Origin of the sequence: Paraburkholderia fungorum, assembly GCF_900099835.1 — a bacterium.
GTDB classification, from domain to species: domain Bacteria; phylum Pseudomonadota; class Gammaproteobacteria; order Burkholderiales; family Burkholderiaceae; genus Paraburkholderia; species Paraburkholderia fungorum_A.
Map to the genome: position 1 here is coordinate 976,771 of NZ_FNKP01000002.1, position 230,686 is coordinate 1,207,456.

Here is a 230,686-nt window from a genome sequence, read left to right on the forward strand (position 1 = left end):
GTTCATGATCGGACCGGCGTGCGTTGGTCTGGTGGCGAGCCCGTACGTGGCGGTGGCGCTGCTGTGTATCGGCGGCTTTGCGCATCAGACGCTGTCGGGCGCGTTGTACGCCATCACGTCGGACATGTTCGGCAAGAACGAAGTCGCGACTGCGACGGGCATGGGGGGTATGGCGGGTTATCTGGGCGCAGCGGCCTTCACCGCGTTGTTCGGTGTGCTGGTGACGCAAATCGGTTATAGCCCGCTGTTCGTTGTTCTGGCGGTGTTCGATATCGTCGCCGCGTTTGTGGTTTGCGTGCTGGCGAAGAGCCCGGGCAAGGCGCCCGAGCCGCGTTGGACCGCGCCGGCGGGTGCGGTGGCGAAGTGACGGAACTGGAAGTGAATGGATGAAAAAACGACGCCCTCGGGCGTCGTTTTTTTTTGCCTGCGCGTCGCGTGACAAATGCGGTGAAAGAAGCCGTGACCGACGCGTATGACAAAAAGTAGTGAAAAAAGTCCGCTGAACGAAAACTGCGTGCTCGCGGCAAGTACCTCTGGTCACCCCATAGTCAGCCGCTTGCCCATGCATCGAGCGACGCTGTCGGAGTGCGGCGGTCTCCAGAAACCTTCGTGCCCGGAGACCGCCCGCTCATCAACTCAGCAGCTCATCAGCCGGTCAGCGCGCTGTTATACGTGACGCCCGCAATCACCACATTGCTCAGCGTGATCGACTTCACGTTGCTCACGAACAGCGGACCCGGCACGGTGGCGCTGGCCGGTCCTGCCGCGATCGGCGTACCCAGGTTGCAGTCGGAGATCGTCACGCCGGTGATTGGCGAAACGGTCGGAACGGGCAGCGGACCGTTGTAATCCGCCGCGACCGGGCCTTGTGCGACGAGCGCCTGGAAGCACGAACCGGAGGTCGCCGTGAAGCCCGAAGTCAGCGCATAGCTCACCGCGCCCGACGTGTTGGTCGCGTTCACGTTCGAGATGTTGATGTTGTTGATGGTCGCCGGATTCCAGCGGACCGCGTCGCCCGACGGGCTGTAATCGCAGTCGAACGTGATCAGGCCGCCCTGGCCCGTCGACGGATTCGCCGCGAGACCGACCGTGCCCGTGCCCGCGACCGAACCCGGAAACGCCGAGCCCAATGCGCCGCCGCCGTACTTGCCGGTCAGATTCACACCGTTCGGCAACGTGACGCCGTTGATCCACACGTTGTTGATAAAGCCGCCGCGGTTCATGTTGGTCTTGAAGCGCAACGCGATATTCAGCGGATTGGTCGCCCAGTTCGCGTTCTGCATGGTCAGATTGCGCGCGTAGACGTTCTCCACGCCCGCACTCATTTCGCTGCCGATCGTCAGGCCGCCGTGGCCGCTTTGCATCGTGCAGTTCTGGACCACGATGTTCTGCATCGGACCGTATTGCGTGTCGAGACACTTGCCGGACTTGATCGCGATGCAGTCGTCGCCGGTATTGAACTGGACGTTCTGCACCAGCACGTAATTGCACGCGTCCGGGTCGAAGCCGTCGTTGTTCGGGCCGATACTGTCGGCGAACACGCCGTCGATCACGACGTTCGTGCAATCGGTCGGATGGTGCTGCCAGAACGGTGTGTTCTGCGTGTGGTAGTTCTGCAGCAACACGTTCGTGCAGCCGATGAACTCGACCATGCACGGGCGCAGGAAGTGACCGAGGCCGAACACGCGGTTCAGAACCGGTACGCCGAGTTCGGACAGCGCCGGCAGATAGTTCTGATCCTGATTCCAGCCCGATGCGGTGAGGAGCGTCATCAGCGTGGTCGTCGTGCCGTCCTGATTCGTGAACGACACGTTGGCTTGCGGATTCGTGATCTGCGCAGCGGGCAGGCTCGTCAACGCGGTATTGCCCGCGTATGAAGCAGAGTTCGCCGAGTACGAGGTCGCGCCCGTGTTGGCGTCCGCTTGCGAGACCGGCGCACCACCCGTCGCCGGCTTCACGTAACCGTATTCGCCGCTCGTGCCCTTGAAGGTCCACCAGCACGATGTCGGCGCCTTGGTGCTCAATTGCATCGGCGTCATCGACTGGCCGTTGAGCACGCAGGTGTTGTCGTCGGCGGTCAGCGCGATGTTGGTCTGCTGGTACGCGTAGATCGGTGCGCCGAAGTTCAGGCAGTCGTTGGCCTGCCAGCGTGACCAGTAGAGGTTGCCGTTGGTCGTCGGATACGGGCCGTTCTTCGCGTAGTCGGCCGGGTTCGGGCTGAAATAGATCGTGCAGCCCGAGGTCAGATGGAAATTCACGTTGCTCAGCAGAACGATCGGGCCGCCGCAATACCAGTTGCCGGCCGGCACCACGACACGGCCGCCGCCCGCCGCGTGCGCGGCCTGAATCGCGGCGTTGAACGGGGAGCACGAGTCGTACACGGTGTCGGTCATGTCGTACGGCACCATCACCGTCGAACCGGGGCTTTGCGGCGAGGCCGCGGCCTGCGTGCCGGTGACCCACGGAATCGTGCCGCCCGGCCATGCGCTCGCCTGGATCAGCGCGGACGGCAGCAGCGTTTTCGCGCCGTAGCTGGTCACCTGAAAATCGACCGACGGGAACATCGACGTCGTGATCGTCGCGAGCTTGTTGATGATCGCCGTGGCTTCGCCGCTGGCTCCCCAGATCGGATCGACCGGGGCGGTCGGCGTCGTGGCCGGCGGTGTCGACGCGTTCAGCGAATTGCTGCTGCCGCCGCAGCCGGGCAGCGTGCCGAGCAGGGTAGCGCCTGCGGACGCGCCCGCGAACATCATGAAGCTTCGGCGTTTGGGTGAGTTCGGCTGGTCGTTGTCGCGGATTGTCGATGCTGCCAGCTTGCCGCTGTTTTTATCGTGGATTGCCACAAGTGTCTCCTTGCCCTTTGCGGGCGTTGTCAATAATCGTTGGTGCCGTTGAAAGCGCGGCTTATAGGAAGAATTGTCCTGAGATCAGTGATCCTTATTATTTGTAAGCAGTGAGAGTGCTTGATGTAAGGTGCCTATCGTTAAAGAGTTGCGTTGGCTTCGAACGCGCACCTACGCCGTTCCCTCGGCCCCCATTGCAGGGAGCGAGGCAGAACGGCGTAGTGACTGTTTTGAGCTTGCGGTGACTTAAGCGCTCTGCTGACCGATCTCGTGATTGGCGAGCACTTCGAGAGCGCGAACCATCGCGGAGTGGTCCCATGCTTTGCCGCCATGCGCGACGCACGCATTGAACAGCGCCTGGCAAGTGGCCGTGTTCGGCAACGACACGCCGAGCGCCTGAGCCGTCGACAGCGCGAGGTTCAAATCCTTCTGGTGCAGTTCGATGCGGAAGCCCGGATCGAAAGTGCGTTTGGTCATCCGCTCGCCGTGGACTTCGAGAATGCGCGACGACGCGAAGCCGCCCATCAGCGCTTCACGCACGCGCGCGGGATCGACGCCGGCCTTCGACGCCAGCAGCAGCGCTTCGCCGACCGCCTCGATCGTCGCGGCGACGATCACCTGATTGGCGACCTTGCAAACCTGTCCCGCACCCACCGCGCCGATCAGCGTGACGTTCTTGCCCATCATGTCAAACAGCGGCTTGACGCAGTCGAAGGTCGCCGTGTCGCCGCCGACCATGATGGTCAGCGTGCCGGCCTTTGCGCCGACTTCGCCGCCGGACACCGGCGCGTCGAGATATTCCGCGCCGCACTCGCGGACGCGGGCGGCGAATTCGCGGGTCGCCATCGGCGAGATGGAGCTCATGTCGACCACGATCTGGCCCGCGCGCAATGCGCCCGCCACGCCCTGATCGCCGAACAGCACGCGTTCGACGTCCGGCGTATCCGGCACCATGATGAAGACCACGTCGGCCTTCGCGGCGACCGCAGCCGGGCTGTCGCACGCGACGGCGCCCGCCTGGACGAGTTCGTCGGGCACGCCGCTGCGCGTGAAAGCCGCCAGCGCGACGCCGTTCTTGAGAAGGTTGGCGGCCATGGGTTTGCCCATGATGCCGAGTCCGATAAAGCCTGCTGTTTGCATGGTTTGCTCCGAAGATGTCATGACGGCGGCGCGTGGATATCCGTTAAAATTTCGCGCGCGTTGCGTGGTCGTTGCGTGCTCGTTGCGTGTGACGTACGCGCGCGTTAAGCCGTGCCCGCCTGTTTCTGCATGAAGTGTTTCTGCACCGATTGCGCCGCGCCTTTCAGCATGCCCATGTCCGCGCACACGGCGATCACGCGGCAGCCCATCGACAGATAACGTTCCGCGTCGGCCTGCACGGGCGCGAGAATGCCGCTCGATTTGCCTGCCGCTTTCGCGCGCTCGAACACATGCGCGATGGCCTGCTGCACGTCGGGATGATTCGCGTTGCCGAGATGGCCGTAACCGGCCGCGAGATCGGACGGGCCGACGAACACGGCGTCGACACCGTCCACCGCGAGAATCTCGTCGATCGACTCGACTGCTTTACGGCTTTCGATCTGCACGATCACGCAGACGTTGTCGTTGGCGATGTCGAAATAGTCGGGCACGGTTGCGAAGTGGTTGCCGCGATGGCTGACGGATACACCGCGAATACCTTGCGGCGGGTAGCGCGTGGCGGCGACGGCGCGGGCTGCGTCGTCCGCGCTTTCGACGAAGGGCACGAGGAAATTCGAAAAGCCGCTGTCGAGCAGGCGCTTGATGAACACGCTGTCGTTGGCCGGTGGACGTACGACGGGGGCGCTCGCGCTATCCTTGAGCGACATCAGTTGAGGAATGAGCGTGAGCACGTCGTTCGGCGCGTGCTCGGCGTCCAGCAGTATCCAGTCGAAACCGATGATTCCCAGCAGTTCCGTCACGATCGGGCTGGCGAGCGACGACCAGCAGCCGATCTGGGTTTCGCCGCTGCAAACCGCGCGGCGAAAGCGATTGGGCAAGGCCTGGTAGGGCGTAACGACTGGCATCATGTCTCCTCGAACGTCAATGGATCGGGCGAGTGGCAACGACGGTGAATTGAAATGTTATAGGTCGTCGTATGTCTTATTCCAGATTAGCATTGCGACCTGTGCTTGTAACGGGCACGTAAACCCGAATTCGCGGTGCAGCGGGCGTTTCCGGGTTGCGTGAGAGTACCTCGATGTTGTAGGATGACTTATATCTAAAGCCTTTTTCAAGGAAAGCAAAAATGTTGATTACCGGCGAAATGCTGATCGGCCGCCAAGCGGTGCGCGGCGAAGAGCAGGCGTTGCATGCGTTCAATCCGGCTACGGGCTCCGACATCGCCGAGCCGGTTTTCGGCGGCGGTGGCGTCGAGCAGGTTAAACAGGCGTGCGATCTGGCGCAGCAGGCGTTCGACACGTATCGCAATCTGCCGCTGACGGTGCGCGCCGAGTTCCTCGAGCGTATTGCCGACGGCATCACGGCATTGGGCGACGCGCTGATCGAGCGCGCGCAGCAGGAATCCGGTCTGCCGAAGGCGCGTCTGGAAGGTGAGCGTGGCCGTACCACGGGTCAGTTGAAGCTGTTCGCGCAAGTCGTGCGCGCGGGTCAGTGGCTGTCGGCTACGCTCGACTCGCCGCTGCCGGAGCGCAAGCCGCTGCCGCGCTCGGATCTGCGTCTGCAAAAGATCGCGCTCGGTCCGGTCGCTGTGTTCGGCGCCAGCAATTTCCCGCTCGCGTTTTCGGTGGCGGGCGGCGACACGGCATCGGCACTGGCGGCCGGTTGCCCGGTGGTGGTGAAGGCGCACGGCGCTCACTTGGGCACGTCGGAAATGGTCGGTCGCGTGATTCAGCGCGTCGCGCAGGAAATGGACTTGCCGGAAGGCGTGTTCTCGCTGGTGGTCGGCGCGGGCAATGCGATCGGCGAAGCGCTCGTTGCGCACCCGGCAATCAAGGCAGTCGGCTTCACCGGTTCGCGCGCAGGCGGCCTCGCGCTGATGCGCGTCGCGGCGGCGCGTGCCGAGCCGATTCCGGTTTACGCGGAAATGAGCAGCATCAACCCGGTGTTCCTGTTGTCGAACGCGCTGAACCAGCGTGGCGAAAGCATGGCGCGCGGTTTCGTCGACTCGCTCGTGCTGGGCGCAGGCCAGTTCTGTACCAACCCGGGTCTCGCGATCGCGCTGGACAGCGACGCGCTGAAGAGCTTCGTCGCGACGGCATCCGAGGCGCTGGCTGCCAAGCCCGCGCAAACCATGCTGACCGCCGGCATTTGCGCCGCGTATCAGAAGGGTGAGAGCACGCTGGCGTCGACCAAGGGCGTTGAGGAAGTGGCGCGCGGTGTCGAGGCAACCGGCCCGACCCAGGCGCGTGCCGCACTGTTCGTGACCGACGCGAAGACGTTCCTCGCGACCCCGACGCTCGAAGACGAAGTGTTTGGCCCGGTGTCGACCATCGTGCGATGCAAGGACGAGCAGGAACTGCTGGCCGTTGCCGAGCATTTCGAAGGTCAACTGACGGCTACGCTGCAAATGGACAGCGCCGACATCGCGGCGGCGAAGAAGCTGCTGCCGATTCTCGAGCGCAAGGCCGGCCGTATTCTGGTCAACGGCTACCCGACGGGCGTCGAGGTATCGCACGCGATGGTGCACGGCGGCCCGTTCCCGGCAACGTCCGACAGCCGCGCTACGTCGGTCGGCACGACCGCGATCGACCGCTTCCTGCGTCCGGTCTGCTACCAGGATTTCCCGGCTGACCTGCTGCCCGAAGCGCTCGGCGACAGTAATCCGCTGGACCTGTGGCGCCGTCGCGATGGCGAGATCACGCGCAGCTAAGCGTGTGGTTGAAGCGCTAGTCAGATAAAAAAATGGCCGGGATGCAATGCATCCCGGCCATTTTTCTTTTGGGTTCGCTGTGAAGCGTTCGACCAGTTTCCGCTAGCGCCTCAGCTATTCGTCTCGCTCACTTCGTTCGCGCGCCGCAGCCGTTCCCGGCTATTCGACAGATGCATGCGCATTGCCGCGCGCGCACCTTCGGCATCGTGCCGCGAGATCGCTTCGAGAATGCTTTCGTGCTCAAGATTCACCAGCGACAGATACGCATCCGGTTCCGCGCGAGCAATGCCCGCCGAGTCGAGCCGGTTACGCGGAATCAGCGCGCTGCCCATCTGCGTGAGGATGTCGACGAAATAACGGTTGCCCGTGGCGCGTGCGACCGAAATATGGAATTGCAGATCGGCGTCGACGCTGTCCAGCCCGTTGTGACGCGTGGCTTCGATCGCGTCGAGCGCGCCGCGCATGCGCGCGATGTCTTCCGGCTTCGAGCGTTGCGCGGCCAAACCAGCGCATTCCGTTTCGAGGCTGATACGCAATTCGAGAATGGACAGCACGTCGCGCAGCGTGGTGGCGGGCACCATGTCGATGCCGAGTTTTTCGCGCTGCGGCTCCAGCACGAAGCTGCCGATACCGTGGCGCGTCTCGATGATCTTGCCCGCCTGCAGGCGTGAAATTGCTTCGCGGATCACGGTGCGGCTCACGCTCAGCGTGACCATCAGTTGTGATTCGGTCGGCAGTTTGTCGCCGGGTTTCAGCGCGTTGGACGCGATCTGATCGGTAACGTAGCTGACGACGAACTCGGCAAGATTGCGAGCGCGTCGTGGCGGTGCCGCGGATGCCAGTGGTGTAGCCATCGAAAACGCCCCTTGAAATCAAATAGTTGCAGATAAGACCTGCGTTTCATTATACCGTCGTCTGACGACTGATTATATAGAGGTCAAATCGATTTCCACTATGCGGTTTTTCCTGGGGGTAACCCGCGCTATGCGCCGCCAGGCAAGGCCAGAGGCCCGCCTGATAGGGGCGCCAGGGAAGTACGATGACCCGCGACGGTTAGACGCGCCGCAACTCGACCCGCTTGATGTCCTTCACGATCACCAGATAGCTGAATACCGTGAGCAGCGCGTTCGCGCCGACGAACACCAGCGCGCCGTTGAACGAGCCGGTTTCCGCGACGAGGTAGCCGATCACGATCGGCGTGACGATGCCCGCCACGTTGCCGAACATGTTGAAGATCGCGCCGGACAAACCGAGCGCTTCCTTCGGCGATGTATCCGCGACCACGGCCCAGCCCAGTGCGCCGATGCCTTTGCCGAAGAACGCGAGCGACATCAGCGCAACGACGACCCAGTCGGTCGACACATAGTTGCAGCCGATGATGCACGTCGACAGCAGCATGCCGCCGACAATCGGCACCTTGCGCGCGACGGTCAGCGAAAAGCCTCGCCGGATCAGCCCGTCCGACAGAATGCCGCCGAGCACGCCGCCCGAGAAGCCGCAGATGGCCGGCAGCGACGCCACCAGACCGGCGTGCAGAATCGTCATGCCGCGCGCCTGCACGAGGTAGATCGGAAACCAGGTGAGGAAGAAGTAGGTCAGCACGTTGATGCAGTACTGCGCGAGATAGACGCCGACCAGCATCCGGTTGCCGAGCAGTTGACGCACGAGAAACCAGCCGCCTGCGCTTGAGATATCGGCGGGGCGGGTGGCTTTTTCAGCTTTCTTGTGCCCGCTGATCACGCCGCCGCCCTGTTCGATGTACTCGAGTTCGGCGCGCGACACACGCGGGTGATCGGCGGGATTTTTCATGACCCGCAGCCACGTGGCGGCGAGAATCAGGCCGATCGCACCCATCACGAGGTAGACCGAATGCCAGCCGAATGCGTGCGTGAGCCACGCCATCAGCGGCGTAAATACGACGGCGGCGAAGTATTGCGCCGCGTTGAAAATGGCCGACGCGGTGCCGCGTTCGTTGGTCGGGAACCAGCTTGCCACCACTTTCGCGTTGGCCGGAAACGCGGGCGATTCCGCTGCGCCCATCACGAAACGCAACACGAACAGTGCGGAGATGGCTGCGGATGCGCTGCCCAGCAAGCCGATCGAGCTTTGCAGCAGCGTGAACAGCGACCACGAGAAAATGCTCGCCGCGTACACGCGCCGCGCGCCGAAGCGGTCCAGCAGCCAGCCGGCCGGCAACTGCGCCAGCACGTAAGCCCAACTGAACGCCGAGAAGATGTAGCCCATCTTGACTGCGTCGAGGCTGAACTCGCCGCGCATCGCCGAGCCGGTCACGGAGAGCGTCGCGCGGTCCGCGTAGTTGAGCGTCGTGATCAGAAAGATCAGCAGCAGGATCGTATAGCGGACTTTGGTGCGCTTTCCTGCATCGGCGGCGGCATTGGCGGAATCGGCCGTGCGGCTCACATCCATGGTCATCTCCTGAATTTTTATGCGAGGGAGCGAGCTCCCGGAGTTGCATGCAGCGTTCTGGCCGGGCGTCGACGGCAAAGGCGGTCCGGCCGGCGGTGCGAGCCGTGCAGCGGCTCGCGATGGCCGCAATGCGACGCAATCGGATTCGCCGTTTTTCAGCGGATCGGATCAGCCTTCATGCCACCCGCGCACAGTACGCAAAACGCCCGGCGACGTTGCCGTCCCGGGCGCTCATTGCAAAGCCGTCAAGCGGCCCTCGTCGCACGGCCGCGATGTTGCCGCGACCGTGGCGGCTGCATTACTGCGCGCCGAGCTTCTTGATCAGCACGTCGAGCATGCCCATTTCTTCTTCGGTCAGATCGGTCAGCGGTGCGCGGACCGGGCCTGCGTCGTGGCCGACCAGCTTCGCGCCAGCCTTGACGATGCTGACTGCGTAGCCAGCACGGCGGTTGCGGATCTTCAGGTACGGCAGGAAGAAGTCGTCGATCAGCTTGCCGACCGTTGCGTGGTCGTCGGCGGCAATCGCGCGGTAGAAGTCCATCGCCGTCTTCGGGATGAAGTTGAACACTGCCGACGAGTACACCGGCACGCCCAGCGCCTTGTATGCCGCTGCGTAGACTTCCGCGGTCGGCAGGCCGCCGAGGTACGAGAAACGGTCGCCCAGACGGCGGCGGATCGTCACCATGTTTTCGATCTCGCCCACGCCGTCCTTGAAACCGATCAGATTCGGGCAGCGTTCCGCCAGGCCTTCGAGCATGTCCGCGTTGAGCTTCGAATTGGCGCGGTTGTAGATGATCACGCCCATGTTCGGCACGGCTTTACACACTTCTTCAGCGTGCGCGGCGATACCTTCCTGGCAGGCTTCGGTCAGGTAATGCGGCATCAGCAGAATGCCGTTGGCGCCGTGACGCTCGGCTTCCTTCGCGTAGTCGATCGCGACGCGCGTCGGGCCGCCTGCGCCCGCCAGGATCGGCACCTTGCCCTTGCAGACTTCGGTGGCGGTCTTCACGACCTTCGAGTAATCGTCATGCGTGAGCGAAAAGAATTCGCCCGTGCCGCCCGCGACGAACAGCGCCGATGCGCCGTACGGAGCGAGCCAGTCGAGGCGCTCAGCGTACGTGTCGGCGCGGAAGTTGCCTTGTGCGTCGAAGTCGGTGACGGGGAAGGACAGCAGACCTTCCGAAACGATTGCTTTGAGTTCCTGCGGTGTCGTCATGATGAGTATCCAGGCGTCTGTACTAGGTCAGTATTGAATCGGTATGGGGTAGATCCGTCGAAATGGACATTTCTTATACGTCATCGTACAACAACAAATCGACGAACTCAACGGGGTTTTCACGGCATAATGGTTGTTATAGGGTAAATACGGAACATCCACGTCATGTCCCATGTTGTAGGATGACGTATGAATAGCTGGCGCGGCAGGCTCGCAGCAGGCTCATATCGCCAAAAGGATCGATGCAATGGAACAACAATCCCCGCTCTACATTCGCGTTCACCCCAATGACAATGTCGCGATCGTCGTCAACGACGGCGGTCTCGGCGAGGGCGCGACATTCCCCGACGGTCTCGTGCTGCGCGAACGCGTGCCGCAAGGCCACAAGGTCGCGCTGGCCGATCTGGCCGAAGGCGACGAGGTCATCCGCTATAACGTGGTGATCGGTTACGCGCTGAAGGCGCTGCCCAAGGGCAGCTGGATCAACGAACACGTGATCCGCATGCCGAGCCCGCCCGGACTCGAAGACCTGCCCATCGCGACGATCAAGGCGCCGGAGATGCCGCCGCTCGAAGGCTTCACATTCGAGGGCTATCGCAACGCGGACGGCTCGGTCGGCTCGCGCAACATTCTCGCGATCACGACCACGGTGCAGTGCGTGGCCGACGTCGTTCAGCACGCGGTGACGCGTATCAAGGCCGAGCTTCTGCCGCAGTATCCGAACGTCGACGACGTGGTGAGCCTCGGCCACACGTACGGCTGCGGGGTCGCGATCGACGCGCCGGACGCGATGGTGCCGATCCGCACGGTCCGTAACATCAGCCTGAATCCGAATTTCGGCGGCGAAGTGATGATGGTCAGCCTGGGTTGCGAAAAGCTGCAACCCGAGCGTCTGATGCCGCCGGGCACGATTCCTATCGCGGCGGCCGCGAATGTATCGGAAGTCGCGGACATCGGCGATGTCGCGGCCGACCTGAACGGCGACGTGGTGGTGTTGCAGGACGACTCGCACGTCGGCTTCCAGTCGATGATCGAGTCGATCATGAAGATGGCAGACGGTCATCTGAAGCGCCTGAACAACCGCCGTCGCGAAACCTGCCCGGCGGCCGATCTGGTGATCGGCGTGCAGTGCGGCGGCAGCGATGCGTTCTCCGGTCTGACCGCCAACCCCGCTGTCGGTTTCGCGACCGACCTGCTGGTGCGCGCCGGCGCGACCGTGATGTTCTCCGAAGTCACCGAAGTGCGTGACGGCGTCGATCAGCTCACGGCCCGCGCAGCCAACGCGGAAGTGGCGGCGGAGATCATCCGCGAGATGCAGTGGTACGACGATTATCTGAAGCGCGGCGGCGCGGACCGCAGCGCGAACACCACGCCTGGTAACAAGAAGGGCGGCTTGTCGAACATCGTCGAAAAGGCGATGGGCTCGATCATCAAGTCGGGCAACTCGGCCATTTCGGGCGTGTTGTCGCCGGGCGAGAAGGTTCGTCAGAAGGGCCTGATTTACGCGGCGACGCCGGCTAGCGATTTCATCTGCGGCACGCTGCAGGTGGCCGCGGGTATCAACCTGCACGTGTTCACGACCGGCCGCGGTACGCCGTACAGCCTCGCCGAAGTGCCCGTCATCAAGGTCGCGACGCGCTCGGACCTGGCGCGCCGCTGGCACGATCTGATGGACATCAACGCCGGCACGATCGCCACCGGCGCGGCGACGATTGAAGACGTGGGTTGGGAACTGTTCCGCCTGATGCTCGACGTCGCCAGCGGCCGCAAAGAGACCTGTGCGGAAAAACTCAAGCTGCATAATGCGTTGACGCTGTTCAACCCGGCGCCGGTGACCTGATTCCCGGCTGAGCCTGGTCATGCCGCTGTTCTGCCGCATGGCCGGGCTTTCCCCGAATCGACTGACACCCCGACCGCACTCACATCAAATAAAGAGACATGACTGACTCGAATTCCGACCGCTCCGCGGCAAAGAAGCCGTTCCATCGTCTGCTGCTGACGGGCGCTGCTGGCAATCTCGGCAAGCAATTGCGCGGCGCGCTGTCCGCGTGGGCCGATATCGTGCGTGTGACCGATATCGCGCCGCTCGGCGAGGTCGCCGATCATGAAGAGGCATCCATCGTCAATCTCGCCGACGAAGCCGCGGTTCACGCGTTGCTCGAAGGCGTGGATGCCGTCATCCACCTCGGCGGTATTTCCGTCGAAGCGCCGTTCGAAGAGCTGATCGAAGCGAACATTCGCGGCCTCTACAACCTGTATTCGGCTGCGCAGAAGCAGGGCGTGAAGCGGATCATTTACGCCAGCTCGAATCACGCGGTGGGTTTCCATCCGGTGACGTCGGTGGTCGATATCGACGCGCCGCTGCGTCCGGACAGCCTGTACGGCGTGACGAAGTGCTTCGGCGAATCGCTGTCGCGTTTCTACTTCGACCGCTTTGGTCTGGAAACCGTGTGTCTGCGGATCGGCTCGTCGTTCGAACAGCCGAAGTCCGCGCGCATGCTGGTCACGTATCTGAGCTATCGCGACTTCATCGAACTGATCCGCTGCTCGCTGTTCACCAATCGCGTGGGTCACGCAATCGTTTATGGCGTGTCGAACAACCGTATTTCGTGGGTCGACAACACCAAGGCTGCGTTCCTCGGTTTCCGTCCGCAAGATAGCTCGGAGCAGTTCGAGCATCTGTTCCCGGCGGGTGCGCCCGACCAGAACTTCGACGATCCGACCCAGTTGTTCCAGGGCGGCCCGTTCGTGCTGGCCGGTCCGATGGAGCCGAAGTGGTGAGCGCGACGTTCGGTCCGCGCGTCGAGCGGCTTGAGGGAGCAGTGCAGGCGCCCGCAGGTGTTGGCGAAAGCCCGGTGTGGCGTGTCGCCGAGCAGGCGCTTTACTGGGTCGACATTCCGGCGCAGAAAATCGTTCGCCTGGCAGTCGACTCGGGCGTGCGCACCGAATGGACGTTGCCGGAGAAGGTGGCCTGTATCGCGTTCGACCGTCACGGCACCGTGCTGGCCGGTTGCGAGACCGGATTGTTCGCGGTCACCCTCGATCAGGCAGGCGGCAATGTCGCCGTGCGCAAGCTCGCCGCGCCGTCATTCCCGTTCGCCGACATGCGTTTCAACGACGGCCGTTGCGACCGGCAAGGGCGCTTCTGGTCCGGCACGATGGTCCAGGACATGTCGGCGGCCAATCCGGCCGGCGAACTGTATCGCTACGACGCGCAGGGCGTGCTGTCCGCGCCGGTGATCGACGGGCTGATTACGCAGAACGGTCTTGGCTGGTCGCCGGACGGCACGACGATGTATCTGTCCGACTCGCATCCGCTGCGCCGGCAGATCTGGGCGTTCGACTACGACATCGCGTCGGGCGAGCCGCGCAACCGTCGCATATTCGCGGACCTGAATCATCACGTAGGTAGGCCGGACGGCGCGGCGGTGGACGCTGACGGCTGCTACTGGATCTGCGCGAACGACGCCGGCCAGCTGCTGCGCTTCACGCCGCAAGGCAAGCTGGATCGTCAACTGGCCGTGCCGGCCGTCAAGCCAGCAATGTGCGCGTTCGGTGGCCGCGATCTGGACACGTTGTTTGTGACATCGATTCGCCCCGCGACGGGTGCGAGCGAGCACGACGGACATGTATTCGCCGTGCGCCCGGGCGTCACCGGCCTGCCCGAGCCGGAATTCGCCGGCGAACTGTAAAGCCGGCCTTACACGTTGCATGCGCCGGGGCTTATCGCTCCCGGCGCCTTACACTTTCGTGTGTTTTATTCATCACTCGTCGTACAACATGTGTCGCGTTTAGGCCACGTTTTTACCGTGACTACGCTATAAAAGCACAGCCGCTTCGACCCATCGTCATCTCCTCCCGATCTCTGCGCTAGCTGGCGCGGGGCCTCGCGGTTCACCGAGCCGGTCATCTCTACCGCGCGTCCCAATTCTGCGGGTAAATACCGTCTGTACAAGTCAAAACGCGTTTTATAGACTTCATATGTCGTCGTACAACGTATAAGCCCAAACGAATTCCTTTCTGTGAATTTCGAGATTACAGCCTGAATCCATCAGGGCTGTATAAGCAAGCCGTTAGTACGCCAGATTTAAATCGACGTAATCGAAGTACAAGAAGCAAGTTGGAGTGCTGAGCATCGCGCCGGGGACATAGCGCGATCCAGCGCGGCAGTGCGCCGCCAGCCGCCCAGGCCCGCGAGTGCGCAACCATGAGACACATTAAAACCAAGCGGCATCCACCACTCAGGGTGTCAACTTTTCAAGGAATGTCACGATGAACAAGAAGTTTGCCTCTTCCCGTGTTTCGATGATCGTCGCGGCTTCGGTGCTCGCATTCAGCACCGTGTCGGCACATGCGCGGACGTTCCGCGTCGCGGACGTGCACGGCGACACCTATCCGACCAATATGGCCGTGAAGTACATGGGTGAAGAGATCAACAAGGCAACCGGTGGCAAGGATTCCGTGAAGGTGTTCGGCAACAGCGCACTGGGTTCGGAAAACGACACCATCGACCAGGTGCGTATCGGTGCGCTGGACATGGCGCGTGCCAACGGTGCCGCGTTCAACGAGATCGTTCCCGAATCGATGATTCCGTCGCTGCCGTTCCTGTTCCGCGACATCGACCATTTCCGCAAGGTCATGTACGGCCCGGAAGGCCAGAAGATTCTCGACGCGTTCGCCGCGAAGGGCATGATCGCGCTGACGTTCTACGAGAGCGGCGCGCGTTCGATGTACGCCAAGCGCGCGATCCATTCGCCCGCCGACATGAAGGGCCTGAAAGTGCGCGTGCAGCCTTCGGATCTGATGGTCGACGAAATCAAGGCAATGGGCGGCACGCCGACGCCGATGCCGTTCGCCGAAGTCTATACGGGCCTGAAGACGGGTCTGGTGGACGCAGCGGAAAACAATATTCCGTCGTACGAAGAAACCAAGCACTTCGAAGTCGCGCAGGTCTATTCGGAAACCCAGCATTCGATGACCCCGGAAGTGCTGGTGTTCTCGAAGAAGGTGTGGGACACGCTGACGCCGCAGGAGCAGCAGATCATCAAGAAGGCAGCAGCCGACTCGGTGCCGTACTACCAGAAGCTGTGGACCGCGCGTGAAGCCGACGCAGCGAAGACGGTCACCAAGGGCGGCGCGTCGATCGTCCAGCCGGCGCAGATCGACCGCGCGGCTTTCGTGACGGCGATGCAGCCGGTGTGGGCGAAGTACGAAAAGACCCCGCAAATGAAGCAACTCGTCGACGAGATCCAGGCAATCAAATAAGTTTCGGCATCAGTTAAAGACGGTTGCACAGGCATTGGCCACGGCGAGCAGAGCCCTGCGGAAGTTCCGCGGGCTCTTTCGCCGCGCGCCGTTGCCGGCTGGTGAAGCACAGCAGGATTGCTAAATAGTGAAGTTAGGTCTGTCGTGAGCAAGGACGGGGTCATGAGTTTCCTGAAACGCCCAAATGATTTTCTTTTTCGCGCGCTGGTCGTCGTTGCGTCGACCAGCCTCGCCACTCTCTGTCTGCTGGTGATCTATAGCGTTGTGATGCGCTATGTCTTCAACGACGCACCCGATTACGTCGAGCCGATCGCGCTGCTGCTGGTGATCGTGATCGCGATGTTCGGCGCCGCGCTCAAGGTTCGCGAAGGCGGCCATATCGGGCTCGACTCGCTCGTGAAGAATCTTTCGCTGAAGGGCCAGGCCATTGCTGCGGGGATCCAGCATCTTTGCCTGATCGCTTTTGCGGTGGCGGTTTTCTTCGGCTGTTCGGAAATGGCGATGACCACGATGGAGGACCGGATTCCGATCATTGGCGTTCCAGAAGGAGTGCGTTATCTGATTCCGGTCGTCGCCAGCGTCTGCATTGCGCTGTTCTCGTTCGAGCACCTGCTGGCGCTCTTCGTCAAGAAACAAAAATAGAACAATCATGGAACTTGCCCTCCTTGCTGTCAGTTTTCTCGTCTTCCTCGTTCTAGGGGTTCCGGTTTCATTCGCGTTGGGGCTCTCGTGCGTCCTCACGTATCTGTATGAAGGTTTGCCGGCGGCGACTGCGATGCAGTCGATGATCTCGGGCATGAACGCGTTCTCGTTCCTCGCGGTCCCATTCTTCATTTTCTCCGGCGAACTGATGCTGCACGGTGGTATCGCCGATCGCATCCTGCGTTTCGCGCAGGCCACCGTGGGTCATTTCCGCGGCGGTCTCGGCATGGCCAACGTGGTCGCGTGCACGCTGTTCGGCGGCGTGTCGGGTTCGCCGACTGCGGATACGTCCGCGATGGGCGGCGTCGTGATTCCGCTAATGAAGCGCGAAGGCTATAGCGCCGCTTACGCCGTCAACGTGACGACGCACTCGTCGCTGGCGGGCGCGTTGATGCCCACCTCGACCAACATGATCATTTACGCATTCGCCGCGCAGGGCATCACCGGCACGTTGAATGGCGTGCAGATGAGCGGCGTGTCGATTGGCGATCTGTTGTTTTCCGGTCTTCTGCCGGTGCTGTGGGTGATGGGTTTCGTGCTGATCGCGGCCTACTGGCAGGCGGTCAAATACGGTTATCCGCGTCGCCCGGACGGTTCGACCGAACTGCAGCGTTTCCCCGGCTGGATGGCGGTCGCTCGCACTTTCCTCGGCGCAGTGCCGGGTCTGATGGTGATCGCGATCATTCTGGTGTGCGTGGCCAAGGGTATTGCCACCGCCACGGAAGCCGCCGCGATTGCCGTGGGTTACTCGCTGATTCTGACCATCGTCGTATATCGCACGATGACGATGAAGAAGCTCGGTCATGCGCTGTCAAAAGCCGCCAAGACCACGGGCGTGGTGCTGCTGCTGATCGGCGTGTCGAACATGCTGCGCTTCCAGATGGCGTATCTGGAGATCCCGGACGCGATCGAGCGCATGCTCGACGGCGCAACGGTGTTGCCGTGGCTGATGCTGCTCTACATCAACCTGATCCAGATTTTCCTCGGCACGTTCGTCGACATGGCGGCGCACATTCTGATCACCACGCCGCTGTTCCTGCCGATGGCGATGCACAACGGCGTCGGTCCCGTGCAGTTCGGGATCATGATTCTGCTGAACTGTGCTTTGGGTCTCGTGCATCCGCCGATCGGGTCCGTGCAGTTCATTGGTTGCGCGATTGGCAATGTGTCGATTGGTGAAACCACCAAGGTGGCATGGCCGTATTACCTGGCTATCTTCAGCGCCATCAATATCGTCACGTATGTACCCATGTTCTCCACCTGGTTGCCGAGCATCATCAACGGTCACCCTGTGTTCTAAGTAGATACATTCCACACTCAGCGGCGCTTGCTCAAGGCCGCACATAAATAAAGTTCTTAACAAGGAGTAGAAATGAAAAAGGCACTCGTCACTTCAGCACTGGGGTTGGTCGCCCTGGGCGCGCATGCACAAAGCAGCGTGACGTTGTACGGTATCGTCGACACGGGTATCGGCTACCAAAGCAGCTCGGCAGCACTCGGTTCGAATGCCGGCGGCCGTTCGCAGGTCAAGATGATCAACGGTATCTGGGCGGGCAGCCGTTTCGGCCTGAAGGGTTCGGAAGATCTGGGCGGCGGCACGAAGGCCATTTTCCAGTTGGAAGAGGGCTTCAACAGTGCGACGGGTGCTGAGAGCGTTTCGGGTCTGATGTTCAGCCGCCAGGCGTATGTCGGCGTGGCGAATGCCAACTACGGTACGTTCACGATGGGCCGTCAGTACACGTCGTACTACACGCTGCTGTCGACGTACAGCCCGACCACGTGGCTGACGGGCGCATACGGCGCACACCCGGGTGATATCGACTCGATGGACACGTTGTACCGCGCGAACAACTCGCTGGTGTACACGTCGCCGAAGTTCGGCGGCCTGACGGTCAGCGGTTCGTACTCGCTGGGCGGCACGCCGGGCAGCTTCGCCGCCGGTCAAACCTGGAGCGCGGCAGCACAGTACCTGTATGGTCCGTTCGGCCTCGCAGCAGGTATCCAGCGCATCGACAACGGCAACACGTCCGGCGGCGCGTGGGGCGCGAACTCGACGACGTCGAACAACGGCGCGCAAGCCGGTATCTCGGCGATCAACAACGGCTTCCAGACGGCTGCCAAGCAACAGCGCATTGCAGTGAACGGCGGCTACGCGTTCAACTCGCAGTGGGACGTGTCGTTCGCCTACTCGAACGTGCAATACGCTCCGGGCATCGCCTCGGCGTTCACGGGCACGGCGATCTGGAACACGGGCGGTGTTGTGCTGCACTACAAGCCGTTCACGGCTCTGGATCTGGCCGCTGGCTATAGCTACACGCGTGCAACGCAGTCGAACGGCATCACGAGCGCGGCTAGCTACAACCAGTTCAACCTGTCGCAGTACTACAGCCTCTCCAAGCGTACGGGTCTGTATGCACTGGAAGCCTATCAACGTGCAGGCGGCAAGACGCTTGGCAAGGATGGCAAGAGCATCATCAACGCAACGGCTGACATCGGTGACGGTCAGAACAGCGCACCGTCGTCGTCGCGCAGCCAGGTTGCTGTTGGCGCAGGCATCATCGTCAAGTTCTGATTGGGTAGATTAGTGGCAGCGTAGGGTCTTGCCGCCACGGCGACGCGTTGCAGGTACGCGTTGCTTCGGGTATTGCGGGCTGCGCGCGCAACGCGCGCAGCCTTTGCGTCGCGCAGCTTTTCAGTGCCACGCACGTCGGACCTGTCCATGGTTCGACTCAATCAATCTCATCGTCGGTTCACGCGCGAATTCCCTCGTGTGGTGCATTCGCTCCCTCGCTTTCTCCGCAACAATCGCACTCAACGCATGCAGTTCACGTTCCGCTGAATGGGAAAACGAGCGCGTTCAGCCGCAATTGCCGTCGCGCTGACGCCGACAAAGCCTTTCAGATTGTTGGGTCCACACAACGCTGGACAAAAATTTACAGCCACCATTCAGCGCAATTCGTCACGCTTCAGACCACAAACGTCCTCCCGTCGCCCAGTTTTCACGCTTCACTTCGGTGAGGATAATGTCCACCGAATTGGGTTCGACGCCGAGCGAATCGCAGGTCGCCTTGGTGATGGCTTCGACGAACTCGCGTTTCTGATCCAGTGAGCGGCCTTCAAAAAGTTCGATATGAAACGTGGGCATGACGGCTCCGGTAAAAAGTATTTGCTAAAAAAATAGGCGGAAATTCAGTGCCGGTAAGAGCGGTCGATCCGGTCGAGCTTGCGCAGCAACGCGGGCCATTCGAGGACGCCTTCGACTGCGCCGCCATCGAATAACTGTTCGGCCGTGCGCACGGAAATCGCCGCGTCGGGCACGACGAGCGCCGTGCCGCAGGCTTGTGCCTGGATCTGGATCTCGCAGGCTTTGAGCAGGGTCGCCATCAGCACATAGGCCTCGGCGACCGTACGGCCGACAGTCAATGTGCCGTGATTGCGCAGAAGCATCGCGGGTTTGTCGGCGAGATGGGCGACGAGGCGGTCTCCTTCGGCGGGCGTGAAAGCAAGGCCCTCGTAGTCGTGGTAGGCGAGCTGTCCATAGAAGCGCAGCGCGTGTTGCGAAGCGGGCAGCAAGCCGTCGGGCTGCGCGGAAACGGCAACCCCCGCCGTATTGTGCAGATGCATCACACAGAATGCATCGGCACGCGCAACGTGGACGGCCGCGTGCAGCGCGAAGCCCGTCGCGTTGACCGCATGCTCGCTGGCCCCAACCACATTGCCCGCGACGTCGATCTTCACGAGGTTCGACGCGCACACTTCGTCGAACGCGAAGCCGAATGGGTTGATCAGGAAATGGCCCGGTTCGCCGGGCACGCTCGCCGAGATATGGGTGTAAATCAGGTCGTCCCAGCCGTTGAGCGCCGCGAGGCGATAGGCGGCCGCGAGGTCGACGCGGGTCTGCTGCTCAGCATCGGAGGGCGGCCGCGTTTCAGCGATGCGGGCTGCGGGGGTATGGGTGAACGACATCTGTGTCTCCTGCAATTGCCGGGTCGCCGGGGTCTGCTATCGGTTGGCTGCGCTCGGCGTCCTTGAGTCAGGCGGGCTGTGCGACACGTCGCCCGAGCCACTGCACGCTCCACGTCGCGATGACGAACGGCGCGGTCATCGCAGGCCATCCTAAACGGGCAGCTGTGGCTTGCAACACGACCGACAGAATGACGCCGCCGATCATCGACAACCCGCCGTAGTCGATCAGCGCGAGCGCAGTGAGCGCGCCGTTGAATCCTAACAGGCCGGCATCGAACGAGCTTGGGGATGCGTGGAGAACGAGGTGAGCGGCGCTCGCGAGTGCCGCACCGATTAGCGCGGCGAATGCGTGTCTACGCGATGCCGCTGCAATTCCGGTCAGCACCAGCAAGCCCGGCAATGCACCCGACGCGAAGCCGGTTTGCGCGAAACCGGCGAGTAAGCCGCTGCTCCATTGCAGCGCGCTACCGGCGACCATCGCGTGCGGTTGGAGCGTGCTGGCCGGAGTGGCATGGTTCGCGAGCATCGGCAGCCAGAACCATGTGACGAGCAGACATGGGCTCGAAAAGTATCCGAGGCCGCGCACACTCAACCAGCGCGACATCGGCTTGATGAGCCACGCTGTGCCGGTCGCGGCGAGAATCGTCACGGCAGCCGCAGTCCCGGAATCGGCGATGAAACTGAACGCGGCGAGACCGGCAAGTGCTCCATTGAAGCCATGCAATCCGGCACGGATTTCGTCGTCGCGATTCGGATGGTCGCGTGTATCTGCCAGAATCGCGCTCACATTCGCCGATATCGCGCCCATCAACGCCGCGCACGCAAGCCGCGGGTCGGCCAGCCACCACGCGGCGAGCAGGCACGCGCCGGTGAAGGCGTTCGCTTGCAGCACGATCTGGCCGACACTGCGCAGCAGCGTGCGTAACGCGGCGGAGGGCGCTTCGGTCGCGGCAGCATGCACGGTAGAAGGGTGAAGTGAGGTGATGTCGATGATGATGTGAGCGCGCGTGATGTGCATGAGTACAGGCAAACCGGAACCGCGAGCATAGGCCACTCCACCTGGCCCAGGTATCGCCCATCGTTGATAGTGGCTATTTGCAACAATCGCTTCAAACATTGCTACGTTGGCGATCCAACATAGTCACGTTGGCGAGTCGAAAGATTTAGGGCTACGATATGAAAAAAATCTATGTGCAGGACGCACTGTTTCGCGAGGGAGACAGCCAATGCGTGAATTGCGATGGGCATCGGAAGAGGGCGAAGGCATCGAGCATCTTGCGTTCGGTCCGCGAGAACACGGTTTCGCGGTGGAGAGCGCATTGGTCGGACAGCGTGATGGCAACCCCTATGGCCTCTACTACCGGGTGCGCTGCGATGAGCGGTGGCGTACGCGTTATGCGTGGTTGAAAATCATCGGCGGCGGCGAGCTTGAATTGCATGGCGACGGCGAAGGCCATTGGCGCAACGGCCACGGCGTCGTGCTGAGCGAGATCGAAGGCTGCATCGATATCGACATTGCGGCTACGCCATTTACGAACACGCTGCCTATCCGCCGGCTGCAACTCGCCGAAGGCGAGCGCAAGCCTATTTCGGTGGCGTATATTTCCACGCCTGATTTGCAGGTGACACGCGCCGAGCAGGCGTATTCGTGCATCGGCTTGAATCGCGAGTATCGCTACGAGGGCATCTTCCGCAATTTCAGCGCGAATCTGACGGTGGATGCAGACGGTCTCGTGATCGACTACCCAACGCTATTCACGCGGCTGCCACTCACTCATTGACCGCAGTCGCAGCGGATGCAGCAGGTCCGCCGCGATCCGTTCGATACCGCTGAACGAAGCGTTCGATGTCAGCGGCAATACGCGCGGGCTCGCGCAGCACGACCCAATGGCCCGCATCGATTTCAATGCGTTCATACGCGCCGAGCCAACTCTCCAGTCCGAGCGATAACTCCGGCCCGACATAACGATCGCGCAACGGCACAATGAACTGCACCGGCGCATGTGCATGACGCGAGCGCGGCCGCAGCAATTTGTCGACGAAATTGGCGCGATAGAGATTCAGGCCATTAATCGCGTTGCGCTTTTGCGCGGGGTCGTGTGGCGCTTGCACGCGTTCGGTCAAGCGCAACCACAGCGGCCACATACGAGCGCCGCCCGCGCGCCACACGAGTTCAGGCAGCCACGGCAGATGGAAAAAGAAGATGTACCAGGATTTGAGCGTCTGCCGGATGCCGCTGCCGAATGACCTTTTGACGGGCTTTACCGCTTCATTTGATGAGCCGCCGTCGTCGCCGCGCAGGCCGAGCGACGCGTGATCGAGGCAAGGCCCGGAGATCGATGTGTACGACGCGATGCGGCCTTTGAACGCCGGGTCGGTGACCGCTTCCCAACTCTGGATCGAACCCCAGTCGTGTCCGACCAGGTGAAAGGGACGCGCACCGCACGTAGCGTCGGCGACCGCGGCGAGGTCAGCGGCGAGACGTTCGAGCCGGTAGGCATTGCGCGCAGCGGGTGCGTCGGATGCGCCCGCGCCGCGCACGTCGTACGTAATCACGCGATAGCGCGTATCGAGTAACGCACGCACAGGCTCCCACACCACGGCCGAGTCGGGATAGCCGTGCACCAGTACGAGCGGCGGCGCTTCACGCGGTCCGCTGACGTAGACCGCGAGCCGCACGTCGCCGGCGTCGACCGACAGCGTGTCGCGTATCACGCGGCCGCCTGCACGCCGCGTCGAGCGGATTTGCGATTGCCCGGCGTGGCCGCGTTGGTGGCGTCGACGGCGGCAACCAGCCCGTCGATTCGCGCGAGTTGCGCACGATTATCGTGATCCCATGGATGGAAGCCGGGCCGGAAAAAACTCAGCCATTCGCCGGCAATGCGCGGAAACACGCCATGACGCGGACCATAGAGAAACTTCACGACCTGCCACATGCCGCGAATATGGCCGCCGCGTTTGCGGTCGGCGATGATCAGGCGCACATGGTAGTCGAACACGATCAGCCAGAACATCACGGTGGTGGACAGCATCGTGCCGGTGCGCAGCAGGTAGCGGCCGAGGCCGGGCTTGAGCACCGTATTCCAGACATCGTAGGAAACGGACTTGTGCTCGGTTTCCTCCAGCGCGTGCCACGTCCACATCTGCGTATAGCCTTCGACCGAACCGCCGATGCGCGTCGGGTCTTCCAGCAACAGGCTGGCGAGCATCGCCGTGTAGTGTTCAAGGCACACGGTGACCGCGAGCTGATATGAAGGCGGCAGAATCTTGCGGCCGAAGTTGAGTATGGCCCATAAGCGCTTGTCGAGCTTGTGCGCGGGCAGGCCGGCTTCCTGCAGCAGATCGTTGTATTCGACGTGTTCGCGTGTATGCATCGCTTCCTGTCCGATGAAGCCGAGCACCTGCTTCTTCAACTCGGGGTCGTCGATCTGGTCGCGATAGTGGCGCACGCTATCCATAAAAAAGCGCTCGCCCGCGGGGAAAAGCAGCGACAGCGCGTTGAAGTAGTGCGTGACATGCGAGCCGTGCGCGTGCCAGTCGCACGCACGTTCTTTCGGCAGATTGAAACGGAGGTCTCGGCGAACCGGCATCATGGCCTTTCTCCCTGTGATCCTGTGTTGACTGCTGATTGTGTTGATGGCGAGGAGCGACGAGGAAACGCGCGCATTGAATGATTCACGCGCGCTTGCCGTCGACCTGCGCGGCGCGTCGCGCGCGTTTTTCGGCGATGCGTTTCATCCGGCGCGTTTGCATCACGACCAGCGCCTGATACGCGGCCGGCAACGTGCGCGCCAGCCAGTCTGCCGCCCGCGCATCACGGCCGATCAGCACGCGCCGTCTGTTTTTGCGCACGCCGTCGAGAATCACGCGCGCGGCTTCGTCGGCGGTAGTGATGAAGAACTTCTCGAAGTCGTCCTTGCCCTGCTGTTCGTTTTCGAGCATGAAGCCGACCATGTTCGACGCAATGCGGCTCGACTGCGCAATCGACGTGCGGATTCCGCCCGGATGCACGCAGGTTGCCGATACGCCGCATTTCATCAGATCGAGTTCCTGCCGCAGCGCTTCGGTGAAACCGCGCACGGCGAATTTGGTCGCGTTGTAGCCGCTCATGCCCGGCTGCGAAAACAGACCGAATACGCTCGATGTATTGACGATATGTCCTTCGCCAGATGCTTTGAGATGCGGCAAAAACGCTTTTGTGCCGTGTACGACGCCCCAGAAGTTGATGCCGACAATCCATTCGAGGTCGGCATAGTCCATTCCTTCGATGGTGCTCGACAGAGCCACGCCCGCGTTGTTGAACACGAGATTGACGCGGTCATGTTGGGCGACCGTTTCGGCGGCCCAGTCGAACATGGCCGTGCGGTCCGCGACGTCGAGCACGCGCGTCGTGATCCGCAGCGGCGAGCCGACGATATGCGGCGCGGCGGCTTCCGCGAGTTGCGCGGTGTCGGCGAGGCTCGCGGCATTGCGGTCGGCGAGGGCGAGATGGCAGCCGTCACGCGCAAGCTGGATCGCGAGCGAGCGGCCCATGCCCGAACCTGCGCCGGTGATGGCGGCCACTCTGTCGGTGAAGTTCTTCATTGGTTTGTCTCCTGTCCTCTCTGAACGGTGCCTGTCGCTGTCGTTGTCGTTGGGTTATGTTCTTCAGGTCGCTTCCGCCGATGTCGCCGCATTGCCATGAGCGTGCTCATGGGCATGCTCATGCGCGGCGGGCTGCTGGCCGCTCGCATAAGACGCGGCCTGCTCCGGCGCGGGTGCATAAGCGAGGTAATCGTCGATGCTGAACGTGCTGGTGGCCTGGCGGAATTTGTACGCGAATCCCGGCCACAGCGTGGTGTTTCTGCCGGTTTTCGGATCGAGATACCAGCTCTTGCAACCGCCGGTCGACCAGATCGCGCGACCGAGTTTCTGCTGGATCTGCTCGTTGTAGGTGCGCTCCACGTGCGGACGCACTTCGATAGCGTCGGCGCGTTCGTCGCGCATGGTTTTCAGCGCGCGCAAGATGTATTCGACCTGCGACTCGATCATGAACACCATCGAGTTATGGCCAAGACCGGTGTTCGGTCCGACGACCATGAAGAAGTTCGGATAGCCAGGCAATGCCGTGCCGAGGTACGCATGCGCACCATCGCGCCATGTGTCGACGATATCGACGCCGCCGCGCCCGCGCACGACACCCGGCGGAAATGGATCGGCCACCTGGAAGCCGGTGCCGAAGATCAGGCAGTCGACGGGATGACGCACGCCGTCTGTCGTGACCACCGCGTCCGCTTCGACGCGCGCAATACCGGTGGTCGTGACCGACACGTTCGGACGCGATACCGCTGGGAAATAGTCGTTCGAAATCAGAATGCGCTTGCAGCCCATCGTGTAATCGGGCGTGAGCGTGGCGCGCAATTGCCGATCGGGCACCTGGCGGCGCAGGTGACGCTCCGCGACTTTCTGTGCGGTTTTCATCAGCGAAGGATGAACCGCGAAACCGAACGCGCGCGATTCGAGCATGCAGTAAAGCGCTGAACGCATGATCTTTTGCGTGAACGGCAGGTGTTTGAACAGCCACTGTTCGAGCGGTTTCACCGCGCGGTCGGCCTTCGGCATGATCCACGGCGGCGTGCGCTGGAACAGGTCGAGATGCGCGACGCGCGGCGCGATCTGCGGCACGAACTGGATCGCGCTCGCGCCGGTGCCGATCACGGCGACGCGTTTGCCTTCGAGTGAATAAGCATGGTCCCAATGCTGCGAGTGGAACGCCTTGCCTTTGAAGTTTTCGATGCCCGGAATGTCCGGCACGGCCGCGCGCGACAAGCCGCCCATACCCGAGATCAGCACGCGCGCCGACCATTGCTGGCCGTTCGCGAAGCTCAGTTGCCAGCGATGGCGGGTTTCGTCGTAAGTCGCGCTGGCGAGTTCATGGCCAAAGCGCAGATGCCGCTGGATATCGAAGCGCTGCGTGCACGCTTCGAGGTAAGCGCGAATTTCCGGCTGACGCGCGAACATGCGCGTCCAGTTCGGATTCGGCGCGAAGGAAAACGAATAGACGTGCGATTGGACGTCGCACGCGCAGCCGGGGTAGTGGTTGTCGCGCCACGTACCGCCAACGGAGTCGGCTTTTTCGGCGATGACGAAGTCGGTGATGCCGGATTGCCGCAGGCGGATTGCCATGCCGAGCCCGGCAAAACCCGAGCCGATGATGGCGATGTCGGTGTCGATAGGCGCGCAGGCGTCGGGCGCCGCGGCGTCGTGGGGCATCATGCGTGCGTTCATCCGATCCGTCTCCTTTTTTACCGTCTTAACTGTTACATTGGTTGATGTAACGATAGAGGCTGGAAACGGATGACGCAAGGGGCCGGTTAGACCCCTGACTCTAAGTGCCTGTCACCATTGGGATTTAGCGGAATCGCGCGGGTATTGGCGAAAATTCAGCGCAGATTCACTGCGCCGCCAGCGCCGCCGACACCTGCGGGCTCTGCCAGAAGTTGTCCTTGACGGTGATTTTCTGCGGAATCAGATGCGCGCCGTAGAACGCGTCGGCGACGGTTTGCTGCGAGCGCGCGATGTCGTCGGTCACGGCCATGGTGCCGTACGGATAGCGCCGCACCCAGGTTTCGACCAGCTTCGGGTCGAGGCCGACCTTCGGCGCGATCAGCGCGGACGTTTCCACCGGATGCGCGTTGACCCAGAGGCCTGCGGTGCGCAACTGTCCGAGAATCGCGCCAACCACATCGGGATGCTGCTGTGCGAAGTCGCGCGTCGCTTCGTAGAAGTTGTACGGGCTGTTCAGGTCCGCGTAATCGGTCAGCGTGCGGGCCTTGAGCGCCTGTTGCGCGGACGCGTAGTACGGGTCCCAGATAACCCACGCGTCGACGGTGCCGCTTTCGAAGGCGGCGCGCGCGTCGGCGGGGGCGAGATAGACCGGGTGAATGTCTTCGTATTGCAGGCCGGCTTTTTTCAACGCTTCGAGCAGCAGGTAGTTCGAACTCGAACCCTTTTGCAGCGCGACGCGTTTGCCCTTCAGATCGGCCACATTGCGCAGCGTCGAATCGCCTTTGACGAGGATCGCTTCGGAATGGCGTCCAGCCGGTTCCGCGCCGACGTACACGAAGTGGACGCCGCCGGCTTGCGCGAAAACGGGCGGCGGCGCGCCGGTGTAGCCGAAGTCGATACTGTTCGCGTTCAATGCTTCGAGCAGTTGCGGGCCGGCCGGAAATTCGAACCACTTGATGCTGTAGCCGAGCGGCTTGAGTTTTTCGTCGAGCGAGCCTTGCGCTTTGAGGACCGCGAGCAGGCCCGATTTCTGATAACCGATGCGCAGGACTTTGGCTGACTCGCCGCTGTTGCTGCTCTGGGCGGAGGCGCTCAGCGTGACGAAAGCAGCGAGCAATGCGGCAGTTGCGTGTAGCGAAAAGCGAAGGGGGCGGTGCATCCGGCGATCTCCATGGCGGTCGTGTGAGGTGCGCGCCGCGAGTGGCCAGCGTGGTCCGGTCGCCTTGTGTGTCGATGCGGACGCTGCTGGAAACACGTTGCGGCAACGTTTCGGGGATCGTCGCATGGACGTTCCGCCGATCAAACGAAGCAATGGAGATTTGAATATGACGCGCCGGAGAGGGTGGCCGGGCGACGAGATTTTTAACGCCCGCCCGGCGTTTTGCGGCAAAGCCGGCGCAGGAAAAACGCGTGCAGGTTGCACGCGTGACACCCGCACTCCGCGTTACTTCTTCTTGTTCTTCTTCGTGGCACCGCCGCGTTCCGCAGTCGATCCTTCCGCCGGATGAGCGAGATTTTTTTCCATGATCGCCGCGACGCGATCGCCGAGGTAATCGCCGGACGCTTCTTCGAGCGCGCGGTTCATCTCGCTTTCGATCAGCACGTTGGCCAGCGGCCTTAAGCGCCAGATAGCGTCCACGAGAGCGGGCACGTCGGCGGGCGGCGGAAGTGCGTCGGCATCGTAACGGTCCAGTTGACGCACGACCAGATCGACCAGCGCCTTGGCGACCGCATTGAAATGCGGCCTCGCGATGCGCACCGCGTCGAGCAGGTCGGTCAGCGGAATGCCTTCCTTTGCCATGGTCGCGCCGGCTGCCAGCGCGGTGGGATTGCCCGACACGAACGACAAACCGTCGCGCTCAAGCAGGCCGAGATCGACCGCCTTGATGAGCGCGGCCGGCGACGCTTTATCGCCGAACATCTGCAGCAGTTCGACCAGCGAGTATTTTTTCGGCCGCTCGCGCGACCAGCGTCCGCCGATCGCCGTTTCCAGGCCGAGGATCGAGCGCAGATCGTGGCCTTCGTCGACGGCCATGATCAGATCCTGAATGTTCGCGAGCGTGTAACCGCGCGTCAGCAGGTGGTTGATCAGCTTAAGACGCGACACGTGCGTGTCGTCATACACGCCGACGCGGCCGCGTTTTTCAGGCGGCGCGAGCAGCCCCCGGTCCTGATACGCGCGCACGTTGCGCACGGTGGTGTCGGTCACGCGCGCGAGTTCGTCGACGGTGTATTCGTTGCGCGGCGTCGCGCTCGCCGGATCGTTTGCACCAGCGGACGGGAGCGGAACAGGGGAGGGCGAAGGGGGCGGCATGTTGGGCATGCAGGGATTCTAACGCGGCGCTTGCGAGACTAGCCAGGTACTCAGACCCGGTCTTCCGGCAGCGTCGAATCGCCCGCGCCGAGCCTGCGCTGCATCAGCGTCGTATCGAGCCAGCGGCCATGCTTGAAACCCACCGCTTTCAACGTGCCTATCAGTTCAAAGCCCAGTTGCGTGTGTAACGACAGCGAGCCGCCGCTGCCGCCATCGGCGATGACGGCGACCATCTGCCGCCACGGCCCGGTCTCGCACCGGTCGATCAACGCTTGCAGCAGGATGCGCCCGAGGCCGCGTCCGCGCCACGCATCGCCGATATAGATCGAGTCTTCTATGGTGTTGCGATACGCGGCGCGCGGACGGTATGGCGTCGCGTAGCAATACCCGGCCACCTGGCCGTCGATCTCCGCGACCATATACGGCAAGCCGTGACTGCGGACCGACGCGAGGCGCGTGCGGAGGTCGTCGACGGAAGGCGGAGTTTCTTCAAACGAAGCGACGCCGGTCAGCACGTGGTGCGCGTAAATGGCCTGGATCGCGGGGAGATCGGCGTCGGTGGCGTCGCGGATCAGCGGGGCGCTTTCATTCGTCGAAGTCAAGGCGGCGGCCTCAGGGCGGGTCGTGCTCATACGTGTTCCTGTCATGACGGTGAAAACCGGAGGTGACGTTTTACTATGCCTGAGGGGCGCGCAGTGTTGAACCGGATCAAAAATCGACGATCACAAATCGAACTGATCGAATTCGCTTTGCAACTCGCGGTTGCGCGCCACGCGTTCGTCGATAGCCGGCCCCAGCCGTTCGACAATTGCCGAGATGAGCAGATTGAACAGGCAGGTCAGCGGCGCGAGCGAGTCCCAGAATTGACCGACGTCGGTCTTGACCTGCAGCAGATCGCCATCGAACTCGCGAGCCCATGGGCAATAAATATCGGTGACGAGCGCGAACGGCAGCCCGCGTCGCGTGGCCGCTTCGCAATAGCGTCGCGCAACGGTCGAGTAGGCGCGCGTATCGGTGACGATCAGGTACGGCGATTTGAATTCGGAGTTCAGCGAATCGACGTAGGAGCCGGACATGCCGTCCGAATAGAACACGCGCGGCCGGATGTATTCGAGGTAGCTATAAAACGCGTTGCTGATACCGCGCGTGGACTGGATGCCGAGGATATACACGGCGTCGGCATTCGAAATGCGCTCGGCCACCTGGCGGAATACCGGCGATTGCGCGAGTTGATACACGTGCTGGATCGCGCCGATTTCGAGTTCGAGGGAATGGGCGAGAGCGGTGTTGGTTGCATCGGGAGCGGTTTCGGCGCTGGCATGCGCGTCGGGATCGGTCTGGGCCGCCTGATGACCGCCCGCGCGGCGGAACGCGTCGAGCCGGTCGGTGATCAGCCACGGACGCTCCTGCGCGCCGCGCAATTCGCGCTTCAGGTCGTCGAGGTTCTGATAGCCGACGCTGCGCAGAAAGCGGCCTACCGAGATGCCGCTGGTGCCCGCTTGCTGGGCGATCTGATCGGCGGTTTCGAGGCCGAGCCGCTCGAGGTTGGCCAGCATATAACTGGCGACGCGTTTGGAGGTCGGCGTGAGTTCGGCAAAGCGGGCTTCGACGGTTTGGGCAAAAGCGGTCGGCATTGTCAGTCGCGCGCAAGGCAGTGGTTAGTCGATCATCGGGATGATGACATATTCAACTGACGGTTCGTCTCGCGCGATCCTGAAAATGCTGACGGGCGACGTGAAGTTGCCGGGCAATCTGGATGATATTCGCCAAGGCAGTCGACACCTTCGCTTATTCAATAGCGCCGCGTTTTCACTGATGCCGCTCACACCGTCCGACTGACCGGCGCCGCTCGTGAAAAGCGCCGCGCCCCGGCCACGCACGCAACCACGATCACCGTCACGAGGATCATCGACATCGGCACCTCTTCGTGCAATAGCAGCCCGGCAAGCAACAGGCCGAAGAACGGCTGCAGCAACTGCAACTGTCCGACCGCCGCGATGCCGCCGAGCGCCAGGCCGCGATACCAGAACACGAAGCCGATCAGCATGCTGAAGAGCGACACATAGGCGAGGCCCCAGAGTGCCGCGTGACTGATGCCGTCGAACGAGGCGGGCCGGGTCCACAACGCGAACGGCAACATCACCGGCAGCGACAGCACGAGCGCCCACGAAATCACCTGCCAGCCGCCCAGGTGACGCGACAGCCGCGCGCCTTCCGCATACCCCAGCCCGCATACGACGATCGCAGCCAGCATCAGCGCATCGCCCACCGGCGACGCGTCGATCCCGTGACGCAACGCGAACGCGACAACGGCCGCGCTGCCCAGCGCCGAAAACAGCCAGAACGCCGGCTGTGGACGCTCGCCGCCACGCAGCACGCCGAAGATCGCCGTGGCTAGCGGCAACAGGCCGACGAACACGACCGCATGCGCGGAACTTACGTGACGCAACGCGAGCGCCGTCAGCAGCGGGAAGCCGACCACCACGCCGAGCGCGACGACGATCAGCGGAATGAGGTCGCGGCGCGCGGGACGCGCCTGCCGGAACACCAGCAACAGCAGCAAACCGAGTGTGCCCGCAATCGTCGCGCGCGCGACGGTCAGGAACACGGGGTCGAGGCCTTGCACGGCCAGGCGGGTGGCCGGCAGCGAGCCGCTAAAAATCAGTACGCCCGCGAATCCGCTGAGCCAGCCGTTTGTCGTTTTGTCCATCTGAAGAGTGTATGCCGTGAAATGAAACTTCGAGACCACACAGCATGCGCTCGCGCGCCGAAAACGATAAGCTACGGATCAGTACAATTCGCACGAACTGTACCGAACATGGAGCAGTACAGATGGCGGACAATGAGAACAGTCGGACCGCGTCCGGCACGCGCGTCGGCGCGGTCATGGACAGTTTGCGCGAGCGCATTGCCAGCCGCTCGCTGATGCCGGGTGCGCGCGTGCCGTCCATTCGCGCGATGACCGAGACGCTCGGCATCTCCAAGTCGACGGTGGTCGAAGCGTACGACCGGCTGGTCGCGGAAGGTGTGATCGTCGCGCGGCGCGGGTCGGGTTTTTTCGTGTCGGGCCACGCACCGCCTTTTGCGCTCGCGGATGTCGGTCCACGTCTCGATCGCGAGGTCGATCCGTTATGGCTGACGCGGCAGTCGCTGGAGGCGGGCGAGAAGGTGCTGAAGCCCGGTTGCGGCTGGATGCCGCCGTCGTGGCTGCCCGAAGACGGCGTGCGGCGCGCGTTGCGCGCGGTGGCTCGCGATCCGCAGTCGCCGCTCGCCGAATACGGCACGCCGTGCGGCTTGCCCGCGCTGCGTCAGCAACTGGCGTGGCGGCTTGCCCAGCATGGCGTCGATGCACCGCCGGAGCAGATCATCCTGACCGATGGCGGTACGCACGCGCTCGATCTCGTTTGCCGTTTTCTGCTCGAACCGGGCGACACGGTGTTGATCGACGACCCGTGCTACTTCAACTTTCAGGCGCTGCTGCGTGCGCATCGGGTGCAGATCGTGAGCGTGCCTTTTACGCCGAACGGACCCGATATCGCAGCGTTCGAACGCGCGCTGGTCGCGCATCGTCCGCGGCTTTATGTGACCAATTCCGCGATCCACAATCCGACCGGCGCGACGCTGGCGCCCGCGGTCGCGCATCGGTTGCTGAAGCTTGCGGGCGAACACGATCTGCTGATCGTCGAAGACGAAATCTTCGCCGACCTCGAAGACGAAGCCGCCCCGCGTCTCGCCGCGTTCGACGGACTCGCGCGCGTCGTGTCGATCGGCAGCTTTTCGAAGACGCTGTCCGCGGCGGTGCGCTGCGGCTACATTGCCGCGCGCGCCGAGTGGATCGAGCCGCTGATCGACCTCAAGCTCGCGACGACTTTCGGCAACGGGCAGCTCGCCGCGAGCGTCGTGCATCGAATGCTGGTGGACGGGACTTACCGACGGCATCTGGAGGCGACCCGCGCGAAGTTAGCCGACGCGATGGGCGAAACGATCCGGCGACTCGGCTATGCAGGGCTCGACATCTGGACGCGGCCGCGTGCCGGCGTTTTCGTGTGGGCACGTCTGCCCGATTCGCTCGATGCCGCCGATGTCGCGCGTCACGCGCTGGCCGGCAATGTGGTGTTCGCGCCGGGCAACGTGTTCAGCGCGTCGCAATCGGCGGCTGGTTTTTTACGCTTCAACGTGTCGCAATGCAATCGCCCGAAAGTCTACGAGGAACTGCAACGGGCGATGGAGGTGGCATCGGCATCGAGGAAGGAACGGGAGCGCGTTTGAGCCCGCACGTCCCGTCCGATTTGCCGCGCTGCTTTATTTACACAGCAGAAGCAGGCGCTCCTGATCGGTACAGCTCGAACGCGGTTTCTGCACGGGTTGCGTGGCGGCTGCCGCGCTCATCGCCGCGCTCTTGTTCGCGAGACACGCGCGCAAATGTTTTTCCACCGGGCTGTAGTATTTCCATCCGCGCACGAGCGTCGGCAGTTCGAGCTTTACCTGCTTCCACTTGGGATGACCGTGCTCCTGAAGGTTGTCGAAATTGGCGCATAGCGAATCGGCGAAGTGATTCAGATTGCCGACCGTATCGCGCAGACCGTAATCGTAGGTGACGAGAAACGCCTTCACGGTGAGCGTCGGCACGTCTTCCTTGATCCACGTCGGATAGCTGGCCGCGCGGATCGTCGCGGGGAAGTAGGTCTGCTTGGCGCGCACGGTTTCCGGGGCTGCGGGATCGACCCGCAGCAGGCGGATCTGCTGCAGCAGATCGGCGTTCATGTCGTTGAACAGCTTGGCCGGCTGGCCGACCACGATGATCGCGACGTCGATTTTCTTCACGATCAGCGCGGCCAGCGCGTCTTCATTGCTCAGGTGAACGATGTTCTGCTCGGGAATCGCCTGACCGAACATCAGGTGATAGAGCGTCGTCGCCGATTGCGCGGTGCCGCTGCCGATCAGCCCGACGCTGATGGTTTTGTCCTTGATGTCGGCGAAGGTTTTCATCGGCGAATCCGCGCGCACCACGACGTTGATCTCCTCGTCGTAGAGCGGCATGATGAGCCGCAGCGGCCGGATCGCGGTGCCTGCGTCGGCGTTGCCCGCGTTCGCCATGTCGAGGTAGGCCTGGTACACGTCGGATTGCACCAGAGCCAGTTTCACGCCGGATTCGTAGCGCATGCGCTGCACGTTCTCCGCCGATCCCTTCGACGCCACCACTTCGAGATCGATCCCCACCGGCTGCGCGACCCATTTCGACAGATCCTGTCCGATCTGGATATACGTGCCTCGCTCGGGACCGGTGACGATCTTGTAATGCGCGGGTTCCGCCGCGCCACTCAGCGAAGCTACGACCATTAGCGCCAGCGCCAGCCATCCCGCCAGAAGTCTCTTCAGCATGGTCTCTCTACCTATCGGTCAGGTTTGTACAGCCTCGCGCGTCGGTGCGCGTAAGCACCGGTGAGCCGGTTGCCATGTCATGTTCAACGCGCCGCAATTGCCGCGTCCGTGTGTTGCCACTCAAAGAACACGTAAAAACGTGTGCGATTACCGCTTATTGTGACGAGGTAGTTCGGTATCCGGATAAATGTCTTATTGACCAGGCGAGGTGGTAGTGGAGGGTTTGGCACCGTTGGGGGCCGCATGGCTCCAGCCGGAATCGACGATCGTGCGGGCACGCGCGTCGGCGCTATTGGCGTCGGTTCCTGTGGTAGCGGCCGTGCTCGCGCGCGGCGCGGTTGCCGTGACGTCGCCGTTTGCCGGCACGCCTTTGGGCGGTGGCGTCTGCAATTGGGCCGGCTGCGGTGCGGGCGAACCCGCTATTTGCGCGGCCGGTTTGCTCCCGGCGGCGGCGCCGGTCGAGGCGTCCGTTTTGAGCGGCGCCCAACCGGTCTCGCGAATCACCCGCTGGAGGATGGCCTTCGCGGTTTCGTTGCCGGTGTCGATGGCGAGCGCTTCGTTCGCATGCTGACGCGCGCAGGACCACGACTGCTGCGCGACGCAGGTCTGCGCCGCCTGCAACGCGGTGTCACGGCGCGCGGCGAGCGGGCGAACTTCGGACGCCATGGTCTGTGCGTCGGGATTGCCCGGTTGGAGCGCCTGAGCGCTGGCTAGAGCAGCTTGTGTCGCAGACAGATCGTTTGCATTGAAAGCGAGGTGGGCGGCCTGCAAAGCTTGCGAGGCGTCGCGGAACTGCGGTGCAGCGGGTTTGACCGGCGCGACGACGACCGGTGGCGTAACAGCGGGCGCAGGGACGACTGCGGGCGCTGCCGGAACCGCTTTCGCGGCGCTGACGGTGGCAGTGGTATTCGCCGGACCGCCTGGAGCAGCGGGTTTGGTTGCGTCTGCGGAATGCGCTGTTTGCGTCTGCGTCGGCGTAAATGGCGCGATGGTGCCGGTAGACGTTCTGGCATCCTGATTACTCACCGGCGTGGTTTGATCGTTGCTGTCGTCCGAGTAGCTACTGTCGCTAAATAGTGCATAGGCGACATACGCCAGGCCGATTACGACAAGCACAACAATGGCGAGCAGAACCCGGCGAATCGTTACACGGCTGCCGCCGGTACTATAAGGCGGCTCCTCGAACGGAGGAATGGGCATGTCCGGTGACATCAATGGCGCGCGAAGCGCGACTTCCGCACGACTCGATTGCGCCTGATGCGCAGCGAGCGCCGTCGGATCGGCTTCATCCGGTAGCGCCGGATCGCTGTCGAGTCGCCCCGCGCTGGCCCGGCTGCCGGGCATCACGGTGCGCGAGTGCGGACCTGTTTCAAGCGGATGTACCGCGCCGCAATACGGGCAATAGTCGACTTGCCGGTACAGGGCGCCGCCACACCGTTTGCAGGGCGTCGGAAAGCTATGGCCGAGTGCTGTCTGGGTGGACATACCGTGGACCCACCTGTGGAAAACGATGCCATTACGGCATGCTCCGGATCGTGTTGAAGCAGGAGCGTTTGTCCGCGGAAATCACGATCCACATGCGCCGGAGAGTCAGGGAGACGCAAGCCTGTGCTTGCGTTGTCGCTGCATCCAATATGTGGCGTTTCAATCAGAACGTCAATTGACATTCGCACTGATGTTGTGTGCGCCAGCGCACATTTCCAGGTACGACGAAATAGTGACTTTTGTCGAAAAGCTGCTTCAGCAGAGGGTTATTTTTATATTGCCCCGTGCAGGTGCAGCATGTCCATGAGTGGATTGACCTCGCGTATTGCGATGTATTTGTGAAAATAGAACGAGGTCGAAACGCGCGCGTTCGACCTCGCAAACAGGCTGCATCTTCAATTGCGTCATTAAGCGCTTGCATCACGCGTCGACATCGAGCGCGTGAAAGGACGGCGCAACGATCAATGCTTGCGCAGCGGATGATCCTTCAGCAACCACGCAAGCGCGAACGCGAGCACCACCACCCAAGCCGCTGACAGATACACCGTATGCAACGCGCCGGCAAATGCATGCAGATAATCGCTGCGCAACGCATCCGGCAATTGATGAATCGCGGCCGGCCCCAACGCATGCGGTAATTCGGTATCGGCGGGGATCAGATTTTCGAGGCGCGCAGCGAGCCCGTTGGAAAAAACCGCACCGAACGCGGCCACGCCGATCGAGCCGCCGATCGAGCGGAACAGCGTCGCGCCCGATGTCGCCACGCCCATGTGTTTGAACTCGACCGTGTTCTGCACCGCGAGAATCAGCACCTGCATCACCATGCCGAGACCGCAGCCGAGCAGACCCATATAGACGTACATCACATGAATCGGCGTATCGATCTGCAGGCGCGACAGCAGCATCATCGCGACCGCGACGAGCAGCGTGCCCATGATCGGGAACATCCGGTACTTGCCGATCTTGCTGATGATGCGGCCGGTCACCATCGACATCACGAAGAGGCCGCCCATCATGGGCAACATCTGCATGCCCGCTTCGGTCGGCGTCGATCCTTTCACGACCTGCAGATAGAGCGGAATAAACGTGACCGAGCCAAACAGCGACACGCCGATGATGAAGCCGATCAGACTGCTCAGCAAAAACGTGCGCTGTTTAAAGAGTTCGAGCGGCATGATCGGTTCGACCGCAGTGCGCTCTTCATGGATGAAACCCCAGATCGCCACCAGCCCCATTCCCAGCGTGAACCACAATTGCGGCGACGACCACGGCAGGATCGTGCCGCCCTGACTCGTGAACAGGATGATGCAGGTCAGCGCACCGGCGAGAAACGCGGCGCCCATGTAGTCGATCGTGTGCTTTACATGACGAACGTGCGGCTTGAACACTGCGCCGATCACGACGAGCGAAATGATGCCCAGCGGCAGGTTGATGTAGAAAATCCAGCGCCACGTGAGGTGTTCGACGAGAAAGCCGCCGAGGAGAGGGCCGATCACGGTCGCCAGCCCGAATATGCCGCCGAACACGCCCTGATAGCGGCCACGATCAGCGGGAGGGATCACGTCGGCGATGGCGGCCATGGTCACCACCAGCAAACCGCCGCCGCCGAGTCCTTGCAACGCGCGCAAGACGATCAGTTGCGTCATGTTCTGCGCGACTCCGCACAACGCGGAGCCGACCAGAAATACGACGATCGCCGTCTGCAGGACGATCTTGCGGCCGAACAGATCGCCGAACTTGCCGTATAGCGGCACGACGATGGTCGAACTCAGCAGATAGGCGGTCACTACCCACGACAGGTTGTTCAACCCGCCCAACTCGCCGACGATGGTCGGCAGCGCGGTCGACACGATCGTCTGGTCGAGCGCGGCCAGCAGCATGACCAGCAGCAGCGCCGGGAACAGCAGGCGGATCGGCGGATGCTCGGCGGCTGGCGCACCGGTCCGGTTATCCGGCTGCGGAGGCTCGGCAGGGTGAGTCATAGTCGGTTGTTCCATGTCGCGGGGGATGTTGAAATTAATTAACGTGGAGATTAATATATGCGACATCGCTTCACTCGTCAAATTGAATGCAATGACAATGATTTCACCGGATGACCCGGAAGTGGCAAATGTCGTGGCCGACGCCCCGGTAGCGAAAGCGCGAGGGGCGGTCAAACGTCCGCGTAAGGCGTCACACGACGATTCAGCCGCCGACTCCGAGGCCGCCGCGCCCGCGAGGCGGCCGGGCAGGCCGACGGGGGCCGCTCGCGGTCCGGCGCAGCGCGCCCGTCTTCTCGACGCGGCGCTTGCGCTGTTCGCCCGCAAAGGCATCGTCGACACCACGCTCGGCGAGATTGCCCGCGAGGCTGGTTTCACCCCGGCGATGATGCATTACTACTTCAAGACGCGCGATCAACTACTCGACGTGCTGATCGACGAGCGTTTCGCTCCGCTGCGCACGAGCCTCGGCATGCCGTTCGCGGAAAATCCCGATGATCCGGTGGCCGCAATCACGCAACTGGCCGAGCAACTGGTGCGGGCGGCGAGCGAGCATCCGTGGTTTCCGTCGCTGTGGGTGCGCGAAGTCATCAGTGACGGCGGGCTGTTGCGTCAGCGGATGCACGAGCGTTTCGGCAATGCGCATCAGAAGGCGTCGCTGCAGGCCATCGCGCGCTGGCAGAAAGAGGGGCGGCTGAACGCGGCGCTGGAGCCCGCGTTGGTGTTCGTCACGCTGCTCGGGCTGACGATTTTGCCGCTGGCTACGTCGAAGTTGTGGGGTAACGATCCGTTGCGGCGCGACATCGGCGGCGAGGAAATCGCGCGGCATGCAGTGGCGTTGCTCGTGCAAGGGATCGGGCCGAAGAAGGCCGACTGATCCGCGACGATGCGCACGTTGTCATTGAACGTCGCGCATTCGTCTCACTTCTGCTGTTTCTTCCATTCCTCAAAAGCCGCCCTGGTCTTTTCGTTCGGCGGATAAGTCCCTGGCAGCGCGGCGCCGTCGCGAATCAGTCCGGTCAGAAACGCCTCCATCTGTTCCTGCTCAGCGGCTGCTTGCGCGACCTCGGCGGCCATCTTGAGCGGGATCACGACGACGCCGTCCGCGTCGCCAACGATGATGTCGCCGGGAAACACCGCCACGCCGCCACAGCCGATCGGCACGTTGATATCCACGGCATGGTGGCGGATCAGGTTGGGCGGCGCGCTGGCCCCGGCGCAGAACACCGGCATGCCGAGCGCGGCGATTGTCGTGCTGTCGCGGACCGGTCCGTCGGACACCATGCCCGCCACGCCGCGCACCTGCAAACGCAGAGAAAGTATCGAGCCGAACGATGCGCTGCCGCGTTCGCCCCGGCAATCCTGCACGAGCACATGACCGGCTGGAATGGTCTCGACGCATTTGCGCTGCGCGTAGTCGGGGTCTGCGAACAGTTCCAGCACGTCGATGTCTTCGCGCGACGGGATGTTGCGCAGCGTGAAGGCGGGGCCGACGAGGTTCGGTCCACTGTGCGGCGCGAGCGGGGCGACCCCTTGCATGAACGTATTGCGTAGGCCGCGCTTGAAAAGCTGGGTGGTCAGCGTGGCGGTGCTTACGTGGCGGAGTGCTTCGAGCGTCGCAGAATCGAGATCGGACATGGTGACGTGGCCTCGGTTTAATGGTCGAAAACGGATGCTGACATGGCGCGGCGATGTAGCTAAACCTGGCGCTTCGCGCTCACGATCATAGCGCCGCGCTGCAGAATGCGGCTCCGTTACCGTGTTCCCGTTGGGCAATCGCGCGCCCCGTTTGCCGTTAATCCCGAGTCGCGGCACGCCACGTGCTACTGATGCAACAGGTCTGAATGCCGCGCGCAGAAAACAACCCCGCCGGCATCGCAAAAGAACACGAATGTCAGAAAAGACGCCAGGCGGGCAGTGCCGTGCGATTGGGGTTTGCACGAGCCGCACGGCGGATCGGGTGTCGGCATCGGTCTGCCAACGTTGGGCACCGAAGGCCGGTTTTTCATCGGCGTGCAATTTGGGCGCGTTAGTGTGCGCCCGCGTCGCGGCTGGGCCATGTTTTACAATCTTGGCCTTGGTCTGCAACTCGGCGCATGAAATCGAGTCGGAACCATGAACAGCAATACCGTAGCCGCTGAAATCGGCGGCAAGCAGCAGAACGAAACGTTGGCCGCGTCTGACGGCCTAACCGGATTTTTAGAGCAACAACAGAAAATGAACGGAGCATTGAGACTCGATCAGGCCACGATCGTGCTCGTAGAAGACGACCAGGATAGCCGCGAATCGCTGACCTTGTTACTCGAAGCGGAAGGCGCACATGTCTGCGCCGTGGCGGATGCGGAAGAGGGTGTCGAAGCAGCGCTCCGGTTGTTACCCGACGCGGTCGTGTGCGATCTCGATCTGCCGGCCATGGATGGGTTTTATCTGATCCAGCGTCTGCGCGACCATGAAATTCGTGGCGATCATTCGCCGTCGGTCGCGGTGGCGCTCACTGGCCATACCGATGACGCTTATCGATTACGCAGTATCGGCGAAGGCTTCCAGCATTTCATGACCAAGCCTGCGTTGCCGGAAGACCTGGTGACGCTGCTGCATGATGCGATCGACGCCCGCGGAGCAGGTTGATTCTGGCGCGCGGTGTTAAAGGAGGCGCGCGAAGGATGCGCGCGGTAAATGCGGTTGTTGCGGCTATTTCGTGACAGCAGCAGTCGCCGCGGCATCACCGGCCGCCGCTTCCGCCGCCTGGCAAGCCGCGCACAATCCCTTTAATTCGATTTCGTCGCTGGCGAGACGGTAGCCCGCGTCTTCGATTTGCGCGACGAGCGCCTGCCGCAGTTTCGGCTGATGCAATTCGGTGACGCTGCCGCATTGCTGACAGACCACGAGAATGCCATGCTGACATTGCGTCAGGTCGTGGCAAACGGTGAAGGCATTGATCGATTCGATCCGGTGCACGAGTCCCGCCGACAGCAGGAAATCCAGCGCCCGATACACCGTGGGCGGCGCCGAGCCGGGGTGAATCTGGCGCATCTCGTCGAGCAGCGAATACGCTTTGGTCGCGCGGCCCGAATTCAGCAGCAATTCCAGCACTTTGCGACGGATCGGCGTGAGTTTCTCGCCGCGTTCGCGGCAATATTCATCCGCGAGTATGAGTGCGGCTTCTTGCGAATCGCCGTGCGTATGCGCCATTTCCGGATGCTCATGAGTGTGAGCGGAACTGGCGGGGGCGGCTTTGTGGGCGGTCGCGGCGGGCTTGGCGGTCTTCATGTGTCGATTATAAAGGCCCGCGCGCGTTGCCGTGCCTGTGGGAAATAACGTGCTTGCCGGCTGTAGCGAAGATCGCAGTGAGGCGGAGCAGGCCGGCGGCGCAAGACGGGCGTGTTGTGCAAACAGGGCGGACGCGGACGCTCCGCCCAACTGCTTCAGGTCAGCGCAAAATCCACGTATTTCTTGAACCCCGAGCGCGTCGCAATCCGCGAATACCAGCGCTCCAGATTCGGCAGCGGCGGACGTTCCACGCCATCCAGGCCGAACCAGCGTTTTGCGTAGGCGCCGATCACGATATCGGCCAGTGTAAAGTTCTCGCCCTCGAGGAAAAAGCGCCCTTGCAGATGCGTGTCCAGCATCCGCCACAGCACGCTGACCGCACTGAAATCGGCGGCGAGCTTTGTCGCATCGCGCTGCTCGGCCGGTGTGCGGACCAGCGCCCAGAACACCGGACGCTCAGCGGGTTGCAGCGTGGACAGCGTCCAGTCCAGCCAGCGGTCGATACCGGCCCGCAGCTTCGGTTCGGGCGGATAGAGCAGGCTCGATTCGCCGTATTGCAGCACCAGATAGCGCAGGATCGAGTTGGATTCCCACAGCACGAAATCGTCGTCGACCAGCGTGGGAATCTTGCCGGTCGGGTTCATCGAGAGATAGCCGGGTTCGTTGTTGCGGCCGAATTGCAGGCCCGCGTCGATGCGGTCGTACGGCAGCACCAGTTCGTCGCAACACCACAGCACTTTCTGAACATTGACGGAATTGGCGCGCCCCCAGATCGTGATCATCCGGTAAATCCTTTTTATTACAGTTGGCAAGCCGCACCCTGCGCGCGGCGTTCAACCAGTAACGATACACGATGCACGCGGCTTTGCGCGCCGCAGGGCAGCAATCGGCGCGGGGCTCGACGCTGGGATGCAGTGTTTGATTACGCATCTGGCGAACCTCGATTCCGGGCGGTTACGCTGCGTTTAAACGCATTTGCGTTGCGTACAATGAGCGCACCCGACTACGACGAGGCACCGCATGGCCCGCATTGTCCCCGACGACTGGAAGAGCCTCGCCGCCACCGGCGCAGCGTCCCGCGAACGCGAAACCCTCGCGTTGCTGGAGGAGGCGCTTCCCGCCGATTACACGGTCTATCACGGCGTCCACTGGACGCGTCTGAACCAGAATTTTTCGGTGTTCGGCGAGGCCGACTTCGTGATCGTCAGCCCCGCCGGACGCGTGATGATCGTCGAGCAGAAAACGGGTTTTCTGCGGGAAACGCCCAAGGGGCTCGTCAAGGTCTATCTTCAGACCGAGCGCAACGTGGCAATCGCGCTCGCGCACACCGTCGAGGGGCTGCACCGGCGCTTTACCGCGGCGTTCGGCGCGGGCACCTATTTCATCGAGGAACTGCTGTATTGCCCGGACCACGTCGTCAAGGATGCGGCGATCGCGGGTGTGAATCCGGCGCGCATCGTCGATGCCACCCGTAAAGGCCGGCTCGCGCAAATCGTTCGTGAAGCGTTGCCGGAAGACGAGCCGCGCCTTGCATGCGCGTCGAAAATCCACCATTTTCTCGCCGACGAACTCGCGCTCACGCCGGACGCAAGCGCGCTGGTCGGTCAGGCGGGCACGCTGGTCACGCGCCTGGCAGGCGGTCTCGCGACATGGGCGCGGCGGCTCGAATTCTCGCCGTTCCGCTTGCGGGTGATCGGCACGGCCGGCTCCGGCAAAACCCAACTCGCCGTGCAGGTGATGAAGGACGCCGTCGCGCGCGGCCAGCGTCCGTTGTATGTGTGCTTCAACCGGCCGTTGGCGGATCACATTGCGCGCGTCGCGCCGCCCGAGGCCAAGGTCGCAAACTATCACCAGCTATGCGACTGGGTCACGCGCGACGCGGGCCGCGAGCCCGATTTCCAGTCCAGTCACGTGTTCGATCAACTGGAAACGGTCTTCGCGGACACGCCCATCGAGCCACGTTGGCAATTCGACGTGTTGATCGTCGACGAGGGGCAGGATTTTCAGCAGCCGTGGGTCGCCGCGCTCGAACGGCTGTTGCGGCCGGACGCGGCCTGGTGGTGGCTCGAAGACCCGCTGCAGAATCTGTATATGCGCGAACCGGTGACGCTGCCGGGCTGGACCACGCTGAAGGAAACCACCAACTATCGCAGTCCGCGAGACATTCTGGATTATGTGCGCGACGTGGTCGGCGAATCGGTGCCGGTCGCGGCGGCGCTGGCGTCGGGCAGCCCGTTCGACGGCTCCGATATTTCGCTATCGGTCTACGACGAAACAAAAAATCCGGCCGATGCCTGCATCGATGCCACCAAGCGCGCGATCACCCAGGCGCTGTCGCTCGGCTTTCGCAAGCAGGATATCGTGGTGCTGTCGTTTCGCGGCCGCGAAGGCTCGGCGATAACCGCGCTTGATCATCTCGGGCCGCATCGGCTGCGCAGTTTTACCGGCAAGTACGATCTGTTCGGCAACCCCGAATACCGCGAAGGGGACGTGCTGTTCGAGTCGATCTATCGCTTCAAGGGACAGGCGGCGCCGTGCGTGATTTTCACCGAAGTCGATTTCGAATCGTTCGACGAGCGGATCGCCCGCAAGCTGTTCGTCGGCGCGACGCGAGCAACGATGAAGCTGATCGTCGTCGCGTCGCAGCGGGCCGCGCGGCATCTGCATCTGCGCGACGGGAAAGAGCAAAGGGAGACAAAAGAGTTGAGGGAAGGTCAGCCGCTTTAGTCCGCTCGGCCTTCTTCAGCCCCAGGCCCGCGCCCCGACCAGCATCCCCGTCTGGGTGCGCGCATCCCACCAGATCACGCGCAGCAACGGCGCTTGCTGCGCGATCAGCAGCGCCTGCACCGGATCGCTCTCGACAAAATGCGTGACACCGCCGCGCAATGCAGCGCTCGCTTTATGGGCGGCAGCGCCGGCGGCGCTTTCGTCGTGTGCATCGGGCGTGCGCATCACCAGTTGCATATGACCGAAGCCATGCCGCACGAGCCACGCCTGCGTGCGCGCCCGGTCCAGTTCCGGCCGCCCCGTGATGATTGTGCGAACCCGCTTCAGATCGATGTCCGGCAACTCGTCGAACGGCAACAGCGCGTCGCGTTCCGCGAGCGCAGCCGCCAGGTCTTCGTCGTAGCGCGCGAGCGGCACGTCGGGCAGCAGAATGCCGTCGAGGTCGATCGCGTACGTCGCGTAGTCGTGATCGTCGGCCATTGCCTGCGCGGCGCCTGCTTCGACGCGCTCCCAGTCTTCGCGATACCGCTCGGTGTACGCCTGGCGCTCCCACGGAAACAACGCGAAATAGCCGCGCGCGTCGATCGCATAGTCGGGCTGTGTGCGGCTCAGGTCATCGACGGCGCCGGTCAGCGTTCTGACCGTGAGCCCCTGCTGCTGAAGAAACGCGATGCAATCGGTCAGCGTAAAACCACGCCCGGCGATGTCCTCGCACAACAGCACTTTCGACCCCGCGGGCGGCATCGGCAGCGTCGAATCCCATGCGACGGTGCGCGTCTGGCGGTCGTAGCGCAAAAACGCGACCGGCGTGCCGACCGCGTGCGACACCATCAGCGCGAGCGGCGCACCGCCGCGCAGAATGCCGATCGCCATCGTGAAGTGCTCGGCGAGCAACGCGGGCTGCAGCGATTCGATCCAGTGATCGAGTTGTTCGTACGTGAGGGGCAAAACCGGCTTGTTCATAACTGGTAGGGCGTCGCGAGATGCGTGCGGGGCAGATGTCAGTGACGTGGAAACGGCGCGTAGCGGGCCAGCGAGCCGCCGTTTTTGAGACCAGGAATTTTGGCGATATTATGCATGCGGTTCAAAGATCGCGCGTCGGGGTGACGCGCATCACCGGAGAGGCGTCGCGCAAGAGCGGCGTCACGGCCGGACGGAGAACGAAGACGCAGGTAGATCGAATAGCGAAGGGCGCAAGCTACCGGAACGACGACGGCTGACGAAGCCACAGCCCGTTTTGGCACTGGAGCGAGCGCAGCAAAACAGGTAAGGAATAGAAGAGCGATGACCAGGTTGATCGAGTTGATGACGAAGTTGCACGCTGCAAATACCGCCGATGTGATTTATCGCGCGCTGCGCCGGGCGCGTTGGGCCATTGGCCTGATGGCCGCGCTGGCCGGACTGGCCGGACTGGCCACGTCGGGCATCGCGCAGGCCCAGACCGACGCGCCGCTCACGCTCGACGTGCAGGGCAAGATCAGCAAGACCAACGACGCGGCGCACCAGTCCTACCATTTCACGGAAGCGCAACTGCTCGCGCTGCCGCCGCATTCGATCACCACTTCCACCACGTGGACTCCGCGTTCCACCTTCACAGGACCGCTGCTCGCGGATATTCTGAAGGCGGTCGGCGCCTATGGCACCCAGATCGAGTTCCGTACGCTCGACGATTACACCTACACCGTGCCGGTGTCCGACAGCGATCGCTATGGCGTGGTCGTGGCGTACAGCATGAACGGCCAGCGGCTGAAGGTCAGCGACTTCGGGCCGCTATTCCTTATCTACCCGCGCGACGCGTTCCCTGACGAAATCACGGGCGCCTCGGGCGATTCGAAATTCGTATGGCAGATCAAGGCCCTCATCGTCAAATAGTGCGCCGTCCGTGGCGCCGGGTGTTCTATGTGCTGATCTGGCTAACCGCGCTCGCGGCGCCAGCCGGCGCGATTGGCTATCTGTTGTACGCAAACCTGCTGAATCCGCGCGCCACCGAGCAGTTGACCGGCACCTACGACGGCTTTTACTGGGACGCCGCGCAACTGCAAATTGCCTACGGGCGCTTTGAAAACCAGTTGCTGCTGTACCAGTCGGGCACTGACGACGACTTCCAGCGGCTGATGCTGCGCTACCAGCTGCTGCAATCCAAACTCCGTGTGATGGCCGGCTCGACGCAGCGGCTGACCGCGCAGCTTGCGCTGCTGCAACGGCAGATCGACGAAATTCACCGGCTCGATACGCTGCTGCACACGCTTCAACCCGAAGTCGACGCGTTGCCGAAAGATCGCAGCCGCGCGAGCCGGATCGTCGCGCAATTGCGCGCGCACTGGACCGAGATCAACGATCTCGCGCTGAGCCGCCGTTTCGCCGACGTCGCCGACCGCGAAGCGATGAACCGCGATTTCATCGACAAGCGCCGCTTGCTGTTTGTGGGCGGGATGGTGCTGCTGTTGCTGTCGGCAGCGGCGACCACGCTGCTGGTGCTCAACGGCCGGCGCCGCACGCGTCTGATGATCCAGCAGCACGCGGCGCTCGAAGCCGAACACCAGGCGAGCCGCGCGGCGCGCGAGGCGAGTCTCGCAAAAGACGCGTTTCTCGGCATGATCAGTCACGAACTACGCACGCCGCTGCATGCAATCGTGTCGTCGATTGAATTGCTGGGTTTCAACTATCACTCCGAGGCCGACCGCAAGGTGATCCTGCGCCTCGAAACGGCAGCGCGGCATCTCGAAGCGCAAATGAAGGACCTCACCGATTACGCGCGCCTGGGCGCGGGCAAGCTCGAACTGCGTCACGAGCATTTCGAGCCGCGCGAACTGCTGGCGTCGATTGTCGATGAACACACGATGTCGGCGGCGGCGCGCGGTCTGCAACTCGACAGCGAGGCGACCGGCGTGCGCGGGCTGGTCGACTCCGATCCGCATCGGATCCGTCAGATCGTCAACAACCTCGTCACCAACGCAATCCGCTATACCGAGACCGGCGCGGTGCGCGTGCAGTTGCGGCAGCAGCCGGCCGTGCTGATTTTTATCGTCAGCGATACCGGGCCGGGCGTGGCGCAGGCGCAGATTCCGCTGATTTTCCAGGAGTTCACGCAACTCGACTCGTCGCGCACACGGCGTTTCGAAGGCGCGGGAATGGGGCTGACGATCGTGCAGGGGCTGGTGAAGCTGTTCGGCGGCACGGTCGATGTCGCGAGCACGGTCGGCGTAGGCACCACGTTTACGGTGACGATTCCGGTCACGTCGGTCGCGGCTGCCGAGCCGGCCGATGTCGCCGCGCAGGCCGACCCCGGCGGCGCGCGACCGTGCGTGCTGATCGTCGACGACAACCGTCTGATCCGCGAATCGCTCAGCGAAATGATCGCGCATATGGATTTCGACGCGCACGCCGTCGCCACCGCCGACGATGCGCTCGCATGGCTCGACCTGCGCCGTTGCGACGTGGTGCTGCTCGACCTGCACATGCCGGATCGCGACGGTTATACCTTTCTCGCGGAGTTCGAAAAGCGTGGCGGGCCGTCGGCTGGCGTGCCGGTGATCGTGGTCAGCGCGTATGCGCCAGAGGTGAGGACGAGGACGGCGGCGGAAGAAGAAGCAGATGGCGAACAGCCGTTCTTCGACGCGTTATTAAAGCCGGTACATTACGAGGATCTGCGCAGCGCATTGCAGCGTGCGGTGGCGTCGCGCCATGTGGTGTGAAGCGTGGCCGGCAGGGCGGGAATGGAGGCGGGCATCAACCTGAGCACACACCTTCAGCCGCTGAAACTCACGGCGGGTTAGCGGCGGCGTTTCAATGTCTGTCTTTAAGACCGGGCTTCAAGGCCTGGCGTCAAGGCCGGTTCAACCGTTTGGACAGATCGGCGACCAGAATCGCCATGCGCGCGGGCTTTTCATAGCACGCGACGTCGAAATTGCGGATGACCTGACTGATTTCCGATTCGCTGGCCTTGCCGGTCAGCAATTCGCCGGTCAGCACGAAGATCGGCGCGTCCGGGTTTTCCGACGCTCGCACCGCGCGAATCGCGGCCGCCGAGGTTTGCGCGCCGAACAGCCAGTCGATCACGATGCCGTCGAATACCTGCGTTTGCAGTTGCTCGGCAAACGACGCCAGCCCGTAAATCGCCACCGCCGCGAAGCCGCTGCGCTCCAGATAGTCGCGCAGGTTGTCGGCGCTGGCCTGATCGTCGTCGACCACGGCAATAGTCGGCTTGTCGGTTTCAGCGCGGCGCGGATAAATCTCGATCTTGTGGACTTCGTATGCGCTCTGGTAAAGCGTGCCGTCGTGACGCGCGACGCGCCATTGGCCGAGCCGCGAATACGCGACGAATTCCGGGCGGCTGCCCGCTTCGAGCGCCGCACCGACCCAGGCGGTGCACGCCAGTTCGATTGCGCCGATGCAGAACACGGCTTCCTGCGCGATCGCGCCGACCATGCCCGGATCGAGCGATTGTGCGCCGAACAGCTGAGCCGCCGGTTCGCCGAACACCTCGGCGACCTTTTTGATCTGCGACAGGGTCCACGGGCTGTTGCCGCGCAGCTTGCGGTGTCCCTGTGAAAAACTCAGATCGAGGATCCGGCACAGCTCAGTGGTTTGCTGACGTTTGCCGATTCCATGCCGGCTCATCAATTCGCGTACGCGCTCGGCGACCGCGATGGCGTCAGGTGAGAGTGTTTCGTTGGTCATACTGCGTGAAAATCCGCCGTCTTAAAGGGTACTGGGGGAAGCGATAGTGCAGGCGCGGCCTCTCCACGCACAAGCAATGCGCATGGATGAGCTACGCAGGGGGACAGCAAATGTACCGTAAAAAGTATCGCGGTTTATGTTTTTGCCGAATTGCCATTGAGCCCGACCCGGCAAAACGCGTGACAGACAATTCCGGCATTTTTATGTATTTGGCATCGTGCGTATTTTACCGATTAACGGTGTCCCATCTGTGAAGAATATGCCGTACGAGCGCGATATGCCGACTGTTTGAGCACTATTTGACTCCTGAACGCATTGGATCGATTCATTCGGGCGGCATTTTTTCGAGCTTGGCGGCCGAGTTTTTCAGTCCTTTGAAAATCCGCTCGGCGACCCGCGCTGGAAACCGTTCAGGCAATTCCGCCGATACCCGCTCGATTACCTTGGGCGTTTCGTCGATCAGCCGCTGGATCAACGGTTCCGCGCTCGCGCCGTACGAGCATTTCAGCGCCATCGTGTTGAAATGGCGCCGTTGCACGTCGCGAAACGCGTCGTGTTTGCTGCGCGACCACATGCCCATCGCGAGCCGGGCCTTGAACCACGACCACTGGTTGGGGCCGCTGCCTTCCACCGGCCAGATCGACATCACGTCGTAAAGCGGCGTCAGCCGGTATTGGCCGCCCGCCAGCAGGCGGATGCTGAAGTTTTTGGCGTGGCCGTCGGGTGCGGCCAGCATCCAGAACAGAATCTGGCTGGCGAGCAGCGTTTCGATGTCCTGCCGCGACGTCACCGATTGCTGAAGAATCCGCGCGAGGTCGAGCACGCCGGGGCCACCTTCGTTTTCATACTTGCGATGCGAGGGCACGCCGTACACCTGGCAGAAGTCCTCCTGCGGCAGACGCAGCAGCCATTGGCCGCTCGAATGCATCTGCCGGTCGAAGCGTTCGACGCTCAACACGCGCTGCTTGCCGAACGTCATGATTTCCGTATTCGCGACCGGCAACCCGTATGCACGCAGAATCCGCAGACACAGCCACTCGTTTTCCACCGACGTGCTGAGGTCGGCGAGCTTGTTGCCGACCAGCCCCAGCGGCAGCTTGAAAATATGCGTGGTCGGCGTCGCGCCGTGCGGGCGCTGCCATTTGCCGTCGTGCCACAGCAGCGCGGTTTTCTCCTGCGCGCCGGCCAGCGAGATGCGGAAATCGTCGTCCGGCTCGTCGTGGGCGCCGATTGGCGGCGTGCTGACCGTGCGCGCCAGCATCGCTTCGATCTCGCTGTCGGATAGCGGCGTACCTTCGATCCGGTCGACCCCTACCGGCGCATCGTCTTCGGGCAGGAGCTGGACCGCGCCCACACAGTCGCGGCCGATGGCCTGCAGCAGGTCGAACGCATCGAGCGTGTCGGTCTGATAGCGCTGGGCGATACGTTTGCGGATCGCCTCGCTGTCGGGCAGCAGATTGTCGAAGTAATTCAGCACGCGCGGGCCTTTTTGCGCCATGTTGCCAGGTGTGAATGGCAGCGACAGCGACAGCGGGCGACCCGCCGCCGATTCGACCCACGCGGGGTCGTACGCGAACTCCATCGGCCCGCGCGCGGGCAGGCGCCAGACGCCGACACGCTCGCCATTGGCCCACACCGACAACGCCTGCGAATGAGTAGGGCGACCCATGCTCACCACTCGATCAGCGGAGTCGGGTCGGGCTGCGGCTGGCTCTTGTCGCGCACCTGCAACTGCAGCCCGTAGATGCCGGAGAGCGCCAGCAATTGCGCGACGGTGAGCGAACCGGCGTCGGTTTCCAGCGCTGAAATGCGGCTCTGACTGACGCCGATGCGCGCGGCCGCGTCAGCCTGCGTGAGACCGGCTTGCCGGCGGCTCGCGGCGAGCAGCTGGGCGATCTGGTTAGGGGTGGCGATGAGATGGAGCATGACGGATTATCCGTGAGACGAATAAATGCAATTTATTCGTCAAACGAATATTTGTCAAATATTCGTCTCACGAATATTTTTCTAAATATCTGTGAGACGAATAAAAGACGAATATCTGTTTAACGAATAAATGGGGTGAGATTTTAGTCGTGACTCGAAAGCCCTTCTGGTAAGGCTTTGCGGGTTACTCTGCCGCGTTCCGATGGCGTTGTCGATCTCGCCAGGTTCTCCATCTCCGCAGACTTCCGGTGCGGCGGCATTGCAGACAAGCGACTCGCCTGCGAAGATTACGCCCACATTTAAAACCGGCCCCGCCAGATGACCACGACTTACCCGCTGCACGCAAACTTCACCTCTGCCGATCAACCGTTTCCGAAACAGGCCGATGTCGTGATCGCCGGCGCGGGCATCATGGGCTGCGCGGCCGCCTGGTATCTTGCGCGCCGCGGCCTCTCGGTGGTGGTGCTCGATAAATCGCGGATTGCCGGCCAGCAGTCGTCGCGGGCATGGGGTTTCGTGCGTCAGCAGGGCCGCGAAGCCGCCGAAGTGCCGCTGATGATGGCGAGCATCCCGCTCTGGAAAGAACTCGAAAGCGAGCTGAATTTCGATCTGGAGTGGCGTCAGGGCGGCTGCCTCTACGTGGCTTCCGATGAAGAAGAGTGGGCGTCGTTCCAGCAATGGATGGACGTCGCGCGCCAATACGGGCTCGACACCCGCACGCTCGATCGCAAGCAGATCGACGCCGTCGTGACCGGCATGCAAGGTCCGGCGCTCGGCGGCCTCTACACGCCGAGCGACGGCCAGGCCGAACCGCGCCGCGCCACCGCCGCGTTCGCCGCGCGCGCCGCCGAGGCCGGCGCATTGTTTTTCGAAGGATGCGGCGTGGTCGGCGTCGAGCGTGCGGGCGGCGCGATTGCGGGCGTGGTCACCGAGCGGGGCACGGTGCGCACCTCGCGCTTCATCTGTGCGGCGGGCGCCAGCAGCTGGAAGCTGCTCAGAACGCTCGGTCTGGAATTGCCGCAGCAGGTCGTGCGCGGCACCTGTTCGCGCACCAATCCGCTGCCGCAGATCACTGCGTCCACGTTCTGGGGGCACGGCCTCGGCGTGCGGCAACGCGCGAACGGCGCGATCAACCTTGCCGACGATATGCAGGTCGACGTCGACATGACGCTCGGCCATTTCCGCGCGCTCAAGTGGTTCTTGCCCGAATTGTGGAAGCAGCGCGAGAAGTTCAGTTTCCATCTGAACGGCGCGTGTTTGCGCGATCTGCGCGAGCGTCTGCCGGGCGGCGTGCCCGAAGCCGAGCGCGTGCTGTATCCGCGTGATCCGCATCCGCAGCCGAATGCGAGCCAGGCGCCGAGCGCGTTGAAAAAATTGCGCGCGTTGTTCCCGGCGCTGAAGGACGCGCAGGTGGTCGAATCCTGGGCTGGGCTGATCGACGTGCTGCCCGACGGCATCCCGGTGATCGATGCGCCGCCGCAGGTCAGCGGGCTGACGATCGCCACCGGCTTTTGCGGACACGGTTTCGCGATGGGGCCGATCGTCGGCAAGCTGCTCGCGGAGATGAACGATGGCGGCAAGCCTTCGCTCGATTTGTCCGCGTTCCGATTGCAGCGTTTCTTCGACGGCACGATGCAGCGGCCTCGCAGCATGCTGTGAATGTAAAAGCATCTATTAGCAATTTTTGGCCATTCACGCTCAACGCAATCGATGAACGAACCGGCACTGCGCCACACAGGCGTACCGTATTACACGCAATGGGGCAGCCCCGAGTGGGTTCGCCATATCGTCGAGCGGCAGGGCGATCCGTGCGACGATCCGCACTGGCGCAGGAGCGGTTTCGCCGACCCGGAGCGCTATCGCTTCTGGGCCAAACGCCTGTGCGGTTTGACATGTCTCGAATCCGCGCTCGATTATTGGGGTGTCGCGCATGCACCGCGCGCCGCGTTACTCGATGAAGCCCTGCAACACGGCGTGTACCGGATGCGCGAGGACGGCGGCGTCGACGGATTGATTTACCAGCCGTTCGCCGACTGGTCGCGCGGCGCGTTCGGGATCGAGGTCGAGGTGCTGCCGCAGGTGTCGCTCGAAGAGATCGCGGCGCGGTTGAACGCCGATACCCTGGCTATCATTTCGGTGAGTGCGGAGATTCGTTATCCCGAGCGGCCGAACCAGCGGCAGGGCGGTCATCTGATCCTGCTGCACGGACGCGATCGCGACGGCGTGTGGTTTCACAATCCTTCGGGCATCGCGCCGCATCAGGCCGACGTGTATCTGCCGTTTGCCATGGCGGCCAGGTTTTACGCGGGGCGGGGCATGACGCTGAAGCGGACGTCGGCATAGGCGAGCCAGGCACAGTGTTCAGGCCCGTTTTCTGCTCATGTGATTTCGTCGACATCTGCAATACCGGACCTGACATGAATCGAATCTATTGCCTGTTTGCTGCCAGCCTTGTCGTCCTCGGAGCCGCCAGCCCGGCGAGCGCCGCGAGTGAGGACGAACAGGCGAAAGCCTGTCGCGGCGACGCGATGCATTTCTGCGCGGCCGAGATCCCGAACAAAGAGAAGATCACTGCCTGCATGAAGCAGCACCTCGACGAACTGAGCCCGCCGTGTCGCGCGATGTTCAAGGGCGGCAAGAAGGATGGCGGCAAGAACGGCGATCAGGGCGCGTCGCAATAAGCGTTCGGGATGGGGCGCCGCGTGCGGTCTTCGCAGATCCAAAGGTGAGGATCAGTGGGCAGACCGCACGCACACATTAGTCAGCTGAATTTCATTCTCCGCGCGCCTTAAAAAATGCCTTAAAAACAACCGCCTGTCCGCCAGGTTGGCAAATTGCGCCAACCTGAGGCACATGTTGCCGTGCAAACAATCCCAAAAAGTTGCACCATAGGCGTTTGCCAGAAAAAAGTGCCGGTGCCGGATGCCGTTATTTGCAGCTTTTTGTGCGGCTACCGCGCCAGACTTTTTCTGTCCTTTGACCGACGCCTTCTTCATCACGACGCTGCGACCGCGCTATGACGACCCAACACGCTTCTGCCACTCCCGATTTGCCGCTCGACATGATCATTTTCGGCGGCACCGGCGACCTGTCGTTTCGCAAGCTGCTGCCCGCGCTCTACATGGCGCATCTGCATTGCAACCTGCCGCCGGACACCCGCATTCTCACGATTGGCCGCAAGCCGTGGTCGCGTGACGAATACATCAACGAATTCATGGAAGCGAAGGCCAAGCCCTTCATCGAAAAGAAAGCGTTCGATGCTGCTGCATGGGACAAATTCATGGCGCTGTTCGAATACGTGCGGATGGACGTCGATTCGATCGACGACTACCAGCGCCTGAAAGAAGTGTCGCGCGAAGGCGTGCGCCGCGTGTTCTATCTCGCGACGTCACCGGATCTGTTCACGAATATCTGCGACAACCTTTCGTCGGCGGGGCTGGTCGACGAGAATTCGCGCGTCGTGCTCGAGAAGCCGCTCGGTCACGATCTGGCGTCCGCGCAGGAAATCAACACAGCGGTCGGCAAGCACTTCAACGAAGCGCAGATTTACCGGATCGACCACTACCTCGGCAAGGAAACCGTGCAGAACCTGATGGTGCTGCGCTTCGGCAATCCGATTTTCGGGCCGCTGTGGCAGGCTCCGTATATCAAGAGCGTGCAGATCACGGTCGCGGAAACGGTCGGCGTGGGCAGCCGCGCGGGTTTCTACGACAAGACCGGCGCGCTGCGCGACATGGTGCAGAACCACCTGCTGCAACTGCTGTGCATCGTCGCAATGGAGCCGCCCGTGTCGCTCGACCCGGATGCGGTCCGCGATGAAAAGCTGAAGGTGCTGCGCTCGCTGCGTCCGATGACTGCCGAAGATATTTCGCGCGATACCGTGCGCGGTCAGTACACCGCAGGCGCGGTCGACGGCGAGGCGGTGAAAGGCTACCTCGAAGAAGACAACGTGCCGGCCGGCAGCCGTGCCGAAACCTTCGTCGCGTTGCGCGCACATATCAACAACTGGCGCTGGGCCAACGTGCCGTTTTTCCTGCGCACCGGCAAGCGGATGCAGAAGAAGGTGTCGGAGATCGTCATCGAGTTCTCCGAGTTGCCGTTCTCGATCATTCCGAGCGGTGGCCGCAACTATGGCAACAAACTCGTGATCCAGCTGCAGCCGGAAGAATCGATCCAGTTGCAGATGCTCGCGAAGGAGCCGGGCAGCGGCATGCATATGCTGCCGGTGAGCCTGAATCTGGATTTGCAGCAGGCGTTCACCGAGCGTCGCGCGGAAGCGTACGAGCGTTTGCTGATCGACGTGATTCGCGGACGCCTCACTCACTTCATGCGCCGCGACGAACTGGAAGCCGCATGGGCATGGGCCGAACCGATTCTGGAAGGCTGGGCCAAGTCGGGCGAACGGCCGCGCGGTTATACGGCGGGGACGTTCGGGCCTGCGGCGTCGACGGCGCTGATGGCTCGCGAGAAGAACGCCGTGTGGGCGGAAGAATCGCAGTAAGTGTGAAGGTTTGATCTCGCGCGCCGCTATTCTGGCGGCGCGCTTTTATTGCGCGGTTGTTGGCGCGAGTCTTTGGCTGTTCTCATTATTTTTGTCCCGTTACGCATCGTTCATTAGTCATCCCTGGTATTGGGCGGCGCGTTTGCGTCATCGTTATTCTGATCTCATCAATAACTCAACGACCATGACGATTTGATTTCATCAAGTTTACGTCTATGATGATTTTCCTTACCCGCATGGCACTGCGGCGTGACACGACACGATAAAAAGGAGACATCAGTGAGACGAGTTTTCCTGGCACTCACCTGTGTAGCAAGCGTAATGACCGTTATAAGTATCTCAGCGTGCGGCGGCAATGAACTCAACGCACCTGATAACGCACCCAAAGTAATTATCGACAGCGATTACAACACGCTGAGCGACGACGGCCAGCTCGGCGTCATGGCCGCGCAATTACAGGCACAAGGCTCGCTGAAAGTACTCGGTATTACGGTCGTGTCCGGTAATCAATGGCTGAAACAGGGCGTCGCGGATGCACTGAAATCCGTCGAACGGCTCGGTGTGGAAAATCAGATCGGCGTTTATGCGGGCGCCAATTACGCTTTATCGCATGACTTCGCGACGATTCAGGCCGAACTGAAACAATTCCCCGGTGGTGACGGTTATCTCGGTGCGTGGAGTACGCCCGAGCCGGCATCCGACAGCGACCTCGTTGCGCCGCCCGACGGTTTCGCGACGCACACCAAAGTGCAAGGCAAAAGCGCGGTCGATTTCATTGTCGATTCGGTCAAGCAATATCCCGGCGAAGTGACGATCCTGGCCATCGGCCCGCTGACCAACATTGCACTCGCAACACGTCAGCATCCCGAGATCGTGCCGTTGATCAAGCAGATCATCTACATGGGCGGCGCGATCGACGTACCTGGCAACACGACGCCGACTGCCGAATTCAACTGGTGGTTCGACCCGGAGGCAGCAAAGACGGTATTGCATCTGCCGATCAAACAGGTGGTCGTGCCGCTCGACGTGACGGACACCGTCAAAATGGACAAGGCGCTTTACGACCGGGTTGCGCATGATCCGGCGAAGCAGACCATCATCACGCAATTGTTCAAGACGTTGAACGGCTATGGTTTCGACGGCAAGAATGGTTTCGAAACCAATCCGGACTACACGACGAATATCTGGGACACACTGACGCTCGCTTATCTGATGCATCCTTCGTTCGCGACGCAGACGGTCGACGAGTGGGTGGACGTGGATACGAGTTTTGGCGCCAATGACGGCAAGGCAACGGGTTATACGAGTTCGCCGCCGGCGGGTTTGCAGAAGATGACGATCGTCAAACGCTTCGACAATCCAGCCTTTTTCGATTTCTACGTTGATCTGCTGACGCGGCCGGTGCCGGTCAAATTATCGAATTGATGCGCTGAGCCGCGTGAGTTCGTGCGGCGCGTGCCTGCATTGAAACCTTAGTTAACCCGCCTCAGGCGGGATGCAGGCCGCGCAACAACTGGCGCACGCGCGTGAGATCCTGATCGACGTGTTCCGCCTTTTCAAACAACTCCGCGAGCCAGTCGACGAAAGCCCGCACGCGCGGCGAGACCCGGCGGTTCTTCACATACGCGACCGAGACCGGCATCGGCACGGGTTTCCATTGCGGCAGAACTTCGCGCAGTAATCCCGAGTCGAGGTAGGGCTGGGCTGCGATCCGCGCGGGTTGGATGAGGCCGAGGCCTTGCAATCCGCAGGTGAGATACGCCTGTTCGTCGCTGACCTTCACGAAGCCTTTTACCTTGACGCTTTGTGCTTCTCCGTCCACTTCGAAATCGAAATCCACTTCGCGGCCGTTATGCGGCGACATGCAATTGACCGCTACGTGTCCGCGCAGATCGTCGATATCGACAGGTGTGCCTTGCCGCGCCAGGTACGCGGGACTTGCGCAGGTCACGTGTTCGAGCGTGCCTAGCTGTCGCGCCACGAGATTCGAGTCGGGCAATTCGCCGAGCTGGATACTGCAGTCGATTGCTTCGGAGATCAGATCGACCGTGCGATTGCTGATGCCGATTGCCAGATCCAGGTTCGGATAGCGCGCGTGGAAGTCGTCCAGTGCCGGCAGCACGATTGCGCTTGCCACCGCGCCCGGTATTTCGATGCGCAGGCGACCCGTGAGATTATCCGTTGCGTGACGGATGCTTGCTTCCATATCGTCGATGTCCGCGAGGATCTGCGCACAGCGTTCGTAGTAGGCGGCACCTTCTGGTGTGACGCTTAAACGTCGCGTTGTGCGGGCGAGTAATGCTGTGCCCAGCAGGGCTTCCAGGTTCTGGACGATCGTGGTCGCCGTCGCTCGCGGGATGTTTAGGGACTCCGCTGCGCGGGTGAAGCTGTTGGTGTCCACGATTCGGATGAATGTGCGCATGGCGGTTATTCTGTCGATCATTGGTTGCTCCGGTTTTGGGGTTTTGCTTTTTTTGCAGCGGGGTTTCGGGTTTGTTGTTGTTGGCCTTTCCTTGAATTCACGGTGGTCTATTAGCGTTGCCCCTGTGCGGGGCGGCACTTACTTTCTTTGCCGCCGCAAAGAAAGTAAGCAAAGAAAGCGGGCTCACACCGCTAACCATTAAGCGGGTCCCCTGGCTTGGAGGGGGCAGTGGTGCATCTGGAATCTGTGCTCCCGCACACTCCGCGTTCGTGACAAAGCAGTCATTCTTCCGGCGGCGCTTCGCGCGCCGACGCGTAATTCGCGGGGCGCAGATGCCTTATTTCAATTCGAACGGAACTTCGAGCGCCAGGAACCAGGGACTGGTTCTTACGCATTTTTTATTCTTCGGTTTTGAAGGCGACCACCAGCTTCGCTACGCGGAAACTCGACCGGTTTCCCACGCAAACCCGTCCGCGACGCACGCAGTGCGGAGTGGGAGGGAATGATGGCTGTGTCACTAAAGCGGAATGTGCGAGTGCACGGATTCCAGATGTACCACTACCCCCTCCAAGCCAGGGGACCCGCTTAATGGTTAGCGGTGTGAGCCCGCTTTCTTTGCTTACTTTCTTTGCGGCGGCAAAGAAAGTGAGTGCCGCCCCGCACAGGGGCAGTGCTAATAGACCACCGTGACTTCAAGGAAAGGCCAACACGCAAAAAGCACAACCAAAAAAGCGAAAAACAAAAAACAGCCCCACGCAGCAGCGGGCCAACAAAAAACCGCCGCCGCGCAGGCCCAAACCCAAACCTCTACATCACTTCCGCAAAGAATCCAGATCAATCACAAACCGATACTTGACATCACTCTTCAGCATCCGTTCATAAGCCTCATTGATCCCCTGCATCGGAATCACCTCGACATCCGAAGTAATTCCATGTTCACCGCAGAAATCCAGCATTTCCTGCGTCTCGGCAATGCCGCCAATCAGCGAGCCAGCCAGACGGCGACGCTTCATGATCAGATTGAAAACCTGCGGCGACGGATGATCGTGCTCCGGCGCACCGACCAGCGTCATCGTTCCATCACGCTTGAGTAGCGTCAAAAACGGATTCAGATCGTGCTGCGCAGCCACCGTATTGACGATCAGATCGAAGCTGTTCGCATGCGCTTCCATCTCGGCGGCATTCTTCGAAATAACCACTTCGTGCGCGCCAAGCCGCTTCGCGTCTTCGATCTTCGACGGCGACGTCGTGAACAGCACGACATGCGCGCCCATTGCGCGAGCCAGCTTCACGCCCATATGACCGAGGCCGCCGAGGCCGACAATGCCGACCTTCTTGCCAGGACCCGCACCCCACGTGCGCAGCGGCGAATACGTGGTAATGCCCGCGCACAACAGCGGAGCGGCGCCCGCCGGGTCGAGATTCTCCGGCACACGCAACGTGAATTCTTCGTCGACGACCAGTTGCGTCGAATAGCCACCGAAAGTGATCTGACCATCGACCTTGTCGACGCCGTTATACGTGCCGACAAAACCGTTTTCGCAATACTGTTCGAGATCTTCCTTGCAACTCGCACACGTGCGGCACGAATCGACCAGACAGCCGACGCCCACCAGATCGCCTGCCTTGTACTTTGTCACGTCCGGCCCGACAGCGGTCACGCGGCCGACGATCTCGTGGCCCGGCACCACCGGAAACACAGTGTTTTTCCACTCATTGCGCGCCTGATGCAGATCGGAATGGCACACGCCGCAAAACAGGACTTCCATCTGCACGTCATGGGCGCGCAGTTCGCGACGCTGGATTTCGAACGGGGCGAGCGGCGCGGTAGCGTCGGTCGCTGCATAGGCATAAGTCGTGCTCATGGGTAGCTCCAGCAAAGAAGATGAAGATGGCGCGAGGTCCGGGCAATCGGCAAACGCAGAGAGAAAAACACGCGATGCGGACGCCGGCCTCGACATGAACCGGGATCACGGCGCAGACGGTGGCTGACGAATTCGCCGAAGCGTGAATTGACAGCCGGGCCCGGCGCAGCGCGGAAAGATTGATCCGGCAGGGTTCCCATAATAGGATCGGGTCGCGACTCCGGGAATACCTGAATGTCTTGAAGATTTGCCTAAAACTCCTGGCGAGAAGCGCTGTAGGTTGTTTGATGCTAAATTTCAAGCATTATTCTCTTGCTGGTCACCATACCGTCATGTCAACCCATTCCGCAGCACCCGTCAACGCCGATTCCGCGCAGCAGCGTCTGGTCGAATTATTCGACCTGCTCGCGCCCACGCCGGGCTTTACACGGTCGAGCCTGGAGGGCGTCAGTCTGATGCGCGCCAACACGCCGATGCCGCGCATGCCGGTGATGTACGAGCCGAGCATCGTGATCGTCTGCCAGGGCCGCAAGCGCGGTTTTCTCGGCGATCAGACGTTCCAGTATGACGCGCAACAATATCTCGTGCTGTCGGTGCCGCTGCCGTTCGAATGCGAAACCGAGGCGAGCCCCGAAGAACCGTTTCTGGCGATCTCGGTGCGCGTCGATCTGACGATGGTGGCCGAGTTGTTGATGGCGCTCAACGAATCGCAGGGCGCGACGCAGAACGAGCCGGTCGGCATCTATTCGACGCCGCTCGACCCGGCGCTCAGCAGCGCAGTGCAGCGTCTGATGGAAGCGTTGGCATCGCCGCTCGATGCACGCATTCTCGCGCCGGGGGTGGTGCGGGAAATCTGTTATCGCGTGCTGACGGGCGAGCAGGGCGACGCGATTCGCGCGGCGCTCACGCATCAGAATCATTTTGGCCGCATCGCGAAGGCGCTGCGCCGCATTCACGCCGACTATCACGGGCAGCTCGATGTCGATACGCTTGCTTCCGAAGCCGGCATGAGCCTCGCCGTGTTCCATGCGCAATTCAAGGCCGTGACCGCGACTTCGCCGATGCAATACGTGAAGACCACGCGCCTGCATCACGCGCGTTTGTTGATGGTGCAGGATGGTCTGAACGCGGGTGCGGCAGCGGCGCGGGTCGGTTATGAGAGCGCGTCGCAATTCAGCCGCGAGTTCAAGCGTCTGTTCGGTCTGAGTCCGGTGGATGAAGTCAAACGCATGCGCACGGTCTACGATGCGCCGCCGCCGCGCGTGGTGAAGCCGGTTGCGCGCTATGTGACTGCGGTTTGAAGGCGCTCGGCGAAAGAGGGGGCGTGTGCGGGTGCAGGATGTGTACGGCCCTCGAGCATCAAACCTGCTTCAGACGTGTGCCCTTCGTTATGAAGTTGCCCGTGTTCTGTCCAACGCGGGCCTATACTTTTTTGACGGCAGACCAGCGTTTGCCGGCGTGTCCCGCGTTGCATATAACCTGAAAAAAACAGCAAGGCGGACCCATTCCCTTCGTCTCACCTCAGGAGCCGCGTCATGGTCAAACTCGCGTTGTACGTGCATCTCGAAGCGAAGCCCGGCAAGGAAAAGGACGTCGAGGCTTTTCTGCTCAGCGGCCTGCCGCTCGTCGAAGACGAGCCCGCGACGACTGCCTGGTTCGCGTTGAAGATGGGGCCGTCCACGTTCGGTATTTTCGACGCCTTTCCCGACGAAGCCGGCCGTGACGCACATCTGAACGGCAAAGTCGCGGCCGCGTTGATGGCGAAGGCCGGCGAGCTGCTGGCGTCGCCGCCGAGCATCACGAAGGTCGATCTGCTGGCCGCCAAATTGCCGGGGTCGGGGAACTGAGCGGGCGGACCTGCTTCGAATCCGCTTTCTACTTCGAACTGTCGCCGGCGTTCGTCGACGGCTGGTTCGCATAGTGCAGGCGTTTCTCTTCATACATCAGCAGATCGGCGCGCTGCACGCCCGCTTCGAGCCTGTCGCCGCGCTGACAGGTCGCCGCGCCCATCGAGAAGCTCAGCGGCGAGCCCGGATAGAACTGGTTGTTCATTTCCACCAGTTGGCGGATCGAGTCGATCATCGCCGCGCCGCCGCGTTCGTCGGTGTCCGGCATCAGGATCGCAAATTCGTCTCCGCCGATCCGCGCCGCGTGGAACGGCGCTTCCATCGCCTTCGCGAGCACTTCGCCGGCACGCCGCAGCAGCGCGTCGCCGGCGGCGTGGCCGAGCTGATCGTTCACGCGTTTCAGACCGTTCAGGTCCGCCATGATGATCGTCACCGGCCACGGACCTTTGCGTTCGAGCCGGTTCAGTTCGTCGACGTAAAAAGAGCGGTTGCGCAGCTTGGTCAGCACGTCGTGTTTGCCGAGGAATTCCAGGTAGGCTTCGGCCTTCTTGCGCGCGGTGATGTCCGTGAGTGCGACCAGCACCAGGTCCCAACTCTGTTCATGCCCCGGCAGCACCGAGAATTGCAGGTGAACGTGGACCTCGCTGCCGTCGAGCGAATAGTTGAGCACTTCGCGCTGCTGGAACAGCTTGTTGTCCCACAGGTCGATCAGCTGCTCGCGAAAATGCGGACGCATGTCGTCCCGAAATACGCTCGGCAGGTGCGCCAATAGCGTTTTTTTGTCTTTGGCGGCGAACATGTCGAGTGTGTGCTGGTTCACGTCGAGCACGTGAATCTCCTGCATGCAGCGTTCGACAAACTCCGGGTGCACGTCGGTAAACACGCGGAAGTCGTTGATGCCGGCCGCGCGCGCATCGTCGAGCAGACGTTTGACCGCACTGAAATCCTCGACCCACAGCGACACCGGCGAGTGTTCGAACAAACCGCGCACGTACTGTTCCGCGAGCGTCACGCGGTGCCGTGCGCCTTCGAGTTCCGTAATGTCTTCAACCGACACCAGCACGCGGTCCCAGTTGCCTTCGTGGCCCGGCAACACCACGCCCTTGAGCAGCACGTCGAGGCGCCGGCCGCCCAGCGTGTAGTTGACCGTGTGGCTCGTGAACTGCGATTTGCCTTCCCACAACTGGCAAAGCTCTTCGAGATGGGTCTGCAGCATGTCGTCGCGGAACACCGACGCGAGATTGCCGGTCAGCGCGTCGAAGTCGGCGGCTTCGAACTGAGTCAGCGTCTTCTGGTTGACCTTGATCACGCGGATGCTGTGCGCGCATTCGGCAACCCGCTCCGGGTCGGCGGCGAAATGGGCGCGCAGATCGGTCACGCCGTCGGCTCGCCATCCGTCGAACAATGCGCGTACAGCGCTGAAATCTTCGAGCCACAGCGAGACCGGCGCGAGTTCGAACATCTCGGAGTCGTCTCCGGTGGAGACGTTCTTCGGGGCGCCATCGTCGGGCGTGGAGCCGCGTGCAAGGATATCCAGCATGGGGTTCTCGTAAGCGGAATTGCGGCTATTTTAAGGCGGCTTGGGCGTTCAACGAAAAGAAACGCGTGGAGTGCATGATTTTGCTCGGTTTCTCTCAACGTTCTCTCAACGGAATAACGGCCGGGGTTCAACGGATTTGAGGCTCGTAAGGGTTGTCGAGCCGAGGGTTGGTTCTAAAGCGGCCCCGTCCGCTTCAAACCATCTCGACGGGTGCCGAAAACCGCGCGTTGCGACCCAGGCGGCCAGCAAGCCTTCAGGAGCCTTGTTAAACTCGGCCGTCCCGGATTTCGTCCATCAACGCAGTCAAGAAAAAGCGCCGTCATGAAGCCATCCCTGCTGGTCCTGATCCATCTGAACGACGAGAGTCTCGCCAAAATCGGCGCGGACTTCGACGTCATTTATGCCCCCGACACCGACCGGCGCGCCGCCGCGATTGCCGACCACGGCGCCACGATCCGCGCGGTGCTGACCAACGGCGGGACCGGCGTCACCGCTGCGGAAATCGACCAGTTGCCGCAGGTCGAACTGCTCAGCGCGATCGGCGCGGGCTACGAAAACCTTCCCGTCGACCACGCCCGTTCGCGCGGAATCGTGCTCATCAACGGTGCGGGCACCAACGACAGTTGCGTCGCCGATCACGCGTTCGCGTTGCTGCTCGCGGTGGTGCGCGACATGCCTTATCTCGATCGGGCCACGCGCGATGGCGTCTGGCGCGACGAACTGCCGTTGCGCCCGAACATTTCCGGCAAGCGGCTGGGCATTCTCGGGCTGGGCAATATCGGCGAGAAGGTGGCGCGGCGCGGTGCCGGGTTCGACATGGAAATCGGCTATCACAATCGCCAGCCGCGCGAAGGGTCGCCGCTGCGCTACTTCGACAGCGTGACAGCGCTCGCGCAGTGGAGCGACTTTCTGGTGGTGGCGACGCCGGGCGGTGCGGGCACGCATCATCTGATCGACGCGAAGGTGCTGGAGGCGCTGGGTCCGCAAGGGTTTGTCGTCAACGTGTCGCGGGGCAGTGTGGTCGATACCGCCGCGCTCGCGCAGGCGCTGACTAGCGGGACGATTGCCGGCGCGGGTCTCGATGTGTACGAGGGCGAGCCGAATCCGCCGCAAGCGCTGCTGGCCTTGCGCAATGTCGTGTTGACACCGCATCTGGCCGGGCGCTCGCCGGAAGCAATCACGGCATCGGTCGATAACTTTCTGAACAACGCGAAGCGGCACTTTGCAGGCGAGCCGGTGTTGACGCCGATTTGACGCGGGGCATCTCGCTTCTCTTATAGCCGCGCCCGCCTGGGCGCGGCTGCGGAATGTCTGATCGGCGCTTGACCCGGTGGTCAAATCGGAGCGCGCGATAGTTCACGCATCAGATCGGCATCAGTTCCGTATTCCTAACTAAATCGCGCGCAACGTTACCCGACCAGTACGGCCGAATATCGCGGCACGTTGCATCGTCGGCGCGACTTTAAATCTTGCGAATTCTTAGCGCAAATTTCAGGTGCGTACGCCTCCTGTAAGACGCCGCCGGTATATTGAACGCCGTCTTTCGCGCACAAAAAACACGCACTTTGCCGCTGCCGGTTTGTCGCGGCAATTTCTGCCTCCGGCGCGCGTTTTTTGTCATCGGTAACGTCGGTATAAACGTTAGAGAGTGTGATGGTCTCGACAACGGCGGTTATCCGACGAATGTCCGACATGTTCATTACATTCCACTTCTGTTTTCTTCCGCGTGAATACGATCCCCATGCCATTTTCTATCGTTTCCATTACAAGGATCGGAGCGCTCGCTGCATCGCTATGCGGCATGCTGGCCATCACGAATGGCGCCTATGCCGCCGACCGCGTGATCGTGCTCGATTCAGGTGAAGCGCAACTCACGCTGATCGACCCTGTCACGCACAAGGTGGTCGGCACGGAGCCGACCGGCAAGGAACCGCATCACCTGATGATCACGCCCGACGGCAATTCGCTGATCGTCGCCGATTCGGTGTCGAACAACCTGATGTTCGTCGACCCGCACAGCGGCAAGGTGCAACGCACGGTGCCGGATATCGAGGACCCGTATCAACTCGGTTTCTCGCCGGATCACAAGTGGTTCGTCACGGCTGCGTTGCGCATGGACCGCGTCGATATCTATCGCTATGACGGCGCGAATATGACGCTGGCGAAGCACATCGAACTTGCGAAAACGCCGAGCCACATGACGTTCGCCTCCGATAACCGTACGGTGTTCGTCACGCTGCAGGACTCCGGCGAACTCGCCGCGATCGATCTGCCGACGCAAACCGTGCTGTGGAAAATGCACGTAGGCAACGAGCCCGCAGGCTTGTGGATGACGCCTGGCGACCACTACCTGCTGGTCGGCATGACCGGCGAGGACGACGTGACCGTGGTGGACTGGCGCAAGCAGCAGATCGTCAAGAAGATCCATACGGGGCGCGGCGCGCACAACTTCCGCAATCTCGACGACGGCAAGCATGTCGTGGTATCGAACCGCGTGGACAGCACGATCAGCATCATCGACTACACGACGCTTACGAATACCGGCGACATCACCGGCCTGATGCCCGGACCGGACGACATGGAACTGACACCGGACAAGCGCTACCTGTGGGTGGGTTTCCGCTTCGCGCGGCATGTCGGCGTGATCGATATGACGACCCACAAGCTGGTCGATACGATTGCTGTTGGCCGCTCGCCGCACGGTATCTTTTTCGACAACCGTGCACCCGTTATTGCGCCGAATCCTGACTGATTGACGGCGCAATCGGCTCAATCGGCGTTATCCGTTTTGAAACTGCTGCTCAACAGGCAATCGCAGAACCGGTAAAACACGAGGCTTTTTTTGATGTTTCATGAAATCGTCGCGCAACTCGACAACATGGTGTCCGCTTTGCAGACGCTGTTGTACGTCGATGTCGTGCAACCGTTCTTCTATCGCTTTGGCCTGATGGGCTACGACGAAGACACCTATGACGCGCTGTACTGGGTGATCGTCGGCGTGCTCGAAATTGGCGTGACGTATCTCGCGTTGCGTCCGCTCGAAGCACTGCGGCCCGTCGAGCAGTGGCAAAACCGCAAGGCGTTGCGCGCGGATGTGATTTACACGTGGATCGCGAAGCTCGGCATCATCAACATTGCGTTTTTCTTCATGTTGCAGCCGCTGTTCGATCATTGGCAGAGTCTGATCGCGATTCACGGCATACCGAATATCGATATCGACAGCCTCTGGCCGGGCGTGACCGATCAGCCGTTCGTGTCGTTCGTGATCTACCTCGTGCTGCTCGATTTCGCGGGCTACTGGTATCACCGCTGGCAACATCGCTTCGGCGTGTGGTGGGAATTGCACGCGGTGCATCACAGCCAGCAGCAGATGTCGCTGTGGGCCGACGACCGTAATCATTTTCTCGACGACATCATCCAGGCCGCGTTTTTCGCGTCGATCTCGCTGTTTATCGGTGTGCAGCCGAACCAGTTCGTCGTGTTGATTGCCGTCAGCAATTTCATGCAGAGCATCCAGCACGTCAATGCGCGTTTGCCGTATGGATGGCTGCTGGAGCGTCTGATCGTCAGCCCGATTTTCCATCGCCGTCATCATGCGATCGGGTATGGGCATGAAGGCACCGCTTATGGCTGCAACTTCGGCGTGCTGTTTCCGTGGTGGGACATGATTTTCCGCACGGCATCGTGGAACCGCGCGGTCGAGCCGACCGGGATTCGCGATCAGCTACCCGCGCCGCACGGCTCGGGTCGTTCATACGGCGATGGTCTGATCTCGCAGCAGTGGCGAGCGTTGGGACGGATCGTGAAGCGTCTGCGTGGGCAGCGGAATTACGCGGGTAGCGCGGCGGAGTGACTTTGATTGTTCCGCCGCGTGTTAGTCAAAGCGGCGGAACTGTGGGTTGATCGACAAGGTAAAACATTAAAATTAATAAAATCAATCTCTTACGATTGTTCTTGCCACTGTAATCTGGAACCAGCCGACGTCATAAGATGAGACTTTCACCAAAGAATGACGCACAAGTTGAGACTTTCCCGAAACTCCGTGCAAAGCCTTACCAGGCGGGCTAGCGGGTTCAAGAGCCGCGATGTTCCTGCTGCTCAACCAAACAAGCTTGCATGTGATGCAAGTTTTCATGGCCTTCAAAGCCAGAAGGCAATGCGGCTACCTAGGCTTAGGCTTTTTGAGGAAGGACTCCAACATCCTTCTCGCCGTATCTCTATTTGAAAGAAGGTCTCGATCGACGCTGGCGTTTTTTGCTATCGCACTCCTGTTCGGCTTCAACTGCCACATAGGGAGTGACTCGCCGTTCCGCCGTAAACGGTCCAAATAATTCTTTAAACGAGCCAGAGGGGGATCCACCGGTTCACCCGAGGCTATTCGTCGAAGCCGCTCCTCGCGCACCGCAGTGTGGAGAAGTCTGATTGCTGCCTCATTGGTATAGAAAACGTCGCGATCAAAGCCACAAGCTCTAGCTATCGCAATCTTATTGACATTTCCTCCGTGCCATGGCAAGGGTTGATCTCTAGCTCTCAAATCCTGGAGATATTCACGGACCTGATCAGCAGGGTCCGGTCTGAGTTCTTTTGTTGCTGGGGCGGCTCTGGCGCGGCGGTCGTCGACAAATACCTCATATAAACTTGGAATTTTATGGTGCTCGATAAAAGGGGATCGACTGTTCTCATGATGGACGATGTCAAGCATCCCGATTTTTGCTCGATTGCAAAGTTGTTTTAGATGGGCTGAACTTGTCGCCCAATCCTCAGCGCATCTAGCAAGCGGTGCGTATTTCTTGGCAAACAGAGCAACCGAGTTTTCATCAACACGCGTGGTCTTACCTCTTGCCACATTTTTGACGAAATTATTTTCAAGTAAACCACTTATTACCAGCTGGTCGCACCCAATTATCTGCGCTGCCTGTCGGTGGGTGAGCGCCCCTTTGGCAATGACGCATCGACTTGCCACCGCGAGTGCTGCAATCGTTCCTCTATCAAAGAATATTTGATCTAGGCTTTCTCCTGTTCTGCCCACTGACGTAAGTTCACCTGTCAGGAAGGCAATAAGAAGTTGAGTCTTGTGTTCCGTGCTGTGTAGTCGCGATGTGCGCAACAGATCTTGTAGGCTGATAACTTCATTTGGAGATGTTAGTTCCGAAATTTGTGGACTTAGGGCGAGCATCCTCCGTCTAAACGTCAACAGGTCTGTCTCGTGAAAACCATATTGCGATGCGAGATGATGAAGCAAAGGAAATTGTCCCAGGTTCCGGAGGCAATCAAGGACGCTCACTGGTATTCCTAGCCAGGCGGCGGCTTCGCGTTTCCCAAGACGCCTCTCTATTTCTGCTCGAGCAGGCCTCGTCAGTGCGTTGGTGTCGACCAAGTATCGGCGTCCCGAACCACTCCTCATGCTGCCAATATCCAGTAACCCTTTTTTTCCCCACGCTGCTAATGTGCGAATATCATGACCGGTACGCCGTGCCAGTTCTCTCAGCGGGATAACTCGTCGTTCTTGAGATCGCCCCGGTATGGCGCGCTGGTCTACGAAGGAATCCCTCGCCTGTGTTATCCCATATTGAAGAAACTCGGAATACAACCAATCACATTTCACATGAGCTTGCGTACGTCTGAAAAAAATCTCCGAGAATTTAGTAAAGCGTTGATGAAATGTCGGCGCCTCTTTACTTTGGCAGTACCTTTCCAAAAAGCAATGAAAACCGTGAGGCCAATTTTCAAGTGCCTCAGCAATTCCATCCACCACTTCGAGCGAATGGACGGGATAATTTGGACGGTTGAAGCGACCGAATTTAGGGAGACTTGTAAGCATCCAGCGTAGTGGGGTACTTCGTAGTTCTCCGATTGGCAATCCGACGTCTGATGCAGATGATGGGAATTCGACCCGTTCGAGCACCACCTTGAGAGCGGTCATCAATCCGATGATGCGATCACTAACGGGCGGTGGGATCTGCTCCTCTAAAGAAGCGCCACATCTACAGATAAGTAGTCCGGGACGAAAATGGGATAGTCGATTCCCACAGCGCTCGCATTTAGAAAGCAATTCTCGACCATGGAGAGGGCAGGCTACGGCGAGGCTCAGATCGAAAAACGCTTCTATATAACCTCGATTGGATACACATTCAGGGCAAATTGCCGGGCGTTGCAGCCTGAGAGGGCTGGCACCGAGGCCGTCGCCAAGGTGATGACCCAAGATTTCGAAATGCGACTGTCCACCGGAATTACTCATGTATGCAATGTTGCGAAGCTGATCTGGATTCCGGCCCAGAATCAGTGCGAGTTTTGCGACTGGGAAGGCCGCATTGGTCATAGTGCTTTGCTCAATCCTGGCAAGTCTCAGAATATGCCACGGCGTTTCATAGCCATTGGTCTCCGACAATCGTAATGCGTATCCAATCAGGCTTTCGTTTGGCTTATGAAATGGCGTGCGAACCAGCATCATGAAGCACTCAGCGCATCTCTGCTTGACATCCGTTTGGAACTTCGAGGGCCCCGTTGCCTAGGCTTCGGTGGCAGTTCCACCGCCTTACCAATCGAGTGGGCTTGTGTAAGCAGAATTTCATTGGGAAAAGGGCGGAATGATCGAGAAAATGGGTTAACGATGTCTGTGCAATTTTCCTCTTGATAAATGGCCTGTTCCTGAGCAATCGCAAAATCAGCAAGGGTAATTGCTTGCTTATTGCTGTCGATCGCATTCCAGACAACCTGCCGGAGAAATTTCGTCAGGTAGCCGATAAGCCCGCCGGTTCCGCAATAACACCGAAATGCCATTTCACTGTTGTCCAGTTGGGGAAGATTGAAATATCTGCTCATTGATTCGTGGAAAGCACCAAGAATCGCGATGAACTCATCTCGGTGCTTATCAATCGCCCAATCAAACCGCGGCATATGAACCGGTGCGTAGAATCGCCCCTTAAACTGTTCATTTTGAGTCAGGATTCCGACGGATGACGGCAATCCGGCGACAACCAAAACACATCGCGTCCCGTCGACAAGTGACTTTAGCCAGTCTGCCGCATCGTGGATGACTCTGTCCGACGCCTTGTCAACAAAATGCTGGAACTCGTCAATCACAATCATCAAGGTTCCGCATTCCTTCATTAAGCGGGCCAATCTTCGAGTTTTTTGGGCTTCTGACCCAGTCCCTGGAAGTTCATCAAGCATGGCTTCGAGCATAATTTCTGCCAAGCTCTTTACTGTTGGCTTTGACGGTGCGGTTACTTTCAGGATCGGGATATTCATCCCATCCTCGTCGCGCGACATTGGATGTTTGTCGATAAATTCCTCCAGAAGGCGGCTCTTCCCTGTGCGGGATTCACCGACGATTGCCAGACATATAGGTTCTCTTTTACTTGTTGAATATGTGAAGCATTGATTAAGGCGACTTGTCGCAGAATTAAACGCCTGGTGTGGCACCAGCGTATCCTCGACTATGGTTTCTAGAGGTAGATGATTACTCATTGCTTTCCTAATTGTTTAGTTTTTTTCCAGGTAGGCTGCGATCGCGATATATTGGTGCAATTCGCTGCTTTGGTACGTCTGGTGCTGACGCCGGCTGCTGCTCGCCAAAAAGACTATCGTTATCGCCCCGAACAATGTTGTCGGCCGCGCCACTGACTGGATCGTTAGGTAGGGCTAAAAGGGGAGGTATCAGGGAGCCTGTTTTGACCGCGGGCGATTCAGTAGGCTCCGCGTATTTGTAACGTGCTGCCGTTGAGCGCGTCTGTCGTTTCTTGTAAAAGATCTCTTCTTCGACGATCTCTCGTATCCGCGATTTTGCCTCCAGCCATCCATCGGGCAAGTAATCGCGCAGAAATTTTTTTGCAAATCGCTTGCAAATTCGATGTTGATATAGCGAGAGAGACGCAGCGTACTCAATGTTGAGACACTGTACGTCGTACATTTCATTCCTGTCCGGTGCAAGAACAACAATGTGGCCAAGATTTGATGTGTCGACGCGCACCTCTACACGGAGGCTGTCGCCAAGTCTTCGTCGTAACAAGGTCAATTCGCCAGAATTGTAGAAGAGACCATGAAGTTCAATCCCTTTGTGAGTCAGTGTTCGCACTTCGGGCTTTCCGAAGATAAAATTAAGAACTGTCGGATTATCGGGTAGCGGGATGTCTTCCGGACGGATGCTGGAGGCCCACTTGCGCGCCGGTGGCATGCCCAAGGCTCTGTGCATTTTTTGGTGGTAAACATCCACTACCCACATATTTGCGATCTTTTTTAGCGTGCTCCATCTAACAACTGCAAATTTCGATGGATCATAGTCTTGTTTCTCAAGAATACTGCTGAAAGTTGTGCCAGGAATACCATGGGACACGCCCTCATTAAATGTCTTCTGGAATCGCTCTATCATCCCTTTAAACCATGCTTTTTTCCGTGGCGAATAGTGAATTTCGATACCTAGCGAATAGCATCCATTTTCGAGACTTTCGCTATGAAATTCTGCTCCATTGTCGACGTCTAACACGCTCATCACGCCATGCGAAATCCATGGATTTTTCAATTCCGGATACGAAGCAAGCAAAGATGTTTTTGGCATGAATGCATGCTGCAGACATCTGGCTACTGTGAGATTGCTAGGAGGCTCAAAGCTGATGTGCATGCCGAGAATGCAACGGGTGTCGCAGTCAATGCACGACGTGACGTACGGACGTCCCAATGGCAGCAGGGAGTCGTCGTCGATTACAAGAAGGTCGAGCGGTGTGTGGTCTATCTGTGCGCGTTCCAGCGGAGCAGTTGTCGTATGATGCTTCAGGACGGCGCGGAAGCGCTTTTCCGCTGCGGTACGGCCGTATCTTGCTGCATAGACGTCGTACGCAGGAATTTTTGCGATTGAGCTTCTGACGAGGCGGTAGGTTGGGAGAGGGAGCTGGTCAGAACTCGGACGCAGTTTGTTTTCCTTTTTAACCCTGATTGACGCTTCATCGGCCGTATCCTGAATCGATTTTCGTTCCAGAGTCAGATAGACATCGTCGATAGCTTCAGCGACGAAATTAAGGCATTCTTCCGGAAAGCGTGATTTCCTATTGCCTTTGTTCGAATCGTACGGAAGCAACGAGGCAAGGTCATTCCCGGAGTTTTGGTATCGAACTCTCCAGCGGCGAACGGTCGCCTCGGACGGAGCTTCCACAGGTTCTTTCAGCTTCGCAAATATGCGCGATATTGCTTCCCTGGTTAGCGGTCCCCTGCAGGGAAGGTCCATGACGGCCAGAACATATAGTCGCCTTACCTTGGCGCGATTCCAGTCATTTGTGTCTGCATCAGCCAGCGCTAGCGTGGCCCGCGCTGGTGCTTCGAATCTGCCTGAAGACATCAGCTTACCGGATTGATATAGCGAAAGAAGTTCGCCTATTTTGTATTCGCGGATTCGTTTTGTTTTGTCTTCCTCGACTTGCCATGTTTCGTCATCAAGCTTACGTAGCAAAGTCGCATCTATTCCGTCAATCCTGACAGGTAATCCAGATCGGAAATTAAAAATTCCCATTCAATAGCTCGCAAGGTTCGTTGGAGTAAAGATGGTTTCTGATTCCAGAGGTGAGTGGTATGGAACACCAAGCACACCTTCAAGCGTGAGTCGGGAGATGATTGCGCGGCTCCGTGGACCTAGCGCACCCGTATCTGGTGTACCCCAGTGGACATAGCCTATTTCTTCAAGCAGCCGGCGCATTTGTTCGCGTTCTAACGATGTGATTGATTTTCGCCCATAGCGCAGCAGGGAACGCACGATCGAGAGACGAGGTTCTAGAGCAACGGATTCCGAGGTTATGATGCGATAGGTATAGCCGAAGGATTGAAGTTGAGATGCCAATAAAGACGTTAGTGCGGTTTCGTCCGTTGAAACTGCCTGGTCAGCGGTACACACGCGCCAAAGTTCGCGTCCCGACATAAGATCGACCTCTAAGCCCGGATAGTGCATTCTTGCTTGTCCGTTATAGATGAGCTTGATCGCCAGGGGATATTCTCTAAAGGATAGAACTCTAGGTTCCGCATCGAGCAGCCGGAATGCATTCAGCTCGCTGTTGTTTGCCCACTGGATCATCCTTCCCATCTTCCACGACGGGTACTTCCCGGTTTGCGTTGCGTTGGATCGACTGACGATGGTTTTTGCCCGCAATTTGTCTCCCGCTGGTGGGACGATGGCAACGATTCTGTCGCCGAAGCCGTGGATAGGAGTGTCCATGTCGGTCCTTTTAAAGGAATGCGTCGAATCTGATATTGAGGCGACCAAGGGGGCGATTAAATCTGGAAAAATGCCAACGACTATGGCTAAGCTACCTAGTCGTCGTCTGCATGGCTTGCATTGCTCCTTTTACGCATCGTCAATTTTCCAGTTTTGCAGGTCGTAAGGCTGTCTTCTTCGTTTGCGCGATGAGCCGGCCAGTTCAACATCGATCACAAGAGCATCATTTACAGATAGACGAGCGAGACACCACGATTAAGCTGCCATAGGTAAAACGTTGCACCAGAGCTTTGGGCGCGGCATCGCGAAGCGCCGTAAAGCACGCAACAAACCGGGATTTTTTAAAAAAGACTATCTGCGTCGCAATGTAGCGACGTGGGCTATTTCGCGAGCAGGCAGCCCTAAATTGCGGGTGCGCGCTGCCAGTGAAGTCCCAAATTCGTTTGCGAATTTTCATTCAATATAAGTTGGAATCTCGATATTTGCAATTTATACTCGTTTTCGCTGTTTAAATACTTTTTGAATTATTTATAATTGTTGTGTTTGTTTTATCGTTTATGATTTATTTATGTATAAAGGAATATCACTGTTGTATGGTTACAGGTAGTCTTTAAGAGGTACAGAATGCTCGCTCGTCGAAGCTTTGCGGGCGATCTAGACGCCGGAAGGTGGTGATTCAACTGGTCCCATGCACATTTCTGTTCCGTCGATGCCAGCATCCTAAGCCGCGGTCCTGCTCATCCTGCAGCCCAGCTCCAACAAGAGCTGGGCTGAGGCAGTCGCGTAGGGCCTTTTGCTGATCCTGCTCATCCTTAGCCGGAATTGCTAATGAAAGCGGCCCTCGCGAGCTTGGGTCGAAACATCACATCGTTATAGATGCACGCGGCGATCCGTTGGCAGTCGAGGTGCGGCACGACTCGATGGTATTCCAGCCTACTGTAACGAAACGGCGGCGGTGTCGAGTCTCAAAAGCCAGTCGTGTAAATGCCCGGAAGAGTCCCGCGCACATTTTGCTTCGGAGCGCTGCAGATATATGCCTCTCTATTGGATCGGCTGCAATTCGCTAACGCAATGTCAGTTTTGACACGCGGAGGGTTCCCCTGTTTATACCCGGAAAATGTGAAACGCAATGCTGCTGGTCAGATAACTATTCTTATCGGATCATCGGCTTTTTCTCTCAAACTGGCTTCCTAGAAAACGCGTGAGCTCGGCGTAACGGAAAAGTGTCCGACTGCTCACGATCCGGTGCGCATGCACTCGCTTAACGGCAGATGTGGTCAACAGACTCTTGAACACATACCGCAAGCATCGAAATTTCGGCTTTTTATCGTGCAATACGCCAACGTGGGCGCTCGATTGCCGATCCAGAGGGCTCGCGACATTAGGCGCTTGATGCCTCAACGCTTGTAGTCGACTGCTGCCTAGGCTCGTCTAGTTGTTCTAGGTGGGTCTGTTGCCGATTCCGACTGAGAGGCACGTGTGAGTGAAAAAAAGTTGGGAGTGTTTACTGATGTATTGTTTGTGGAACGGGTGAAGATTGACGCGCAAGGGGCCGCACGAACCTGTCCGATGACTTGCCTTGCGAGGGGGGCAAGGCGCTGGATTAGGCAAAAAATAGCCGCGTGCCGATGAAGGGCTTCACTGGCGCGACGATATCAACAATAGAAAGCATTTTAGTTTAGCTGTTTTGGCTAGTTTAGCTGTACAGCTAAACTAGCCGAAACAGCTAAACTAAGGACGTGGTCAACCAGCAATGCTAGCTTGAGTCTGGTTGTGACGTTTGGAAGTGCCGCGTCCATGAATGAATATCAAGATCGGTTGTTGGTGAGGCGGATACTACTGAATACCTTAGTCGAGTAGGGACGCGCCAGACAGGCGATTCGCATCCGACGGTGCGCGGCCGCTACTCGCCGTTCGACTCCTTCGACCATGGCGGCGAACGCCACGCACTGCATGAACGCTCGGGCCAATTTCTATGCGTTTGCTGACTGATTCCAGTGGTTGTGATGCGGCTGCTCGAGACAGCGCCTCCGGCACTACCGAAGACATCCTTTCATGAGTCTGTAGGACGCCAGGTAGAGGAACAGGATGACAAGGGGGCGGCCATTGAACGGATTTTCGAGCCGACGCACGGCCGCGTAAAACATTAACCGTGAAATCCGGCCTTGACAAAACAATTGCCGAGACCCGATCCGGGTTGCCACCGCTTGTTTTCCGAACTGTTTAACCGTAGGAGCACGTACCGCTGCTTCTGGCAACAAGGGACGACATCGCCGCAGGATGACCGTGACTCGCAGACGCAGTCATCAGCGACGCTCGCGAGTGTGGCTTTTCAATCAGCGCCATTGGATTAACCGGACCATTGTTCATCCGCACTTCAAAGTGCAGATGCGGACCCGTGGCAGTACCGGTACTGCCAACGGCGCCAATCCGTTCGCCGCGGGTGTCCGGCGAGCCAATTTTCAGGTCCGGAGCGAACGCTGACAGGTGACCGTAATAGGTCGCATAGCCATTCGCGTGCTGAATCATCACGTACTTCCCGATGGCAGGTTTTGTCCCTACGAATCCGATGATGCCGTTCGCTGCCGCGAACACCGGCGTTCCGGCCGGTGCGGCCAGATCGACGCCTGAATGACTATGCCGGGTGCCGCGAACCGGATGCGTTCGCGGTCCAAACTCAGAGGTAATGCGGATATTGTGGAGCGGCAATCCGAACGACTTCACGCCGGTTCCATTGGAAGGGAGAAGGTGTTGGCAACTGTTGTCGCGTGCGAAGTCTTTTGCAATCATTGCGCCACCGTTTTTCTGGCGAAGCGCCAGCGCGTGGAGTTGGGCTGGTGTGGCGGATCTGCTATCGCTGCTATGCATGACTGACGTGTCCCGAAGCACGCTGCCAGGTGCAGCGACAGCGGGTGCACTCGGAGCGAGCACGTAAGCGGCGACCATGCTGAGTGCAAGAGCGGTCACGCGCGTTGGGTGACATAGAACAGCCACGCGTTGAAAACGTGAACTGAATACGGTAGGTCGGCGGAAACTGAACCACATAAATTCTGCCCCTGAATCAAAGGAGGATGGAACGGGCAGAGCGATGGCACGCCGAAGCGGTCAGTGTCCTAGATCGATGCACACAACGGCCGCATAAGGTGCGATCTCGTGATGCTGTTCAGCCCGGAAGAGTTGAATTCATATTAATGGGCAGACGTCGAATTACAAACAGGGCCAGTCCTGAACACAACGCATATTCATGGAACTTGTCCCATTGGATAATAGGATCATCCTGATTTATTAAATGGTGTTGAGAGGTGAGTGGTGTCATGACGCTTGGATCGAAGTTATGGGTCAGACCGGAAGCATTGCTAACGATATGTATATGAAAAAAGCCGACCCTCCCGGGAAATCGAAAACCTGGATCGCATTCTTCAGGCATCCGAATTCATCGCATCACTGCGTACCGCGGGCTCCACAGGGTATGGTTTGCCCACAATCTCCTACCTGTATAACCCTGAACGATCTCTGCTCGTGCTGTCGACTTTGCCGGCAATCGACCCCACGCGTCTGAGGGCAATGCTTGCAGACCGCGACGCATTGACGGCAAGCCTGGTGACCAGCGTCGATCGTTCGATAAACACGCTGGCATCCCAGTCCTCCACGAAAGAATGCGACCACAGGACGGTCAACTGGCTTGCACCTTACGATAGCCCTATCACTGGCGAGCGCGCTGTTCGGGAGGTGTTCCAACTGTTCGACGCCGATTGCAGGTTGATTGGAGTGAGGGTCGTGGAATTCGCGGTATCGGGGTTTCCTGTGGCCGTGATAAAGCTGGCAATGCCTGCGCCACTTTTTGCTAACACGCTTGGCGTGATTTCGGCGGATGGACAGGTCATCGCACACACGGGCCTGGGGGTGACGCGTCCAAACCTGCTTGCCGACGTCATCGCGCAAGGCGTGCGTCGATCGATCGAAGACGGTTTGTTGATATTCGATGACAAGTTGGGGAGTACCGGCTGGAGGCTGGTCTACGCGGTGCCATGGCGCGAAGTCGCGGTGGGTGTGTGGCCTCTGGTTGTTACCACGATCGCGACCACGGCGTTCGTGATTGGCATGACATGGTTCCTGCTGCTGTTGTTCAACCGGCGTGTGTTTGTGCCGGTACTCGAGCGCTCGCAGCGCGTGTTCGACAGCGAGCGATTGAATCGCACAGTGATCCGGACCACATCTGTCGGGTTAGGGCTGATCGCGAGAAAGTCGGGCGATCTGCTGCTGGACAGCCCGGTGTGGACGGACATGGCGACACGGGTTTCGCTGGATGGCTCATCTCTGGCTGCCGAGTTGCTGTGGCGCTATCCCGGCAGCACCGCTGGACGTGCACACCCGGAAACCGCTTACGGAGCGGTAACCCAGCAGGACGTGCGACTGGTGACAGCAGAGGGCGAGTCGATCAGCCTCGCGGTGAGCTTTGCGCCGGGGCGCTATCAGGGCGAAGACGTGCTGGTGACCGCCTTCGTGGATGTGACCGCGAAGGCGCGGCTCGAACAGCAGTTGCGCCAGGCGAAGCAGGCGGCCGATCAGGCGAATGCGGCGAAGTCGATGTTCGTCGCGACGATGAGCCACGAAATCCGCACGCCGCTGAACGCAATTCTGGGCAATCTGGAACTGCTTGCGCATTCGCGGCTTGACGCAGTGCAACAGGCGCGGCTGGATACGGTGCGCAACTCGTCGGATGGACTGCTGGCGGTGATCCGCGATGTGCTGGATTTCTCGAAGATCGAAGCGGGCGAGATCGTGCTGGAGCGCATCGGCTTCGATGCCGCCGAAGTGGCGTCGGCCGCCCTGATGGCGTTCGCGCCGGTCGCGCGTGCCAAGGACGTGAGCGTGTACGCGGAGTTCGGCGCCTCGTACAGCGTACCGATGACGGGTGATCCGACGCGGCTCAGGCAGATCCTGAACAACCTCCTGTCGAATGCGATCAAGTTCACATTGCGCGGCAGCGTGACGTTGCGGGTGGCGACGGACATCGCAGATGGTGCGCGCATGTTGCGGGTGGAGGTCGAGGACACGGGCATCGGCATGACGGAGGCGCAGCAGGCGACGGTGTTCCAGGCGTTTGCGCAGGCGGACGCGTCGATCAACCGTCGCTATGGCGGCACTGGCCTCGGGCTGGCGCTTTGCGGGCGGCTGGTGGGCGCGATGGGCGGCACGATCGGCGTGCAGAGCGAACCGGAGCGCGGTAGCCGTTTCACGGTGCATCTGCCGTTGGGGCTGGCCCAGGATGCGGCAGGCAACGAAACTGACGCGGTACAGCAGGCATTTGCTGGCGAGCCGGTGACGCTGCTCGCGTCGGACCGGGGCTGGCTGCACAGCATGACGCCGCTGCTCGAAGGCTGGGGGTTGACTGTCAGCGGACACCTCGACCCGTCTCACATCACCGGAGAAGAACTGGAAGCCGCCAGCGTGCTGATGTTATGCGGCGATCACGACCAGTGGCCAGCGGAAGACGAGAACCGGCTGATGGAGCAGATCTCGAGGGTGATCGCCTGCAGTCCGGACGGGCCGCTGCATCCGGTGCGACAGGGCCGTATCGTCAGCCTGTCGTGCTACACGCCGGGCGGACTGCGCGCGGCGTTCCGGCACGTGCTGCATGGGGTGCCGCTGCCCGCGGCGCCACTCGAAACTGCAGCGACGGAGGCGCCGCAGATGGCGCGCCGGATGAAAGTGCTGGTAGCCGAAGACAACGAGGTGAACCGTCAACTGTTCGCCGAGCAGCTGGCGATGCTGCAATGCGACGGCCATGTGACGGCCAGCGGACAGGAGGCATTGCAGGCGCTGTCGGCGCAGACCTTCGACGTGCTGCTGACCGATCTGAACATGCCGGGCATGAATGGCTACGAGCTGACGCAGGCGGTGCGGCAACGCTGGCCGGAACTGCCGGTGATCGCGGTGACCGCCGGCGTCACGCAGACAGAGCTGGCCCGTTGCAGGGAAGCGGGCATGACGGCAAGCGCGACCAAACCGATGTCATTGGGAGGCTTATACGACGTGCTGACGGCTGTGGAATCCGTTGACGCGGCGAAAGCGAGCGAATTACACGCGCCTGTCAGGCCGGATGAGGCCGATGCGCAGCTGCTGACGGGCGTGCAGGGCTATCGGATGGCGCCTGGGAAACCTTCATGCGCACATGCGACGAAACGCTTGATGCGCTTCGCGTCGCACGTGCCGCCGGAGACTTGTCGCGGCTATCGCAGGAATTGCATTCGCTCAAAGGAGCGTTGGCTGTATTCGGATACCGGGACATCGTTGCAGAATGCGATGCGATTGAGCGAATGATCGAAACGCAAGGCTATGCCGCGGTCAGCGGGGCGCTCGATGCGCTGCTGCACAATCCAGGTTGGCTTGACCGAGGTGGCCAATCTAACCTTCGCGTCTGATGCCGTGCATCGTTTAGCGATTGAGTCGCCGGATTAGCGGCCCGAGCGTGGTGGCCTGAATCAGCAAGCTGAAAACGACGACCAGGTAAGTTACGCCCACAAGCATCTCCCTGCCGTGAAATGTCGGCAGAGATAGCGCAAGTGCAATCGAAATACCACCGCGCAAACCGCCCCATGTCAGCACAAGTGCCGAATGGCGATTGAGACGCCGGAAGTTCTGCAACGCTAGAAGCGGAATCGCAACGCTGATACCGCGCGCGAGTAGCACCACAGGAATGGACGCGAGTCCCAGCCAGACAATGTGCAATTGCAAGGACAATGCAATGATCTCCAGTCCGATCAGACCGAACAGCACGAGGTTTAGCAGTTCGTCGAGCAGCTCCCAGAAATTGAAAAGATGCTCTCGCGTTTTCTCGGACATTGAAGTCAGAGCACCGTGATTGCCAATGACAAGTCCGGTGATGACGACCGCCAATGGCGCCGATACATGCAATGCTTCCGCGAGACTGTATCCGCCGGTTGCGAGCGCGAGAGTGATGAGGATCTCGACGGGATAGCTATCGATTCCGCGCAGCAGAAGTGATGCGGCGAAGCCGAGAACAATGCCGAACGCCAAAGCGCCAGCAACTTCCCGAAGAAGATCGATCGTGATTGCCGCTGTCGAAAATTCACTCGAACCGGTTGCGAGGCCGACGAGCGTTGTAAATGCAACCACAGCTATGCCGTCGTTGAAGAGTGACTCTCCGGTAATCTTGGTCTCGAGATTTTCGGACGCGCCGGCGCGTTTGAGCACACTGAGCACCGCGATCGGATCTGTGGGCGAAATAATTGCGCCAAATGTCAAACACCACAGCAGGCCAACAGGATGCCCGAGCCACCGCGTCACGTAAAAGAACCCAGCACCCACGGCCGCAATCGAGATGAGCACGCCGATCGTCGCGAGCATGAATACCGCGCGACGCTGCGTGCGCATTCTGGAGAGGTCGACGTGAAGCGCGCCTGCAAATAGCAGCAGGCTGAGCAAGCCGTGAAATACGATGTCGGCGAAGTCGACCTTGGGGACGATGGTTCCTGCGACCTCCGCCATTCGTGGATAGTAAAAGCCAAGCGCGGAGAGTGCGAGGCAGATGACAAGACCGACAGCGGTAATGCCGAGCGTATCGGGCAATTTGATGAAGCGGTAGTTGACGACGCCAAAGAGGGCGACGATTGCAAACAACGCACCTGTGATCTGGAATACGGTCATTGCCGGAATGTCATGGATATCGGGGGATAAGGTCGTCGCATGGCAATGCGTCAATCGTGCGAGTTCGCGGCTTGCAGCGTGCTGGCAATTCGCTCGAGATTGACGGGACTCACGCGAATCACACCACGTCCGGGCACATCGATATCGCTGATCAACGTGAATGAAATCGAAATCACTAGTGGGAGCACAATCAGTAGCGCCGTTCGTTTTCGGCTACCGGCGCAAAAGCCCATCAGCAGATTGCAGCAGATGGCGATGACTGCCATGAGCGCCCACGCGGCGAGCGGAATCTGAGTGCGCCAGCCAGCCCGTGTGTTCGTCTCGGACGTCAGCACGTCATTGATCCCGCTCACGGCGAGCGCCGCAAGCGGCGTGGGCTGCGATCTGGAATCAAGGACAACATTGGTCCACACTTCCTGCTTGAGAAGATTGGTCTCTTCGGCAAGCAGTCGAAGTTGTGCAGAATCATGCGTGCGATAGAAGCGCAGCCGGTCGTCAAGATATTGTGCGAGCAAGGGGCGTATTGTCGTGGCTTGCCCCGAGGGAAGCAGCTCCGCGCGCGAGAATGCCGTACTGATCGCGACGGCCTCTGCTGCTTCGTTGACTTGGCGCGCGTTGTATCCGCCGATTGCCATCGAAAGCGTGAAGCTGATAATCAGGCCGAGTAAGGTGAGTGTCGCGCCAACTATCATGCGTACGTCTTCGTTTGCTTTGGTTTCTGAAGTCCTTAAACGGGCGAGGGCGCTCGCCCCAAAATAACTCGCATACCCCAGTACGGTGAGGGAAACCAGAAAGAACTGCCACGAATGCAAAGTGAAACCAGTGAGATTGTCCAACGTGAAATACTGCATTATTGCGATTCGTTTGAAATGATATTTACGGTTGAATAGGGATGCACGGAACTTATCATCGATAGTCTCGTGCAGACGAAATTGCGTGCAATCGAAGTACGACTTTCAAATGAGAAGTTCGCGTGCAAAGTCTCGACGATGTGCACGTGCTCAACATCTATTGCTAGATTTAGAGAGTACGCTGGGCTTGGCTACTTCGATCTCACCGCGGTGCTACGTCTGTACGGATGTATGTAAAAACTCGTCGATCGGAACGCAGGTTTGCGGCAATTGTTCAAATTAAAGCAATCGACTGTCCGGGGAAATAGGACACGTCTGTTTCTGGGGGCAGTGCGACGGCTGTGTTTTTAATTGAGCCCGCGTGGCTGATCAAATCGTTGCGCATCAAGTTGCGACTTTTTGGTGCGTATATCTGCTCGTCGGTTCAGTGTTCCATCCTGTAATGGTGGCAATATCTGCTATCAGTGGAATTGCGGTGTAAGTCCGTTCAGGCGCGAACGCCGGGTCTCGGACGCCGGGTAGTTGCGCGATCGGTCGGTGGTTTCGCTCGCACCCCGTCATCGTGGGCAGACGATCGGTCGCTCGCGATGCTGCTGTCAGTCCCGTCGTTTTGATCTTTTTGGGTGGGGATACAGCGCCGTCAGGGCATCGTCGAGTTGTGGCGCCGAACTGATCTGGCTGTCCGTTACGAGCCTGCCCATCACCCGGGTTACGAGGCTTCTCGCCTAATAATTTGAAACTATAACTCCGTTCGCCGGAGTGGCTTCCGTGGCAATTGCCAACAGCATCTCGGCATGGACACTGAACGTTAAGGTACTCAACTTATCGCGCTTGGTGACATCTCGATCGATCTCGGCGCGAAGAGGCGAAGCTTTTCCTCCCTGGTGGTTGGAAGACTCTCAGCCGACGTTTCGGACAACAGCTTTGTCAGATACAGTGGAATTGCAACGAGATCGCGCAGGCTGAGCGTTCGCCTTGCCTGGTTGAGAACTCCTTACCCGGCTAAGCCGCGACAGGTGCGGGCGATGGCTAACTGCAGCCGCTCCGACAGAGGTTCAATTTTAACAACGGGTCTGAGATCGGAACGTCCCCCACCTGAGCGCACGTACTCATAACAATGGCGAGGCTCGGATAGTCACGCTTCATGCCTTGACTCCCCGAAGGCAGGCGCTTGCGTAACTCCTGATCCAACTCGATCCAGCTGTCCATGACGAGGACCAACCGACCTACCTCGGCGAGCATCCTCAGATATTCCCCGCGCTCACTTGCGAACGCCGCTCTCCGGGGAGCGGATAGCAGTAGCGTAAGTGTTTGCGCCGACCATTCGCTAAATGGAGTAAACGCCGCGACGATTGCTCGCTGGCGTCGACGCAACCTGCTACCTGCTACCTGCTACCTGCTACCTGCTACCTGCTACCTGCTACCTGCTACAGCGTCGTCTTGCCGGTATGGAGGGTAGCGGCGATAATTTCGTTGCAGGTGCTGATCGCGGGCGTCAGCCTCGCCGCCTGAAATGACCTGACCTGTCGGCCTTCGATTAGCCGCGAATCGAGAGGAATCGCCTCGAAGAGCAATCTCAATGCATCGACGAATGCGTCAAGTTCGCGGATTGCGGCCTGTCGTAGCCGTGCAGTCACGGTATGATCGCCATCCGCCGCTGACCACTCTGCTCGTAGCACCGATCTGTCAGCTATCTGAGTGCGGATCAAATCCGCACTATTTGCACTAGGTAATTGGAGGGTAAGGATCGCCAGAGTTGAGCGTCGTCCCGCCGCCTGTTTCCAACAGCTCAGGATGTCCGCTGAGAGGTGCGCGTTGTCGTCGTCGATCTGCTTTGCGTGCATCGTGCATGGCCAGATGCCGTTCGACGCATGGCGCCGTCCTTCAGATGGCTGCTGCGGGTCATAGCGCGGGTTGAAGGCGATACTCAGTATTCGAACAGGCGTGGCCAGCACGGCCTGCGAGCGCGGCCTTTGTTCTTGGAGGGAACTCGTTCCGGGCTGTCGCAGTAGAACCATTGTCAGTGCACCCGCGCTGCACGTGGTATTCAACTCGACAGCCGCCCCGCCGTGTCGCTTGGGTCTGGACTAGCGTCGCGAGGTTTCCCAACCACATCGCAAATTACCGTCAGGAGACAACGATTTATGCTTCCAAATTCCCAAAACGCATACGGCCAGACGGCGATTCTGCATTCACGCACGTTGTGTCGTTCGGGAGCACATGTCCCGCCCATGCGAGCTTGAATAAATTTTTGCCTAGAATGCACGTCGCGTGAGCCGAAGCGCTCCAGCGCCGTACCGCTGCTCGGATCGACAATATCGCATTAAAGTCACAGTCGTCCGATGCCGATAGACAATAGGGTCGGCACGAAAAAGTTACGCCTCGTGACCAATGATCGCGCCCAAAGCATCGATTTGCCTGCTTTCGCTACCTGTGCGTAAACACATTAAAATCATGGGGCAATACAAGCAATAATGAGAGATAAAAAAATTCCCATGGGTGAAATTCGGTTTGTCCAAATGCTATCGCGCGATTGGTCACCGACAACTCCGCTTCGCTCGTTAGCCCGCATCAGCCGAACGTCGTAACCCATGGCACCGCAGAGCTCGAGAAAGATCTGGATCGCGATCCGCATGTGCATGTTGGCGCAACCCGTTCCGACATTTGGACAGTTATCCATTGAAAATGGTGTGCCTCGGTGCCGGTCAGCCGTGGCTGTCGCTATGACACGCCGTGCACACGGTGACTCGTACGAGTTCCATCGCTTCGGATTTGGTTTCGAGCGATCACACTATCTATAGAAATAGAAATTGCTGAAAATCATTAAATAATCAGATGACCACGTACATTCCACTTGAACACACAGACAGCGGCTCATACCGGAACCGGGAACACTTGCTTGCGACTGGTATCTACGAAAAAATCGGGCAATTCATTCAGGCGGCTGCGGCCGCAGCCGAAGACGGCGCGAGTAACGGGGACTTCCTAGTCAATCGACGGCACAACACTGTATTAATTCACGGCGCACGAGGCATGGGGAAAAGCTCGGTGCTGATTAATCTTGAGGCGGCCCTACAGGAAAACGGCTCGCTCCTTAAAAAGACTCACATTCTCAAACCCGTCGACCCGACGCTTCTTGACGCAGAGGATGACCTCTTTCTTAATGTCATCGTCGCCGCCGTACTCTCGGACACAAAAGTAATCGAAGCACAGGAGCGAAAATCTCTTCAACGGCAGGAGCTGCAACGAACACTTCAAAATCTCGGGCACAAGCTGGAGAGCATGCAGTCGCAACGCAGCGAACGAGGTCTCGACAAGATCCGGTCGTTTATCGGGAACCACCAGCTGATCGAGGAGGTTCATCGGTTTTTCGAATGTGTCACGAAACTTCTCGATAAAAAGCTCTTGGTTCTGACAATCGACGACGTGGACACGTCGTTGAATCGAGCTTTTGAGAATCTGGAAGTAGTCCGTCGCTACTTGACCACACCATTCGTCCTCCCTATCCTCAGCGGTGATCTCGACTTGTATCATGAGGTGACGTGGAGAGATTTTCACGGACGATTGATGAAGGACACGGATTACCAGAAGCGTGAAGCATTTGAACGGGCACATACCCTCGCTGTCGAGTACCAACGAAAAGTGCTCCCGTTTCAATACCGGCTTTCTATGCCATCGGTAGCTGACTACATCGCAAATCCCAGCATCGAACTGGGCGATGCCGACAAAAAAAATAACCTCAAACTTCCACAATTCCACGCTTGGCTGGAGGCTTTACTCAACGGACCGGTAAATGGGCTGGAAAACAGCTATCTCGCAGTGCCACTCCCAAGTCTGCGCGCGCTGGCGCAGATCGTGTCTCGCCTCAAAGATCGGATTCCCGATCTTGCAGCAAAGCTCGACAAGGAGTGGAGCCGATTGCAAGTCCGTCGTGCCTTGCAGTGTCCAGCCGCATCATTCGAGGCAGTAGGCGCATTTCAGACCGGATATCGTCAGGGAAATGCGAATTCAAGTGCTTATCAGGAATTCTATCGTTCCGTCTACGACTCAGAGGTCCGTCACGCTAACGAACCACCACCTTTGCGAGAGATCGCCGAAGAGTGGTACAGCGATCTGAGCGATCATTTCAGCACCGAGAGAGATGCTGGGGCTGCCTATATGGTCATCCTGGCTCATCAGCATTGGAAGAGGCCATCCTTTCAGAGCGACACATGGCGTAGTGTCTTTGATACACCATTGTTTCAGCCACTACGCCACGATTCACGCGATTTCCCGAGTTTTGACCGCGGCGCGGATTTGAGCGATTGGCGTGAAAAACTCAAGGGCCGCGCGCCCGAAAATTGGTTACAGCGACTGCCTAGCCGTGCGATCGTACCGTACCCTGTGCCCGAGGCTGGGCGTGCTACAACCGTCTATACCGACAATATAAGCGAAGAAACGGGCGATCACGAATTACGCCTGCTTCTGAATCTTGTTCTGCATCGAAACTTCTATTCCACGTCGCGTCGCGCTAGTCTGGCTTGCACGGGGCGAGTGATCGAACTGCTTGTTACTAGCCTTATCCGAGATATCGATGAGCGCGATATCACAATTATCATGCAACGCCCACCGTTCTATTCCTTCAGCCAGTTCGCCCAGACGAAGTCGCTGGAGGCATCGTGGTCTGAAGAGGGAAACGATGTCGAACCAATTGATGATGAAGAACCTCTCCCTCACGCTACCGAAGAAGCGATCTCGCGACTTGCACAAAACATCAACGATTGGCGCGCCAGTCATGGTCTTTCCAACTGGCATGTATCACCTTGGCTGATCTACAACGCAATAAACAAGACGATGAACCAAGCATGGCTTTTCAACCCGCCGCTGACAAGCAATCAGCAACCTTTGCCACTTTCAGGGATGCGCGTACTCTGGACAGCGAGACAAGCTTTCTACAGCTTTTGGGCAGCCATCGGAAGCTTTGAGAAGGGTCCTATTTTCGGCCTCCCGGAGGTAATCGCTAGCGTGAATATCGGAGACGGCATGCTTTTTGAGAACAGTCTTCTCTATCAGCAGAATATCGCTCCATTCTTTGGCAGAGGCCGCAACAGCAAATTGCGCTATGGGATGTTCGTCCGCGCGCTCACGACTGTTTTAGTGGACCATCCTCTACGTAGCCTTTTGGACACATACGCTGCTCCCCCATCATTCAGGGATGGTGAGGCGAGGATCTGGATCAGGCAGAAACTTCACATGAGGAGTATTGGTCGTGACGAAGTACGAGCTTTTGCGAATGCAATGAAACGATATGGAAGTGGCAGCGAGGTATACGACATATTGAAAATGTTTGGCGAACAGTTCCCGAGCGATAAGGAATTATTTGATTCCCTCAATACAGCGTTTGTACGCGCTTTTCCTGAAAACGGGCGTTAATCCATGTTAGCTCGTTCCCTCCACGAACGGACGATTGAGGGGTTGTTTGGTAGTTCGGAAATTAGATCCGAACTGCAGAAATACCTTCTCAACCTTGACTACGACAGTGATGCTTTAGGCGCACGGTGCATTGACGCGCTGGAGAGAACACTCGAGCAGGATCACAGACGCGAGTTTCGGCGCAGCGATATTCAGCGGGTTGTCTCTGGAGTTGGCACATTTCTGTCATCCCCTTCGCTTCCTGTGCTGGATGAGCTGTTCGACCGACTGATGGTTCGCAACGGTGACATGCTGCAGTATCGTGAAGATAGCGTGCAAGGCTTCGCCCGGCTGGCGGCAGGTGTCGATCCGACTTTGATCGCCGGATGGCATCTGGCTTGTTGGCTCGATCAGTCAGTCCGACCTTCGACCAATGATGTGCGCCGGATTGTCGAGGCTCAAGTGCCGATGTTCGCACCTGCAGCCTCTAACCGCAGCTTCGCAGAAGGCCACGTTCACCTGGGCGGGATAACATTCGACGGGTTGGTGCTCGCAGATCAATTGCTTTTTGATCGAAATGTACGTGACAAGAAGGAGCATCTGACCGTACGACGATTGCAACGAGTGCTTCGCGTCCTCCTAGAAAGCACGATTAGCCGTTCATCAGACAATACGCCGGACGGCACGACTGATCTTCGTATCCGCCTTCGGCAGGCTGTCGAGCCTGAGTCGTTTGATACAGACCGTTCTACGCATTTGCCGCTTGACTGGCAAACGGTAGCAAACGCCTGCATCGTCACCCGCAATGTTGATTCACAATGGCTTGTGTTTCATCTCGCAAACGCTATCGATGCAGATCTGATCTCACAGGCATGGTTATGGCTCGTGATTTATCTCTGGTCACTCTTTCGCGCCCCAGGAGCCCTTCTTTGCGAACGCGCGGCAGTCTGCTACCTGATCAATGGCTTGATGGGGCTGCGGCGTAAGATCATCATGGATGGGCAAGGGTTGACGCGCTTTGCAGACGATTACTATTCGGCGCCGTTAAGGAAACCACGAAATGCTCGAGCGAATTCGGTTGATCGAATTCGCCGCTTGCTTGCAAGCCAATCCGATCTTGCTGAAATCAAGATTGGAACTGATGCGTTTGGACCATCAATCGCTCAACAGGTCGCCGAAGCGCTTGTAGCTAGTGCAGAGATACAGTCTCCGGATTTGCCGGTTGTTCGAGCCAATGGGTTTGATTTATCTCTGGATCCGCGCACCCATCTCTATGTCGGTCATCTGAATCGCTGGCATTTTTGTGCGCATATGTCGCGATCGAATCCGAAACGGCTTACACGCAACCGATATCAACAACTGCAATGGGCCAGGATGAAAGAGCTCCGCCGGGCGCTCGAACGTCAAGCTGGCTGGAATGTGGACACATTCCTGCATGGGCGCATCAACGAGAATGTCGCACTTCATCCGGCCCGATGGTTACGCGGTCTCGATGTGGCTGGGGATGAGAATGTCGGCCGCATCGAGCTGTTCGCTCCGATGTTGCGGTGGATGCGCAGCGGGATGTTGACGCGGCCCGATGGAGAACGTCCTGCCGGAGGATTTCATTTCAGCATTCACGCAGGAGAGGATTACGCCCATCCACTATCTGGGATGCGCCATATTGACGAAACTGTTCGATTCTGTGACATGCGAAGTGGTGACCGGCTTGGCCACGCCCTTGCGATCGGTATTGACCTCAAGGTTTGGACCGACCGGCATGGAGACATGGTATTACCAGTTGACGAACATCTCGACAACCTAGTATGGGCATGGCACTACGCTTGCGAACTTTCTGGAAAACTGCCGCTCGCAGCCCAGATTTTGCCGCGCCTCGAACGTCGGATCGCCCGCTTTGCAAGAGAGGTTCCGTGGCTGAGCGGTGGGAAAGGTCAATCGGCAGGTCCGCTACTTCACTCGGCGCCCGATCGATCTTTCGTGGACAGGCCTATTATCACACGGGACACAGGGGTTACGCCTGATACGCTTTATCGCGCCTGGCAACTGCGGCGCAATTGCGCAACAACGATGCGTGAAAACATTCCCGTTGCTATCCAAGATGATTTACTTGACCAAGCTGTCCCTGACTTCGCAAGGCTCAAGGCTGCCTGGGAGACTAGTAACGACGGAACACCTGAGTCAATTTACCTCGCACGCGAATCCGCGTTTTCATTAACTCCTAAAGGAAAAGTCCGTGACGTACTTGTTCGGGTTGCAGCTAAAGACAACACCGATCTATCTCTACGATTGGAACGGGACAGCACAGCGATAGACGGGGAGTTTCTATACGATTACGAGACGGCTGAAGATCTGGACTTTGCAACTGCAATTCAGGATCATCTTCTGCATAATTTCGACAGAATGGGTCTGATTATTGAAACCAATCCAACCTCAAACGTTTATATTGCCCGTCTCAATAGCTATAGCGAGCATCCAATCTTTCGATGGAGCCCGCCTAACGATCGAAGTTTAGAGAAAGGCGAGCGTTACAACCGCTTCGGATTGAGGAGCGGCCCCATTCAAGTATTGGTGAATACGGATGATCCCGGCATTATGCCAACGACGCTCAGGACGGAGTATGCATTGTTGCTGGAGGCTTCGGTCGATTTGGGCTACTCCCGTACGACAAGTGAGATGTGGTTGGAACGCATTCGCCAGGCTGGCATCGACCAGTTTTATCGGAATCACCTTCAGGTGTTTCCAGGCCTATGAAGATGGCAATATCTTGAGTACTTGGATAGATGGCGTGTGAGCAGATAAGCTTACTTGATTAAACGGTGGAGTACGGCGTTTCACCACATTGATGCGGACCTCCGTACTGAACGTCATACTCCAATAGCGACGGCGAACGCAGGAGCAAGCTTCCCGCGCTTTCGCCCGCTACCTTGCTACCGATTCGTGCAACGGTAGGGGCACTAACCAGTCTATCAATCCGGAGTTAAAAAAGCTCAGCTGGTCAGCTGTTGCCCTTTCAAAGGTGTTGCTTTAAGTCCGGTTAACCCGAGGATCGCCTGTGGCCGACCCACATACACAAGTCTTTGACGCGGCACGACACCTTCGTAAGACGGTTAGGTTAGCCTATTGCGTTCAACTCGGCCCTAGCCGACATTCAAGTGTTGTCGTTTGTACGGTGGCTTCGGGACATCTTTGGTCATTCGGACAAGCGTTTTTTAAACGTCTGCTCTCGTCGCCTTTGATTGCATACCTCTTTCCCGAAGCAAAAGCCGCGGCACAGCCCTCTGGGCGGCCGGCTCAACACTATACGTTCGATGCTTTTTTGCTGGTTCGCAGCGATCTGACGCGATGTGGAGAGTTTCTGGCTTCGGCTCCGTACGGCGTCTTTTGCCGGCACATTTCGTGACACTGCTCACAGCTTCGCTCAGCAATGACAGGGTCACGCATTGCGCACAAGAGTTTGAAGGCGACAGCCCTGTTGACACTTTCGGACGGCGCCTTGTGACGTCGCGTTACACATTCGCCGAGTTTTTTTATGGTACTCCCCGCGATAGCGGTTCCGCGCACGTTTTTTAGTCACGATGTTCTTCGCTTATGACGTGCTCGTCGTGGAAACCAAAGTGACCCTTCTAATGCAACATGATAGACAGGTGCGCGCCTGGTTGTCAGGAGAAAAATCCGCTTCTCGTTCACCCGAGGCGGTTACGACACGCTATGCCGTTTCAAGCGAAAAAGTTCATATCAGTTTGGTGTGTCCAGCTTGATACTTGGCTATCATCCCATAGCTACAACACAATCACGCCGCTGAGCGAGTTTGTGGAATAGGTGCATGCATGTTGAGTATGCAATACGCATGGTATTGAGACATAGGGAGATTTGGGTGTCGCCGTTGGCACCAAATCCGATAGCCTCCGCTCTCGAATTTAAGCGCGTCCCAGATATTATTGTTTCTCAGCGAAAGCGAGCTCGTATGAAAAACGTCAACAGCAATGGTTTCAATTTAAATATCAGTTGGCATATGCTGAGCGCGGCGAAAAAAATGATTGAAGAAGCAGGCGACGCGCTAGGGTGTCGTCACTTGTTCGGAATACTCATGCGGGGGTGCGTGTGAAATCAGCTACGTAGGTTGCACCGCCGCGACCGGATATGGCGCAAGAGCACATTTTAGACAAATTAAACGAGACCAAGATCCATGAAGCAGGAAATCGATAGCGTCATCCTTCACGCGCGTAACGCACCTGTGGATCCAGCCAAACGAATCATACGAAGCAATGTTCTTGATACCATTGACCGAACCTTCGAAAACAACAGCATCGTATTCATCGAGGGTGATTCGCTCTCTGGTAAATCAGAACTGGCCGCGCAGTTCATGAACCGGCATGATGGCAAAGCAATCGGAGTCTTCCTTACCACCGGAAGCCCAATGTTTTATTCATCGTCATTCTTTAGATTGGCCCTCTGTGAGCAGATCCATTATCTCGTCAATCGGACCGATTCCAACATCGATCCGCCGGTAGGTGAGGATCTGTTCCATCGATATGTACTTCGCCTTCAGTCTTTGGGTAGACGGAATCCAATTACTTTCGTTATCGATGGGCTGGAAGATTCTGATAAGGCTGACCGGACAACGACGCAGGAAATATTCTCGCAGATTCCGGCAGTTCAGTCCGAGTTCAAGATACTTATCACTGGAAGTGATCGCCTCTATCGTGAACTGAATCTCCAGAAACGTGGTGCTGTTAAGATCCCGCCGTTTTCACTGAGTGAGCTGGAGAGCGAAGCGTATCTGCGGGATCTGGACCTTTCGTCGGATGACCAGAGAGCGCTTCACATATACACGGGCGGCAATATCGGATCACTGCATCTGGTGCGCACCCTGTTGCTTGATGGAACACCCATCGACGACTTGCTGTCAGAGAAAAAGGGAAGCACAGGGAAGCTGCTTGAGCATGAATGGTCATCCCTGCAACTTGACGATGAAACCAGGCTGCTGCTGGCCATGATTGTGTTTTCACACGCGCCGCTTTCGAGCAGCGCACTCAGCGACCTGACTGACCAGTCAATCGACGCGATTGATACAAAACTTGCTGGCTTCCGTTTCGTTTCGACAGCCGCAGGCCTATGGTCAGTTCGGTCGGAAGCGCAAAAACGGTTTATTGCAGACAAACTCTTTGAAATGCGCAAGTCAGTGGAAGACAAACTGATCAACCGCCTCTTTGACCTGCAGGAGCAGAGAGACGGTATTGTTTCGTTACCTTCACAACTTCTCGCTGCTGGCCAGCACGCGGAGGCTCTACGCATACTTTCGGGAGAGCATTTTTCCCGACTACTTGCACATGAGAGTTCGTTGCGATCATTGAATCGGCATGCCGAATATGGTGTTGTTTCTGCCCGCAAAGGTGATGATACTTTCTCTGAACTGCGATTCTCGCTAATACAGTCCGCCATCAACGGGACGACATTGGCAGCTACTTCTAACTATGAAATCGAGGCGCTCCTGTCCCTTGGGAAAGACGACGGCGCAGCGGCGCTGGCGTTGACCGCCGCCACGGCCGAGGAGCGGCTACGTCAGTTGGCAGCGGCCGCGGGATGTTTTGCCAAAAAAGAAAAAGCAGTGCCTGAGCAGGTCATCGCTGCCCTTAAGGATCTGCTTTCGGAACTAGAGGACGAACTCTCCGAGCCGTTGCTGATCAGTATCGCCGCGGAGTTACTTCAGGTGGATCTTGATCTTGCATTGCAAATTCTGGAGAAGGCAGGACGGAAAAAGTCGAGAAAACTGGACTCATCCGCAGCGTCACAGCCTGAGGGAGTAGACGGGCTGGGTTCCCGAGGTCAGGAATCAGGCGAATCAGCCTCCCGCACAGAAACGGCGGCCGATCTGCGCCCCATCCTTGACGCGGCAGAATTTCTCGTGAAGAACATGAGTGTGGATGATGTTCTGGATCGTGTCTCTCATCTTGAAGAAAGTCACAAACTGTTTCTTCTTCAACGATGGCTCGAAGCACACCGAAAGAACCCGCGCGCGTTCGAGATAGCTCTCGTCGCTCTGGATATTGTTCTCCGTGATACATCGAAGGCTCCTAAACTGAAAGACCTCAGGGAGATTGCGATCGTTGTTCCACACATCTCAGACCATCCAGATTCGGATCGTGTAATCTCGCGGCTCGATGCGCAAAGCAGTGAACTGGTTGGGCACGGGACTTCTGAAGAAGCTGTTCGACTCAAGATGCTGCTTTTAAGAGGCAAGCAGCGCTGGAAGACGGATGCCGTTGATGCCGATCTTATTGATCTCTTCGCTCAGGTTCATGGTGTTTCTGATGTCGGCATCCGGACAGCCTGTTACGCATGGATGCTGTATCACGCCGGTCTACTTCGCGATAAGGATTCTTTTGAAGAAAGAACCGGCGTCATTGCCGAGACCACAAAACATCTACTCGAAGCCACTGATCTCTTGCTCGCACAGACGGCCGAGCACTATGTTGCAGCCGTTGACGCTGTCAGGGCTATCTGCATGGCCGCGCCCGACAAAGCCCTAGAGCTAGTTGGCCGATTCAACACACGAGCTCGTCGTGACAAAGGGTTTGCGCAGGTCGTGCGGTCCTTGGCTGTCAACAAAACCTACAACAAGCACGTGGCGATTGTAGTGGCCGGAATCGAAAGCGTGGTTGACATGGAGGAGCGGGAGAAATTGGTTCTCTTCCTGCTTTACCGGATATCTAGAGATCAAAAAGTTGACCAGAATGCTCCTGTAGAGCCTCGCCTCCTAATTTTGTGGAAGCGGGTGATGCATAGTACGCGCAGAATGCAAGCGATGATTCTGACATACAAGATCATCAACACTTCTGCGTCACTGAGAAAGCCTACTACACTCCTCGAAGATGCCCTCAATGTATGGCGTGATATCTCCGATTCACCGCTTCGCGTCAATGTTGGGTATTGGGTAGTAAGCGAGCTCGCCATTGTAGATCGGAGCAACGCAGAACGGTGGCTCGATATGGTAAGAGAAGAATCCAAGCAATCGGGTGCGCCATCTAGTATGGCGAGCACTCAATTGTTCCTTGTCGCGGGGCTTGCGGGGAGGGTGTTCGCATGTTACGTGGCCGAATGCCCTCACGACTTTGACGCTGCACTTGCAAGACTATCGCTTATTGTCGAAAGCATTCCCGCTCTCGATGAGCAGGCCCAGATATGGGCGGAAGTGGGAGTGCAACTCTTCTACTCGCAACATCGAGACCTTAGTCAGCGAGTTGTTGAAAAAAAGATTGAGCCGCTTCTAACGGTGAATTTTGAAACTAACGTGGTTCTTCAACAAACGGTTCTCTTTAATGTCGCGCCGTTACTTTATCTAATATCGTCCGACGCAGCAAATGCGCGAATAGAGCGAGGTATCCCGCGCGAGACTCGCGACGACGTGAGAGATTCCATCGCAAAGACAATTCTTAGGAAGATGTTGCCTTCTAATTTTTACCAGGAGCGTCATCGGACGGAGTTCGAACTATCCTACGCGGGAGCAACGGCTGTCCTTGCGCAAATAAAACTGATGACGGAAGATTCTGTTATTTACAACAATGTTTCAAGATTGTGCAATAGCCTTCAGGCGAAAAAGAATAGAAGTGCCATTCGTCGTAACCAGGTAGCTGACATTCTAGTCGACCTCAGAAAGATCGTCGAAGAGAAGTTGCCGGATAAGGAAAACATTCAGCATGAGGGGTTTCTGATCGCCTGTCTCGCAGAGATTCTGCGCTGTCAAATTCACGAAACGAAACAGCGGAACAATAACCAATGGCTTGATTTATTCAATCGAGCCAAGGCGATTTGCAACGGCGCGGACAGGGTCATCGTCGTCAGCATGGTTGCATCGTGCTCCGGCGGAGCAGGTCCATTCGCAGACGGCGTATGGTTCGAGAGCGTCAAAAGGGACATACAAAATATTCCTTCCGACCGAGATCGGATCGAGCGCTATCAATGGGTCGCAGAAGTAATTGAACCGTTTGACAAACCTAAATGTAGATCACTTCTCAAGGAAGCAATGAAGGCGTCCAATCATTTTAATGATGATGGACTGATGGACAAGCGTCAACGCATGCTGGATCTTGCTCATAACATTGATCCTTCGTTTGTAGATGAAATGATATCGATTCTGGATGATGACGAAGCGACCGATGGGCCAAAGTCGCTATTGAAAGAACATCACAAGTTGCTTGAAGCAAGAAAGGAAGCGGCAACAGATGTCAGCCGACTTAATTTGCAAAATCACAGCCTGATGGATCTCACAGAGATTGCGATGAGAAACGTTAGCGCGATGAATGCGGGAAGGAACTACGCTCAACAGCCAAAACTTTTCATGGAGCTGGCAAATAAGAGCAAGCATTTTCCTTTTCCACTCAGTTATCCGGTCTGGCTGTGGATCATCGAGAGTGCACTTCGAAAGTCAAACCAGAAGATTGCTCATAAGTCACTACCACAGCTCTTCGATAATGTATGTAGTGCTGCGGAAGTTTCAGTCAGCCTTCTTAACCGGAGCGGGGGCGGCCGTCGCTCCTCGCTACTCGATTCAGCGGAATCTATTGTTGGCCCTGGCGATCGCGAGCGGCTGTTCGTTCGCCTTCGTGACTGGTTGGCGAATCTGAATGATGAACAAATATATATCAGTGATCCGTATTTTGGACCTGATGATCTTGATGTAATCAAGGCAATCGCCGAATATGCTCCCAACAAGAAGATCGTGGTGCTGACCAGCAAGGAAGAAACAAATCGGGCGATCAAAGGTGCTTCCCCCGAAGAAGCGTTCCGCGACGCTTGGGACGACATGTGCGACGGAAGTCCGCCCCAGACGGACATTTATGTTATTGGCTACGGCACTGAAGGTAAGCATCCAATTCATGATCGATGGATCGTCTCCGAGAGCCGCGGATTACGACTCGGAACTTCGACCGGTTCTATCGGAGGGATGCGTCTGTCGGAAATATCCGAGATGGACTCATCACAGGCAAAGGAAAAATGGTCAGCCGTGACGCGCCTTCTGTCTCGCGAAACCCGCATTTGGCAAGGACAGAAGTTGCATAGATCCAGCTTTAGCCTTTAGTAATTCAGATACCGCTACTCGTTAGCGAGAGCGTGCTGAACGGGTCCCAGACAGCGGTCTGTCTGGGTAGCGCCTGCGCAATATTAAGGCACACATTTTCAATGTGAAGTGTTTGAAGGAGCGTACCGCCAGTTAACTCGTTTGGGTCTGGGCAAAACGACGTCAGCAGAAGGCCGTAGCGCGTTGTCCGGATGACAATGTAGCCGTGTATCCACGAAGTGCAGGCCGCTGAATCCAAGCGGCTTCTCTCAGCTTGTTCGAAGACGACGATTTAGCTGTGCGGTATGACGAAGATCAATCTGTGTGTTCCGACTCGATCTCCGTATGCCATTGCGGTCGGCCGTTTGAGCTGATCTCGATCGCTCAAAATGGGCCAATGAGAGCGCTTTCCGAGGACGTCAACTTCAGATTGAAGAAAAGGAGCGGATTGTAAGGGTAAAGGACGTCAGGCTGAGGCGTAAGGAGATAAATCACTTGCGTGGGACCAACTTTTTGGTCTTGACTATTCTTGCCGCTACCGTTGCCGCGCAACGCGATGGGAATGTTCCCAACTGCAGGTTCATCAAGCGGGACATCGAGGCGGAAGTCTAAGCAGACTAGCCCGTCAGTACTTAAAAGTGCATTGTGACGGCCGTCAGTTCTGGGGAGTGAGTGTGAGTTGATGCTGTAGGCCGCCGCCGTGCCGAGCGATGCCTCCAAGGTCGGCTTCCCTTGGGCCGCGGACGTTAGACCGAACGGGTGGCGATGTCTGCAACGGCCGAATACCGCCCAATCATTCGCTGTAGCTCATGCGTCGCTTCATTCTCCTTCAATGACGTTTCCCACAGCGTGCTCGCCAAACGATCGTGCTTGTCGAGCACCTCCGAATCTTCGGCGATGGTGCTCACGCCATTCCGCAAATTGATTGGCTGGTCGATCCAGAACGGACTATTGACGAGATAACGCTGACCCTTCGTGTGGATGATCGGATAGCCGGCCGTCGGCAGGACTGCGTCGTCAGGCCGATTTGTACGGGCATCGGCGATGAGGCGTTCAACTCAGCCATGTGATTGATCTCGCGTGCACCCTCGTGCCTGAGCACGGGGCGCTCTGCGTACGGCTTGCCGGCTGTGACGGCGAGCCCATTGGCGAGATATCGTTCGATACTACCTGGCGGCACGATGTTGACCATAGCCGGCAGACGGAAGCGAAAGATCGCCTTACGTCGCTTTAGTACCAGCAAAAGCCGCTCGCCCTCGGTCGCGTGAATGGACCGATATCTTGCGGATCGTGCAGGCTGTGCGCGGACGACTTGCCGTAGCAGGCGAACTCAGAACGTAGATACCGTGCCTTGCTGATCTATAAATGCGGCGTCCGTTGTGCTATCCCAGACTAACGAATGCTCCTTGGCATTTCCCGGATCAGGCTGATTTACTGTACACGGGAGCTTCCTGCCGCATGAATCAACGTACGTAAAGAAGCGGGCAGTGGATTTTCCCCGTCCGGAATATGACCAGATCTGTCTGGCCTGCACTAGCTCTGTGGCGCCAAGTGCGAAAACCTCGGGTGTGCGGATCTGAAACTGAGTGAGTAACTGTATGAGGGACTCGGGTCCTGCCACCAGCCAGGAAAAACTATCTGCTGGGTCGGCGTCCGGATTTCCCGAACGAACCAGAAAGGTGACGTCTGCAGAAGCAACACCCATCATTTGCCATCGGCTAAAGGCGTCGCCGGCGAAACGATAGGGTGCCGACCATTCGGGCTTGGTAAAGAACATGTTATGCAAGTTAACGGGCGTGAGCCGCCTTTCGTGTGAATTAAAAAATGCAGCAGGCGCGGTTGCCTGACAGATAAATAGCCGGATCGATCCATGCTAGAAAAATTCTGCCCGTTTGAAAGTACGACCAACCAGCGGAAGCTTTGATGAGCAGATGAGATCGTGAACGAAATATCTGTGATTCCCAGTGTACTGGGAAGACAAATTATAGCGCCAAAGAGAACCTTCTCCCATTACACTGGGAGTGAAATTTGGAATTGCCGCACGCCTTCGGACAGGTCCTGCGCGAGCGCCGGCTGGGTGCAGGGCTAACGCAGGAACAGTTGGCGCTGGACGCCGAAATCCGTCGCACGTATGTCAGCATGCTTGAGCTCGGACAGCATCAGCCCACACTGACGATGTTGTTCCGGCTCGCAGGGGCGCTAGACAGCACGCCTAGTGATTTGCTCAGGCAAGTCGAGGGTGTACTCGCGCAGGGGCGCACACGGAACTCCGGCAGAAGCAAATAGTCTTCCGTGTTGTTCTTCGGCGCGGCGACGGCTACTGGAGCGAGGGATGATCTCGCGCGGTCATATCCAAGGTCACACCGGATGTCTCGCACATAAAATCTTGCGAACGGCGCTTCCGTCTCACCAATGCGGTTTTCCTGCATGTAAGCTTTTAGACGCAGGTCGAATTAAGGGCACCCGCCTGCAAGCGCAGGCGGGTGCGAGACTAACGTCAAACTGGACTTTGCCTAAAATGCAAGGTTGCATTTTAGGCTGTCAGGCGGTTCATCTTACGCTGTCAATGTTTCAACTTATGCGTCAACTCACAGGAACACGAACTGTATTCAGCGTCGCATCATCCGCACGCGCCGACTTCTCCGCACGCTGTACAAAAGTCGCAGCCGTCCTTGCGAATTACCGCATTCGCGCCGCACGATCCGCATTTGCGTCCGAGCATCACATGCATGCCCGAGGCTCCCTCGGATTGCGTGACCGCCCTGGCATCCGCTTCCGATGGGAACGGACGAATACCGAAATCCGCCGGTAACGCGCTCTCCGCTTTCATCTGCCCGCGCGGCAAACGCGCCAGCACACGCGACGGCAACTGGTTGCCTTCGGCGTCGAGAAAGCCGCGCCGATGCAGAATCTGTTGAATCGCGAACGCCAGCGCGGCGACTTCCGAATCGTGCCAACGCGGCGTGCGATGACCGTCCAGACGCTGCACTTCGCCAAGCCTCACCTGACCGCGATCCCACGACACCTTGCGCATATCCTGCAGGTTTCGCCCGACAAAACCGCCGCGCGCGGCGAGCGACAGCGACCGCATGGTCGCCGTGATCCATTGCTGCGATTCGTCGCGCTGACCGGTCGGAATAAAGAACTCGATAGGCCGCTCGATCGTCACGTCTTCACCGCCCAGGCGCCCGGTCACTTCAATGAACGACACCGCCACATACAGCGACTTCTTGCCCGCCTGCGTCAGATACTCGACTTTCTCGATGATCGCCGGCAACTCACCTTTGGGCCGATGATCGATCGCGATCCGCAGCGGGTCGAGATCGGTGTCGGCGAGTGTGTCGTCGCTGGTTTGCTGCGGCGGACTCACGCTGAGCACCGCGCCGAGCGTCTCGTTCGGGCGATAGGTGGCAAGACCCTTGAGCCCGCTTTTCCACGCGTCGAAATAGAGGCTTTCGAATGCGTGGAATGGATAATCGGCGGGCACGTTCACCGTCTTCGAGATCGATGTGTCCACGTACGGTTGCACGGCCGCCATCATCTCGAGATGGTCGCGCGCCGACATCTGCAACGCGCTGACGAAATAGTCCGGCAGCTTGTCTACATTCCCACCCAGCTCGCGATACAGACGGTACGCGTAATCTTCGACATCGAACGACTCGCGGCCGCCGTCGGCCATCACCTTCATGCGCGTATAGGTCCACGAGAAGGCCGGCTCGATACCGTTCGACGCGTTGTCTGCGAACGCGAGGCTCACCGTGCCGGTCGGCGCGATCGACAGCAAATGGCTGTTGCGAATGCCGTCGCGGCGAATGGCCTGCTTGATGTCTTCGGGCAGCCGCGACGCGAAAGTACCCGCTTCGAGATAGCGCTCCGCGTCGAACAGCGCAAACGCGCCGCGTTCTTTCGCCAGTTCGACCGACGCGCGATACGCTTCGTCGCGCATCAGCTTCGCGATGCGCACGGCGAAGTCGCGGCCTTCCTGCGAGTTGTAGCGCAGACCGAGCATCACGAGCGTATCGCCGAGACCGGTAAAGCCCACGCCGATGCGCCGTTTCGCACGCGATTCATCGTGTTGCTGCTGCAGCGGCCACAGCGTGACGTCGAGCACGTTGTCGAGAAAACGCACCTGCGTGCGCGTGCGTTTCGCGAGCCCGTCCCAGTCGAACGACGCTTGACGGCCTTGCATCTGCGCGAACGGATCGATGACGAAACGTGTCAGGTTCAACGGCCCGAGATTGCAGCAGCCGTACGCGGGCAACGGTTGCTCGCCGCACGGATTGGTCGCGCGGATCGTTTCGACCGCGCGCAGGTTGTTGTCCTCGTTCATCCGCGAAATGAACACGATGCCGGGTTCGGCGACGTCGTAAGTGGAGCGCATGATGCGATCCCAGATCTCGCGCGCCGGGCGTTCGCCGTACACCCACAGGCCGTCTTCGCGCTGACGCACGTCGTCGGCCGAGCGCATGGCCGGCGACGGCTCCGCGCGATGCACCAGTTGCCAAGGCTGATCTTCTTCGACCGCGCGCATGAATTCGTCGGTGACGCCGACCGACACGTTGAAGTTGTTCCAGCGTCCCTTCGAATGCTTGGCCTCGATGAATTCGAGCAGGTCGGGGTGATTGCAGTCGAGCACCGCCATCTGCGCGCCGCGCCGCGAACCGGCGCTTTCGACGGTGCGGCACGACGCGTCGAACACGTCCATATAACTGCACGGGCCCGACGCCGACGAACTCGTGGTGCGCACGCGAGCGCCCTTGGGCCGGATCGCGGAGAAGTTGTAGCCGACGCCGCCGCCGCGCCGCATCGTTTCGGCCGCTTGCAGCAACGCCACGTAAATGCCGGGCAGACCCTGTTCGTCGACACCCTGAATCGCGTCGCCGACCGGTTGCACGAAGCAGTTGATCAACGTGGCCGCGATGCCGGTGCCCGCCGCACTCATGATGCGTCCCGCGCCGAGCGCGCCGTGCCGGAGGTTATCGGCGAACAGCGCTTCGACCGATTCACGCAGCGCAGCCGGTTCGGCCTGGGCGACGCCTCGGGCGACGCGCTGGAAGACGTCGTCGGCGGATTGCTCGTCGCCTTTCGCATACTTCTCGAGCAGGACATCCACGGAAAATTGTTGCGGCGCGACGAGGGGAGCGGGCGGGGTGATTGGCGCGGATTGTGCGGATGGTGCGGCAACAGCAGGTGTTGCGGCGCGGGTGCTGGGCGTGTCTTCTGCCATGGTAGGCCCTCAAACGGCGCCGCAGCGGCACGGCGCGGTGGTGGATGCCGGTCAGCGTAACGCCGCGGATCGAGCCGGCGGCTGACGTGACGCAATGAGGTCCACCTTAACGCACGCGGCGAAGGGCCGCAATCGGCGGGTTTTGACCTTTGAGGGAGCGCGGGTTACGCGGTCCGCCGCGTCCCGCACGAGGCAGTTTTTGCGCAGATGGCGGGGCGGGCGATCACAGATAACGACAGGCGGGTGGACATGAACGGCTCCAGGCGCGTTCGCGGTCACTAACGGCGTGGCCCAGGCAAGGAGGGTTGAAGCAGAATCAGAACAGACTCGGAACAGAACCCGGCTCGCCCGATAAAACCGTCAGGCTTCAGCCAGCGCACCCAGAATTTCAGCACAGATCATCGCGGATGCATTCGACGGAGCCGGCCGCTCAGCCGGTTTGAACACCGCGTCACCGCGACGGATCTTGCGGCGCGATACCGCGCAGGTCCCGGAGGTATGCGCCGAGCGGCGACGCCAGCGCTGCTCTCCGTAATGACATCGCCCCGGCTCTACCCAGCGGATCACCAGCGCCGTGTCGGAGCGCTCGAGAATCTCGATGCGTACGCCATTGGTACCGGCAAGGGGGATGGACTCTAAGGTCATCATCATCGGCTCCGTATTGTGGTGTGCCGAATGTAGTCCCGCGCGCGCCGGATAGCCATTGTGCCGCGGTTGAAACACTGTTCTCGAAATAGCAATAATCCCACTTGACAAATGCGGTCAGCCGCAATGACGGGCTTTGCGGGCCGTTTTGTATGTGAATTTTTAATAGTGTGGATTTTTGCAACGCAGTGTTGTGCGTAGCGCGACGAAAGTGCCGCCTGGAAAGGGCTCCGGCGCTTCCTTTAAGATGTGGTTATTGACGAGCGACCGTGCGCTGCAAATGTAGCGGTTTTGATTTTTTCCGGTCGGCTCGCGCACATCTCCCCAACCGACGAGTCCACATGATTTCACGCCCGCCCGCTGCACCGCCTGCTGCACCGCCCGCCGCACCGCCCGAATCCGCAGCCACGCCGCCCAGGCCGGATCGACTGAAGAAGCAGAAGGCTGCGTCGCTCGCGCTGTATATCGGGCTGGTGCTGCTGGCGCTGTGGGTCGTGCGCGACTTCATTGCGGTGGTCGCGTGGGCCGGTGTCGTGGCGATCGCGCTGTGGCCGCTGTTGCGCAGGGTCGAGGGCAACCGCTGGTTCACCGGCCGCACGACGCTGATCGCGGTGGCGATGACGCTTGCGATTGCGCTGCTGGTGGTGCTACCGGTCGGGATCGTGATCGCCCAGGCGTTGGGTGAGGCGCACGACCTGAATGAGTGGTTCAAGTCCGCGCAGGAGAACGGCATTGCGGTTCCGGACTTTATCGGGCGTTTGCCGTTCGGGGTTCAGCAGATTTCAGACTGGTGGCAGGCCAATCTTGCCCAGCCCTTGCGCGGATCGGCCGCGATGAAAGGCCTGCACAGCACCACGGTGATTACGCTCGGCCGCCATTTCGGCGCGCGCGCGGTTCATGCGATGGTGGTCTTCGCGTTCATGCTGGTCACGCTGTTCGTGATTTTCCAGGCGGGGCCGCGTCTGTCCGGCTCGTTGCTCAAGGCAATGCGCAAGGGTTTCGGCGAGGACGGCGCAGCACTGCTTCAACGGATGGCGGCAGCCGTGCGCGGCACCGTGTCGGGCCTGGTGGTGGTCGGACTCGGCGAAGGCGCGTTGATGGGCGTCGCGTATTTCGTGGCGGGTCTGCCGCATGTCGCGCTGCTCGGGTTCATCACCGCGATCGCCGCGATGCTGCCGTTCTGCGCGCCGATCACTTTCGGTCTCGCGGCGTTGTGGCTGGTGGCGCAAGGCTCGGTGGCCGCGGCGATCGGACTGGCGGTATTCGGCTCGGTGGTCGTGTTCATCGCCGAGCACTTCGTGCGGCCGGTGCTGATCGGCAACTCGACGCGCCTGCCGTTCCTGCTGGTGCTGTTCGGCATTCTCGGCGGGGCGGAGACGTTCGGCCTGCTCGGCATTTTCATCGGCCCCGCGCTGATGACCGTGCTGATGGTTTTGTGGACCGATCTTGTGAAATAGGCGGGTGGTCAGTCAGGCCAACGCACGCCGCGTGCATGCCACCCGGCGTGCGTTGGTGCTTCGTGCGCATTAGCTGTTCGAATCGATACCGCCGCAGTCGAAGCGGCAGTACCTGCGATCGCACACCGCATCCCACGTATGCCGCCAACCGGCAATCAGCCGCTCAAGGCCGCATATACGACGGATGTTCCTGCGTCGGCACGCCCGAAGCCGACGACGGCCCCTGAGCCGCAGGTTTCACGCAGCCGAGCGTGTATTTCAGCGCGGCGGGCAGCAGCGCGCTCCAGACATCCCAGGTATGACCGCCGTCGATAATGCGCAGCGCCGCCGGGTTCCCCGCCTGCCGCAAATGCGTGTACAGCACGGAGGCGTCGGCCTGGATATCGAGGTCGTCGTCGCCCGCTGCGATGAACATCGGCAGGCGATACGGGCGGCTTATGTAGCGCTCCCACTGCGCCGGATAGTTCAACTCGTGCCAGACGCGCGGGTCGAACTGACGGTCGCCGAACACGCCCACACGCCGTGCCGCCGATGCGCGCGGCGGCTCGTTCGAATAAATCGCCGGACTCAGCAGCAACGCGCCGCAGAACAGCTCCGGCTGCGTCAACGCGTAACGCAGCGCGCCGAACCCGCCCATCGACACGCCGCCGATCATCCTGCCGCCGCGTTGGGTCGACACCGCGTAGTGCGCTTCGATCTCGGGGATCAGGTCGGCGAAGAACGCGGTCTCCATCTTTTCCTTCCGGTCGACGTACCAGTCGGTGCCGCCTTGCGGCATCACGATCACGACAGGCGGCATGTCCTTGTGGTCGATCAGCGCATCGGCGGCGCTTTGCAGATGACCTTGCGTGAGCCAGTCGTTGGCGTCGCCGTTGTTGCCGTGCAGGAGGTAAAGCACGGGCAGGCGCGGCGCGTCGTGGCGATAGCCGGTCGGCAGATAGACCGTGTAGGACCAGTCACGGCCCAGCGCGTCGGAGTGGAAGCTGCGGCTGACGACAGTGCTGGCTTGAGCCGACGTGTTGGCCGTCGTCACGGCGCATAGCGAAACGAGTGCGAGAGGAAGGAATGGACGCATGTCAGTGTGAGAGGCCGACGCGGAGTTCGCGCGGCCGTCATGCTATCAGCATCGGAGGCAAAATTGAGATGGGGAAAGTGCGATTTCGCCGCTCAAGGCGAGGTCCGCAACCGCGTACCGACGAAGCGGCCCACCAGGCGCTTCAGCGGCTCGACCCCCAGCGCGACGGCGAACAACGCGCCGACGGCGATCGCGTCCGCGAGCAGCCCGAGCGGATAGTTCAGGTAACCGTCCGTGGCCGCATACAGCACCGAGTCGACCACCAGCGAGATCACCGCGCCCGCGATAAAGCACAGCAGCCCCTTGCGGCCTATCACACCGACCCACGGCAGCCATTGAGCCAGCTTCCTTGCCCAGCCAAGCTGGATCAGGTTGGCGACGAGCCACGCAATCGCGAGGAAGTTGATCGCCCGCAAGTAGGACAGATTCTGCTTGAGGCTCGCGCTGAGCGGTTCATGCGCCATAAATAGCTTGTAGTACGCGGCGGCGATTACCACGCCGAACGCTGTCACGCTGACGATCCACCCGAGCCGGTGCGCGCTGATCCGCTGATACACCGGCTGGCAACGCGCCAGTACGCCGAGTACGAACAGCAGTTGCCACGCGAACGGATTGAAGTCCCAGTGCATGTCGGGCGCGGCGGGCAGATACGCGTCGATTGCCGGCGCACCGGCCCACAACGCGACGCTACCGGCCAGCAGCAGCCATGGCTTGCTGCGCGCGAGCGGCAGGATCATCGGCACCAGCAGCGCGAAGAACGCGTACATGGGCAACACGGAAGCCAGATAAGGCTGGCGGCGGAACAGCAGAATGTCGCGCAGCGCCGACAGCGGGGCGTCGATCAGGTCGTCGAGGTCGGTGGTCGCGAGATTCGGCCCGTCGATGCTGAGCGCGCTCAACACGGCGCTGACCAGCAGCATCAACCCGGCTGTAACGAGGAACGCGCGATAGATTTCGAGCGAGCGTCGCAGGAAGCGGCTGCGCGCGATCGTCTCGTTGCGCCGCTCGGCAAGCGCGGCGTAGGCCGTGGCCGTGGCGAATCCGCCGAGGAACACGAAGACTTCGGCGGCATCGCACAACGCGTACGCGTGCAGCGTGACGCGCGACAGGATGCTGCCGCCGATGTGATCGACAACGATGATCAGGAGGACCAGTCCGCGGAAAAAGTCGAGTTCGATCAGCCGGGAGGATGATTGTTGCATTGTTTGCGCCAAAAGCAGCCCCGTGCGACGGCGCGCTGATTCAGCGCGGCGGACGTCTCACAAGGCTTTTTAGAAATTGGATTGAGTATTGCGGCGGATTCGCGATCCGCGTCGCCCCGTTGGCCGGCCTCGCGAGGCTGTGTCAGGGGACTGTAAAAATGACCTGCTGAGCAACGCGGAGTTCCGCTGCGCTGCCGCAAAAGCCGGGGATTATATTTCCTTCTGTGACAAATCCGGCGCGGATCGCGCAGGTCGTCCAGTGGACGACCTGCCGCTGCTTTCAAGTCCCGGCGGCGCTTTGCCGTTTACCTGAACACGCGCGGAGACAGAAGAGGCACGCGCTTGCAGTGGAGAATTAGCAACATTTTAAAAGATCAAAGCGTACCCCAATGGACGGCCAGCTAACGGCGTGTGAGGATTTCTGAACAGCGCGGCGCGTTAAAAAGCAGCCTGTCGAAGCACCAGAAAAGCGTCGAGAACAACGAGCGGCCGGATCGAGTTGTCCCATTACTCGAGTGCAGGGAGATCTTCATGAGCAGGCAAGTGTTCGCGCTGGCTGTCTCCGCCACTTTGTCCGTCACTTCCGTCATCGGCTTCGCTTCGTCGGCGTCGGCGCAAACCAGCGTCACGCTGTATGGCGTGATCGACGAGGGCATCAACTACACCAATAACGTAGGTCGCGGCCATGTCTACGAACTGGCCAGTGGATTTGCGCAAGGCAGCCGCTGGGGTTTGAGCGGAGCCGAGGAACTGGGCGGCGGCCTGAAGGCTATCTTTCAGCTCGAAAACGGTTTTGATCTCAGTTCCGGCCGACTGGAACAAGGTGGCCGGATGTTCGGCCGCCAGGCTTTCGTCGGACTCAGTTCGGCGCAGTACGGCACGTTGACGTTCGGCCGCCAGTACGACTCGCTGGTCGACTATCTGGCCCAGACCACGGCCAACGGCAACTGGGCCGGTCAACTGTTCTCGCATCCGTACGACAACGACAACACCGACAACTCGTTTCGCCTCGACAACACGGTCAAATATACGAGCCCGTCGCTGGCCGGGTTCCAGTTCGGCGGCACGTACAGCTTCAGCAACGATGTGGGCTTTGCGAACAATCGCGCGTATAGCTTTGGCGGCCAGTATGCGTACGGCGGTCTGCTGGTGGCCGCGGCCTATTTGCAGGCCGACAATCCGGGCAACGGCGCCAACGGTGCGATTGCGGGCAACGACGCCAATTTCATCGCCGCGCGCATGCGGGTGTTCGGCGGCGGCATTACCTACACGTTTGGTCCGGCGACGGCGGGGTTTGTCTACAGCAACTCGAACTATCTGGACCCGACCGCCAACGGCTATCTCGGCGTGACGCCGCTGGTGCCTCCCGGCGTGCTGCTGAACTCGCTGAAGTATCAGAACTTCGAGGTGAATGGCAAGTATCAGATTTCGCCGATGTTCTTCGTCGGCGCGCAGTACGTGTACACGATGGAAACCTACGATGCGTCGACCGGCGGCGTGAAGCCGCGCATTCACTCGTTCGGTCTGATGGCGGATTACAACCTCTCCAAGCGCACCGACGTTTATCTCCAGGGCGAATATCAGCAGGTGACGGGCGACCCGACCTATTCGATTCTCGACGATGCCTTTACACCCGGCACCCAGGCGCCTTCATCGACCTCGCGGCAGGTTGTGGTGCGCGCGGCGATACGGCATAAGTTCTAGCTTCGCGGCGCTGCACGTGTCGCGCGTCATGGATCACACGTCACGTCATACGGCTCAGTTCATCACGTAGTTCTGGATCAGAATGCCGAGAATCACGCCGGCCGGAATGCCTGAGGTTCTGCCGCGCAACGTTGCGCCCAGATCTTCGTCGAGCACGAAGCTGCTGCGGCGCTCGCGCCAGAAGGTTTTATAAGCCAGAGGTTTTATATCGACGATGACCAGCGCGACGAGGGCGGTCACGATCACCTGTTGCCACGCGTTGAGCTTCGCGGCCAACGGCGAAAAATTACCGGCATTGCACAGCAGAACCATGATGACGGCGGCGACCACGGTGCTGAAGAAAAAGCCGCCCATGAAGCGGTTGGCCGAATGAAGAGAATCCACTTGCGCCTCAACTGTCTTCGCGATGTCGATGCCGATGCCGATTCAACGAGCGAAGTAAAAAATAATCTGACGGACATCCGTTTCCCTTTCGATGTAAAGCCGATCTGCGTTTCAGGAAAATTCAAACGGACGCGTAAGGATATTTGCTTCGGGTTCGCGAACCTATCGTATTTGTCTTAAATGCGGGTGCCGGGAATTCCCGAAACGTCGCTGCATTGCGATGCATGAGTGCGAACCTGGATCACGTATGGCTGCAATGAACTCCCGCGTCATGGCAGGCTCAAACAGTACCGCGCTGTTGTCGCGCTGCTGCTTCATCGCGCGCCTTACGTTTCGTCATCGGCAAGCCTGTTTTCTTTCACGGAGACTTCATGAGTAATCGTGCAACGCAGATTCTTCCGCATCATCGTTATGTTCATTCGCTGGGCGCGCCGCTCGCCTGCGTGCAAGGGACGATCAGCAAGGTGTTCGATAGTCCCGAGAACCACCACGGCGCGAATCATCAGCAGTTCGTGATCAAGATCGACACGGTGGTGAAGTTCGAAGGCGGCACGGAGAACCTCGTCGGCACCGAGGTATTCGTCGCGGTGCGTTTCGGCGATAACGAAGGCCTCGCGCAGGAGATCCCCGGGCTTCAGGCGGGGCAGCCCATCGAGGCTCAAGGCGAATACATTCCCGAGGCAAAAGCCTATCCCACTGAAGACAATGACAATCCCGTGCTGTCGGTGTTGCACTTCACGCATCATCCGGTGGGGTACGTGAAGTACCAGGGGCAGTACTACAGTTGACCAGCGCTCATTTCGTCGGGCGCACAGATGACGTTCTGTCAGCTCGATGAAATGCGTTTGCGTGACCCACGCGGTCGCGATCCGTCCGCGATTCAAGTTCTAACGACGATTGCCGTTAAAGGTCTAATTAGCGGCCGTTAGCGCGTGATTACGAGGGCATTTCTTTTTCACCGCTTCTCTACCGCTTGTTTGCTGCTTTTTTCCGCAAATTTATCGATGCATGCCCGCATGAAAGGGCTGTCGGGCGCATCCGCATCGGCGCGTAAAACGAAGCTGGAAATACCGTGCGTAATGTTTGTATCAGTTTGTTTGGAGCGGGGCGTTTGAGGTTGAGCGCACTTTACAATTCCGCGTGAATTTTAATCGGCAACCCCGCTGGCTTCGCTGAAAACCGGCTGTTTTGAAGCACCGGCATCCGGGCGCTGGGCGTCTGTGTTTCCGGGCATCCGGCGAGCAGCAAGCAGGGTTGATCAGCAGGGCATTGGATGAGCGCCGCACGAGGCGGCTCGCCATGTCGCGAAGGTGGCTGCGCGGCGCAAGACCGCGCGCATCTTACGCGTCAGGTGGCATCCGGCCAGCCCAGGAACGAGGCAGGAATCGAACAAGATGGTAAAACGCTTCAACAGAACAATGATGGGCAGTCTGACCGGCGTCTGGGTTGCGCTGGCCGTGAGCGGTTGTGCCAACGTGGGCCAGCAGGGCGCGCAAAACGGCGCGGCAACGGATCCGGCGTCCGGCGTACCGGCAACCTCGACGGCAACGGCGACGGTGGCAAATCAGGCCGCTGCGCCTGGAAGTAATGCGTTGGCTGCGCGAACGTCGGTCCGCATCAATGCCGATGAGAGCAAGCCGCTCAGGAAATCGCCGCCGCTGGTTTATCGCGTGAAACACGGCGACTCGCTCGCGCGCATCGCGCAGCATCACCACTGCAGCCTCAAGCAGTTGCAGGCGTGGAATGGATTGAAGAACTCGTCGCGGCTTAAGTTGGGGCAGGTGCTGCACGTGGCATCGCCGGAAACGGTGCGGGAGGTTAAGGCGGCGCAAGCAGCGCAAGCAGCGCAGGCAGCGGCTGCGAAGTCCGCGGCGGCTTCGGTGGCTTCGTCGACTACGGCCGCACCGGCTTCACCGGCTTCACAACAGGCAGCGGCGTCAACTATCGCAACGCAGCAGTCCGCAGTGCCCGCTACGTCAACCGTCGCGGCTCTGCAATCCGCCGCACCCGCGCCGTCCGCTGCCGAAGTCCGCGAGGTCGCGCATGAGACCGCTCGCCATGCGAACAGCGTGTCGTTGGCATGGCCGGCAGGGGGCCGCGTAGTCGAAGGATTCCAGCCCGGCGAAACGCGTGGGATCGAGATTGGCGGCAAGCCCGGCGATCCCGTGATGGCCGCCGCCGACGGCAAGGTGATGTACGCCGGCACCGGCCTGAACAGCTACGGCAGTCTGATCATCGTGCAGCACAACAAGGACTTCCTGACCGCGTACTCGCATAACCGCAAATTGCTGGTGAAGATCGGCGACGTCGTTCGACAAGGCCAGCAGATTGCGGAAATGGGCGACGAAAACAACTCACGTGTTTCCGTCGGCTTCGAGGTGCGCCGCGACGGCAAACCGGTCGATCCGATGCCGTATCTGCCGCAAGGGCGCGGCTAATTTCCCTGCGGGTCACGCATCGTCATTGAACCAGCGTAGCGCCGCGGCGACGATCGCCTCCGGCGCGTCCTCCTGCATCAGATGACCGGCATCCGGCACCGCGTGAAAGCGCGCTGCCGGAATCACACCGGCCAGGTGGCGGCCACGTTCGAGCGGAATCCACTGATCCTGCTCGCCCCACAGAATCTGAACCGGACAGCGGATCTGCGAATAGCGCGCTTCGATCTCGTCGGTGTAGCGCTGGTCCATCTGTGCGATCTGCCGGTAGAACGCGGCTTGTCCCGTTACGCCGAGCCACGGTGCGACGTAAGGCGCGAGTTCCGCATCCGGGATCTTACGGGCGATCGCGCCGCGCACATACGCGTTAACCACCGCCTCGTGGATATAAGGCGGCAGTCCCGCGAAGGCGTCGATGTGTTCGCGCACGTGCCGCACGAACGGCGAACCCCATGGCGCGACCGCGACCGGGTCGATCAGCGTGAGGCTGCGATAGTCGCACTGATCGATCAGATGCGCGCGTAACGACGTCGCACCGCCGAAGTCGTGCGCAATCACGTCCGGCTTCTTCAACCGCCAATGCGCGAGCAATTGCGCCAGCAACACGTTCTGCACGCCGAGCGAGACATCCTGAGCGTCGCGCTGCTCCGACTGGCCATAGCCGAGCAGATCGTAGTAATACACGGTGCGAGTTTCGGCGAGATGCGCAGCGATGCGATGCCACACATACGAAGAAAACGGCGTGCCGTGAACCAGCACCAGCGGCGGACCATTGCCGGTCACGCGATAGCGCACGGTTTGATCGCGGAAGGTATAGCTTTCGGGAAGCGGCCAGTTTTGCATGAGATCGAATGGGGAAATCGGCATTGGCGTCGGCATCGCAAGAATGTGCGCTTACGTTTGAGCAGGGGTGAGTCGAGTGGGCTGGCCAGGTTGTCGATAGCTTCCCGTAGAAGCTCACCTTTGTTTTATTCAGCAACGCCAGGCAAATTGAAAGCTCGGCGAGCTACAGCCTGGTCTGGACCGGAAGCAGACAGTGCCAACCGCTCATACTCTTACTGATCGAGCATAAATCGGCTGAAAATAACGGGTATTTTCGATGGCTGCGCGCGGGAACGCCGCTAATCTTTCGACGGCCTGCTTGTGAGATTCCCAGCCCGACGACTGGAAGCCATCGAAACACCCATTTTCAACGGTGAGGGAATACAGGAGCCGACCGCGTATTCCCTCTTGCCACAAGCTACTTTTTCTCCTGCACACCGCGCAACAGTTGCGACACCTGCCCATGCTGATGCAGGATCGCCGGATCGGCCTGCAGCAATGGCAGGTAGCGCGGCAGGAACATATTGTTCGGTTGATCGGCGGAAAACAGACCCGTCACGGCTTGCGCTGCGGCCAGCCGGTCGGTGGCGTCGGCCTCGTTGTCGTCGAGGATTTCGTCGACGTTCGCAATCACCGTCGACAGCGGCGTCAGCCAGCGAAACCCCGAACCGTTGATGAGCACCTGCAGAAACGCAGCAGGCGTCACCGGACCGAATTCCTTCTCATACACCGCTCGCTCGTGATCGAGAATGGCCTTGTGCAGCGCCAGCAGCGGCCGGCGAATGTCCGAGAGGAATTGGGTGCATTGCGTGTCATTCATGGTGCGGCTCCTTCGGATATGTTCGGATCAGGCAGCGGATTCAGCCAGCACTCATGCTAACAAAATCGCCGCCTGGATGATTCGGCGGGAATCGACCGCCACGCGCCAGCAGGCACCCACCACGCATGCCGCCTTGCCGCCACCCACCCACACGGCAGATTTCTTTTTCCACGACTACAATTTTTTCGTTTGCGCTCGCACGGTCGTGCCGCGCATGATTGCCGTGGCGCTTAAGCTTCATCGTCGATTTGCAGCAGGCAGCCGGACCCCATCGTGCATTAGTCCGGCTGTCCGAATAAACGCAGACAGTCTTTGCGTTTTGGTTCGACGTCTCTGTCTAAACAGCCTCATCAACAATAATCCCCACCCGGAGCCGCTCATGACAACGTTCAACATCAACGGTCAGACTCATACCGTCGACGCCCCGCCCGACATGCCCCTGTTGTGGGTCCTGCGCGATCTCGTCGGCCTGACCGGCACCAAGTTCGGCTGCGGCATCGCGCAGTGCGGCGCATGCACCGTGCATCTCGACGGCGTCGCGATCCGCTCGTGCGTGTTTCCGGCGGCGGCAGTAGGCGAGCGCAAGGTCACCACGATCGAAGCAGTCGGCAGCACGCCCGCTGGCGCGAAGGTGCAGCAGGCATGGCGTCAACTGGACGTGGTGCAGTGCGGCTACTGTCAGTCCGGGCAGGTGATGTCGGCGGCATCGCTGCTGACCAGCAACCCGAACCCCAGCGACGCGGATATCGACGCCGCCATGGCCGGCAACATCTGCCGCTGCGGGACCTACAACCGCATCCGCGCGGCGATCAAGCAAGCCGCGAAGGGGGCATGACATGTCCCAGGGACTGCTCGATGCACAGAACGGCGCAGAACCGTCGGAAGCGCACACCAAAGGTTTGTCGCGCCGCACGTTTCTGAAGTTCGGCGTAACGATCGGCGCGGCGGCGAGTGGCGGTCTGCTGCTCGGCTTCAGCATGCCGGCCGCGAGCCAGGATCAGAAGGCGGGCAAATCGGTGATCGGCGGAGACGGCGTCGAGACGCCGCAAACCGGCGTATTCGCACCCAACGCGTTTATCCAGATCGACAACACGGGCAAGGTCACGCTGGTGATTCCGAAGGTCGAGATGGGCCAGGGCGTGTACACATCGATTCCGATGCTGATCGCCGAAGAACTCGAAGTGCCGCTCGATTCGGTCACGGTCGATCACGCGCCGCCGAACGAAAAACTGTTCATGGACCCGCTGCTCGGCGGCCAACTCACCGGCGGCTCGACCTCGATCCGCTTCGCGTGGGAGCCGATGCGCCGCGCCGGCGCGACCGCTCGCACGGTGTTGATCGGCGCGGCGGCGCAGCAATGGCAGGTCGATCCGTCGAGTTGTCACGCGCAGGCCGGCCAGGTGATTCACGCGGCCAGCAATCGCAGCATCGGCTACGGACAACTGGTGGACGCCGCCGCGAAATTACCCGCGCCGCAGAACGTGCCGTTGAAAGACCCAAAGGATTTCAAGCTGATCGGCACGCCAGCCAAGCGTCTCGATTCGCCGGAAAAAGTGGACGGCACCGCGCTGTTCGGGTTGGACGTGCGCGTGCCCGACATGGTCTACGCGGCGATCGCGAACTGCCCGGTGTTCGGTGGCACGCTCGCCAGCGTCGACGACACCAACGCGAAGAAGATTCCCGGCGTGCGGCAGGTCGTGAAGATCGACAACGCCGTCGCGGTGATCGGCGATCACACGTGGGCCGCGAAGCGCGGCGTGCAGGCGCTCGACATCAAATGGAACGAAGGCGCGGGCGCGAACGTGTCGATGCAGCAGATCGTCGACGATCTCGCCGGTGCGGCCGCCAATGGCAAGGGCGCGGTGGCCCGCAAGGAGGGCGATGTCGGCACTGCGTTTTCTAACGCGAAGTCGCGCGTCGACGCGGTGTACCAGCAGCCGTTCCTCGCCCACGCGACGATGGAGCCGGTCAACTGCACGGTCCACGTGCGCGCGGACGGTTGCGATATCTGGCTCGGCTCGCAAGTGCCGACCCGGGTGGTGGATGCAGCCGTCGCGGTCACGGGGCTGCCCGCCGACAAGATCGTCGTGCATAACCATCTGATCGGCGGCGGTTTCGGACGGCGGCTCGAATTCGACATGGTCACGCAGGCGGTCAAGGTCGGCAAGCAGCTGCAAACGCCGGTCAAGGTGGTGTGGACGCGCGAAGAAGACATTCAGCACGACATGTACCGGCCGTATTACTACGACAGGATCTCCGCCGGGCTCGACGCGAACGGCAAGCCGGTGGCGTGGCAACACCGGATTGTCGGCTCGTCTGTGATGGCGCGTTTCGCGCCGCCCGCGTTCAAGAACGGGCTCGATCCGGACGCGGTCGAGGTCGCGTCGGACCTTCCGTACGACCTGCCCAATCAACTGGTCGACTATGTGCGTCAGGAGCCGCACGCGGTGCCCACTGCGTTCTGGCGCGGCGTGGGCCCGACGCGCGGCACCTTCGTCGTCGAGAGTTTTATCGACGAACTCGCCGCGCAGGCGAAGATCGATCCGGTCAAGTACCGGCAGGACCTGTTAGGCAAGACACCGCGCGCGCTGAACGTGCTGAACACCGCGACGCAGGCGGCCGGCTGGGGCAGCGCGTTGCCGAACGGGCAAGGGCGCGGCGTGTCGGTCATGCACGCGTTCGGCAGCTTCTTCGCGATCGTCGTCGATGTCGCGGTCGATCAGGGCGAGGTGGCGGTCAAGCGCGTGGTGTGTGCGGTCGATTGCGGGATGGTGGTCAATCCGAACACGATCGAAGCGCAGGTGCAGGGCGGCATCATCTTCGGGATCACGGCGGCGTTGTACAGCGAGATCACGATCAGGGACGGTCGCGTCGAGCAGAACAATTTCACCGACTACCGGATGTTGCGGATCGACCAGACGCCGCCCATCGACGTGCATATCGTGAAAAGCACCGAGGCGCCGGGCGGTATCGGCGAACCCGGCACAGCCGCGCTCGCGCCCGCCTTGACCAACGCGATTGCCGCAGCCACCGGCAAGCGGCTGCGGCAATTGCCGGTTGGCAGCCAACTGAAAACCGCCTGACCGGAGCCCGACATGAAAAACACACTGAAGGGTGTCGGTGCGGCGTTGTGCGTCGCACTGCCGTTTATTTTTCAGGCCTCGGCGCATGCGGCGGACAGCACGGCCGACCAGGCGCTGGTGCAACACGGCGCGTATCTGGCGAAGCTCGGCGATTGCGTCGCGTGTCACACGGCGCCGAAGGGCAAACCGTTCGCGGGCGGCCTGCCGATGACCACGCCGATGGGCCAGATCTACACCACCAACATCACGCCCGATCCGCAAACCGGTATCGGCGGCTACACGCTCGCGGACTTCAAGCGGGCGATGCGCGAAGGCGTCGCCAAAGACGGCCACAACCTGTATCCGGCGATGCCGTATCCGTCGTATGCCAAGGTCAACGACAACGACATGGCGGCGCTGTACGCGTTCTTCATGCACGGCGTCGCGCCCGTGCAGCAGGCGAACCGCGAGCCGGACATCAAATGGCCGTTGAACATGCGCTGGCCGCTGAAGTTCTGGAACATGGTGTTCCTGGATAAAAACGTCTATCAGGACAAACCGGGCAAGGACGTCGCATGGAATCGCGGCGCGTACCTGATCCAGGGACTCGGACACTGCGGCTCGTGCCACACGCCGCGCGGCATCGCGTTCCAGGAAAAGGCGCTCGACGAAAGCGGCAGCGAGTTCCTGACAGGCGGCGTGCTCGACGGCTGGTTCGCGGCGAATCTGACCGGCGAGCATAACGTCGGGCTGGGTCGCTGGAACGAGCAGGATCTGCAGGCGTTCCTGAAGACCGGCGCGAATCGCCACGCCTCGGCGTTCGGTTCGATGACCAGCGTGATCAACAACAGCACGCAGGCCATGACCGACACCGACATCGCGGCGATGACGACGTACCTGAAATCGTTGCCGCCGGCGGGCGGCAATGGCAAACCGCCTTATACGTACGATCCGCAGGCGACGAAGGTGTCGCTGAACCGGCCGGCCAACGATGCGGGCGCACGGGTCTATACGGCGTATTGCATGCATTGCCACGGCGCAAACGGACAGGGTTTCGCGCCGATGCTCGCGCCGCTGGCGGGTAATCCAAACGTGCTGGAAAAGGACGCGTCGTCGTTGATCAACGTCACGCTGAACGGCACCGCGGATCTGGTGATTGGCGGTGTACCGTCGCCGTTCCCGATGCCGAAGTTCGCGCCGGTGCTCGACGACCAGCAGATCGCCGATGTGCTGAGTTTCGTGCGCGGCGGGTGGAACAACGGCGCGGGAGCGGTAACGGCGGCGGACGTGGCGAAGTTGCGCAAGTCGACCCAGGCGGCGAGGTAGCGGCGAGTTTTAACTCGTAAGCAAAGAAAAAGCGGCACCCGTGTTTTGCACGGTTGCCGCTTTTAACATGAGGTTCTTTTCGCGCGCGCCGCTTTTTCAGCGATGCTGCCCGACCTTCTGCCGCTTCTCCAGTACCCTTGCATACCACGTCAACGGGAAGCACATCGCGAAGTAAATCATCGCGACCATCCCGTAGATCGGAAACGGGCGGAACGCGGCATTGGTGATCATCGTGCCGGTCTTGGTCAATTCGGTGAAGCCGATGATCGACGCCAGCGCCGTGCTTTTGACCACCTGCACGAGAAAACCGACCGTCGGCGCAACGGCGATTTTCAGCGCCTGCGGCCACACGATGTAGCGCAGTTGCTGGCCGAACGTCATGCCGAGACTGGCGCCCGCGGCCCACTGTCCGCGCGGCACGGCTTCGACACAGCCGCGCCAGATATCGACCAGATAAGCGCTCGTATAAAGCGTCAGCGTGACGGTGGCGGCGACCCACGGCGAGACGTCCACGCCGAGCAACGGCAAGCCGAAGAACGCTAGGAACAACTGCATCAGCAGCGGCGTGCCCTGAAACACTTCCACGTACACGATAACCACGCGCCGCAGCCACGCAACCGGCGATACGCGCATGCCGAGCAGAATCAGCCCGACCACGCCGCCGCCGACAAAGGCGATCAGCGACAGCAGCACCGTCCAGCGCGCTGCGAGCAGCAGATTGCGGGCGATGTCCCACAGAGTGAATTCGACCATGATCAGCGCTCCGTCGGCAGGGTGCGTGCGCCGCGCCACATCAGGCGGCTGCGCCAGTTACGCGGCGTGCCGCTGTCGCTATTGTCGCCTTGATTGCGCGCGACACGTCCCGCGAACAGCCCACGCCCGAAGCGGTTGAGAATTTGCCGCAGCACGATCGACATCAGCAGATAGGTCGCGGTGATGATCACGTAGCTCTCGAACGAACGGAAGTTGCGCGACTGGATGAAATTGGCCGCATACGTGAGATCGGGCACGGAGATTTGCGATACGACCGCCGAGCCGAGCATCACGATCAGCACCTGGCTCAGCAACGCGGGAAACACGTTGGCAACGGCCTGCGGCAGAACAACATGGCGAAACACCTGGCGTTTATGCAGACCGAGCGCCTGCGCCGCCTGAACCTGACCGCGCGGAATCGAATCGATCCCGGCGCGCACGATTTCGATCGCGTACGCACCGAGATTGACGGTCATCGCCAGAATCGCGGCCTGGATTTCGTCGATATGAATGCCGAGGCTCGGCAAGCCGAAGAACACAAAAAACAGTTGCACGATGAACGGCGTATTGCGGATCAGCTCGACGTAACTCGCGACGATCCAGCGGGCCCATTTCGGACCGCCCACCGCAATACTCGCGCCACCAATGCCCACCAGACCGCCGAGCACCGTGGAGACTGCGGTCAGCCCCAACGTGACGGCGGCGCCGTGCGCGAGCATGCCCGCATAGAGGCCGAAGCCGCTGAAATCGAACGCATAGGTCATCGGATGGCGCTCATCATGAGGTCAAACTCCGCCGCGAACCGGGGTCCTTCCCGGTCCGCGCAAAAAAGGTTCAGAGATCGGCCGGCAGCGGCGCGCGCAGCCATTTCTGCGAGATCGCGTTCATCGTGCCGTCCTTGCGGGCCTTGGCAATCGTGTCGTCGATCTTCTGCTTCAGGCGCGGTTCGTTCTTGTTCAGACCGACGTGATCGGGCGAGCTGAACAGCGAGAACTTCTGCTCCGGGTCGTTCGCCGGATGACGCGCGAGAATCGTCGCGCCGACGTCGTTGCCGACCACCATCAACTGTACCTGACCAGAAAGAAACGCCGAAATAGCGCCGTTCGGATCGTCGAAACGTTTGATGTTGGCGGACGGCGGCGCGATCTTCGTGACGCTCAGGTCTTCCAGCGTGCCGCGCGCGACCGAAATCGACTTGCCGGCGAGGTCGGCGGCGTTCTTCACGGGCAGGTTTTTCGGGCCGAACACGGCGAGGTAGTAGGGCGCGTACGGTTGCGAGAAGTCGATCACCTTTTCGCGTTCCGGCGTCTGGCCGACCGACAGCAGCATGTCGGCCTTGTGGTCGGCGAGATAGGCCATCCGGTTGTCGCCGGTCACCTGCACGAGTTCGACCTTCGCGTTCAATGCCTTGCCGATCAGGTTCGCGACGTCGATGTCGTAGCCCATCGGCTTCATGTCCGGGCCGATCGAGCCGAACGGCGGGTAGTCCTCGAACACGCCGATACGCACAGTGCCCGATTTCGCGATGTTGTCGAGTGCATCGGCATGCGCGGTGCCCGGCAGCGCAGCGAGTGCGCCGAAGGCCGTGAACGCCAGCGTCGCGGCGAGCGTGGTGAAGGTGCGGCGGGCGGTCGATTGAATAACGGAAACGGGACGCTGATTCATGATCTTTCCTCTGTCTAAAACCGTGGTTCTTTGAATTGATTGGTTGCTTGTTTGTTGCGCGGCGGATTCAGTGCGCCGCGCGTGCGGCGATCAGTTTGCATGCGTGAGGTGGCAATTCGGCGAACACCGGCATGCCAAGCGTCAGACCCGGCGTTTCGCGCGGCGTGGTGGCGGCCGTCAGCGTGAAGCCGGTGCAGTCGATAGTCGCCTCCAGTGACGCGCCCACGTCGCGAATAAACGTGACGGTGCCGCTCAGGCGGTTCGCGCTCGCGGCCTCGTCCTTCGAAGACGCCTTCAGACACACGTCTTCCGGGCGGATCAGCAGACGGATGCCGTCGTGCGATTCCGGCACGCGCGCGTTCTGCGCGACCGCGATACGCCGGCCGCCCGGCAAGCTCACGCCGCCCGCGCCATCGTACGTGACCGGCAGGATATTACCGAGGCCGATAAAGTCCGCGACGAATTCGCTGACCGGTTCGCGATAAATATCGAGCGGCTTGCCCACCTGCGCGATGCGGCCTTTTTCCATCACGACGATTTCGTCGGCCATCGTCATGGCTTCGCGCTGGTCGTGCGTGACCATGATCGTCGTGATGCCCAGGCGCTGTTGCAGCAGGCGGATCTCGACCTGCATCGCTTCGCGCAGCTTGGCGTCGAGCGCGGACAGCGGTTCGTCGAGCAGCAGCAGTTTCGGCTCCGACGCAATGGCGCGCGCAATCGCCACGCGCTGACGCTGGCCGCCCGACAGTTGCGTGACCGGCCGGTTTGCCATGTGCGGCAACTGAATCAACTCCAGCAATTCGGCGACGCGCTTCGTCTGCCGATCTTTCGCGGTCTTGCGCAATTTCAGCGGATACGCGACGTTTTGCGCGACCGTCATATGCGGAAACAGTGCGAGCGACTGGAACACCATGCCGAAGTCGCGCTGGTTGGCCGGCACGCGCGTGATGTCGCGTCCGGCGAAATGGATGCTGCCCGAGCTTGGCGTTTCGAGCCCGGCGATCATCCGCAGCAGCGTGGTCTTGCCGCAGCCGGACGGGCCGAGAAAGCACACCAGCTTGCCGTCCGGCACGCTCAGATCGACGTTGTCGACGGCGTGCGCCGCGCCGAAGCGGCGGGTCACGGCCTGCAAGGTCAGATGGGTCATCGGAGGCTCCAGCAAAGAAGTGTCGTGAGCGGAATCAAAGCGCAACGCCTTCGTCACCGATCAGCTTTTCGAGCAGCCAGATCAGCGCGAAATCGATCGCGACGATGAACACGGCAAAGCAGAACACGGTCGGATCGAGCGACGACACCGTGCGGCTGTAGAGCCACACCGGCAGCGTCATCGTGTCGATGCCGTAGAGGAAAAACGTCACCGTGAATTCGTTGAACGAGATGATGAACGCGAACAGCATGCCGGCGAGAATGCCGGGGCGCATCAGCGGCAGGATCACATCGACGAGCGCGCGGCCGGGGCTGGCGCCCATCACGCAGGCGGCTTCCTCGAACTCCGGCCCGATCGACGCTACCGACGCCGCGCAGTTCTTCACCGTGAACGGCAACGCCAGGATCACATGCGCGATGATCAGCCGGAACACGCCGAGTTCGACCGGCAGCACGTTGAACACCAGCAGCAGCGACAGCCCGAGCATCACCAGCGGATAAACCAGCGGCAGCGCGACCAGTTGCTCGACCATCGGCTTGCCGCGAAAACGGTAGCGGGAGAGCGCGTAGGCGGCGGGAACGGAGACGAGCGTGGCGATCAGCATCGTCGACAGCGCGACGATCAGGCTGGTGCTCAACGCGGCGCCCATCGACATCGAATCGCTCGCATCCGGCGACACGAAGCTCTGCCATGCCGCGCGATACCAGTGCAAGCCGTACGCGTGCGGTGGGAATTCGAGCGTGTCGGCGGCGCTGAACGACATCACGATCATCGTGAGGATCGGCAGCGCGGCGAGGAACAGAACGACCGCGGCGAGCAGCGCGGTGGCCTTGCCAAGCTGGCCGGGCATCACGTGGGGCAAGCGCGGCAAGCGGGGCGAAGGCGGTGCGCTTTGCGGCAAACGCGAGGAGGTTGGGATCGGCGTGCTCATGCGTGCGGCTCCTCGGCGAGACGTTGCGTGCGGCGCACGAGGCGTTGCGACAGCGCCATCACGCTGAGCGTGGCGATCATCAGCACGACGCCCGATGCAGACGCCGCCGGCCAGTTGAGCAACGGCGCGACCTGATCGTGGACCAGCACCGCGAGCATCGGCACGCGTCGTCCGCCGAGCAGCAGCGGCACGGCGAACGCGCTCGCGTTATACGCAAACACCAGCAGCGCGCCGGACACGAGGCCGGGCATCGCCAGCGGCAACAACACATGACGCAGCGTCTGCCAGCGCGTTGCGCCGAGCGTAGCCGCGGCTTCTTCAAAGGAGAGGGAAACGGCGCGCATCGCGCTGGACAGCGGCAGCACGGCGAGCGGAAACGCGGTCTGGATCAGCCCGAGCAACACCCCATGCTCGCGATACAGCAACATCAGCGGACGCTGGACGAGGCCGCTGCCGAGCAGCGCATGATTGAGCAAACCGGCCGGTCCGAGAATGATCAGCCAGCCATAGCCTTGCAGCAGCAGATTCACAAGCAGCGGCAACAGCACGCCCGCCAGCAGAAGCCGGCGCGCGAGCCGCGATTTCGTGCGCGCCATCGCCAGCGCGACGGGAATCGCCAGCAGTACCGCGCAGACCATGCTCTGGAACGCGAGCTTCAGCGTGAGCCACAGCGACTTCATGAAATAGCCGTCGAGCAGGTCCGCGTAATTCTGCAGCGTGAAGCCGCGCCACTCGTCGCCCTGCGCGCCGAAGCTCATGCGCAACACGACGAGCGCCGCCGCGCCGAGCACGGTGAGGAACAGCAGGATCGGCGCGAGCAGCAGCCACGGGCGAGCTTTCGACATGGCCGTGGCGGAAGGTTCGTCCAGTGGGCCAGGCACCGCGCCCGGCGACGAACCGGGCGCCGCTGGATCAGCCGGCCCCGCTGCGCCACGCCGCGAAAAGCGCGCGAGCATCGTCGTCATGCCGAGAAGATTTCGGTGTAACGCTTGATCCACGCCGGTTGCACGACGGCGAGCGCCTTGTCGTCATGCAGCACGGCTTTTTCGGCGATCTGTTGCGGACTCGGCACGAACGCGCGGCTCTCGGCCGGAATCACCGCTTTCGAATTGACCGGACCGTTCAGTACGTCGGCGGCCATGCGGCCTTGCACGCCGGCATCGAGCGAATGATTGATGAACGCGTGGATCACGTCACTGTCGCCGGGATGCGCTTTGGGGATCACGGTGAACATCAGTTGCGTCGCGAAGCCTTCCTTCATCCCGTAGGTCACGCCCATCTTGTATTCGGGCTTGCGGATCTGGTCGGGGAAAAACGCCGGCGAATAGATGCCGCCGATATCGAGCGAGCCGGTGCGGAACAGGTCGGCCACCTGGTTCGGATTCTCGCCGAGCGTCATCACGTGATCTTTCAGTTGCATCAGCTTCTTGAAGCCCGGCTCGATGTTCTGCTGCGAACCGCCATTCATTTTCGCGGCGATGATCGCGAGGTCCACCGCTTCGGCCCACTCGGGCGGCGGCAGGAACACGCGGCCGGAATACTTCGGGTCCCACAGTGCTTCATACGAAGTGGGTGCGTTTTTGACCGTCGCCGTGTTGTAGATCAGACCGTCCGACCACAGCAGATAGCCGACCCCGAAGCCGTTCGCGCCCGTGCGGTATTGCGGCGCGACGTCCTTCAGATTGGGCAGCTTGTCGAGATCGGGCTTCATCAGCAGACCGGCGTCGCCGAGACCCGACGCGCCGACGCCCGCCAGCGTGATCACGTCGTACGTGGGACGATCGCCCGCAGCCTTGAGCTTGGCGACCATGCCGGAGGTGCCGTCGGCGCGATCGGCAATCACCTTGCAGCCGGTTTTCGCGGTGAACGTCGCGGCGATGTTGCGCAGCGCGGCCGCGCCGGTGTCGTCCGACCAGGTCAGCACGCGCAGCGTCTTGCCGCTGAAGTTGTGCTCCTGCGCGCGCAGGTTGACGAACGGCATCGGCAGCGTGGAGGCGGCGAGCGCCGCGCCGATCGTCTTGATAGCCTGCCTTCTGCCCCGTTTGATCTCTTGCATGGCGGTCTCCCTGTGTTGAACGCCTGTTACCTTGACCGGTTACCTCGGGTTGTCTGAGGTGTCCGCTTTGACCGCTGCGCTGCGTTGCGTGTTGATGCACTCTAGGTTTGTCAAAATCCCGCGCCAAACGAAATATGCGCATGGGCGGTATGACATAAGCTCATGCGGCTGACCTCGCGGGGTTCATGTCGCCAAACCCGATAAGCCGGGGAGAACGCCGACGCAGTGGCGCATGCGGGTTAACGTTCATGATTTGCGCGCATCGCGGTTCACGTCGAGGTATGAGGAAAGCTCGGTTCTGGTGCGGATGTTCTACTGCGTTGCCCTTTCCCGGTGCAGCAGCGGCGCGAAAACGCCATTTTTTAAAGCGGCATGAGCCGGACGCATGCCGATAGGGTCGAGGTATCTCGTGCGGCCCTTTCTGATCGCGTATCCTGTGGGCTTGTCGGGCAAGCGGGCGACCTGATCGCCACGCCTGCGTAATGATTTTTTTTGATCCCGGATACCCGATGCGACGACTCCCGCCGCTCAACGCGCTGCAGATTTTCGAAACCGTAGCGCGCCACCGAAGTTTCACGCGCGCCGCCGACCATTTGTGCCTGACGCAAGGCGCGGTCAGCCGGCAGATCATCGCGCTCGAGGACTACTACAAGTTTCCGCTCTTCAAGCGTCACGCGAAAGGTTTGACGCTGACCGCCGAGGGCGAAATGCTGCTGCCCGCCGTCAAGGAAAGCTTTGCGCGTATTGAGGAAATTTCGCTGCGGCTGACGCGCCAACGCACCGATCTCGCGCTGAAAGTGCCGACCTGCGTGATGCGCTGGATGCTGCCGAAAATCATGCGTTTCCAGGCCGAATACCCCGATCTGCATGTGCAGATCACGACGACCTGGCAGCACGATGTCGATTTTCAGAGCGAGCCGTTCGACGCGGCGATCATCTATGCGTCGTCGCCGGGGGCGGACGTGCAGGCGGTGCCGCTGTTCGAAGAGCGTCTGACGCCGGTATGCGCGCCCGAATTGCTGAAGGACAAGCCGCTAGCCGGGGTCGCCGATCTCGCGCGCCATACGCTGCTGCATCCGACCCGCGATCATCGTGACTGGAAAATGTGGCTGGCGAAGGTGACGGAAGTGGGCGAGGTGAGTGGCCCGGCCGCTGGAGAGATCGACGCCGAACTCGGCCCGAGCTTCGACACGCTCGATATGGCGACCAACGCGGCATTACAGGGCTTCGGCGTGGCGATCAGCGACCTTGCGCTAATCGACGAGGATGTCGCCGCGCGCCGCCTGGTGCGGCCGTTCGATACGGTGCTCAAAACCGGCTGGCGCTATTACTTCGTTTATCCGGATTCGGTCGCGCATCAGCAGAAGCTGAATTTGTTCCGCGAGTGGATCGCGGAACATTGGGAAGATTAGGCCGCCCGCTTTTACGTTGCCGTGATCGGCCACGCCAAGCAGACGGCCCGTCGCCTCAAGGCGCGAACGACAGGAACAGATACGCGGCGAACAGCGACAGATGCACCGCGCCTTGCAAAATCGTGGTGCGCCCCGTGCTCAGCGTGAGCGTGCCGACCACCAGCGTCAGCATCAGCAACACCGTTTCCTTGCCGTTGATGCCGAGCACGAGCGGCTGACCGGTGTACAGAAACACCCCGGCCACGGTCGGAATGGTCAACCCGATGCTGGCGAGAGCCGACCCAAGCGCAAGATTCAGGCTGTTCTGCAGACGGTCGGCACGCGCCGCGCGCACGGCCGCGAGCCCTTCGGGCAGCAGCACCAGCGCCGCGATGATGATCCCGACCACGGCGGGCGGCGCGCCCGCATTCTGGACCGCGGTTTCGACCACCGGCGACAGCACCTTCGCGAGCAGCACCACGGCAACGAGACACACCAGCAGCAGACCACCGGCCGCGAGCGCGAGACCGGCACTCGGCGGCTCGGCGTGGACGTCTTCGTCGGGCGTACCGGCCAGAAAATAATCGCGATGACGCACGGTCTGCACGAACACGAACACCCCATACAGCACCAGCGACGACACCCCGGCAAACGCGAGCTGTGACGGCGACAGGATCGGACCGACGCTGGTGGTGGTGTAGTTCGGCATGACCAGCGTCAGCACGGACAACGACGCGAGCACGGCCAGCGCCGCCGCCGCGCCACGGCTTTGAAAATCCTGCTCCCGATGGCGAATACCGCCCACCAGCAGGCAGATGCCCACAATGCCGTTACAGACGATCATCACCGCCGCGAACACCGTGTCGCGTGCGAGGCCGGCTTTCTCCGGCCCGGACGTCAGCATCACGGACACGATCAGCGCCACCTCGATCACCGTCACGGCTACCGCCAGCACCAGCGTGCCGAACGGTTCGCCGACGCGATGCGCGACCACTTCCGCGTGATGGACCGCCGTAAAGACCGCCGCGCACAACGCGAGGCCGACCAGTATGAGCAGCAGCGCGTTGGCCGCCATCGCGTGCGAGGCGCCCAGCACGATCCACGCGACGAAAGGCGTGACAAGGGTCCAGCGGGGCAAAACGGCCGAGGGCTTGCTCATTCGAACTTCCTTTTGAATGCCGGTTCTGGCTGGAAAAAACGTGCGGAGCCTGCGAACAAATCAGGCAAAAATGTTAAAGCGGTGTGTCAGAAATGCGATATAAGCCGTTAAATTATAAAGGATAAATTTCACGGATCTGTGCATTCTCGTGTGATGGGGCGTCATCAACGGAAATACGTCATTATGACGCCCGAGTTTGACACCACAGGATGCAAAAACGGCGATAACTCGAGAGAAAGGACGTTTGCGCAGAATGGCGCAACTTACGGCGAGAAATTCTGAAGACGGCGCGTTCGCGCCAGAGTGGAAACCAGACGGAAATCTAAGCAAAAGCGGAAGTTTGGCGACACGATTCGTGACGCGCGGCATTCGACGGGAGGGTTATCGAATTCGAATCCGAACCCGGACGCCAATGTCATACGTCGAAGACATCGGCGCCCGTGAATTGCTCTACAGCTGAATTACCCGATTATTGGCCTTCGGCACGGATCGTCAGCGCGTTCTTGACCGACTTCACGCCAGCGACGCCTTGCGCCGTTTGCGTTGCGAGGTCGACCATTGCCTGTTCCGGCACCGAACCTTGCAGCGTCACGTCACCACTACGTGCGCGCACGGTGATGTTCGACACGCTCAGGCCCTTCGTCTTTGCCAGTGCGCCGCGAACCTTGCGGCTCAGTGCGCGGTTGGCTGCCTTGGTTTGCTTGGCCGTCGGCGCAGCCGACGTGGTTGCGGCTGCGGGAGCAGCTGCATCGCTAGCTTGTGCGTAGGCATTGATGGACGCCAGAACGATCAGTGCGCCGCCGATCATCTTGATTGCCGGGAATGCTTTCATTCAACTTTCTCCTATTGTCATTAAGTATGCGGTCCCCAGATGAGGACGATTTGCTACACCAACGGGTAAATCGGAATTAAATCTGAATGGAACGTGCAGCAGGCCATACCAAAAGCTTTCAGACTGTAGGCTGATGCGGGCGCGACGGGGCGCGCACGAGCAGACAAAGCCTATGCTACCGGCTGGACAGACACGATACTCCAATTAGTGCCATGTTGAATGCTACGGTGTACCGAAATGAGGCTTTGGTACAACGAATGCGCCACTGACCGCCGGCAAATGGCGTTTTATCGCTGGATCAGGGATTTGTTTAATACCGTTTTGCCTCTGTTTGTGCATTGTTTCATTCACTGCTTATTGTCTGCGCTTTGCGAATTTTTCTCTGATGTTCCCACTATTTAACGCAATCGCGCCTGGTGATTTTCATAATTCGAAGTGATGCGTTTGGCGAGAAAAGGATTGAACGCATGCGAAAGGAATTACTCCCGATCCGGCTATTGCGGCGAGCCGATCTGCCGGTCGACACCGTCGAACTGGCGCGCTTCATGATCGGCAAATACCTCGTGCACGATCTGCCCGAAGGGCGCATGAGCGGGCGGATTGTGGAGACCGAGGCTTATCCGCTGGGGGATTCGACCAGTCACGCGTTCAAGGGGCGGCGTCCGCATAACGGGTCGATGTTTCTCGCGCCAGGCCATGCCTATGTGCGGCTCACCTACGGGCTGTCGTACATGCTGAACATGTCCGCCGAGGTGGAGGAGGTTGGCGCCGGTATCCTCTTTCGCGCGATCGAACCGCTCGAAGGACTTGCGTTGATGGAAACGCGGCGTCCCGGCGTACCGCTGCGCGATCTCGCGCGTGGGCCAGGCCGGCTCACGATGGCACTCGATGTCGGACCGTCATTCGACGGCCATGACCTTTGCGCGGGACGCGATTTATGGATTGGCGTAATAGAGATAGGGGAAATGCCAATTGGCGTGACGACGCGAATCGGTTTGTCGCGTGAAATGCATTTGCCATTGCGTTTTTTTGAACCGGGAAGCGGATTTGTCAGCGGTCCACGTAAATTGCTGGTCGCGCCGCATTCGGCGCTACATTCTGGTGCATAAGCTCGTGCGTAGTTTTAACCGCGCATAAAACGGTTTATGGAAAAAGCCGCTCGCATCAGACGTATTTTTGAAACGTCAGACACATCGGGTTACGTTTCCGACAATTATTACGGCATTGCCCAATCATGGGGCGTTCAAGCCGGTATCTTCTTTAGAATCCTTGCGATTTCAGCAATTATCTATCTCTAAATCAAGGGTTTTCCCTTGGCATTCTGGTGACTAGACTGAAACCACTCGCTTCTCATGAATATGACAAGCGACGCAAATAAAACCAGATATGGAGGTAGGTCATCATGAAATCGCTTATCAAGGCAGTCGCCATTGCAGCCGTTCTTGCAGCCCCGGTCGCCGCATTTGCGCAGGCCAGTCAACAGCCCGCGACCCGCGCGGAAGTTAAAAACGAATTGATCCAGCTTGAACAGGCGGGTTACAACCCGGCCATTTCGAACGACGTCACCTATCCGGCCGATATTCAGGCCGCCGAACGCCGCGTTCAGGCGGAAAATCCGGCTGTCGCGCAGACTCAGGAGCCGGTCGCCGACACCAGCGGCTATGGCGGTGCGATGAGCGGTTCGTCGCAGTCAGGCGGTATGGTTCAGCCGACCTCGGGTCCGAAGTCGGTCTATTTCGGCAACTAACTGGTTCGTAGATAGAGGCGGTTGGCCATTCAGCTGATCGTCTCGCGCCATTTGCCGGGTTGAAATCGCAACTACTCGCGTGCGAATCTAGCCGGCGCTCATTTTTAATGCGGCATGCAATCGAATCAGGATTGCCTGCCAATCGACATCCGGCCGGTCGGCGCGTCCGCCTGTTAGCAATGCGCCCGGCATCGAAAGAGCGTTGGGAAGCTCGGCGCGCGACATCTCGCACAGAAACATCCACGGCAACGGACGGTCAGCATTACATCGCACGCGTCCAGCTGCATCAGAGTTCAATGAACCTCCGCTGCCGCAAGGTAGCTTTGCCCAACCTGTTGAAGGATTGGGCTTTTTTTGCGTTCTACGGGTTGTGCCGACGTCCCGTCAGGGGCGCTCGCCGTGAATATAAAACTCGAGCTGTTGAATCGTGAATTGTTGCTCGGCGATGATGTTCTTCACCAGGTCGCCGATCGACACCATGCCGATCAGCCGGTCATTCTCGATGACCGGCAAGTGGCGCATGCGGCGCTCGGTCATCAGCGCCATGCAGTCGTCAGTTGTCTGGTCGGGGCGCACGAATCGCACAGCGCGGCTCATGATGTCGCGCACCGGCGTTTCCTTCGACGAGCGGTCCATCAGCACGACCTTGCGTGCATAGTCGCGCTCCGTGATGATTCCGGCGATGCTGTCGCCGTCCGTGACCACCAGCGCGCCGATGCCCTTTTCGGCCATGAGTTTGATCGCGTTATAGACGGAATCGTCGGCGCCGATCGTGAAGACGGGCGTGTTGGTCGGTTTCGTTTTTAGTAGCTGTGCAACGCTTGTCATGGAGCGCTCCATTTCGCAGTGCAGCACGCCGAGGCGGCGCGCTGTCGAGAGGGAAAGGCCATTCCAGTATAGGCGTGACGTGCCGCCGCAGTAGTTCGGGAATACCTGTGGCGCGCGGTACGTTTAACTCGGGTAGCGGCAGGGTACGGCAAGTTCAGGCGGCGTTATTGCGGCCGCGTGCTGGCTAAAGCGGCGGCGGCCTGGAACGCACGCAAGGCCCGCCTCAGCGCTGCTTGAGGGGACATACGCATGCGTCACGCGGATTAGCGGTAAACTCCCAGTCCGTACCTTATTCCCGGTTTGATCGGGTTCATGTCAGCAATACTGTCTAACGCCATGCTCACGTCTCACGATCCGTCGCCAGCAGCAGAGGGCGCAACCAACGGCGAATGCGTCATTCTCGACGCCACCGCCACGCTTCCCACGCGCTACGGCACGTTCACTTCGTATGTCTTCCGTGTATGCGAAAGCGGCGCCGAACATCTTGCGCTCGTGATGGGCGATGTCGCCAATCAGTCGTCCGTGTTGACGCGCCTGCATTCCGAATGCCTCACCGGCGACGTGCTCGGCTCCTATCGCTGCGATTGCGGCGAACAGCTCGATCTGGCGCTGCGCTACATCGCCGCCGAGGGTTGCGGTGTGCTGCTCTACTTGCGCGGGCACGAAGGGCGTGGCATCGGTCTGTCGAACAAGATTCGCGCGTATGCGTTGCAGGAGCAGGGGCGCGACACCGTCGAGGCCAATCTCGATCTCGGTCTGCCTGACGATTCGCGCGAATACGATTCGGCCGCGGGCATTCTGCGCACGCTGAAAGTCACGTCGGTGCGCCTGATGAGCAACAATCCGGAGAAGTTCGACACGCTGTCCAAGCACGGCATTCCGGTCTGCGAGCGCGTGGCGCTGGCGATTCCGATGCGTGAAGAAAACGAGCGTTATATCCGCACGAAGCAGGTCAAGTTCGGCCACTACTTCGACGAGAACGAATAAGCGACGCATGTGAACCGGCCGCCGTTTTTGCAAACGGCGGCCGGTGTCGGTTTGTTTTAGCGTCGTATTCCGCGCGATATTGCCGAAGTTTGACCCGGTAGCGCGTCAGAACAAACCGAAGTCGTCGTTACTGTCGGGAATCGCGCTGAGCAGGTCTCGCAGCGCGTGCCAGCCGGTCCATCCCAGAAGCGTTATCGATACTGCCAGCCAGCGCCGCGCGCCGGCGCTTCCGCACGCGGTGGACGTTTCAGTGCCGCGAGCCGTCGCAGTCCCATTCGATTTCTTCGAGCCGTGCAGCAGAGGGTACAAAGGGCACGTTTGCATGATGTGTCTCCTTGCGAACGACGCTCAGCGAACCGCCGCGTCGATCTGCGGCACGAGTGCTGCAAATACTTGCGATAACGTCGTCGTGCCGAAGCGCCGCTCGCCGACATCCGCTTCGACGTCGATGCGGCCCGCGTTGTGCGCATCGTACAGATCGGCGATCAGGCGCGCATGAAGTTCGCCGAGTCCCGAGCGCTGAAGCACGGCATTCCAGTCGTCGCGCGGCACTTCGTGCGCAGTGACGGCGTGCCCTGATACCTCGCTGATCGTGCGGGCCACGTCCAGCACACTGACGCGTTGCTGGCTTTCGACACTCACTACGCGCGGTGAAACTCGCGAAACCCGCACGTCAGCATCGAGTAGCAATCTCGCTGCAACAATGCCCACATCCTGTGCAGCCACCGTCGGAAAGCGCTTGTCCAACGGATGATGCAGACTCGGCAGCACGCCCCTGGCAAGCGCCATCGGCAATACGCGGGCCCAGTTATGCATGTGTTCGGCGGAACGTAGAAACGTCAGCTGCGCGTCGACCGTGCGGAGTTGCGTTTCCAGATAATGGAACAGCATCGTAATGCCCGTGCCGCTCGCGTGTTCAGCGCCGTAATCGGACAGCGCCAGCACGTGATCCGGCGGATCGGCGCGCAACGCGGTGACGCACGCGTCGATCATGCTTCGCATCGCGGCGGCCGGATCCGCGTGATGATGCGGCAGCGGACACAGTAACTGCACCGCCTGCGCACCGCGAATTGCCCGCGCCACTGATTCCGCGTCGAACAGATCGACCACCACCGTCTCACAGCCGATTTCATCAAGCGCTCCACGCTGCTTTTCATGACGAACTGCCGCCCGCACATCACGTCCCGCGCGACGCAAAGCCGCTGCGGCCGCTGTCCCCACATTTCCCGCTGCACCCAGAATCACGTACACGTTTAGCTCCTTTCGACGATGACCCGCATGACGTCATCTTAGGAACGCGGCAATAAAGAAACGCGCAGGTAAAGATGGCGATGCGCAGATTCGGATGACTGTTTTTCCTGCGGCGCCGAATGCGCAACATCGGCGATACGCTCAGCGGCCACCGTCCATTGAGTCATCCCGTAGCGCCAGGCAAAGCCGCGAAAAACGCAGCACAATGGACGGACGCGAAACACGCCCGCCATGCCGTCCTTCACGAGGTAAGCCGATGAACGCCGTGACTCCTTTATTGCAACCGCACAGCGGCGCACGTGTCACCGTGCGCTCCAGCAAAACGCTCGGCTGGCGGGGCTTCGGCGCGGAGCTGGTGAACGTGTCGGCGGGCTTGCACAAAATGCCCGCGTTCAACTATCACCGGGTCGGCGTGCATGTGGGTGCGCCGGTCAGGGCGCGTTGCCTGTGCAACGAGCGGCGTCACTCGCGGATTCAGGCGCACGGCGACGCCGACGTGATTCCCGCAGGACTCGACGGGCAATGGAGCGACGAAGCGGCGTGCACGATTTTCAGCGTGTGGATCGGCGAGGATTTTGCGAAGCAGACCATCGCGCAACTGGCGCTGAGTTCCGCCGATGCGCAGCTTCGTCCGCAGTTCCAGATGCGCGATCCGCGCTTTCAGCATCTCGCATGGGCGCTACATGCCGAACTCGAAGCCGACGATGCATCCGATCCGCTCTACGCCGAAAGTCTGTGTACGGCGATGGTGGTGCGGCTGATCGGCGGAGCTCCGGCGTTAGAGAAGACTCGTGGCAGGCTTGCGCCGAAAACGGCGGCACGGGTGATCGAATTTATCGAAGCGCATCTGGACCAGCGTCTCACGTTGAGCGAACTGGCCGCGCTGGCTGACTTGAGCGTGCCGCATTTCAAGGCGCTGTTTCGCGAGACGCTCGGCGTGCCAGTGCATCGGTACGTGCTGCAGCGGAGGGTGGAGCGGGCGAAGACCTTGTTGCTGCAAGGCCGGTTCAACGCGAGCCAGATCGCGCTGGAGACGGGCTTTGCGCATCAAAGCCACATGGCGCACTGGATGGGGCGTTTGCTCGGCGTTACGCCGCGCGAGTTGCGCTTTACGCGTGCGGGCGAGATGCCGAATGACGCATCGCGTGAAAGCGGCGGCGATCCGGTCACGGGGCCATAAACCGCCTGCACGCGATGTGCGGTGTGCCCCGCGCCTGAACGGCATATCAACGTCAACCTGCGCCGCTATTTCCCGCACGGCCATACAGCGCGGCAGCAATCAACCCGGCGTGGCCCCGGTCAACTGCGAATAGACATCGTGCGCAAGCTGCAGCAATTGCTTGCGCTCGATCCCACCCGACACCGCATATCCGAAGTCTCCGTCGATCCAGTAAAACACGTTCACCGGGCCGTCCTGATACAGCTTGAACGCCGTGGTATTCGAGTTCACCTGACGACGCGAAATGCACAGCGTCACGCGTTCGCCGTTCGGCCCGCGATACATGAACTGCGCGGTCGGTCCATCCGCGCCTGGCAGCAGACGGCCGCCCGACAGATTGAAGCCGCTTTTCGACAGCATCGGCGGATGCACGTTGGTGCCAAGCTTGTCCGCGAGCCATTGGACGAAATCCTGTTCCTGATCGTCCGCGCTCATTGCGCTCGGGCGCTCGACCGTGGGCATATAAACCACGTGCGCGACCGCTGCCTGCCGCGCGAACAATTCCGGGCTCTCCGCGCTGACGGGCCGCGTGTTCGAATCGCGCGAGCTTTGCAGATGCCCGCTCGCCACCGGCGCAATCACGTCCTGTCCCATATGCGTGCCCACGCCGATACCGATCCCCATCACCAGCGCTGCCGCCATCCCCGCGAATTGCGGCCAGTTCGCGGCAATCCGCCAACGTCGCGAAGGCAACGGCGATGGCGGCGATTGAGACGGTCTGGGCGACGACTGCACCTCGGCCTCAGCCGCCGCTGCCTGCAAACGCTTGGGCACCGGCTCGTTCAGCACGCGGTCATAGCGCTCATGAAACATGTTGTTCAGCGAGAAAAAATCGCTGACGCGCGCGGCCATCTCGGGGTTGTGTTCGAGCGCGCGCTCCACGTCGGCACGGCGTTCGTCGGACAGCGTGCCGTCCACGTACGCATGCAGATCTTCTTCGCCAATCGGCGTATGTTGGTCGCTCATCGCACCACCTGTAATTTCGCACCGGGCTGCGCGCCCGCCATCAATGCCCGAAGCCGTTCGCGTCCGCGTGAAAGCCGCGACATGACCGTGCCGATCGGAATGTTCAGCGCGAGCGCCACGTCGGCGTAACTCATTTCTTCGAGGCCCACCAGCAGCACCACTTCGCGCTGTTCCATCGGCAGACGCTGCAACGCGTAGTCGAGGTCGCGCATTTCCAGTGAGCGGGTCTGGTCGGACGGCACCGCGAATTCGCTTTCGGCGACGCTGTCGTCGTCGACGGCGACATGGACCGCGCGCGTGGACGCCTTGCGTGCCTGGTTGGCGAACACGTTGTGCATGATCGTGAACAGCCACGCCCGCAGATCGGTGCCGGGCTGGAACATGTCGGTGCGGCCGAGCGCGCGTTCGAGCGTGTCCTGCACCAGATCGTCGGCGAGATCGCGATTGTTGATCAGCGCTCGTGCATAGCGCCGCAAACGCGGCACATGATCCATCAACTCGTCACGGACGTCCATTTTTCATCCCGTTCGAGGGGCTTTGCGCGGGCATCGGGCCGGCGGTCGACCGGGAAAGTGTCCGCGAAGGCACACAGGCCGTCGGACAGGCTGGAACGGCTGACACGCGTGCGCGCATTTTATTCCTCCGGTTTGCCGGGAGCCGCGCAAAAGCGCAATTCGTATGGGGCTTCATGGCGTGGTCAGTACGTCGGCGGCGCGCATCAAACCGTGGGTGCGGGCGTCGCCGGCCACCACGAAGCGCTGGCGCTGCGCGGTCCACGTCAACAGCCTGATTGCGTCGATGCGCCGCGCCGACCACTGAGGTTGCGCGGGCGCGAGCAGGGCGAGTGTCGAGATCACCACCACCGGCAGGTTGTCGCCATTCAGATAGACGAATTCGGTGGCGCGCTGAAAGTAGCCGAGCGACAGCACCCTGCTATCGACCAGACGCAGCCCGATGGCCGCGAGGTCCGGCGCGGAAGGATCGCTGCGGGTCGGCGACGCCGCCGAGAAATGACGTGCGCCGGTTTCCGCGAGGCCCATCATCGCGGCGTTGTTGAGCGCCTGCGCGGATACCTGGGTTGCCGCCAGCCAGCCGCTCGCGGCTGCCAGCGCCAGAACGACCATGACGAGCGCGCTAAACAGCTTGCGCGCGCGCCTGGTGTTCTGCATGCGCTCGAACGCGCGGCGCACTTCGGCGAGCGGCTTCCGGCTGCCGGATTCGGGTTCGTCAGTCGTTTGAAAGGCTGCCTGGATTTGCGCGTTGAGTCTGCCGTAAAACGCGACCCGCCGCGCTTCCGCCGGGTCGCGGCCGAGATAGTCACGCAGATAGGCGGCGCGTTCCGGCGTCAGGGTGCCGTCGGCATAGGCCTGAATGTCGGCTTCCGACAGCGGCGAGGCGGGTGGGGCGTGGGTCGAGGTCATGGCATTGGGTGCATCGAGTGGCGGCTGTTGATGGGCGAACACCGGCACGCGCGGTTTATTCCATCCATTCGTAAAAGCATTTTTCTAGTTGCAAATGTGTGCCGGAAACCACGCGCAAACCGATCTTCACACGACTTTATTCCCACTTCGGAATTTGTTTTTGCAGCGCCATCCAAGCAGGAATAAACGCGATGAGGCCGTGGTTCTCCCTGATGCGAACCCGCACAACACTCTCTGGAGTTCATCATGAAGAAGATCGCTTTTGCTGTTATCGCCGCGTCGTCCGTGGTTGTTTTCGCGGCTTCGTCGAACGTCTTTGCCGAGGGAAAAACACGCGCCGAGGTTTATCAGGAATTGATCCAGGCTCAGCAGGACGGGCGGGACTACATCACCGACACGTCGTATCCCGATGTCAATCCGATCTTCGCGCAGCAGGTCCAGCAGCGCAAGGACGCGCTCGCCGCGCAGGCAGCGGCCGGTCGCGTCGCGAATGATGCGTCGGCGGCGGGTGCCAATTGATGTCTGCAACAACCGGCGCACGCGTGTCACGCGCAACGACGCGGCCAACGACGCGCGCCTGTATCGATGGGAACGCTTGCGCACGATTGGGACGGCAGGGGAATAGATCGCCCGATCGTGTGTTAGCCGGTGAGTGTCTCTATCCCATCGAAGGAGTCTTCGTGACGAAACTACCCGTTCCCCGATCCCAGGCTGTCTGCGTGCCATGCCGGCTCGGCGCGATTGGCGCGGTCGTGCTGGCGCTGGCCGGCGGCTTTGCGTACACGGCAGGCTGGCTAACACCGAAACGCCTGACCACCGCGCGCATCGTCAACACGTTCGAAGCAGTGGCCGGTCAACACCCCGGCTATCGGCGCAATCACGCGAAGGGGTTGTGCGTCGAAGGTTATTTCGACAGTAACGGCAAGGGCGCAGTGCTCTCGAGCGCCGATGTGTTTCAACCGGGACGCACGCCGGTGACGGGACGCTTCGCGGTGCCCGGCGGCAATCCGTCTGCGCCGGATACAAGTTCGCCGGTGCGCAGTCTCGCTCTGGAATTCCAGTTGCAGAACGGCGAGCAGTGGCGCACGGGAATGAATTCGACACCGGTTTTCGCGGTGCATACGCCCGAGCAGTTCTATCAGCAGTTGCTTGCCGCGAAGCCCGATCCGTCGACGGGCAAGCCGGACCCGGCAAAACTCAAGGCCTTCTATGCGGCCAACCCCGAGACGCTGCCGTTCCAGACGTGGGTGAAAGCGCATCCGCCTTCGTCGAGTCTCGCGAATGCGGCGTACTACGGCATCAACGCATTCCGCTTCACCAATAGCGAGGGCGCGACGCATGCGGTGCGCTGGGCGATGGTGCCCGACACGCCGTATGCGCCGATCACCGACGCGCAGAAGGCCGAAAAGAATTTCCTCGCTGCCGACCTGAATCAACGCATCGCAAGTGGGCCGTTACGCTGGCATCTGATTCTGACCGTCGCGCAACCCGCCGATCCCATCGACGATGCCACGCTGCAATGGCCCGACGATCGTCAACGAATCGATGCGGGCACGCTGGTGCTGGAGCGCACGACATCGCAGGAAGACGGGACGTGCCGCGATATCAACTTCGATCCGACTATTTTGCCCACGGGCATCAAAACATCGAACGATCCTTTGCTGGCCGCGCGCTCGGCTGCGTATGCGCTGTCGTATCAGCGCCGCACCCGTGAAGAAACATTGAATCCGGCAGTCCATCAAACCCAGGCAGTCACGGCAGCCACCTCGAACGGAGCACATTCATGAAGCCGACGCGTACTCATTTCAGTCCGCTCGCGCGGTTTTTGCACTGGACGATGGCGCCGCTGATCGTCGCGATGCTGTTCATCGGCGTGGGCATGGTGGGCACCGTGTCGCGCGCGCACACCACGTTGATCGCGATCCACAAGCCGCTCGGCATCGCGTTGTTGCTGCTGGTGATATTGCGCGTGGGGGTGCGTATTACGAGCGGCAGTCCGCCGCTGCCCGACGATATGGCGACACCTCAGCGGCTCGCCGCCAAAGCGTCGCATCTCGTGCTGTACGTGTTGATGGCGGCGATGCCGCTGATCGGTTGGGCGATGCTGTCGGCGGCGGGTTATCCGGTCCGCCTGATCGGCTCGCTGTATTTGCCGCCGATCGCGCCGCACAACGTCGAACTGTTCGCAACGTTGCGCGCATTGCACACGTGGTTCGCTTTCGCGTTGTTCGCGACGGTGCTGCTGCATCTCGCCGCCGCGCTGTTTCATGGATTGATCCGGCGCGACGGCGTGTTTTCCAGCATGGCGAGAAGCGGGCGTTGATCGGGGCAAAGTCCGGGCAGCGTCCCGGCATTCTTTCGGCAGCGCGCGGTCAGCTTTTCACACGCTCCGAGCGCGGATCGTAAGGCGCCTTCAGGTGTACGGTGGCCGGCAGCAACTCGCCGGCCACATCGATTTCATAGCGGCCGCTGCGAAGATAGTCGAGGTCCGCGACGCCTTCCGGGTTGTTCACGTAGCCCATCGCGACCGGACAGCCGACCGTGTGCCCGAACGCCGCCGAACTGACGAAGCCGACCGGTTTGCCGTCGCGCAGAATCGCTTCGCCGCCCCATAGCATGCGCCCGGCTGCGCCATCGGCGGTCAGCACCACCATCCGGCGGCGCAACGGTTCATCGCGTAACTTGAGCAACGCGTTGCGTCCGCGGAATGCAATGTCCTTGTCGAGCTTGCACGCAAACGACAAACCGGCTTCGAACGGATTCGTGTCCGGCGTGAGTTCGCGGCCCCACGCGCGATAACCTTTCTCGATCCGCAACGAATCGATTGCGTAATAGCCCGCGTTGACGAGGCCGAATGCTTTGCCCGCTTCATGCAGCGTCTCGTACACGCCGGCCGCGAATTCGACCGGCACATAAAGCTCCCAGCCGAGTTCGCCGACATACGTGAGCCGCGTCGCGCGCACCGTCGCGTAGCCGAGATCGACTTCGCGGCTTTGGCCGAACGCGAACGCGTCGTTGCTCCAGTCCGCTTTCGATACGCTTTGCAGCAGCTCGCGCGAACGCGGGCCCATCACGGCAAGCACGGCATATTGGCCGGTGACGTCGACGAGCGTGCAGTGTTTGTCGCGCGGAATCGCCTTGTCGAGCATGTCGAAATCGCGCGTGGTTTGCGCGGTGCCGGTGACGAGCAGGTATTGATCGTCGGCGACGCGCGTGAGCGTGAAGTCGGACTCGTAGCCGCCGCGCTCGTTGAGCATGCCGGTGTAGACGGTGGTGCCGTTCGCGACCGCGACGTCGTTGGCGACGATCGCTTGCAGCACGTCTTCTGCGTCGCGTCCCTTGACGAGAAATTTGGAGAACGACGTCATGTCGAACAGCGCGACGCCTTCACGACACGCGCGATGTTCGGCGCCGCTCCACGGCAGCCAGTTCTGCTGGCCGAATGCATAGTCGATTTTCGCCTGCTCGCGGGTCGGCGCGAAAAAGTTCGCGCGCTCCCAACCCATCTTGCTGCCGAAACACGCGCCGTCGTCGCGCAGCATCGAATACAGCGGTGAGCGGCGGAAAGGGCGCGCGCTGTCGAGTTCGCGATTCGGCCACGGCATCGCGTAATGCAGGCCGAGCGTTTCCTTCACGCGATCGTGCAGCCACGTGTCGTTGCCGTTGAAGCGCGCAAAGCGCCGGATATCGACCGGCCACAGGTCCATGGTCGGCTCGCCCGCGACGATCCATTCCGCGAGCGCCATGCCCGCGCCGCCCGCCGACGCGATGCCCATCGAATTGAAGCCCGCGCCGACAAAGAAGCGCCGCAGTTCGGGCGCTTCACCGAGCATGAAATTGTTATCCGGCGTGAACGACTCCGGTCCGTTGTAGAACTGCCGCACCTGCGCGGTTTCGAGAGCGGGCACGCGTTCCAGCGCGTTTTTCATCAGGATTTCGAACTGATCCCAGTCGTCGGGCAGCAGTTGAAACTCGAAATTCTCGGGGATGCCGTTCATGCCCCACGGCTTCGCGTCGGGTTCGAAGCCGCCCATCACGAGGCCGCCCACTTCTTCCTTGAAGTAGATGAAACCGTCTGGATCGCGCATCACGGGCAGGTCGGGATGCACGCCTGCAATGCGTTCGGTGACGATGTAGTAGTGCTCGGCCGAATGCAGCGGCACCGTCACGCCGCACAGGCGGCCCACGGCCTTGGCCCACTGGCCCGCGCAATTCACGACGATCTCCGCGCCGATTTCGCCTTCTTCGCCATCCTTGTTGCGCCACGCGAGGCCGCTGACTTCGCGCGCGCCGGCTGCTTTGCCGTCCTGCGTCTGGCGCGTGTGGATGGCGGTCACGCGAGTGTTTTCGACGATGCGCGCGCCGCGCATGCGGGCGCCACGGGCGAGCGCCTGGGTCAGGTCGGTCGGATTGGCCTTGCCGTCGCCGGGCAGCCAGACCGCGCCGAGCAGGTCGTCGGTGCGCATGACCGGCCACAGGTCGCCGGCTTCCTGCGGGCTGATCACGTCGCACGCCACGCCGTACGCGCGGGCGACGGCAGCGGTGCGCTTGAGTTGGGTCATCCGCTCGGCGGTGCGCGCCACCGACAGCGAGCCGCATTGCTTCCAGCCGGTCGCGAGGCCGGTGTCGGCTTCGAGTTCGGCGTAGAGCGCGGTCGAGTAGCGGATCAGCTTGGTCATGCTCTCCTGCGCGCGCAACTGGCCGACGAGTCCGGCGGCATGCCAGGTGGTGCCGCAGGACAGTTGACCCTGTTCGAGCAGCACGACATCGGTCCAACCCAATTTCGTCAGATGGTAGGCCACCGAGCAGCCAATAATGCCGCCGCCGATGATGACGACGCGAGCGTGGGTTGGAATTGGTGTGGACATATGTGGAAATTGGTGGATTAAGTCTGCGTAGATTGCCGTAAAAAGACACATTTTGCAACGCGACGCGTAGTTTGTTGTGTTCTGTGCGGTGTCATATAGCGGTCATGGTTTGAAGGCGGGGTGAGGTCTGAACCGCAGCGCGCGGCAACATGAATTGACGCAACAGAGGTACGTCGCATTTGCACGGTTCGGTCCGAGGTAATGTGGCTTTTCATGGCTAAATGTGGGAATTAGCCACGAAAAAACGCGCCTTTTGCTAGACTCAGCGAATTCCCAACCTGCGAAACCCCATGCTCTCCAACCAACGCCAGGCCGAAATCCTGCGACTCGTCCGCGAGCAGGGCACCTGCACGATCACCGATCTCGCTAGCCGGTTCGACGTGTCCGACGAAACCATCCGCCGCAATCTCAAGCCGTTGATCGCCGATGGCCTGCTGATCAAGGTCCACGGCGGCATCATGCTGCCCGAGCGGCTCGACGAGCCGCCGTTCCAGCGCCGGATGGTGGCGAGCCTCGACGGCAAACGGGCGATCGGCGCGCGCATCGCCGAACTCGTGCGGGACGGCGAGTCGCTGATCCTCGAAGGCGGCTCGACCTGCGTGCATATCGCGCAGGCGCTGGCCGCGCGTTCGCGGCTCACGGTGGTCACCAATTCGACCGAAGTCGCGCGGCTGCTCGGCTCGCGCAACGGCAATCGCGTGTTCATCGCGGGTGGCGAATTGCGGCCGGACGATTGCGCCGCGTTCGGCGACAGCGTGCTGGCCTTTGTGCGCCAGTTCCACGTGCGCTACGCGATCGTCTCGGTGACGGCGGTCGATCTGCAAGGCCGTTTCATGGATGCGCTCCCCGCCGACGCCGCCTTCGCGCTGGCCGCGTTCGCGCAGGCCGAGCAGCGCGTGGTCGCCGCCGATCGCGCGAAATTCGGCCACAGCGCGCTGGTCCACGCGTTCGGCCCGGACTCCGTAGATCTGCTGGTTACCGACGAGGCTCCCTCGGCGGCACTGTCCCGGGTTTTCGCCGAAGCCGGTGTGGAGGTGCTGACCGGCGCGTCCGCGGGCTCGAATACGCCTGCGAATCCGCCCCAACAGCCAAATTTGTCCAACGCGTAAAATGGCCGGCTACACAGGCAATCGGCGCAGGACGAAACCTTGCGGACCACGCGCGTTATCGCGCCGCCGTTCGAGATCCGCGATCAGCATGTCCAGAAACGCGCCAGCCTTTGCCGGCTAAAAACAGGAATGGACGCCGATGTCGTCAGTTTTCTTTGATCGGGAACGGATTGCGGAATGGCTGGGTGACCACACCGTCGCCAAAGCGCGCTCGGTTGGCGCGGTCACCCATGTGACGTGGCAGGGCGCGACCTTGAGCGGCGACGTGCAGGGCACGCAGGCGCATCCGTACCGGACGCGGGTGCGCTTTCGCACCGACGGCGGTTTGCCGTGGGCGCAGAGCGATTGCACCTGTCCGGTGGGCCGCGACTGCAAGCACGTTGCCGCGCTGCTGCTCGCCGAACTCGACTATCACGACGAGATGGACCACATCACGCACGTCGACCGTGATGGGAGCGGGGACGAGGACGATGACAACCTCAACGCTCCGTCGCGAACCGGCGTGGCCGATTTCGGCCAGCCGTCGCGCGATGCCACCGGGCAACGCGTGCGGCCCGAACTGGTCAGCTGGCTGGAGCGCTTTCGCGCGCGCGCCGAAGCCGCCGATGCCGACGCGCAAAAAGCCGCCACCGCGCGCACGCAGACGCTCGCGTACCGGCTGAACTGGTCCGAGTTCCACATGCGGCACGAGGTCGTGCTGTACCGCGCGCGCTGCGACCCGGACGGCGCAGTCGTCGAAGTTGGCGAAGCCTGGGCCAACGTCGAAGCCGCGCTCCTCAAACAACCCCGATTCGTTTCGGACGAAGACCTGTCGATCCTGCGCGGCCTGTGGCTCGGCCGTTCCCGCGAAGACTTCGGCCAGTTCGTCCTGCGCGGCACGAGCGGCGCGGAAATGCTGCAGAAGCTGATCGCCACCGGGCGTCTGTTCGTCGAGTTCGGACATGAAGCCGGTCGCGAAGGACCCACGCCGCTGTCGCGCGGCGCCGACCGGCCGGGCCGCATCGAGTGGGAGCCGCTCGCCGATCAGCGGCTGCGGCCGGTGCTGTGCACCGAGCCGCGCGCCAGCATGGTTCTGCCGACCGAGCCGGTCTGGTACGTCGACGGCGTCGCGAACGAGGCGGGTCTGGTCGAGTCGTCGCTGCCGTTCCAGCAATTGCCCGATTACCTCGCGATGCCGCCGATCTCGCTCGCCGAAGCGCCGCTGGTTGCGTCCGTGCTGCGCGAGATCGCGCCCGGCCTGCCGTTGCCGCCCACGCACGACGCGTCCGCGATTCGCGCGATCGACGTCGATCCGGTGCCGGTGCTCGCGCTGAACAGCCACGCGTTGCCGGCGCGAGCCGGGCAGCGCCGAACCGAGGCGGTCGAACTGGCCGGCGTGAGTTTCGACTACGACGGCGTCAGCATCAACGTGGATAGCAGTGTCACGCTGGTGCCGATGCCGGGCGGTGACGTGATTCATATCCGCCGGCGTTACGAGGTCGAGAAAAAGCGCCTGCTCGAACTGCGCAAGACCGGTTTGCAGAAGGTGCCGACCAGCCGGGTCTACGCGTCGCGGCTCCTGCCCGACACGATGCTCGGTCTGCCCGATGCCGACGCGTGGTCCGCGTTCGTCAACGACGCCGTGCCGGAACTCGTCGCGAAGGGCTGGCGCGTGCAGATGGCGGCCGAATTCCGCTACAACGTGATCGAGATCGACGCGATCGACGGCACCGCGCATCAGGCGGGCGACGGCTGGTTCGACCTCGAAATGGGCATTCAGATCGGCGATCGCAAAGTGCGGCTCGAACCGCTGCTCGCCGATCTGTTCCGGCGCGACCGGCGCTGGTTGAGCGGCGCGCTGGAGTCGATCGCCGACAGCGAGCCGATCGAGTTGAAAACCGACGAGAACAAGCGGCTGCGTTTGCGCGCCGACCGGTTGAAGCCGGTTGTCCGCGTGCTGGTCGATCTGTTCGACTCGCTCGGCGGCACGCTGGCCGACGGTGCGCCGCTGCGGATTCCTGCCGTCGACGCCGGCCGGCTCGACGCGCTGGATGGCACCGGCCGCTGGCAATTTCGCGGCGACGATTCGATCCGTCAGCTTGCCCGGCGCCTGCAGGCGGGGCCGGGTCTGCGCGAAGTGCCGGTGCCTGCGGGGCTCGTGGCGGAACTGCGGACCTATCAGCATCAGGGCCTCAACTGGATGCAGTTCCTGCGCGAACAGGGTCTCGCCGGTGTGCTCGCCGACGACATGGGCCTCGGCAAAACCGTGCAGACGCTCGCGCACATCCTCGCGGAGAAGGAAGCCGGACGCCTCACCCGTCCCGCGCTGATCGTCGTGCCGACTACGCTCGTGCACAACTGGCGCGAAGAAGCGCGCCGCTTCGCGCCTGGCCTGAAGGTGCTGGTGCTGAACGGCCCGCAGCGCAAGCAGCGTTTCGAGCAGATCGGCGAACACGAATTGATCCTGACTACCTACGCATTGCTGTGGCGCGATCAGAAGGTGCTGGCCGAACACGACTATCACCTGCTGATTCTCGACGAAGCGCAGTACGTGAAGAACGCCACGACCAAGGCGGCGCAAGCGATCCGTGGCTTGCGCGCGCGGCATCGGCTGTGTTTGACGGGCACGCCGCTGGAAAATCACCTCGGTGAGTTGTGGTCGCAATTCGATTTTCTGTTGCCGGGTTTTCTCGGCACCCAGAAGGATTTCACGCGACGCTGGCGCAATCCAATCGAAAAGAACGGCGACGGCGTGCGCCGTGCGTTGCTCGCGCGGCGGATTCGCCCGTTCATGCTGCGCCGTCGCAAGGACGAGGTCGCGAAGGAGTTGCCGGCCAAGACGACGATCGTCTGTTCCGTCGATCTCGAAGGCGCGCAGCGCGATCTGTACGAAACCGTGCGCACGGCGATGCAGGAGAAAGTGCGCGCGGCTGTCAGCGCGCAAGGGCTGGCGCGTAGTCACATCATCGTGCTCGATGCGTTGTTGAAGCTGCGTCAGGTGTGCTGCGATCCGCGTCTCGTGAAGACGTTGAAAGCGGGTGGTGCGGATCAGGCGTCGCTCGACACGCCACCTGGCATCGTCCCGCAACCGCGCGACAAGCCCGAAAAAGCCCCACGGGCGATGGGCTCGGCCAAGCTCGATCTGCTGCTGTCGATGTTGCCGGAGCTAATCGAAGAAGGCCGCCGCGTACTGTTGTTTTCGCAGTTCACCGGCATGTTGGCGCTGATCGCCGACGCGCTGAAAGAGGCTGCGATTCCATACGTGATCCTGACCGGCGACACTGCAGACCGCGCGACGCCGGTCGAGCGTTTTCAGCGCGGCGAGGTGCCGTTGTTCCTGATCAGCCTGAAGGCGGGCGGCGTCGGCCTGAACCTGACCGCCGCCGACACGGTGATTCACTACGACCCGTGGTGGAATCCCGCCGCCGAGAATCAGGCGACCGACCGCGCGCATCGGTTGGGACAGGACAAGCCGGTGTTCGTCTACAAGCTGATCGCGGCGGGCAGCATCGAAGAAAAGATCGTGGAATTGCAGGAGCAGAAGGCGGGGCTCGCCGACAGCATCCTGTCCGAAGACGCTGCGGGCGCCGCGAAGTTTTCCGACGACGACCTCGACGCGCTGTTCGCGCCGATGCCGGAGATCGAAAGCGGCAGATAGGCGGATCAAAAGGCAGTGGCGTACCCGTTCCACTGCCAGTGCGCCGCTGGAAATTTTCAGGAGTCGTTTCGACAGAACGCATCACGCCGATTAATCGCGTCGCTATGCATGGCTAACAATAATCGGATGAATTTATCCATAAAGCGACGGTCGATTCTGACTGGTATGAATGATCGCAACAAAAGAGTTACGTACACAAAATTAACCGCGCGCGCGATTTAAAGTCATATGTTTTCTGTAACCAATGATCCACGCGACTTTTAAAATCGGATAATCGCTTTATGCGTAATAACTACGTCGGAGCAGGTTGCAAGTGCAGTTCTTGAGTCGTGACGAGCGATTCGCGCAGTGGCTGATCTGGCTGTCACTCGCGCGGTTCGATTCCCGCGAGCGCGAGATGTTTGAGCGACGTCCCCCTGTTGGACTGACTCCATCTTTCTAAGCCAGATTAAGATAAACCGCTCCGCGCGATTGACTGGAAGCGCCGATGCATGTACCTTCCGCGCCGATTTGCGAGGATTTGACAATTTTTAAACGATTTGTTTTAAGACTATTCTTATACTGTCGTAAATTGTCAAATGACGTGTTTTGCGTAAGCACTACGCAGGTTCAGCGAGACAATGGCAGGCGGGGCCAATTGCCGTGCGAGCGGGAATAGCTGGGAGAATCGACGGGCGAGCCCAAGGGCGGCGGTCGTAGAAGGGTTTGAGGCGTTTCCGAAAAAAGCAGACCGGTTTCCACTACGGAATAATCGGCGCAATAACGACAAGAGGATTTAAGCGTCTTATAAGCATCGATTTCGATGGGACGCGGAGTGTCACTGCCATAGCGTTAAACCGGGTGAGGCAACATAGATTGCCAGCGGTGAATGTGCAGGTGGAGAGTGACGCAAGAGGGACAGCCAGCGCCGATATAAGAATCTCGAAAAATCGGCTCGCCGGCTGCTCACCAGTTACGAAGGACGACGTTGCGTTGCGGGGATTTATGAGAATAGCTGTCCTGGATGACGATTCGGCTCAGGCCGATCTTGTTTGCCAAACGCTGTCGGCGGCGGGTCACATCTGTCACCCGTACGGCGCGGGGCGCGAACTGGTGCGGCAATTGCGGCGCCAGACTTACGATCTGCTGGTGCTCGACTGGAACGTCCCCGACATGTCGGGCGAAGAAGTGCTGCGCTGGGTGCGCGAAACCGTGTCTGACCGTTTGCCGGTGCTGTTCATCACGAGCCGTGGCCGCGAAACCGATATCACGTCGATCCTGAACACCGGCGCAGACGACTACCTCGTCAAGCCGGTGTCGGGTCCGGTGCTGCTGGCGCGGGTCGGTTCGTTGCTGCGCCGCGCGTACTTTCTCAAACCGCCGGCGTCGAAAGAGGTGTTCGGCGAATTCGAATTCGACCTGGGCGCCAAGCAGGTGCAGGTGGAAGGCGCGTTGATCGCGCTGACGCAGAAGGAGTTCGAACTCGCGCTGCTGCTGTTCCAGCATCTGAGCCGGCCGCTGTCGCGCGCGCATATTCTCGACGTGATCTGGAAGCAGGCAACCGATATTCCGTCGCGCACCATGGACACCCATGTGTCGATGCTGCGCAGCAAGCTTGGGCTGCGTCCGGAGCGCGGCTACCGGCTTGCGCCGATCTATGGTTATGGCTACCGGCTGGAGCGGATCGAATCCGGCTCACCGCAGATCGTGGCAAATGATCGCCCGGAAGCGGGGGACGCGTGACGTTTTCCGTGGATGAGGCGGTGCGCGGCACGGTAAGCAGGGCGGGTAAGGTGGACAGGCGGGGTGGTCTTGCGGCGGCCTGGCTGGGGGTCACGGCCGCAGGCGTGATCGCGATGGGCTGGGCGCCGGTATCCGCGCAGGCGCAGGTTCATCCTCTGGCTCAAGCTCAATCGAAAGCCGCATACGCGCCGAAACATCGCTCCGGCTCTCAAGCTTCGAGCTATGCCTCCTACACCACGCACGACGGCGACACGCTGTACGAAATCGCGGACCGGTATCTGACCGACTCGAACGATTGGGCGTTGCTCAGCCGCCTGAATCATGTGCCCGCGCCGCGCCGCATGCCGGCTGGCATCACGCTGCTGCTGCCCGTGGTCAAGCTCAAACAGGACCCCGAATCGGCTCGCGTGATCGCGACCAGCGGACCGGTCGAGCACGCGTTCGGCAACCACGCATACGTGCCCGTCACCCAGGCCACCACGCTCGGCGAAGGCGATCGTATCCGCACCGGACCGAACGGCTTCGTCACGCTGGAATTGCCGGACGGCTCGCACGTCACGGTCGCCCACGACGGCGAACTCGATATCGGCGTATTGAGGCGCACCACGTTGACCGGCGTGAGCGACCGCATTTTCAATCTGCGACACGGCGAAGTCGAAAGCCAGGTCACGCACGCGACCCGCAAGGACGACCGCTTTCAGATCCGTTCGCCGTCGGTGGTGGCGGGTGTGCGCGGCACGCGTTTCAGGGTGGCTTACAACGGCGATGCGCAAAGCACCAACGTCGAAGTGATCGAAGGCGCGGTCGGTGTCGATCCGTCGACTCCTGGCGCAACCGGCCGCCAGCCGGCGGCTGCGTTGCCGGGCGTGCCGTTGCAGGCGTCCGCGCAACTCGTCAAGGCAAGCTTCGGCAACGTTACGCGAACTGGTGGCACGGTCGGCGAGCCGGTCGAGTTGCTGCCGCCGCCCGCGCTCGTCAAGCCAGGTCGCGTGCTGGACGGTGCGACAGTCGCGTTCGACCTCGTGCCGTCCGCGCAGGCCGTGGGCTATCGCGTGCAGATTGCGCGCGACGCCGACCAGCTCGACCTGATCCGCGACCTGCGCGTCGGCGAGCCGCATGCGGATATCGGCGATCTGCCCGACGGCACGTATTTCGTCCGCCTCTTCGCAACGGATAGCCGCGGTCTCGACGGATTGCCGCAGGTGTACGCGTTCGAGCGTCGCCGGTTCGATCTGTCCGCGTCGGCGACACAGCGCGCGGGCAGCCGCGACTACGAGTTCCGCTGGCTGGTCGGCCGCACCGATGTCGAAACGCGTTTCCGGTTCGTGCTCGGCACGACGGCCGATCTGCTGCATCCGATCGTCGATCGCACGGACCTGGCGGACGGCCAACTGGTCGTCAGCGATCTGCCGGCCGGCGTGTATTACTGGACCATCGTCGGCGAGCAGTTCGACAATGGGCGCTTCTACGAGACCAGCAGCCCGATCCGGTCGTTTACGCTCGCCCACTGACATCCGTCCCTTTACGCTGATAGATTCACGGGACCGACGTTCATCCCGGATTCGCCGGCGCCGCTCGCTGGCTTTGACACACACATCCATTGCCGACTAACTCCACGCGCCTGAGCCTCGATCCGCGCGCCCGTCTCGGACGGCGCGCCGGCCGGCGTTTCCTGATCGAATGGATGGCGATCGGGTGTCTCGGCATTGCGGTGATTCTGTTCTGCTCGCTCGGCCGCTTGAGCGCGAGCGTCGACCATCTGGTCTACGACCGCTTCCTGAGCCTGCGTGCGCAACCGTTGCGGCCCGATATCGTCGTCATCGAAATCGACAATGCGAGCGTCGTGCAACTCGGCCGTTGGCCGTGGCCGCGCAGTGTCCATGCGAGGTTGCTCGAACAGCTTGCCAAAGCCAAACCGGCGGCGGTCATTTACGACGTGCTGTTCACCGAAACCAATGCCGAAGACGCCGAACTTGCGCGGGCCGTGGCGCTGAGTCCGACTTATCTGCCGGTGCTGCTCACGTCGCCCGACAGCGCCGGGCGGCGTACGGTGGTCGAACCTGTCACGCCGCTCGCTCACGCGGCCGCCGGTCTTGGTCACATCAATTTCGAAGTGGATAGCGATGGCATCGTGCGCAGCGTCGCGCAATTCGAGGGCGACGCGGACTCGCGCTGGCCGCAACTGATGCTGTCGGCCGCGCGCTCAGTCGGGCGCGGCGCGACGCAGCCCGGGGCCGCGAATCCGGCCACAGCCCGCCTCGCCACCGACGACGGCGGCGAAGGCCGTTTCCTGATCCCGTTCGGCCCGAACGCGGAAAACTTCACGAAGCTGAGTTTCGCGAGCGTGCTCGACGGCGACGTACCCGCCGACCAGTTGCGCGGCCGCATCGTGCTGATCGGCGTGACCGCGTCCGGTTTGTACGACCGCTTTGCGACGCCGGTTTCGGGCGACCTTGGGCCGTTACCCGGCGTGTACATCCACGCCAATGTGCTCAATACGCTGCTGTCCAGCCGACAGATCGAACCGGTCGAATCGTGGGTGCTGTTGCTGGTTTCGCTGGTGCCGCTGAGCGTTTTGCTGGCGGGATTCCTGGTGTTGTCGCCGCGTCGCTCGCTGTTGCTGACTGCGGGCCTGGGCCTCTTCGCCACGGCCGGCAGTGCCGCGTTGCTGTACGGCGCACGACTGTGGATGTCGCCGGTGCCCGCGATTCTCGGCCTGGTCGCCGTCTATCCGATCTGGAACTGGCGGCGTCTCGAAATGACGATGGCGTATCTGCGAGGCGAGTTGCAGCGCCTCGCCGACGAACCGCACCTGCTGCCGGAAACGCCGCAGCGTCGCCGGGAGTTTGGCGGCGACGTGCTGGAGCAGCATATGGCGCTGATGGCGCAGGCCGCGCAGCGCGTGCAGGACATGAAGCGCTTCGTGTGGGACAGCCTCGACAGCATGCCCGAGCCGATTCTGGTGAGCGACGTAAGCGGCGTCGTGCTGCTGTCGAACCACGCGGCCAAAGCGCATTTCGCGCGCATCGGAGCGTTGCTGCCGGATGGGCAGTCGATGAAAGACGTGCTCGGCGGGCTGACGCTCGTCAAGACGATCGACCATGACGATCCGTCCGACGCCGAACACAATCTGCTGGCACATGCGCAGTGGCCCGCGCTGCTCGATCCCGCGCGCGGCGAATTTGCCGCGCTGATGGCGCAGGGCGTCGAAGTGCGCGACGCGAGCGGGCGCGACTATCTGCTGCGCTACGCGACCTGCACCAACGTGCAAGGCGAGACGACCGGCTGGATTGCGGGTCTCGTCGATGTGTCCGCGCTGCATGCGGCCGAGCGTCAACGGGAAGACGCGTTACGGTTGCTGTCGCACGACATGCGCTCGCCGCAGGCGTCGATTCTGGCGCTGGTCGAGATCGAGCGGAGCCGCAGCGAGCCGGCGCTCGGGCAGGGGCTGCTGGAACGGATCGAGCGCTACGCACGGCGCGCGCTGACTCTCGCCGACGACTTCGTCCAACTGGCGCGTGCCGAATCGCAGGCCTATGAGCTTGAACCGGTGAATCTGACCGACCTGATGATCGACGCCAGCGACGAAGTCTGGCCGCAGGCGCAAGCGAAGCGGATTACGTTGCACACCGAGACCGGCGACGAAGGCCACGAAGGCCACGAAGGCCACGAAGGCCACTGGATCTGTGCCGATCGCTCGCTGATGGCGCGTGCGCTCGTCAACATTCTGAACAACGCGGTCAAATACAGTCCGCCGGACACGAAGGTTGTCTGCCGCGTCGCGGGGCCGCCTTCGATGGACATGCCCATGGCAGCGCGCCGTGTGACGTGCACGATCCGCGATCAGGGTTACGGCATTCCGAAGGAGCAGCAGGCGGGGTTGTTCGAACGGTTCCGGCGCTTTCACGCGACGGAGCGGCCGGAGGTCGGTGGCGCGGGACTCGGCATGGCGTTCGTCAAGACCGTGGTGACGCGTCATGGCGGCGACGTCGAGGTGGTCAGCGCGCCCGGCGAGGGCACGGCATTCACGATCCACCTGCCGGTATTCGACGATACGCAAACGGGCACGGCTATGGCCATAACACCTCGCTCATGACCCGGCAACACACTATTTATCGAGACGTGAAGATGGCGAAGAAACTTCTGATGAGCGCGGCGCTGGCCGTAGCGGTGACGGGTCTGGCGGGTTGCTCGGGGATCAGCACCGACGTGCACGCGCTCGGGCCGGCCAATTCGGCCGTGGTGTTGCGCAGCGGATCGACTTATACGATCACGCGCATGCCGTTGCAGGAAGGCAGCGCGGATCATCTGGAATTCGAGGTGCTGCTGCGCGACGAACTGGCGCGGCGTGGGTTTGTCGACCCGACGGCGGAGCAGCCCGCGCAGTATCTGCTGTCGATTGCGTACGACACGCGGCTCACGGAGATCGGCGTCGGCGTGAAGGATTGCGCGCCTCGCGACTGCGCGCTTGAGTCTGGGGCGTCGTTTTCGCTGTTCGGCTCGCGCGCGTACCGGCACTCGCTGACATTGCGGTTTTTCGACCGGGTGAGCGGCGAGCAACGCTACAAGGTCAGTGCGGTGACGGTCGATCGCAACGCCGATCCGCTACGGGCCATGCCCGCGCTCGTGAAAAGCGCGCTGGCAAAGTTTCCATTCGATGCACCGCCCGACTGGCGCGTGAAACTTCGCGTGGATCAGACAGGCAGTGCGCCCGAGGTGGTGTCGGTGAAGCCGGTACAGCGGTGATTAGCGCGACTGGCATTGGCGGGCGACGGTATGCGGTGTTGCCGCTACTCCGCCGCGTTGTCATCCTCGGGCCAGCGGTTTTCGAACACGCAATCTGCAAGAGGCATCCGGCTGGCCCAGCGTTCGGTCTCCAGCATCGGTTCGCTATAAAACCGGTCGACGTGGCCGAGACACAAGATCGCCACGGGCCGCGCGCCCTCCGGCATGTGCAGAAGTTTGCGCACGCTGTCGACGTCGAATAGCGACACCCAGCCCATCCCCAGGCCTTCCGCGCGCGCGGCCAGCCACATGTTCTGAATCGCGCACGCGACCGACGCCAGGTCCATCTCCGGCAATGTCCGGCGGCCGAAAATGTGCCGCTCGCGTCCGTCCATCAGCGCCATCACCAGCACTTCGGCGCATTCCAGCATGCCTTCCACTTTCAGCTTCATGAACTCTTCGCGACGCTTGCCGAGCGCGTCAGCGGTGGCGATCCGTTCGCTTTCGACTGTCGCGTGGAGAGCCGTGCGCAACCCGGCATCGGTGATGCGCATGATCCGCCACGGCTGCATGAAGCCCACGCTCGGCGCGTGATGCGCCGCGTCGAGCAGGCGCTGCAGCACGGCGGGATCGACCGGATCGCGGACAAAATGGCGCATGTCGCGGCGTTCGTAAATCGCGCGATAAACGGCGTCGCGCTCGGAGTCGTTAAAAGGCTTCGCCATGGAACAGGGCGGCCGTGAAGGCCGGGTTGGAGGGCCAGTAAGCATGCATATAGGTCGCCACGATCGATCCCGCGCGATACACGGCCTCGCCGGGTGCATCGCCGTGTGGCCGGGTGGCCGAGCGCAGCGGGACGAGCGGCGTGTTCAGCTTCGAGTAGTGAAACGTGTGACCGGTCAGCGGTCCATGAAGGCTGTCGATCTGCTGCATGCCGAGCGCGGCGAAGCGCTTCTGCATCGTCGCGTGACCGGGCAGCAGGCCGAGCATCGGCGTGCTGACGCCTTGTGCGTCGGTCAGTTGGTCGAGCAGGTAGAGCATGCCGCCACATTCGGCGACGACCGGTTTGCCTGACGCCGCGTGGCTTCGGATCGACGTGGCGCTGCGCAGATTGGCCGCCAGTGTTTGCGCGTGCAATTCCGGGTAGCCGCCGGGCAGATACAGCGCGTGCGTGTCGGCGGGCAGCGGTTCGTCGGCGAGCGGCGAAAAGTAGTCGACCTGCGCGCCCAGCGTTTCCAGCAACGCCAGATTCGCCGGATAGATGAACGAGAACGCGGCGTCGCGGGCGACGGCGATCCGCTTGCCGTCCAGCAGGCGCGGCAATACCTCGGGCATGTGTGCGCCGAAATCGACGGCTGGCGGCAGGGCGGTCAGTGCGGTTTGCGCGAGCGTATCGGCGGCACGGTCCAGACGCGCGTCGAGATCGTCGATCTCGGCGGCCTGATGCAGGCCGAGGTGGCGATCGGGCAACGCGATTTCGTCACTGGCCGCGATGTGGCCGCACCAGTGCAAGCCAGGCGGCAACGCTTCCTGGAGCATCTGCGCATGCCGCGCGGAACCGACGCGATTCGCCAGCACGCCGTGAAACGGCACCTCGGGCCTGAATCGCGCGAGACCGAACGCGACCGCGCCGAAAGTCTGCGCCATCGCTTTCGCCGAAATCACCGTCAGCACGGGCACGCCGAATGTCGTGGCGAGATCGGCGCTGCTCGGCGTGCCGTCGAACAACCCCATCACGCCTTCGATCAGGATCAGATCGGCTTCGGCCGCTGCCTGCGCGAGCAGCGCGCGGCAGCCTGCTTCACCGACCATCCACAGATCGAGCGACAGCACCGGCGCGCCGCTCGCGCGCGCGAGGATCATCGGATCGAGAAAATCCGGGCCGGTCTTGAAGACCCGCACGCGTCGCCCTTGCCGCGCGTGGTAGCGCGCGAGCCCCGCGGTGATCGTGGTCTTGCCTTGCCCCGACGCGGGCGCACTGATGAACAACGCAGGGCACGCCGTGGAGCGAGTGCCGCCGGGCGACGCGGACATCGCTCAGAACTCCACGCCGCGCTGCGCTTTCACGCCTTGCTCGCGGTACGGATGCTTGACGATGCGCATTTCGGTGACGAGGTCGGCGGCTTCGATCAGCGCGTCGGGCGCGTGACGGCCGGTCACCACCACGTGCAGCATGTCGGCGCGTGCGTTCAGCACGGCGAGCACTTCGTCGAGCGGCAGGTATTCGTACTTGAGCACCGTGTTCAGCTCGTCGAGGATCACCATCTGATAGTCGCCGCTTTCGATCATCCGGCGCGCTTCGTCCCAGCCTTTGCGGGCGGTGGCGATATCGGCGTCGCGGTTCTGCGTGTTCCAGGTGTAGCCGTCGCCCATCGTGACGAAATCGCAGTTCGCGATCGCGCCGAGAAAATCGCGCTCGGACGTATGCAGCGCGCCCTTGATGAACTGCACGACGCCGAGACGCATGCCGTGTCCCAGCACCCGCACGGCCATGCCGAACGCGGCCGTGGTTTTGCCCTTGCCGGTGCCGGTGTTGACGATCAGCAGACCTTTTTCGACGGTCGCGCCGGCCTGTTTCTTCTCATGGCCTTCGCGCCGGCGCTCGGTCATGCGTTGATGCGATTCGGGATCCGTTTTCATGGGAGGTCCTGTTGGGTATATCGAGTGTGAGTTTGAACCGGCTTCCCGTCGAGGCCAGGATTCGACGCCGCGACAGCCACGGTCACGCCGTCATAAACCGTTTTACGGACGACGAGACAAGCGGTAGCTTCCGGCGATTGTGCGGCGAGCAACGCGCACGGCTCGCAGACGCCGTCCACGCCGACATGCTCGCGTGCGGCTGCCGAAGGGCTTCCGACCGGCAATGCGGCAATCTGCTCGCGGCTGAACAATCTCAGCGGCAGGCCGTGGCGCGCGCAGAACTCGCGCAAACCGGGTTCACCGGCTTTGATGTCGATTGACGCGATTGTGTTGATCTGCGCGAAGTCGAGCGGGCCGAGCGCCTGACGTACCGCCGCTTCGATCTGTTCAGCCGAACTTTGTGAGCGGCATCCAATTCCGACGCTGATTGTTTTCATTTGACGTCGGCTCCGTTTGCCGTCGTCGCGCCGTCAGCCAGCGCGGCCACGCCGCCGATCACCACGATCGCAGGCGACCCGAGCCCCGCACGCGCGACTGTGTCCGCAAACCCGCCGAGCGGCGCGAGTGCGTGGCGCTGCTCGGGCCGCGTCGCCGATTCGATCGCGGCGCACGGCGTATCGGCCGACAGTCCGGCCGCGAGCAGCGCGCCGGTAATGTCGCTCAAACGACGCATGCCCATATAGATCACGAGCGTCATGCGGGTGGCGGCGAGCGCGGCCCAATCCGGCTCGCCGCTGCCCGCGCCGTGTCCGGTGACGAACACCACACCCTGCGTGTAGTCGCGATGCGTGACCGGAATGCCGATTGCCGCCGGTGCCGCGATCCCCGCTGTAATGCCGTTGATCACTTCCACGTCGACGCCCGCGGCCAGCAACGCCTGGCGTTCTTCGCCGCCCCGGCCGAACACGAACGGATCGCCGCCTTTCAGCCGCGCGACACTGCGCCCGGCCCGCGCGTGTTCGAGCATCTGCGCGACGATGCCGGCTTGCGGCGTCGACGGATGACCGCCGCGTTTGCCGACGTAGACGACCAGCGCATCCGCGCGGGCGAATTGCAGCACGTCGGGATTCACCAGGTCGTCGACCAGCACCACATCGGCCTGGGCGAGCGCGCGGGTCGCCTTGAGCGTCATCAGTTCGACGTCGCCGGGACCTGCGCCGATCAACCACGCGCGCGTCATCGCGGCGTGCATGGCGCACGCCATGTCATAGCGGACGAAGCGGACGAAGCGGCCGAAGCGGCCGGAACGGATCGGGAACGGAAAGCGGCGGAACGCCGGACAGCGGACAGTGAAATCATGCGATGCGACAACGGATTCAGGCACGGCGAACAACGCGACCCGTCACGCTGTTTTCGACAAACACGCGAACGGAATACGGCTACGCCATGCTTTAACGCCTTCACATCCGTCCCTCGCGGATTCCAGCGGCCGGCGGCGAGAAATTCGAGATTCGTCGAGATTCGCCGCCTCCGCGTCTGGCCGGTATCCGGGCTGGCGGCCTCATGTGCTTTGCCTTCCCGCCCCGATTCACGGGACAGTGGCATCGAAAAAACGCATGCGCGGCGCAGCAGAAGTGAATCTGGCGCAGCAGGTCGCTTACCGTTGCGGGGACAGCACAGGTTGAGCGCACGAACGCGCTGCCTGTTTCCCGTTTAACTGCACACGCGAACGCATGTGCGGGCACCAAACGCGCGCATACGATAGCACAGGACGCCCCGCCCGATAAGCGTTTCCGGCTGATGCGGGCGGCTTTGCCGCAGCTTCCGGCGCCTTGACTGCGGCGTCTTGCGCGCCTAAACTCGCACGCACTTTGGTGCTCGTGTGCGCTCTCGTGCGCATGCAGTTAAACGGGAAACAGGGTGCCCACCTTCTCTGGATCGGGTCAACCTGTGCTGCCCCCGCAACGGTAAGCGAAAAGTGGTGTCGGCTTCATGCGCGACACCGCGGAGCCGGCTTCGATGTCCACGCGCAAGGCCGCGTCGGCATATCACCACTGGGCGAGAAATCACTCGTCCGGGAAGGGGAAGCGGCGCTTTCGTCAGCCCGGATACCGGCCAGATTAAGCAGGACACCCGTCGCGGGGATGCGACGGCGCGTTCATGACCTCATTCCCGCTTTCTGTTTTTCTGTTGTCGCGGCAACGCCGTCGTTCGTCCCCGTGTTTATATTGTCGTGGCCCGTCGCGCTTCAGCTTTCAGCTTGCGCCCGGCCATGCCGATGCAGACAGACGAACCGACGCGCCGGCGCACGTGCAACCCCTACGGATGGACCTCACGATGCAAACTCAAATGCGCAAGATTCCCGTCACCATCGTCACGGGCTTTCTCGGCAGCGGCAAAACCACGTTGCTGCGGCACATTCTTCAGCATGCGGGCGGCAAGCGCATCGCGGTGATCGTCAACGAGTTCGGCGAACTCGGTATCGACGGGGAAATTCTTAAAGGGTGCGGGATCGGCTGCGATGAAAACGGCGTCGAAACCGAAGGGCAACTGTACGAACTCGCGAACGGCTGCCTGTGCTGCACCGTGCAGGAAGAGTTTTTCCCGGTGATGGAAAAGCTCGTCGAGCGCCGTGGCCAGATCGATCACGTGCTGATCGAAACCTCCGGCCTCGCTTTGCCGAAACCGCTCGTGCAGGCGTTCAACTGGCCGCAGATCAAGAACAGTTTCACGGTCGACGCGGTTGTCACGGTGGTGGACGGCCCGGCTGCGGCAAGCGGCCAGTTCGCCGAAAACCCTGTCGCCGTCGATGCACAGCGCAAAGCTGATCCGAACCTCGATCACGAATCGCCGCTGCACGAGTTGTTCGAAGACCAGTTGTCGGCGGCCGATCTGGTGATTCTGAACAAGACCGATCTGCTCGACGACGCGCAGCAAAGCGCGGTCGAAGCGGTGATTTGCGAGGAAATTCCGCCGCAGGTGAAGATCGTGCGCGCGCAACGCGGCGAACTGGATCTGCACACGCTGCTCGGTCTCGAAGCGGCATCGGAGGAAACGATCCACTTGCGCCACGATCACCACGGTTCCGCCGACGACGCCGATCATCACCACGACGAATTCGATTCGGTGGTCGTGCAGGCGGATGCGCCGTCGCGCGAAGCGGTGATCGCCGCGTTGCAGAAGCTGGTCGAGGCGAACACGATTTATCGCGTGAAGGGTTTTGCCGCGTTGCCGGGTGCGCCGATGCGTCTGGTGATTCAGGGCGTGGGCCGTCGCTTCGACAGCTATTTCGACCGACGCTGGCAGGCGGGCGAGGGCAATCAGAGCCGCTTCGTGCTGATCGGCGAGGACCTCGATCAGCCTGCGCTGCAACGCGCGTTCGACGCCGCGCTGGGCGTGGCGGCGTCGAATGCGGCGCCCGCCGCCGCAGCGAACCAGGCGTAAGCGCTCATGCATCTGCTGCGCACCACGCCGGGCGGTTTTGTCGACGATACCCAGGGCGTGATCCGTATCGATCAGCAGCCCGCCGATATCGTGGTGCTCAGTTCCGCCGACACCACGCTGTCGCTGCTGGCCAGCGTGTTTCCGCGTCTGGGCGACGGCTTTCCGAGCATCCGGCTCGCGAACGTCACCTATTTGCGGCAACCGGCGTCGGTCGATTTTTATGTCGAGGACGTGCTGCAGCATGCGCGCGTGGTGGTGGTCGATCACCTCGGCGGCGAGGCTTACTGGCCGTACGGCATCGAACAGGTGGTCGCGCTCGCGGAGCGCAACGGCCAAACGCTCGCGATGTTTTCCGGCGATTTGCAGGAAGACCCGAATCTGCTCGCGCGCAGCACGGCGGATGCCGATCTGTGCCACCAGTTGTGGCGTTATCTGCGGGAAGGCGGTCCGCAAAATGCCGAGGCGTTTTTGCGCTGTATCGCTTTCCGGAATTTTGGCTGGGGACGCGAGCCTGCACCGCCGCGCGCGTTGCCTGCTGCGTCGTTGTATCACCCGGAGCACGACACGCCGACCATCGCCGACTGGCAGGCGCGCTGGCAGCCGAATGCGCCGGTCGCGGCGATTCTGTTCTACAAGGCGCATCTGCAGGCGGCCAACACGGCAGTGTTCGATGCGCTGATCGACGCGCTCGAAGCGCAAGGTCTGAATCCGCTGCCGCTCGCGATTACGTCGCTGAAAGACGCGATGAGCCGCGACGTCGTGCAGTCGTTATGCGCGCAGCACGACGTTTCGCTCGTGTTGAATACGACCGCGTTCGCGGCGAGTGCGATCGACGATCCCGAGCCGCTCGCGCTCGCGGGCGATGCGCCGGTGTTCCAGGTGATCCTGAGCGGCGGCAATCGCGACGACTGGGTCAAGGACAACCAGGGTCTCAATTCGCGCGATATCGCGATGCATATCGCGCTGCCCGAAGTGGACGGCCGCATCATCACGCGCGCGATCAGCTTCAAGGGGCTCGCTTATCGGTGTCCGCATACGCAGGTCGACGTGGTCCGCTATCAGCCGGACCTCGAACGGGTGAGCTTTCTCGCCGAATTGAGCCGCCGCTGGTGTCGTCTGCGTTCGCTCGATAACGCCGACAAGAAACTCGCGCTGATCCTCGCCAATTATCCGATGAGCGAAGGGCGCATCGGCAACGGCGTGGGACTCGATACGCCGGCTTCGGTGGTCGGTATCCTGTCGATGCTCGGCGATGAAGGCTACCGTCTCGCCAATCAGGACGATCTGCCCGCGAACGGCGACGCGCTGCTGAAGAAGTTGACGGAAGGCGTGACCAACGACCCGGTGGTCCGCGATCTGCGCCCCGCGTTGCAAAGCCTCGCGCTCGACGACTATCTGACGCATCTCGACGCGCTGCCCGCTGAAACGCGGCAAGCGTTGAACTCACGCTGGGGCACGCCCGAGCAGGACCCTACGCTGCGGCGCGGCCGCTTCATGATCGCGGGCTGGCGCTGCGGGCATGTGTTTGTCGGCATCCAGCCGTCGCGTTCGCGCGAACAGGGCGATTACGCGAGCTATCACGACGCCGAACTCGTGCCGCCGCATTCGTATCTGGCGTTCTATTTCTGGCTGCGTCATCAGTTCGGGGTCGACGCGGTCGTGCATGTCGGCAAGCACGGCAACCTCGAATGGCTGCCGGGCAAGAGCGTCGCGTTGAGCGATACGTGCTGGCCCGACCTGATTCTCGGGCCGATGCCGCATCTGTATCCATTCATCGTCAACGATCCGGGCGAGGGCAGCCAGGCCAAACGGCGCGCGCAGGCCGTCATCGTCGATCACCTGATGCCGCCGCTCACGCGCGCTGAAAGTTATGGGCCGCTGCAGGATCTGGAGCGGCAGGTCGACGAATACTACGACGCGCTAATGGTCGATCCGCGCCGCTCGAAGCTGTTGCGGCGCACGATTCTCGCGACCATCGTCGAACATAAGCTGCACGAGGAACTGAGTCTCGCCGCGCCTAGCGGACAGGACGACGAAGACGCGTTGCTCACGCGCGTCGATGCGTGGCTGTGCGAGTTGAAGGAAGCGCAGATTCGCGATGGTCTGCACACGTTCGGGCAATCGCCGGACGGCGTGCAGCGGCGCGATACGCTGCTGGCGCTGGGGCGTTTCCCGGTTGGTGACGGACAGGGCGCGAAGGCCGGTCTGATCGACGCGCTTGCTTGCGATCTGCGGATGGATCACCTTTTCGATCCGTTGTCGGTGGATTGGGCGGCGGCCTGGGAAGGGCCGCGTCCCGAGGTGTTGCAGCAGGTCAGCGATGCGCCGTGGCGTCATTGCGGCGATACGCGAGAGCGTCTGGAATTGCTCGCAGCAGAGTTGTTGCGCGGTGTTTGCGGTGAAGTCGAGCCTTTAGCTTCCGACGCTTCGCTCGAAAGCTTGCCGCGTGCCGCGCAGGTGATCGGGCGCTTGCGCCACGATGTCTTGCCGCGTCTGGACGCCTGCGGTTCGCAGGAAATGACGCATCTGAAGCGCGGCCTCGAAGGACGTTTCGTGCCACCGGGGCCGAGTGGCTCGCCGTCGCGCGGACGCCCCGACGTGCTGCCCACCGGCCGCAACTTCTATTCCGTCGACACCCGCGCGGTTCCCACGCAAGCCGCGTGGTCGCTCGGCTTGAAATCCGCGCAACAGTTGATCGAGCGGCATCTGCAGGAAAAGGGCGATTACCCGCGTGCCATCGGACTCTCGGTCTGGGGCACGGCCACGATGCGAACCGGCGGCGATGACATCGCGCAGGCGCTCGCGCTGTTGGGCGTGCGGCCGAAATGGGCGCCCGGCAGCCATCGCGTGACCGATTTCGAAATCATGCCGATCGAAGCATTCGACCGGCCGCGTATCGACGTCACGTTGCGTGTGTCGGGCTTTTTCCGCGATGCGTTCGCGAACGTGATGCATCTGTTCGATGCCGCCGTGCAGGCGGTCGCCGAACTCGACGAACCCGAAGACCTGAACCCGATCCGCGCCCGCGTGCTGCGCGAACGCGATGCGCTGATCGCGCGCGGCATGGACGCCGCCGAGGCGCGCAGGCGGGCCGGCTGGCGAGTGTTCAGCGCACGGCCGGGCGCGTATGGCGCGGGTCTGCAGGACATGATCGACTCGCAGCAGTGGCAGACCGACGCCGATCTCGCGAATGCGTATCAGGCATGGGGCGGTTATGCGTACACGCAGAAGCGCGCGGGCGAGGAAGCGCGTCACGCGTTCGGCGCGCGGCTGGCATCGATGGACGTGGTGTTGCAGAACCAGGATAACCGCGAGCACGACCTGCTCGACTCGAACGACTACTACCAGTTCCAGGGCGGCATGGTCGCGGCCGTGCGGCACCTCGCGGGTAATCAGCCGAGCGTGTATCACGCGGATCACAGCAATCCGGCCGCGCCGCGCGTGCGCACGTTGCACGAAGAGATCGCGCGGGTGGTGCGTTCGCGGGTGGTCAATCCGAAGTGGATCGACGGCGTGAAGCGTCATGGCTACAAGGGCGCGGCGGAAATCGCGGCGACCGTCGACTATCTCTATGGTTACGACGCGACCGCGCGGGTGGTTTCGGATCATCAATATGCGCTCGTCACCGACGCGTATCTGAACGACGCCGATACCCGCGAGTTCCTGCAGCGGCACAATCCGCACGCGTTGCATTCGGTTTGCGAGCGCCTGCTCGAAGCGATGCAGCGCGGGCTCTGGCAGGAGCCCGGCGACTATCGCGCGCAGGTCGAGCAGCATCTGCTCGCGAGCGAACAGCAGATTGAAGGGATGCAATCATGAATGCCACGACGCAGGGCGCAATCCGGCGGCCCGTTTTTCCGTTTGCCGCGCTGATCGGCCAGGCGCCGTTGCAGCAGGCGTTGCTGCTGGCCGCGATCGATCCGGGCTTAAGCGGCGTGCTGGTCAGCGGTCCGCGCGGCACGGCCAAGTCCACCGCTGCGCGCGCGTTGGCCGAGTTGCTGCCGCAAGGGCAACTGGTGAATCTGCCGCTCGGTGCCAGCGAGGACCGGCTGATCGGCACGCTCGACATCGAGACCGTGTTGCGCGACGGCTCGGTGCGGTTTGCGCCGGGGCTGCTCGCGAAAGCGCACCAGGGCGTGCTGTACGTGGATGAAGTCAACCTGCTGCCCGACGCGCTGGTCGATGCGTTGCTCGACGCGGCGGCGAGCGGCGTGAATACGGTGGAGCGCGACGGCGTCTCGCATAGTCACGACGCGAGCTTCGTGCTGATCGGCACGATGAATCCCGAAGAGGGCGAGTTGCGGCCGCAATTGATTGACCGGTTTGGGCTGATGGTCGAGTTGCAGAACTGTTTTGACGCGCCGGTGCGTCAGGCGATCGTGAAGGCGCGGCTCGCGTTCGATCTCGATCCGCAAGGGTTTCGCGCGGGTTATGCGCAGCAGCAGGCGGAATTTGTCGAGCGTATCAGCGCGGCGCGTGAGGCGCTGCCGCAGCTTCCTTTCGACGACGCGGTGCACGCGCGCGTCAGCGCGCTGTGCATCGATGCAGCGGTGGATGGGCTGCGCGCCGATCTCGTGATGCTGCGCGCGGCGCGTGCTTTGGCGGCGCTGGAGCAGGCGGCCGAGGTGACGGCGGAGCATGTCGACCGCGTTGCCGAGGCTGTGCTGGTTCATCGGCGCCATGCGCGGCAGACGGAGTCCGGGTCAGATTCGGGCGCTCACGCAGATGCAAACGCGGGCCAGTCGTCCTCTGCGTCCCCTTCGGGTACATCGTCTGCGCCCGATATGGCGCAGGCCGCCCCTGCTTCTCGCGATAGCGACTGGGGTTACCTGCCGCCCGAGCCTGCTAACACGACCTATGTCAAAGGCGTCATCCCGCTCAGCGCAAAAAAACGCTGAGCCATCGGAAGGGCGCCGCCGCTGACTCGCGCAGCGGTTTTCGATGGCGGCAGAAGGTCGGCGCAAGCTCGCGCAGTCGTTTGAGCCATTCGGGCGGCATGCCGGGCAAACGCATCGCATGGCCGCCGACGCTCGCCGCGATGCGCGGCGACACGCTGCGCGCCGCGCATCTGCGCTTCGTGCGTGAAGTGCCGCGTGGCGGAGTGCTGCACTGTTTCGTGCTCGATTGTTCAGGGTCGATGCTGGCCGGACAGCGGCTCGCGCTCGCCAAAGGCCTGCTGATAGCGCTGTTCGATCGTGCGAGCGCTGCGCGTGCCGAGGCGGCGCTGATCTGCTTTGGCGGCACTGGCGCGGATGTGCGCTTCGGCCCGGCAGTGCCGCGCTGGTGGAATGAGCGCTGGTTGAGGCCTGTGGGCGGCGGCGGGGGCACGCCGCTCGCGTCCGGCGTCCGGCGGGCCGCGCAGTTGCTGGAGCGCAGCGCCCGCGTCAAACCCGCGCAGCAGCGCTGGTTGTGGATCCTGACCGATGGCCGCACGCACGATCAGCCAGCGCGTCCTCTGGATGCCGATGTGGTCGTGTTCGTCGATTTCGAGCGGGGAGCGATACGGTTGGGCCGCTGTGAAGCCCTCGCCGATGCCTGGGGGGCGCGGCGTTGCACGCCGGAAGAGCTGATCGGCTGAGCGGGACGCGCGCGGCGTACCTGTTACATGCCGCGTGCGCCGCTCGTTGCCCGAGCTTTTCGCCGTTATCTCAGGCTGTTCGACCAGTACTGAACGTCGTCCTGACGGTCGAATACATAGACCTTCATCGCCATCTGCTGGTTGACGTCGAGCTGGTCGAGTTCCAGGCCGTGGCTGGTCGGGTCGCCCGGGTTGCTGCCTTTCTGCACGTTGCGGATCACGGCGGTGGTTTCGATTGCAGTATCGAGATCCGCCGACTTCAGATGGTAGGCAACCCGCAGCCGCTCGCCGACCGCACCCAGCGTCCACGATGCGGTCAACGACATGCCGAGCGCGCTAATACCTTTTGCCAGCCCCAGCCCCTCATAAGAATCCCCCGTCTCGCCGATACCGAAACGTACCGGCAGATGCGCCTGAACGCGGATCGACTTGCGCTCCCGAAGCCGGCGGATCGCACCTGGCCTCGACAGCACGACGTAGTCGAACGGCGCGCGGCAGATCGACTCGACCGTGCAGACGAAGCGGAACACGGCCTGACTGGCGATCGCGACGATCTCGATGTTTTCGCCGAGACCCAGCGCAAGCGGACGGCCCTGATGAAGCGGCGGCGTGACGAACAGCGCGTGATTCGGCGCGAATCCGATAATCCGGCACGGAAGCATGGGCGCAGCGCTGCCAACCTGAGGACGAATGCCGATCAGCGCGCCGATTTCAAGGTGCATGTCCTTGATCGTCAGTTCGTTGTTTGAGTCTGTCTGATGATCAGCCCGGGCGGGCGCTGGCGCGGCGGGGTTCAGCAGATCACCGCGCTGCGGCTTGAAATGCGTGAACAGGAAGGTGCGCTCGTCGGCGGTCGCCAGAATGGTTCCGCCGGCAAACAGCAGCGTTCCGTCGATATCGGCAATCGGCCACGCGAGCGGCGTGCCTACCGGCACGGCCTCCAGAGTGAGCTCCGGGGACTGCGACGGGGCGGGGGCGGGTGTTTCCTCAACGTGTTCCTCGACGGGGTTGTCCATGGTCGGCGGTAAGTTAAGTGAAGGGATATCTTGGTTGACGGCGGTGGTCGAGAAAACTTTAGGTTGGGGGGCTGGCGGTGCGGCTTCCATCCATGCAATTTTCTTTCTGATTTTTTCCTCGCTCGATGTCGGGCGAGGATGAGGTGCAGGAATTGCTGGTCTTTGGAAGCTGTGTGGGCGCTGCTGGAGTCGTTAGGGCGGCATGATGTTTTTCGAAGTAAATCGGATCACTAACTAATCTGGCGCGAGCAAGTGATAGGACACTTTCGCCTTCCAGGTCGACCTCGTCTGGGTAGTTTTCGGTTTCGTGAAAATATTGTGAAAAGGGGGTTGACGGGGTTCGGTCTGATCGCCATAATCTCGTTTCTCTGCTGCAGACGCAGCGACGCAGAACGAGGCGGTGCCGGGTGGTTGAAGTGGGCGCAGTTTTGTGAGCGGATCGATCTTTAAAAATTAACAGCCGATAAGTGTGGGCGCTTGATGCGCGATGCGAGTGGATCTTTCGGGGTCTGCTGCAAAGCAAAAGTATCAAGTCTCACACAGTAATGAAAGGAAGGTTTTTCTGTCCTCGGACAGATGAATCATTCGTCAGTACGTTGAGTGAGCGACCGGTTCTTAACGGAACCGAAAAACAGTAACAGGTTTGAACTGAAGAGTTTGATCCTGGCTCAGATTGAACGCTGGCGGCATGCCTTACACATGCAAGTCGAACGGCAGCACGGGGGCAACCCTGGTGGCGAGTGGCGAACGGGTGAGTAATACATCGGAACGTGTCCTGTAGTGGGGGATAGCCCGGCGAAAGCCGGATTAATACCGCATACGCTCTACGGAGGAAAGGGGGGGATCTTAGGACCTCTCGCTACAGGGGCGGCCGATGGCAGATTAGCTAGTTGGTGGGGTAAAGGCCTACCAAGGCGACGATCTGTAGCTGGTCTGAGAGGACGACCAGCCACACTGGGACTGAGACACGGCCCAGACTCCTACGGGAGGCAGCAGTGGGGAATTTTGGACAATGGGCGCAAGCCTGATCCAGCAATGCCGCGTGTGTGAAGAAGGCCTTCGGGTTGTAAAGCACTTTTGTCCGGAAAGAAAACTTCCTGGTTAATACCCGGGGAGGATGACGGTACCGGAAGAATAAGCACCGGCTAACTACGTGCCAGCAGCCGCGGTAATACGTAGGGTGCAAGCGTTAATCGGAATTACTGGGCGTAAAGCGTGCGCAGGCGGTTCGCTAAGACAGATGTGAAATCCCCGGGCTTAACCTGGGAACTGCATTTGTGACTGGCGGGCTAGAGTATGGCAGAGGGGGGTAGAATTCCACGTGTAGCAGTGAAATGCGTAGAGATGTGGAGGAATACCGATGGCGAAGGCAGCCCCCTGGGCCAATACTGACGCTCATGCACGAAAGCGTGGGGAGCAAACAGGATTAGATACCCTGGTAGTCCACGCCCTAAACGATGTCAACTAGTTGTCGGGTCTTCATTGACTTGGTAACGTAGCTAACGCGTGAAGTTGACCGCCTGGGGAGTACGGTCGCAAGATTAAAACTCAAAGGAATTGACGGGGACCCGCACAAGCGGTGGATGATGTGGATTAATTCGATGCAACGCGAAAAACCTTACCTACCCTTGACATGTATGGAATCCTGCTGAGAGGTGGGAGTGCCCGAAAGGGAGCCATAACACAGGTGCTGCATGGCTGTCGTCAGCTCGTGTCGTGAGATGTTGGGTTAAGTCCCGCAACGAGCGCAACCCTTGTCCCTAGTTGCTACGCAAGAGCACTCTAGGGAGACTGCCGGTGACAAACCGGAGGAAGGTGGGGATGACGTCAAGTCCTCATGGCCCTTATGGGTAGGGCTTCACACGTCATACAATGGTCGGAACAGAGGGTCGCCAACCCGCGAGGGGGAGCCAATCCCAGAAAACCGATCGTAGTCCGGATCGCACTCTGCAACTCGAGTGCGTGAAGCTGGAATCGCTAGTAATCGCGGATCAGCATGCCGCGGTGAATACGTTCCCGGGTCTTGTACACACCGCCCGTCACACCATGGGAGTGGGTTTCACCAGAAGTAGGTAGCCTAACCGCAAGGAGGGCGCTTACCACGGTGGGATTCATGACTGGGGTGAAGTCGTAACAAGGTAGCCGTATCGGAAGGTGCGGCTGGATCACCTCCTTTCTCGAGCTAACGCATCAAGTGTTGAGCGCTCACGCTTATCGGCTGTAAATCAAGACAGACTCAGGGGTCTGTAGCTCAGTCGGTTAGAGCACCGTCTTGATAAGGCGGGGGTCGATGGTTCGAATCCATCCAGACCCACCACTGTTTCTGCGGTGGCTGCACTAATCGATAAAAAACCTCTGTGATATCTGTATGACTGGGGGATTAGCTCAGCTGGGAGAGCACCTGCTTTGCAAGCAGGGGGTCGTCGGTTCGATCCCGTCATCCTCCACCAATCTTCAATGCCTAGTGTTCTGTGAATGCGCAGAACGTTATGCATTGGCGATTGAGCCAGTCAGTAGGGATACGCGGTTATAGCAATCGCGATATCGGCTGTCGTTCTTTAACAATCAGGAAGAAGTAGTAAAGAGATTCACGAAAGCATACTTAGAGATGGGTGTGTGAGTAGGTGGATCAGGGTTGTGATTGTATCAATGTATGAAAAGGTGATCGAAAGATTGCCTTGGAATACGGCGCAACACGAATACTCAACCTGTAGCGAGTGTGAGAAAACGCGGTCTTCCCAGTGAAGACGGCGGGAGACACACCCGTTATAGGGTCAAGCGAACAAGTGCATGTGGTGGATGCCTTGGCGATCACAGGCGATGAAGGACGCGGTAGCCTGCGAAAAGCGGGGGGGAGCTGGCAAACGAGCTTTGATCCCCCGATATCCGAATGGGGAAACCCACTCCTAATGGAGTATCCATAGCTGAATACATAGGCTATGAGAAGCGAACGCGGTGAACTGAAACATCTAAGTAACCGCAGGAAAAGAAATCAACCGAGATTCCCAGAGTAGTGGCGAGCGAAATGGGACCAGCCTGTACTCTTTATCTTCATTGTTAGTCGAAGGCTCTGGAAAGTGCCGCCATAGCAGGTGATAGCCCTGTAGACGAAAGCAGCGAGGAAGAACTAGGTGTACGACAAGTAGGGCGGGACACGTGAAATCCTGTCTGAAGATGGGGGGACCATCCTCCAAGGCTAAATACTCGTGATCGACCGATAGTGAACCAGTACCGTGAGGGAAAGGCGAAAAGAACCCCGGGAGGGGAGTGAAATAGATCCTGAAACCGCATGCATACAAACAGTAGGAGCCTCGCAAGGGGTGACTGCGTACCTTTTGTATAATGGGTCAGCGACTTACATTCAGTGGCAAGCTTAACCGATTAGGGCAGGCGTAGCGAAAGCGAGTCCGAACAGGGCGATTCAGTCGCTGGGTGTAGACCCGAAACCAGGTGATCTATCCATGGCCAGGATGAAGGTGCGGTAACACGTACTGGAGGTCCGAACCCACTAACGTTGAAAAGTTAGGGGATGAGCTGTGGATAGGGGTGAAAGGCTAAACAAACCTGGAAATAGCTGGTTCTCTCCGAAAACTATTTAGGTAGTGCCTCGTGTATCACCTTCGGGGGTAGAGCACTGTCATGGTTGTGGGGTCCATTGCGGATTACTACGCCATAGCAAACTCCGAATACCGAAGAGTGCAATCACGGGAGACAGACATCGGGTGCTAACGTCCGGTGTCAAGAGGGAAACAACCCAGACCGCCAGCTAAGGTCCCCAAATATTGCTAAGTGGGAAACGAAGTGGGAAGGCTAAAACAGTCAGGAGGTTGGCTTAGAAGCAGCCATCCTTTAAAGAAAGCGTAATAGCTCACTGATCGAGTCGTCCTGCGCGGAAGATGTAACGGGGCTAAGCAATATACCGAAGCTGCGGATGCACATTTATGTGCATGGTAGGAGAGCGTTCCGTAAGCCTGCGAAGGTGCATTGAAAAGTGTGCTGGAGGTATCGGAAGTGCGAATGCTGACATGAGTAGCGATAAAGGGGGTGAAAAGCCCCCTCGCCGTAAGCCCAAGGTTTCCTACGCAACGTTCATCGGCGTAGGGTGAGTCGGCCCCTAAGGCGAGGCAGAAATGCGTAGCTGATGGGAAGCAGGTTAATATTCCTGCACCATTGTTAAATGCGATGGGGGGACGGATCGCGGAAGGTTGTCCGGGTGTTGGAAGTCCCGGTCCTTGCATTGGAGAAGGCGCTTAGGCAAATCCGGGCGCGGAATTCAAGGGTGTGAGGCCATTCACTTAGGTGAAGAAGCAATCGGAAGTGGTTCCAAGAAAAGCCTCTAAGCTTCAGTTTAACAAGACCGTACCGCAAACCGACACAGGTGGGCGAGATGAGTATTCTAAGGCGCTTGAGAGAACTCGGGAGAAGGAACTCGGCAAATTGGTACCGTAACTTCGGGATAAGGTACGCCCCTGTAGCTTGATGCCCCTGCGGGCAAAGGGTGAAGGGGTTGCAATAAACTGGTGGCTGCGACTGTTTAATAAAAACACAGCACTCTGCAAACACGAAAGTGGACGTATAGGGTGTGACGCCTGCCCGGTGCCGGAAGATTAAATGATGGGGTGCAAGCTCTTGATTGAAGTCCCGGTAAACGGCGGCCGTAACTATAACGGTCCTAAGGTAGCGAAATTCCTTGTCGGGTAAGTTCCGACCTGCACGAATGGCGTAACGATGGCCACACTGTCTCCTCCCGAGACTCAGCGAAGTTGAAGTGTTTGTGATGATGCAATCTCCCCGCGGCTAGACGGAAAGACCCCATGAACCTTTACTGTAGCTTTGCATTGGACTTTGAACCGATCTGTGTAGGATAGGTGGGAGGCTATGAAGCGTGGACGCCAGTCTGCGTGGAGCCAACCTTGAAATACCACCCTGGTTTGTTTGAGGTTCTAACCTTGACCCGTTATCCGGGTCGGGGACAGTGCATGGTAGGCAGTTTGACTGGGGCGGTCTCCTCCCAAAGTGTAACGGAGGAGTACGAAGGTACGCTAGGTACGGTCGGAAATCGTGCTGATAGTGCAATGGCATAAGCGTGCTTAACTGCGAGACCGACAAGTCGAGCAGGTGCGAAAGCAGGTCATAGTGATCCGGTGGTTCTGTATGGAAGGGCCATCGCTCAACGGATAAAAGGTACTCTGGGGATAACAGGCTGATACCGCCCAAGAGTTCATATCGACGGCGGTGTTTGGCACCTCGATGTCGGCTCATCTCATCCTGGGGCTGTAGCCGGTCCCAAGGGTATGGCTGTTCGCCATTTAAAGAGGTACGTGAGCTGGGTTTAAAACGTCGTGAGACAGTTTGGTCCCTATCTGCCGTGGGCGCTGGATATTTGAAGGGGGCTGCTCCTAGTACGAGAGGACCGGAGTGGACGAACCTCTGGTGTACCGGTTGTCACGCCAGTGGCATCGCCGGGTAGCTATGTTCGGAAGAGATAACCGCTGAAAGCATCTAAGCGGGAAACTCGCCTTAAGATGAGATATCCCCGGGGCTTTAAGCCCCTTGAAGGGTCGTTCAAGACCAGGACGTTGATAGGTCAGGTGTGGAAGCGCAGTAATGCGTTAAGCTAACTGATACTAATTGCCCGTAAGGCTTGATCCTATAACAGGTGTGTCTTGCTCCCGCAAAGGGACACGAGACGCACGGTTGAGTGATCAGTGTTGTGCCAGAAACAGCACAACCCCAAAAGCTTCTCTGGTGAGCATCACCAGAAACTACTTCTTCCAGATTGGTTGTATTGCTCCACGAGCAGTGCGACAACAAGTCATGCCTGATGACCATAGCGAGTCGGTACCACCCCTTCCCATCCCGAACAGGACCGTGAAACGACTCCACGCCGATGATAGTGCGGATTGCCCGTGTGAAAGTAGGTAATCGTCAGGCTCCCCAGCAGCATCAGAAACCCCACCCCACAAAGGTGGGGTTTCTGCGTTTACACGCACCAGATTCAGCATCCTGAAAGCATCGGGGGATGCATCCCGCAGGCTGCAGGGGAATCCCGGCCATGGCAGGGGAACGATAGCGGTGAGCATCAAGCCGGGACACCCAGGTACCCCAGCTTACCGCCGTCGCGAATGACGCCCGATCGCTGCAGCGAAGTCCCCTCAGTGCCTCCCCAGCCGCAACGCATCCGCATAGCCGGTCAGTTCCAGATAGCCACGACCCACCTGCGCGTCATCACGATTCAGGCGCACCGCGCCCTCCCAGTACACCGCGCCGGTCGACTGGCGCGAATCCAGTTCCTGATCGTCCATCAGCGGCGTGAGATGCCACGCCAGCGAGCCCGTCCTGAGCGTCATCGAAACCGGGTAGGACGTGTTCGTGCGCGGTGAGCGCCACGTACGAACCGGCATGAACCCGACCTGATCGGCCGCGAAGGTCGTGACCTGACCGTCGCGATTGCGAAGCACTGCATGCGCCCACATCGCGTGTCCATCGCGGGCACGGATCCTGAAGGCCATCAACGCCGAGCCGTCGGCGAGATTCGCCCCGAGCCAGTCCCAGCCCTGCGCGCGGGCGTCGAGCAAGGTACTCGACCACTCGTGATCCAGCCACGCCGTCCCATTTACAACAGTATCGCCATGCGATGGAAGTCCAGCCGCGTTCGGGCGCACGACACTGCCCGCTACGCGTAATTGCGGTTCGCTGTAGTAGTAGCTCGCCTGTTCAGGGCGTGGACCCTTTTGCGAATATCCGTGCTCGCCTTGAATTAGCGGCGCTTGCGTGGGCGTTAGCGTTAGATGCAATGAGAAGCCGCTTGCATCGGCGGTGACGTCGTAATGACCGTCCGTGGCGCGGATAATTTTCCACGAATCGAGTTTGACGTCGGTGTTGGCATCTTTTGCATAAGCGAGCCCGAAGCCTTGGCGGCCAATGCGCTGATCGTGTGCAAGTCGTCCGTATGTGGGATCGCTTAATGCCGCGTGCGCAATGATCAGTTGCGAGGGCGCGAAAGCGCTTGGGTCGGCCGTATCGTGATCCGTGGCGGAGCGGAAAAAAGTGATCTGGAAGCCGAGGGGCTGATTGTCCGGCGTCGTGAGCCAGCCCGTGGCGTACCACCACTCAGTGCGGAAAGCGGAGTGGGCGCCACTGTCGCGAGGGAAAGAAATCGCGTGGTCGCGTGTGACAACGGCGAATTCGGGCGGTGTCGCGAATGTGGGCGTAGTGAGCAGGATGCCAATCCACAGCAGGCTTTGAAGGTGAGGGCGCATTCTTCGTCGACTTTTCGCGCATAAGAATGCCATTGTCGATTCGCAGGTCGCCGCGCTCGAGATTGGACGCGACGAGGTCGAAGACACAATTGCAGGAGCGGACGACAACACTAGCGACGAAGAAGCCGACGTGGCTCCTGAAGCCGGGTGCGTCGAAGATGGTCTCCTCTTGGAGGGGGATTCGGCCGCTGGCAAGGTCGTCCCGGAAGAAGTGGCCAATGAAGTTCTGCACGAAAATAATGCCGAAGCCGAAGCCGAAGCCGAAGCCGAAGCCGAAGCCGAAGCCGAAGCCGAAGCCGAAGCCGAAGCCGAAGCCGAAGCCGAAGCCGAAGCCGAAGCCGAAGCCGAAGCCGAAGCCGAAGCCGAAGCAACAGACGCCAACCCCAACGCCGTCCTCCCACGTACCGACACCCCCCGCCTCCCAAACCTCTGCATCGCCAAAAAAATACCCGACTGCGTGCATCTCCGCGCACACGGAATTCGCATCATCAAGCAAAAGATCTCGCGATAACTCTCCACGATCGACTTCAACATCGCCCTCAGTTCAGATCGTCCTCAAAATTGCACGTATCTCACCAATCCTCTTTCACCGCGCGCACCGCATCCACCGATACCGCGCCGCGTCCCGCCACCACCGCCGTCGAACACGACGACGCCAGCATCACCGCTGCAACGATGCCGAGCATGGCCCACGGCACATGCAGCGACATGCTCCAGTGAAACGACTGCGGATTGACCACAAATACCAGAATCAGACTCACTGCAAACCCGAGCACGAAACCCATCGCGATTCCGCAGGCAGTCAGCATGCCGCCTTCGAGCGCGAGAATCGACAGAACCTGAGTGCGCGTCACGCCCACGTGCCTCAGCATGCCGAACTCTCGCGCCCGAGCGAGCGTTTGCGCGGAAAAGGTCGCGGCCACGCCAAACAATCCGATCACGATCGCAACGGCTTCCAACAGATAGGTCACCGCAAAGCTGCGGTCGAATATCACCAGCGTTCGCGCGCGGATATCGCCCGGCTGCGATACATCGAGCGACGCGCCAAAAGGCAACGCGCGCAGCCCCGCAATCACATGCTCGACACGCTCACCCGGTTGAACGGTGACGGCGACGTCGGTCGCGCTCGCATCGCCGGTGAGACGCCGGTAGTCGGCGAGCCGCATCTGGATCGCGCCGCTCTGCCGCACATAGTCCCGCCAGACGCCGGCAACCACAAACTGATGTGCACCTTTGCCAAGCGGCAATGGCACTCGCTGACCGAGCCGGTATCCATACAGATCGACCATTGCTTCGGATACCCAAACAGGTATCTCGTCTCGACGAAACCCGGACGAAGGCAGCACCGCGCCAGTCATCTGCAGACTCGCGCCCGGATCGTCGGCGTTGATTTCGCGCGCCAGCACGGCAATATCCGGTCGCGCGGGATCGAGCGTGAGATGCGACGTGCGGGCAAACGCAGCGCTCCTGATGCCAGGCACGCGCGCGATGAGCGCCTGGTCGCCGGGTCGCAAGCCGCCGGTGTCGCCGTTGGGCGCAACACGGACGTAGAGATCAGCGGAGAGCAGATGCATCAACCAGTCTTCGACGGAGACGCGGAAACTCGCCACCATGATCGCCATCGCAACGATCAGCGCGAAGCTCGACAACACGCCGCCCATTGCAATCGACGCATGGCCGGGCGCATTGGCGAGCCGCGCCAGCGCAAGCGTGGCGGTTGTGGCAGTCGCGCCCGAGCGGCGTCGCGCGCCGAACCCACGGCTGGCCGCGCCGAACACGAGCGCGGTCACGCGCGGCATCAACGCAATTCCACCGATCAGGAGCAACGCGACAGCGACGTAGCCGGCAATGGGCGCATCGAACCACGGCGGCATTTGCGTGAGCAGCGCGGCGGCCGCGAGACATAGCAACGCGGGCCATGGTGTGGCGAGCCGCGCCAGCGCACCTTCTTCTGCGCCGGCCTTGAGCGCTGCGGCGGGCGCAGCGCGAGCCGCTTCCAGCGCAGGCGCCAGACTGCCCACGACCGAAACGCCGATACCCAGCGCCAGAAATACCGCACTTGCCAGCGGTTCGAAGCTGACCTGCGGCTGTACGCCAGGAAAGTATCCGCCGCCCAGGTCGCTGCCGAAAAAGTGCAATGCGCCGCTCGCCATCGCATAGCCCAGCACGAGTCCGCACAGCGAACCCAGCAGGCCGAGTAGCGCGCCTTCCATCAGGATCTGACGTAGAAGACGGGTGCGCGTCAGGCCGAGAACGCGCAGCATCGCGAATTGCGCACGACGTCGCACGACGCTCAGCGCCTGGGTCGAAAACACCAGAAACGCGCCGGTGAACAGCGCCACCAGCGCAAGCACGTTCATATTGATCCGGTACGCGCGAGAGAGCCGGTCGGTGCGGCTTTCGGCATCGCGCGTCTCCGATACAACCCACTGATTACCAAGCCGCGTCTGCAGATCGCGTCTGAACCGCTCGCGATCCACGCCGCGTTTGAGCAGCAAATCGACGCGCGACAGCTTGCCGAGCCGGCCGAATTTCCACTGTGCGGCAGCGATGTCCATCACGGCAAGCCGTTGACCTGGTCGCGTCCTCACGAGGCCGCCCGCCACTCGAAAATGGACGTTCGAGGTGCCGCTTTGCAGCGCCAGGTCGTCGCCGGTTTTGACCTTCAGCCATTGCTGCGCGGCCGCCGAGAGAAACAGCGTGTCGGACGCGAGCGTGTCGAAAGGACGATCAGGCGAAGGCACGCCGGTCAGATCGGGCGCGATGCGGCTCGCCTTGAACACGTCGATGCCGAGCACGGGCAGCGCGGCGCCATGATCCGGCACGGTGGCGTCGAGCGTGAGCACTGGACTGGCCAATGCCACGGCCGGGTCCGTCGCAAGCTGGGGATAAATGGATTCATCGATTAGAGGCTGCGCGCCGTGCACCTGCAGATCGGCGTCGCCGGAAAGACTGCGGGCCGCCGCCGAGAACTCGTTGAAAGCGGCACTGTTGATCAGTTGCACCGCGTAACCGAGCGCCACGCCGAGCGCGATCGTCGCGATGGCAACCAGTGCGCGTCCGCGATGACTGCGCCATTCGGCGCCAAGCAGCCAGCGCGCGAGAACGCGATGTCCGCGTGAGCGAAGCAAGGGGCGGGCATCAGCGCGCATTGTCGGCGGAACGGGCGGTGGAATAAGCAGCCTCCGTAGACGAGGCGTGCAGACCGCCGTCACTCAGAATCAGCACGCGATCCGCGACCGCCGCCGCGGCTTCCGAGTGCGTGACCATGATCGTCGCCGCGCCGGTCGCCTTGCTTTGCGCACGGAACAGGCTGAGGACGTCGTGCGCGGTATCGGGATCGAGGTTGCCCGTGGGTTCGTCCGCGAGAATCAGTTTCGGCCGATGCACGAGTGCCCGCGCAATCGCGACGCGCTGGGTTTCGCCGCCCGAGAGCTGCCGTGGGAAATCATCGCCGCGGCCGTTAAGGCCGACAGCCGCGAGCATCTCGAGCGCGGCGTCGACGGGCAGATGGTTCAGCAATAACGGCAGCGCCACGTTCTGCGCGAGCGTCAGATGAGGCAGCACGTGAAACGCCTGGAACACGAACCCCAGCTTCTGCCGACGCAACCGGGTGGCAGCGTTGTCGTCCAGACGCGCCACGGGGCTGCCGTCGATGATCACCTCGCCGCTGTCCGCGTGGTCGAGCCCGGCTATGAGGTTGAGCAGCGTGGATTTACCGACGCCGGAATCACCCATGATCGCGATGAATTCTCCGGGCCGCAGCGTGAAATCGAGCCGTGCGAGCACGATGCGACCTTGGCCGTACTGCTTGCTCAGTCCGCGGCATTCGAGTGCGGGAACGACAACTTCGTCGCGAAGCGTCATGCGTTATCCGAAAAAGGGGGCTGCCGGGAGGGGATCGGCGCGGCAACTTCAGTGTGCCTTGCCGGACGAAATTTCGCTCGCATGGCCGCATTGCATGTGAATTTTGTAATGCAATAGAAAGGAATTCCCGGCGATCTGCCCGGAGTCGGCGGTCATCGCAACAGAAGGAAAGCAGGATTTTTAAGGTACTTGAAAGCGCCTGATTTAGAGTGCCGGACCAAAATTTATTTTTGCCTGAAAACGCGAGAAATTTTATCGACGCGTCTGAAATCGGCGTTCATTAGAGATGGGCTGTCAGCACTAACCATTCCCGTGCAAAAAGCGACTCCGGCAATTTTTGCAAGAGTCGCTAAGTAGCGGTCAAAATGTTTTCTTCTGTTTGTAAAATTCGGCACGCATATTACGCGGATACAACTTTGTGCAGGTGCACATTTTTTGATCTTCTGCAATGGCACGTGTGGCAACAATGTATTGTCCGCCGCCCCGGTGCGCTGTTGCGCTGCAAAAGTATTCGTATCTTGGTAATCTCCCACCCTTGGTCACTTGGCTGCGGGTAAACGTGTACGGGCCATCACCGCTTACACGTCCATTTCAGCGCAATCCAACTTACATATCCATTTCAATGCTTTCGGGCCTGAAGGTATTGACGTGGCGTTTTGTACTTAAAGTTTTCGACAGAGCACAATGCCATTGCCTCTTCTTAGCCTACTCATCTGGATCCCTATTGTCGCCGGACTCGCGGTTTTGCGTGCCGGATCTGACGCGGCACGTGGTCGCACCCGCTGGATCGCGCTGATCGGCGCGGTAGCGGGGTTCCTGCCGGTGATCCCGCTGGTCGCGAATTTCCGCAACGACGTCACGTCGATGCAGTTCGTCGAGAACATGCGCTGGTCGCCCACGTTCGACATCGCGTGGCATCTGGGAGTAGACGGGATTTCGCTGTGGCTCGTGGCACTGACCGCGCTCACCACGATCATCATCGTGGTCGCGTCGTGGGAATCGATCACGCAGCGCACTGCGCAGTACTACGGCGCGTTCCTGATGTTGTCGGGCTTCATGCAGGGCGTGTTCACGTCGCTCGACGGCATGATGTTCTTCGTCGCCTTCGAAGCCACGCTGATCCCGCTGTACCTGCTGATCGGCACGTGGGGCAACAAGAACCGCACCTACGCTGCGGTCAAGTTCTTCTTCGTCTCGCTGCTCGGCTCGCTGATGATGCTGATGTCGATGCTGTACCTCTACAGCCAGACGCACAGCTTCGACCTCGCCACGTGGCGTGAGACGCACCTCGCCACGATCCCGCAGATCCTGATCTTCCTGGGCTTCCTCGCCGCGTTTGGCGTGAAGGTGCCGATGTGGCCGTTGCACTCTTGGCTGCCGGACGTCCACCTCGACGGTCCGACGGGCGCTGCTGTGATGATCGGTATGTTGAAGCTGGGCGGTTACGGTCTGCTGCGTTTCGCGCTGCCGATCGCTCCGCAGGCCAGCCACTTCTTCGCGCCGATGATGATCACGCTGTCGCTGATCGCGGTGGTCTATTCGAGCCTGGTCGCGCTGGTGCAAACCGACATGCGCCGCCTGCTCGCGTATTCGACGATTTCGCACATGGGCCTCGTCACGCTGGGCCTGTTCGTGTTCAACCGCATCGGCCAGGCCGGCGCGATCGTGCAGATGCTGTCGTACGGTATCGTGTCGGGCGCAATGCTGCTGTGCACGGGCATGCTCTACGACCGTACCAAGACGGCTGCCATCGCCGAATACGGCGGCGTTGCCAACACGATGCCGCGCTTCGCCTCCTTGCTGATGCTGTTCTCGATGGCCAACATCGGCCTGCCGGGCACGTCGGGTTTCGTCGGCGAGTTCATGGTGCTGATGGGCGCGATCCGTTTCAACTTCTGGATCGGCGCAATGGCCGCCACCACCCTGATTCTGAGCGCCGCCTACACGCTGTGGATGTACAAGCGCGTGATCTTCGGTGCGATCGCGAATGCGCGCGTCGCCAAACTCAAGGACGTCAGCCGCCGCGAATTCGCGCTGCTCGGCGTGATGGCGCTGCTGGTGCTCGCCATTGGTCTCAACCCGAAACCGTTCACCGATGCAATCGATCCGTCGGTCGGCACGCTGCTGGCCCAGTCGGAGCGTTCCGTTCACCCGGAAGATGCACCGGCAGACGGTGGCGAGCATCTGCAGGCAGCGGCGCCCGCGCCGGTCGTCGCTGCTGCGGTTCGCACGCCGGGTTGATAGAACGAGGCGCGTCGCAATTGCAACATCCGTGTGCGCGGATGCAACGCTCGCGACGCGCTTTGTCGCATCGACAGAATCTCTTTCAGATACATGCCGCGCGATGCCACCTTCCAGGTCGTGTCGCGTTTTTAGCGTTTATTCAAGGGGGTTTTGCGATGCGCCAAGTTTTCGATGCTTCCCGATGAGGCATTGCAAACCTACCGCTTGCACAAAGGTGTGCGGCAACGTGTCGCAATGCGCTGCGGCGCAATAGATCGTTGCAAATTCGAGGGTTTATTACAACTCGTCGTGCCCCTATTATGCGAGCGCTTACTAATGGAGAGCGGTCGAATGACGTTCGTGAAAGTCGTAAAAAAGAGGCAATGGATATGAAAGGAAAGACTCTGCGTGGGTCGGTAAGTTTCCTGTCTGCCGGCCTTGCGTTGTTGCTTTCGGGTTGCAGCAACCTCGATATTTTGAATCCGAAGGGTAGTGTGGGTCTGGCGGAACGCGATCTGATCGCGACCTCCACCTGGGCCATGCTGATTGTGGTCGTTCCGGTAATCGCGCTTACGCTGCTGTTCGCGTGGCGTTATCGCGCATCGAACAAAAACGCTGAATACCGTCCGGGGTGGGTTCACTCGACCGGTATCGAAATCGCCATTTGGACGATTCCGACGCTGATCATTCTGTTCCTCGCCGTACTCACGTGGAAAACCACGCACGAGCTGGATCCGTACAAGCCGCTCGAGTCGCAGGTCAAGCCGATCAACGTCGAAGTCGTCGCACTCGACTGGAAGTGGCTGTTCATCTACCCGGACCTCGGTATTGCGTCGGTGAACCAGCTGGCGATTCCGGTTGGCACGCCGGTGAACTTCGTTATCACGTCCGACTCGGTGATGAACTCGTTCTTCATCCCGCAACTCGGCGGCCAGATCTACGCGATGGCAGGCATGCAGACCCGTCTGCACCTGATCGCTGACGAAGCCGGTGATTACGCAGGCACGTCGGCCAACTTCAGCGGCAAGGGCTTCTCGGACATGAAGTTCCGCACGCTCGCGAAGTCGCCGGAAGAGTTCAACGCGTGGGTCGCGAAAGTGCGCGCATCGTCGGATAACCTCAGCATGGACCGCTACCACACGGTATCGGCGCCGAGCGAGAAGGATCCGGTGCGCTACTTCTCCGCAGTCGATCCGAAGCTCTTCCACAACATCATCGCCCGCTACAACAACGGTAATGTCATGGACAACATGAAGGACGCCAACTGCGCGCCCAAGGTTAAGGGGTAACGCATGTTCGGAAAACTCTCACTAGACTCGATTCCGTACCACGAGCCGATCATCATGGTGACGGCCGCGGGCATCGCCATTGGCGGTGCTCTGGTACTGGGTCTGATCACCTATTTCGGCAAGTGGAAGTACCTGTGGACCGAATGGCTCACGTCGGTCGACCACAAGAAGCTCGGCGTGATGTACATCGTCGTTGCGCTCATCATGCTGTTCCGCGGCTTCGCGGACGCGATCATGATGCGTACCCAGCTAGCGCTGTCGTATAACTCGCCTGGCGTCCTGCCACCGCACCATTACGACCAGATCTTTACCGCGCACGGCGTCATCATGATTTTCTTCATGGCGATGGCGTTCATGGTCGGCCTGATGAACATCATCGTGCCGCTGCAGATCGGTGCCCGCGACGTCGCGTTCCCGTTCCTGAACTCGCTGAGCTTCTGGATGACCGCAATCAGCGCCATCCTGATCAACATCTCGCTGGTGATCGGTGAATTCGCGCAAACGGGCTGGCTCGCTTATCCGCCGTTGTCCGAATTGCAGTTCAGTCCAGGCGTCGGGGTCGACTATTACCTGTGGAGCTTGCAGCTCTCCGGTATCGGCACCTTGCTGACCGGCGTGAACTTCTTCGTGACGATCGTAAAGATGCGCGCTCCGGGCATGACGTTCATGAAGTTGCCGGTGTTCACGTGGACCGCGCTGTGCACGAACGTGCTGATCATGGCTGCGTTCCCGATCCTGACCGTCACGCTCGCGCTGCTCGGTCTCGACCGTTACCTCGGCATGCACTTCTTCACGAACGATGCCGGCGGCAACGCGATGCTGTACCTGAACCTGATCTGGGCATGGGGTCACCCTGAGGTGTACATCCTGATCCTGCCGGCGTTCGGTATTTTCTCGGAAGTCGTCGCCACCTACGCCAAGAAGCCGCTGTTCGGCTACAAGACGATGGTGTGGGCAACCTGCGCGATCATGGTGCTGTCGTTCCTCGTGTGGCTGCATCACTTCTTCACGATGGGCTCGGGCGCTGACGTGAACTCGTTCTTCGGTATTGCAACGATGGTGATTGCGATCCCGACCGGCGTGAAGGTGTTCAACTGGCTGTTCACGATTTACAAGGGCCGTCTGCAGTTCACGACGCCGGTTCTGTGGACCCTGGGCTTCATGGTCACGTTCACGATCGGCGGTATGACCGGCGTGATGATGGCGATTCCGGGTGCGGACTTCGTGCTGCACAACTCGCTGTTCCTGATCGCTCACTTCCACAACGTGATTATCGGTGGCGTGCTGTTCGGCTACCTCGCCGGCTTCAACTACTGGTTCCCGAAGGCATTCGGCTTCAAGCTGAATGAAAAGTGGGGCAAGGCATCGTTCTGGTTCTGGCAGATCGGTTTCTGGGTTGCGTTCACGCCGCTGTACGTGCTGGGCTTCATGGGCATGACGCGTCGTCTGAATCACTATGACAACCCTGCGTGGCACCCGTGGCTGCAACTGGCGTGGGTCGGTGCGGTTCTGATCGCAATCGGTATTGCCTGCCAGGTGATCCAGATCGTGGTCAGCCTGCGTGACCGCAACAAGCCGGAAAGCCTCGACCTGTCGGGCGACCCGTGGGATGGTCACACGCTGGAATGGGCCACGAGCTCGCCGCCGGCGTCGTACAACTTCGCGATCATTCCGGAAGTGCGTGAACTCGACGCTTTCGCTGAAATGAAGTCGCGCAAGAACCAGCCGAAGCCGGTGTACACCGACATTCACATGCCGTCGAACACGTCGGCAGGTGTGGTGGCAGCGATGTTCTCGCTGGTGCTGGGTTTTGCCGCTGTGTGGCACATCTGGTGGCTCGCTATCGTCGGTCTGGTCGGCGCGATCGGAACGGTGATCGTGTACAGCTTCCAGAAGAACGAAGGCTTTTACATCCCGGCCGCTACGGTCGCGGCGATTGAAGAGAAACGCTCCGGCGCCGGTGCGCAGGTCGCGTTGGAGGTGGATTGATGTCAAACACTACGCTTACGGCCGACGCGCATCATCACGATGACGCGCATCACGCCGATCACCCGCCGTCGCATTCGGTATTCGGCTTCTGGCTGTACCTGATGACCGACTGCATCATCTTCGCGTCGCTGTTCGCAGTGTTCGCGGTGATGAGCCACCAGTTTGCCGGTGGTCCGACCGGTAAGGATCTGTTCGAGATTCCGGGCGTCGCGCTCGAAACCACGATGCTGCTGCTGTCCAGTATCACGTACGGTTTTGCGATGCTGGGTGCGTACAAGAACCGCAAGGGCGCTTTGCTCTTCTGGCTCGCCGTGACGTTCCTGCTGGGTCTGTCGTTCCTCGTGCTGGAACTGCGCGAGTTCTCGCACCTGATCGCCGAAGGCGCAGGTCCGAGCCGTAGCGCGTTCCTGTCGTCGTTCTTCACGCTGGTCGGCACGCACGGTCTGCACGTGACGTTCGGCCTGATCTGGATGGTGGTGCTCGCCATTCAGGTGCTGCGTCACAAAGACCTGACCGAACGCGACATGATCCGTCTGACGTGCCTGAGCCTTTTCTGGCACTTTCTGGACGTCGTGTGGATCGGCGTCTTCACCTTTGTCTATCTTGCGAGCGTGATCTAAATGGACCATAGCCATAACGCACACTCGGGTGGAAGCCACGGCAGCTTCGGCAGCTACATGACGGGCTTCGTGCTGTCGGTCATTCTGACTGTCGCGGCATTTGCTCTCGTCCTGACGGGCACGTTGACGGGGCAGGACGCTTTGTACGCGATCTCGGGCCTCGCGCTCGTGCAGATCGTCGTGCATCTGGTGTTCTTCCTGCACATGAACACGTCGTCGGAACAGCGCTGGAACGTGACGGCTTTCGCGTTCACGGCGTTGACCGCGGTGATCGTGATCGGCGGCACGTTGTGGGTGTTGCATAACGTCAGCATGAACATGATGTCGCGCTAAAGCGTTTAACGCGTTTAGTTTGAAAAAAGCCCCGCAAGACGGAAGTCTTGCGGGGCTTTTTGTTTGTGCTCGGAGGTGTAACTGTTTTCTTTCTTCAGATGCCCTCGCGCGTTGTCTCCACACGGCGCCGCCGGGGTAAGAGAGAGCAGGCTTTTTCCTGGCACGATGCGATGCCTGCCTCGCAACGTCACGTGATATTGCGGTGGCACCCCAAGTTCACAACGGCGTAACGTGTCCCGGCTGACATCCCCAATTCCCATAAGGCTCCACCTTCGGCGCACAACCATAGTGGACCGGTGGACAGCCGCCCCAGCCGCGATACACCGGAAGTTGCGGGACAAAACCGCCGTGACACGACATCGGCTGGTCGAGCGGCAGACTTGCAGTCCCGCCACGCACGGACAGTGCTGCCGCGCGGTCGAGTTCGTCGAAATGGGGAAGGTCTTTGATGGCTAGCATGGTCATGATGGATCTCCGACAAGGGTGGATGAGTCACGAGCGCGGATATCGCCGCGCTCAGACATCTCCATTGCACGCACCATGCCATGCGCGGCAAAGCCTCGTCAGTCACCTCTGATACACGCACTCGCGCGCGAAGTGACGGCGCCACACCAACTTGTGCGAGCATCGGTGTCGTCGCGCCGCCAACATTTTCTATTTCTATCTTCGCGGTTTTCGATTGCTGACCGATCGCCGATCTATGCAATCACATCAGCCGTTGCTGCGATTCCATCCCGCTAACAACGCAGGCAGTTCGGCCATATCGCGGAAAACATGCACCGCGCCCGCGCCATGCAACGCCGTCGCGCTGCTATGGCCCAACTCCATCGGGCAATAACCGAACACCGTAGCGCCCGCGGCGACACCTGCAGTCGCGCCCGTCACCGTGTCTTCCACCACGGCGCAGCGTGTCGGATCGACACCCAGCGCCGCTGCCGCTGCCAGATAAACATCGGGAAACGGCTTGCTGCGAGGCGTTTCGTGTCCGCTGAAAATGCGTCCTTCGAAACAGTCGAGGATGCCGGCCTTGGCGAGTTGCAATTCGATCTTGACCCGGTCGGCACCCGAGGCAACGGCAATGCGTCCGTTCAACAGCGGAAACAACCCGCGCACCGCCGAAGCCGCGCCGGGAATCGCCGCCAGTTCCTTGTCGAGCGCTTCATTGCGACGCGCGCGGAATTGCATGAGCCACTCGTTGGTGATCGCGAAACCGGTGCGCGCTTCGATCAGCGCGGCCTCGTCTTTCACTGCTTTGCCGACAAAAATGCGCATCGTCTCTTCGACGCTCAATTGCCAGCCCAGCTCGCCGAGCATCTCGGTCAGCACGCGGTTGGTGATGGGTTCGGAGTCGACGAGCACGCCGTCGCAGTCGAAGAGTACGGCGTCGAAGGGAAAATCGGCCATCGGGTAGGGAAGAGATGAGAGTCGTGGGACCGTCAAGCATACCGCACCGGCCCGCACGGCTCTCACACTGCGCCGTGACCACGAACGGGTCGACGGTGCGCAGATTCAAAAAACTACTTCAACGTCACAGTTGGCTCAGGGCTTGTAACCGTCATTCAGCGTGTGCAGGAATGCAATGATGTCCTGAATATCCTGATCGCTCATCGCGGGCTGGTCGCCGTATTTCCGGTCGAACGGCGCGTCGGCGATATCGACGTTGGCATGGTATTGAGCCGGCAGATCGTCGTACTTCTGCACCTTGCCCGCTGCGTCCTTCGGATAGATCCTGTCCGGCGACGTATTGCGCAGATTGTAGAAGTCCATCACCTGCTTGAGGTCGTGATACACGCCATTGTGGAAGTACACGTTGCGATTCGCGCTATTGCGCAACGTCGGCGTGAGGAACATGCCGCAATACTGCGTCTGCTTCGCGAGGTCCTGACGAAGCGGCCCGCACAGTCCGAAGTCGAAGAACTTCGGGTCGCGGTTCGCTTCAAGACGCGTGTTGCGCGGCACGCCGAGCGCCTCGTATTGCGTATCCGTGAACAGCGGCGACAGTCCGTCCGAGCTCGGCTGGCTAAGGTGGCAACCTGCGCAGTTCGCTTTCTTCGGGTCGTTGAACAGGTTCAGACCGTGCAGTTCGGCGTGTGTGAGGCGCGCCTTGCCTCGCAGCCAGTAGTCGTACTTGCTGGTGAATGCGTGAAAGTCCGGCTGTTCGAATTCGTAGCGGCCGACGGCGAACATCGCCTCGGCGGTCAGCATGTCCGCGTTGTTGAAGATGCCCGGCCCGAACAGTTTGCGGAAGCTGGCGGCGTAAGGCGCACGCGCGAGTTTGGCGGCGACCGCAGCGGAATCGGCGTTCGCCATTTCGGTCGGGTTGATCAGCGGACCGAGCGCCTGACGCTGATACGTATCCGCGCGGCCGTCCCAGAACATGCCGCCCACCGGCACCATCGCAACGGTCGCGGGGGCCGTGCCCGCCACCTTGTCGGCGCGTTGTGTGCCTTGTGCTGCTTGAGCGAGCGCGTTGAAATCGGGCGGTGCGGCCGCGTCGGCGGCATCGGGGCCGATGCTGAAGACGGCCTGGCGGTATAGATACGCGAGCGACGGCGGCGGCCGGAAGCTCTGGCGATCGAGATGCGGGCCGCCCAGTTGCGCGTCGAGATCGTTCGGCGGCCCGTACGCGTGCGTCGGGCTATGACACGACGCGCACGATTGCCTGCCCGACGCGGACAGCGACGTATCGTAGAAAATCTGCTTGCCGAGTTTCGCGACCGCGCTCAGCGGTGCCTGCGCCGGCAAGACCAGCTGCACCGGGTGCGGGTTCGCGCCCGTCAGGTTTTCGACGATCTCGCCCACGGAGTCGGGCATACGCTCCGGGTACGCGAGTGCATAACCGGCCAGGCCAGCGACGGCGACGAGCGCGACCGTGCAGCCCACCAGCAGACGCTGGCGGCCGCGCGGCCGATTGGCGCCGGGAGGTTCGTTGCGCTGGGTGGATCCGGTGGACGGTGTAGGGTGGAGCGGTTGCGTTGACATAGACGAGCGATAAGCAGAGGCCTGCAAAGCCGGTGGAGCTGGCGAAGCGAAGCGAATGACGATCCGGAAAAATTCAGCAGGAACATGGGTTCGGCGACTGCCGGCGCCATGTGCAAAAAGCGTCCCGACCTTGCTGAACGCGGTCGGGACGCCTGTCGATGCTCTGACGTTTCGTTTAGAGCGACGGTGTCGTAATCGCAGCCGGTGCGGTGGTCAGTGCCGTCCCCAGGTTCGAATCCAGATACAGCGCCGCATTCGGCGTGGTCTTGGTGAAGTCGAACATGCCCATGATGCTGCCGGCGTTCGCATCGTTCGAACCCTGACCGATACGCGTGCCGCTGAGCCAGTTGTCTTCGATGAAGCGAACCACCGAGGACTGCGTGATCAGGTCGGTGCTGTCGACGTAATTGGCCTTCGCATACGGCGAGATCACGACGAACGGAATACGCGTACCCGGACCGCAGCGGCCATTCACCGCGCCGCCGTTGATGCCCACGCCCTGCACCGCGCCCGCGGCGTTACACACGCCCGCGCCGTTGAGCTGGTCGGCGCCCGTCACCGCTTTCACGAAAGTACCGTCACCCGTCGACATGGCCGAGGTCGAGTCGAACGATGAGGTGGTCGGTGTGGCGTACTGATGGTCGTACCAGCCGTCCGAATCGTCGTAAGTCACGATCACCGCCGTGTTCTTCCAGTCCGGTTGCTGCTGGAGGAAGTTCACCACGCTCGTGACGAACGCCTGCTCGTCGAGCGGATCGGAGTTGCCCGGATGCGCGTCGGCGACAGCCGGTGCCTTCAGGAAGCTCACCGACGGGAAGTTGCCCGCCTTGACGGCGGTAAAGAAGTCGTTGACGTCGTACTGGTGATGCACCGGCGTGGCCGTGTTGTCGAGCGGATCGGTATAGCCGATCTCCGCCGTCGACGAAGGCCGCGTATGCGCGAGGTTCTGCGTGCTCGTGTAGTACTGGAACCACGCGTGATGCTGCACGTAGTCGTTTTCGGACGCACCCAGCACCGACGAATACGTCGAGCGCGAGCAACCCGTGGTGCCGTTCGCGTTGGTGGCCGTCAGGTCGAAGCCGCCCATGAAGCCGCCCCACGTGAGGTTGGCCGAATTCAGCAGATCGCCGATGTTCTTCGAGGTCATGGCCGCTGTCGTGGTCGAGCCTGCCTTGATCGTGCACACGTCGCCGGTCGGGTCGAGGTCGCCGATCAGCGACCAGCCGCCTTGCAGGTCATACACCACGTCGGTCGACGGGCTGGTCGTCGCGCTGCCGGCGACCACCGCGCCGTTGCTCGTCACCACGGCACCGTTGTGCTGGCCCGACACGACCGAGATCGCTCCCGGTGTCGACGGACCATACGTGTCGGTATAGGCGTTGTCGCTCATCGCGAAGTGCTGCGCGTAGTTCCACATCGCCGTCACGGTATTGCCGTCGTAGTAGCCCATCACCAGACCGGCCTTGCCGAACTCGGTGGCGGTCCCCGTCGACGGGTTGCCGGTGTTCGCGGGATACGCATCCATCTTGCCGTTGTCGGCCGCGAGTTGCTCCGGCGTGTAGCTGTGGTTCTGGCTCTCGGTGGACGCCTGCGTGCGATCGAGACGGAACGGATTGATCGCCGAGGTGCCGTTCGCCGTATTCGAGACCGTCGGGTTGTTCGTCAGCAGCGCGGTCGTCAGGCCGTTGACCGTCGGGGTGCCCGATGCGGCAGTGAAGACCGGTTCGCCGTCGGGATTCTGCGCGTTCGGGTAGGTGCCGTAGTAATGGTCGAACGATTCGTTTTCACCGAAGATCACGACGACGTGCTTGATCGGCGTCGCCGTCGTCGCGGCGTCCTGGGTCGACACCGTGGCTGCAGTGCTGGCCGACGAGCTGACATTGTTATTACCGCAGGCAGCGAGTGTGAGCATCGCGGCCAACGGGATGGGGAGTAGCGTTCTACGCAACATGTTTGACTGGCTCCAGAATCGACTTTGCCGTGCAGCGACTCCATCGATATACGAGGGGATATTCGCTGGGATCTTGTTAGAGAAACTGCGCATGGTCTTACTGCATCAAGCAACAAAACTGCGCGCATTAAACTCTTTGCCGATTAAAGTTTCGGGGCGGATAAATAACGTCGGCTCTCAATCGCCATTCGTTGTAATAACTAGTGCTGTTATTAAGCTGACAACGACGTTTTTCCGGCTGAAGTTATTACTGCTCGCTTTGGCTCTGGACGGACGTTTCGCGCATCTCGCCCGCGTTATTGGTTTCATTTTGTTTCTAAATATTTCTCCTGCAGTTTTCTGCGACGGATTTGCGCCGCTGCTGCGTTAAAGCCATAACGGAGCCGCTTCCGGCTGCGGATTTTTATGGGAGAGATCAACATGACATCAAGAAAACCCGTCGCTATCGCAGGCGTTTTGCTGGCCGTCATGCTCGGTAGCGGAACGATGCTCGACTCGACGTCCGCAGCCGCGCAGGCCGTGGTGATCGCGCCAATGGCGCCGCCGCCGCCGCGCGTCGAAGTGGTGCCCGCGCCGCGTGACGGTTATGTGTGGGACCAGGGCCGCTGGCGTTGGGACCATGGCCGTTACGTATGGGCGCCGGGTCACTGGCAGCCGGTGCGGGTCGGCTATCACTGGGTGCCGGGGCACTGGGCGCAGCGCGGGCCTCACTGGCGCTGGATCGAAGGGCATTGGGCCTGATTTGACCCATCTTCGATACAGGCAGGCTGACATGAAAATACTCGTGGTGGTTCTACTGGCGATCACGCTCGCCGGTTGTGTGGTGTACCCGGCGCGTCCGGCTTATTACAGGCCGGCGGTCGTCGTATATTGAACGTGGCTCGAGCACAGCGATGAGCCGTCGCATGCGCAACCCGCGGCACGTTGCGCATGCGACTATCGACAAGACAAGCCAGCGTGAATGGCAGATCAGGGAGCGGCGGTTGATGAACGAGGTTCTTTCTGCTGCGACAGCGGCGCGGTCCGCTCGCGGCGCGCCGGTTGTGCGGCGTGTTGTGCGCGTCTGCGCATGGCGGGATGCGATGACGTGCGCGTCGAGGCATCTGTCGATGCATGCGTCGACGCACACGTCGTGGAGCGTCGTCCGTTGAGCGAACGCGACCCCGACGCGGAATTGCTGGAACAGATCGGCCGTCAGGACCCGGTGGCCGTGCGTACGCTCGTCGCGCGCAAGCTGCCGCGTTTGCTGTCGCTCGCCATGCGCATGCTCGGCGACCGGATGGACGCGGAAGACGTCGCGCAGGAAGTGTTCGTGCGCATCTGGAAGCAGGCGTCGCGCTGGCGCGAAGGCGACGCGAAATTCGACACGTGGGTGCATCGCGTGGCGCTCAACCTTTGCTATGACCGGCTGCGAGGCCGGCGCGAAGATCCGCACGACGAGATGCCTGACGAAGCCGATCCCGCCGCGCCGCCCGACGCCCGTCTCGAAGCGCGCGCGCAGGACGCGCGCGTGCGTGAGGCGCTTGCCGCGTTGCCGGCGCGGCAACGCGAGGCGCTCGTGTTGACCTATTACCAGGAAATGTCGAACCTCGACGCCGCCGCGCTGATGGGCGTCACGGTCGATGCGCTGGAAAGTCTGCTGGCCCGCGCGCGCCGCAATCTGCGCGCACAACTGGCCGGCAGCGGCCTTAGCAAGGACAAGTCATGACGCCCGAAAGATTTCATCAGATCGTCGAGGCCTACGGTGCCGATCCGCGCCGCTGGCCGTCCCACGAACGCGCGGCGGCGCAGGCATGGGCGCAACGGCATCGCGAACAGGCCGATGCCGTGCTCGCCGATGCCGCCGCCCTCGACGCATTCCTCGCCGCCGACAAGGTCGATCCGCCGAGTGTCGCTTTACAGCAGCGCGTGATCGGCAGTGCGCCGGTGCGGCAACCGCGGCAAGCCCGGCAACCTGCTACGCGCCGGCGGCTCTGGTGGTCCGGCGCGGCGGTGGCCGGCGTCGGACTGCTCGGCGGCGTGGCCGGTGCGTTCGCGGTGTCGTTTTTCGTCTTGACGGAGACGGTGCCGCCCATCCACGACGCGTACGAATCGTCGTATCTGACTTCGAGTTTCGGCGGAACGTCAGCCGACTGGAGCGGAGAATGAACGGCCGCTCGTGGAAAATCGTGCTGGCGGTGTCGCTGGTGCTCAACGTCTTTTTGCTTGGCGCGATTGCCGGCGGCGCTTATCAATGGTTCGCGGCGCATCGCGCGAACACGCCCGCGCAGGTGCTGGCCCAGCAGCGCGCGCTGCGCTTCGCCGCGCAGCCGCTGTCGGCGGAGAAGCAGCAGGCTTTTATAGACGGCCTGAAAGACGCGCGTCGCGACGGGCGGCAATTTGCCCGCGAGGGCCGTGAAGGGCGGCGCGAAGTATTGCGCTTGCTGGCCGCGCCGCAACTGGATCGCGCGGCGCTGGATGCCGCGCTTGCCCGCACACGTGCCGCCGACAGTAATCTGCGCGCGAAGGTGGAAGGCAGCGTCGCGGATTTCGCGGCGACCCTGTCGCCCGAGGAGCGCGTCGAATTCGCCGACAGCCTGAAGTTACGCGGACAGTGGCGCGAAACGGCGCCGGCGGCGAATGCGAAAGCGCAGGCAAGAAAACAGGCGTCGAGTGAAACGTCGGGGGAATGAAAAAACGCGGACGCCGGCGACGGATTGTCGTCGGGCGGCCGTTTAAAGACTATCCGATGCCGACGAGGATGGTATGGCCAACTCACCGAACCTGAACGCCGCGACGATTGCGTTGAACCGTTTCGGCCTCGGCGCGCGAGCCGGCGAGACGCCGCCCGCCGATCCGAAAGCGTGGCTGCTTGCGCAATTCGACCAGTATCAGCCGCGGCCGGCCGCGTGGGCGGGGCAGCCTGACTCGGCCACGTTGTCGGTCGAACTCGCGCAGATGCGCATGGAGTTGAAGCAGGCGCGCGAGAGCAAGGGGACGGGGGGCGCGCAGGCTAATGCGCAGTCTGTCTCGCCGGGCGCTGGGTCGGGCGGTCCGCAGCCTGATGCCAAGGCCGCATCACAGTCTGCGACCCAGGTCGAACGCAAGGCAATGCGCGGTGAAATCGTCGACCGGTATCGCGCCTCGGTCAATGCGCGGGTCGTGAGCGCGTTGACTACCCCGACGCCGTTCGTCGAAAGGCTGGTGCATTTCTGGGCCAATCACTTCGCGGTGTCGACGGAAAAGCCGGGCGTGGCGGTGCTGGCCGGTTCATTCGAAGCGGAAGCGATCCGCCCACACGTGCTTGGCCGTTTCGAAGACATGCTGGTCGCGGTCGAGCGTCATCCGGCGATGCAACTGTTTCTCGACCAGACGCGTTCGGTCGGACCGGACAGCGTGGCGGCGCTGCGCGCGGCGCAACGCGATCCTGAGCACAAGCGCGGTCTGAACGAAAACCTGGCGCGCGAAATCATGGAGTTGCATACGCTCGGCGTGCGCAGCGGCTATAGCCAGGAGGACGTCACCGAGTTCGCTCGCGCGCTGACCGGCTGGAGCCTGGCGGCTAATCCGGCCAATGGTTTATCCAATGCTTCGGCCAACGCTTCGGCCAACCTGCAGGCAGGCGCGGACAACGCGGCAAGACGTTTCGTCCAGCCAAACGGCGAACCTGGTACCTTTGTCTTTCGAGCCGCGCTGCACGAGCCGGGCTCGCGCAACATCATGGGGCGCACCTACGATCAGCCGGGCGAACAGCAGGCGCTCGCGATCCTGCACGACCTCGCGCGCGCGCCCGCCACTGCGCAGCATATTGGCGGCAAGCTGGCCCGTCACTTTATCGCCGACAACCCGTCGCCGGATGCGAGCGCGCATCTCGCCAGCGTATTCGAGCGCAGCGGCGGCGACTTGCCGAGCGTGTACCGCGCGCTGATCGACATGCCGCAAACCTGGTCGCCGACTGCGGTGAAGTTCAAGACACCGTGGGAATGGACCATTTCGTCGATGCGCGGACTCGGCTGGCAAGACCTCGGCAATCTGCAGAGCGCGCCGGTTTTCACGCAGCTCGGACAACCGGTGTGGCGTCCCGGTTCGCCCGCCGGATACGACGATATCGCCGCCAGCTGGGCCGCGCCCGACGCGCTCGTGCGGCGGGTCGAAGTGGCGCAGCGTTTCGCGGCGCGCGTCGGCGACCGGCTCGATGCCCGCTCGCTCGGACAGACCTTGCTGGCGGGATCGTTGAGCGAATCGACGGCGACGGCGGTGTCGCGAGCGGAAAGCGCTTCGACGGCGATTGCGCTGTTGCTGGTGTCGCCGGATTTTCAGCGGCGGTAAATCGAAACTGGAAGCCGAAGCCGAAGCCGAAGCCGAAGCCGAAGCCGAAGCCGAAGCCGAAGCCGAAGCCCAAGCCCAAGCCCAAGCCCAAGCCCAAGCCCAAGCCCAAGCCCAAGCCCAAGCCCAAGCCCAAGCCCAAGCCCAAGCCCAAGCCCAAGCCCAAGCCCAAGCCCAAGCCCAAGCCCAAGCCCAAGCCCAAGCTCAAGCCCAAGCCCACGAAACAAAGGAGCCCGCACCATGCTGTCACGCCGCCAATTTCTAAGCGTCGCCGCTGCGGGAGCGGGCGCGATGCTCGTCGCCCCGCAGATCGCGTTCGCCAGCGTCGCCACCGACCGCCGTTTCGTGTTCGTGATCCAGCGCGGTGCCGCCGACGGCCTGAACATCGTCGTGCCGTACGCCGAACCCGCCTACGCGACCTTGCGCGGCGCGCTCGCCATCGATACGTCGAACGCACCGCGCCTGGACGGCACCTTCGCCCTGCATCCGGCGCTGAAGCAGACGGCCGCGATGTACGCGGACCGTCAGGCGCTGTTCGTGCACGCGGTCGCGTCGCCGTATCGCGACCGCTCGCATTTCGACGGACAGAACGTGCTGGAGACGGGCGGCGTGTCGCCGTATCAGATCAAGGACGGCTGGTTGAACCGGCTCGTTGCGCAATTGCCCACCACCCGCGAGAACGCGATTGCATTCGCGCCGACCGTGCCGATGGCGCTGCGCGGCACGGCGGCGGTGACGTCGTACGCGCCCTCGGCGTTGCCGCAGGCGCCCGACGATCTGCTCTCGCGGGTCTCGCAACTCTACGATCAGGATGCGCAGTTGCGCCCGCTATGGGAGTCCGCGATGGCGGCGCGCGGTCTTGCTGGCGATGCAGGCGCACGTCAGGACCCGGCGAGCCTCGGCAAGCTGGCGGCGAGCTTTCTGTCGCGCGAAGACGGCCCGCGAATCGCGATGATCGAAACTGGCGGCTGGGACACGCACAGTGCGCAGAATGCGCGCCTCGCGAATCAGTTGAAGGCGCTCGATACGATGCTCGGCGCGCTGCGCGACGGTATGGGAGAGCAGTGGAACAGGACGACGGTGCTGGTGGCGACCGAATTCGGCCGGACCGCGGCGGCGAACGGCACGGGCGGCACCGATCACGGGACGGGGTCGGTCGCGATGGTGCTGGGCGGTTCCGTGCAGGGTGGGCGCGTGATGGCGGACTGGCCGGGTCTGGCCGCGCATCAGCTCTATGAGGCGCGCGATCTGAAGCCGACTACCTCGCTCGATGCGTTGATCGCGGGCACCACGAGCGAGAGTCTTGGACTCGATCCACAGCGCACGGCAACGGCATTGTTTGGGCAGACGCGATCAGGTAAGCCGTTGAGCGGCGTCGTGCGCGCATGAGTTGAAGGGCGTGCGTGGCGTGAACCGTCGTCAAGACGCCGCCGCTCAGATTCAACTCACGTTCAAGCCTGCCCGTCCGCTGCGTTTTTCGTCGCGGAAAAAACCATCCGCACGAACAGGCCGCCTTCGGGGTGGTTGCCCAGAATGAGGCGTCCTCCGGCGTCTGCTACAAGTTTCTTGACCAACGCCAGGCCCAGCCCCCAGTGACGTCCATCGTCGTGCTTATCGGGCGAACCCAGCCGCACAAAAGTCGATGTCGCGCTCGACAACTCCGACTGTTTGATGCCCGCACCATGATCGCGGAAGCTCAAGGTCCACTCGTCGCGGGTTCTGGACGTTTTGATCTCGATTGGCGGGACCCCGTGTTCCAGCGCGTTGTCGACGAGATTCGACATCACGCGTTCGAGGAACGTGCGCGGCAGGAGGAAGTCCGCGCCTGCATCGAGTGTGCTGTTGAAAAGGCTGGCATCCAGCGAACTGGTCAACACGAACCTGTCACGGATGAATGCGTCCACCGGTATGTCGCTCTCCGGCGTCGTCGTGCATCCGCCTGCTTCGACAAACTGCGTGGCGATATGCGAGAACAGGTCGACATCTTCCACCAGCGCAACGCGCTTATGCCACTCGTTGATCTGCAGCGCGGTTCCACGCAGGCGGACCGCATGCGCTTCGAGGTCCTTCGCGAGCGCGGCCAGCGTCGCCGACTGTTGGGCGCTGGCGTGGCAACGCCGGGTCAGCATTTCGTCGAATGTGCGGGCGAGATCGCGCAAGCGTTTCGGGCCTTTCTCCGTGATGCCATGACGGACGCGGCTGTCGCTCGCGACTGCGCAGAAGCTCGTCGCGAGGTTTCGCATCGGACGGCCGAGCAGCCAGCTTCCGGCCAGGCCGAGCGCGGCCGACAACAGCAGAATCAGGCCGGCACAGATCAGCGGGTTGTCCGCGGACAGATAGCCTGGGTCGTCGTCGAACAGGCTTGCGTCGTCCTGTGAGGCGTCACGCGCGCGCAAAAAGCGGTGATCGGCTGAGCCTGTCCAACTGTGATCGATATCGTCGCGCAGGCTGACCAGCTGTGCCCGGTCGACCAGCATCACGGCTGGCGGCGCGATCGAGAACGGCGAGGTTCGAGTGGAAGACGAACGCAGCACCGCGCGTTCCGCCCGAAACCTCGGCTGGACTCGCGGAAGTTGCGAAGCACGACCCTGTGACGAATCCACGAGGCCGGCATGCTGGATTGACGCTGCCACGGCGTACGAGTCGATGCTCGATATCAGCATCGCGGTTAATACGATGGCTCGTTGAAGCAATCTGATCAATCGTTCCTCTTCGGCTCTGATCGAAAGTGGATGAATCCGGCGCGGGGCATGCCAATGCCATAAGCGACGCCGGACCACGCTTTATCGGGTATAGGGGTTTCCGCTGGTTTTTTTCGTGAGACGGCCGTCCGCGAAAATTTCGCATGAGCAACCGTAAGCCAAAGCAATGATCGGCGATTCGGGCGGCTCAGGAAATTGCGAATACTGGGGGACATCGGCCAACTGCTTACGAGATGTTACGTATTTTATCGGCTCGATGCAGGATGCATGGCGAATATGAAAGCGTGCCGGTTTTCTCGAGACCGGTCTGCGGCCTTGTGCAGGAGGCTTGCGAGGAGGGCGGCGTCAAAGGCGCGGCATCGACGCCGCGCGCAGCGCGGCTATTGAAAAGTGACTGGAGCAATGCGGGAGAGAAATCCGTGCAAGCTCGCCCCGGCTTTGCGCGCAAACAGGCGAATAGACGACGGCGACCGCAAGCATCGCTTGCCAGGCGAGCTCACTGTGCCGATTCAGCCAGCGCCGCCGCATGCAGCGAATACTCGCCGACGCGATGATAACGGCGGCCGTAGTAAATCAGCGCGTCGCCGGCGACACGCGTGTGCGTGGCCTGCACCGCGCAGAAGAACACCGTGTGCGTGCCGACTTCGGTGGCCGATTCGATCTCGCAGTCGAGCGATGCCAGCGCCTCGCGCAACACCGGCGCGCCTGTCACGAGCCGGTCCCATTGCGCGGCGGCGAAGCGTTCGGCCACCGGCAGCGCGCTATTGGCAAAATGCGCGGCGAGCGGTTGCTGTCCGGCATTGAGCACGTTCACGCAGAGCCTGCCGTTGGTGCGAAACGCGGCGTTGTTGCGGCTGCTCCGGTTGATGCAGACCAGCAGCGTAGGCGGCTCGTCGGTGACGCCGCACACTGCCGACGCGGTGCATCCCGCGAGACCTGCCGGGCCGTCGCTGGTGATGATGTTGACGGCCGTGCCGAGTCCGGACATGGCGTCGCGAAAGGCGGTTTTCTCGAGCATGTGAGCCTCTGTGCTGAATGAACCCGACTGAACCCGGTTGAACCGACTCAACCCGCCGCGCTCTCCGCACTCAGGGGCGAACGGAATCGCGCCGCCGTGTGCGTATCGGGCAGACGTGCGTGACCGAACAGCTTCTCGCGCAAGGTGCCGTCGCGATACGCGCGCTTATACGCGCCACGCTCCTGAAGAACCGGCACGACCAGTTCGATGAAATCTTCGAAGCACTCGGGCGCGACCGTGCGCGACAGATTGAAACCGTCCACGCCGGTTTCCTCGGTCCAGGCGATCAGTTCATCCGCAATGCGCCCGGCCGAGCCAACCAGCGGCGTCTGACGGCTGCCGAGCACCATCTGTTCGAGCAGCTTGCGCCGGGTCCATTGCGGACCGGCGGCGCGTGTCATCGCTTCGACATTCGACACGATCGCCTGGCTCTTGCCGGTCTCGATCGGCTCGTCGATGTCGTAACGCGCGAAGTCGATGCCGAGCGACGCCGCCGCATGCACGAGCGCGGCCTCGGAACTCACGTATTGCCGGTAGTCCTCGAACTTCTCCTGCGCGTCGCGATCGGTGCGTCCGGTGATGACGGTTTGACCGAGCAGCACCTTGATATCGTCCGCGCGTCGGCCGCCCGCCAACGCGTGCGCGCGAATATCGTCGACGATGTTTTTCACCGCGGGCTTCGCCTGGCCGTTGACGAACACGCACTCCGCATGCGCCGCCGCAAACCGCTTGCCGCGCGCCGACGAACCGGCCTGATACAGCACCGGCGTACGCTGCGGCGACGGCTCGCTCAGGTGCATCGCGTCGACCCGGTACTGCTTGCCGTGATGATGGATCACATGCACTTTCGACGCATCCGCATAGACGCCCCGGCTTTTATCGCGCAGCACCGCACCATCTTCCCAACTGCATTCCCACAGTTTGTAGACCAGTTCCATGTATTCGTCGGCCAGGTCGTAGCGGTCGTCGTGTGCCATCTGACCGGTCAGGCCGATTGCACGCGACGCGCTGTCGAGATAGCCGGTGACGATGTTCCAGCCGACCCGGCCGCGCGTCAGATGATCGAGTGTCGACATGCGCCGCGCGAACAGATACGGTTGCTCGACGGTGAGATTGGACGTGACGCCGAACGACAGATGACGCGTGACGGCGGCCATGGCCGGTATCAGCAGCGTGGGATCGTTGACGGGCACCTGCACCGCGCCGCGAATCGCGGCGTCCGGGTTGCCGCCATAGACGTCGTAGACTCCGGCGACATCGGCGAAAAAAATGCCGTCGAACAGACCCGCTTCGAGCGTGCGGGCGTAGTCGGTCCAGTATTGAACGTCGGTATAGCGGGACGATTGATCGCGTGGATGCGTCCACATGCCTTGCTGGATGTGGCCGACGCAATTCATGTCGAATGCGTTGAGAACGATTTCCTTCGGCATGGTGTCTTCCTGCTCAGGTGGACGAATGCTTACGGTTTCCATTCAGTGAATACGATTTTGCGCAGTGTGTGGCGTCGTATTCGTGCGTTGAATATAGTGGACGAAAAATTACTATGCAAGACGATGAGCGTGACTTTTAATGATTGCAGGGTCGCTGCGTAGCGTGCGTGATGTGCTCGTCGTGACGCCGTCACTCACGCCGACTCGCTCGATATAATTTCGCGGTGCTCACTTGTCCCATGACGATCTCTCCATGTCCGAATCCATTACCGTCGATCTGACTCTGGCGATTTCGTCGCGCGTGAAGGCCGAGCGCGAGGCGCGAAACTGGTCGCTGAGCGAACTGGCGGAACGCTCGGGTGTGTCGAAGGCGATGATCAGCAAGATCGAAAGAGGCGAGGCGAGTCCGACCGCGACGGTGCTCGGACGTCTGTCGGGCGCTTTCGGTCTGACCTTGTCGACGTTGCTGGCGCTGGCCGAGCAGACCGGAGAGCGGCTCGCGCGTCGCGCGGATCAGAGCATCTGGCAAGACCCGGAAACCGGTTATATCCGGCGACGCATATCGCCGCCTACGGGCGGCGTGCTGGAGTTACTCGAAATCGAATTGCCGGCGGGCGTGAGAGTGCCTTATCCACCGGATGCTTTCGTGTTTCAGCATCAGCAGATATGGGTGACGCAAGGGGTGCTGAATTTCCGCGAGGGCAAGCAGGAATACCGGCTGGAAACGGGAGATTGTCTGCAACTCGGCGCGCCGGTAGAGTGCGAGTTTTTCAATGCGGGCGATGACGTGTGCCGTTACGTTGTCGGTCTGGTGAGACGTTGAACGACACGTTGAATGACACGTTGAACGACAGCGGAAATTCCAGATACCAGGACACTGGCGTGAATGCGACGTGAGTGAAACAGCAGGTAACGCCACCTGCCCGCGAGATTCGCGGCAAGCGGCGTCACCCTGACCGATAACCGGCCGCTCAACCTCCGCCGCCACCGCCTTGCACGCCAAGGGTGATCCGGTTATTCACCGACTTCACACCGGCCACGCCCTTGGCGACATCTCCAGCCTGCTGGATCTGGCCGCCTTCAGGCACCGTTCCCGTCAAGGTCACCACGCCGGCACGCGCCCGTACGAACACGTTCGACACGTTGAATCCCTGTGTCCTCGACAAAGCGCGGCGGACGTCCCGGCCCAGCTTCCGGTCGCCCGTGCGCATGGCGGTACTGGGATTGGTCGCCGGCGCGGCCGTGGTGGCGGGTGCCATTGCGTCGCTGGCCTGGGCGTAGGCGCCGGACGTGGTGGCCACGCACATTGCAAGTCCGAGCGCCTTCAAAAGATTGGCTGTTTTCACGTTTTCTCCATCCTCGATAAGTTGGTGTCGCTTCGTTGCATGCAAAAAACCGCGCGCTTGCGAGCTTGTCTCCGCCCACGAGGAACGCCCTGTCTTATAGAAGAGCGTTGCTACGGCGCTCCCGGCGCGCTTAAACAATACTCCAGCAAACGCGCAAATGCTGAAAAAATCGGTGCGGGTGTTGCATTGCGTGACAGCTCGCGGCAAAGCACCCGTGATTGACGTTCACTATTTCGGACTATAATTTTGCAGCCCGGATCACCCCCAATCCACCTTGCGGTTTGTCCTTCAGATACAGCCGTTTCGCGGGAGCGCGTTTCGTTTTGAGCAAAAATTATCCTGGTACGGTGGATCAGTCCGACGCCCCCGCGAGCGGCGACCCGGCAGTCGGCGACCCGGCGCAGGCCGCGTCTTCATCCGCGAAGGCGCCCGCGGTTCTCGCCATGCGAACCGCCCACGAAGCGCACAAGGACGACCGCCATTTCGTCACGGCGCTCGCGCGCGGGCTCGAAGTGCTGGCCTGTTTCCGTTCCGGCGACAAATCGTTGAGCAATCAGGAACTGGCGGCGCGCTGCCGCTTGCCTAAATCGACGGTATCGCGGCTGACTCATACGCTGACGCTGCTCGGCTATCTGATCCATTTGAAAGAGAGCGGCAAGTACCGGCTCGGCACGGCGTCGCTCGCGCTGGGCAGCGCGATGCTCGCGCGGCTCGACGTGCGCAAGATTGCGCGGCCCGTGATGCAGGAACTCGCCGATATTTCCGGCGCGACGGTTTCGTTGGGCACGCGCGACCGGCTCTCGATGATCTACGTGGAAAATTGCCGTGGCTCGGTCGCGCTCACGTTGACGCTCGAAGTCGGCTCGCGCATTCCGGTCGCGACATCAGCGATTGGCCGCGCGTGGCTCGCGGCGATTCCTGAACACGACCGGCTCAGCTTCATGGAGCAGGTGCGCGAACTGGACCATATTGCATGGCCGAAAACACGTCGCGGAATCGAAAAGGCGCTCGACGAATACCAGACGCTTGGCGTCACGACTTCATTCGGCGACTGGCAGAAAGACGTGAACGGCATTGCACGCGCTTTCCAGCCGGGCGGCGAATTGCCGATTATGGCGATCAACGTGGGCGGTCCTTCGTTCAAGCTTTCGAAAGAATTTCTGCTTGAAGAAGTCAGGCCACGACTGATCGATGTCGTGACCCAACTCGAAACCGCGCTGTCGCATTGAGCGGCGAGCTTCCGGCTAGAACCACTGCGGCGCCATGTTGAGCGTGGTGTCGTCGAGACGGCGGAGCGTCGCGAGCATCAGCGCGACGCGCGGCAATTCCCAACGGAAAAACCACTGGCACGCGTGCAGTTTGCCGCTGTAGAAGTCTTTATCCGCGTCGCTTTTCGCATGGGGTTGAGCGGCGTTTGCCACCACGGCCTGCTTCAACCACGTCCACGCCATCACGATATGACCGAATGCTTCGAGAAACGCGTTCGCGTTCGCGAGCGCGCGCCCGGTGTCGCTGGCGAGCGTCGGCAATAGAGCTTCTACAGTCGCAGTGAGATCACGCCATGTTCCTTCAAGTGCTTCTGCGTAAGCATGTAATGGCGCGTGGCTGCGCGCGTTGTTGATCGTCTCGCGTATTTCACGCCCGAGCAATTCAAGCGCGGCCCCCTGTTTCATCACTACCTTACGGCCCAGCAGATCGATTGCCTGAATGCCGTGCGTGCCTTCGTGAATCATGTTCAGGCGGTTGTCGCGATAGAACTGTTCGACCGGGTATTCGCGCGTGTAGCCATAGCCGCCATGAATCTGGATCGCCAGGCTATTCGCTTCGAGACACCATTGCGACGGCCACGATTTGACCACGGGCGTCAGCAGATCGAGTAGCAGGCCCGCTTCGCCGCGCGCGGTTTCGCTCTCGCCGGTTTTCTGTTCGTCGACCAGACGCGCCGCATACAGGCACAGCGCGTAAGCCCCTTCTACATAGGCCTTTTGTGCTAGCAGCATGCGTCGCACGTCGGCGTGTTCGATCAGCGGCAATTGCGGATCGAGCGGGTTCTTGTTGGTCGGATGACGTCCTTGCGGCCGTTCGCGCGCGTAATCGAGCGACGCCAGATAGCCACGATAGCCGAGCATCACCGCGCCGAGACCGACGCCGATACGCGCTTCGTTCATCATATGGAACATGTAGGCGAGGCCCTGATGCGGTTCGCCGATCAGCTCACCGATGCATTCGCCATGTTCGCCGAACGACAGCATGGTCGATGTCGTGCCGCGCCAACCCATCTTGTGGATCAGCCCCGCGAGCGCGACATCGTTGCGCGCACCGCGGCTGCCGTCGTCGTTGACGTGATACTTCGGCACCGTGAACAGCGAGATGCCTTTGACTCCGGGCGGGCCGCCCGGAATACGCGCGAGTACCAGGTGAACGATGTTCTCGCTCAACTCGTGGTCGCCGGCGGAAATGAAAATCTTGTTGCCGCGAATCGAATAGGTGCCGTCGGGATTCGGCGTTGCACTCGTGACGAGATCGGACAGGCTCGAACCCGCCTGCGGTTCGGTCAGCGCCATCGTGCCGAACGTGCGGCCTTCGAATAACGCCTGCAAATACTTGCGCTTTTGCGATGCGCTGCCAAAGCGTTCGATCACGTTCGCATTCGCCGTGGTCAGCATCGCGTAAGAGGAGGTCGCGATGTTCGCGCTCTTGAACAACGACAGGCACGCAAACGAAATCAGCGACGGCAACTGCATCCCGCCATATTCGTAATCTTTGCCCGCTGCGAGAAAACCGGTGGCGCGCAACGCGTCGAGTGCTTCTTTCACTTCGAGCGGCAGCGTGACCCGCTGACCGTCGAATTGCGGTTCGTGCTCATCGAGCAGACGGTTGTGCGTCGCGAATTTTTCGACGGCCACCGCATGCGCGGTTTCGAGCGCCGCATTGAACGTTTCGCGGCTGTGGTCGGCATGACGCGCGCGCTGCGTGAGCGCCTCGGCGTCGAGCACTTCGAACAGCTGGAAATCCAGATCACGCGAATTGATGATCAGCGCATCTTGCATGGGAAAAGATCCGTCCAAAAGTAAGCCGCTATGCAGAACAGCTCGCTTAAACGTAGCGCGAAAGCTCGTTGAAGTGCCTGCATAACCCGTTTGAAAAGTGCGGTATTCGGGTAAGTCCCGATGACCATTCCATCGATGATGCGTGCCAGTTTATAACGAAAGTGAATGAGCGTGCTTTTATTTACACGCCGAATTCCGGCACGTATGATGGGTGAAAAATATGGAATCCAAATCTGCATAGCGGAACAACTGGAGGAGCGACGAATGTCTGTAAAAGACCTGTTTCAACTGGACGGCAAGGTGGCATTGATCACGGGAGGGTCGCGCGGACTCGGCCTGCAAATGGCCGAAGCGCTCGGCGAGATGGGCTGCCGGGTGGCCATCACCGCACGCAAGTCGGGCGAACTCGCCGAAGCGAAAACGCATCTGCAGGCGCGGGGCATCGAAGTGCAGACGGTGGTGAACGACCTGCAGCGTTTCGAGGGTATTCCCGGTCTCGTCGATGAAGTGCTGGGCGTGCATGGGCGCATCGACATTCTGGTGAATAACGCGGGCGCGACGTGGGGTTCGCCCGCCGAAGAGTATCCCGATGAAGCGTGGCACAAGGTGATGAACCTGAATGTCAACGCGCCGTTTTTCCTCGCGCGCGAAGTGGGCAAGCGCAGCATGATTCCGCGCCGCGCGGGCAAGATCATCAACGTCGCTTCGGTGGCCGGATTGAAGGGCTCGCCCCCCGGCATGAACACGATTGCCTACAACACATCAAAGGCCGCGGCGATCAATTTCACGCGCGCGCTCGCGGCGGAATGGGGCAAGTACAACATCAACGTCAATGCAATCTGCCCCGGGTTTTTCCCGTCGAAAATGTCGGAAGGCCTGCTCGACAAACTCGGCGACACGATCGTCGAGCGCACGCCGTTGCAACGTCTGGGCGGCGACGAAGATCTGAAAGGACCGGTGGTGTTTCTCGCGAGCGAAGCGTCGCGCCACGTCACGGGCCAGTATGTCGCGGTCGACGGAGGTTCGATCATCGTCTGAGTGAGCGCGTGCCATTGCGAAGCGCAGCGCAATCAGTGCGCTGCGTTCATCGATAAAAATCAAGGAGACGCCGCGTGAATTTTGAGTACTCGGAGAAGGTCAAGAGTTTGCAGAAGCGCCTGAACGCTTTCATGGACGACTACGTCTATCCGGCCGAAGCGGTTTTCGAAGCACAGATGGATGCGGCGCGCGAATCCGGCAACCGCTGGCAGCCCGCGCCGATCATCGAGGAACTGAAAGAGAAGGCGAAGGCCGCCGATTTGTGGAACCTGTTCCTGCCCGAATCGAAATACGGCGCGGGGCTCACGAATCTCGAATATGCGCCGCTGTGCGAAATCATGGGGCGCTCGCATATCGGCGCGGAGCCGTTCAACTGTTCCGCGCCCGACACCGGCAACATGGAAACGCTGGTGCGTTACGCGACGCCCGAGCAACAGCAGCAATGGCTGTTGCCGCTGCTCGACGGCACGATCCGTTCCGCGTTCGCGATGACGGAACCTGAGGTGGCTTCGTCGGATGCGACCAATATCGAGGCACGCATCGAGCGTGACGGCGACCACTACGTGCTGAACGGCCGCAAGTGGTGGACCTCGGGCGCGAACGATCCGCGCTGCAAGATTCTGATCTTCATGGGCAAGTCCAATCCGGATCATCCGAACCGGCATCAGCAGCAATCGATGATCCTGGTGCCGAGGGACACGCCGGGCGTGAATGTGCTGCGTCATCTGCCGGTATTCGGTTACGACGACGCACCGCATGGTCACGCCGAAATCGCCTTCGAAAACGTGCGCGTGCCCGCGAGCAACATGCTGCTCGGCGAGGGACGCGGCTTTGAAATCGCTCAAGGACGGCTTGGGCCAGGGCGCATTCATCACTGCATGCGCTTGATCGGACGTGCGGAGCGCGCACTGGAAGCGATGTGCCGCCGTTCGCTGGATCGTGTGGCGTTCGGCAAGCCCATCGCAGATCAGGGCGTGACGCGCGAGCGGATCGCCAGTGCCCGGATCATGATCGACCAGACGCGTTTTCTGGTGCTCAACGCTGCGTACAAGATGGACACGGTGGGCAATAAGGACGCGCGCCAGGAGATCGCGATGATCAAGGTGGCGGCGCCCAGCATGGCTTGTCAGGTGATCGACTGGGCGATGCAGGTGCATGGTGGCGGCGCGGTCAGCGACGACTTCGGTCTCGCGCGCGCGTATGCGAGTTCGCGCACGTTGCGGTTTGCGGATGGTCCCGATGAAGTGCATCGCAATGCGATTGCGAGCATGGAACTTGGGCGGTATCTGGGGCGGTGAAGGTTTGCGAGATGTTGTGAATGACAGCTTTGCATGGGATCAGAGTAAGCGCTAAAGCGCTAACTCTGGTCGACAGCTTTGCATGGGGTCCTAGTAAGCGCCAAAGCGCTAACTAGGACCGACAAAGGAGACGCGATACACATGAACGAACGCCATCATCCGCATTGGCCGCCGCAAGTGCCACTGCATCTGACTCTGCCTGAAACCAATATTTTCTATAACGCCGAAGTCTCGGCGGCGCGCTTTCCGAATAAGCCGTTCATCGTTTTCTACGACACCCCGATCACGTTCGCCGAGTTCAAGGACGAAGCCGAACGCGTAGCAGGTTTTCTGCAACAGGAATGTCACGTCAAGGCCGGCGACCGCGTGCTGCTCTATATGCAGAACAGCCCGCAATGGATCATCGCTTACTACGGCATCCTGCGAGCCAATGCCGTGGTAGTGCCGGTTAATCCGATGAACATGAAGGACGAACTCGCGCATTACGTCGAAGATAGCGGCGCGACTACGATCATTGCGCCGCAGTGCCTTTTCCAGAACGTCGAACCGCTGATCGGCAACGGTTCCGGGCAAGGGCTCGAACACGCAATCGTCGGGACGTATAGCGATTATCTGAAGCGTCCGTCGACGATTCCCGTCTCCGAACTCGTCGCCGCGCCGCGCAAGACATTCGATCTTCCCGGCGTCACGTCGTGGCAATCCGTGCTCGACCGGCGTATCGCACCTGGCCCGCTAACCGCCGGTCCCGACGATCTGTGCGTGATGCCCTATACGTCCGGCACCACCGGCAAGCCGAAGGGCTGCATGCACACGCACCGCAGCGTGATGAGCACCGCGCTCGGCGGATGCGTGTGGTTCTCGGTGCCGTCCGACGGCGTGCATCTGTCGATCCTGCCGTTTTTTCACGTCACCGGCATGCAGGGCGGCATGAACAGCGCGGTGTATTGCGGCTCGACTATCGTCGTGTTGCCGCGCTGGGATCGCGACGCCGCTGCGCTATGCATGCAGAAATATCGCGTGAGCGCATGGCAATCCATCTCGACGATGATGGTCGATTTTCTGTCGAATCCGAAGCTCGGTGAATACGACCTGTCGAGTCTGACCGGTGCGCGCGGCGGCGGCGCGGCGATGCCGGATGCGATCGCGAAGAAACTCAAGTCGCTGACCGGGCTTGATTATGTCGAAGGCTACGGGATGTCGGAGACGATCGCGGGCACGCACATCAATCCGCCGCATCGTCCGAAACCGCAGTGCCTCGGTATTCCCGTGTTCGACGTGGATTCGCGCGTGATCGATCCGGTCACGCTGCAGGAACTGCCGCAAGGCGAAACGGGCGAGATCGTCGTCAACGCGCCGCAGGTGATGCAGGGCTACTGGCGTAATCCGAAGGCGACGCAGGAAGCGTTTATCGAACTCGACGGCAAGCGCTTCCTGCGTACCGGCGACCTCGGACATATCGACGAAGACGGCTACTTTTTCATGACCGATCGTCTGAAGCGGATGATCAATGCATCGGGTTATAAAGTGTGGCCCGCCGAAGTCGAAGCGCTGATGTACCGGCATCCTGCGATTCATGAAGTGTGTGTGATCGGCGTGAAAGACGAGAAGCGGGGCGAGACCGTGAAGGCGCTGGTGGTGCCCAACGCGGCGCAGGCGGCGGACATCACCGAGCAGCAGATCATCGACTGGGCGCATGAACAGATGGCGTCGTACAAGGCGCCGCGTATCGTTGAATTTGTTACCTCGCTGCCAAAGTCCGGCAGCGGCAAGATACTGTGGCGCAAATTGCAGGAAGAAGATGCGGCGCGCCAGGCATCGGTTGCAAATGGCGAAGGAGGCGCATCGCGATGAGTTGGCTCGAAGCGTTACTCGATGAACCGTTCGTCTGCATCACCGATATGCTGCGCCGTTTTACCAAAGAGCGCGGCGACCATCCGGCGTTAATCTGCGATGGCGAAGTCGTCACTTATGCCGAACTCGACGCGCGAGTCGATCGCTTCGCCGCCGCTTTGCAACGCGACGGCGTTCAGCCTGGCGATGCCATTGCGTTATGCGCGACGGCATCCGTCGATTACACCGTCGCGTTTCTCGGCGGATTGAGAGCGGGCGCAGCGGTCGCGCCGCTTGCGCCTTCATCGAGCGCGGCAAGTCTTGTCAGCATGATCGGCAATTCGGGCGCGCGATTATTGTTTCTCGATGCAGAGGTCAAGCGTCTGCTCGAACCAGTCGCCGCGCAGATCGACGCAGTGCCGGTTGCTCTGGATGCACACGCCGGCAGCGCTCCGCTGAATGCATGGCTCGCGCCAATCGGTGCTGGGCCAGAAGCGGTGAAAATCGATCCGGCGTGGCCGTTCAACATCATCTATTCGTCGGGCACGACGGGCACGCCGAAGGGCATCGTGCAATCGCACGGCATGCGTTGGGCGTACGCGGTACGCAGCATTCAGCGCGGCTACGGCCCCGACGCCACGACGCTGATCTCGACACCGCTCTATTCGAACACGACGCTCGTGAGTTTCATGCCGACGCTGACATTCGGCGGCACCGTCGTGTTGATGCCGAAATTCGATGCCACGCGTTATCTCGAACTCGCGCAGCAATATCGCGCCACGCACACGATGCTGGTGCCCGTGCAATATCAGCGTCTGATGGCGCATCCGCAGTTCGACCGCTACGACCTCTCCAGTTTTCAGGCGAAGTTCTGCACGAGTGCGCCGTTCGCGGCGAGCATCAAGGCGGACGTGGCGCGCCGCTGGCCCGGCCGGCTCACCGAGTACTACGGAATGACCGAAGGCGGTGGCTCGTGCCAGCTGGAGGCCAACGACTGGCCGACCAAGCTGCATTCGGTCGGCCAGCCGATGGAAGGGCACGACATCCGTCTGATCGACGAACTCGGTAACGAAGTGGCGGCGGGCGAGGTCGGCGAAGTCGTCGGCCACTCGCCGGCGATGATGACCGGCTACTACAAACAACCCGACAAGACGGCAGAAGCGGAGTGGTACGACCCGAGCGGCAAGCGCTTCATTCGTACCGGCGATATGGGGCGTTTCGACGAAGACGGTTTTCTGACGCTGCTCGATCGCAAGAAGGACATGATCATTTCGGGCGGCTTCAACGTGTATCCGAGCGATCTCGAAGCCGAGGTGCGGCAGCATCCCGACGTCGCGGAAGTTGCAGTGGTCGGCGCGCAATCCGAACAATGGGGCGAGACGCCGGTGGCGTTCGTCGTGCGTGATCCGCGTGCGCAGATCGACGAGGCGGCCTTGCTCGCGTGGGTCAATGCGCGGGTCGGCAAGATGCAGCGGCTCTCCGCCGTCACCTTTGTCGACACCTTGCCGCGCAGTCCGATCGGCAAGGTGCTCAAGCGCGAGTTGCGCGAACAGTTCTATCCCTCAGCGCGCTGATCGGCGCGTGCGAAAAATACTGGATACAGGACAACACATGGACAATTTCGCAGACAAAGTTGCGGTGATAACCGGGGCAGGCTCCGGCTTCGGCCGTGAGTTCGCGAGACTCGGCGCGAAGCTCGGCATGCGGCTCGTGCTGGCCGACGTGCAGCAGGACGCACTCGACGAAACCTTCGCCGAAGTGAGCGCGGCAGGCGCGCGGGCAGTCGCGCATCGCGTGGATGTGGCGAAGGGCGACGAGATCGATGCGCTGGCGCGCGCCACGCTCGACACGTTCGGCGCTGTGCATCTCGTTTTCAATAATGCGGGCGTGGGCGGCAGCGGCGGACTCGTGTGGGAAAACACGGAGCGCGACTGGCAATGGTTGCTTGGCGTCAACCTGTGGGGCGTGATTCATGGTGTACGCGCGTTTACGCCGTTGATGCTGGACGCGGCGAAACGCGACGCGAATTATCGCGGGCACATCGTCAATACGGCGTCGATGGCGGGGCTGCTCAATCCGCCGCTGATGGGGCCGTACAACGTGTCGAAACACGCGGTGGTATCGCTGACGGAATCGTTGTATCAGGATCTCTCGCTGGTCACGCAGCAGGTCGCGTGTTCGGTACTGTGTCCTTATTTCGTGCCGACAGGAATCGCCAAAGCGCATCGTAACCGTCCCGCAGATCTTGCTAACGGTACACCGCTCACGTTGTCCCAAAACGTGTCGCGTGCACTGAGCGAGAAAGCGGTGAACTCGGGCAAAGTGAGCGCGGAAGAGGTCGCGACGATGGTGTTCGATGCGATCCGCGAAGAGCAGTTTTATATTTTCTCGCATTCGCATGCACTGAGCGCCGTGAAAACCCGCGCGGACGATATCGTCACGCCGCGCAATCCGACCGATCCGTTTGCCGAGCGCCCGCATGTGCGCGAGCAGATCGTGGCGGCGTTGAAGGGGTAAAGGTTTTACGTTTCCACGCTTTACGCTTCAATAAAAAAGGCGCCGTGAATATCACGGCGCCTTTTCTATTCGTCACTCACTCCCGGTATCCGCGGCAGAAAACCTTCACTTCGCCGCTGTCAACGTACTCAACGCCGCCGGTTTCAACTGTCCGTTCTGAACCACTGCCGCCAGCGGATTGCCGATCACGAATCCGCCGTGATCGTCGACCGCTGTCACGCCATGCGGATTGTTTTGCGGCGGCAACATCTTCACGGCCTTGTCGAAATTATTGCGGATTGCCGTCGCGTCGCTGACGCTGCCCGCGAGTTTCATCGCAATGGCCGTCGCGTACACCGCCGTGTAATTCAGCGACACCTCCTGGCTAGGATCGCGCCCGCCATGCGTCTTGCGGAATCGCTCGACAAACGCTTTCGCGCTCGGCGTGTCGTCGGCGGCGAGCGGCAGTACGCCGATTGCGCCGTTCAGCGCGGCATAACCGTTCGTGACCTTCGCCACTTCGTCGAGCTTGGCCTGATCCATCACGATGAAGCCGCCCTTGAAGCCCAGTTCGCGTGCCTGCTGCGCGACGAGACCGGTCGGCTCGGACGGCCCGCCGATAAACATCACGTCCGGTTTGGCTGCGAGCACGCGGCTCACGCCGCTGTAGAAGTCGGTCGCGCGGTTATACGACATTGCGTTGTCGGCGACGACCGTGCCGCCTGCCGCTTCCCAAGCCGGTTTGAAAGCGGCGACCCAGACCTTGCCATACTCGGTATCGGTGGCGGCCAGCGCGACTTTCTTGCCGTACGTCGCCATTTCGTATTTGACGAATGAGTTCAGATACGACGTGAACGCAGGCGGAATCCGCACGGTCAGCTTGTTGCCGCGTTCGCTGATCTGCGGGACGCTGGTGTAGGAGAGCAGCAGCAGCTTCTGCTGTTCGTTGCTGGTCTGCACCGCGAAGCCGCCGCCGGAATGCGGCACGAGCACGACAGCGGCCTGCTGTTCCTGCGCGAGACGCCGCGCATTGATCGCGGTTTCGCTCGGGTTGTACTTGTCGTCGAGCGGGACGATTTCGAGCTTGATCTTCTTGCCCGCGACTTCGACGCCGGCCTGATTGACATCGGCGGCGGCCATCTGCATGCCGTCGAGCACTTCCTGCCCATACTTCGCTGCGCCGCCGCTCAACGGCCCCGAATAGCCGATGTGCACGACCTGCTGCGCCATCGCGGCACCCGCGCCCATCAGCGCGGTCGTGGCGACGGCGGCAACGAGTCCGGTGCGCTTGCACAAGCGTTTGATCGTCATACATGTCTCCTTGGTATGAATGGAATGTGCCGCGCTCAGGTGGCGCGTGTTGTTGCATCGAAGGTGTCGATGTCGATCAGTTGCCGCTCAGTTCACGATCAGTTCACACTCAGCCGCCCACATAAGCGCGCCGGATCGCTTCGTTGTTCATCAGGCTCGCCTGATCGCCTTCGAGCACGATGCGGCCGTTCTCGATCACGTACGCACGATGCGCGATCTTCAGTGCCGCGAAAGCGTTCTGTTCGGCGAGCAGCACGGTGGTTCCGGCGCGATTGATCTGCTGGATCACATCGAACACCTGCTTGACCACCAGCGGCGCGAGTCCGAGCGACGGTTCGTCGAGCAGCAGCACCTTGGGCCGCGCCATCATCGCGCGGCCGATCGCGACCATCTGCTGCTGACCGCCCGATAGCGAACCCGCCGTGTGATCCTTGCGTTCCGCCAGCAGCGGAAACAGCGAGAACACCTGGTCGAGATTGCGCTGATTGCCCGCCTTGTCGCCGCGATGCACGTACGCGCCGAGCGTGAGGTTCTTCAGCACCGACATGCCCGGAAACAGCTTGCGTCCCTCGGGACACTGAATCACACCACTGCGCACGATCTGCGCGGGCGTCATGCCGAGCATCTGGCGGTGGTTGACGAGCACGCTGCCACCCGAAGCGCGGCGCAGGCCGCTCATCGCGAGAAAGATCGAGCTTTTACCCGCGCCGTTGGCGCCGAGCAGCACGACGAGTTCGCCGTCGTCCGCGTGCAGATTGATGCCGTCGAGTGCGCGGAAACTGCCGTAATCGAGTGCGACGTTGTCAAGCTTCAGCATGTTCGCTCCCGAGATAGGCGTCGATCACCGCCGGGTTGGCGCGAATCTCGGCGGGCATTCCTTCGGCGATTTTCTTGCCGTAGTTCAGCACCATGATGCGGTCCGCCAGCTTCATGATCATGTTCATCTTGTGTTCGACCAGGCATACCGTCACGCCGTGCTTGACCAGCTTGCGGATCAGGTCGGCGAGACCCTCGGTCTCCTCCGGGTTGACGCCGCCGGCGGGTTCGTCGAGTAGCATCAGGCTCGGTTCGGTGGCGAGCGCGAGCGCTATAGCGGCGCGTTTGCGTTCTTCCTGCGAGATGTCGCCGGCCATGCGCGAGGCCATTGCCGAGAGCCCTACGAAGTCGAGCGCGTCGCGCGCCTTGTCGCGGCAAATCTGCTCCTCGTGTTTCAGGCGCTTCGAATGCGTGAGCACGTCCCATAGACCGGAATGCGTGCGCAGACGGTGCCCGACGATCAGGTTGTCGAGCACACTGGCCCGGTCGAACAATGCGGTGGACTGAAACGTGCGCGCGACGCCAAGACGCGCCATCTGATCGGCGCCGAGCTTCGTCACGTCCTCGCCTTTGAAGAGAATGCGCCCGGACGTCGGCAGATGCGTACCGCTGATCAGATTGAAGAACGTGGTCTTGCCCGCGCCGTTCGGCCCGATGATCGCGTTGATCTGCCCTGCGGCGATTGTCGTGCTCACGTCGTCGACGGCAACGAGGCCGCCGAACCGTTTGCTGAGCGAGTCGATTTCAAGCATGACGGTCTCCTCGTGCGGATGCGGACTGCGCCGCGGCGATGCCGCCTTTCGGCACAGGCCGTTGCACGCGGCGCATCTTTTTCGACTGATACAAACCGACGATGCCGTTGGGCAGGAAGATCACCAGCACGATCAATATCGGGCCGAATACGACGAAGCGGTATTCCTGCAGAAACTGCAGATACTGCGTGAGCCACGGGATAATCAGCGCGCCGAGCAACGGTCCCGCAAGCGTGCCGATGCCGCCCACCAGCATGTACATGGTCATGTCGAACGTGTGATCGACGGCGGCCAGATCAGGCCCGAGAAAGCGTACGGAGCCCGCATACAAACCACCGGCAAGCCCCGCGTAAATAACCGACAGCACGAACGCCAGCACCTTGTTGCGCATCAGGTTGATGCCGAGCGATTGCGCGAGTCCGTCGCTATTACGGATTGCCATGAAAGTGCGGCCGAGCAGCGAGTCGACGATGCGATGCATCAGCCACACGCCTAGCACCAGAAACGCGAACACGAGGTAGTAGAGCGCACGCGGATTCTCGAACGACACGAGACCGAAGCCCGACGGTGCCGGAATGCCGATGATGTCCGAGACACCATGCGTCAGGCCGTCCCATTTCTCGATGACGAGAAACATGATGTAGCCCACGCATAGCGTGAAAATCGAAAAATAGTGACCGCGCAAACGCAGCGACACGAGGCCGACAAGCACGCCGAGTACCGCGACCACTACCCCCGATGCGATGAACGCGAGCCAGAACGGCACCTGATGATCGACGGTGAGAATGCCGACCGTGTACGCGCCCACCGCCATGAAACTGCCGTGCGCGAGATTGAACTGCCCCGTGTAGCCCGTGATCAGATTCAACCCGACCGTGGCCAGCGCGAAGATGTACGCGGTGGACATCACGGTGAGCATGTAGTCGTTGGTCGCGGCGAACGGGAACACCAGGCCGAGCACGAACAGCAGCGTCCACCCCGGCTTGCCCTCGAATAGTTTCATGGATGATTTCACGATGCGCGCAGTTCCCTGGTGAAGAGCCCTTGCGGGCGAACCGACAGAATCACCACCAGCAGCACGAACGCGATGATGTCCTTGTAGTCGGTCGAGATATAGAACGCGCCGAAGCTCTCCGCCATGCCGATGATCAATCCGCCGACAATCGCACCCGGTACGCTGCCCATGCCGCCGAGAATGATGATCACGAAGGCTTTGAGAATCACCAGTTGGCCCATCGCGGGATAGACGAGGTTGATGGGCGCGTAGAGCGTGGCAGCTACCGCGGCGAGCAGGCCCGAGATGCCGAAGGTGAGCATGGTCACCTTGTTCGCGTCGATGCCCATCAGCGACGCGCCTTCGCGGTCCTGCGCCATCGCGATGATGCTGGAGCCGACCACGGTGAACCGGAGGAACAGTTGCAGCAGAGCCACCAGCGCAAAGGCGGCGGCGATAATCAGCAGACGCTGCAGCGGCGCACTGACGCCGCCGAGATCGACAATGCCCGCATAGGGAGTCGGCATACGATGAAAATCCGCGCCCCAGATCGCCTGTGCGCCTGCTTCGAGAAACAGCATCAGTCCGATCGCGGCGATCATCGGATGCAATTCGGACGACTTGCGCAGCGGCTGGAACACGAGCCGTTCCGCGAGAACGGCGAGCGCGGCGACGGCGATGCTGGAGCCGATCATCGCAAGCCAGTAGTTCAGGCCGAGTCGCGTCATCAGATAGAACGATACGAAGGCGCCGACCATGTAGAACGCGCCGTGCGCGAAATTCGGCACCGCGAGAATGCCGTAGACCAGCGTCAGACCGAGCGCGACGAGGCTATAAATGCCGCCGAGAGTCAGCCCGTTGAGGACCTGCTGCAAAAACATATCCACGCTTTTAAACCCTCCAACCAGGCACCCGGCGAAAGCATGTCTCAGGCTTCAGGACATGCGCAGACCGGCGCCGGACTTGCGGACGGGACAACAGCCGCTGATCGAACCAGACGACGGTTGCCGACGGTTGATACGTCACTCGAACGCATCGTGCAGCACGCGCTGAGGCGCGGATTTCGAACACGCGATGTACTCTGTCGCGAGAGGAATTTGGCACGGGCGTTCACTTTTCGTCAATAGGGTTTTGCGTGCGCATGTTCTGCATTGCAGATTGTTAGGGAAGTTACTTAGACGATTTCCGGCGAGTACCAGCAACTTCGATGCGGGTCATGCATATGCGATAAAAATCCTGCGTTTATAGGGTTTTTTTGACTTGCGGCCGCACCGCAAGGACGTGCCGGCAAGACCTTCTTCATTGACGGAAAAGTCGTCTTGACACCGCTTTAATCGCACCAGTATTCTGCTGTGCAGAAATTATGAAGAGCCGCTTTGCGCTGTTACGGCACTTGCGCTGGTGAACCGCTCTCAAACAAGGCGGCTCTTTTCCCACAGTGTTTTTGCACCCATCAAGGTCCCCCCATGAACTCGGCAGTCGAGATTCCCAGCGTTCGTCAAATGGTGTCGCCCGAAGAGTGGCAAGTGCGTATCGATCTTGCCGCTGCGTACCGACTGGTCGCGTTATTCGGCTGGGACGATCTGGTGTTCACGCATATTTCGGCGCGCGTGCCCGGGAAAGAACATGAGTTTCTGATCAACCCCTACGGACTTTTCTTCGAGGAGATCACGGCGTCGAGTCTGGTCAAGGTCGATCACGAAGGACATCCCGTGATGCCGACTCCGTTCGACGTGAATCCCGCCGGTTTCGTGATTCATAGCGCCGTGCACGAAGCGCGCCCCAACGTCAATTGCGTGCTGCACACGCATACGGCTCATGGCGTGGCCGTTGCAGCGCAGGAGGGCGGATTGCTGCCGTTGTCGCAGCAATCGGGTTTCGTGTTGACCAACCTCGCGTATCACGATTACGAAGGTGTCGCATTGCGCGATGCCGAGAAGGCGACGCTCGTCGCCGACCTCGGCAACGCCAACTTCATGATGCTGCGCAATCACGGTTTGCTGACGTGCGGGCGTTCCGTCGCCGAAGCGTTTCAGGCGATGTATCTGTTCGAGACGTCGTGCCGGATCCAGATTCTTGCGCAGGCGGGCGGCAAGCTGATCGAAGTGCCGCAATCGATCATCGCAACGATGGGCGAACAGGCGCGCGAAGTGAGTAAGGGCAAGGGCGCCAATCTCGTGTGGCCTGGTTTGCTGCGTCGGTTGACGCGGCGCAATCCAGGTTACGACGAATGATGCCGCTCGTCGATCCGCGCTAGCCGATGCGCCGCTTGCGCGGCGCATCGCATTCTTCATCGATCTGTTTCGCGTTCGGCGAAACAACCATCAGAACGTATGGCGGATGCCGATGTTCGCACCGGCTGTCGTCCCCGTCGCCAGATTGAGCGCATTGTTGACCGAGAGTCCCGTATGCGTGGCGCCGTGGTTGGTCACGAAGCCGACTTGTGCGTAGGTCATCGTGGCCTTCGACAACGAGTACTCGACACCGGTCGACGCCAGCACTGAATTGTTCGACGAGTTGTTGGCGTCGCGCGTGACCCACACGCCCGCGTCGACATTCAGCGCGGGTGTGACGCGATAGCTCGCACCGCCCGAGTAGACGCGGTCGTTGAACGACCCCGCAATCTTGTATTGCACGTAAGACGCCTTCACCGTCAGATTGCTGAACGTGTAGCTTGCGCCGAGCGCGCGGCCGTTGAATTCGATCGCACTGGGAACCGCGATCGTTGCCGCGCTGCCGCCCGCATTGCCGCTATAAAGCGCGGCGTCGACGACCAGCGTGCCGAGGTGATAGCGCAAGCTTGCCGAGTACTGACGGCCCGCCTGGAAATCGCCGGCGGTGCCCCCGAGCGCCATCAATGCGCTGGCCTGCAAGCCCGCAATCTCCGGTGACGTGTATGACACGCCGTTCGGGTTGAACATCCCCGTCACGTAGACGTTGTTGATATAGGAGACGAGGCCGCTGCCGAAGTACGACATATTGCGCGGATCGAAATCGTACGCGGCAAGGAAGAACGGCGAGAACTGCAAACCGGCCTTGACCGTACCGTACTTGCTGTCGATACCGATCCACGCCTGGCGTCCGAACAGATTGCCGTTCGAATTGCTGAGCGCGCCATTGGCCATGCTGATGCCGCTTTCGAGCTGGAAGATGGCGCGTAGGCCGCCGCCGAGATCTTCGACGCCGCGCAAGCCGAAATGCGAGCCGGACACGCCGCTGTCGTTGAACGAATATTGATGCGGGCCACTCTGGCCGTTCGCCGTATCGAGCGTTTTATTGGTGTAGAGCAGCGATGCGTCGAGCACGCCGTACAGCGTAACGCTGCTTTGCGCATGTGCGCTTTGCGTCGCGCCGAGTGCGCACGCGCCCATCAATCCGAGAATGACTCCAACCCGATTGCGATAACTTGCCGGCATGCTGCGTGTCTCCTTGTTTTATGTAATCGACTGACCTGACGAGATAAAACGGGTGCTGCGCGGTTCTGGCGATCTGTTGCTCGCTGCGTTGTCGATAGGCGGCAGAAAGCCTTCGCGACCTGATAAGGGATGCGAAATATGGCGTCTGTTGATGCACTCCTGGATTTGACCTCGCCTGGCCGATGAGTCTCCTGATGGCGAGAAGGGCAGCGCTTCAGCACGATCTTTTATTGCGAGCTTGCGCACAGGATGCAAGCGGAATTTCGCACGACCGTTCGTGCAGTGTCAACGAGGGAAATCGCGGGTTGGACTGCAATGCAGGCCTGAATAGGGAAAACACCTGGCGGGCGAATTGTGTTTTATCGCGCTGATATCGCGGTGTAATAGAAGAAAATTGGCTGTAAGGCGGGTTTGAAGTGTTGAGCCGTCACCTGTTTTTAGTTCTGCAATGCAGAACTAAAAGGAAGCTAAGTAGATGGTCGCAAAAAGAGTCTGCGCGTTACGTGCTATCTGAATTCCCTGTCGGCTTGATGTCGCCACGTGCAATAGTCCAATCAGTAAAAGCGAGCCGACGCATTCAGTCCCGCATCCGTCGTTTGCCTGTAAGCTTTAGGCGGCGAATCAGTCATCGAATACCGTGTGCTGTTTCGTCGCGTGAACGAAGGTCCGCAAACAGGCTTCGACGTTATTGCCAATTTTCAAGAGGGGATATCTGTGATGAAGAGTTCTGCCATTAAACAAATCATGCTTGGGGTTTCGGTCATGGCGATGGTCGCCGGCAGTATTCCGCTCGCTGTCGCGCAGGATGCAAGCGGCGTCGTGTCGGCGCAGCAGCCGGCTGCGACCACCGGCGCGAAGCCGACCAAAGCCCAGCGTAAAGAAGCCCGCAAGGAAGCCCGCGCAAAGAAGAATGCCGAATTGAAGAAACTCGAGGACGCGGGTTACAAGCCCGCCGCTAACGACCCGAACTATCCGACCGATCTGCAGAAGGCCGAAAAGAAGGCGGGTATTGGCGCAGCCGCGAGCCAGTAACCAGGACGGCGACGCCCCGCGCTACGAGCCGTTTCAAGGCGCGTCGGGTGTCGCCCGCCAAACTGTTTTTTTGGACCGAAACCCTTTCCACTTGCCTTGGCGCGACATACGCCGTCAAGCTGTCCCATCTGACCAAACCGTTGCCAGGCAAGGCTTTCGCCTGCCGCTAGCGCAGCATCTGCAACCCAGGTGTCGTATTTCCTCATGTGGTTGTCGCAAATAGTCGGCAACGCGTACTTTTTTCTGGCAACTATGTATGCACAGCGCGGACACACGTCTGCGAAGCCGGTAATGGCTTTGCGTTGGGCTGGAGTAGGCGCTGAAGCGCTAACTCTGGTCGACAGCTTTGCATGGGGCGGGAGTAAGCGCTAAAGCGCTAACTCCCGCCGACAAAGGAGATCGCTCGATGAATTCCCCGAAGGTCGTGGTCGAAGGGCTGTGCAAGGTGTTCGGCACCAGCCCCAAAGAAGCGCTCGCGATGCTGGCCGCCGGCGCAACGAAAGAAGAAGTGTTCTCGCGCACAGGTCAGATCGTCGGCGTTCATAACGCGTCGTTCGACGTGAAAGAAGGCGAGATCTTCGTGTTGATGGGCCTTTCCGGTTCGGGCAAGTCGACGCTGATTCGCCTGATCAATCGGCTGGTCGAACCCACTGCGGGCAAGGTGCTGATCGACGGCCGCGACGTCGCCAGCGTGCCGCGCTCCGAATTGACCGCGCTGCGTCGCAAGGACATGAGCATGGTGTTCCAGTCGTTCGCGCTGATGCCGCAACGGACCGTGCTGTCGAACGCGGCGTTCGGGCTCGAAGTGGCGGGCGTGGGCCGCAAGGAACGCGAGCAGCGCGCGATCACCGTGCTCGAACAGGTCGGCCTCGCGCCGTTCGCCGGCAAGCTGCCCGCGCAGTTGTCGGGCGGTATGCAACAGCGGGTGGGGCTGGCGCGCGCACTGGCGGTCAACCCGTCGCTGATGATCATGGACGAAGCGTTCTCCGCGCTCGATCCGCTCAAACGCAAGGAAATGCAGAACGTCCTGCTCGATCTTCAACGCGAACAGCAGCGCACCATTCTGTTCGTGTCGCACGATCTGGAAGAGGCGATGCGCATCGGCACGCGTATCGCGATCATGGAAGGCGGCCGCGTGGTGCAGGTCGGCACGCCGCAGGAAATCATCACGAACCCCGCCGACGATTACGTGCGCGCGTTCTTCGACGGTATCGACACGAGCCGCTATCTGACCGCCGGCGATCTGATGCAGACCGACGCCGTGCCGTTGATGCAGCACTCGCCGCAGATCGACGCATCGAGCGTCGCCGCGACGCTCAACGGCAGCGCCGACTACGCGTTCGTGCTTGACAGCGAGCGCAGGATTCGCGGCTTCGTGTGCCGCGATGCGATGGGCAGCGCGTCGCCGCAATTGAACCAGATCGAATGTATTCGCCGTACCACGCCGCTCGACGATGTGGTCGAACGCGTGGTGGCGAGTCGTGCGCCACTGCCGGTTGTCGAAGCGGATGGCTCTTATTGCGGTTCGGTCAACAAGACGAACGTCCTCAACGTTCTCACGCGCCATCGGAGTTCCCATGTCTGAAGTCATTCCACTTGGCGCCTGGGTCGATCACGGCGTTCACTATCTGCTGGACCACGACGCAAAAACTTTCGATTCGATCGGCAAGGTGATCGAGAGTTTTGCCGCGATGGTCGAGCACGGCTTGCAAGCCGTGCCGATGTGGGCGCTGATGGCGATTTTCGTCGGCATCGGATTGTGGCGCGTGGGCTGGCGTTTCGCGCTGTTCACGTTGCTCGCGATGCTTCTGATCTACGGCACCGGCTTCTGGGATCAGATGGTGATCACGCTCGGCCTGACATTGTCGTCGACGTTGATCAGTCTGTTGCTCGGCGTGCCGCTCGGCATCTGGACCGCGAAAAGCCGCACCGTCGAAATGATCGTGCGCCCGGTGCTCGACCTGATGCAGACCATGCCCGCATTCGTCTATCTGATTCCGGCCGCGATGCTGTTCGGCCTCGGTCGCGTACCGGGGATTCTGTCGACGGTGATCTTCGCGATGCCGCCTGCCGTACGTCTGACTTCGCTCGGTATCAAACACGTGAACCGCGAGATTGTCGAGGCAGGGCAGGCATTCGGCTGCACGCCGTGGCAATTGCTCTACAAGGTGCAGTTTCCGAACGCGCTGCCGTCGATCATGACCGGCGTGAACCAGACCATCATGATGGCGCTATCGATGGTGATCATCGCGTCGATGGTCGGCGCAGGCGGTTTGGGTAACGACGTGCTCGCAAGTATTCAGCGGCTCGATATCGGGCTCGGCTTCGAAAGCGGTCTTTCCGTCGTGATGCTCGCGATCATTCTCGACCGCATCACCGAGAGTTTCGGGCGGGCACCCGGTATGGCAAGAGCGCCGCTGCTGTCCGGTCTGCGCAACGTGATGAAAGTGCGCCGCGAGCCGGCCGCGCAACACGGTTGAGCCGCCGATGAAGCGCGACGCGATGACACCGGTCGAGCCTGAAGCGGATTCGCCGCTATCCAGTCTCGCGCACGTCGGCTTCCTGACGCTGCCGAATTTTTCGATGATCGCGTTCACCAGCGCGGTCGAAGTGCTGCGCATGGCCAATTACGTGGGCCGCGCGCAGCACTACCGCTGGTCGGTGATCACGCCGGACGGCGAACCGGCGCGAGCGAGCAACGGCATCACGGTAAAGCCGACCACGACGCTGGCTGAAGCGGGCATGCCGGACGTGCTGTTCGTCTGCGCGGGCTGGCATGTACGCGATTACGTGGACGACGCGGTGATCGCGTTGCTGCGCGAGGTCGCGTCGCAACGCATTCCGCTCGGTGGTATTTGCACGGGACCGTACGCGTTGCTGGCCGCTGGTCTGCTCGACGGTTATCGCGCGACCGTGCATTGGGAGGACATGTCGCCGTTGCACAAGAGCTACCCGCACGTGCGTTTCGCAGACGAACTGTTCGTGATCGACCGCGACCGGATGACGTGCACGGGGGGCACCGCGCCGCTCGATCTGATGCTGAAGCTGGTTAGCATGCGCCTGGGGCATGCAGTGGCGGCGCAGGTGTCCGAGCAGTTCATTGTCGAGCGGATTCGCGGCTCGACCGATTATCAGCACATTCCCGTCGATGCACGTGTCGGCTTTTCGCGCGCCGAGTTGATCGAAGTGGTGCGGCTGATGGAGGCGAATATCGAGGAGCCGTTATCGCTCGATGAACTCGCGCGGCTCGTGCATCTGTCGCAGCGTCATCTGCAGCGGATGTTCAAGATGTTCCTGAGCGTGTCGCCCACGCATTACTACCTGACCTTGCGTTTGCGGCGCGCGCGGGAATTGCTGCGTAATACGGATGCGTCGATTGCGCGGGTTACTACCGTCTGCGGTTTTCATTCGCCGTGTCATTTCAGCAAGGCTTATCGCGCGCAATTCGGACACGCGCCGAGTGTGGAGCGGCGGTTGTCGGCGTGAGTGCTTTCAAGGCCGTTTCCGCATAGTGCGCCGCTGTTGCGTCGGCGTGGGTTAGAACGCCTGCGCCCGCCCCGGAAACGTCTCGTCATAGCCCGAACCGTCTTCCACTTCCGCCGCCGTGCCGCGCTGTTCGCGGTACATCACCGGCGGCAAGCCGAACTGTTTTCTGAACTCCCGACCCAGATGCGAAGCATCGGAAAAACCGCAGCTGGATGCAATGTCAGCCACGGTTTTATCTGAGCTTGTCAGCAGCCACGCAGCCGTGCGCAAGCGCACCTGCTTCGCGTATGCCTGCGGCGCTTTTCCCGTTTGCGCCTTGAAAAGCCGCTCAAGCTGACGCGGCGACAGGTCGAGCTTGCGCGCGAGTTCGTCGAGCGGCAAAGAGCGGCCCACATGCTGTTCCATCAGCAGAATCGCGCGTTTCACTTTCGGATGCGCAGCGGGCGCGAGCCCCGGTGGATGCGGCTGCGGTGCATTGCCTTTCTGCATGTCGTCGACCAGCAGAATACGCAACGCCTTCTGCACCGTAGCGGTTTCGAAGTGACGCAGCAGAATCGCCGCCGCCACGTCGATCGACGCGCGTCCGCCCGAACACGTAATGCGCCGCCGGTCGATCACGAACAGCCGGTCGGCGACCAGCGACTCTTCATTGACCGACGGAAAGCGCTCGATGAAATCCCAATAGTGAAACCAGCTCACGCAGATGCGATGCCCTTCGAGCACGCCCGCGCGCATCAGCGAGAACACGCCGGTGCACATGCCGACGAGCGTCGCATCGGCCGCGGCTGCCCGGCGGATGAACGCCAGCGTGGCGTCGTTCGCAGCCGGCCCGGAATGCAGCAGGCCGCCGACCACTACGACGTAATCGAACGGCTCGGCGTTATCGAAGGTTTCCCACGGTGTGATCTGGATGCCGCAACTCGCGCGCACCGGAGCGAGGGTTTCCCCTATGACGCTCCACGAGCAACGCACCGGTTTGCTGAAATCGCCTTCGTCGGCGGACAGGCGCAACAGGTCGACGAAACCCGAGAACGCGGTCAGCGTGAAGTTCGGCAACAGGATGATGCCGAAGCGAATGCGCTGCTTCGACGTGCCGTCGATCGATTGAGGAGGAAGCGGTTCAGCGGAATTCATGCATGCAGCCAGAGCATTGAGAATCGGGGTGAATTGGAGAATAGCAGCATCGCTAGCGGCGGTCTGAGCGCCTGTCGCAAATGCGTCAGAAGTCATCGCAAATGCGCCGCAGCGCTTTGCCGACGGCCTGGTTGACGCCACTATCCCACTGTCATGCCGTTTTTATTCTATCGATTCAAATTGACGTGCGGTGCAATAGGGGCCTATCCAACCCGGCACTGCAACGCACAAGGCACGCCATGAACGTCAGCGTATTCGATCTGTTCAAGATCGGTATCGGTCCGTCGAGCTCGCACACGGTCGGGCCGATGATCGCCGCCTGCCGGTTTGCGTCGCATATCGAAGATGCCAATTTGCTGGGCTTCGTGCGTCGCGTGAAGGCCGAACTGTTCGGTTCGCTTGGCGCGACCGGCAAGGGGCACGGCACGGATAAGGCGGTGCTACTCGGGCTCGAAGGCAATCTGCCGGATCTGATCGACCCGGATCTGATCGAGCCGCGCTTGCGAGCGATCCGCGAGACGAAGCAACTGAATCTGCTGGGCAAGCACGCCGTGGCGTTCGACGAACGCGAGCAGCTTGGATTTTTTCGCAAGCTGATGCCAGGCGTGCCGGGTGGTCCAGGCTCCAGCTTCGTGCACCCGAACGGCATGCGTTTTCAGGCCTTCGATGAAAACGGGCAACTGCTGGTGGAGAAAGAGTATTACTCGATCGGCGGCGGCTTCGTGGTGAATCGCGAAGGCGATCGCGTGAATGGTTTGCGTGCGGGTGCCGAGGTGCCGTATCCGTTTCGTACCGGCGACGACCTGATGCGCGTGTGCCGCGAAACCGGTCTTTCCATCGCGCAGGTGACGTTGCGCAACGAAACGGTGTCGCGTACCGAGCGTGAGGTGCGTGACGGGCTGCTGGCAATCTGGCGCGCGATGTCGTCGTGTGTCGAGCGGGGCTGCAAGGTGCGTGGCGAATTGCCTGGTCCGATGCATGTGAAGCGTCGCGCGGCCGATCTCTGTGCGCAATTGCGCTCGCGCTCCGAGGAGTCGTTGCGCGATCCGCTGTCGATGCTCGACTGGGTCAACCTGTACGCGATGGCCGTCAACGAAGAAAATGCGGCGGGCGGCCGCGTCGTGACCGCGCCGACCAACGGCGCGGCCGGCGTGATCCCGGCCGTGTTGAACTACTACGTGAAGTTCATGCATGCATCGAACGACGCGGGCATTGTCGATTTTCTGCTGACCGCAGCGGCGATCGGCATCATCTATAAAGAAACTGCTTCGATTTCCGGCGCTGAAGTAGGGTGTCAGGGCGAAGTGGGCGTCGCGTGTTCGATGGCCGCGGCGGCGCTCGCTGCGGTGATGGGCGGCACGCCGACTCAGGTCGAAAACGCCGCTGAAATCGGTATGGAACACAACCTCGGCATGACCTGCGATCCGGTCGGCGGGCTGGTGCAGATTCCGTGCATCGAACGCAATGCAATGGGCACGATCAAGGCGCTGAACGCTGCGCGCATGGCGATGAAAGGCGACGGCAAGCACTACGTGTCGCTCGATAACGTGATCAAGACGATGCGCGAAACCGGCGCGGATATGAAGACGAAATACAAGGAGACGTCGCGCGGCGGGTTGGCCGTGAACGTCATCGAGTGTTAGGCAACGACGCAGTACGAAACGAAGCAGCATTCAGCACGAGTTTCCACAAGGACCAACGATGAGCCGCTATTCGATATTCAGCCTCTTGCGCAACGGGATGTCGTATCACGAGAACTGGGAGCGACAGTGGAAGAGCCCCGAGCCTAAACGCGAATACGACGTGGTGATCGTCGGCGGCGGCGGGCATGGTCTCGCCACCGCGTATTACCTCGCGAAAGAGCACGGTGTGCGCAATATCGCCGTGCTGGAGAAAGGGTGGATCGGCGGCGGTAATACCGCGCGGAATACGACGATCGTGCGCTCGAATTATCTGTGGGACGAGTCCGCCGCACTCTATGAGAAAGCGATGAAGCTGTGGGAAGGGCTTTCGCAGGATCTGAACTACAACGTGATGTTCAGTCAGCGCGGCGTGATGAACCTCGCGCACACGTTGCAGGATGTGCGCGATACCGAGCGTCGCGTGAATGCGAACCGGCTGAATGGCGTCGATGCCGAGTTCCTGACGCCCGAGCAGATCAAGGAAATCGAGCCGACGATCAATCTGAATAGCCGTTACCCGGTTCTGGGTGCGTCGATCCAACGGCGCGGCGGCGTCGCGCGTCACGATGCGGTGGCCTGGGGGTTTGCGCGCGGCGCGGATCAGGCGGGCGTCGATATCGTGCAGAACTGTCAGGTGACGGGGATTCGCCGCGATGGCAGTCAGGTGACGGGCGTCGATACGACGAAAGGTTTTATCAAGGCAAAGAAAGTGGCGGTGGTTGCGGCGGGCAATACGTCGACACTCGCCGACATGGCCGGTGTGCGCTTGCCGCTGGAAAGTCATCCGTTGCAGGCACTGGTGTCCGAGCCGATCAAACCGGTGGTGAATACCGTGGTGATGTCGAACGCCGTGCACGCGTATATCAGTCAGTCCGACAAGGGCGATCTGGTGATCGGCGCCGGGGTCGATCAATACACTGGCTTCGGACAGCGCGGCAGTTTCCAGATTATCGAAGGCACGCTGGAAGCAATCGTTGAAATGTTCCCGGTGTTCTCGCGTGTGCGGATGAACCGGCAGTGGGGCGGCATCGTGGATGTGTCGCCGGACGCGTGCCCGATTATCAGCAAGACCGATGTGAAGGGGCTTTACTTCAATTGCGGCTGGGGCACCGGTGGCTTCAAGGCGACGCCGGGGTCGGGCTGGGCCTATGCACACACGATTGCGCGAGATGAGCCACATCCATTGAATGCGCCGTTCTCGCTGGATCGTTTCTATACCGGCCATCTGATCGACGAACACGGCGCTGCTGCCGTCGCCCACTAAACGGAGACCCGCGATGCTACTGATCGAATGCCCATGGTGCGGGCCGCGCGCCGAAACCGAATTTTCCTGCGGCGGCGAAGCCGATATCGCCCGTCCGCTAGACACTGAAAAGCTCTCCGACAAGGAATGGGGCGACTACCTGTTCATGCGTAAGAACCCGCGTGGCGTGCACCGCGAGCAATGGTTGCATACGCAGGGCTGCCGCCGCTGGTTCAAGGCGCAGCGCGATACGGTGAGCTATGAGATCCAGAGCTATGAGACGTTCGGACGTCCGTTGCTCTCGATGGATAACAACGAAGCCATTGCACAGGTTCAGCCACAAGAGGGCAAAGCATCATGAGCCAGAAAGAGCGACTCGCCAACGGTGGACGCATCAATCGCGCCATTGCGCTGAGCTTCACCTTCAACGGCGTCAAATATCAGGGTTATCAGGGCGACACGCTGGCGTCGGCGTTGCTCGCAAACGGGGTGCATTTCGTTGCGCGTAGCTGGAAATACCACCGCCCGCGCGGGATCGTCACGGCAGGCGTCGAAGAACCGAATGCAGTCGTGCAACTTGAAACGGGCGCCTACACGGTGCCGAATGCTCGCGCAACCGAAGTGGAGTTGTATCAGGGGTTAGTGGCGACCAGCGTCAACGCGAAGCCGAGCATCGAGAAAGACCGCATGGCGATCAACCAGAAGATCGCGCGCTTCATTCCTGCGGGCTTCTACTACAAGACCTTCATGTGGCCGCGTAAATTCTGGCCCAAATACGAAGAAGTGATTCGCGATGCCGCCGGTCTCGGCAAAGCACCGGAACAGACCGACGCGGATCGCTACGACAAGTGCTTCGCTCATTGCGACGTGCTCGTGGTCGGCGGCGGACCGACTGGCCTTGCGGCTGCGCATGCCGCGGCATTGTCCGGCGCGCGTGTGACGTTGGTCGACGATCAGCCGGAACTCGGCGGCTCGTTGCTGTCGTGCCGCGCGGCGATTGACGGCAAGCCCGCGCTGCAATGGGTACAAAAGATCGAAGACGAATTGCGGCAGATGCCCGACGTGAAGATTCTGTGCCGCAGCACGGCGTTCGGTTATCAGGATCACAACCTCGTCACGGTGACTCAGCGGCTCACCGAACATCTGCCTGTATCGCAGCGTAAGGGCACGCGCGAACTGATGTGGAAAATCCGCGCGAAACGCGTGATTCTCGCGACCGGCGCGCATGAACGGCCCATCGTGTTCGGCAATAACGATCTGCCGGGCGTGATGCTGGCGTCGGCGGTGTCGACGTATCTGCATCGCTATGCCGTGTTGCCGGGGCGCAATGCCGTAGTCTTCACGAACAATGACGACGGCTATCAATGCGCGCTCGATCTGAAAGCAGCCGGCGCACAAGTGACGGTGATCGACCCGCGCGCGACGGAATCGAATGGAACCTTGCCCGCGCTCGCACGCCGTCATGGCATAAAAGTGATGAACGGTGCGGTGATTACAGCGGCCCATGGCAAATTGCGGGTCGCCTCGGTCGAAGTCGCGTCGTATTCCAGTGGACAGGTCGGTGCAAAACAGGGCGACGTGTCCTGCGATCTGCTCGCGATGTCGGGCGGCTGGAGTCCTGTGCTGCATCTCTTCGCGCAGTCGGGCGGCAAGGCGCATTGGCACGATGACAAAGCCTGTTTCGTGCCGGGCAAGGCGATGCAGCCGGAAACGAGCGTCGGTGCATGTTCGGGTGACTTCACGCTGGGCCAGGGCATCCGCTTTGCCGTCGATGCGGGCGTCGAAGCTGCACGCGCGGCGGGCTATATCGTCGCGCGGCCGAATCCGGTTCAGGTGGCCGAGATGACCGAAGCGAAGATGCAGCCGTTATGGCTGGTCGGCGGACGCGAACTGGCTACGCGCGGGCCGAAGCAATTCGTCGATTTCCAGAATGATGTATCGGCGGCCGATATCTTTCTCGCGGCGCGCGAAGGCTTCGAATCCGTCGAACACGTGAAGCGTTATACGGCGATGGGATTCGGCACCGATCAGGGCAAGCTCGGCAATATCAACGGCATGGCGATTCTCGCGCAGGCGCTCGGCAAAACGATTCCCGAAACCGGCACGACCACTTTCCGGCCGAACTATACGCCGGTAACGTTCGGTACTTTCGCGGGCCGCGAATTGGGCGAGTTTCTCGATCCCGTGCGCAAGACGGCCGTGCACGAATGGCATGTCGAAAACGGCGCGGCCTTCGAAGATGTCGGCAACTGGAAGCGGCCCTGGTATTACCCGAAAGCGGGCGAAGACATGCATGCGGCGGTCGCGCGCGAATCGCTCGCGGTGCGTGAGAGCGTTGGTATTCTCGACGCGTCGACGCTCGGCAAGATCGACATTCAAGGCCCAGATTCGGCAAAACTGCTCAACTGGGTCTATACGAATCCGTGGAGCAAGCTGGAGGTCGGCAAGTGCCGCTACGGTCTGATGCTCGACGAAAACGGCATGATTTTCGACGACGGCGTGACCGTGCGTCTCGCCGACCAGCACTACATGATGACCACCACCACGGGCGGCGCCGCGCGCGTGCTCACGTGGCTCGAACGCTGGTTGCAGACCGAATGGCCGGACATGCGCGTGCGCCTCGCGTCGGTCACCGATCACTGGGCCACGTTCGCGGTGGTTGGGCCGAACAGTCGCAAGGTATTGCAGAAAGTCTGCCACGACATCGACTTTGCAAATGCGGCGTTTCCGTTCATGAGTTATCGCGAGGGCACGATTGCGGGCGTGGCATCGCGTGTGATGCGCATCAGCTTCTCGGGCGAACTCGCCTATGAAGTGAACGTGCCCGCGAACGTAGGGCGCGCGGTGTGGGAAGCATTGATGTCCGCCGGAGCCGAATTCGACATCACGCCGTACGGCACCGAAACCATGCACGTGCTGCGCGCGGAAAAAGGCTACATCATCGTCGGGCAGGATACGGATGGTTCGATGACGCCGTACGATCTCGGCATGGGCGGCCTCGTCGCGAAGTCGAAAGACTTTCTTGGCAAGCGATCATTGGCACGTTCCGATACGGCGAAGGCGGGGCGCAAGCAACTGGTCGGCCTGCTCTCCGACGACCCGTCGTTCGTGATTCCCGAAGGCTCACAGATCGTCGCCGGGCCGTTCCAGGGCGACACGGCGCCGATGCTCGGGCACGTCACGTCGAGCTATTACAGCCCGATCCTGAAGCGCTCGATTGCGATGGCAGTCGTCAAGGGCGGTCTCGACAAGATCGGCGAAACGGTCACGATCCCGCTCGCCAGCGGCAAACAGATTGCCGCCAAAGTCACCAGCTCGGTGTTCTATGACAGCGAAGGAGCACGTCAACATGTGGAATGAAACAGGCGGCACGGTGTCGATGGTGGATCGCGCTGTCGGCAAACAGACCGGCGTATGGCAGGAGTCGCCGCTGGTGGGCGCACACGCGCTGCTGAAAAAGCATCAGGCAACGTCATCGGCGGCGTTCAGGTTAAGCGAGCGGCCGTTTCTGGAACTGGTGAATCTGCGCGGCGATACCCGCGACGCGGCGTTTATGCAGGCAGTGGAAAGTGTGATCGGTTGCCGGCCGCCCGAGAAAGCGAACACGTTTGCCCGTGGCAATGGGTACGACCTGCTGTGGCTCGGTCCTGACGAATGGCTGGTGCGCTCCGCCACCGCGCATGACGCGACTCGCGCCGCGCCGTTGCAGGCAAAATTCGGCGCCGTGTTTGCAGGGGTATTTGCGTCGGCGGTGGATGTCGGCAGCGGCTATACCGTGCTCGAAATCGGCGGCACGCGTGTGCGGGAAGTGCTGGCGCGCGGCTGTCCGCTGGACCTGCATCCCAAACTGTTCGGCGAAGGGCAGTGCGCGCAGAGCCACTATTTCAAGGCGTCGATGACGTTGCTGCCCACTGGCGCGGATAGTTTCGACATCATCGTACGCCGCAGTTTCGCCGACTACTTCGTCAAGATCATGCTCGATGCGGCTGAGCCGTTGATGCCGTAATTCGTGTCGTAACTCAAGTCGTAACGCCTTCAGCACCCCATGACGTCAACACGTCTAGCCACGACACGTCTGACCGAGCGTGCGTGTCACGAAGGCGATGCCGATGCCGCACTCGCGTTGCTCGATCAGAGCATCGTGTTGCGGCATCGTCGCATTGCGCTCATCCGTTATCTACTCGCGCAGCAACTCGGCGCGCCGCTTCAGGCGCGGCATCACCAATACGTCGAAGAGATCGCTGCGCATCTGAGCGCGGACACGCTCGCGCGTATTGCGGGCGCGGCGCGCGCGCGTCTGCGGCCATAGCATCCATTGGCTGATGACGGGACGCAGCAAACGACGCCCCCGTTCCATCCTGATGACGCATTTCTTCTATGTGGCCGATTTATGTCGGCGTCTACTGAAAACACTGGAAGCATTGATCGGAACACCCACGCGGCACACGCCGCACTGACAAGGGGATCGCATGTCTACCGTTTTTCAGCCTCGCGCGAGTGCCGCCGCCCGACTCGAACGACTGCCGTTCTCCGGCTATCACCGAACCCTTTTCGTGATCATTGCGATCGCGTTCTTCTTCGATTCCGTCGACCTCGGCACGATGACCTTCGTACTCGGTTCGATCAAGACTGAGTTTCATCTGTCCACGGCGACGGCGGGCCTGGTCGCCAGTGCGAGTTTCTTCGGTATGGTGATCGGCGCGGCAATTGCGGGTCTGCTGGCGGATCGTTTCGGACGTCGGCCGGTTTTTCAGTGGAGCATGGTTTTATGGGGACTTGCATCGTATCTGTGCTCGACAGCGCAGAGTGTTGAAGCGCTGATTTTCTATCGCGTGCTGCTCGGCTTCGGCATGGGGATGGAGTTTCCGATTGCGCAGACCTTGCTGTCCGAGTTTGTACCGGCCGCATCGCGCGGACGTCTGATCGCATTAATGGATGGCTTCTGGCCGCTGGGTTTCATCGCATCGGGCGTAGTGTCGTATTTCGTGTTGCCGGCTTTCGGCTGGCGTACCGAATTCGCGTTGCTCGCGATTCCCGCTGTATTCGTGCTGATAGTTCGCCGGGTTGTGCCCGAATCACCACGTTGGCTCGAACATCGCGGACGCCACGAAGAAGCGGACAAGATTCTCGCCGACATCGAATCGAAAGTGATGCGCGCAGAGGGGCTGAGCTGGTTGCGCGCACCGGCGGCGCTCGCCGAGCCGATCACGGCCAAAGGCACGGGCGCGTTCCGCGAAATCTGGAGCGTTGCATACCGGCGTCGCACGATCATGGTGTGGACGCTGTGGTTTTTCGCGCTACTCGGCTTTTACGGGCTGACATCGTGGCTCGGCGCGTTGATGCAGCAGGCGGGCTTCGCGGTGACGAAATCCGTGCTGTACACCGTGCTGATTTCGCTCGGCGGCATTCCGGGCTTTATCTGCGCGGCGTGGCTGGTCGAACGCTGGGGGCGCAAGCCGACGTGTATCGCGTCGCTCGCGGGCAGTGCGGTCATGGCGTATGTGTACGGGCAGACCGCATTGCATGCGCAAACGCCGACGTTGCTGATCTGCGCAGGTCTCGCCATGCAGTTCTTCCTGTTCGCGATGTGGGCGGTGCTTTACACCTACACGCCGGAGCTTTACGGAACCGGCGCGCGCGCAACCGGCTCGGGCTTTGCATCGGCGATTGGCCGCGTGGGTTCGCTGATCGGACCTTACGTGGTGGGCGTCGTTCTGCCGATGTTCGGCCAGGGCGGCGTCTTCTCGCTCGGCGCGATGTGTTTTGTGCTTGCCGCTGCGGCCGTGTGGATAATGGGAATCGAAACGCGAGGACTGGCACTCGAGACGCTGGTGTCGGAAGCGGTTGAAGCGGACCCGCAGGGGGTCTTGAGTCCGCTTCGGGAATAGTAGTCAGGCGTTGTTTTTGCGGATAAGAGAGTGCAGTCCGGCGACTGCACCTTTTGCTACCGGATCGAATCGTCCGCGAAATCAAGGCTTAATGTTCGCGCCTGGCAAGCTCCGTCAGGATCTGATGAGCTACATTCACGCGATCTTCAATGGGGAAGTTCTTGTTCGCGAGTATCACAATGCCGATATGTTTCGCTGGAACGAACGCTACATAGGCCCCGAATCCGTTGGTCGAGCCGGTTTTGTTGATCCACACGTCCAGGGTCGGCGCTTGCGGAGGCTTGATCTCGACAACCGGCGTCGCGTTGAAGACCATAGCCGTGCCGTTGCCTTCCTGCAATGTCTTCAGTGCAACCGGATACGGGTACTGTTCCCATATCAAATCCTGAGTCAGTACGCCCGCCTTGAAATAGCCCGTGTGCGTAGCCGTCACCGCTTGCTGAAGTTTGCCGTTGAGACCGATTAGCTCCATGTTCTCCGCGACGAAGCGAAGCATATCGGCGGCAGTCGATTTGACGCCATAGGCTTCAGCGGATAAAACCCCCGGCGCCACGCGAACCGGCGTGCCGTCCTTTTTATAGCCTTGCGCGTAGTCCGGCATTCTCGCTGGGGGCACGTCGATGTAGCTGTTCTTCATTCCCAACGCGGGAAACAGGCGCTGCTCCATCAACGCGGTGAAGTCCTGTCCCATGCTTTTTGCGGTGATCAGGCCGAGCGTACCAATGCCCGGGTTCGCGTAAGTCCGGTAAGTGCCGGGCGCATAGGTGGGTTTCCACGCGCTGAAATACTGCATTAATTGAGCGTTATCGTGGATATCGTCGGGAACCTGAAGCGGAAGTCCGCCCGGTGTGTGAGTACCGAGATTGAGAAGACTGACGTTGCCGAACGGCGTGTGTTCGAGTGCAGGCAGATACTTGCCGGTCGTATCCGATAGAGACAGGTTACCGTTGACCTGCGCATAGGAAGCAAGCGTCGCTGTCAACGTTTTGCTGACCGAGCCGACTTCAAACAGCGTATCTCGCGTAACCGGCTTGCCGCTTGCTCTCGACGCGACGCCATAGTTGAACACATACGGCTTGCCTTCGGCGATCACGCCAATCGCCATGCCGGCAATATGATATTTCGCCATGACGGGCTGAATGGCGGCGTCTACTGCGGGCTTTATCCGCGCTTGCGTGTTATCGGCCGCACGGCTGGCGAGCGGAGCGGCGCACAGTGAAAACACAACGGTCGCGATAAGGCTGATCGCTTTTAACTTCATTTGCTGCGGTTCCTTTTGGGTATGTCGGCGGGATGGCGAGGTTGTACTATCGGGCTTTTAAGCCGTGCCGACAATCGACGATATCTTGATCGAGGGGAAAGAAAATCTTATGGGACGAAGCAGGCAACGCACGCGCCGACGAACACGAATTTGTCGGTTCCGGCCAAACCCATGTCGTGTTCGCTGCGAGTGCTTTGTTCCGGCGGGCGCTACGCTCTTTGGACGGCGTGCCGCGCAAAGCCTCGCATTATCCTGATTAGGCAACGCGCTCGGCAACGCCGCTCACAAGACATGGAGACAAGACAATGAGCAGCAATCGCGGCGTCGTGTATCTCGGGCAAGGCAAGGTGGAAGTGCAGTCGATCGACTATCCGAAGATGGTCGATCCACGCGGCCGTTCGATCGGCCACGGCGTGATCCTGAAAGTGGTCAGCACGAATATTTGCGGCTCCGATCAGCACATGGTGCGCGGCCGGACGACCGCCGAAGTCGGCCTGGTACTCGGCCACGAAATCACCGGCGAGGTGATCGAAACCGGCCGCGATGTCGAAACGCTGAAGGTCGGCGATCTCGTGTCGGTGCCATTCAATGTCGCGTGCGGACGCTGTCCGACCTGCAAGGCACAGCACACCGGTGTATGTCTGAACGTGAATCCGTCGAGAGCGGGCGGCGCATACGGCTACGTGGATATGGGCGGCTGGATCGGCGGCCAGGCCGAATACGTGATGGTCCCGTACGCGGATTTCAATCTGCTGAAATTCCCCGACCGCGCGCAAGCAATGGCGAAAATCCGTGACCTGACGTGTCTGTCCGATATTTTGCCGACCGGTTATCACGGCGCGGTGATGGCGGGCGTGAAGCCGGGCGCAACCGTCTATATCGCGGGCGCGGGGCCGGTGGGAATGGCCGCGGCTGCGTCCGCGAGATTGCTGGGTGCGGCCTGCACGATTGTCGGCGACATGAACGAGGCGCGGCTTGCGCACGCACGCAAGATGGGCTTCCAGACAATCGATCTGTCGAAAGACGCGACGCTCGGCGAGCAGATCGAGCAGATTCTCGGCAAGCCCGAAGTGGATTGCGCGGTGGACTGCGTCGGCTTCGAGGCGCACGGCCACGGCAGCAGCGGCTCGCATGAAGAAGCACCGGCCACGGTTCTGAACTCGTTGATGGAAATCACGCGGGCCGCCGGGGCGATCGGCATTCCAGGCCTTTATGTGACTGACGACCCAGGCGCGACCGACGCCGCTGCGCGCAAAGGCAGCCTGAGCATTCGTTTCGGGCTAGGCTGGGCAAAGTCGCATTCGTTCCATACCGGCCAGACGCCGGTGATGAAGTACAACCATAATCTGATGCAGGCAATCTTGTGGGATCGCCTGCCGATTGCCGACATCGTCAACGTGACGGTCGTGTCGCTCGAAGAAGCGCCCGAAGGGTATCGGCAATTCGACGGCGGTGCGCCGCGCAAGTTCGTGATTGATCCGCACGAGTTGTTGAAGGCGGCGTAACGGTTGCGTGTGTCAGGCCGCACAAGCAAAAACGCGTTGAACGGAGAACCGGTCAACGCGTTTTCGCCTTTAATCAGGAACTGATCTGGCTCGACCCTCAAGCTGCCATCACAGGCACTGCAGAGAGAGAAGGCGCCTGCTTGCGCCGCTCGCGCGTCGGCGCCGTGCCGAACGCATCGCGATAGCTTTTCGAAAAGTGGCAAGCCGACTGAAAGCCGCAAGCCATCGTGATATGCATGATCGACATGTCGGTTTGCAGTAGCAACTCACGCGCGCGCCGCAAGCGTAACGTCAGATAGTAAT

Annotated in this window: 183 protein-coding genes, 2 tRNA genes, 3 rRNA genes, 2 pseudogenes and 2 riboswitches (2 of these 192 running past the window's edge); of the genes and pseudogenes, 97 read left to right on the top strand and 93 right to left on the bottom strand. The window is 60.8% G+C overall.

Annotated elements, in window-relative coordinates; all coding sequences use genetic code 11:
- Nucleotides 1-367, top strand: partial view of an MFS transporter gene (locus BLS41_RS20405; RefSeq protein WP_074768096.1) — the 3' portion only. The gene continues 932 nt to the left of window position 1, outside the view; only the last 367 of its 1,299 coding nucleotides appear in the window; the start codon falls outside the window, past its left edge; its stop codon occupies nucleotides 365-367.
- 280 nt (nucleotides 368-647) lie between these two features.
- On the opposite strand, the gene BLS41_RS20410 is transcribed toward BLS41_RS20405, so the two are convergent.
- From BLS41_RS20410 to garL, 3 genes are all read right to left on the bottom strand, one after another.
- Nucleotides 648-2,843: a glycoside hydrolase family 28 protein gene (locus BLS41_RS20410; protein ID WP_436972012.1), complete on the bottom strand. Its 2,196-nt coding sequence runs from the start codon at nucleotides 2,841-2,843 to the stop codon at nucleotides 648-650.
- 246 nt (nucleotides 2,844-3,089) lie between these two features.
- Nucleotides 3,090-4,169 carry a 2-hydroxy-3-oxopropionate reductase gene (locus BLS41_RS20415; protein WP_290439528.1) on the bottom strand — a complete coding sequence of 360 codons (1,080 nt, stop codon included), beginning with the start codon at nucleotides 4,167-4,169 and terminating at the stop codon, nucleotides 3,090-3,092.
- Nucleotides 4,088-4,888: a 2-dehydro-3-deoxyglucarate aldolase gene (gene garL / locus BLS41_RS20420; protein ID WP_074768098.1), complete on the bottom strand. Its 801-nt coding sequence runs from the start codon at nucleotides 4,886-4,888 to the stop codon at nucleotides 4,088-4,090. Before garL ends, BLS41_RS20415 begins: the two co-directional genes overlap by 82 nt.
- A 221-nt stretch (nucleotides 4,889-5,109) precedes the next feature.
- On the opposite strand from garL, the gene BLS41_RS20425 reads away from it, so the two are divergent.
- Nucleotides 5,110-6,693, top strand: coding sequence for an aldehyde dehydrogenase (NADP(+)) (locus tag BLS41_RS20425; RefSeq protein WP_074768100.1), 1,584 nt, complete (start codon nucleotides 5,110-5,112; stop codon nucleotides 6,691-6,693).
- Nucleotides 6,694-6,803: 110 nt separating this feature from the next.
- On the opposite strand, the gene BLS41_RS20430 is transcribed toward BLS41_RS20425, so the two are convergent.
- The 3 genes from BLS41_RS20430 to kdgD all read right to left on the bottom strand — a co-directional run bounded on the left by BLS41_RS20430 (nucleotide 6,804) and on the right by kdgD (nucleotide 10,336).
- Nucleotides 6,804-7,547 carry a FadR/GntR family transcriptional regulator gene (locus BLS41_RS20430; RefSeq protein ID WP_074768102.1) on the bottom strand — a complete coding sequence of 248 codons (744 nt, stop codon included), beginning with the start codon at nucleotides 7,545-7,547 and terminating at the stop codon, nucleotides 6,804-6,806.
- Nucleotides 7,548-7,746: 199 nt separating this feature from the next.
- Complete coding sequence (locus tag BLS41_RS20435) at nucleotides 7,747-9,120, bottom strand: MFS transporter (RefSeq protein ID WP_074768104.1); 1,374 nt, start codon at nucleotides 9,118-9,120, stop codon at nucleotides 7,747-7,749.
- Nucleotides 9,121-9,418: 298 nt separating this feature from the next.
- Nucleotides 9,419-10,336 carry a 5-dehydro-4-deoxyglucarate dehydratase gene (gene kdgD, locus BLS41_RS20440; RefSeq protein WP_074768106.1) on the bottom strand — a complete coding sequence of 306 codons (918 nt, stop codon included), beginning with the start codon at nucleotides 10,334-10,336 and terminating at the stop codon, nucleotides 9,419-9,421.
- A gap of 247 nt (nucleotides 10,337-10,583) precedes the next feature.
- Here kdgD and garD point away from each other — a divergent pair, with 247 nt between their 5' ends.
- The 7 genes from garD to BLS41_RS20475 all read left to right on the top strand — a co-directional run bounded on the left by garD (nucleotide 10,584) and on the right by BLS41_RS20475 (nucleotide 18,875).
- A complete protein-coding gene (gene garD / locus BLS41_RS20445; protein ID WP_074768108.1) occupies nucleotides 10,584-12,176 on the top strand; it encodes a galactarate dehydratase in 1,593 nt (530 codons plus the stop codon).
- A 98-nt stretch (nucleotides 12,177-12,274) separates the two neighbouring features.
- The gene (locus BLS41_RS20450; protein ID WP_074768110.1) at nucleotides 12,275-13,117 is read left to right on the top strand and encodes an NAD-dependent epimerase/dehydratase family protein; all 843 of its coding nucleotides are present in this window, start codon (nucleotides 12,275-12,277) and stop codon (nucleotides 13,115-13,117) included.
- On the top strand, nucleotides 13,114-14,028 hold the full coding sequence (locus BLS41_RS20455; RefSeq protein WP_074771075.1) for an SMP-30/gluconolactonase/LRE family protein: 915 nt from the start codon (nucleotides 13,114-13,116) through the stop codon (nucleotides 14,026-14,028). The genes BLS41_RS20450 and BLS41_RS20455 overlap by 4 nt, the downstream gene beginning before the upstream one ends.
- Before the next feature lie 580 nt (nucleotides 14,029-14,608).
- On the top strand, nucleotides 14,609-15,601 hold the full coding sequence (locus BLS41_RS20460) for a TRAP transporter substrate-binding protein (protein WP_074768112.1): 993 nt from the start codon (nucleotides 14,609-14,611) through the stop codon (nucleotides 15,599-15,601).
- 162 nt (nucleotides 15,602-15,763) lie between these two features.
- On the top strand, nucleotides 15,764-16,243 hold the full coding sequence (locus BLS41_RS20465; RefSeq protein ID WP_074768114.1) for a TRAP transporter small permease: 480 nt from the start codon (nucleotides 15,764-15,766) through the stop codon (nucleotides 16,241-16,243).
- 7 nt (nucleotides 16,244-16,250) lie between these two features.
- Nucleotides 16,251-17,603 carry a TRAP transporter large permease gene (locus BLS41_RS20470; protein ID WP_074768116.1) on the top strand — a complete coding sequence of 451 codons (1,353 nt, stop codon included), beginning with the start codon at nucleotides 16,251-16,253 and terminating at the stop codon, nucleotides 17,601-17,603.
- A gap of 72 nt (nucleotides 17,604-17,675) precedes the next feature.
- Nucleotides 17,676-18,875, top strand: a complete 1,200-nt coding sequence (locus BLS41_RS20475) for a porin (protein WP_074768118.1) — start codon at nucleotides 17,676-17,678, stop codon at nucleotides 18,873-18,875.
- Nucleotides 18,876-19,262: 387 nt separating this feature from the next.
- Here the strand turns inward: BLS41_RS20475 and BLS41_RS20480 are convergent, their stop codons facing one another.
- The 3 genes from BLS41_RS20480 to BLS41_RS20490 form a co-directional block, all read right to left on the bottom strand.
- A complete protein-coding gene (locus BLS41_RS20480) occupies nucleotides 19,263-19,448 on the bottom strand; it encodes a 4-oxalocrotonate tautomerase (RefSeq protein WP_074768120.1) in 186 nt (61 codons plus the stop codon).
- 44 nt (nucleotides 19,449-19,492) lie between these two features.
- Entirely contained in the window at nucleotides 19,493-20,269 is a 777-nt protein-coding gene (locus BLS41_RS20485; RefSeq protein WP_074768122.1) for a class II aldolase/adducin family protein, read from the bottom strand.
- Nucleotides 20,270-20,336: 67 nt separating this feature from the next.
- Nucleotides 20,337-21,230 carry an urea transporter gene (locus BLS41_RS20490; RefSeq protein ID WP_074771076.1) on the bottom strand — a complete coding sequence of 298 codons (894 nt, stop codon included), beginning with the start codon at nucleotides 21,228-21,230 and terminating at the stop codon, nucleotides 20,337-20,339.
- A gap of 265 nt (nucleotides 21,231-21,495) precedes the next feature.
- Between BLS41_RS20490 and BLS41_RS20495 the strand changes: the two genes are divergently transcribed.
- Complete coding sequence (locus BLS41_RS20495; RefSeq protein WP_074768124.1) at nucleotides 21,496-22,050, top strand: putative glycolipid-binding domain-containing protein; 555 nt, start codon at nucleotides 21,496-21,498, stop codon at nucleotides 22,048-22,050.
- On the opposite strand, the gene BLS41_RS20500 is transcribed toward BLS41_RS20495, so the two are convergent.
- The 9 genes from BLS41_RS20500 to BLS41_RS20540 all read right to left on the bottom strand — a co-directional run bounded on the left by BLS41_RS20500 (nucleotide 22,040) and on the right by BLS41_RS20540 (nucleotide 31,560).
- On the bottom strand, nucleotides 22,040-22,984 hold the full coding sequence (locus BLS41_RS20500) for an alpha/beta fold hydrolase (protein WP_074768126.1): 945 nt from the start codon (nucleotides 22,982-22,984) through the stop codon (nucleotides 22,040-22,042). The genes BLS41_RS20495 and BLS41_RS20500 overlap by 11 nt on opposite strands.
- Nucleotides 22,981-23,862, bottom strand: coding sequence for a metal-dependent hydrolase (locus BLS41_RS20505; RefSeq protein WP_074768128.1), 882 nt, complete (start codon nucleotides 23,860-23,862; stop codon nucleotides 22,981-22,983). Before BLS41_RS20505 ends, BLS41_RS20500 begins: the two co-directional genes overlap by 4 nt.
- Before the next feature lie 82 nt (nucleotides 23,863-23,944).
- A complete protein-coding gene (locus tag BLS41_RS20510) occupies nucleotides 23,945-24,853 on the bottom strand; it encodes an SDR family NAD(P)-dependent oxidoreductase (protein WP_074768130.1) in 909 nt (302 codons plus the stop codon).
- A 63-nt stretch (nucleotides 24,854-24,916) separates the two neighbouring features.
- Entirely contained in the window at nucleotides 24,917-26,536 is a 1,620-nt protein-coding gene (locus BLS41_RS20515; protein WP_074768132.1) for a flavin-containing monooxygenase, read from the bottom strand.
- 166 nt (nucleotides 26,537-26,702) lie between these two features.
- Complete coding sequence (locus BLS41_RS20520; protein WP_074768134.1) at nucleotides 26,703-27,695, bottom strand: sulfonate ABC transporter substrate-binding protein; 993 nt, start codon at nucleotides 27,693-27,695, stop codon at nucleotides 26,703-26,705.
- Nucleotides 27,696-27,980: 285 nt separating this feature from the next.
- Complete coding sequence (locus tag BLS41_RS20525) at nucleotides 27,981-28,859, bottom strand: MerR family transcriptional regulator (protein ID WP_074768136.1); 879 nt, start codon at nucleotides 28,857-28,859, stop codon at nucleotides 27,981-27,983.
- Nucleotides 28,860-28,900: 41 nt separating this feature from the next.
- Nucleotides 28,901-29,482 carry a GNAT family N-acetyltransferase gene (locus BLS41_RS20530; protein ID WP_074768138.1) on the bottom strand — a complete coding sequence of 194 codons (582 nt, stop codon included), beginning with the start codon at nucleotides 29,480-29,482 and terminating at the stop codon, nucleotides 28,901-28,903.
- Nucleotides 29,483-29,572: 90 nt separating this feature from the next.
- Complete coding sequence (gene sapR, locus BLS41_RS20535; RefSeq protein WP_074768140.1) at nucleotides 29,573-30,484, bottom strand: sap1 transcriptional regulator SapR; 912 nt, start codon at nucleotides 30,482-30,484, stop codon at nucleotides 29,573-29,575.
- Between the two features lie 188 nt (nucleotides 30,485-30,672).
- Complete coding sequence (locus BLS41_RS20540; protein ID WP_074768142.1) at nucleotides 30,673-31,560, bottom strand: DMT family transporter; 888 nt, start codon at nucleotides 31,558-31,560, stop codon at nucleotides 30,673-30,675.
- Nucleotides 31,561-31,682: 122 nt separating this feature from the next.
- On the opposite strand from BLS41_RS20540, the gene BLS41_RS20545 reads away from it, so the two are divergent.
- Nucleotides 31,683-33,119, top strand: a complete 1,437-nt coding sequence (locus BLS41_RS20545; RefSeq protein ID WP_074768144.1) for an aminotransferase-like domain-containing protein — start codon at nucleotides 31,683-31,685, stop codon at nucleotides 33,117-33,119.
- A 33-nt stretch (nucleotides 33,120-33,152) separates the two neighbouring features.
- On the opposite strand, the gene BLS41_RS20550 is transcribed toward BLS41_RS20545, so the two are convergent.
- The 3 genes from BLS41_RS20550 to BLS41_RS20560 form a co-directional block, all read right to left on the bottom strand.
- A complete protein-coding gene (locus BLS41_RS20550) occupies nucleotides 33,153-34,232 on the bottom strand; it encodes a TAXI family TRAP transporter solute-binding subunit (protein ID WP_074768146.1) in 1,080 nt (359 codons plus the stop codon).
- A 192-nt stretch (nucleotides 34,233-34,424) separates the two neighbouring features.
- Nucleotides 34,425-35,717 (bottom strand): hypothetical protein, encoded by a 1,293-nt coding sequence (locus tag BLS41_RS20555; protein WP_074768148.1) that lies wholly within the window; start codon nucleotides 35,715-35,717, stop codon nucleotides 34,425-34,427.
- Between the two features lie 461 nt (nucleotides 35,718-36,178).
- Nucleotides 36,179-37,714, bottom strand: coding sequence for an MDR family MFS transporter (locus BLS41_RS20560; protein WP_074768150.1), 1,536 nt, complete (start codon nucleotides 37,712-37,714; stop codon nucleotides 36,179-36,181).
- Nucleotides 37,715-37,790: 76 nt separating this feature from the next.
- Here BLS41_RS20560 and BLS41_RS20565 point away from each other — a divergent pair, with 76 nt between their 5' ends.
- Nucleotides 37,791-38,573, top strand: coding sequence for a TetR/AcrR family transcriptional regulator (locus BLS41_RS20565; RefSeq protein ID WP_074771077.1), 783 nt, complete (start codon nucleotides 37,791-37,793; stop codon nucleotides 38,571-38,573).
- A gap of 44 nt (nucleotides 38,574-38,617) precedes the next feature.
- Here BLS41_RS20565 and BLS41_RS20570 read toward each other — a convergent pair whose 3' ends face one another.
- Entirely contained in the window at nucleotides 38,618-39,334 is a 717-nt protein-coding gene (locus BLS41_RS20570; protein WP_074768152.1) for a ribonuclease activity regulator RraA, read from the bottom strand.
- Between the two features lie 477 nt (nucleotides 39,335-39,811).
- Here BLS41_RS20570 and BLS41_RS20575 point away from each other — a divergent pair, with 477 nt between their 5' ends.
- Complete coding sequence (locus tag BLS41_RS20575) at nucleotides 39,812-40,324, top strand: response regulator (RefSeq protein ID WP_074768154.1); 513 nt, start codon at nucleotides 39,812-39,814, stop codon at nucleotides 40,322-40,324.
- Nucleotides 40,325-40,387: 63 nt separating this feature from the next.
- Here BLS41_RS20575 and BLS41_RS20580 read toward each other — a convergent pair whose 3' ends face one another.
- Nucleotides 40,388-40,966 (bottom strand): Fur family transcriptional regulator, encoded by a 579-nt coding sequence (locus BLS41_RS20580; protein ID WP_074768156.1) that lies wholly within the window; start codon nucleotides 40,964-40,966, stop codon nucleotides 40,388-40,390.
- Between the two features lie 155 nt (nucleotides 40,967-41,121).
- On the bottom strand, nucleotides 41,122-41,748 hold the full coding sequence (locus BLS41_RS20585; RefSeq protein ID WP_074768158.1) for a glutathione S-transferase family protein: 627 nt from the start codon (nucleotides 41,746-41,748) through the stop codon (nucleotides 41,122-41,124).
- A 238-nt stretch (nucleotides 41,749-41,986) separates the two neighbouring features.
- Between BLS41_RS20585 and BLS41_RS20590 the strand changes: the two genes are divergently transcribed.
- Entirely contained in the window at nucleotides 41,987-43,693 is a 1,707-nt protein-coding gene (locus tag BLS41_RS20590; RefSeq protein WP_074768160.1) for an ATP-binding domain-containing protein, read from the top strand.
- A 15-nt stretch (nucleotides 43,694-43,708) separates the two neighbouring features.
- On the opposite strand, the gene BLS41_RS20595 is transcribed toward BLS41_RS20590, so the two are convergent.
- Nucleotides 43,709-44,656: a phosphoribosyltransferase gene (locus tag BLS41_RS20595; protein WP_074768162.1), complete on the bottom strand. Its 948-nt coding sequence runs from the start codon at nucleotides 44,654-44,656 to the stop codon at nucleotides 43,709-43,711.
- A 342-nt stretch (nucleotides 44,657-44,998) separates the two neighbouring features.
- On the opposite strand from BLS41_RS20595, the gene BLS41_RS20605 reads away from it, so the two are divergent.
- Together BLS41_RS20605 and BLS41_RS20610 are read left to right on the top strand one after the other, a co-directional pair.
- Nucleotides 44,999-45,565: a putative pterin-binding protein gene (locus BLS41_RS20605; RefSeq protein WP_074771078.1), complete on the top strand. Its 567-nt coding sequence runs from the start codon at nucleotides 44,999-45,001 to the stop codon at nucleotides 45,563-45,565.
- Nucleotides 45,535-47,388: an ATP-binding response regulator gene (locus tag BLS41_RS20610; protein ID WP_074768166.1), complete on the top strand. Its 1,854-nt coding sequence runs from the start codon at nucleotides 45,535-45,537 to the stop codon at nucleotides 47,386-47,388. Before BLS41_RS20605 ends, BLS41_RS20610 begins: the two co-directional genes overlap by 31 nt.
- Before the next feature lie 130 nt (nucleotides 47,389-47,518).
- Here the strand turns inward: BLS41_RS20610 and BLS41_RS20615 are convergent, their stop codons facing one another.
- The 3 genes from BLS41_RS20615 to BLS41_RS20625 form a co-directional block, all read right to left on the bottom strand.
- A complete protein-coding gene (locus tag BLS41_RS20615) occupies nucleotides 47,519-48,373 on the bottom strand; it encodes a helix-turn-helix domain-containing protein (RefSeq protein ID WP_074768168.1) in 855 nt (284 codons plus the stop codon).
- Nucleotides 48,374-48,698: 325 nt separating this feature from the next.
- Nucleotides 48,699-50,042, bottom strand: coding sequence for a type II toxin-antitoxin system HipA family toxin (locus BLS41_RS20620; RefSeq protein WP_074768170.1), 1,344 nt, complete (start codon nucleotides 50,040-50,042; stop codon nucleotides 48,699-48,701).
- Nucleotides 50,043-50,044: 2 nt separating this feature from the next.
- A complete protein-coding gene (locus BLS41_RS20625; protein WP_074768172.1) occupies nucleotides 50,045-50,299 on the bottom strand; it encodes a helix-turn-helix domain-containing protein in 255 nt (84 codons plus the stop codon).
- 318 nt (nucleotides 50,300-50,617) lie between these two features.
- Between BLS41_RS20625 and BLS41_RS20630 the strand changes: the two genes are divergently transcribed.
- The 3 genes from BLS41_RS20630 (at nucleotide 50,618) to BLS41_RS20640 (ending at nucleotide 52,980) form a co-directional block, all read left to right on the top strand.
- On the top strand, nucleotides 50,618-51,958 hold the full coding sequence (locus tag BLS41_RS20630) for an NAD(P)/FAD-dependent oxidoreductase (RefSeq protein ID WP_074768174.1): 1,341 nt from the start codon (nucleotides 50,618-50,620) through the stop codon (nucleotides 51,956-51,958).
- A 51-nt stretch (nucleotides 51,959-52,009) separates the two neighbouring features.
- Nucleotides 52,010-52,642 carry a C39 family peptidase gene (locus BLS41_RS20635; protein ID WP_074768176.1) on the top strand — a complete coding sequence of 211 codons (633 nt, stop codon included), beginning with the start codon at nucleotides 52,010-52,012 and terminating at the stop codon, nucleotides 52,640-52,642.
- A gap of 74 nt (nucleotides 52,643-52,716) precedes the next feature.
- A complete protein-coding gene (locus BLS41_RS20640) occupies nucleotides 52,717-52,980 on the top strand; it encodes a hypothetical protein (protein ID WP_074768178.1) in 264 nt (87 codons plus the stop codon).
- Nucleotides 52,981-53,031: 51 nt separating this feature from the next.
- Here the strand turns inward: BLS41_RS20640 and BLS41_RS20645 are convergent, their stop codons facing one another.
- Nucleotides 53,032-53,295: a hypothetical protein gene (locus tag BLS41_RS20645; protein ID WP_074768180.1), complete on the bottom strand. Its 264-nt coding sequence runs from the start codon at nucleotides 53,293-53,295 to the stop codon at nucleotides 53,032-53,034.
- A 20-nt stretch (nucleotides 53,296-53,315) separates the two neighbouring features.
- On the opposite strand from BLS41_RS20645, the gene zwf reads away from it, so the two are divergent.
- On the top strand, nucleotides 53,316-54,800 hold the full coding sequence (gene zwf / locus BLS41_RS20650) for a glucose-6-phosphate dehydrogenase (RefSeq protein ID WP_074768182.1): 1,485 nt from the start codon (nucleotides 53,316-53,318) through the stop codon (nucleotides 54,798-54,800).
- Between the two features lie 321 nt (nucleotides 54,801-55,121).
- Complete coding sequence (locus tag BLS41_RS20655) at nucleotides 55,122-56,225, top strand: nucleoside hydrolase (RefSeq protein ID WP_436972014.1); 1,104 nt, start codon at nucleotides 55,122-55,124, stop codon at nucleotides 56,223-56,225.
- A gap of 61 nt (nucleotides 56,226-56,286) precedes the next feature.
- Here BLS41_RS20655 and BLS41_RS20660 read toward each other — a convergent pair whose 3' ends face one another.
- Together BLS41_RS20660 and BLS41_RS20665 are read right to left on the bottom strand one after the other, a co-directional pair.
- A complete protein-coding gene (locus BLS41_RS20660; RefSeq protein ID WP_074768186.1) occupies nucleotides 56,287-57,243 on the bottom strand; it encodes a LysR family transcriptional regulator in 957 nt (318 codons plus the stop codon).
- Nucleotides 57,244-58,034: 791 nt separating this feature from the next.
- Complete coding sequence (locus tag BLS41_RS20665) at nucleotides 58,035-59,087, bottom strand: NAD(P)-dependent alcohol dehydrogenase (RefSeq protein ID WP_074768188.1); 1,053 nt, start codon at nucleotides 59,085-59,087, stop codon at nucleotides 58,035-58,037.
- Nucleotides 59,088-59,419: 332 nt separating this feature from the next.
- On the opposite strand from BLS41_RS20665, the gene BLS41_RS20670 reads away from it, so the two are divergent.
- Both BLS41_RS20670 and BLS41_RS20675 read left to right on the top strand, forming a co-directional pair.
- Entirely contained in the window at nucleotides 59,420-60,388 is a 969-nt protein-coding gene (locus BLS41_RS20670) for an AraC family transcriptional regulator (protein ID WP_074771079.1), read from the top strand.
- Nucleotides 60,389-60,622: 234 nt separating this feature from the next.
- Nucleotides 60,623-60,934 carry a putative quinol monooxygenase gene (locus tag BLS41_RS20675; protein ID WP_074768190.1) on the top strand — a complete coding sequence of 104 codons (312 nt, stop codon included), beginning with the start codon at nucleotides 60,623-60,625 and terminating at the stop codon, nucleotides 60,932-60,934.
- A 28-nt stretch (nucleotides 60,935-60,962) separates the two neighbouring features.
- Here the strand turns inward: BLS41_RS20675 and BLS41_RS20680 are convergent, their stop codons facing one another.
- Nucleotides 60,963-62,474 carry a sensor domain-containing diguanylate cyclase gene (locus BLS41_RS20680; RefSeq protein WP_074768192.1) on the bottom strand — a complete coding sequence of 504 codons (1,512 nt, stop codon included), beginning with the start codon at nucleotides 62,472-62,474 and terminating at the stop codon, nucleotides 60,963-60,965.
- Nucleotides 62,475-62,795: 321 nt separating this feature from the next.
- Here BLS41_RS20680 and BLS41_RS20685 point away from each other — a divergent pair, with 321 nt between their 5' ends.
- A complete protein-coding gene (locus tag BLS41_RS20685; RefSeq protein ID WP_074768194.1) occupies nucleotides 62,796-63,728 on the top strand; it encodes a 2-hydroxyacid dehydrogenase in 933 nt (310 codons plus the stop codon).
- Nucleotides 63,729-63,883: 155 nt separating this feature from the next.
- Here the strand turns inward: BLS41_RS20685 and BLS41_RS38515 are convergent, their stop codons facing one another.
- Entirely contained in the window at nucleotides 63,884-64,168 is a 285-nt protein-coding gene (locus BLS41_RS38515) for a hypothetical protein (protein ID WP_143026329.1), read from the bottom strand.
- 107 nt (nucleotides 64,169-64,275) lie between these two features.
- Between BLS41_RS38515 and BLS41_RS20690 the strand changes: the two genes are divergently transcribed.
- Nucleotides 64,276-65,226 (top strand): YVTN family beta-propeller repeat protein, encoded by a 951-nt coding sequence (locus tag BLS41_RS20690; RefSeq protein WP_253189802.1) that lies wholly within the window; start codon nucleotides 64,276-64,278, stop codon nucleotides 65,224-65,226.
- A 93-nt stretch (nucleotides 65,227-65,319) separates the two neighbouring features.
- Nucleotides 65,320-66,327 (top strand): sterol desaturase family protein, encoded by a 1,008-nt coding sequence (locus tag BLS41_RS20695; protein WP_074768198.1) that lies wholly within the window; start codon nucleotides 65,320-65,322, stop codon nucleotides 66,325-66,327.
- Between the two features lie 309 nt (nucleotides 66,328-66,636).
- On the opposite strand, the gene BLS41_RS20700 is transcribed toward BLS41_RS20695, so the two are convergent.
- From BLS41_RS20700 to BLS41_RS38520, 4 genes are read right to left on the bottom strand one after another with little or no spacing between them, the layout of a single operon-like run.
- Entirely contained in the window at nucleotides 66,637-68,925 is a 2,289-nt protein-coding gene (locus tag BLS41_RS20700) for a TniQ family protein (RefSeq protein ID WP_074768200.1), read from the bottom strand.
- A complete protein-coding gene (locus BLS41_RS20705) occupies nucleotides 68,922-69,944 on the bottom strand; it encodes a TniB family NTP-binding protein (protein WP_074768202.1) in 1,023 nt (340 codons plus the stop codon). The genes BLS41_RS20700 and BLS41_RS20705 overlap by 4 nt, the downstream gene beginning before the upstream one ends.
- A 7-nt stretch (nucleotides 69,945-69,951) precedes the next feature.
- Nucleotides 69,952-71,976, bottom strand: a complete 2,025-nt coding sequence (locus BLS41_RS20710; protein WP_074768204.1) for a Mu transposase C-terminal domain-containing protein — start codon at nucleotides 71,974-71,976, stop codon at nucleotides 69,952-69,954.
- A complete protein-coding gene (locus BLS41_RS38520; RefSeq protein ID WP_074768206.1) occupies nucleotides 71,977-72,672 on the bottom strand; it encodes a PDDEXK family nuclease in 696 nt (231 codons plus the stop codon).
- An 830-nt stretch (nucleotides 72,673-73,502) separates the two neighbouring features.
- On the opposite strand from BLS41_RS38520, the pseudogene BLS41_RS38525 reads away from it, so the two are divergent.
- Nucleotides 73,503-73,613: pseudogene (locus tag BLS41_RS38525) on the top strand (IS5/IS1182 family transposase); the annotation flags it as partial.
- Between the two features lie 1,282 nt (nucleotides 73,614-74,895).
- On the opposite strand, the gene BLS41_RS20720 reads toward BLS41_RS38525, so the two are convergent.
- Nucleotides 74,896-75,540: a M23 family metallopeptidase gene (locus BLS41_RS20720; protein ID WP_253189724.1), complete on the bottom strand. Its 645-nt coding sequence runs from the start codon at nucleotides 75,538-75,540 to the stop codon at nucleotides 74,896-74,898.
- 1,719 nt (nucleotides 75,541-77,259) lie between these two features.
- Here BLS41_RS20720 and BLS41_RS40110 point away from each other — a divergent pair.
- Both BLS41_RS40110 and BLS41_RS40115 read left to right on the top strand, forming a co-directional pair.
- Nucleotides 77,260-78,696, top strand: a pseudogene (locus BLS41_RS40110) (ATP-binding protein); the annotation flags it as partial.
- A 143-nt stretch (nucleotides 78,697-78,839) separates the two neighbouring features.
- Nucleotides 78,840-79,097, top strand: a complete 258-nt coding sequence (locus BLS41_RS40115; protein ID WP_074768212.1) for an Hpt domain-containing protein — start codon at nucleotides 78,840-78,842, stop codon at nucleotides 79,095-79,097.
- Between the two features lie 13 nt (nucleotides 79,098-79,110).
- Here the strand turns inward: BLS41_RS40115 and BLS41_RS20735 are convergent, their stop codons facing one another.
- The 3 genes from BLS41_RS20735 to BLS41_RS20750 form a co-directional block, all read right to left on the bottom strand.
- Nucleotides 79,111-80,343, bottom strand: coding sequence for a cation:proton antiporter (locus BLS41_RS20735; protein ID WP_074768214.1), 1,233 nt, complete (start codon nucleotides 80,341-80,343; stop codon nucleotides 79,111-79,113).
- A 50-nt stretch (nucleotides 80,344-80,393) separates the two neighbouring features.
- A complete protein-coding gene (locus BLS41_RS20740) occupies nucleotides 80,394-81,194 on the bottom strand; it encodes a bestrophin-like domain (RefSeq protein ID WP_074768216.1) in 801 nt (266 codons plus the stop codon).
- A 1,427-nt stretch (nucleotides 81,195-82,621) separates the two neighbouring features.
- Complete coding sequence (locus tag BLS41_RS20750; protein WP_171910279.1) at nucleotides 82,622-83,212, bottom strand: hypothetical protein; 591 nt, start codon at nucleotides 83,210-83,212, stop codon at nucleotides 82,622-82,624.
- Between the two features lie 817 nt (nucleotides 83,213-84,029).
- Between BLS41_RS20750 and rdrA the strand changes: the two genes are divergently transcribed.
- The 4 genes from rdrA to BLS41_RS20765 all read left to right on the top strand — a co-directional run bounded on the left by rdrA (nucleotide 84,030) and on the right by BLS41_RS20765 (nucleotide 95,664).
- On the top strand, nucleotides 84,030-86,606 hold the full coding sequence (gene rdrA, locus BLS41_RS20755) for an antiviral RADAR system adenosine triphosphatase RdrA (protein ID WP_074768222.1): 2,577 nt from the start codon (nucleotides 84,030-84,032) through the stop codon (nucleotides 86,604-86,606).
- 3 nt (nucleotides 86,607-86,609) lie between these two features.
- Entirely contained in the window at nucleotides 86,610-89,336 is a 2,727-nt protein-coding gene (gene rdrB, locus BLS41_RS20760) for an antiviral RADAR system adenosine deaminase RdrB (protein WP_083380037.1), read from the top strand.
- Between the two features lie 1,213 nt (nucleotides 89,337-90,549).
- Nucleotides 90,550-90,690 carry a hypothetical protein gene (locus BLS41_RS39085; protein WP_171910280.1) on the top strand — a complete coding sequence of 47 codons (141 nt, stop codon included), beginning with the start codon at nucleotides 90,550-90,552 and terminating at the stop codon, nucleotides 90,688-90,690.
- A gap of 81 nt (nucleotides 90,691-90,771) precedes the next feature.
- Nucleotides 90,772-95,664, top strand: a complete 4,893-nt coding sequence (locus BLS41_RS20765; protein ID WP_074768224.1) for a hypothetical protein — start codon at nucleotides 90,772-90,774, stop codon at nucleotides 95,662-95,664.
- 725 nt (nucleotides 95,665-96,389) lie between these two features.
- Here BLS41_RS20765 and BLS41_RS39090 read toward each other — a convergent pair.
- Entirely contained in the window at nucleotides 96,390-96,551 is a 162-nt protein-coding gene (locus BLS41_RS39090; protein ID WP_171910281.1) for a hypothetical protein, read from the bottom strand.
- A gap of 1,126 nt (nucleotides 96,552-97,677) precedes the next feature.
- Between BLS41_RS39090 and BLS41_RS20770 the strand changes: the two genes are divergently transcribed.
- Nucleotides 97,678-97,929, top strand: a complete 252-nt coding sequence (locus tag BLS41_RS20770; protein ID WP_216350622.1) for a helix-turn-helix transcriptional regulator — start codon at nucleotides 97,678-97,680, stop codon at nucleotides 97,927-97,929.
- 334 nt (nucleotides 97,930-98,263) lie between these two features.
- On the opposite strand, the gene BLS41_RS20775 is transcribed toward BLS41_RS20770, so the two are convergent.
- Nucleotides 98,264-100,870, bottom strand: a complete 2,607-nt coding sequence (locus BLS41_RS20775; RefSeq protein WP_074768228.1) for an adenosylcobalamin-dependent ribonucleoside-diphosphate reductase — start codon at nucleotides 100,868-100,870, stop codon at nucleotides 98,264-98,266.
- 360 nt (nucleotides 100,871-101,230) lie between these two features.
- Nucleotides 101,231-101,515, bottom strand: a complete 285-nt coding sequence (locus BLS41_RS20780) for a DUF3331 domain-containing protein (RefSeq protein WP_074771081.1) — start codon at nucleotides 101,513-101,515, stop codon at nucleotides 101,231-101,233.
- 341 nt (nucleotides 101,516-101,856) lie between these two features.
- Between BLS41_RS20780 and BLS41_RS20785 the strand changes: the two genes are divergently transcribed.
- Nucleotides 101,857-102,972, top strand: coding sequence for an AI-2E family transporter (locus BLS41_RS20785; protein WP_074768230.1), 1,116 nt, complete (start codon nucleotides 101,857-101,859; stop codon nucleotides 102,970-102,972).
- A 163-nt stretch (nucleotides 102,973-103,135) separates the two neighbouring features.
- Here BLS41_RS20785 and BLS41_RS20790 read toward each other — a convergent pair whose 3' ends face one another.
- Together BLS41_RS20790 and BLS41_RS20795 are read right to left on the bottom strand one after the other, a co-directional pair.
- Nucleotides 103,136-104,047, bottom strand: coding sequence for an alpha/beta hydrolase (locus BLS41_RS20790; protein ID WP_074768231.1), 912 nt, complete (start codon nucleotides 104,045-104,047; stop codon nucleotides 103,136-103,138).
- Between the two features lie 92 nt (nucleotides 104,048-104,139).
- Nucleotides 104,140-105,249 carry an OpgC domain-containing protein gene (locus BLS41_RS20795; RefSeq protein WP_074768233.1) on the bottom strand — a complete coding sequence of 370 codons (1,110 nt, stop codon included), beginning with the start codon at nucleotides 105,247-105,249 and terminating at the stop codon, nucleotides 104,140-104,142.
- A gap of 531 nt (nucleotides 105,250-105,780) precedes the next feature.
- Here BLS41_RS20795 and BLS41_RS20800 point away from each other — a divergent pair.
- Complete coding sequence (locus BLS41_RS20800) at nucleotides 105,781-106,953, top strand: porin (protein WP_074768235.1); 1,173 nt, start codon at nucleotides 105,781-105,783, stop codon at nucleotides 106,951-106,953.
- 54 nt (nucleotides 106,954-107,007) lie between these two features.
- Here the strand turns inward: BLS41_RS20800 and BLS41_RS20805 are convergent, their stop codons facing one another.
- On the bottom strand, nucleotides 107,008-107,337 hold the full coding sequence (locus tag BLS41_RS20805) for a hypothetical protein (protein WP_074768237.1): 330 nt from the start codon (nucleotides 107,335-107,337) through the stop codon (nucleotides 107,008-107,010).
- Between the two features lie 371 nt (nucleotides 107,338-107,708).
- On the opposite strand from BLS41_RS20805, the gene BLS41_RS20810 reads away from it, so the two are divergent.
- Entirely contained in the window at nucleotides 107,709-108,125 is a 417-nt protein-coding gene (locus BLS41_RS20810) for a hypothetical protein (RefSeq protein ID WP_074768239.1), read from the top strand.
- A gap of 606 nt (nucleotides 108,126-108,731) precedes the next feature.
- Nucleotides 108,732-109,775 (top strand): peptidoglycan DD-metalloendopeptidase family protein, encoded by a 1,044-nt coding sequence (locus BLS41_RS20815; protein WP_074768241.1) that lies wholly within the window; start codon nucleotides 108,732-108,734, stop codon nucleotides 109,773-109,775.
- A 12-nt stretch (nucleotides 109,776-109,787) separates the two neighbouring features.
- Here the strand turns inward: BLS41_RS20815 and BLS41_RS20820 are convergent, their stop codons facing one another.
- Both BLS41_RS20820 and BLS41_RS20825 read right to left on the bottom strand, forming a co-directional pair.
- On the bottom strand, nucleotides 109,788-110,615 hold the full coding sequence (locus BLS41_RS20820) for an alpha/beta fold hydrolase (RefSeq protein WP_074771082.1): 828 nt from the start codon (nucleotides 110,613-110,615) through the stop codon (nucleotides 109,788-109,790).
- Between the two features lie 397 nt (nucleotides 110,616-111,012).
- Nucleotides 111,013-111,414, bottom strand: coding sequence for a hypothetical protein (locus BLS41_RS20825; RefSeq protein WP_074768243.1), 402 nt, complete (start codon nucleotides 111,412-111,414; stop codon nucleotides 111,013-111,015).
- 379 nt (nucleotides 111,415-111,793) lie between these two features.
- Between BLS41_RS20825 and BLS41_RS20830 the strand changes: the two genes are divergently transcribed.
- Genes BLS41_RS20830 through BLS41_RS20840 form a run of 3 tightly spaced genes read left to right on the top strand, consistent with a single transcriptional unit; the run spans nucleotide 111,794 to nucleotide 115,802 of the window.
- A complete protein-coding gene (locus BLS41_RS20830) occupies nucleotides 111,794-112,249 on the top strand; it encodes a (2Fe-2S)-binding protein (protein ID WP_074768245.1) in 456 nt (151 codons plus the stop codon).
- 1 nt (nucleotide 112,250) lies between these two features.
- Nucleotides 112,251-114,497, top strand: a complete 2,247-nt coding sequence (locus BLS41_RS20835; RefSeq protein ID WP_074768247.1) for a xanthine dehydrogenase family protein molybdopterin-binding subunit — start codon at nucleotides 112,251-112,253, stop codon at nucleotides 114,495-114,497.
- Between the two features lie 12 nt (nucleotides 114,498-114,509).
- A complete protein-coding gene (locus tag BLS41_RS20840; RefSeq protein WP_074768249.1) occupies nucleotides 114,510-115,802 on the top strand; it encodes a c-type cytochrome in 1,293 nt (430 codons plus the stop codon).
- 96 nt (nucleotides 115,803-115,898) lie between these two features.
- Here BLS41_RS20840 and BLS41_RS20845 read toward each other — a convergent pair whose 3' ends face one another.
- The 7 genes from BLS41_RS20845 to BLS41_RS20875 all read right to left on the bottom strand — a co-directional run bounded on the left by BLS41_RS20845 (nucleotide 115,899) and on the right by BLS41_RS20875 (nucleotide 122,354).
- Nucleotides 115,899-116,555 carry an amino acid ABC transporter permease gene (locus tag BLS41_RS20845; protein WP_074768251.1) on the bottom strand — a complete coding sequence of 219 codons (657 nt, stop codon included), beginning with the start codon at nucleotides 116,553-116,555 and terminating at the stop codon, nucleotides 115,899-115,901.
- Nucleotides 116,556-116,557: 2 nt separating this feature from the next.
- Nucleotides 116,558-117,319, bottom strand: coding sequence for an amino acid ABC transporter permease (locus tag BLS41_RS20850; protein ID WP_074768253.1), 762 nt, complete (start codon nucleotides 117,317-117,319; stop codon nucleotides 116,558-116,560).
- A 70-nt stretch (nucleotides 117,320-117,389) separates the two neighbouring features.
- Nucleotides 117,390-118,220 (bottom strand): transporter substrate-binding domain-containing protein, encoded by an 831-nt coding sequence (locus BLS41_RS20855; RefSeq protein WP_074768255.1) that lies wholly within the window; start codon nucleotides 118,218-118,220, stop codon nucleotides 117,390-117,392.
- A 67-nt stretch (nucleotides 118,221-118,287) separates the two neighbouring features.
- On the bottom strand, nucleotides 118,288-119,367 hold the full coding sequence (locus tag BLS41_RS20860; protein WP_074768257.1) for an ABC transporter ATP-binding protein: 1,080 nt from the start codon (nucleotides 119,365-119,367) through the stop codon (nucleotides 118,288-118,290).
- 34 nt (nucleotides 119,368-119,401) lie between these two features.
- A complete protein-coding gene (locus tag BLS41_RS20865; RefSeq protein ID WP_074768259.1) occupies nucleotides 119,402-120,298 on the bottom strand; it encodes an ABC transporter permease in 897 nt (298 codons plus the stop codon).
- Nucleotides 120,295-121,263, bottom strand: a complete 969-nt coding sequence (locus tag BLS41_RS20870) for an ABC transporter permease (RefSeq protein WP_074768261.1) — start codon at nucleotides 121,261-121,263, stop codon at nucleotides 120,295-120,297. Before BLS41_RS20870 ends, BLS41_RS20865 begins: the two co-directional genes overlap by 4 nt.
- Nucleotides 121,260-122,354, bottom strand: coding sequence for an ABC transporter substrate-binding protein (locus tag BLS41_RS20875; protein WP_074768263.1), 1,095 nt, complete (start codon nucleotides 122,352-122,354; stop codon nucleotides 121,260-121,262). Before BLS41_RS20875 ends, BLS41_RS20870 begins: the two co-directional genes overlap by 4 nt.
- A 509-nt stretch (nucleotides 122,355-122,863) precedes the next feature.
- On the opposite strand from BLS41_RS20875, the gene BLS41_RS20880 reads away from it, so the two are divergent.
- Nucleotides 122,864-123,766: a LysR substrate-binding domain-containing protein gene (locus BLS41_RS20880; protein WP_074771083.1), complete on the top strand. Its 903-nt coding sequence runs from the start codon at nucleotides 122,864-122,866 to the stop codon at nucleotides 123,764-123,766.
- A 55-nt stretch (nucleotides 123,767-123,821) separates the two neighbouring features.
- Here the strand turns inward: BLS41_RS20880 and BLS41_RS20885 are convergent, their stop codons facing one another.
- Both BLS41_RS20885 and BLS41_RS20890 read right to left on the bottom strand, forming a co-directional pair.
- On the bottom strand, nucleotides 123,822-124,904 hold the full coding sequence (locus BLS41_RS20885) for a calcium:cation antiporter (protein ID WP_074768265.1): 1,083 nt from the start codon (nucleotides 124,902-124,904) through the stop codon (nucleotides 123,822-123,824).
- A 469-nt stretch (nucleotides 124,905-125,373) separates the two neighbouring features.
- Complete coding sequence (locus BLS41_RS20890; protein WP_074768267.1) at nucleotides 125,374-125,736, bottom strand: BON domain-containing protein; 363 nt, start codon at nucleotides 125,734-125,736, stop codon at nucleotides 125,374-125,376.
- 467 nt (nucleotides 125,737-126,203) lie between these two features.
- Between BLS41_RS20890 and BLS41_RS20895 the strand changes: the two genes are divergently transcribed.
- Together BLS41_RS20895 and BLS41_RS20900 are read left to right on the top strand one after the other, a co-directional pair.
- Nucleotides 126,204-126,845 carry a DNA-3-methyladenine glycosylase gene (locus BLS41_RS20895; RefSeq protein WP_074768269.1) on the top strand — a complete coding sequence of 214 codons (642 nt, stop codon included), beginning with the start codon at nucleotides 126,204-126,206 and terminating at the stop codon, nucleotides 126,843-126,845.
- Between the two features lie 293 nt (nucleotides 126,846-127,138).
- Entirely contained in the window at nucleotides 127,139-127,483 is a 345-nt protein-coding gene (locus BLS41_RS20900) for a DUF4148 domain-containing protein (protein ID WP_074768271.1), read from the top strand.
- A 384-nt stretch (nucleotides 127,484-127,867) separates the two neighbouring features.
- On the opposite strand, the gene BLS41_RS20905 is transcribed toward BLS41_RS20900, so the two are convergent.
- A complete protein-coding gene (locus tag BLS41_RS20905; RefSeq protein WP_074768273.1) occupies nucleotides 127,868-128,311 on the bottom strand; it encodes a CBS domain-containing protein in 444 nt (147 codons plus the stop codon).
- Between the two features lie 336 nt (nucleotides 128,312-128,647).
- Between BLS41_RS20905 and ribA the strand changes: the two genes are divergently transcribed.
- On the top strand, nucleotides 128,648-129,298 hold the full coding sequence (gene ribA / locus BLS41_RS20910) for a GTP cyclohydrolase II (RefSeq protein ID WP_074768275.1): 651 nt from the start codon (nucleotides 128,648-128,650) through the stop codon (nucleotides 129,296-129,298).
- A gap of 105 nt (nucleotides 129,299-129,403) precedes the next feature.
- On the opposite strand, the gene BLS41_RS20915 is transcribed toward ribA, so the two are convergent.
- From BLS41_RS20915 to BLS41_RS20925, 3 genes are read right to left on the bottom strand one after another with little or no spacing between them, the layout of a single operon-like run.
- Complete coding sequence (locus BLS41_RS20915) at nucleotides 129,404-129,622, bottom strand: hypothetical protein (RefSeq protein WP_074768277.1); 219 nt, start codon at nucleotides 129,620-129,622, stop codon at nucleotides 129,404-129,406.
- A gap of 24 nt (nucleotides 129,623-129,646) precedes the next feature.
- On the bottom strand, nucleotides 129,647-130,549 hold the full coding sequence (locus tag BLS41_RS20920) for an NAD(P)H-binding protein (protein ID WP_074768279.1): 903 nt from the start codon (nucleotides 130,547-130,549) through the stop codon (nucleotides 129,647-129,649).
- Between the two features lie 38 nt (nucleotides 130,550-130,587).
- Nucleotides 130,588-130,794: a hypothetical protein gene (locus tag BLS41_RS20925; RefSeq protein ID WP_143026332.1), complete on the bottom strand. Its 207-nt coding sequence runs from the start codon at nucleotides 130,792-130,794 to the stop codon at nucleotides 130,588-130,590.
- An 11-nt stretch (nucleotides 130,795-130,805) separates the two neighbouring features.
- Here BLS41_RS20925 and BLS41_RS20930 point away from each other — a divergent pair, with 11 nt between their 5' ends.
- Nucleotides 130,806-131,729, top strand: coding sequence for an AraC family transcriptional regulator (locus BLS41_RS20930; protein ID WP_074768283.1), 924 nt, complete (start codon nucleotides 130,806-130,808; stop codon nucleotides 131,727-131,729).
- A gap of 99 nt (nucleotides 131,730-131,828) precedes the next feature.
- Here BLS41_RS20930 and BLS41_RS20935 read toward each other — a convergent pair whose 3' ends face one another.
- The 3 genes from BLS41_RS20935 to BLS41_RS20945 all read right to left on the bottom strand — a co-directional run bounded on the left by BLS41_RS20935 (nucleotide 131,829) and on the right by BLS41_RS20945 (nucleotide 134,155).
- The gene (locus tag BLS41_RS20935) at nucleotides 131,829-132,734 is read right to left on the bottom strand and encodes an anti-sigma factor family protein (RefSeq protein WP_074768285.1); all 906 of its coding nucleotides are present in this window, start codon (nucleotides 132,732-132,734) and stop codon (nucleotides 131,829-131,831) included.
- Nucleotides 132,731-133,249, bottom strand: coding sequence for a sigma-70 family RNA polymerase sigma factor (locus tag BLS41_RS20940; protein ID WP_074768287.1), 519 nt, complete (start codon nucleotides 133,247-133,249; stop codon nucleotides 132,731-132,733). Before BLS41_RS20940 ends, BLS41_RS20935 begins: the two co-directional genes overlap by 4 nt.
- A 171-nt stretch (nucleotides 133,250-133,420) precedes the next feature.
- Nucleotides 133,421-134,155, bottom strand: a complete 735-nt coding sequence (locus BLS41_RS20945) for an anti-sigma factor family protein (protein ID WP_074771084.1) — start codon at nucleotides 134,153-134,155, stop codon at nucleotides 133,421-133,423.
- Nucleotides 134,156-134,401: 246 nt separating this feature from the next.
- Here BLS41_RS20945 and BLS41_RS20950 point away from each other — a divergent pair, with 246 nt between their 5' ends.
- The 3 genes from BLS41_RS20950 to BLS41_RS20960 all read left to right on the top strand — a co-directional run bounded on the left by BLS41_RS20950 (nucleotide 134,402) and on the right by BLS41_RS20960 (nucleotide 136,478).
- The gene (locus BLS41_RS20950) at nucleotides 134,402-134,674 is read left to right on the top strand and encodes a DUF4148 domain-containing protein (protein ID WP_074768289.1); all 273 of its coding nucleotides are present in this window, start codon (nucleotides 134,402-134,404) and stop codon (nucleotides 134,672-134,674) included.
- 161 nt (nucleotides 134,675-134,835) lie between these two features.
- On the top strand, nucleotides 134,836-135,942 hold the full coding sequence (locus BLS41_RS20955; RefSeq protein ID WP_074768291.1) for a catalase family peroxidase: 1,107 nt from the start codon (nucleotides 134,836-134,838) through the stop codon (nucleotides 135,940-135,942).
- Complete coding sequence (locus BLS41_RS20960; protein WP_074768293.1) at nucleotides 135,939-136,478, top strand: cytochrome b; 540 nt, start codon at nucleotides 135,939-135,941, stop codon at nucleotides 136,476-136,478. The genes BLS41_RS20955 and BLS41_RS20960 overlap by 4 nt, the downstream gene beginning before the upstream one ends.
- 49 nt (nucleotides 136,479-136,527) lie before the next feature.
- Here BLS41_RS20960 and BLS41_RS20965 read toward each other — a convergent pair whose 3' ends face one another.
- Nucleotides 136,528-139,023, bottom strand: a complete 2,496-nt coding sequence (locus BLS41_RS20965; protein ID WP_074768295.1) for a GcvT family protein — start codon at nucleotides 139,021-139,023, stop codon at nucleotides 136,528-136,530.
- Between the two features lie 290 nt (nucleotides 139,024-139,313).
- Here BLS41_RS20965 and BLS41_RS20970 point away from each other — a divergent pair, with 290 nt between their 5' ends.
- The 6 genes from BLS41_RS20970 (at nucleotide 139,314) to BLS41_RS20995 (ending at nucleotide 150,237) form a co-directional block, all read left to right on the top strand.
- Nucleotides 139,314-140,132, top strand: a complete 819-nt coding sequence (locus BLS41_RS20970; protein WP_074768297.1) for a DeoR/GlpR family DNA-binding transcription regulator — start codon at nucleotides 139,314-139,316, stop codon at nucleotides 140,130-140,132.
- 139 nt (nucleotides 140,133-140,271) lie between these two features.
- Nucleotides 140,272-143,769: a DEAD/DEAH box helicase gene (locus BLS41_RS20975; RefSeq protein WP_074768299.1), complete on the top strand. Its 3,498-nt coding sequence runs from the start codon at nucleotides 140,272-140,274 to the stop codon at nucleotides 143,767-143,769.
- Between the two features lie 984 nt (nucleotides 143,770-144,753).
- The gene (locus BLS41_RS20980; protein ID WP_074768301.1) at nucleotides 144,754-145,491 is read left to right on the top strand and encodes a response regulator transcription factor; all 738 of its coding nucleotides are present in this window, start codon (nucleotides 144,754-144,756) and stop codon (nucleotides 145,489-145,491) included.
- Nucleotides 145,488-147,002: a FecR family protein gene (locus BLS41_RS20985; protein ID WP_436972015.1), complete on the top strand. Its 1,515-nt coding sequence runs from the start codon at nucleotides 145,488-145,490 to the stop codon at nucleotides 147,000-147,002. Before BLS41_RS20980 ends, BLS41_RS20985 begins: the two co-directional genes overlap by 4 nt.
- A gap of 89 nt (nucleotides 147,003-147,091) precedes the next feature.
- Nucleotides 147,092-149,587, top strand: a complete 2,496-nt coding sequence (locus BLS41_RS20990) for a CHASE2 domain-containing protein (protein WP_074768303.1) — start codon at nucleotides 147,092-147,094, stop codon at nucleotides 149,585-149,587.
- Nucleotides 149,588-149,619: 32 nt separating this feature from the next.
- On the top strand, nucleotides 149,620-150,237 hold the full coding sequence (locus tag BLS41_RS20995) for a DUF4136 domain-containing protein (RefSeq protein WP_074768305.1): 618 nt from the start codon (nucleotides 149,620-149,622) through the stop codon (nucleotides 150,235-150,237).
- Between the two features lie 44 nt (nucleotides 150,238-150,281).
- Here BLS41_RS20995 and bluB read toward each other — a convergent pair whose 3' ends face one another.
- Genes bluB through cobA form a run of 5 tightly spaced genes read right to left on the bottom strand, consistent with a single transcriptional unit; the run spans nucleotide 150,282 to nucleotide 154,036 of the window.
- Nucleotides 150,282-150,941 (bottom strand): 5,6-dimethylbenzimidazole synthase, encoded by a 660-nt coding sequence (gene bluB, locus BLS41_RS21000; RefSeq protein WP_074768307.1) that lies wholly within the window; start codon nucleotides 150,939-150,941, stop codon nucleotides 150,282-150,284.
- Complete coding sequence (locus BLS41_RS21005; protein WP_074768309.1) at nucleotides 150,925-152,250, bottom strand: cobyrinic acid a,c-diamide synthase CobB; 1,326 nt, start codon at nucleotides 152,248-152,250, stop codon at nucleotides 150,925-150,927. Before BLS41_RS21005 ends, bluB begins: the two co-directional genes overlap by 17 nt.
- A gap of 3 nt (nucleotides 152,251-152,253) precedes the next feature.
- Nucleotides 152,254-152,856, bottom strand: coding sequence for a cob(I)yrinic acid a,c-diamide adenosyltransferase (cobO, locus tag BLS41_RS21010; RefSeq protein ID WP_074768311.1), 603 nt, complete (start codon nucleotides 152,854-152,856; stop codon nucleotides 152,254-152,256).
- Nucleotides 152,853-153,293 (bottom strand): cobalamin biosynthesis protein, encoded by a 441-nt coding sequence (locus BLS41_RS21015; RefSeq protein ID WP_074768313.1) that lies wholly within the window; start codon nucleotides 153,291-153,293, stop codon nucleotides 152,853-152,855. The genes cobO and BLS41_RS21015 overlap by 4 nt, the downstream gene beginning before the upstream one ends.
- Nucleotides 153,290-154,036 (bottom strand): uroporphyrinogen-III C-methyltransferase, encoded by a 747-nt coding sequence (gene cobA / locus BLS41_RS21020; protein WP_253189804.1) that lies wholly within the window; start codon nucleotides 154,034-154,036, stop codon nucleotides 153,290-153,292. Before cobA ends, BLS41_RS21015 begins: the two co-directional genes overlap by 4 nt.
- A gap of 281 nt (nucleotides 154,037-154,317) precedes the next feature.
- Nucleotides 154,318-154,560, bottom strand: a riboswitch (cobalamin riboswitch).
- Between the two features lie 91 nt (nucleotides 154,561-154,651).
- Nucleotides 154,652-154,930, top strand: a riboswitch (cobalamin riboswitch).
- Nucleotides 154,931-155,133: 203 nt separating this feature from the next.
- Between cobA and cobW the strand changes: the two genes are divergently transcribed.
- From cobW to BLS41_RS21040, 4 genes are all read left to right on the top strand, one after another.
- Nucleotides 155,134-156,240 carry a cobalamin biosynthesis protein CobW gene (cobW, locus tag BLS41_RS21025; protein WP_074771087.1) on the top strand — a complete coding sequence of 369 codons (1,107 nt, stop codon included), beginning with the start codon at nucleotides 155,134-155,136 and terminating at the stop codon, nucleotides 156,238-156,240.
- Between the two features lie 6 nt (nucleotides 156,241-156,246).
- A complete protein-coding gene (cobN, locus tag BLS41_RS21030) occupies nucleotides 156,247-160,059 on the top strand; it encodes a cobaltochelatase subunit CobN (RefSeq protein WP_074768315.1) in 3,813 nt (1,270 codons plus the stop codon).
- A complete protein-coding gene (locus BLS41_RS21035) occupies nucleotides 160,056-161,138 on the top strand; it encodes a magnesium chelatase ATPase subunit I (protein ID WP_074768317.1) in 1,083 nt (360 codons plus the stop codon). Before cobN ends, BLS41_RS21035 begins: the two co-directional genes overlap by 4 nt.
- A 98-nt stretch (nucleotides 161,139-161,236) precedes the next feature.
- Nucleotides 161,237-161,818 (top strand): vWA domain-containing protein, encoded by a 582-nt coding sequence (locus BLS41_RS21040; RefSeq protein ID WP_074768319.1) that lies wholly within the window; start codon nucleotides 161,237-161,239, stop codon nucleotides 161,816-161,818.
- A gap of 65 nt (nucleotides 161,819-161,883) precedes the next feature.
- On the opposite strand, the gene BLS41_RS21045 is transcribed toward BLS41_RS21040, so the two are convergent.
- Nucleotides 161,884-162,834, bottom strand: coding sequence for a flagellar brake protein (locus BLS41_RS21045; RefSeq protein ID WP_074768320.1), 951 nt, complete (start codon nucleotides 162,832-162,834; stop codon nucleotides 161,884-161,886).
- A gap of 645 nt (nucleotides 162,835-163,479) precedes the next feature.
- Here BLS41_RS21045 and BLS41_RS21050 point away from each other — a divergent pair.
- From BLS41_RS21050 to rrf, 5 genes are all read left to right on the top strand, one after another.
- Nucleotides 163,480-165,010, top strand: a 16S ribosomal RNA gene (locus BLS41_RS21050).
- A gap of 64 nt (nucleotides 165,011-165,074) precedes the next feature.
- Nucleotides 165,075-165,151 (top strand) — tRNA-Ile (locus BLS41_RS21055).
- A 57-nt stretch (nucleotides 165,152-165,208) separates the two neighbouring features.
- A tRNA-Ala gene (locus tag BLS41_RS21060) sits at nucleotides 165,209-165,284 on the top strand.
- A 322-nt stretch (nucleotides 165,285-165,606) separates the two neighbouring features.
- Nucleotides 165,607-168,486: ribosomal RNA gene (locus tag BLS41_RS21065) — 23S ribosomal RNA — on the top strand.
- 168 nt (nucleotides 168,487-168,654) lie between these two features.
- Nucleotides 168,655-168,768 (top strand): 5S ribosomal RNA (gene rrf / locus BLS41_RS21070).
- The 16S, 23S and 5S rRNA genes sit together here with 2 tRNA genes alongside, the layout of an rRNA operon.
- A gap of 221 nt (nucleotides 168,769-168,989) precedes the next feature.
- Here rrf and BLS41_RS21075 read toward each other — a convergent pair.
- Nucleotides 168,990-170,096 (bottom strand): lipocalin-like domain-containing protein, encoded by a 1,107-nt coding sequence (locus BLS41_RS21075; RefSeq protein WP_253189725.1) that lies wholly within the window; start codon nucleotides 170,094-170,096, stop codon nucleotides 168,990-168,992.
- Nucleotides 170,097-170,226: 130 nt separating this feature from the next.
- On the opposite strand from BLS41_RS21075, the gene BLS41_RS39095 reads away from it, so the two are divergent.
- Nucleotides 170,227-170,607, top strand: a complete 381-nt coding sequence (locus BLS41_RS39095) for a hypothetical protein (RefSeq protein WP_171910283.1) — start codon at nucleotides 170,227-170,229, stop codon at nucleotides 170,605-170,607.
- Between the two features lie 61 nt (nucleotides 170,608-170,668).
- Here BLS41_RS39095 and BLS41_RS21085 read toward each other — a convergent pair whose 3' ends face one another.
- Together BLS41_RS21085 and BLS41_RS21090 are read right to left on the bottom strand one after the other, a co-directional pair.
- Nucleotides 170,669-173,248, bottom strand: a complete 2,580-nt coding sequence (locus BLS41_RS21085) for an ABC transporter permease (protein ID WP_074768323.1) — start codon at nucleotides 173,246-173,248, stop codon at nucleotides 170,669-170,671.
- Nucleotides 173,238-173,963, bottom strand: coding sequence for an ABC transporter ATP-binding protein (locus BLS41_RS21090; RefSeq protein ID WP_074768325.1), 726 nt, complete (start codon nucleotides 173,961-173,963; stop codon nucleotides 173,238-173,240). The genes BLS41_RS21085 and BLS41_RS21090 overlap by 11 nt, the downstream gene beginning before the upstream one ends.
- A 684-nt stretch (nucleotides 173,964-174,647) precedes the next feature.
- On the opposite strand from BLS41_RS21090, the gene BLS41_RS21095 reads away from it, so the two are divergent.
- From BLS41_RS21095 to cyoD, 5 genes are all read left to right on the top strand, one after another.
- Nucleotides 174,648-176,204, top strand: coding sequence for a complex I subunit 4 family protein (locus BLS41_RS21095; RefSeq protein ID WP_074768327.1), 1,557 nt, complete (start codon nucleotides 174,648-174,650; stop codon nucleotides 176,202-176,204).
- A gap of 371 nt (nucleotides 176,205-176,575) precedes the next feature.
- Complete coding sequence (gene cyoA, locus BLS41_RS21100; RefSeq protein ID WP_074768329.1) at nucleotides 176,576-177,475, top strand: ubiquinol oxidase subunit II; 900 nt, start codon at nucleotides 176,576-176,578, stop codon at nucleotides 177,473-177,475.
- Between the two features lie 3 nt (nucleotides 177,476-177,478).
- Complete coding sequence (gene cyoB / locus BLS41_RS21105) at nucleotides 177,479-179,464, top strand: cytochrome o ubiquinol oxidase subunit I (RefSeq protein ID WP_074768331.1); 1,986 nt, start codon at nucleotides 177,479-177,481, stop codon at nucleotides 179,462-179,464.
- Nucleotides 179,464-180,084: a cytochrome o ubiquinol oxidase subunit III gene (gene cyoC, locus BLS41_RS21110; RefSeq protein WP_074768333.1), complete on the top strand. Its 621-nt coding sequence runs from the start codon at nucleotides 179,464-179,466 to the stop codon at nucleotides 180,082-180,084. The genes cyoB and cyoC overlap by 1 nt, the downstream gene beginning before the upstream one ends.
- Nucleotides 180,085-180,417 carry a cytochrome o ubiquinol oxidase subunit IV gene (gene cyoD / locus BLS41_RS21115; RefSeq protein ID WP_074768335.1) on the top strand — a complete coding sequence of 111 codons (333 nt, stop codon included), beginning with the start codon at nucleotides 180,085-180,087 and terminating at the stop codon, nucleotides 180,415-180,417.
- Nucleotides 180,418-180,633: 216 nt separating this feature from the next.
- Here cyoD and BLS41_RS21120 read toward each other — a convergent pair whose 3' ends face one another.
- From BLS41_RS21120 to BLS41_RS21135, 4 genes are all read right to left on the bottom strand, one after another.
- Nucleotides 180,634-180,882, bottom strand: coding sequence for a hypothetical protein (locus tag BLS41_RS21120; protein WP_074768337.1), 249 nt, complete (start codon nucleotides 180,880-180,882; stop codon nucleotides 180,634-180,636).
- 246 nt (nucleotides 180,883-181,128) lie between these two features.
- Complete coding sequence (locus BLS41_RS21125; protein ID WP_074768339.1) at nucleotides 181,129-181,821, bottom strand: HAD family hydrolase; 693 nt, start codon at nucleotides 181,819-181,821, stop codon at nucleotides 181,129-181,131.
- Between the two features lie 135 nt (nucleotides 181,822-181,956).
- Nucleotides 181,957-183,399 (bottom strand): cytochrome-c peroxidase, encoded by a 1,443-nt coding sequence (locus BLS41_RS21130; protein ID WP_083380038.1) that lies wholly within the window; start codon nucleotides 183,397-183,399, stop codon nucleotides 181,957-181,959.
- Nucleotides 183,400-183,574: 175 nt separating this feature from the next.
- Nucleotides 183,575-185,350 (bottom strand): phospholipase C, encoded by a 1,776-nt coding sequence (locus BLS41_RS21135; protein ID WP_074768341.1) that lies wholly within the window; start codon nucleotides 185,348-185,350, stop codon nucleotides 183,575-183,577.
- Between BLS41_RS21135 and BLS41_RS39100 the strand changes: the two genes are divergently transcribed.
- The 7 genes from BLS41_RS39100 (at nucleotide 185,250) to BLS41_RS21175 (ending at nucleotide 191,044) form a co-directional block, all read left to right on the top strand.
- On the top strand, nucleotides 185,250-185,720 hold the full coding sequence (locus BLS41_RS39100; RefSeq protein WP_171910251.1) for a hypothetical protein: 471 nt from the start codon (nucleotides 185,250-185,252) through the stop codon (nucleotides 185,718-185,720). The two genes, BLS41_RS21135 and BLS41_RS39100, sit on opposite strands and share 101 nt — an antisense overlap.
- Before the next feature lie 50 nt (nucleotides 185,721-185,770).
- Nucleotides 185,771-186,091, top strand: a complete 321-nt coding sequence (locus BLS41_RS21145) for a YXWGXW repeat-containing protein (protein WP_074768345.1) — start codon at nucleotides 185,771-185,773, stop codon at nucleotides 186,089-186,091.
- 391 nt (nucleotides 186,092-186,482) lie between these two features.
- Entirely contained in the window at nucleotides 186,483-187,058 is a 576-nt protein-coding gene (locus BLS41_RS21150) for an RNA polymerase sigma factor (protein ID WP_436972041.1), read from the top strand.
- Nucleotides 187,055-187,498 carry a hypothetical protein gene (locus BLS41_RS21155; RefSeq protein WP_074768347.1) on the top strand — a complete coding sequence of 148 codons (444 nt, stop codon included), beginning with the start codon at nucleotides 187,055-187,057 and terminating at the stop codon, nucleotides 187,496-187,498. The genes BLS41_RS21150 and BLS41_RS21155 overlap by 4 nt, the downstream gene beginning before the upstream one ends.
- Nucleotides 187,495-188,022 (top strand): periplasmic heavy metal sensor, encoded by a 528-nt coding sequence (locus BLS41_RS21160; RefSeq protein WP_074768349.1) that lies wholly within the window; start codon nucleotides 187,495-187,497, stop codon nucleotides 188,020-188,022. The genes BLS41_RS21155 and BLS41_RS21160 overlap by 4 nt, the downstream gene beginning before the upstream one ends.
- Nucleotides 188,023-188,095: 73 nt before the next feature.
- Nucleotides 188,096-189,658 (top strand): DUF1800 domain-containing protein, encoded by a 1,563-nt coding sequence (locus tag BLS41_RS21165; RefSeq protein WP_074768351.1) that lies wholly within the window; start codon nucleotides 188,096-188,098, stop codon nucleotides 189,656-189,658.
- Nucleotides 189,659-189,895: 237 nt separating this feature from the next.
- Nucleotides 189,896-191,044: a DUF1501 domain-containing protein gene (locus BLS41_RS21175; protein ID WP_074768353.1), complete on the top strand. Its 1,149-nt coding sequence runs from the start codon at nucleotides 189,896-189,898 to the stop codon at nucleotides 191,042-191,044.
- A gap of 62 nt (nucleotides 191,045-191,106) precedes the next feature.
- Here BLS41_RS21175 and BLS41_RS21180 read toward each other — a convergent pair whose 3' ends face one another.
- The 3 genes from BLS41_RS21180 to BLS41_RS21190 form a co-directional block, all read right to left on the bottom strand.
- Complete coding sequence (locus BLS41_RS21180) at nucleotides 191,107-192,189, bottom strand: ATP-binding protein (protein ID WP_171910284.1); 1,083 nt, start codon at nucleotides 192,187-192,189, stop codon at nucleotides 191,107-191,109.
- Between the two features lie 664 nt (nucleotides 192,190-192,853).
- Nucleotides 192,854-193,375, bottom strand: a complete 522-nt coding sequence (locus BLS41_RS21185) for a flavin reductase (RefSeq protein WP_074768357.1) — start codon at nucleotides 193,373-193,375, stop codon at nucleotides 192,854-192,856.
- A gap of 47 nt (nucleotides 193,376-193,422) precedes the next feature.
- A complete protein-coding gene (locus tag BLS41_RS21190; RefSeq protein WP_074768359.1) occupies nucleotides 193,423-194,805 on the bottom strand; it encodes an LLM class flavin-dependent oxidoreductase in 1,383 nt (460 codons plus the stop codon).
- Nucleotides 194,806-195,058: 253 nt separating this feature from the next.
- Here BLS41_RS21190 and BLS41_RS21195 point away from each other — a divergent pair, with 253 nt between their 5' ends.
- Nucleotides 195,059-195,628 (top strand): helix-turn-helix domain-containing protein, encoded by a 570-nt coding sequence (locus tag BLS41_RS21195; protein WP_074768361.1) that lies wholly within the window; start codon nucleotides 195,059-195,061, stop codon nucleotides 195,626-195,628.
- A 148-nt stretch (nucleotides 195,629-195,776) separates the two neighbouring features.
- Here BLS41_RS21195 and BLS41_RS21200 read toward each other — a convergent pair whose 3' ends face one another.
- Entirely contained in the window at nucleotides 195,777-196,151 is a 375-nt protein-coding gene (locus BLS41_RS21200) for a BON domain-containing protein (RefSeq protein ID WP_074768363.1), read from the bottom strand.
- Between the two features lie 443 nt (nucleotides 196,152-196,594).
- On the opposite strand from BLS41_RS21200, the gene BLS41_RS21205 reads away from it, so the two are divergent.
- Complete coding sequence (locus BLS41_RS21205) at nucleotides 196,595-197,380, top strand: IclR family transcriptional regulator (RefSeq protein WP_074771090.1); 786 nt, start codon at nucleotides 196,595-196,597, stop codon at nucleotides 197,378-197,380.
- A gap of 15 nt (nucleotides 197,381-197,395) precedes the next feature.
- Here BLS41_RS21205 and BLS41_RS21210 read toward each other — a convergent pair whose 3' ends face one another.
- On the bottom strand, nucleotides 197,396-199,201 hold the full coding sequence (locus BLS41_RS21210; RefSeq protein ID WP_074768365.1) for an acyl-CoA dehydrogenase: 1,806 nt from the start codon (nucleotides 199,199-199,201) through the stop codon (nucleotides 197,396-197,398).
- Nucleotides 199,202-199,465: 264 nt separating this feature from the next.
- Between BLS41_RS21210 and BLS41_RS21215 the strand changes: the two genes are divergently transcribed.
- The 5 genes from BLS41_RS21215 (at nucleotide 199,466) to BLS41_RS21235 (ending at nucleotide 205,884) form a co-directional block, all read left to right on the top strand.
- Nucleotides 199,466-200,239, top strand: coding sequence for an SDR family oxidoreductase (locus BLS41_RS21215; protein WP_074768367.1), 774 nt, complete (start codon nucleotides 199,466-199,468; stop codon nucleotides 200,237-200,239).
- 74 nt (nucleotides 200,240-200,313) lie between these two features.
- Nucleotides 200,314-201,537, top strand: coding sequence for an acyl-CoA dehydrogenase family protein (locus tag BLS41_RS21220; RefSeq protein WP_074768369.1), 1,224 nt, complete (start codon nucleotides 200,314-200,316; stop codon nucleotides 201,535-201,537).
- A 141-nt stretch (nucleotides 201,538-201,678) separates the two neighbouring features.
- Nucleotides 201,679-203,388, top strand: a complete 1,710-nt coding sequence (locus BLS41_RS21225; protein WP_074768371.1) for a long-chain fatty acid--CoA ligase — start codon at nucleotides 201,679-201,681, stop codon at nucleotides 203,386-203,388.
- The gene (locus tag BLS41_RS21230; protein ID WP_074768373.1) at nucleotides 203,385-204,941 is read left to right on the top strand and encodes a class I adenylate-forming enzyme family protein; all 1,557 of its coding nucleotides are present in this window, start codon (nucleotides 203,385-203,387) and stop codon (nucleotides 204,939-204,941) included. The genes BLS41_RS21225 and BLS41_RS21230 overlap by 4 nt, the downstream gene beginning before the upstream one ends.
- A gap of 37 nt (nucleotides 204,942-204,978) precedes the next feature.
- The gene (locus BLS41_RS21235; protein WP_074768375.1) at nucleotides 204,979-205,884 is read left to right on the top strand and encodes an SDR family oxidoreductase; all 906 of its coding nucleotides are present in this window, start codon (nucleotides 204,979-204,981) and stop codon (nucleotides 205,882-205,884) included.
- 105 nt (nucleotides 205,885-205,989) lie between these two features.
- Here BLS41_RS21235 and BLS41_RS21240 read toward each other — a convergent pair whose 3' ends face one another.
- The 5 genes from BLS41_RS21240 to BLS41_RS21260 all read right to left on the bottom strand — a co-directional run bounded on the left by BLS41_RS21240 (nucleotide 205,990) and on the right by BLS41_RS21260 (nucleotide 210,617).
- Nucleotides 205,990-207,174 carry an ABC transporter substrate-binding protein gene (locus BLS41_RS21240; RefSeq protein WP_074768377.1) on the bottom strand — a complete coding sequence of 395 codons (1,185 nt, stop codon included), beginning with the start codon at nucleotides 207,172-207,174 and terminating at the stop codon, nucleotides 205,990-205,992.
- Nucleotides 207,175-207,283: 109 nt separating this feature from the next.
- Complete coding sequence (locus tag BLS41_RS21245) at nucleotides 207,284-207,991, bottom strand: ABC transporter ATP-binding protein (RefSeq protein ID WP_074768378.1); 708 nt, start codon at nucleotides 207,989-207,991, stop codon at nucleotides 207,284-207,286.
- Entirely contained in the window at nucleotides 207,978-208,742 is a 765-nt protein-coding gene (locus BLS41_RS21250) for an ABC transporter ATP-binding protein (protein WP_074768380.1), read from the bottom strand. Before BLS41_RS21250 ends, BLS41_RS21245 begins: the two co-directional genes overlap by 14 nt.
- On the bottom strand, nucleotides 208,735-209,745 hold the full coding sequence (locus tag BLS41_RS21255) for a branched-chain amino acid ABC transporter permease (protein ID WP_074768382.1): 1,011 nt from the start codon (nucleotides 209,743-209,745) through the stop codon (nucleotides 208,735-208,737). Before BLS41_RS21255 ends, BLS41_RS21250 begins: the two co-directional genes overlap by 8 nt.
- 8 nt (nucleotides 209,746-209,753) lie before the next feature.
- A complete protein-coding gene (locus tag BLS41_RS21260) occupies nucleotides 209,754-210,617 on the bottom strand; it encodes a branched-chain amino acid ABC transporter permease (RefSeq protein WP_436972042.1) in 864 nt (287 codons plus the stop codon).
- 585 nt (nucleotides 210,618-211,202) lie between these two features.
- Here BLS41_RS21260 and BLS41_RS21265 point away from each other — a divergent pair.
- Entirely contained in the window at nucleotides 211,203-211,970 is a 768-nt protein-coding gene (locus BLS41_RS21265; RefSeq protein WP_074768386.1) for a class II aldolase/adducin family protein, read from the top strand.
- Between the two features lie 90 nt (nucleotides 211,971-212,060).
- Here the strand turns inward: BLS41_RS21265 and BLS41_RS21270 are convergent, their stop codons facing one another.
- Nucleotides 212,061-213,152 (bottom strand): porin, encoded by a 1,092-nt coding sequence (locus tag BLS41_RS21270; protein ID WP_083380039.1) that lies wholly within the window; start codon nucleotides 213,150-213,152, stop codon nucleotides 212,061-212,063.
- A 717-nt stretch (nucleotides 213,153-213,869) separates the two neighbouring features.
- Here BLS41_RS21270 and BLS41_RS21275 point away from each other — a divergent pair.
- The 4 genes from BLS41_RS21275 (at nucleotide 213,870) to BLS41_RS21290 (ending at nucleotide 217,670) form a co-directional block, all read left to right on the top strand.
- Nucleotides 213,870-214,184, top strand: a complete 315-nt coding sequence (locus BLS41_RS21275; protein WP_171910331.1) for a hypothetical protein — start codon at nucleotides 213,870-213,872, stop codon at nucleotides 214,182-214,184.
- Between the two features lie 406 nt (nucleotides 214,185-214,590).
- Complete coding sequence (locus BLS41_RS21280) at nucleotides 214,591-215,769, top strand: quaternary amine ABC transporter ATP-binding protein (protein WP_074768388.1); 1,179 nt, start codon at nucleotides 214,591-214,593, stop codon at nucleotides 215,767-215,769.
- Complete coding sequence (choW, locus tag BLS41_RS21285; protein WP_074768390.1) at nucleotides 215,762-216,664, top strand: choline ABC transporter permease subunit; 903 nt, start codon at nucleotides 215,762-215,764, stop codon at nucleotides 216,662-216,664. Before BLS41_RS21280 ends, choW begins: the two co-directional genes overlap by 8 nt.
- Before the next feature lie 7 nt (nucleotides 216,665-216,671).
- Nucleotides 216,672-217,670 (top strand): GlxA family transcriptional regulator, encoded by a 999-nt coding sequence (locus BLS41_RS21290; protein ID WP_074768392.1) that lies wholly within the window; start codon nucleotides 216,672-216,674, stop codon nucleotides 217,668-217,670.
- Between the two features lie 51 nt (nucleotides 217,671-217,721).
- Here the strand turns inward: BLS41_RS21290 and BLS41_RS21295 are convergent, their stop codons facing one another.
- Entirely contained in the window at nucleotides 217,722-218,804 is a 1,083-nt protein-coding gene (locus BLS41_RS21295) for a GlxA family transcriptional regulator (protein WP_074771093.1), read from the bottom strand.
- A gap of 239 nt (nucleotides 218,805-219,043) precedes the next feature.
- On the opposite strand from BLS41_RS21295, the gene BLS41_RS21300 reads away from it, so the two are divergent.
- From BLS41_RS21300 to BLS41_RS21330, 7 genes are all read left to right on the top strand, one after another.
- A complete protein-coding gene (locus BLS41_RS21300) occupies nucleotides 219,044-220,447 on the top strand; it encodes an L-serine ammonia-lyase (protein ID WP_074768394.1) in 1,404 nt (467 codons plus the stop codon).
- Between the two features lie 58 nt (nucleotides 220,448-220,505).
- Nucleotides 220,506-221,750 (top strand): sarcosine oxidase subunit beta family protein, encoded by a 1,245-nt coding sequence (locus tag BLS41_RS21305; protein WP_074768396.1) that lies wholly within the window; start codon nucleotides 220,506-220,508, stop codon nucleotides 221,748-221,750.
- 13 nt (nucleotides 221,751-221,763) lie between these two features.
- Nucleotides 221,764-222,090 carry a sarcosine oxidase subunit delta gene (locus tag BLS41_RS21310; RefSeq protein ID WP_074768398.1) on the top strand — a complete coding sequence of 109 codons (327 nt, stop codon included), beginning with the start codon at nucleotides 221,764-221,766 and terminating at the stop codon, nucleotides 222,088-222,090.
- Nucleotides 222,087-225,089 (top strand): sarcosine oxidase subunit alpha family protein, encoded by a 3,003-nt coding sequence (locus BLS41_RS21315; RefSeq protein ID WP_074768400.1) that lies wholly within the window; start codon nucleotides 222,087-222,089, stop codon nucleotides 225,087-225,089. The genes BLS41_RS21310 and BLS41_RS21315 overlap by 4 nt, the downstream gene beginning before the upstream one ends.
- Nucleotides 225,079-225,735, top strand: a complete 657-nt coding sequence (locus tag BLS41_RS21320) for a sarcosine oxidase subunit gamma (protein WP_074768402.1) — start codon at nucleotides 225,079-225,081, stop codon at nucleotides 225,733-225,735. The genes BLS41_RS21315 and BLS41_RS21320 overlap by 11 nt, the downstream gene beginning before the upstream one ends.
- Before the next feature lie 39 nt (nucleotides 225,736-225,774).
- Entirely contained in the window at nucleotides 225,775-226,038 is a 264-nt protein-coding gene (locus BLS41_RS21325) for a hypothetical protein (protein ID WP_074768404.1), read from the top strand.
- 160 nt (nucleotides 226,039-226,198) lie between these two features.
- Complete coding sequence (locus BLS41_RS21330) at nucleotides 226,199-227,617, top strand: MFS transporter (protein ID WP_074768406.1); 1,419 nt, start codon at nucleotides 226,199-226,201, stop codon at nucleotides 227,615-227,617.
- Between the two features lie 88 nt (nucleotides 227,618-227,705).
- Here the strand turns inward: BLS41_RS21330 and ampC are convergent, their stop codons facing one another.
- Nucleotides 227,706-228,878 carry a class C beta-lactamase gene (gene ampC, locus BLS41_RS21335; protein ID WP_074768408.1) on the bottom strand — a complete coding sequence of 391 codons (1,173 nt, stop codon included), beginning with the start codon at nucleotides 228,876-228,878 and terminating at the stop codon, nucleotides 227,706-227,708.
- Between the two features lie 305 nt (nucleotides 228,879-229,183).
- On the opposite strand from ampC, the gene fdhA reads away from it, so the two are divergent.
- Nucleotides 229,184-230,383: a formaldehyde dehydrogenase, glutathione-independent gene (gene fdhA / locus BLS41_RS21340; RefSeq protein ID WP_074768410.1), complete on the top strand. Its 1,200-nt coding sequence runs from the start codon at nucleotides 229,184-229,186 to the stop codon at nucleotides 230,381-230,383.
- A 97-nt stretch (nucleotides 230,384-230,480) separates the two neighbouring features.
- Here fdhA and BLS41_RS21345 read toward each other — a convergent pair whose 3' ends face one another.
- Nucleotides 230,481-230,686 carry the final stretch of a GlxA family transcriptional regulator gene (locus BLS41_RS21345; RefSeq protein WP_074768412.1) on the bottom strand. It continues 790 nt past the right edge of the window, so only the last 206 of its 996 coding nucleotides appear in the window; its start codon lies beyond the right edge, outside the window; it ends in the stop codon at nucleotides 230,481-230,483.

Coding starts and splice junctions, on each gene's coding strand:
- garL (WP_074768098.1), bottom strand. CDS start 4,888: ATGCCAGTCGTTACGCCCTACCAGGCCTTGCCCAATCGCTTTCGCCGC.
- BLS41_RS20425 (WP_074768100.1), top strand. CDS start 5,110: ATGTTGATTACCGGCGAAATGCTGATCGGCCGCCAAGCGGTGCGCGGC.
- BLS41_RS20430 (WP_074768102.1), bottom strand. CDS start 7,547: ATGGCTACACCACTGGCATCCGCGGCACCGCCACGACGCGCTCGCAAT.
- BLS41_RS20435 (WP_074768104.1), bottom strand. CDS start 9,120: ATGGATGTGAGCCGCACGGCCGATTCCGCCAATGCCGCCGCCGATGCA.
- kdgD (WP_074768106.1), bottom strand. CDS start 10,336: ATGACGACACCGCAGGAACTCAAAGCAATCGTTTCGGAAGGTCTGCTG.
- garD (WP_074768108.1), top strand. CDS start 10,584: ATGGAACAACAATCCCCGCTCTACATTCGCGTTCACCCCAATGACAAT.
- BLS41_RS20450 (WP_074768110.1), top strand. CDS start 12,275: ATGACTGACTCGAATTCCGACCGCTCCGCGGCAAAGAAGCCGTTCCAT.
- BLS41_RS20460 (WP_074768112.1), top strand. CDS start 14,609: ATGAACAAGAAGTTTGCCTCTTCCCGTGTTTCGATGATCGTCGCGGCT.
- BLS41_RS20465 (WP_074768114.1), top strand. CDS start 15,764: ATGAGTTTCCTGAAACGCCCAAATGATTTTCTTTTTCGCGCGCTGGTC.
- BLS41_RS20470 (WP_074768116.1), top strand. CDS start 16,251: ATGGAACTTGCCCTCCTTGCTGTCAGTTTTCTCGTCTTCCTCGTTCTA.
- BLS41_RS20475 (WP_074768118.1), top strand. CDS start 17,676: ATGAAAAAGGCACTCGTCACTTCAGCACTGGGGTTGGTCGCCCTGGGC.
- BLS41_RS20480 (WP_074768120.1), bottom strand. CDS start 19,448: ATGCCCACGTTTCATATCGAACTTTTTGAAGGCCGCTCACTGGATCAG.
- BLS41_RS20485 (WP_074768122.1), bottom strand. CDS start 20,269: ATGTCGTTCACCCATACCCCCGCAGCCCGCATCGCTGAAACGCGGCCG.
- BLS41_RS20495 (WP_074768124.1), top strand. CDS start 21,496: ATGCGTGAATTGCGATGGGCATCGGAAGAGGGCGAAGGCATCGAGCAT.
- BLS41_RS20505 (WP_074768128.1), bottom strand. CDS start 23,862: ATGATGCCGGTTCGCCGAGACCTCCGTTTCAATCTGCCGAAAGAACGT.
- BLS41_RS20510 (WP_074768130.1), bottom strand. CDS start 24,853: ATGAAGAACTTCACCGACAGAGTGGCCGCCATCACCGGCGCAGGTTCG.
- BLS41_RS20515 (WP_074768132.1), bottom strand. CDS start 26,536: ATGAACGCACGCATGATGCCCCACGACGCCGCGGCGCCCGACGCCTGC.
- BLS41_RS20520 (WP_074768134.1), bottom strand. CDS start 27,695: ATGCACCGCCCCCTTCGCTTTTCGCTACACGCAACTGCCGCATTGCTC.
- BLS41_RS20525 (WP_074768136.1), bottom strand. CDS start 28,859: ATGCCCAACATGCCGCCCCCTTCGCCCTCCCCTGTTCCGCTCCCGTCC.
- BLS41_RS20530 (WP_074768138.1), bottom strand. CDS start 29,482: ATGAGCACGACCCGCCCTGAGGCCGCCGCCTTGACTTCGACGAATGAA.
- sapR (WP_074768140.1), bottom strand. CDS start 30,484: ATGCCGACCGCTTTTGCCCAAACCGTCGAAGCCCGCTTTGCCGAACTC.
- BLS41_RS20540 (WP_074768142.1), bottom strand. CDS start 31,560: ATGGACAAAACGACAAACGGCTGGCTCAGCGGATTCGCGGGCGTACTG.
- BLS41_RS20545 (WP_074768144.1), top strand. CDS start 31,683: ATGGCGGACAATGAGAACAGTCGGACCGCGTCCGGCACGCGCGTCGGC.
- BLS41_RS20550 (WP_074768146.1), bottom strand. CDS start 34,232: ATGCTGAAGAGACTTCTGGCGGGATGGCTGGCGCTGGCGCTAATGGTC.
- BLS41_RS20555 (WP_074768148.1), bottom strand. CDS start 35,717: ATGTCCACCCAGACAGCACTCGGCCATAGCTTTCCGACGCCCTGCAAA.
- BLS41_RS20560 (WP_074768150.1), bottom strand. CDS start 37,714: ATGGAACAACCGACTATGACTCACCCTGCCGAGCCTCCGCAGCCGGAT.
- BLS41_RS20565 (WP_074771077.1), top strand. CDS start 37,791: ATGACAATGATTTCACCGGATGACCCGGAAGTGGCAAATGTCGTGGCC.
- BLS41_RS20570 (WP_074768152.1), bottom strand. CDS start 39,334: ATGTCCGATCTCGATTCTGCGACGCTCGAAGCACTCCGCCACGTAAGC.
- BLS41_RS20575 (WP_074768154.1), top strand. CDS start 39,812: ATGAACAGCAATACCGTAGCCGCTGAAATCGGCGGCAAGCAGCAGAAC.
- BLS41_RS20580 (WP_074768156.1), bottom strand. CDS start 40,966: ATGAAGACCGCCAAGCCCGCCGCGACCGCCCACAAAGCCGCCCCCGCC.
- BLS41_RS20585 (WP_074768158.1), bottom strand. CDS start 41,748: ATGATCACGATCTGGGGGCGCGCCAATTCCGTCAATGTTCAGAAAGTG.
- BLS41_RS20590 (WP_074768160.1), top strand. CDS start 41,987: ATGGCCCGCATTGTCCCCGACGACTGGAAGAGCCTCGCCGCCACCGGC.
- BLS41_RS20595 (WP_074768162.1), bottom strand. CDS start 44,656: ATGAACAAGCCGGTTTTGCCCCTCACGTACGAACAACTCGATCACTGG.
- BLS41_RS20605 (WP_074771078.1), top strand. CDS start 44,999: ATGACGAAGTTGCACGCTGCAAATACCGCCGATGTGATTTATCGCGCG.
- BLS41_RS20610 (WP_074768166.1), top strand. CDS start 45,535: ATGGCAGATCAAGGCCCTCATCGTCAAATAGTGCGCCGTCCGTGGCGC.
- BLS41_RS20615 (WP_074768168.1), bottom strand. CDS start 48,373: ATGACCAACGAAACACTCTCACCTGACGCCATCGCGGTCGCCGAGCGC.
- BLS41_RS20620 (WP_074768170.1), bottom strand. CDS start 50,042: ATGGGTCGCCCTACTCATTCGCAGGCGTTGTCGGTGTGGGCCAATGGC.
- BLS41_RS20625 (WP_074768172.1), bottom strand. CDS start 50,299: ATGCTCCATCTCATCGCCACCCCTAACCAGATCGCCCAGCTGCTCGCC.
- BLS41_RS20630 (WP_074768174.1), top strand. CDS start 50,618: ATGACCACGACTTACCCGCTGCACGCAAACTTCACCTCTGCCGATCAA.
- BLS41_RS20635 (WP_074768176.1), top strand. CDS start 52,010: ATGAACGAACCGGCACTGCGCCACACAGGCGTACCGTATTACACGCAA.
- BLS41_RS20640 (WP_074768178.1), top strand. CDS start 52,717: ATGAATCGAATCTATTGCCTGTTTGCTGCCAGCCTTGTCGTCCTCGGA.
- BLS41_RS20645 (WP_074768180.1), bottom strand. CDS start 53,295: ATGAAGAAGGCGTCGGTCAAAGGACAGAAAAAGTCTGGCGCGGTAGCC.
- zwf (WP_074768182.1), top strand. CDS start 53,316: ATGACGACCCAACACGCTTCTGCCACTCCCGATTTGCCGCTCGACATG.
- BLS41_RS20655 (WP_436972014.1), top strand. CDS start 55,122: ATGACCGTTATAAGTATCTCAGCGTGCGGCGGCAATGAACTCAACGCA.
- BLS41_RS20660 (WP_074768186.1), bottom strand. CDS start 57,243: ATGATCGACAGAATAACCGCCATGCGCACATTCATCCGAATCGTGGAC.
- BLS41_RS20665 (WP_074768188.1), bottom strand. CDS start 59,087: ATGAGCACGACTTATGCCTATGCAGCGACCGACGCTACCGCGCCGCTC.
- BLS41_RS20670 (WP_074771079.1), top strand. CDS start 59,420: ATGTCAACCCATTCCGCAGCACCCGTCAACGCCGATTCCGCGCAGCAG.
- BLS41_RS20675 (WP_074768190.1), top strand. CDS start 60,623: ATGGTCAAACTCGCGTTGTACGTGCATCTCGAAGCGAAGCCCGGCAAG.
- BLS41_RS20680 (WP_074768192.1), bottom strand. CDS start 62,474: ATGCTGGATATCCTTGCACGCGGCTCCACGCCCGACGATGGCGCCCCG.
- BLS41_RS20685 (WP_074768194.1), top strand. CDS start 62,796: ATGAAGCCATCCCTGCTGGTCCTGATCCATCTGAACGACGAGAGTCTC.
- BLS41_RS38515 (WP_143026329.1), bottom strand. CDS start 64,168: ATGTCGGACATTCGTCGGATAACCGCCGTTGTCGAGACCATCACACTC.
- BLS41_RS20690 (WP_253189802.1), top strand. CDS start 64,276: ATGCTGGCCATCACGAATGGCGCCTATGCCGCCGACCGCGTGATCGTG.
- BLS41_RS20695 (WP_074768198.1), top strand. CDS start 65,320: ATGTTTCATGAAATCGTCGCGCAACTCGACAACATGGTGTCCGCTTTG.
- BLS41_RS20700 (WP_074768200.1), bottom strand. CDS start 68,925: ATGATGCTGGTTCGCACGCCATTTCATAAGCCAAACGAAAGCCTGATT.
- BLS41_RS20705 (WP_074768202.1), bottom strand. CDS start 69,944: ATGAGTAATCATCTACCTCTAGAAACCATAGTCGAGGATACGCTGGTG.
- BLS41_RS20710 (WP_074768204.1), bottom strand. CDS start 71,976: ATGGGAATTTTTAATTTCCGATCTGGATTACCTGTCAGGATTGACGGA.
- BLS41_RS38520 (WP_074768206.1), bottom strand. CDS start 72,672: ATGGACACTCCTATCCACGGCTTCGGCGACAGAATCGTTGCCATCGTC.
- BLS41_RS20720 (WP_253189724.1), bottom strand. CDS start 75,540: ATGCATAGCAGCGATAGCAGATCCGCCACACCAGCCCAACTCCACGCG.
- BLS41_RS40115 (WP_074768212.1), top strand. CDS start 78,840: ATGCGCACATGCGACGAAACGCTTGATGCGCTTCGCGTCGCACGTGCC.
- BLS41_RS20735 (WP_074768214.1), bottom strand. CDS start 80,343: ATGACCGTATTCCAGATCACAGGTGCGTTGTTTGCAATCGTCGCCCTC.
- BLS41_RS20740 (WP_074768216.1), bottom strand. CDS start 81,194: ATGCAGTATTTCACGTTGGACAATCTCACTGGTTTCACTTTGCATTCG.
- BLS41_RS20750 (WP_171910279.1), bottom strand. CDS start 83,212: ATGGTTCTACTGCGACAGCCCGGAACGAGTTCCCTCCAAGAACAAAGG.
- rdrA (WP_074768222.1), top strand. CDS start 84,030: ATGACCACGTACATTCCACTTGAACACACAGACAGCGGCTCATACCGG.
- rdrB (WP_083380037.1), top strand. CDS start 86,610: ATGTTAGCTCGTTCCCTCCACGAACGGACGATTGAGGGGTTGTTTGGT.
- BLS41_RS39085 (WP_171910280.1), top strand. CDS start 90,550: ATGAAAAACGTCAACAGCAATGGTTTCAATTTAAATATCAGTTGGCAT.
- BLS41_RS20765 (WP_074768224.1), top strand. CDS start 90,772: ATGAAGCAGGAAATCGATAGCGTCATCCTTCACGCGCGTAACGCACCT.
- BLS41_RS20775 (WP_074768228.1), bottom strand. CDS start 100,870: ATGGCAGAAGACACGCCCAGCACCCGCGCCGCAACACCTGCTGTTGCC.
- BLS41_RS20780 (WP_074771081.1), bottom strand. CDS start 101,515: ATGACCTTAGAGTCCATCCCCCTTGCCGGTACCAATGGCGTACGCATC.
- BLS41_RS20785 (WP_074768230.1), top strand. CDS start 101,857: ATGATTTCACGCCCGCCCGCTGCACCGCCTGCTGCACCGCCCGCCGCA.
- BLS41_RS20790 (WP_074768231.1), bottom strand. CDS start 104,047: ATGCGTCCATTCCTTCCTCTCGCACTCGTTTCGCTATGCGCCGTGACG.
- BLS41_RS20795 (WP_074768233.1), bottom strand. CDS start 105,249: ATGCAACAATCATCCTCCCGGCTGATCGAACTCGACTTTTTCCGCGGA.
- BLS41_RS20800 (WP_074768235.1), top strand. CDS start 105,781: ATGAGCAGGCAAGTGTTCGCGCTGGCTGTCTCCGCCACTTTGTCCGTC.
- BLS41_RS20810 (WP_074768239.1), top strand. CDS start 107,709: ATGAGTAATCGTGCAACGCAGATTCTTCCGCATCATCGTTATGTTCAT.
- BLS41_RS20815 (WP_074768241.1), top strand. CDS start 108,732: ATGGTAAAACGCTTCAACAGAACAATGATGGGCAGTCTGACCGGCGTC.
- BLS41_RS20820 (WP_074771082.1), bottom strand. CDS start 110,615: ATGCAAAACTGGCCGCTTCCCGAAAGCTATACCTTCCGCGATCAAACC.
- BLS41_RS20825 (WP_074768243.1), bottom strand. CDS start 111,414: ATGAATGACACGCAATGCACCCAATTCCTCTCGGACATTCGCCGGCCG.
- BLS41_RS20830 (WP_074768245.1), top strand. CDS start 111,794: ATGACAACGTTCAACATCAACGGTCAGACTCATACCGTCGACGCCCCG.
- BLS41_RS20835 (WP_074768247.1), top strand. CDS start 112,251: ATGTCCCAGGGACTGCTCGATGCACAGAACGGCGCAGAACCGTCGGAA.
- BLS41_RS20840 (WP_074768249.1), top strand. CDS start 114,510: ATGAAAAACACACTGAAGGGTGTCGGTGCGGCGTTGTGCGTCGCACTG.
- BLS41_RS20845 (WP_074768251.1), bottom strand. CDS start 116,555: ATGGTCGAATTCACTCTGTGGGACATCGCCCGCAATCTGCTGCTCGCA.
- BLS41_RS20850 (WP_074768253.1), bottom strand. CDS start 117,319: ATGACCTATGCGTTCGATTTCAGCGGCTTCGGCCTCTATGCGGGCATG.
- BLS41_RS20855 (WP_074768255.1), bottom strand. CDS start 118,220: ATGAATCAGCGTCCCGTTTCCGTTATTCAATCGACCGCCCGCCGCACC.
- BLS41_RS20860 (WP_074768257.1), bottom strand. CDS start 119,367: ATGACCCATCTGACCTTGCAGGCCGTGACCCGCCGCTTCGGCGCGGCG.
- BLS41_RS20865 (WP_074768259.1), bottom strand. CDS start 120,298: ATGAGCACGCCGATCCCAACCTCCTCGCGTTTGCCGCAAAGCGCACCG.
- BLS41_RS20870 (WP_074768261.1), bottom strand. CDS start 121,263: ATGACGACGATGCTCGCGCGCTTTTCGCGGCGTGGCGCAGCGGGGCCG.
- BLS41_RS20875 (WP_074768263.1), bottom strand. CDS start 122,354: ATGCAAGAGATCAAACGGGGCAGAAGGCAGGCTATCAAGACGATCGGC.
- BLS41_RS20880 (WP_074771083.1), top strand. CDS start 122,864: ATGCGACGACTCCCGCCGCTCAACGCGCTGCAGATTTTCGAAACCGTA.
- BLS41_RS20885 (WP_074768265.1), bottom strand. CDS start 124,904: ATGAGCAAGCCCTCGGCCGTTTTGCCCCGCTGGACCCTTGTCACGCCT.
- BLS41_RS20890 (WP_074768267.1), bottom strand. CDS start 125,736: ATGAAAGCATTCCCGGCAATCAAGATGATCGGCGGCGCACTGATCGTT.
- BLS41_RS20895 (WP_074768269.1), top strand. CDS start 126,204: ATGCGAAAGGAATTACTCCCGATCCGGCTATTGCGGCGAGCCGATCTG.
- BLS41_RS20900 (WP_074768271.1), top strand. CDS start 127,139: ATGAAATCGCTTATCAAGGCAGTCGCCATTGCAGCCGTTCTTGCAGCC.
- BLS41_RS20905 (WP_074768273.1), bottom strand. CDS start 128,311: ATGACAAGCGTTGCACAGCTACTAAAAACGAAACCGACCAACACGCCC.
- ribA (WP_074768275.1), top strand. CDS start 128,648: ATGCTCACGTCTCACGATCCGTCGCCAGCAGCAGAGGGCGCAACCAAC.
- BLS41_RS20915 (WP_074768277.1), bottom strand. CDS start 129,622: ATGCAAACGTGCCCTTTGTACCCTCTGCTGCACGGCTCGAAGAAATCG.
- BLS41_RS20930 (WP_074768283.1), top strand. CDS start 130,806: ATGAACGCCGTGACTCCTTTATTGCAACCGCACAGCGGCGCACGTGTC.
- BLS41_RS20935 (WP_074768285.1), bottom strand. CDS start 132,734: ATGAGCGACCAACATACGCCGATTGGCGAAGAAGATCTGCATGCGTAC.
- BLS41_RS20940 (WP_074768287.1), bottom strand. CDS start 133,249: ATGGACGTCCGTGACGAGTTGATGGATCATGTGCCGCGTTTGCGGCGC.
- BLS41_RS20945 (WP_074771084.1), bottom strand. CDS start 134,155: ATGACCTCGACCCACGCCCCACCCGCCTCGCCGCTGTCGGAAGCCGAC.
- BLS41_RS20950 (WP_074768289.1), top strand. CDS start 134,402: ATGAAGAAGATCGCTTTTGCTGTTATCGCCGCGTCGTCCGTGGTTGTT.
- BLS41_RS20960 (WP_074768293.1), top strand. CDS start 135,939: ATGAAGCCGACGCGTACTCATTTCAGTCCGCTCGCGCGGTTTTTGCAC.
- BLS41_RS20965 (WP_074768295.1), bottom strand. CDS start 139,023: ATGTCCACACCAATTCCAACCCACGCTCGCGTCGTCATCATCGGCGGC.
- BLS41_RS20970 (WP_074768297.1), top strand. CDS start 139,314: ATGCTCTCCAACCAACGCCAGGCCGAAATCCTGCGACTCGTCCGCGAG.
- BLS41_RS20975 (WP_074768299.1), top strand. CDS start 140,272: ATGTCGTCAGTTTTCTTTGATCGGGAACGGATTGCGGAATGGCTGGGT.
- BLS41_RS20980 (WP_074768301.1), top strand. CDS start 144,754: ATGAGAATAGCTGTCCTGGATGACGATTCGGCTCAGGCCGATCTTGTT.
- BLS41_RS20995 (WP_074768305.1), top strand. CDS start 149,620: ATGGCGAAGAAACTTCTGATGAGCGCGGCGCTGGCCGTAGCGGTGACG.
- bluB (WP_074768307.1), bottom strand. CDS start 150,941: ATGGCGAAGCCTTTTAACGACTCCGAGCGCGACGCCGTTTATCGCGCG.
- BLS41_RS21005 (WP_074768309.1), bottom strand. CDS start 152,250: ATGTCCGCGTCGCCCGGCGGCACTCGCTCCACGGCGTGCCCTGCGTTG.
- cobO (WP_074768311.1), bottom strand. CDS start 152,856: ATGAAAACGGATCCCGAATCGCATCAACGCATGACCGAGCGCCGGCGC.
- BLS41_RS21015 (WP_074768313.1), bottom strand. CDS start 153,293: ATGAAAACAATCAGCGTCGGAATTGGATGCCGCTCACAAAGTTCGGCT.
- cobA (WP_253189804.1), bottom strand. CDS start 154,036: ATGACGCGCGCGTGGTTGATCGGCGCAGGTCCCGGCGACGTCGAACTG.
- cobW (WP_074771087.1), top strand. CDS start 155,134: ATGCAAACTCAAATGCGCAAGATTCCCGTCACCATCGTCACGGGCTTT.
- cobN (WP_074768315.1), top strand. CDS start 156,247: ATGCATCTGCTGCGCACCACGCCGGGCGGTTTTGTCGACGATACCCAG.
- BLS41_RS21035 (WP_074768317.1), top strand. CDS start 160,056: ATGAATGCCACGACGCAGGGCGCAATCCGGCGGCCCGTTTTTCCGTTT.
- BLS41_RS21040 (WP_074768319.1), top strand. CDS start 161,237: ATGCCGGGCAAACGCATCGCATGGCCGCCGACGCTCGCCGCGATGCGC.
- BLS41_RS21045 (WP_074768320.1), bottom strand. CDS start 162,834: ATGGACAACCCCGTCGAGGAACACGTTGAGGAAACACCCGCCCCCGCC.
- BLS41_RS21075 (WP_253189725.1), bottom strand. CDS start 170,096: ATGCGCCCTCACCTTCAAAGCCTGCTGTGGATTGGCATCCTGCTCACT.
- BLS41_RS21085 (WP_074768323.1), bottom strand. CDS start 173,248: ATGCGCGCTGATGCCCGCCCCTTGCTTCGCTCACGCGGACATCGCGTT.
- BLS41_RS21090 (WP_074768325.1), bottom strand. CDS start 173,963: ATGACGCTTCGCGACGAAGTTGTCGTTCCCGCACTCGAATGCCGCGGA.
- BLS41_RS21095 (WP_074768327.1), top strand. CDS start 174,648: ATGCCATTGCCTCTTCTTAGCCTACTCATCTGGATCCCTATTGTCGCC.
- cyoA (WP_074768329.1), top strand. CDS start 176,576: ATGAAAGGAAAGACTCTGCGTGGGTCGGTAAGTTTCCTGTCTGCCGGC.
- cyoB (WP_074768331.1), top strand. CDS start 177,479: ATGTTCGGAAAACTCTCACTAGACTCGATTCCGTACCACGAGCCGATC.
- cyoC (WP_074768333.1), top strand. CDS start 179,464: ATGTCAAACACTACGCTTACGGCCGACGCGCATCATCACGATGACGCG.
- cyoD (WP_074768335.1), top strand. CDS start 180,085: ATGGACCATAGCCATAACGCACACTCGGGTGGAAGCCACGGCAGCTTC.
- BLS41_RS21120 (WP_074768337.1), bottom strand. CDS start 180,882: ATGACCATGCTAGCCATCAAAGACCTTCCCCATTTCGACGAACTCGAC.
- BLS41_RS21125 (WP_074768339.1), bottom strand. CDS start 181,821: ATGGCCGATTTTCCCTTCGACGCCGTACTCTTCGACTGCGACGGCGTG.
- BLS41_RS21130 (WP_083380038.1), bottom strand. CDS start 183,399: ATGTCAACGCAACCGCTCCACCCTACACCGTCCACCGGATCCACCCAG.
- BLS41_RS21135 (WP_074768341.1), bottom strand. CDS start 185,350: ATGTTGCGTAGAACGCTACTCCCCATCCCGTTGGCCGCGATGCTCACA.
- BLS41_RS21145 (WP_074768345.1), top strand. CDS start 185,771: ATGACATCAAGAAAACCCGTCGCTATCGCAGGCGTTTTGCTGGCCGTC.
- BLS41_RS21155 (WP_074768347.1), top strand. CDS start 187,055: ATGACGCCCGAAAGATTTCATCAGATCGTCGAGGCCTACGGTGCCGAT.
- BLS41_RS21160 (WP_074768349.1), top strand. CDS start 187,495: ATGAACGGCCGCTCGTGGAAAATCGTGCTGGCGGTGTCGCTGGTGCTC.
- BLS41_RS21165 (WP_074768351.1), top strand. CDS start 188,096: ATGGCCAACTCACCGAACCTGAACGCCGCGACGATTGCGTTGAACCGT.
- BLS41_RS21175 (WP_074768353.1), top strand. CDS start 189,896: ATGCTGTCACGCCGCCAATTTCTAAGCGTCGCCGCTGCGGGAGCGGGC.
- BLS41_RS21185 (WP_074768357.1), bottom strand. CDS start 193,375: ATGCTCGAGAAAACCGCCTTTCGCGACGCCATGTCCGGACTCGGCACG.
- BLS41_RS21190 (WP_074768359.1), bottom strand. CDS start 194,805: ATGCCGAAGGAAATCGTTCTCAACGCATTCGACATGAATTGCGTCGGC.
- BLS41_RS21195 (WP_074768361.1), top strand. CDS start 195,059: ATGTCCGAATCCATTACCGTCGATCTGACTCTGGCGATTTCGTCGCGC.
- BLS41_RS21205 (WP_074771090.1), top strand. CDS start 196,595: ATGCGAACCGCCCACGAAGCGCACAAGGACGACCGCCATTTCGTCACG.
- BLS41_RS21210 (WP_074768365.1), bottom strand. CDS start 199,201: ATGCAAGATGCGCTGATCATCAATTCGCGTGATCTGGATTTCCAGCTG.
- BLS41_RS21215 (WP_074768367.1), top strand. CDS start 199,466: ATGTCTGTAAAAGACCTGTTTCAACTGGACGGCAAGGTGGCATTGATC.
- BLS41_RS21225 (WP_074768371.1), top strand. CDS start 201,679: ATGAACGAACGCCATCATCCGCATTGGCCGCCGCAAGTGCCACTGCAT.
- BLS41_RS21230 (WP_074768373.1), top strand. CDS start 203,385: ATGAGTTGGCTCGAAGCGTTACTCGATGAACCGTTCGTCTGCATCACC.
- BLS41_RS21235 (WP_074768375.1), top strand. CDS start 204,979: ATGGACAATTTCGCAGACAAAGTTGCGGTGATAACCGGGGCAGGCTCC.
- BLS41_RS21240 (WP_074768377.1), bottom strand. CDS start 207,174: ATGACGATCAAACGCTTGTGCAAGCGCACCGGACTCGTTGCCGCCGTC.
- BLS41_RS21245 (WP_074768378.1), bottom strand. CDS start 207,991: ATGCTGAAGCTTGACAACGTCGCACTCGATTACGGCAGTTTCCGCGCA.
- BLS41_RS21250 (WP_074768380.1), bottom strand. CDS start 208,742: ATGCTTGAAATCGACTCGCTCAGCAAACGGTTCGGCGGCCTCGTTGCC.
- BLS41_RS21255 (WP_074768382.1), bottom strand. CDS start 209,745: ATGAAACTATTCGAGGGCAAGCCGGGGTGGACGCTGCTGTTCGTGCTC.
- BLS41_RS21260 (WP_436972042.1), bottom strand. CDS start 210,617: ATGTTTTTGCAGCAGGTCCTCAACGGGCTGACTCTCGGCGGCATTTAT.
- BLS41_RS21265 (WP_074768386.1), top strand. CDS start 211,203: ATGAACTCGGCAGTCGAGATTCCCAGCGTTCGTCAAATGGTGTCGCCC.
- BLS41_RS21270 (WP_083380039.1), bottom strand. CDS start 213,152: ATGCCGGCAAGTTATCGCAATCGGGTTGGAGTCATTCTCGGATTGATG.
- BLS41_RS21275 (WP_171910331.1), top strand. CDS start 213,870: ATGAAGAGTTCTGCCATTAAACAAATCATGCTTGGGGTTTCGGTCATG.
- BLS41_RS21280 (WP_074768388.1), top strand. CDS start 214,591: ATGAATTCCCCGAAGGTCGTGGTCGAAGGGCTGTGCAAGGTGTTCGGC.
- choW (WP_074768390.1), top strand. CDS start 215,762: ATGTCTGAAGTCATTCCACTTGGCGCCTGGGTCGATCACGGCGTTCAC.
- BLS41_RS21290 (WP_074768392.1), top strand. CDS start 216,672: ATGAAGCGCGACGCGATGACACCGGTCGAGCCTGAAGCGGATTCGCCG.
- BLS41_RS21295 (WP_074771093.1), bottom strand. CDS start 218,804: ATGAATTCCGCTGAACCGCTTCCTCCTCAATCGATCGACGGCACGTCG.
- BLS41_RS21300 (WP_074768394.1), top strand. CDS start 219,044: ATGAACGTCAGCGTATTCGATCTGTTCAAGATCGGTATCGGTCCGTCG.
- BLS41_RS21305 (WP_074768396.1), top strand. CDS start 220,506: ATGAGCCGCTATTCGATATTCAGCCTCTTGCGCAACGGGATGTCGTAT.
- BLS41_RS21310 (WP_074768398.1), top strand. CDS start 221,764: ATGCTACTGATCGAATGCCCATGGTGCGGGCCGCGCGCCGAAACCGAA.
- BLS41_RS21315 (WP_074768400.1), top strand. CDS start 222,087: ATGAGCCAGAAAGAGCGACTCGCCAACGGTGGACGCATCAATCGCGCC.
- BLS41_RS21320 (WP_074768402.1), top strand. CDS start 225,079: ATGTGGAATGAAACAGGCGGCACGGTGTCGATGGTGGATCGCGCTGTC.
- BLS41_RS21325 (WP_074768404.1), top strand. CDS start 225,775: ATGACGTCAACACGTCTAGCCACGACACGTCTGACCGAGCGTGCGTGT.
- BLS41_RS21330 (WP_074768406.1), top strand. CDS start 226,199: ATGTCTACCGTTTTTCAGCCTCGCGCGAGTGCCGCCGCCCGACTCGAA.
- ampC (WP_074768408.1), bottom strand. CDS start 228,878: ATGAAGTTAAAAGCGATCAGCCTTATCGCGACCGTTGTGTTTTCACTG.
- fdhA (WP_074768410.1), top strand. CDS start 229,184: ATGAGCAGCAATCGCGGCGTCGTGTATCTCGGGCAAGGCAAGGTGGAA.